Genomic DNA, 230,686 nt, shown 5'->3' with positions numbered 1-230,686 from the left:
GGGCGATGGAGCCGGCGATCGCGCCCGAGCCCGTGCCCAGGTCCACAATCCGCGGGTGTGCCATCCCCTTGACGTGGTCGATGACCAGCTGCACAACGGACTCTGTTTCCGGCCGGGGGATAAAGACCCCGGGCCCGACGGCGAGCTCCAGGTACCTGAAGTGCGCCACTCCGGTGATGTGCTGCAGCGGGATCCGTTGGGCCCGTTCAGCGACAAGTTCGGCATAGCCAGCAGGTGCCGGAGTGTCCCCCAGCATCATCGCCCGGAGCCTGCCGAGCCCCACACCGAGTAGGTGGTCCGCCAGGAGTTCCGCGTCGACGCGGGGGCTGGGGACCCCGGCGTCCCGGAGGATCACCGTGGCCTCGCTGACGGCAGCCGCGAGGGACTGCCCAGACCCGAGTGTCATGGGTGCCGGCGGCTAGTCGCCGATGGCGTCCAGGCGTGCCTGTTCGTCCATCTCGATGGCGGACTGGATGACCGGTTCCAGGTCCCCGTTCATGACCTGGTCCAGGTTGTAGGCCTTGTAGCCGGTGCGGTGGTCCGCGATCCGGTTTTCCGGGTAGTTGTACGTGCGGATGCGCTCCGAACGGTCCATGGTGCGGATCTGGGATTTACGCTGGGCCGAGTTCTCGGCGTCGATGATTTCCTGCTGGTGCGCCAGGATGCGGGCGCGGAGCACGCGCATGCCTGCTTCGCGGTTCTGCAGCTGGGATTTCTCGTTCTGCATGGCCACCACAATGCCGGTGGGAAGGTGCGTGATACGGACAGCGGAGTCCGTGGTGTTCACGGACTGGCCACCGGGACCCGACGAGCGGTAGACGTCGATCTTGAGGTCGTTCTGGTTGATGTCCAGCTCTTCGGGCTCGTCAACTTCGGGGAGGACCAGGACGCCGGCGGCTGAGGTGTGGATGCGGCCCTGGGATTCGGTGACGGGCACACGCTGCACGCGGTGGACGCCGCCTTCGAACTTGAGCCGTGCGTAGACGCCTTCGGCAGGATCGTTCGAGTTGCCTTTGACGGCCATCTGGACGTCCTTGTAGCCACCGAGATCGGATTCGTTGGCCGAGATGAGTTCGGTCTTCCAGCCGCGGGATTCCGCGTACCGGGTGTACATCCGCAGGAGGTCACCGGCGAAGAGGGCGGCTTCGTCGCCGCCTTCGCCGCCCTTGACCTCGAGGATCACGTTGCGGGCGTCGTCGGGGTCCCGCGGAATGAGGAGCCTGCGCAGCTTCGCCGAAGCCTGCTCCAGCGCTTCCTCCAGCACGGGAACCTCGGCAGCAAACTCAGGGTCCTCCGAGGCCATTTCCTTCGCAGCGGCGAGGTCGTCCTCCAGGGCATGCCACTTGTTGTATGCCTCCACGATGCCATTGAGCTGCGCAGAACGCCGCCCCAGCTTCCGGGCCAGCCGCTGGTCAGCATAGACAGCAGGATCACCAAGCTGCGCCTGGATAGCATCATGCTCATCAAGCAGGCCCTGTACGGACTCAAACATTTCAAAACCTCTTTCGACTCTTACAAGTCTAGTTTCACGGGACTTAACGACGAACCGCCCAAAACATGCCGGCCATCAGGCCGGCATGTTTTGAGCGGTGAGCGTAGCTACTTGTCGTTATCCGACTTCGCGCCAAGCGTTGTCTTCTGGACCTGCATGAGGAACTCGACGTTGCTCTGGGTCTCCCGGATCTTGTTGGTCAGCAGCTCAAGGCTCTGCTGCGTTTCGAGTCCGGAAAGGACGCGGCGCAGCTTCCACATGATCTTGACTTCCTCGGGGGAAAGCAGGTTCTCTTCGCGGCGGGTACCGGACGCGTTGACGTCCACGGCCGGGAAGATGCGCTTGTCCGCCAGCTGGCGGGACAGGCGGAGCTCCATGTTGCCGGTGCCCTTGAACTCTTCGAAGATGACCTCGTCCATCTTGGAACCGGTCTCCACGAGCGCGGTTGCCAGGATGGTCAGCGAGCCACCGTTTTCGATATTGCGGGCTGCACCGAAGAAGCGCTTCGGCGGGTACAGCGCGGCAGAGTCGACACCACCGGACAGGATACGGCCGGAGGCCGGTGCTGCCAGGTTGTAGGCGCGGCCCAGGCGGGTCATGGAGTCCAGGAGGACCACCACGTCCATACCCATTTCCACGAGGCGCTTGGCGCGTTCGATGGAGAGCTCGGCCACGGTGGTGTGGTCATCGGCGGGACGGTCGAAGGTGGAGGCAATGACCTCACCCTTGACGGTGCGCTGCATGTCCGTCACTTCTTCGGGGCGTTCGTCAACAAGCACCATCATGAGGTGGACCTCAGGATTGTTGGTGGTGATGGCGTTGGCGATGGACTGCAGGATGAGCGTCTTGCCGGCCTTCGGCGGGGAGACGATCAGGCCGCGCTGGCCCTTGCCGATCGGGGCAACCAGGTCGATGACGCGGGGGCCGATCTTCTTGGGATCCGTCTCAAGGCGCAGGCGCTCGGACGGGTACAGCGGAACCAGCTTGGCGAATTCGACGCGGTCCTTGAGCTCTTCCGGCGTCTTGCCGTTGACGGAGGTGACGCGGACCAGGGCGTTGAACTTCTGGCGGGCAGTCTGCTGGCTGCGGTCTTCGCCTTCACGCGGTGCACGGATGGCACCCACGCAGGCGTCGCCCTTGCGCAGGTTGTACTTCTTGACCTGGGCCAGGGAGACGTAAACGTCGTTCGGACCCGGCAGGTAACCGGAGGTGCGGATGAACGCGTAGTTCTCCAGCACGTCCAGGATGCCGGCGACGGGCAGCAGGACGTCGTCCTCGGTGACCTCGACGTCGTCGACGTCCGGTCCCTGGGTGCGTCCCCGACGGCGGTCGTTGCGGTCGCGGAAGCGGTCGTTACGCGAGTTGTCCCGGCTGTCCTGGCCGCCACCGGAGCGGTCGCTCCGGTCATTGCGGTCGTTCCGGTCGCGGCGGTTGCGGCGGTTCCGGCGGCTGCCGCCGTCGGAATCGTCGTTGTCGCGGGTATTGTCGCGGCTGTCATCGCGACGGGCACCGTCACGCTGACCGGCGTCACGGCTGCCTGCGTTGTCGCGGCCACCATCGGTGGTCTCGCGGGCAGTAGTTTCACGCGCGGTCGTGTCACGTGCGGTCGTGTCACGTGCCGTGGTGTCACGGGCGGTGGTTTCACGAGCCGTCGTGTCACGTGCCGTGGTGTCACGGGCGCCACGAGTGCGGCCGCTCTCGCGGCGGTCAGCACGCTGGCCGTCGCCGGATTCGGCACCCTGGGTTTCAGTGCGCTGGGATTCAGCCCGCTGGGTTTCGGTGCGGTCAGCCTGGCGCTGTTCAGCGGCGGGCTGCTCGGCCGGAGCCTCAGTGGCTTCTGCCTGCGTTGACGTGGCGGCCGCATCGCCGCGGCGCCGGTTCCGGGTGCGCGGCTGGCGGCGTTCGCCTTCAGCTGCTGCGCCGGCCTCAACGGGCGCTGACGCCGGAGCCTCAACGGGTGCGGCGGCCGGAGCTTCAGTGGCCGTTGCCGCGGCGGGGGCCGCAACTACTCCGTCACTGACAGCGCGGCGGCTGCGTCCACGGCCACGGGCACGAGTCCCCTCAGCGGCCGGGGCCTCCGAGGTTTCGCTGGCGGCAGCCACCGGTGCGGCAGCTGCCGGGGCTACGTGGTTTTCGGTCGCCTTCTCGGCAGCCTTGGCCGGGGCCTTGCTGGCTGACGTGCCTGCGCGATGGGCGGAAATGGCGGTCACCAGATCCCCCTTACGCATGCGGGATCCACCGGAAATCCCCAGCTGGCTGGCAAGTGCCTGCAGCTGGGCGAGCTTGAGGCCGGCGAGGCCACTGCTCTTGGCGGGTGCGGCCGTTGACGATCCGGCAGCAGAAGTTGATGGTTCCACAGCTGAAGACAGCTCAGTGGTTTCGGTCACGAAGGATCCTTCCCCCTCGACGGCGTCCAGACTGGGAGCTGGACGCGATGATTTGATCTGGGCTGCAGTTCAGATCTGCAGCCGCATTTTCGGTCTTGCCGGTTGGATTTCGGCCAGCAGGGCCGGATACTGATTCACCTCACGCACCGATTAATGGCGGGGCGCTGGGCTGACGATTCAGGGGCAGACAATTCAGCTGCAGATTCCTGCGACAGACCAAGCAGGCGGCACCGGAAAATATTGCGCAGTAGGAGATCACTAACAACTGAATGCAGCTGCCGATCAGATAGGCGGAATTACCGCCGGTGCAAGTCCACCTTAGCACCTTCGACGTCTACTGCCAGCTTCAGCACGCGCCAGCCGATGCCCGGCGTGTTCGCCTCTGTAAAGGACTCAATAAACCCAAGGACCTCGGCGGCTTCGGCTTCGCCGTCAGCGAGAACCAGGACCGTCGGTCCGGCACCCGAAACCACTGCCGCGTGGCCCGAGTTGCGCAGTGCCCTGATGAGAGACGCGCTGGGCGGCATCGCCTCGGCCCGGTAGCTCTGGTGCAGGTAATCCTCCGTGCCGGCGTGCAGGAACTCGGGCTTCTGGGTCAGCGCATGGATCAGCAGCGCCGCCCGGCCGGAGTTCATGGCTGCCGCATGATGGCCCACAGACGCCGGCAGCAGAGCGCGCGCGGCCTCGGTGGACAATTCAAAATCGGGGACGGCCACGATGGGAATCACGGAACCGGCCACGGTAGCGCACGTGCTGCTGTACCGGTCACTGTCCTGCCATGACAGCGCCAGTCCGCCGAAAATCGCGGGCGCGACGTTGTCCGGATGGCCTTCCATCTCGCTGGTCAACTGCAGGATCCAGTCCCGCCCGCGACGCGCCGCTTCGGGCACCATGGCATTGGCGGCCGAGACGGCCGCCACCACTGCCGACGCCGATGATCCCAGGCCCCGGCCATGGGGGTTGACGTTCGTCGCCGTGATCCTGAGGCCGCCGTGCCGGTAACCAAGCCGGGAAAAGGCAGCCTCCATCGCCCTGACCACCAGGTGACTGGCGTCCTGCGGCAGCGTGTCCGCCCCCTCGCCGCTGAGCTCGAAAACGAGTTCAGCGGATTCGAGGCTTTCCACCGTCAGGGTGTCATGCAGTGCCAGGGCGAGGCCCAGGCTGTCGTAACCCGGTCCGAGGTTGGCGCTGGTGGCCGGGACCCTGACGGTGACGCGCTGGCCTGCTTCGATGACGGGCAGGTCAACGGCGGTGGGCGAGGTGGTTTTCAAGGCTACTTTTCTTCCAGTCCCAGTTCAGCTGCGACTGTCACGACGTCGTTCGAGACCTTGACCGGCTGCACTTCACTGCCGTCCTCGGTCCGGAGGGCCCACTGGGGGTCCTTGAGGCCGTGGCCGGTCACGGTGATGACGATGGTCTTGCCGGTCGGAACTTCACCGGCGGCGTGCTTCTTGAGCAGTCCGGCCACACCGGCGGCGGAGCCGGGCTCCACAAAAACGCCTTCGCGGGCGGACAGCCAGCGGTGGGCATCCAGGATCTGTTCGTCAGTCACGGCGTCGATGAATCCGCCGGACTCGTCACGGGCCGCGATGGCACCGTCCCAGGATGCCGGGTTGCCGATCCGGATGGCAGTGGCGATGGTGTCCGGTTCCGTGATGGGGTGCCCTGCCACGAACGGTGCCGCGCCGGCGGCCTGGAAGCCCCACATCTGGGGGGTTTTGGTGGACACGGCGGGCAGGGTTCCGGCGGTTTCGGATTCGAACGGCGCCGAGTACTCCTTGTAGCCCTTCCAGTACGCCGTGATGTTGCCGGCGTTGCCTACGGGCAGGACATGGATGTCCGGAGCATCGCCGAGCGAATCAACAATCTCAAACGCGCCCGTCTTCTGGCCCTGGATGCGGGCCGGGTTCACGGAGTTGACCAGGAACACCGGATAGGACTCCCCCAGCTTCCGTGCAATGTCCAGGCAGTTATCGAAGTTGCCGTCCACCTGGAGCAGCGTGGCGCCGTGCGCGATGGCCTGGCTCAGCTTGCCCATGGAGATCTTGCCTTCGGGGACCAGCACGGCGCATTTCAGTCCCGCTGCGGTGGCGTAGGCCGCGGCGGAGGCTGAGGTGTTGCCGGTTGACGCGCACACCACGGCCTTGGCACCGGACGCGACGGCGGCCGTCATGGCCATGGTCATACCGCGGTCCTTGAACGACCCGGTGGGGTTCATCCCCTCGACCTTCAGGTACACCGTGGAGCCGGTGAGCTCGGAGAGCTTCTGCGCGTGGACCAGCGGAGTGCCGCCTTCGCCCAGCGTGATGACCCTGGTGGATTCCGTTACGGGCAGCCGGTCAGCGTATTCGCGGATAACGCCGCGCCATTGGTGAGCCACTTAGACTCCTTCTACCCGCAGAACGGATGTCACTGAATTGATGACGTCCAGGCCCTTGACGGCCTCGACGGTGGCTGCGAGGGCAGCCTCTGATGCGCGGTGGGTAACGATCCGCAATTCGGCAGACTCCACGTTGGACTCTGCGTCCCGGTGGATGGTCTGCCGCATGATTTCGATGGACACGCCGTGCTCCGCAAAGAGCTGGGCGATCCTGGCCAGCACGCCGGGCTGGTCAGCGACGTCCAGGCCGATGTAGTAGCTGGTGATGGCTGAGTCGATGGGCAGGGCCGGGACGTGGCCGGTGGTGGTCTCCGTGCGTCCGGGTCCGCCCAGCACAATGCGGCGGGCGGCCGAGACAAGGTCACCCAACACGGCGGACGCCGTCGGAGTTCCGCCGGCACCCTGGCCGTAGAACATCAGCTCGCCGGCGTTTTCCGCCTCGATGAAGACCGCATTGAACGCGCCACGAACGGCGGCCAGCGGGTGCTCCCGCGGCAGCAGCGTGGGGTGCACGCGCACGGAAACGCCTTCGCCGCCGTCGGCATCCGTGAGCTTTTCGGCGATGGCCAGCAGTTTGATGACAAATCCGGCGTCCTTGGCTGCGGCGATGTCCGCCGCGCTGACGGACGTGATGCCTTCACAGTGCACGTTCTCCAGGGCGAAGCGGGTGTGGAAGGACAGCGACGCGAGAATGGCGGCCTTGGAGGCGGCGTCGTGGCCTTCGACGTCGGCGGTGGGGTCAGCTTCGGCGTAGCCAAGGCGCTGGGCCTCGGCGAGGGCGTCAGCGAACTGCGCGCCGGTGGAGTCCATCTGGTCCAGGATGAAGTTGGTGGTGCCGTTGACGATACCCAGCACGCGGGTGATGCGGTCTCCGGCCAGGCTGTCCCGGATGAGGCGCAGGATGGGGATGGCACCGGCTACGGCGGCTTCGTAGGACAGCTGCACGCCGGCTTTGTCGGCCTCTTCGTAGAGGGTGGGGCCGTCCTGGGCGAGCAGGGCCTTGTTGCCGGTGACAACACAGGCGCCATTGCGCAGCGCGGAGAGGATCAGCGTGCGGGCAGGCTCGATCCCGCCCATGAGCTCGATCACCAGGTCGGCGTCCTTGACCAGGGTGTCGGCGTCGGTGGTGAAGAGGTCCTGCGGCAGGTCCACATCCCGCTTGGCATTGACGTTGCGCACCGCGATGCCGCTGAGCTGCAGGCGGGCCCCGGTACGGGCGGCAAGGGCGTCGGCGTCCTCAATGAGAATCCGCGCAACCTGGGCCCCAACGTTGCCACAGCCCAGCAGGGCCACTTTCAGGGTTCGCAATTCAGTCATTCGGCACTCCCATGTCGCGGTTAAGCAGATCTTCTTCGGTTTCCCCGCGGACAATCAGCCGGGCAGATCCGCCGCGCACCGCGACAACGCCCGGCCGGGCCAGATAGTTGTAGTTGCTTGACAGGGCCCAGCAGTAGGCGCCGGTCCCCGGTACAGCAAGCAGATCACCGGCTGCCACGTCCTCGGGCAGATATACATCTCTAACAACTATGTCGCCGCTCTCGCAATGTTTGCCCACTACGCGGGACAGCTGCGCGGACGCGGCGGACGTGCGGGAGGCCAGAATCGCCGAATAATCCGCGTCGTAGAGCACCGGGCGGGCGTTATCACTCATGCCGCCGTCCACTGACACATACCGGCGCGGATGCGTAACGTTCTCCTCGGCCTCTGAATCGCCCGGCGCGTCGACGCGGACAGTTTTCAGGGTACCCACCTCGTACAACGTGAAGGTGGTGCTGCCTACGATGGCGCGTCCGGGTTCGATGGAAATCCGGGGTGACGTGATCCCGAGCTCGGCGCAGGTGGAACGCACGACGGCGGCCATCGCCTGCGCGATCTCGGCTGCGGGGCGGGGAGTGTCCACCGGGGTGTAGGCAATGCCGTAGCCGCCGCCGAGGTCCAGCTCGGGCATCACGATGGAGTACTTTTCCTGCATGGCAGCGTGGAAACGCAGGAGCTTCTGCGCCGCGAGCTCAAAGCCGTCCGGCTCGAAGATCTGCGAGCCGATGTGGCAGTGCAGGCCCAGCAGTTCGATGCTGGCGTATCCCGTGGCCGCAGCCACGGCTTCCTCCGCTGCTGACAGTCCGGCCTGCTCGGTGGAATCCCCGGCCATGGAGAGACCGAACTTCTGGTCCTCGTGGGCGGTGGCGATGAACTCGTGGGTGTGCGCGTGGACGCCGGGAGTCAGGCGCAGCATAACGTTGGCAATTTCGCCGCGGTCCGAGGCGATTTTGGCAACGCGGTCCAGCTCATCGAGGCTGTCCACCACGATTCTTCCCAGCTTCATATCCAGCGCCCGGTTGATCTCGGCGTCGGATTTGTTGTTGCCGTGCAGGCCCAGGTTTTCGCCCTTGATGCCGGCCCGGGCCGCCACCGCGAGCTCGCCGCCGGAACACGTGTCCAGCCGGAGTCCCTCGTCTGCCACCCAGGCGGCTACGGCGGTGCACAGGAAGGACTTGCCCGCGTAGTAGACGTCCACTCCCCCGCAGATGTCGGCAAACGCGGCATCAAAGGCGTCCTTGAAGGAACGTGCGCGGGCCCGGAAGTCTGTCTCGCTCATCACAAAGAGCGGCGTGCCGAACTGCGCCTTGAGCTCGCTGACGGCGATGCCATCGATGGCGAGCTCACCGGCGTCGTTCTTCCGCACATCCTGCGCCCACATGGGCTCGTGGAGCGCATTCAGGTCCGCGGGAACGGCGAGCCACTCGGGAGCCAGCGGGGATCCGCTGTTGGTGTCCTGTGCTGACACCTTCTGCGTCGAAATTTCCTGTGCCGACATCAGTTTCACATCCGTTCCGGTGCGGACACGCCCAGCAGGTCCAGTCCGTTAGCCAGCACCTGGCTGGTGGCGTCGTTCAGCCACAGGCGCGTGCGGTTAACGTCGGTCACCGGTTCGTCACCCATGGGTGCGATGCGGCAGGCGTCGTACCAGCGGTGGTAGGCGCCGGCGATGACCTCAAGATGGCGGGCCACGCGGTGCGGCTCACGCAGTTCCGCGGCCTTGGCCACGATGGACGGGTAGCTGCCAAGGTAGGAGAGCAATTCGTTTTCTGTAGCATGGTCCAGCAGGGAGGCCTCGAACGCGCTGCGGTCCACGCCTGCAGCCACGGCGTTGCGGGCCGCGCCGCGGGTACGCGCATGGGCGTACTGGACGTAGAAGACCGGGTTCTCGTTGCTGTGCTTCTTCAGCAGATCGGGATCCAGGGTGAGCGGGGAATCCGCCGGGAAGCGGGCCAGAGAGTACCGCACGGCGTCCTTGCCCAGCCAGTCGATAAGGTCCTTGAGCTCGATGATGTTGCCGGCACGCTTGGACAGCTTGGCGCCGTTAACAGACACCAACTGGCCGATCAGCACCTCGATGTTCACCTCGGGATCATCGCCCGCACAGGCCGCAATGGCCTTGAGGCGGTTGATGTAACCATGGTGGTCCGCGCCCAGGAGGTAGATCTTTTCGGTAAAGCCGCGGTCCTTCTTGGAGAGGTAGTACGCGGCGTCCGCGGCAAAGTAGGTGGGTTCGCCGTTCGCGCGGATCATCACGCGGTCCTTGTCGTCCCCGAAGTCCGTGGTGCGCAACCAGACCGCACCGCCGTCGTCGAACACGTGGCCCTGCTCGCGAAGGCGGGCGACGGCACTTTCGATGTGGCCGGCGTCGTGCAGTTCCTGTTCCGAGAAGTAGACGTCAAACGCAACGCCAAAATCGGCAAGGGTGTCCTTGATGTCCTTCATCTGGGCCTTGTAGGCGGCGGCGCGGATGACAGGAAGTGCGGCGACCTCGGTGAGTTCCCGGATGTCGGGGTGCTGGGTGAGGACGTCGTGGCCGAGGTCGGCGATGTACTGGCCCGGGTAGCCGCCGTCCGGCACCGGAAGTCCATGCAGCCGCGAGTAAACAGAGTTCGCGAACACGTTCATCTGCGAACCGGCATCGTTGATGTAGTACTCGGCGGTGACCTCCGCGCCCGAAGCACGCAGCACACGTGCGATGGCATCGCCCAAGGCTGCCCAGCGGGTGTGGCCGATGTGCAGCGGACCGGTGGGGTTCGCCGACACAAATTCCATATTCACCACGTGGCCGGCGAGCGTGGTGGTGGTGCCGTAGTCACGTCCGGCTTCCACGATGGCCTTCGCCAGGGCACCCGCTGCGGCGGCGTCCACAGTGATGTTCAGGAAGCCCGGGCCGGCGATATCCACGGCAGCGACGCCGTTGATGGACTTCAGCCGGGCGCTCAGGACGGTGGCGAATTCTCGCGGGTTGGTGCCGGCCTGCTTGGACAGCTGGAGGGCGATGCTGGTGGCCCAGTCGCCGTGCTCCCGGTTCTTCGGTCGCTCCACGCGCACCTCATCAGGGACAGCTGATGCGGAAAGCGCGATTTCGCCAGCGGCGACGGCGTCTTTCAGGCAGGCGGATATGGCGAGGGAGAGTTCTTCGGGAGTCACCCCTCTAGCCTACCGGGGGCCGCCACCGGGACGAATTTGGGGGTGGTGCGTGACTGGTTCCGGACTACTTTTCCTCACAGCGGACGCAATGCTGATTCACAGGGTGAACCATTACGCTGAATCCGACGTTGAGTACAGCGTAAGCACCCAGCCCACGAAACGAGCCCCATCATGAGACCGTCAGTCCGCAAGAGTGTTTTCGTCGGCATCGCCGGCCTGTCCCTCGCTGGAACGGTGGCCGGCTGCGCGCCGTCGGCCACGCCCGCGGTGCCCGCTGCGACTTCCGACAGCACGTCCGGCGCCACCACGGCCCCTTCCGGCACGGCATCATCGCCGGCCAGCAGCGCCTCCCTCTACCAGGACGGCACCTACAGCGCTGACGGCACCTATGTTTCCCCCAACGGGACCGAAACCGTGGGGGTTGAGCTGACGCTCGCCGCGGGCACGGTCACGGCCGTGAACATCACCCAGCACCCCTCGAACCCCAACACCCGGAAGTTCCAGGGCGAATTCGCGGGCGGGATCGCAGCGCAGGTTGTGGGCAAGAGCATCGACGAACTCAACGTCTCCAAGGTGGCAGGATCCTCGCTCACCAGCGGCGGCTTCAACCAGGCCCTGGACAAGATCAAGGCCGAGGCCCAGTAGGCCGTGCCGGACCCGGAGGACTTCCGCTTCGACGGGATCGGAACCCGTTGGGAAATCTCCACCCCGCGTCCGCTTGACGCCAGCGTCCGTGCCCGGCTGCTCGCCTTGGTGGAACGGTACGACGGCGACTGGTCTCGGTTTAGGTCCGATTCGACCGTCGGTGCCATGGCCCGCCAGCCCGGGCGGTACGAGCTGCCGCCGGAAGCGGCGGACCTTGGCCGGCTGTACCGGTCGCTGTATGAGGTCACCGGCGGTGCAATGACGCCGCTGATCGGCGGCAGCCTGGAGCGCCTCGGGTACGACGCCGCCTATTCCCTGCGGCCGGCAGGGAACGCGCTTCCGGCACCCCACTGGGAGGACGTCCTGACGTGGGACGGCAATGTGCTGACCACCACCGCTCCCCTGGTCCTGGACATCGGTGCCACCGGTAAGGGGCAGCTGGTGGACCTTCTCGCTATTGAGCTCCGCTCCTGCGGCGTGGACTCCTTCGTGATTGATGCCAGCGGCGACCTGCTGCACCGCGGGCCTGATCCGGTCTCCGTGGCGTTGGAGCACCCGTACGATCCGGCGAGGGCCATCGGGACCGTGCCGCTGGCAGGCGGCGCCTTGTGCGCGTCAGCCTCAAACCGACGGGCGTGGGGCGACGGCCTGCACCATGTGCTCGATGGGAAAACGGGGCTGCCTGTCCGCAGGGCGGTCGCCACGTGGACCATGGCAGAAAGCACCATGGTTGCCGATGCCCTGGCCACCGCCCTGTTCTTTGTCCCCGGCAAAGAGCTGGAACGGAGCTTCGACTTTTCCTGGCTGACGGTTTTTTCTGATGGAAGCGCTGCCTACTCGGCCGGATTTGAAGGGACACTGTTCTCATGAGCCCCGTTGACGCCCCCAAGGCAACTGCCGTTTTCACTGCCGGCCGGCTGGACACGCTGTTGGGCAAGTACACGATGTACCGGCTGATCCTGCTGGTGCTGGCAGCCCTTGCCGCGTACAGCCTCCTGCTGAATGCCCTTGGCTGGCTGACGTTCGGCATCCCGCAGATGCTCGTCCACCTGGTGCTGTGCCTTGGCCTGACGTACGTGTCCAACCGCGGGCTGGCTGCCCTTTTCCACGTCCGCCCGCATTCCGAGTCGTCGCTGATCACCGGCCTGCTGCTGTATTTCCTGTTCTGGCCCTCGTTTATGCCCCTGGATATTGCGGGGGTGGCACTGGCCTGTGTGCTGGCCTCCGCCTCGAAATACGCGCTGGCCTGGCGCGGCCGGCATATCTTCAACCCTGCCGCCGCCGGGGCGTTTGTGACCGGGCTGACTGGCCTGAACATCGCGACGTGGTGGGCGGCGACCCCTGCCATGCTGTGGCTGCTGGTCCCGGGCGTCCTCCTGGTGCTCTACCGGACGCGTAAGTTGCTCATGGCGGCCGTGTTCCTTGTGGTTGCCACATCAATTGTGAGCGCTGAGCTGCTGCAGGCGGGGCTTACCCTGGGCAGCGCACTCTGGCAGGCCCTGGCGCAGCGGCCGCTGCTGTTCTTCGTCGGCTTTATGCTGACGGAGCCGCTCACCCTCGCTCCGCGCCGCTGGCAGCAGCTCGCGCTCGCCGCACTGGTTGGTGTGGTGTTCGCGGTGCCGTACAACTTCGGCTTCATCGCCAACTCGCCGGAACTGGCCCTGCTGGTCGGCAACCTGCTGGCGTTTCTCCTGGGCCAGCGCGGCGGGCTCAGGCTCCGGTTCGCTGGCTCCCGCCCTCTGACGCCCAGCACCACAGAGTTCGCCTTTGAACCGTCCCGGCCCGTCCGGTTTGTGCCGGGGCAGTACATGGAACTGGATCTGCCGCACGCCAAGTCTGACGGTAAAGGCCGACGCCGGGTGTTCAGTTTGACCAGTGCACCCGGTTCGGAGACGGTGAAGTTTGGCGTCCGGACGGCGGAGCCCCTGTCCGCGGCGAAGAAAGTCCTGCTGGACCTGAAGCCTGGTGATGAGGTGGCCGCCACGTCCGTGGGCGGAGATTTTGTCCTGCCCCGCGATCCCCGGGCCCCCGTCCTTCTGATCGCCGCGGGCATCGGTATCACGCCCTATCTTGCTCATCTGGCTTCCGGCGCCGCGCAGGACCGGGACGTGGTCCTCCTCCTGCTGGCGCGCAACGCTGGTGAAATTGCCTACGCGGCCGAGCTGCAGGTGTCCGGGGCGCGCATCCTGGCACGCCTCGCTGACGGTTCGGTCCCGCCGTCGTTCATCACCGATGCCGGGACGCTGGAATCCGGGGGCGCTGCAGCTGGCGCCCGGCTGGACGGAGATTCCCTGAAGGCCCTCGTTCCCGACATTGCCGGCCGCGCTGTCTACATCTCCGGGTCGCCTGCGAGCGTCGCATCGCTGCGCCGTGCAGCACATAAGGCCGGCTCGCGCCGGGTGCACGTGGACTCTTTTTCGGGCTACTGAACAGGGCCGTTTTTCCTTGCAGGCACCTTCCTGCTAAGCTCTAGGACGTCCCGCTGGCAACGGCAGGATCCCTGGATTGCCCTCGTAGCTCAGGGGATAGAGCGTCTGCCTCCGGAGCAGAAGGTCGTTGGTTCGATTCCAATCGAGGGCACATATGAAACCCCCGCCGCTTGCAAAAGCGGCGGGGGTTTCTGCGTTCCTCCCCACAGGCGCGAGCGGACACTTGAGGCCCCCCGAGCTGGCGCGGCCAGACGCTTGAGGCCCTACAGACCTGGCGCGGGCGGACACCGGCCGCATGTTTATTGCGACGCGGCTGTGGAACCCCGGTTTATTGCGGCGTGGCTGTGGCACTCCGGCTTGTCGTACTCCGCGGCTGACGCTGCGCCTCAATACCAAGCCCGCGACATGGCCCGCGCTAAGGCGGCGTGGTGCACAAGGCTCCTGTTGTTTCCGGCGCTGGCAACGTCGGTGGTTCCCAGTCGGGGTGTTCGCTGGCGTAGTGCCGTCCGGTGGGAGATATCCAGCCGGGTGGTTCGTTCTTGGTGGCCGTGGTGGGTTTCCAGGCGCTGGTGTGTTTGAGTCGGTGGTGTTTGTGGCAGGGCTGGCCGAGGTTGCTGATCCCGGTGGTGCCGCCGTGGGCCCAGGCGAGGAGGTGGTCCGCTTCGTTGTCGAGGGAGTAGTTGCTGCAGCCAGGGAACGGGCATTTCCCGTCGCGTAGGCGGAGCCATTGGCGCTGGGCTTTCGTGAGCCGGTAGCTGGTCCGCCCGATCTCCAGCGGTGCTCCGTCGCGGGGGTCGACCAGGACGCGGTGGAAGGACTCGGCGCCGTCGGCGATCAGGTGCCGGGCCATGGACGGCGGGATCGGCCCGTACCCGTCGAGCATGGCGGGCTCGTCGGTGAGGCCCAGCAGCGCCATGACCGGGACTGTGATCAGCACCTGGGCCCGCGGTGACGGAACACCGCCGCCCACTGCCGTGCCCGTTGCGCCGCTGCCGCCGGTCACGCCGGCCGTGCCGGTCATGCCAACGGTTTCGCCTGGCACGTCAACGGTTCCGCCGGGCACACCATCTGTTGCGCCTCCCGCGCTGTTGTTGGTGAGGAGCCAGGTGGCGACGGTGTCGGCGCGGAGTTGGCTGAGGGTCCGGTCCTCATGGGGTCCTTGGAGGGCGCGGGCTGCGGTGGTGGTACGGTCCCAGATCCCCGCGGCCTGATCGGCAGGGAGGTAGGCGGAGAGCCAGGCCATCCCGTCCCGGTCCGGGGAGTACTCCACCCGTCGGTCCGCGGCACACCTGGTGTGGCGCCTTTCGATGCTGACCGGATGGTGCCGTTCCCGCCAGGTCCGGGCCTTGTGCCGGAACCTCCCGGGGATGAGCTCACCGGCCGGGCCACGTGCCGGATTCACCACGTGGGGGTCCAGGAAATGTGCCTCCAACGCCTGCGCCCCGGTGGGGTCAAGGTTGGTGGTTTCGTCGACCATGATCCGGGCGTGCTGCCAGGAAATCGTCCCGGCCCGGAGTGCCGAGAACGTCAGCGGCAGGGAAGCGGTCAGCGCGTGCGCCTCCGAGAGCAGGGCACCGGCACTGCGTTCACTGACCGTCAGGGCACAGGCGACCTCCGCGACCACAGCCATCTCCTGCCCGGTGTGGTCCTGCGGCGAATCAGCAGGCCCGGCCAGGGCCTCGGCAGCGGCGCTGTAACCGGCGGCCAGCCAGACCTTCAGGGCGGCACTTTTCGCCTCCAAACGTGAGATCTCCGCCAGCCCGTCCAGGAAACCATCCGCCACCCGTCGCAACGGATCGGCATCCCCGGAACCGGAGGAATAGGCCCCGCCCCGGAGCACCACTGCCAGCTCAGCGAAGGACACCGCAAGTGCCTCCGCCATCGCCACAGCTGCTCTGCTATCCATACCGAAAGCATCCCAGCAGGGTCCGACAATAACCGCGAGGATGAGTCCCTATGTGGATAACTCCGCCGACATCATTTGTAAAGTGCCAGCGGAGCTGGGATGGGGCATAAATGTCCCCTCGCGCACGGGGCCACAACTGTCCGTTCGGGCTGGATTGAGTGCGCCTTCATCAGATTGTCAGCACCCCCTCGTAGGCTGATTCAACGTACTCGAGGGGGTAGGCCATGCACATTCCAGCTACATTCTGTTCCATCATTCCGCCTTACATACTGCGGCGGTTGGCCCGCCTGGACGAGCCTCGGTTTTCTGCCGCCGCGCGGGCCGCCAAGGAAGCGCTCAGCCACGTCCGGTCAGTACAGTCAGCCCGTACCCAGCCGGCTCCGGCTGCTCCCCCGGCACTGCGCGACGTCCGTCCGGGCCCGCCCAACAGGAGCATCTACGATGCCGGCGGATCCGAGATCCTGCCCGGAAAGCTCGTACGCAAGGAAAGCGAACCGGCTTCCGGCGATCAGTCCGCTGATGAGGCGTACGACGGCCTTGGGCACACGCATCGCCTGTTTGCCGACATCTTCGGCCGTAACTCCATCGACGGCCAAGGCCTGCCGCTCGATGCCACGGTGCACTTTGGCAAGCTGTACGACAATGCTTTCTGGGACGGCCGCCAGATGGTCTTCGGCGACGGCGACGGCGAAGTCTTCGAACGTTTTACGCGGTCGCTGAGTGTCATCGGCCACGAACTCATGCACGGTGTCACGCAGTACTCGGCGGGGCTGGCTTACCGCAACCAGGCAGGTGCCATCAACGAATCCATGTCCGACGTTTTCGGCGCGCTCGTGGAGCAGTACCTGAACAGCCAGTCCGTGACCGACGCCAGCTGGCTGATCGGCGAAGGACTTTTCACGCCTCAGGTTGAGGGATCGGCTCTCCGATCCCTGAAGGCCCCGGGCACAGCGTACGACGACGACGTGCTGGGTAAGGACCCCCAGCCGGATTCGATGGACTCGTACGTGCGGACCAGCGCGGACAACGGCGGCGTCCACATCAACTCCGGGATCCCCAACAGGGCCTTCTACCTCACGGCGGAGACCCTGGGCGGCAACGCCTGGGAGGCGCCGGGACGGATCTGGTACGACGCACTGACGGGTGGCTCGCTGCCTGCCACCGCCACCTTCCGCGTCTTCGCGAGGTCGACGGCGGCATCCGCCGTCGACCTGTTCGGCACCGATTCGCCGGAGCATGACGCCGTGCGGCAGGCGTGGGAAACTGTGAAGGTCAAGCTTTAGTTGAATGCCTGCCCGCCGCGAGCCGGCGGCCAGGCTGCAGGAAAGCCCAGGACCCAGGCCATGAAGATCAGTGTGGAGCGCAGCGGCGGCATTGCAGCCCTGACCCGCGTATGGACAGTGCACGCCCAGACCGCGAGCGCCAAAAGCCAGTGGCAACCCATTGTGGAAGCATGCCCTTGGGACGCGGTGCCCAAGACCGTCCGGGCCGCAGCCGCGGAGGTGCACGACAACCAGCCGGACCGATTTATCTATTCGATCCGGGCCGGCCAGCGGCGGGCGGCGCTGCCGGAGCAGGCTGTCACAGGACCATGGCGTGTGCTGGTGGACACCACCCGGGCGGCTTCCGAAGACAAACCCGGGCGGCAGGGTCATGTGCAGGCTTAGCTGTGCTGCCAGCTAGCCTGCCGTAACGAGTTGCCCCCGGAACGCCCGGCGGTAGGACTGCGGGCTGGTGTCCAGCACCTTGGCAAAGTGGTGCCGAAGGAGGACGGGGTGGCCAAAGCCCGATTCCCGGGCAACCTCGTCGATGTTCAGGTCAGTGGATTCCAGCAGCTCCTGCGCCCGGAGGACGCGCTGCGAGTTCAGCCAGGCAGCGGGTGTGGCCCCGGTTTCGGACCGGAAGCGGCGGGCGAAGGTCCTGGCTGACATGTGCACGCGGGACGCCAGCTCCACGACGGTGTGCTCCTGCTCCAGGTTCTGCACCATCCAGCGCAACAACTCTTCCATCGGCGCCGATCCACAGGCTGGCACGGGCCGGTCGATGAACTGAGCCTGGCCACCGTCGCGGTGCGGCGGCACCACCATGTCCCGCGCAATGGCGGCAGCCACATTGGCGCCCAACTCAACGCGCACCAGATGAAGGCAGGCATCAATTCCTGCCGCTGTTCCCGCGCTGGTGATCAGGTTGCCGTCCTGCACATAGAGCACGTTTTCATCGACCTGCACTTCCGGGTACCGGTTTGCGAGTTCATGGGAATAGTGCCAGTGCGTGGTGCAACGCCGCCCGTTCAGCAGACCGGCGCGGGCCAGGGCAAAGGCTCCGGAACAGATGGACATCACCCAGGCTCCGCGGGCATGCGCGGCGCGCAATGCCTCCAGCACGGATTCCGGAACGTCGTCGTCGCGTCCGAAGGGGGTCATGATCACGAGGTCCGCGTCCGCCGTTGCCTCCAATCCCAGCGAAACATTCAAGGAGAGTCCCGATTTCATCCGGACGTTACCGGGTTCGGGTGTGCAGACCCGGAAGTCGAACGCCGGAACGTTGCTGCCGCGTCCTGATCTGTCGATGCCAAAAACCTCGCAGGCGGTGGCGAACTCGAAGACAGAGAAGTTGGGAACTAGGATGACTGCCACTGATTTGAGCATGCTTCCATTATGGCAGAAATTCGAGCTTTTTGGGCATTTCTGCCACTGTTTCTTCACCGCCCACGGGAGCAGCATTGAGTCATGGAAATCTTCGGAATCGCCCTAGTGGTCCTGCTCCTCGTCGTCCTCGCCGCCACCGTCTCAGCGCTCCTGAGTGATGGCCGCGGCCACACCCCGCCCATCACCTCCGACCAGCCTTGGTCCGCCCTGGACCTGCCCAGCGTTAACTACACCCTGCGCATTTTCTAACCAGAAGGCATGCCTCAAGCCGCCATTACCAACCCACCAACACAACAAAAGGGACCCGGCTCATAAAGAGCCGGGTCCTCTTAATGTCTGATCTCGGGTTGACGGCAGCAAGCACGGGAATCAGGCGCCGCCCCAGTAGACTGGCTGCAGCCATGACATTTCATATCTCCTACCCTGCTGAGCTGCCCGTTTCCGAGCGCCGCGAGGACCTGAAGGCTGCCATTGCAGCGAACCAGGTGACCATCATCGCCGGCGAGACCGGCTCCGGCAAGACCACCCAGATCCCCAAAATGTGCCTCGAGCTGGGCCTGGGCGACAACGGCCTGATCGGGCACACCCAGCCGCGGCGGCTCGCAGCCCGCACCGTCGCTGAGCGCATCGCAGAGGAACTCGGTGTGGAGATCGGCCAGGAAGTCGGCTTCCAGGTGCGGTTCACCGGCGAAGTCAGCCGCGCCACCAAGGTCAAGCTCATGACCGACGGCATCCTGCTCGCCGAGATCCAGCGGGACAAGCTGCTGCGCAAATACAACGCCATCATCATTGATGAAGCGCACGAGCGCAGCCTCAACATTGACTTCATCCTGGGCTACCTCAAGCGCATCCTGCCGCAGCGGCCGGACCTGAAGATCATCATCACCTCGGCCACGATCGATCCGGAGCGCTTCGCCAAACACTTCGGGTCCGACGACGAGCCCTCCCCCATCATCGAGGTGTCCGGGCGCACGTTCCCGGTGGAGATCCGGTACAGGCCGCTGTCCCAGCCAGCCAGCGGACCCGCCGATGGCGAAGATGCAGACGCCTCCGATGACGAACTCGAAGAGGACCGCGATCCGCTCGACGCCGTCTGCGACGCCGTTGACGAACTCGCCACCGAGTCCCCCGGCGACATCCTGGTCTTTTTCTCCGGCGAGCGCGAAATCCGCGACGCAGCAGAGGCACTTAACGCCAGGATCCAGTCCAATCGGCGCCTGGCTGGCACCGAGGTGCTCCCGCTGTTCGCCCGCCTGAGCCTGCAGGAACAGCACAAGGTGTTCCACCCCGGCAAAAACCGCCGGATTGTGCTGGCCACCAACGTGGCCGAGACGTCCCTGACGGTCCCGGGCATTAAGTACGTCATCGACACCGGCACGGCCCGCATCTCCCGCTACTCGCACCGCACCAAGGTCCAACGGCTGCCCATCGAGCGCGTGTCGCAGGCTTCGGCGAACCAGCGCTCCGGCCGGTGCGGCCGCGTGTCGGACGGCATCGCCATCCGGCTCTATTCGGAAGAGGACTTCGGGTCCCGGCCGCTGTTCACCGATCCGGAAATCCTGCGCACCAACCTGGCGGCCGTCATCCTGCAGATGACCGCTATGGGCGTTGCCCGTGGGCCCAAGGACGTGGAGAACTTCCCGTTCGTCGAGCCGCCGGACTCGCGGGCAATCAACGACGGCGTTACGCTCCTGCGCGAGCTCGGCGCCCTGAATGCCGTCCGGCCAGGTGACGCCAAGAGCGGCGGACTCACCGCCGTCGGACAGCAGCTTGCCCAGCTGCCGGTGGATCCCCGCCTCGGCAGGATGATCGTTGAGGCCGGCAAGCGCGGCTGCGTCCGCGAGGTAATGATCCTGGCCGCGGCGCTGACCATCCAGGACCCGCGTGAGCGTCCCACGGACAAGCAGCAGCTCGCTGCCGAGAAGCATGCCCGGTTCCGTGACGAAAACTCTGACTTCACCGGCTTCCTGAACCTGTGGAACTACCTGCAGGAGAAACAGCAGGAACTCTCGTCCACCCAGTTCCGCCGCCTGTGCCGGACCGAGTTCATCAACTACCTTCGGGTCAGGGAATGGCAGGATCTCTTCGCCCAGCTCCGCCAGATGGCCCGCCCCCTCGGGATCAGCCTGGACAACAAGCGCCTTGCCGATCCTGTGGGCAACCACGAGGGCATCCACATGAGCCTGCTGTCGGGCCTCCTCAGCCACATCGGCATCCTGGACGAGCGCAAGCGCGAATACGCCGGTGCCCGCGGCAGCCGGTTCGCAATCTTCCCCGGTTCGTCGCTCTTCAAGAAGTCGCCCACGTTTGTGATGGCTGCCGAGCTCGTGGAGACCAGCCGCCTCTGGGCCAGGGTCGCAGCCAAGTTCGATCCCGTCTGGGCAGAACAGGTGGCGCCGGACCTCGTTAAGCGCAGCTACAGCGAGCCGCACTGGTCCACCAAAATGGGCGCGGTCATGGCGTACGAGAAGGTCACCCTGTACGGCGTGCCCATCATCCCGCAGCGCCGGGTCAACTACAGCCGAGTGGATCCTGTGCTGGCCCGCGAGCTGTTCATCCGGCACGCCCTGGTGGAAGGCGATTGGAAAACGCACCACAAGTTCTTCCACCGCAACCGCGCCCTGCTTCTGGAAGTCGAGGAACTCGAGGCCAGGATGCGCCGCCGCGACCTGCTGGTGGACGACGAAACGCTGTTTGAGTTCTACGACGCCAGGATCGGCCCCGACGTTGTATCCGAACGGCACTTCGACAAATGGTGGAAGGAGGCCCGGCAGCAGAATCCGGACCTCCTCGACTACGACAAGTCATTGCTGCTCAACAACGACGCCGATGACCTGGACGAGGCCGCTTATCCGAAGACGCTGCTGCACAAGGGCTTCGAGCTGCCACTCAGCTACGAGTTCCACCCTGTGGCGCCCGGGTCTCCGCCCAACCCGTCCGACGGCGTCACAGCCGAAGTCCCGGTGCTCTTCCTGAACCAGCTCGATGATGCCGCCTTCCGCTGGCTGATCCCCGGCCAGCGTGCCGAGCTCGTGGCTGCCCTGATCAAGTCCCTCCCCAAGCAGGTCCGCAAGAACTTCGTCCCCGCTCCGGATGTGGCCCGACAGGCCGTTGCCGCCCTGGAATCGGACTTTGATCCGGCCCACGATGAGCTGGAAGCCTCGCTGGAACTGGCCCTGCGCCGGATCCGCGGCCACGTCATCCCGCCCGGTTCCTGGAACTGGGATGCTGTGCCGTCCCACCTGCGGGTGAGCTTCAAGGTTGTGGATACCCAGGGCAAGGTGCTGGATGAGGGGAAGGACCTCGCGGCCCTGCAGGAGCGGCTGGCCCCGGCAACACGCCGGGCCATTGCTGAATCCCTGGGGGCGACGCCGGGAACCACCGCGCCGCAGTCTCGGGGAAATTCGAAGACACCCGGAAAGGCCGGCGGAACAGTCCCCGCGTCATCTACTGGCGGAAATGCAGCCGGCAGCGGCACAGGCTTCCAGGAACAGACCGGCCTGACCGAGTGGGCCTTCGGCACGGTCCAGCGGCAGGTCAGCAACACCGTCAACGGCCACACGGTCACCGGCTATCCAGCGTTGGTGGACGAAGGAACATCCGTGGCGCTGCGCGTCTTCCAGACCTCGTCGGAGCAGCTAGAGGCCATGCGCGGCGGTGTGATCCGGCTCCTCGCCCTCCGGGTACCCGCACCGGACCGCTACGTCCTGGAGCACCTCAACAACACGGAAAAGCTGACATTCAGCCAGAATCCGCATGGTTCCGTGTCAGCCCTCATTGCCGATTGTGCCCTGGCCGCCGTGGACAAACTGACCCCGGCGGAACTCCCGTGGGACCGGGCGTCCTTCGACGCCCTCTACGAGCAGGTCCGGGCGGAACTAATCGATACCGTCTTCAGCGTGACGGCCGTGGTGGAGCGCGTACTGGCCAGCACCCGGCGGATTGAGAAACAGCTGAAAGGCACCACGAGCCTGGCGCTCATCAGCGCCCTGAACGATGTCAGGAGCCAGCTCGAGCAGCTCGTGTTCCCGGGATTTGTGGCCCGCACCGGCTACAAGCAGCTCAGCCAGCTCCCCCGCTACCTTGCCGCCATCGAGAAACGCCTCGAAAAGCTCCCCGGCAACGTCCAGCGGGATGGCCTGAGCATGGCCGCGGTCCAGCGGCTGGAAGACGATTACGACGACGCCGTGTCGGCGCTGCTGCCCGGGCGTCGGGTCGGTGCAGAACTGACGCAGGTCCGCTGGATGATCGAAGAGCTGCGCGTGAGCCTCTTCGCCGTCGAACTCGGAACGGCCTATTCCGTCTCCGAAAAGCGGATCAGGGCTGTCCTTAACAAGGCGCTCGCGCCAGTCTAGGCCTGCCGGTCACGGCTGGCGCGAGCAAAGTCCTGGACGGGCCAAACCGGCGCGAGTGTCAGGCTCAGCTGGCGGGAACGAACTCCGCATAGCCGGCGGCCCTGAGCCCGGCACGCAGCTTTTCGGCGTTCGCGTCCAGCAACGCGGGATCCGGGTTCTGGTCGGCCGAGGCGAAATCGAAATCAGCCATGGTCCTGGACGGCCACACGTGGACGTGCAGGTGGTTGATCTCGTACCCGGCCACAATCAGCCCCGCCCGCTCGGCGAGGAAGACGTCCAGCTGCACCGCACCGATCCGCCGGGCCACTTCCATCACCTTCGCGAGGGTTTCCGGGGACGCATCGGTCCAGCGGTCCACCTCCTCGGTGGGCACCACCAGGGTGTGCCCGTCTGCCAGGGGACCCGTGGTCAGGAAGGCCGCAACGTCAGCCTCCCGCCAGACGAAGCGTCCGGGGATCTCGCCATTGATGATTTTGGTGAACAGCGTGCTCATGCGTCTGCCTTCTCGGCCGGAGCCTGCAGGGTGCTGGCGTCCAGCACAAACCGGTATTTGACGTCGCCTGCCACCATACGGTCGTAGGCCTCATTCAGCTGGTCTGCGCGCACCAGTTCGATATCCGCCACCACGTTGTGCTCGGCGCAGAAGTCGAGCATCTCCTGCGTTTCGGCGATGCCACCGATCAGCGAGCCTGCGTACGCGATCCGCCGCCTGATCAGGGCCCCCGGATTCACCGGCGGCATAGCGTCGGAGGGCAGACCCAGCTGGAACAGGGCACCGTCCACGCGCAGGGTACGGAAGAACGGATTCAGGTCGTGCGGAGCAGCCACGGTGTCGATAATGAGGTCGATGGTGCGGTCCGCGGCGGCCATGGCATCCTTGTCCCGGGACAGGATCACTTCGCCGGCCCCGAGTTCCAGCGCGGCCGGCACCTTGCCCTCGGAGGTGGTGAACACCACCACCCGCGCTCCCATGGCCTTGGCGAGCTTCACGGCCATGTGTCCGAGCCCGCCGAGCCCCACCACGCCCACCACGTCGCCTTCCGCCACGTCGAAGTGCCGCAAGGGAGAGAACGTGGTGACACCTGCGCAGAGCAAGGGGGCGACGGCGGCCGGGTCCAGGTTGCCGGGCACTCGGACCACGTAGCGCCGGTCCACCACCACGGCGGACGAGTAACCGCCCTGTGTGATGGCATCGCCGTTGCGCGGATCCTTGGCGCCGTAGGTCCCGATCAGCCCGTTTTCGCAGTACTGTTCCAGGCCGTCCAGGCAGCTCTCGCATTCGCGGCAGGAATCAACCATGCATCCGACGCCCACGCGGTCCCCCGGGATGAAGTCAGTCACGGCCGAGCCGACGCGGTTGACGGTTCCGACGATCTCGTGGCCAGGGACCAGCGGATATTTCTGGCTGCCCCATTCGCCTCGCGTGGCGTGCACGTCCGAGTGGCACAGGCCGCAGAATTCGATGGCAATCTCGACGTCATCTGCTTTGGGGGCACGCCGGGCCAGCGTCAGGGGTGCCAGGCCGCTGTCGGCCGAAGCCGCGCCATAGGCGGCAGCCAGCACGCCGGTGCCGGGATCGGTGTCCAGGTCCGTAGCAGGATGAGCAGCAACAGCATCGTCGTTCGGCAATACGGGGCGGGCAAGGGGCGGCGGTACGGGGCGTCCTGGGGTCATCCTTCGACGCTACCCCCGCGGGCTGCCGCATGGCCATTCGGCCGGCTGCCCGTCGCCACCGGCAGCGCGGGATTGTTGGACCATTCCGAGAAGGATCCCGGATAGAGGGCGGCCCGGAATCCTGCGATTTCAAGGGCGGCCACCTCATGGGCGGCGGTCACGCCCGAGCCGCAGTACACGGCCACCGGGACGTCGTCGCGGACGCCGAGGTCCCCGAATCGGCGCCGCAGCACGTCCGCGGGCAGGAAATGCCCGGCCCCGTCCACGTTCTCCGTTGTGGGTGCGCTCCGGGCGCCCGGAATGTGGCCGGCGCGGGGGTCAACGGGTTCAAATTCGCCCCGGTATCTTTCGCCGGCCCGGGCGTCCAGGAGGACGCCCGTTGCCGGCCAGTCCGCCGCTCCGGCCGCGTCGATGCTGGGCATCCGGCCTCCGGCAGGGGAAACATCAAAGGAAATACGCCCGACGGCGGCGTCCACGGGTCCGGTGTCCAGCGGCAGTCCGGCGTCCCGCCAGGCGGCCAGTCCGCCGTCGAGCAGGTACACGTCCTGTAGCCCGGCGTTGCGGAGCATCCACCAGAGCCGGGCGGCAGCCATGTTGCCGCTGTTGTCATAGGCCACCACAACGTCGCCGTTGTTGATCCCCCAGCGCCTGGCAGTTTCCTGGAATTCCGCGTCGGTGGGCAGCGGGTGCCTGCCGCGGGCCGGGGTGGCCGGCGTCGCCAACTCGGTGGCGAGGTCCACAAAAACTGCCCCGGGGAGGTGCCCCTCAAGGTAGCGTTCCCGGCCGTGCGGGTCACCCAGCGCCCAGCGGACGTCCAGCACCACGGTTCGCTGGCCGGCGTCGAAACGCGCCGCCAAAGCCGGGACAGCCATCAGTGGACCCATCGTTCTCCTTGCAATTGTGCTTGTGAGGTGTGCAGTCGCTGATCCAACTCTAGCTGCGGCAGAACGGCTGGCGGGGAGCGCCGCCGGTAGGCTGGTCCGGTGAAGAACGCGAGCGCGGACCGGGCCTGGGCTGACGAGGCCATCAGAAAAGTCAATGCAGAAAACAACCGGTCCGCCGATACGCATCTCTACTCGGTGCCGCTCCCGGAGCACTGGGGCGTCCAGCTTTACCTCAAGGACGAATCCACTCACCGTTCGGGGAGCCTCAAGCACCGGCTGGCCCGCTCGCTGTTCCTCTTTGGCCTGGTCAACGGCTGGATCCGCGAAGGTACCACTATCGTGGAGGCGTCCAGCGGCAGCACCGCTGTTTCGGAGGCATATTTCGCGCAGCTCCTGGGCCTGCCGTTCGTAGCGGTCATGACCCGCACGACGAGCCCGGAGAAGATCGCGCTGATCGAACAGTTCGGCGGCTCGTGCCTGTTGGTTGACCACGCCTCAGAGGTTTATGCTGCGGCGGCGGACGTCGCTGCCACGTCCAACGGCCACTACATGGACCAGTTCACCTACGCGGAGCGGGCCACGGACTGGCGTGGCAACAACAACATCGCGGAGTCCATTTTTGGTCAGCTGGCGCTGGAGGAACACCCTGTCCCCCGCTGGATTGTGGTGGGCGCCGGGACCGGCGGCACCAGCGCGACCATCGGCCGCTACCTGCGCTACCGCGGCCACGACACCCGCCTTGCAGTAGTTGACCCGGAGAATTCCGCGTTCTACCCCGGCTGGTTGAAAGGGACTGGTGAAGCAAGCACCGGCTTGCCCTCACGGATCGAAGGCATCGGCCGCCCGCGGATGGAGCCGAGCTTTGTGCCCGCCGTCATCGACCACATGATCCAGGTTCCCGATGCCGCCTCCGTCGCGGCCATGCGGCACCTGCACACCCTCGCCGGTCTGCATGCCGGACCGTCCACGGGCACAAACCTGTGGGGTGTCTGGCAGCTTGTGGCGGAAATGGTGGCCGAGGGACAGCGCGGCAGCATTGTGTCGTTGATGTGCGACGGCGGCGACCGCTATGCGGGCAACTACTACAATCCCGCGTGGCTGTCAGGGCAGGGCCTGGACCCCGAGCCGTATGAGGAAGTCATCCGCCGGTTTTTCGAGACCGGCGTCTGGAACGCGTAGGCGATCAGACCTCCACTGATTCCCGCGGGGCAAGGCGGGTGTACTCGGTGCCGTATTTCCGGCCCAGCCGGGCAACATGGGATTCTGCGACCTTCAGGCCCGTTTCGTTGAGCAGCCCGTCGTGGATCTGGAACGCACGCGGGGCGCGGACGGCAATGACAAAATCCACCACCTCGCTGACCTTGCTCCACGGCGCGTGGAGCGGAACCAGCAGCGTCTGCACGGTGAGACCGTCCGGGATGATGAAAGAGTCCCCCGGGTGGTAGACGTTGCCGTCCACCAGGTAGCCGATATTGGCCACGATGGGAACCTGCGGGTGGATCAGTGCGTGCTGTCCGCCGAAGCTGCGCACGTTGAAGCCGGCCGCGTCAAAACTGGAACCGGGTTCAACCGTGTGGATCCGCACTGCGGCCTGCGGCGCCTCCTCCCGCAGATGGGCGGCCACTCCGGCCGGCGCGAAGACCGCCAGGACGTCAGAGCGGCGCAGTGCGTTGACCATGGCCGGCACATCCACATGGTCGGCGTGCTCGTGCGTGATCAGCACGGCCTGCGCCCCGGCCAGGGCTTCGGCCGTCTCGGAGAATGTTCCCGGATCCAGCACCAGCACCCCGCCGTCCTTCTCAAGCCGGACGCACGCGTGGGTGTATTTTGTCAGCTTCATAGCGCCAGCCTAGGGTCAGGCCCCAAGCCTGTCCAAGGGGCGTCCGGCTGTTCAGCCCCGGCTGGTAATCTTGATGATTGCCACCGTCCCTCAGGGAAGCGAGTACCTTCATGCCGTTCGGCACCAAAGCTGACGCCACGCCGTCGACCGCTGCATCCGGCGCAGGCACCGCCAGTGTGCCCGGCAAGGAGCAGCGCGTCACCAAGCAGCGTGTGGCCGTCAGCGCTGCCCTGGACGAGCTGGATGACTTCGTCAGCACGCAGGAGCTGTACCGCATCCTGCAGAACAAGGGCGTCTCCGTTTCCCTGGCAACGGCGTACCGTGTCCTGCAGTCCCTCGCCGACGACGGCCTCGTGGACGTGCTGCGCAACGGCGAGGGCGAAGCCGTTTACCGGCGCTGTGCCGTGACCGGGCACCACCATCACCTGCTGTGCCGCAACTGCGGGAAGGCCGTGGAAGTCGAGGCCCCGGCGGTGGAAACCTGGGCCGCCCGGATCGCCACCGAACACGGCTACACCGAGGTGGCGCACACCGTGGAGATCTTCGGGCTGTGCCCGGACTGCACAGCCCTCAGGTCCGCCGGCAAACTCTGACGGCCTGAGCCGCAACAACCGGACGCACGCCGTTGGACCGCGTCAGCGGGCGTGCACCAGCCGGCCGTTGATGCCCTTCTTGGCCCGGACACTGCCCACGATGCGGCACACCACGTAGATCAGGAATGACAGCGTGGTGACGTAGGGGCTGATGGGGATCCGCCCGCCCAGCGCCAGCAGGATTCCGCCCACCGTGGCCGTGACGGCGAAAACAACGCTGAGCGCCACCACGGCCACGGGAGCGGACGTCACGCGGAGCGCCGCGGCTGCCGGGGTGATCAGCAATGCGAGCACCAGGAGCGCCCCCACCACTTGGATGGATAGCGCTACGCTGACGCCCAGCAGGACCATGAAGATCAGCGCGAGCGTCCGTACGGGCACCCCGCGGGCTTCGGCCAGTTCGGGATCAACGCTGGCAAAGTTCAGCGGGCGCCAGATGGCTGCCAGTGCTGCAATGACCAGCACAGCGGCGCCGGCAAGGACCTGGAGCTGGACGGTGTCCACGGACACGATCTGCCCCGTGAGAAGGCCGAATTTGTTGGCGGCCCGGCCTTCGTAGAGCGACAGGAACAGGATGCCGAGCCCTAGGCCGAAGGGCATGATCACCCCGATGATGGAGTTTTTGTCCCGGGCCCGGACGCCCATCAGGCCCAGAAGCAGCGCCGCCGCCACCGAGCCGATGAGCGAGCCAAACACGATGTCCGAGCCGATCAGGAGCGCAAACGCCGCCCCGGCGAAGGAGAGCTCCGAGATGCCGTGGACGGCGAACGCCAGGTCCCGTTTCATCACGAAAGTGCCCACCAGCCCGCCCAGCAGGCCCAGCACGGCCCCGGCCCAGATGGAGTTCTGGACCAGCACCAGCAGCTCGCCGTAGTTCTCGAAGCTGAAGATCGCTCCGATGATGCTGTCCGCATCCATCAGGCCACCTCCCCCACCGTGGCGTGGACATCGGCATGATGGTGCGTGGTCGCGTCGGGCAGGCCGATGACGACGATGCGCCCGTTCGCGTGGATGACTTCCACGTGGCTGCCATAGAGCTCGGACAGGACCTCGGTGGTCATGACCTCTTCCGGGGTCCCCACGCGGAACCGCCCGCCGACCAGGTACAGCACCCGGTCAACGTAGTCGATGATGGGGTTGATTTCATGGGTGACAAAAACCACCGCGCTGTTCTGGGCGTGGCACTGCTTGTTGATCAGCGCGCTGACGGCCTGCTGATGGTGCAGGTCCAGGGACAGCAACGGTTCGTCACAGAGGAGGACCTTGGGGTCCGTGGCCAGCGCCTGGGCCACCCGGAGGCGCTGCTGCTCACCGCCGGAGAGCTGGCCCACCGGGACTTTGGCGTAGTCACTGGCGCCCACCAGTTCCAGAAGCTCATCGATCCTGCGGTTTGCCCGGGCCTTGCCCAGCCGCAGCCCCCAGCGGTGGCCGTCCACGCCGAGCCCCACCAGGTCCCGGGCACGCATGGGGGTGTCCGGAGCAAAGGATTTCTGCTGCGGAATGTAGCCGATCAGTTTGCTGCCCCGCTCCACGGGACGGTCGCCAAGCGTGGCCCGGCCGGACTGCAGTTCCTGCAGGCCCAGGAGAACCTTGAGGAAACTGGTCTTTCCGCTGCCGTTGGGGCCCAGGACGGCGAAAAATTCACCGGGCCTGATGTCCAGGTCGAGATCCTCCCAGAGCAAGCGTTTGCCGAACTGCAGGGACGCCCCGCGGAGGCTAACCACCGGTTTCAACTATTTTTCTCCAAAACTTTGCTGACGTTGTCAACATTGTCCGTCATCCACTGCAGGTACGTCTTGCCTTCGGGCAAGGTTTCGCTGAAGTCAATGACGGGAACGCCGGCTGCTTCGGCTGCCTTTTTCAGCGCCTGTGTCTGGGGTCCCTCTGTCTGCGCGTTGTACGCCAGGAACCCGATGTCCTTGGATCCCGCCAGGTCCGTGGCTGCCTTCAGCACCGCGGGCGGAACGTCCGAGCCTTCCTCGATCGCGGCGGTGTAGTCGGCCGGAGTCTTGTTCTCCAGCCCGGCTGCCTCGAGCAGGTACAGCGGGACAGGTTCGGTCACGGCCACGGCTGCGCCTGTTCCGTTGGCCTTCAGTGCGGCAAGCTTGACGGCCAGGCCGTCCACCCCGGCTTTGAAGGTTGCGGCATTGGAAGTGAACAGGGCGGCTGATCCCGGTTCGAGTTCACCCAGTTTTGCCGCCAATGAATCAGCGAGCTTACCCATGGCATCCAGGCTGTACCAGGCGTGCTCGTTGAACTCACCGTGCTCGTGGTGGTGGCCGTCAGCTGACTCGCTCGCCGCCGACGACGAATCAGTGTGGCCTTCCTCCGGAGCCAGGCCAGCCACTTCGACGGCCGTGACGATATTGCTGTGCGGGAAGTTGCTGTCGTCGGCCATCTTGTGGAGGAAGGCGTCGTAGCCGCCGCCGTTCTCGATCACCAATTCCGCTTTGGACACCAGCAGCCGGTCCTGCGCGGTGGCCTCGTACGAATGCGGGTCCTGGCTGGTCTTGGTGATGATGGAGGTGACGTTGACTTTGTCCCCGCCGATGATCGCGGCGATGTCTCCGTACACGTTGGTGGACGCCACCACCTCGACGACGCCGGCGGATGACTCCGGGCCGGACGTCGCCGACGGTGCACCGCCTCCGGAGCCGCAGGCGGTGAGCAGCAGGCTCACGCCGGCGAGGGCTGCGAGGGACGTTCGGATGGCGGCGGGGTGGCGCACGGAAACCTCAGTTCAGTACAGGGATGGACTTTTGCGTCTCCAAAAAGCTTACCCCTAAATGTGAATGATTCCTATTTAGGATAGCCGGGCCGGTCCCTTGCGGACCCGGGCGCGCTTAGTCCCCGTTCGGCTCGCCCAGCCTCCTGATGCCGGTGGCCTGGGTGGCGTCCCGGATCTCCCCCACAAGCTGTTCGATCACGTCCTCCAGGAAGAGGACGCCGTGGGTCTGACCGTCCGCGCCGATCACACGGGCCAGGTGTGAGCCCGTGCGCTGCATGACGGACATGGCCGTTTCAACTTCGTCGTCCAGTGCGAGGTTGGCAAGCGAGCGGATCCTGCTCTCGGCGATGGGGTGCTGGTAGTCCGACTCGGGAATGGACAGCACATCCTTCACGTGGAGGTAGCCGGACAGCATGCCGTCATCGTCCAGCATCGGGAACCTTGAGAACCCGGTCCTGCTGACGGCTTTTTCAAACTCCACCGGTGTGGTGGCCGCCTTCAGCATGACCAGGTCGTCCAGCGGAACCATGATGTTCGAAGCCGTGTACTCGGAGAACTCCAAGGCGCCGGTGATCAGGCCTGCATCATCATCCACGAGCCCGTGACGGGTGGATTCCTGCAAAATCGACTGGACTTCTTCGAGCGTGAAGGACGAGTTCACCTCATCCTTGGGTTCAATCCGCAGGAGCTTGAGGATGTGGTTGGCGGACCAGTTCAACGCGACGATCACCGGATTGACCAACCGCGCAACAAACATCAGCGGCGGGGCCAGCAGCAGGGCCGCCTTGTCTGCCACGGACACTGAGATGTTCTTCGGCACCATCTCGCCGAACGTGACGTGCAGGAAAGTCACCACCATCAGGGCAATAGCGAACGCTGCGACGTCGGCAACCTCCACCGGCAGCCCAACAGCTTCCAGGGGCGCCGCCATCAGGTGGTGGATGGCCGGTTCGGCCACCTGCAGGATCAGCAACGAGCACACGGTGATGCCCAACTGCGCACAGGCCAGCATCAATGAGACGTTTTCCATGGCGCGCAACGTGGTCTGCGCCCGCTTGGAACCGGCCTCCGCGAGGGGTTCGATCTGGCTGCGCCTGGCAGACATCACCGCGAACTCCGCGCCGACGAAAAACGCGTTACCCAGCAGGAGGACAACCAGCCAGGCAATTCCGGCCCAATCACTCATCGTTGGCCCCCGTCTCCCGGAGCGGGCTCCGCTTCAGGCGCCGCCGGATGGAAGGAGATCCGTTCGATCCTTCGGCCGTCCATCCTGGTCACGCTCAGGGTGCCGCCGCCTACCTCGACGGTGTCCCCCACTGCGGCGATCCGGCCCAGTTCACTCATGACGTATCCGCCCACGGTTTCGTAAGCGGCTTCGTCCGGAACAGTCAGCCCCGGGATCTGTTCGGACAGCTCGTCGGGCCGCAGCAGCCCGGGGAAGTACCAGTCCCCGGACGCGCTCTGGAGCAGTCCCGGGCGTACCTTGTCGTGCTCGTCGGACACTTCACCGACGATTTCCTCCACCAGGTCCTCAAGGGTGGCGATGCCAGCGGTTCCGCCGTATTCATCCAGGACAATCGCGAGTTGGAGGTTTCCCTCGCGCAGTTCGGCCAGGAGGGCATCGAGGTGGATCGTCTCCGGCACGCGGAGGACATCGGTCATGATGGCTCCGGCCTCCAGGTTTGCCCGCCGGTCCCACGGCACGGCAACGGCCTTTTTGACGTGGACCAGCCCCTTGATGTCGTCGGAGGACTCCCCGATGACGGGGAAGCGGGAGTACCCGGTGCGCCGGGCGGCGTCCAGGATGTCCGAGACGGGCTGGTCGGCGTCGATGGTTTCCATCCGGATCCGGGGCGTCATAACGTCGGCGGCCGTCCGGGCCGAGAAGTTCAGTGTGCGGGCCACAAAGTTGGCCGTCCCGGCGTCGAGCGTTCCCATGGCGGCGGAGCGCCGCACCAGGGAGGCGAGCTCGGCCGGCGTCCGGGCACCGGAAATCTCTTCCTTGGCCTCCAGGCCAAAGACGTTCAGTACTTTGTTGGAAAAGCCGTTGAGCACCACGATGGCGGGTTTGAAGATGGCGGTAAAAACCAGCTGCGGCCGCGCCAGCGCCTTGCCCACTTGGAACGAGAGCGCAATGGCCATGTTCTTGGGCACCAGTTCGCCAAGCAGCATGGACAACAGCGTTGCCAGCGTCATGGCTATGACCAGGGAAACGGACGCGGCAGCCACTTCGGGAATTCCGACGGCGGCCAACGGGCCCTCGAGGAGGCGTCCTACCGACGGCTCCATCACGTAACCGGTCAAAAGGGTGGTGAGGGTGATGCCGAGCTGACAGCTGGAGAGCTGGGTTGAGAGGGATTTCAGGCACTTGAGCAGCGGGACGGCACCGGTGTCACCGTTATCGATGGCACGTTGGACCGTGGGCTGGTCAAGGGCAATCAGGGAAAATTCGACGGCGACGAAGAAGCCGGTGCCGGCGATCAGCAGGAGGCCTGCCGCGAGGAGCAACCACTCCATTCAGCATCCCGCCCGAAAATCGGGAGAAGCGCGGTGGTGCCGGGGGAAACTGACCGGCGGAGGATGATCGGCCGAAGCCGACACTGTTTCCATAGGGGCTCCGCCGGGGTGGCCTGACGGAAAGTGATGGGCGCGTGTTCGGGGTTTGCCGGCTCTGCGGGTGGACTGCGCGGTGCTGTACTTCATGCTCCGCTGACAGCCCCCAGGCCGGCACCTAGATTTACTGTCCATAAGAATTTCAGTCTACAGGAGCAGATTGCGCCTTTCGGATGGCCGCCCGGAGGTCCCGGCACACCCGCGCCGGGACGGCTTCCGGACGCCACAATCGGTGATCTCCACGTCATCGCCATGATTTGGGTCACCGTTATTGGCAGTTAACACAGAATGCTCATTAGACTGGCAAAGGTCCGGGTTCAGGACGCAGAGACTGGTTCGAATGTTGTGCTGCGGCACCGTGGCGGCCAGAGAGAAATCAAACTCATGGAAGAGGCGTATTTCAAGTGCCAGAGCAGCCAAGCCACCGTCTACCAGAGGAATTTGGCGGAAACGAGTGGCTCGTTGACGAACTGTACGAGCAGTATCAGAAAGACAAGAACACGGTGGATACCAAATGGTGGCCCCTGTTCGAGTCCTTCGATTCAGGCAGCGGTTCTTCTTCCAACGGAAGCACGGCGGTAGCCGTGGCCCACCCAGCAACCCGCGAAATGCCGGCTGTACCGCCGGCACCTCCGGCTTCTGCAACTGCTGCACCGGCAACGTCGCCGGCCGCACAGCCCGCAGCACCGGCCGCCGCCCCCGCGGCGGCAAAGAAAGCTCCCGCTACGGTCGCCCGCGATGGCGCGAAGAAGACCGAGCCCGGAACCGGCGCCCAGCCGATTCCCGCCCAGCTTCCCAAGAACGTCAAGGCACCCACGGCTCCGGAAGAGGACGTGGTCTCCGTTCTTCGCGGCCCGGCCAAGGCCATCGCCACGAACATGGTCACCAGCCTTGAGGTCCCCACGGCCACCAGCGTCCGGGCCATTCCGGCCAAGCTGCTGATCGATAACCGCGTGGTCATCAACTCCAACCTGGCCCGTGCACGCGGCGGCAAGGTTTCCTTCACGCACCTCATCGGCTACGCCGTGATCCGGGCACTCGCCCAGTTCCCCTCGATGAACGTCTACTACGACGAAATCGACGGCAAGCCCAGTGCTGTCCAGCCGGCCCACGTCAACTTCGGCATCGCCATTGACATGCCCAAGCCGGACGGCACCCGCCTGCTCATGGTGCCCAACATCAAGAAGGCGGAGACCCTCAACTTCTCCGAGTTCTGGCACACCTATGAAGACCTGATCAAGCGTGCCCGCGCCGGCAAGCTGACCGCTGATGACCACTCCGGCACCACGGTCTCCCTGACTAACCCCGGCGGCATCGGCACCGTTCACTCCGTGCCGCGCCTGTCCAAGGGCCAGGCTGCCATCATCGGCGTCGGCGCACTGGACTACCCCGCGGAATTCCAGGGTGCCAGCGAGAAGATCATCGCGCACAACGCCATCAGCAAGGTGCTCACGCTGACGTCCACGTATGACCACCGCGTCATCCAGGGTGCAGGCAGCGGCGAGTTCCTGAAGCTGGTCCACCAGCTGCTGCTGGGCGCCCAGGACTTCTACGACGAAATCTTCGAGTCCCTGCGCATCCCGTACGAGCCCGTGCGCTGGAGCCCGGACCTGCAGGTGGACCCTTCCGACCAGATCAACAAGGTTGCCCGGATCCAGCAGCTGATCCACTCCTACCGTGTGCGCGGCCACCTGATGGCAGACACCGATCCCCTGGAATACGTCCAGCGCAAGCACCCGGACCTTGACGTCCTCACCTACGGGCTGACCCTGTGGGACCTGGACCGCGAGTGGCCCACCGGCGGTTTCGGCGGCGCGCCCATGCTCAAGTTCCGCGACATCCTCGGCGTCCTCCGTGACGCCTACTGCCGCACCACGGGCATCGAGTACATGCACATCCAGGAGCCGGAGGAACGCAAGTGGTTCCAGGACCAGCTGGAGCACCCGTACTCGAAGCCCAGCCGCGAAGAGCAGCTGCGCATCGTGTCCCGGCTCAACGCGGCCGAGGCGTTTGAAACCTTCCTGCAGACCAAGTTCGTCGGCCAGAAGCGCTTCTCGCTGGAGGGCGGCGAATCCCTGATTCCGCTGCTGGACGCCATCATTTCCGATGCCGCCGACGACGGACTGGACGAGGTTGCGATCGGCATGGCCCACCGCGGCCGCCTGAACGTCCTCACCAACATCGCCGGCAAGACCTATGCCCAGGTGTTCCGCGAATTCGAAGGCACCCAGGATCCCCGCTCCGTGCAGGGCTCCGGCGACGTAAAGTACCACCTCGGTACCGAAGGCACGTTCACCTCGGAAAACGGCAACGAGACCAAGGTCTACCTCGCCGCCAACCCGTCCCACCTCGAGGCCGTGGACTCGGTGCTCGAAGGCATCGTCCGCGCCAAGCAGGACCGCCTGGACCAGGGCGAGGCCTTCCCGGTCCTGCCCCTGATGGTCCACGGCGACGCTGCGTTCGCAGGCCAGGGCGTGGTTGCCGAGACGCTGAACCTGTCCCAGCTCCGCGGCTACCGGACCGGCGGCACCATCCACGTGGTGGTCAACAACCAGGTGGGCTTCACCACGGCCCCGTCGTCGTCGCGCTCGTCCACGTACTCCACGGATGTCGCCAAGATGATCCAGGCTCCGGTGTTCCACGTGAACGGTGACGATCCCGAGGCAGTGGTGCGCATCGCCCAGCTCGCCTACGAGTTCCGCCAGCGTTTCCACAAGGACGTTGTGATCGACATGGTGTGCTACCGCCGCCGTGGCCACAACGAGGGTGACGACCCCTCGATGACCCAGCCCATGATGTACAACCTGATCGAAGCCAAGCGCTCCGTCCGCAAGCTGTACACCGAGGCACTCATCGGCCGTGGCGACATCACCGAGGAAGAAGCGGAGCAGCTGCTCCGCGACTACCAGGAGCGGCTGGAGCGGGTCTTCGCCGAAACGCACGCGGCCCAGACCTCGCCCATCCCGATCATCACCGCGGACTCCGCCGCCGTCTCCGACATTGAGCGTCCCATCGCCCAGCAGGCTGACTTCGGCACCAACGCCCCGGCGTCCACTGCCATTTCTCCGGAGACCCTGGCACACATCGGCAAGGCCCACGTCCAGATCCCCGAGGGCTTCACCGTCCACGCCAAGCTCAAGCAGCTCCTCGAAAAGCGCGAGCAGATGTCACGCGAAGGCGGCATCGACTGGGGCTTTGGCGAGATCGCGGCCTTCGGTTCGCTGATCATGGAAGGCGTTCCCGTCCGTCTTGCCGGCCAGGACTCGCGCCGCGGCACGTTTGTGCAGCGCCACGCGGTGTTCCACGACCGCGCCAACGGCGGCGAGTGGCTGCCCCTGGGCCACCTCTCGGATGACCAGGCGAAGCTGTGGATCTACGACTCCCTGCTGTCCGAATACGCGGCCATGGGCTTCGAATACGGCTACTCGGTGGAACGCCCGGATGCCCTGGTGCTGTGGGAAGCGCAGTTCGGTGACTTCGTCAACGGCGCGCAGACCATCATCGATGAGTTCATCTCCTCGGCCGAGCAGAAGTGGGGCCAGCGTTCCTCCCTGGTCCTGATGCTGCCGCACGGCTACGAAGGCCAGGGCCCGGACCACTCGTCGGCACGCATCGAACGCTTCCTGCTGATGTGCGCCGAAGAGAACATGATCGTCGCCAACCCCACCACGGCGGCATCACACTTCCACCTGCTGCGCCGCCAGGCGTACAGCCGGCCGCGCAAGCCGCTGATCATCTTCACGCCGAAGCAGCTGCTGCGCCTTAAGGCTGCCGCGTCGTCCGTCGAGGACTTCACCACGGGCTCCTTCCGCCCCGTCATCGGTGACCACGAACAGCCGGCGGCAGACGCCGTCGAACGCGTGCTGCTGGTCTCCGGCCGCCTGTACTACGATCTCCTGTCCACCCGGCAGAAGACCGGTGACAAGACCACCGCGATTGTCCGCGTGGAGCAGCTCTACCCGCTGCCGCACGAAGAAATCGCAGCGGAACTGGCCAAGTACCCGAACGCGGAGGTTGTCTGGGCACAGGACGAGCCCGCCAACCAGGGACCGTGGCCGTTTATGGGCCTGAACCTCCCGGAGGCGCTGGACCGGCGCGTCCGCCTGGTGTCGCGTCCCGCATCGGCCTCCACGGCGGCCGGCTCCATGAAGCGACACGCAGCCGAGCAGGATTCACTGCTGAAGCAGGCATTTGCACGGAAGTAGTCCCAGTGGCTGCCCGGCCGGACGTCGAAATACCAGACTCCGGCCGGGCAGTTCTGTTTAATGAAGATGGATCATAGCCACGCCGATTGGCCTGAATCGGCACGGACGTAAAGAGGGACTTGTGGAAGACAGGAAGCTGCGGATCGCAGCTGTTGGAGATGAACTGCTTGCCGGGCTGGGCGACCCCAGGGCCCTCGGCTGGCTGGGCCGCGTGTTGGCCCGCACTCCGCAGGACGGCATGGTCATGGAAGCGTATGCCCTCCCCTGTCCCCAGGAAGGAACGGAGGGGCTGGCTGCCCGCTGGCAGGAGGAGGCCGGGCGGCGGTTCGGCGACCAGCACGAGAACCGCCTGGTGATCGGCCTCTCGGGCCGGGACATCGAGTTCGGCCTTTCCACCGCCCGGAGCCGCCTGAACCTGGCCAACATCCTGGATACGGCCACGCAGAACCGGATCGAGGTGTTTGTGGTGGGCCCGCCGCCCACGCTGGACCCGGTACAGAACCGCCGGCTCGCCGATCTGAACACGGCCTTCGCTGACGTCACCACCAGGCGCAAGCACCTCTATGTGGACACGTTCTCCCCCCTTCTGAACCACGAACAGTGGCGCCAGGATCTTGCGGCGAACACCGGCACGCCGGGGCAGGCGGGCTATGGCCTGATGGCCTGGCTGGTCCTCCACCGTGGCTGGTTCCAGTGGCTGGGCATGGACGCCCCCGAGTAGGCTTCCCCAACCCTTCCAGTCGCGATATATCTTGACGGGTCCAGCGGTCCGTTATATCTTGAGATATCAGTCACGATATATCGCGGTTTTGGAGGATTCATGACAGAGGACAGCTGGACCGTCACAGGTCCGCAAACCATCGACGTTGACCACGTCCGGTCGCTGAAGCTGGGCATGGTCCGCGGCAGGTTCGACGTCGTCACCCACGCCGACGCCGTGGCCCGTGTGGAGATCAACGACGTCCAGGGCGATCCCGTGTCGGTGACGCTGACGGACGGCAGGCTTGAGGTCCGCCATCAGCTGCACGGCCCCCAGGGCTGGTTCAAGAACCTGATGGGCACGGTCAACCACAACAGCAACAACTCAGCGGTGATCAGCATCGCTCTGCCGGCCGGCGTCGAGGTGGAGGCCGGCACGGTCAGCGGCGATGGCCTCGTGTCCGGAATCAGCGGGCGCACGCGGCTCAATACCGTCTCGGGTTCTGTGATGGCAGACGGCACATCCGGGGAACTTCACGTCAACACCGTCAGCGGCGAAGTCATCGCGCGAAACCACGACGGCGTCCTGACCGCCAAGAGCGTCTCCGGCGAGGTCACCGCATCCGGCCGGTTCAGCAACATCCGGGCTCACACGGTCAGCGGCGACATGAGTTTTGACCTGCTCGGCTTTACCCACGACTTCGGTGCCAATTCAGTCTCCGGCGACCTCACCATCAGGCTGCCGCACGACGTCGGCGTGGACATCGTCGCGAAATCGGCCAGCGGCGTTGTGGTGATTGATGACCAGCAGTACTCCCAGCCCGGCGGCAAGGTGGAAACCATTGCCGGACCGGACGGCAAGCTGATGCTGGTGCGGACCAACTCGGTGTCCGGCAAAACGTCCATCTTTCATGGCCAGCCGGCCCGCAATGACGACGCAAGTAGCCCGGAAGCGGGGCACTGATGCCTCCGGTGTTCGCCCATGGTGCGCTCCGGCTGTACTTGCTCGCACTGCTGGAGTCGGGGCCCAAACACGGCTATGAACTGATCAAAGCCCTCAGCGAACGGTTCGGCGGCACCTACTCCCCCAGCGCGGGAACCATCTATCCCCGGCTTGGGAAGCTGGAGGAAGAAGGGCTCGTCGCCACTGAATCAGAAGGCCGCCGCACGAACTACCGCATCACCGCGGCGGGGCTTGCTGAACTCAACAAGCGCCGGGAGGAACTCGCCGGAGTCGAGAACGACATTTCCGCTTCCGTCCGCCGCCTGGCGGACAACCTGCGGGCGGATATCCGCGCCAACATGCGCGGGTTGCGGGCAGACCTGGCGGCAACGGCAGAGGCGGCCCGTTCCACGGCGCGGGCCCCCGATTTCCGGAAAGCCGGCCGCCAGTCTTCGGAAGGGTTCCGGGAGCTGAAGGAAGCGGAGATGCTGCTGCAGGCGTTCCGGGACGACCTGCGCGTGGAACTGCGGCTGCAGGCCACCCGGCAACCGCTCAGCGCCGTCACGCTGGAAACTGTCAGGACCGTGCTGGACCAGGCGCGCATCTCCATCCGCAACTCACTGCCCGGCTGAGCTGCGCGACTGAGCCGCCGGACTGCGCCGCCGGATCGGTATTGCCCCCGGTCACAGCCCGTTTCGGATTCGCGGCGTGTCCCATGGTGTGGGAGACTTGAGGGCAGCTCTTTTGAGTACCAACATTTAAGGAGGCCAGCTATGAGCAAGCGTGCACGTAAACGTCGTGACCGTAAGCGTGGCGGCGCGAACCACGGGAAGCGCCCCAACGCCTAAGCTAAAGCTTGGAAAACGGCTAAAGCGAAGGACCCCGGAAGCCACACGGCTTCCGGGGTCCTTCGTCTTTGCGCTTGTCTTTGGCGCCTGCGGTTCTGCTGACGGGCATCGACGCAGTCCGGCGTCGACGCGGTCACGTGGGTCCCTGCAGACGGGTACCGCTTGCGTCAGGCGTCCACCGGGCGGATCGCGTGGATCCGGTCCAGGATGGCGTTCTTCAGGTTCTCCGGAGCGGCCTCGGTGCACGAGCGCTTCACCATGGTGCGGATCACACACTCCAGGTCGTACTCCTCCGTGCACTCAGGGCACTCATCAAGGTGGGTCTTGATTTCCGTGATGTCCTCGCGGGTCAATGCCCCGTCGAGGTATTCGTAGATGCGTTGCATCCGGGCGTCATCGCAGTCGCCCAATCCCTGGCAGTCGCTCATTTCCTGTTCTCCTGTTTTGTGGTCGCGGCCGTGTCCTGTGATTCGACGGCGCCTTTGAATCCTCGTTCGGCGGCATAGTCCGCCAGCATGTCCCGCAACATTTTCCGGCCGCGGTGGAGCCGGGACATCACTGTCCCGATCGGCGTGTTCATGATGTCCGAGATTTCCTTGTACGCGAAGCCTTCGACGTCGGCGAAGTACACCGCCAGCCGGAACTCCTCGGGAATGGCCTGGAGCGCCCGCTTGACGTCCGAGTCCGGCAGGTGGTCCAGCGCCTCAGCCTCGGCCGAGCGCAGGCCGCGGGACGTGTGCGACTCCGCCCTGGCCAGCTGCCAGTCCTCGATGGTGTCCGAGTTCGACTGCAGCGGTTCCCGCTGCCGCTTGCGGTAGAGGTTGATGTACGTGTTGGTCAGGATCCGGTACAGCCAAGCCTTGAGGTTGGTGCCGGGCTTGTACTGGTGGAACGCTGAGAACGCCTTGGTGTAGGCCTCCTGGACCAGGTCTTCAGCATCCGCGGGGTTCCTGGCCATCCGCATGGCGGCCGAGTAGAGCTGATCCACGTACTGCATGGCGTCACGCTCAAAACGGACCCGGCGTTCTTCCGCTGATTCGGTGGCCACATCCACGGGTTGCTCGGCGGGCGCAGGCTCAGCGGGCACAGGGACATCCCCTGCAGGGTGCGCGTCTGCCGGCCGCGAGTCACTCCCTGCCGGCGCATCGCTGCTGGCATTGGCTTCGCTGCTTGTTTTGGCTTCGCGTTCGGAGGCCTCATACATGGCCTCGAGGGCCGGATCCAGGGTGCTCATTGTGTTCAAGTCTACTGTGACGGCCTTGGCGCGCGGCATTCCGTACTCCGGAGAATCGGATTCCAGAGTCTGCAGTGCTACGGGTCCGGCGGGCTCCGTCCCGTCCTTCAGTAACCTCAAGGGCAACTCCAGTCTGTGTCAGGCCATGGTGTTCCAGGCAAATACCTGCCGGGCAATCCATGATGAGTCAATTCGTCCGGTGTCCGGACCCACAAACCATAACCGCTGGCGGCAGGCAAATATTCCCCAAAAGTGCAAGACTAGAACGGACTCCGCCGCATCCGGTGCGGTTCGTCCAGCCAGGAGGAAACCCATGTCCTTTGTCCGTACTCTCGCCCGCCCCATGCTGGCTTCCAGTTTCGTAGTCGCCGGACTGGACAAGCTGAAGAACGCCGATGACACCGCCACCCAGCTCTCGCCGCTCCTTCAGAAGGCAGCCGCGTCGCTGCCGTTCCAGGCCGACGAAAAGATGCTGGCACGGGTGATCGGCGGAACGCAGGTGGGTGCCGGCGTGCTGTTCGGCCTGGGCAAGTTCAGCCGCCTCTCGGCAACACTGCTGACCGTCATCTCGCTCCTGAACACCTTTGTGGAATGGCGCAGCGCAGACATCAGCACCAAGGAAGGCCGAGAAGTCCGCCGGAACCAGCTGCTCAAGAACATTTCCCTCAGCGGCGGCGCCCTGCTGGCCTCGGTGGACACCGCCGGCAAGCCGGGCCTGGCCTGGCGTGCCGAGCACCTCGCCGCGGACGCCCGGAAGAGCGCCGCCGGCGCCCGCAAGACCACCGGCCAAAAGCTTCACAAGGCAGACAAGGCCGTGCGCCGCGCCGTCGAACACGCAACGGGGGCGTAAGGACGGATGACCGGTTCCACCCCGCCCGCAGCCACCGACTCACACAGCTCCACCGGCACCGTTCCGCACTGGCCGGCCCCCTTCGCCAGCAGGCCCATCAACGCCACCGTCACGGTGCCCGGTTCAAAGTCCCTGACCAACAGGTTCCTGGTCCTGGCCGCGCTGGCTGACGGACCGTCCCGCCTCCGCGCCCCCCTGCATTCCCGGGACTCCGCCCTGATGATTGAGGCCCTCCGCCAGCTGGGGGCCACCATCACGGAGGTGCCCGGCGACGGCGCCTTCGGGCCGGACCTTGAGGTCACGCCCCTGAGCCGGGAGGCGCCGTCGTCGAAGACGCACATCGATTGCGGCCTCGCCGGAACAGTGATGCGCTTTGTTCCGCCGCTGGCGGCGCTGCGCAACGGCGTGAGCGTGTTCGACGGCGACCCCCACGCCCGGAAGCGCCCCATGGGCACCATCATCGAGGCCCTGAAGGCCCTCGGGGTGGCCCTGACCGCGGACGACGGCGGGACCCCCTCGTCGCTGCCGTTCACCGTTGCAGGCACCGGGGAAGTCCGGGGCGGCCACCTGGTGATCGATGCCAGTGCGTCGTCACAGTTCGTCTCGGCCCTCCTGCTGGTCGGCGCCAGGTTTACCGACGGGCTCCACCTTGAACACGTGGGCAAACCGGTGCCGAGCCTGGACCACATCAACATGACCGTTGCCGTACTCCGCGGCGTCGGTGTATCAGTTGACGATTCCGTGCCCAACCACTGGGTAGTGGCACCGGGCCCCATCCGCGCCTTTGACCAGCGCATTGAGCAGGACCTCTCCAACGCCGGCCCGTTCCTGGCCGCCGCGCTGGCCTCCGGCGGCACCGTCCGGATCCCGGACTGGCCCGCCGGCACCACCCAGGTGGGAGACCTCTGGCGCAGCATCCTGGCGGACATGGGCGCGGACGTCAGCCTGGCTGACGGCGTCCTGACCGTCACGGGCGGGCCAGAGATCAAGGGTGCGGATTTTGACGAAACCAGCGAACTCGCCCCTACCGTGGCGGCCCTCTGCGCCCTGGCCAGCGGACCTTCACGGCTGACCGGCATCGCGCACCTTCGCGGCCACGAGACGGACCGGTTGGCCGCGCTGGTCACCGAAATCAACCGCCTCGGCGGCGACGCGGAGGAGACCAGCGACGGCCTGGTGATCCGCCCGGCAAAGCTGCACGCCGGCGTCGTCCACAGCTATGCGGACCACAGGATGGCCACCGCCGGTGCCATCCTCGGCCTCGCGGTGCCGGGCATCGAAGTCCAGGACATCGCTACCACTGCCAAGACCATGCCGGAATTCCCGCAGATGTGGGCCGACATGCTGGCCCAGGGCGCTGCTGCCGACAAGCGCGCGGAAGGTCCCACTGGTGGCACGCAGCACTGATTCCTGGGACGAGTCCGACGTCCGGATCCGGCCCAGCAAAAAGGGCTCCAGGCCGCGCACGAAGGACCGCCCCAGCCACGACGACGCCGTCACGGGCCGCATCATCACAGTGGACCGCGGCCGGTACACCGCCGTCGTCGGCGAAGACTCGGGCGACGAGCGGATCATCATCGCAGCCAGGGCCCGCGAACTCCGCCGCTCCCCCGTGGTTGCCGGCGACTTCGTCTCCCTCGTTGGAGATGTCTCCGGCGAACCCGACACGCTAGCCCGCCTGGTCCGGATCCAGGACCGCAGGACCCTGCTGCGCCGCAGCGCCGATGACACTGATCCGATCGAGCGTGCGGTGGTGGCCAACGCAGATCAGCTGGTAGTGGTGGTGGCCGCCGCAAACCCGGAGCCGCGCACAGGCTTCATCGACCGCGCCCTCGTGGCCGCTTACGACGCCGGCATTGAGCCGCTGCTGCTCGTCACCAAGGCGGACGTCAAGGATCCGGCGGAACTGCTGTCCAACTACGAGCACCTGGACTTCCCGGTGATCATCAGCCGCACGTCGGACTCCGAAGCCTCAGGTATCGATGCCCGCTCCGACGACGGCCTCTCTGCCCGCCTGGACAGTGACGCAGTTTCGCAGCTCCGCGCGTACCTCGAGGGCAAGGTCTCGGTGATGCTGGGTCATTCCGGCGTGGGCAAGTCCACCATGGTCAATGCGCTCACCGGGGCCGAACGGGCCACCGGTGGAGTGAACGCGGTGACCGGCCGCGGCCGCCACACGTCGTCGTCGGCCCTTGCCCTGAAGCTGACCGGAGCTCCCGCCGGAAGCTGGATCATCGACACCCCTGGCATCCGTTCGTTCGGCCTGGCCCATGTGGACCCGGACCGGATCCTGCGGTCCTTCCCGGACCTGGAGCCGGGTACGGATGCCTGCGAGCGTGGCTGCAAGCACAACACCGCGGCCGTCAACTGCGGGGTGGATGCCTGGGTGTCCGCCGGCCACGCGGGCCCCACCGGCCCGGCCCGGCTCGCGTCCCTGCGGCGGCTGCTGGGCACGGATCCCCGCCTGGTGGGCCAGGAAACCAAGGAACTGGGCAGCATCGGCTAGACGGGACGCCGATGTCCCCAACACTGCGGCCCTGAGACGGTAGTTTGGAACCATGATCCAACCCGCTTCGAGCTACAACGATGACTTGCGCCTTGCCCATGTGCTGGCAGATTCCGTGGATGACCAGACCATGAGCCGCTTCAAGGCACTGGACCTCCGCATCGAGACCAAGCCGGACCTGACGCCGGTAACGGACGCGGACAAGTCCGCGGAGGAAGCCATCCGCGGCCAGCTGTCCCGCTCGCGTCCGCGCGACGCCGTGCTGGGAGAGGAATTCGGCAGTTCGGGCCATGGCTCCCGCCGCTGGATCATTGATCCCATCGACGGCACCAAGAACTTTGTCCGCGGCGTCCCGGTTTGGGCCACCCTGATCGCCCTCGTGGACGAAGGCGAACCCGTTGTGGGAGTGGTCAGCGCGCCCGCGCTGGGCAAACGCTGGTGGGCCGCCAAGGGTTCCGGCGCGTACATGGGCAAGTCCCTTGCCGCCGCAACGCGGCTCCGCGTCTCGGACGTCTCCAAACTTTCGGATGCCTCCCTGTCCTACTCCAGCCTGGGCGGCTGGAAGGAACGCGGCAACCTGGATGAGTTCCTGGGCCTGACCGAGGACGTGTGGCGCACGCGCGCCTACGGCGATTTCTGGTCCTACTGCATGGTGGCCGAAGGTTCCGTGGACATCGCCTGCGAGCCCGAACTGAACCTGTACGACATGGCTGCCCTGGTGCCCATCGTGGTGGAAGCCGGCGGCCGCTTCACCTCCTTGGAGGGACAGGACGGGCCGTTCGGCGGCAACGCCCTGGCCACGAACTCCATTCTGCACTCAGAGGTGCTCAAGCGGCTGAACCCGAATCTGGACGATCTCCTCTAGGCACTTTCTTCGAATTATCGACGGCGGACGCCTCCTCAAGGGGGCGTCCGCCGTCGTATCTTCGACAAATGAGACGGTTCCTCAAACGCGCGTAACAAAGTCCTTAACATTTGGCCGGGCTTCCTTTCTGCAGCGGCGGATGTTCTACGCTTCTTAACAGGTCACGAGTGCCAGCGCTAAACCCCGGTTTGCTGGCCGGCAACCCTCCATTCGCGGTGGGGTGCCCCGGGTGACGACCAGGCCGGTCCGGAATGGACACGGCAAGCGCGGGTTCCCGTTACCGGGAGTCCTTTTAGAGTGAGGTCTCCGTGACAACTGCCACCGTCTCCCCCAACACTGTTTCTCCCGACAACGCCGCCCCCGCCAAGGCCGCTGCGCTGTTCAAGGATGCCGCCGCCATTGCCGGCCGCCCCCTCTCTGCCGTCACCGGCGCGGAAATCCAGGCACCGCTGATCCAGGGCGGCCACATCCGGTACGCAAACCTGGACTACGGCGCATCCACTCCCGCCCTCTCCGTGGTGTCGGCCTACCTCAACGAGATCCTGCCGTTCTACGCCAGCGTCCATCGCGGCGCCGGCTACGCATCGCAGATCAGCACGTCCGTCTATGAGAACGCCCGGGACATCGTGCGCGACTTTGTGGGCGGACGCCCGGACGACTCCGTCATCTTCACCCGGAACACCACCGACTCGCTTAACCTGCTGGCGGGTTGCCTGCCGGCGACGGACGGGCGGTCCAATGGCGATGTCCTCTACCTGGACATCGAACACCACGCCAACCTCCTGCCGTGGCAGGGAGTCCCGCACCGCAGCGTCGTCGCCGCGGACACCATCGTGGGGACCCTCGAGGTCCTCCGCGCCGAACTTGAGCAGGGCAACGTCAGCCTCCTCGCGATCACGGGCGCCTCCAACGTCACCGGCGAGATCCTCCCGATCAAGGCCCTGGCCGCCCTCGCCCATGAGTACGGAGCGCGGATCGTGGTGGACGCCGCGCAGCTGGCACCGCACCGGCGCATCAATATCAGCACCGACGACGTCGACTACCTCGCCTTCTCCGGGCACAAGCTCTACGCGCCCTTCGGCTCCGGGGTCCTGGTGGGCCGCACCGACTGGCTCGACGCCGGCACTCCCCACCTGGCCGGCGGCGGCGCCGTCCGCGAGGCCAGGCTCGACGGCGTCAGCTGGGCCACCGGTCCGGCCCGGCACGAGGGCGGCTCCCCCAACGTCCTCGGCGCGGCCACACTGGCCCGCGCCACCCAGGTCATCGCGTCCCTGGACCACGACCGCTGGCACGCCCACGAGGCAGCCATCAGGTCATTCCTGGTGGAAGGGCTCGGGAAGATCGACGGCGTCACCGTGCACCAGATCTTCTCGGACACGGACGCTGAAACGGGCACCATCGGCGTGGTGAACTTCTCCGTGGCAGGGTACGACGCCGGGCTTGTGGCCGCGTTCCTGTCGGCCGAGCATGGCGTTGGCCTCCGGGACGGCCGCTTCTGCGCGCACCCGCTGCTCAAGCGCCTCGGCCTTCCCTCCGGTTCGCTGCGGGCCAGCTTCGGCGTAGGCTCCCGGTTGGAAGACGCCCAGCGGCTCCTTGCCGGCCTGGAGCAACTCCGCCGGACCGGCCTGGGCTGGGACTACGTGGTGGACGCGGGCCGCTGGGTTCCGGCCAACGACACCCGCACGTACCCTCACTGGGCTCCCAACACGCCGGGCACCGCCGGCGCGGCTCCGTGCCTTGACGACTGACTGACGCTTTCCTCCCCTGGTTCCTGACCTGACCGCTGCCACCTGACTGCCGCCTGACCCAGCGGCTGCGGCCCATGCGGTAAATTCGAAGGATACCGATGGGCACAGTTGAAGGAGGCCGCACGTGGCACGGGGTGGCCCCAGACTTGAGCACGGACGCCGCCTGGAACTCGGACGGAGTTTCCAGGACGGCGGCGAACACTACCAGCGCGTACGCCCTGGCTACCCGGCCGACTCAGCGGACTGGCTGATCCCTGCCGGGGCCGCGGACGCGGTGGACGTGGGCGCCGGAACCGGCAAGTTCACCGCCCTGCTGCTGGAACGCGGCCTGGCGGTTTCCGCCGTGGACCCGTCGCCGGACATGCTCGAACAGCTGCGGGCCCACTACGCGGCGGCGGACGCGACGCAGGGGACGGCAGAGGCGACGGGACTCGCTGACTCCTCGTTCGACGTCGTAAGCGTGGCGCAGGCCTGGCACTGGTGCGATCCGCTGCCGGCGAGCACCGAACTGGCGCGGATCCTGCGGCCCGGCGGAACGCTGGGGCTGATCTGGAACCAGCTGGACACGTCCGTTCCGTGGGTGCACCGGTTGTCCCGCATCATGCACGCGGGCGACGTCTACAAGCCCGGGTTCCGCCCGGTGGTGGGGCCGGAGTTTGAAGGCCTCGAGAGCCATGTGACGCGGTGGGAGGACAGCCTCAGCACGGCGGACATCATGGAACTGACGAAGTCCCGCAGCTACTACCTGCGCGCCGGCGAAGCCACCCGAAGCAAGGTCCTGGCCAACCTGGACTGGTATCTGCACGAGCACTTGGGGCACGCCGTGGAAGAGGACATCAGCCTGCCGTACCTGACGCTGACGTGGCGGGCCACGAAGGCGTGAGGGACGCGGACCACCGGGTAGGCTAGGAGACGTGAAGACCAGCGCGCCCTCCTCCTCGATCGAGGACTACGTCAAGGTCATCTACGGCTTCACGGAGTGGCAGGACAAACGCATCACGTCCTCCCAGCTCGCGCAGCGCCTGGGGGTGGCCAATTCCTCGGTCTCGGAGATGGTCCGCAAGCTCAAGGACCAGGGCCTGGTGGACCACAAGCCGTACAGCGCCATCACCCTTACAGACTCCGGGGTCCGGCTGGCATTGTCCATGGTGCGCCGGCACCGGCTCATTGAGACCTACCTGGTGCAGGAGCTCGGCTACAGCTGGGACGAAGTCCACGACGAAGCCGAACTGCTGGAGCACGCGGTGTCGGACACGTTTATTGAGCGCATGGCGGCAAAACTGGGCAACCCGCAACGCGACCCGCACGGTGACCCGATCCCCGCCGCGGACGGCACGGTGCTGCTGCCCGAGGCCCATCTGCTCGGCGAACTCGATCCCGGGCACACCGGCCGGATCACCCGCATCAGCGACGAGAACCCTGATCTGCTGCGGTATCTTTCGGCCGAGGAAATTGACCTCGACGACGAGGTGGAGGTAGTGGGCCGTAAGCCGTTTGGCGGAGCGCTGGTGGTGCGGATCAGCAACGCCGGCAGGAAGCGGGACTACGATCTCGCGGATGAAGTCACCGCGGCGCTCTGGGTCCACAGTGACCACCCCCACACCGGCTGCACCCTCAGCGACAGCTGAATGACGAACGCCCGCGTGCCGCACTGGCGGGCCTGGCTGGCCGTGGCGGCAGGCGGCCTGGCCGGAACGGAACTCCGGTACGGGCTGGGACTCGCCTTTCCGGAAACCGCTGGGGCAATGCCCTGGACCACCCTGGGAATCAATGTGACTGGCAGTTTTGTGCTGGCCGCCCTCACCACGGTGTGGATGGCGCGGCCGCAGACGGCATTCTGGCTACGCGCCGGCCTGGGGCCCGGATTCCTGGGCTCGTTCACCACGTTCTCTGCGGTAGTCTTCGCGATTGACCAGCTGACCAGGGCCGGCGAACATCCCGTGTGGATCGCCTACCTGGGGCTCTCCCTGCTGCTGGGCCTGGGCGCCGCGGCCGGTGGCTGGCGGACCGGGCGGCTGCTCACCGACCGGCTGCAGGGTGACCGGGCGGGGACAGCACCGTGACGGGCGCGGTCCTGGTGGGAGTGTTCGGCATGGCGGGCGCCCTGCTGCGCTTCGCCATCGACAGCTGGTTCGCCCACCGCGAGGGGCTCCGCACGGCCGTCAGCCCGAGCGGTAGGCCGCGGCACTGGCCGTGGGCCACGCTCACCGTCAACGTCACCGGGTGCCTGATCATCGGACTGTCCATCGGCATGACCGGACGGCTCGGCCTTGCCCCCGAGTGGCAGACCGCTGTCGCCACCGGCCTGGCGGGCGGACTCACCACGTTCAGCTCCTGGACCACTGCCACGGTGCGTCTCCTGAGCGAGTCGCGGTTCGGTGCCGCCGCCCTGAACATCGGCGCCAACCTGGCCCCCGGATTTGCCGCGGCGGCTGTGGGCATCGCACTGGCGTCGTAAGGGACCCATTCAGGTTTGTCCCGGTCCCGTATCGTTGACTCTGATGATTAGCAGACGCGACGCGGCAATTGCCCTTGATGTACCGATGGAAATGGCCCAGCGCCATGGCATCCCGAAACGACTGACCGAGGCGGAGCTGGGCGAAATCCTGGACAACCCACCGGCATGGCTGATCCAGTCGAGGGCCAACCGGACCGGCAAGCGTCCGGTCTGGGTGCACCTGGAATGTGCCGTCTGCGGCTACGAGGAAGCGGCCCGGCCCAAAAAATGGTGGCCGGAATTCACGTATGTGGTGTGCGAGCACCATGCCTCGGACGAGGTGCCGCCGCTGCGGCCGGGCCTCATCAGGAGCGAGTTCGACGGCGTCGGGACCCGTTTCGTGGGCATCGCGGACGTTGCAGTTCCGGACTGATTCGGGGCATTACATTCGGGGCTGAACAGGCGTATTTTACGAAGTGGGACGCAGCCCGTCCCACGTCGTAAGGAGCATGCCATGCCGGACAAGTCACCACACCAGCAGCTGCACAAGAAGCCGGTCAAAACCATCAAGGAAAAACGCGCGGAAAAGAAGGCCAAGAGCCCGGTTGAAGGCCCGCAGGACCCGGTAGCGCACCTGAAGAAGCGCCGGTAGCGGTTTACCCGTTCCCGGCCATCTCGTCGGGCACTGCCACAATGTCCACTTCCTGGCCGTCCCTCAGCACTCGAATCGGCAGCGGCTGGCCGATCGCATCGGCGAACAGCAGCTTCTGCAGGCTCTCGGCGTTGCTGACGGGGCGGCTTCCGGCTGTCAGGATGACGTCACCCGCCCGCAGGCCCCCGCGGTCTGCAGGCGAACCGGCCAAAACCTCCACCACGCGCAGCCCGTCCCGTTGTCCCGTCCTGATCACCGCGCTGGCATTGAGCCGGAAAGGTGTGCTGACCACGCCGAGATAAGCCCGCCTGACACGGCCGTCCTTCAGCAGCGCTGAGATGATGCGCCGCGTGGTGGTGTTGATGGGCACGGCCAGGCCCAGCCCCGCTCCGGCCACTGCGGTGTTAATTCCCACGATGCGGCCGTGCGTATCGGCCAGTGCTCCGCCGGAACTGCCGGCATTTAGTGCTGCGTCGGTCTGGATGACGTCCTCGATCACGCGCCGGTTGCCGCTGGACCACACCGGAATGGCACGGCCCAGGCCGCTGACCACACCCGCTGTAACTGATCCGGCCAAGCCCAGCGGATTTCCCACCGCAATGACCAGCTGGCCCACCCGCAACGTCTCGGCATCGCCGAACTGCGCCGGGGCCACTTTCGGTGCCCTGCCGTGGACCACCGCGAGGTCGGACAAAGGATCCGCCCCCACCAGTTCAAGATCGGTCCGGCTGCCGTCAGCAAAGGCGGCATGGCCTTGATGGGTGCCGGCCACCACATGCGAATTGGTGAGCAGGTAGCCGTCTTCAGTAAAGAGCACCGCCGAACCTGCGCCCATGCGGAAGCGGCCGTTACGGTGGTTGCCGGTCATTTCAATGGCCGCAACATGCGGGGTGACCGTCTCAGCCACGCGCATGACGGTCTCCGAATACGAGTCCAGCGGACCGTCGTCGGCCGCGGTATTGGGTTCCTGCGCCTGTTCCATGGCACACCTCCTGGCTGGCGTTGCTGCCTCCGGCTTCCAGACCTGCTGCTGCGCCGGAGCCTACTGGGGACAACCACGCGGTGGCGCCCGGTAGTCCCGGAACGGCTACGCCGTGGGTGAACAGGGCACTCAACACGGCGCTTAAATGCCAGAAGACCCGGACGAGGGGTCCGGGCCTTCTGGCAATGTCTTGCGACATTCAAAATGTGGAGATGGGGGGAATTGAACCCCCGTCCGATGTTGTGTTAACAGGGCTTCTCCGGGCGCAGTTTGCGTCGGACTTTCTCGGCCCCAGCCCTCCTGCAAACAGGTGGCTGATCCGGGCCCAGTCATCTAAGAGTCCCGTTTGCCCCGATGACGGAGGCAAGCAGCAGTGGCTATCTAAATGACGCCAGGATCCGGGGCAATAGCAACCTCGGGCTGACGGACTGTCTTACTGCTTAGGCAGCGAGAGCGAAGTCAGTGCGGTTTGATTTGGCACTTATTGGTTTGCAGACAGCGTTTACGAGATAATTCTGCATCCTCGGCCCGCTTCACCTGTCGCGACTAACATCGTCGAAACCGATCATCCCCGTATTTTGTTTTCAAACCGGCCGGGCTGTGCACGCACAAATCCCTGCCGGACTACCTATCATAACGCATGCCCGGCGGAAATCATTCCTACCTGCGGTTGCGTTCCCGGACCTCGCGAAGGGCTTCGCGGTTATCCTGCTGCTCGCGCAGGGTCTGGCGCTTGTCGTACTCCCGCTTACCGCGTGCGACACCGATCTCCACCTTGGCCCGGCCATCGAGGAAGTACAGCTGCAGCGGCACCACTGTGAAGCCGGACTCCCGGATCTTCACGGAGATCTTGTTGAGCTCCTCACGGTGCAGCAAAAGCTTCCGACGGCGGCGTGCGGAGTGGTTGGTCCAGCTCCCCTGGTTGTACTCGGGGATATGGATGCCCTCCATCCACAGCTCGTCGTTGTAGAACGTGCAGAAGCCGTCCACCATGGAGGCGTGGCCTTCGCGCAGGGACTTGACCTCGGTTCCCATCAGGGCGATGCCGGCCTCGTAGGTATCCAGCACGTGGTAGTCATGCCGGGCCTTGCGGTTGGTGGCCACAACTTTACGGCCACTTTCTTTGGGCACGGTGGAACTCCTCAGTTCGTGGATCCTGGTTGGCTCCGGCCGTTCCGGCGCGGAGTCATACCAGTGTACGGCAGGCGCGGACCGGCGTTACAGCAGGCGCATCGGGTCAACTGCGGCCCCGTTGAGCCAGGTTTCGAAGTGTGCGTGGCAGCCTGTTGAGTTGCCGGTGCTGCCCGAGTAGGCGATGAGCTGCCCGGCGGAAACCTGCTGGCCGTTGGAGACCACGATGCTGCTGTTGTGGTAAACGATGGTGGTCAGCGAGTTGCCCTGCACCACTCCATGGGAGAGCTTCACCCGCCAGCCGCCGCCGTCAGCGGAGTTCCAGCCTGAGGAGAACACCTCGCCGGCGGCCGCGGCGTAGACGGGGGTGCCGCAGGCTGCGCCGAAGTCAATGCCGGTGTGGACATATCCGCCCTGCCCGTAGAAATCGATGGTTCCCGGCGGGGTTGACCGCCAGCCGAAGCCGGAGGTGATCGGAACGTCACCGGAGAACGGGGACCGCAGGCCAAAGGCCGACGGCGATCCGGTCACCGGGGCGTACGGCTGCTCGGCCTGGCCCTGCGCCCGTGCGGCGGCAGCGGCCGCCTCCGCGAGCCGGCGCTGTTCGGCCTCCCAGGCCTCGCGGAGCCTGCGGTCACGTTCGGCGATTTCGTTGGCAACGGAGTTCTGGCTCGCTGCAACCGCCGCCATTTGGGACTGGATGCCTGGTTTCGCTGCCTGGAGTTCGGCATCAAGGCGCACGGTGTCGGCGATCAGCTGGTCAACCTGGGCCTTCTTGGCAGCCGCCTCGTCACGGGCAGCCTTTTCCCGTTCCAAGGCGGCGTCTGCCTTGGCTTTGAGGTCCCTGATTTCTGCCTCAACGGCTTCGAGCCGGGCCTGCGAGTTCACATTTGTGGCGCTTTGCTGGGACAGCTTGTCCATGGCGGCGTTCTGGCTGCGCATGGCCTGGTCCGCGAGGTCCATGGTGTCGGTCAGGCTGCCGCCGTTGTTTGCCCCGAAGAAGAGGGTCAGGTTCGACGGCACGCCTCCGGACTTGTAGGCCTGGGTGGCGATCTGGCCGATCAGCTTCTTGGTGTCCGCGATCTTCTGCTTGTCAGCCTCAAGCTGCTGGGTGATTTTGGCCTTATTCTGCTGTGCAAGGTCAACCCGCGCCGTCAGCGCTTCAACTTCTTTGACCGCACTGGCCACGCGCCCCTGGGCCTCCAGGAGTGCCTGCTGGGCGCCCGGCAGCTGGCCTTGATAGATCACTAGGTCGCCGGCGGCCTTCGCGATGCGTGAGTCCACGAATTCCAGGGACTGCTGAACCCGGGCCGCCTCAGCTTCGAGGGCGGCACGCTTGTCATCGAGCTCATCGGCGTGCGCCACCGGGGCTGACGCACCCATGCTGGCGGCGAGGAGCAGGGCCAGGACGCCGCTGATCAGGCCGGCGCGGCGGCCCGCAGATCGCCGGCGTTCGGCCCGGTGCCGGGGCGCAGTTCGGTGCAATTCGTTCATCAGGATTCCTTGTTCGGTTTGCACAGCCTAGACCTTCAAATATCTGCGTAAGGTCAAGAGCGACGAAATTCCTGCCAAAGATCCGCCAAGGATCAGCAAGGCCGGCGCAAGAATGAGCGTCTGGCCCGGCGAGATAAACGCCGTATCCGGATACTGCTTGGACAAGTACTCGCCCAGGAAGAAGTGCGCCACCGCCCACAGCGTGCCGGATGCCAGGGCGGCGCCGATCACCGCCGCAATCACCCCTTCAAGGATGAACGGCAGCTGGATGACGATCTTGGACGCGCCCACCAGGCGCATGATCCCGGTTTCGCGGCGGCGGCTGAAGGCCGAGAGCCGGATGGTGGTGGCGATCAGGAGGATGGCACAGATAATCATCACGCCGGCGATGCTGACCGCAACCAGGGAGGCGGCATTCATGGCCGAGAAGAGCCGCTCCAGGAGCTGGCGCTGGTCAATGACCGTTTCGACGCCCGGCTGCGAGGAGAACGTCTCGCTGATGATCTGGTATTTCTCCGGATCCTTCATGTTGATGCGGAACGATGAAGGGAGCTGGTCCGGCGTGACGGAATCCACGATCGGAGAATTCGAGAACTGTTCCTTGAAGTGCTTGTAAGCCTCTTCCTTGGACTCGAACTGGAAATCGTTGACGTATTGGGCCACGGCGGGTGATTCGAGCAGGGTCAGCAGGTTGTCCTGCTGCTCCGGCGTGACCGGCCCGGTGGCGCAACCGGCCGCCGTCGAACCGTCACTGCAGAGGAAGATAGCAACCTGGACTTTGTCGTACCAGTAGCCCTTCATCTGGTTGATCTGGAGCTGCAGCATGCCTGCGGCACCCACGAACGTCAGTGAGACAAAGGTGACCAGGATGACCGAGACCACCATGGAAACGTTGCGGCGCAGTCCGCTGCCGATCTCACCGAGGACAAAAGCCAACCTCATCGCTGCTCCTCCCCTGCGCCCGGATTGCGTTCCCCTGATGCGGGCGGCTGGGATTCGTCCCGGCCGCTGGCGTCCCTGAGCCTGCGGGACTGGCCCACCACGGGGATCATGGAGGTATACAAAGCTTTGGCCTCGTCGCGGATGACGATGCCATTCCTGAGCTCTACAACGCGCTTGCGCATCTCGTTGACGATGTCGTCATCGTGCGTGGCCATGACCACGGTGGTGCCGTTCTGGTTGATCTTGTCCAGCACGCCCATGATGCCCATGGAGGTGGTGGGGTCCAGGTTGCCGGTGGGTTCATCGGCGAGGAGGATGCCGGGGCGGTTGACTACCGCACGGGCGATGGCCACACGCTGCTGCTCGCCGCCGGAAAGCTCATGCGGAAGGCGGTTTTCCTTGCCTTCCAGGCCCACGGTCTTCAGGACTTCGGGGACGGTGTCGCGGATGACGCTGCGGCTCTTGCCGATGACCTGCATCGCGAAGGCTACGTTGGCGAACACGCTCTTCTGCGGAAGGAGCCGGAAGTCCTGAAAGACGACGCCGATGCCGCGGCGGAGCCTGGGCACGCGCCAGCTGGAGATCTTGGCGACGTTTTGCCCGGCGACGTACACGGCGCCCGAGGAGGCCCGGTCTTCCTTCAGCACCAGCCGCAGGAAGGTGGACTTTCCGGATCCGGAAGCGCCGACGAGGAAGGCAAATTCACCACGGTCAATCTCAAGGCTGACATCGTCCAGGGCAGGCCGGGCCGTATGGTCGTAGACCTTGGTGACATTTTCGAATCGGATCATGGCCCTAAATACCCTGCAGGGCACGGCTGATACAGCCCAGATCTGCAGCCGGCGCACGGGCTTTCGTTTGGGGGAAGTAGAGCTCCGGCTCCTCGACTATACGCAGGCTTTTGGCCGGTTTTCGGGGGCTTCGGGGGTGTGTCGCGCGATCAGGCCTACCGGGTAGGCACAGCAGCTACGACTTCTCGGCGTTCCGGTTGTCGGTGCGCCAGCGGATCCCGGCGTCGATGAAGTCGTCAATTTCGCCGTCGAACACGGCGGAGGTGTTGCCTACCTCGTGTTCGGTCCTGAGGTCCTTGACCATCTGGTACGGGTTCAGGACGTAGGAGCGCATCTGATCGCCCCAGGATGCCTTGACATCGCCGGCGAACGCCTTCTTTTCGGCGTCCTCCTGCTCCTTCTTCAGGAGAAGGAGCCGGGACTGCAAAACGCGCAGGGCTGCTGCCCGGTTCTGGAGCTGCGACTTTTCGTTCTGCATCGACACCACGGTGCCGGTGGGGATGTGGGTCAGCCGGACGGCGGAGTCGGTGGTGTTAACCGACTGCCCGCCGGGACCGGAGGACCTGAACACATCCACACGGATCTCGTTGTCCGGTATGTCGATGGAGTCCGTTGACTCGATGAGCGGAATGACCTCGACGGCGGCGAAGGACGTCTGGCGGCGGCCCTGGTTGTCGAACGGGCTGATCCGCACCAGGCGGTGGGTTCCGGCTTCGACGCTGAGCGTGCCGAACGCATACGGTGCCTTGACTTCGAACGTTGCGGACTTCAGTCCCGCCTCTTCGGCGTAGGAGGTGTCCATGACGGTGGTGGGGTACCCGTGGCGTTCGGCCCAGCGAAGGTACATACGCATGAGCATTTCGGCGAAGTCTGCGGCGTCAACGCCGCCGGCCCCGGCCCTGATGGACACCACGGCTTCACGTTCGTCGTACTCCCCGGAAAGCAGCGTCACTACTTCGAGTTCCTTCAGGGATTTCCTGATGGACTCCAGCTCGGTTGCAGCTTCGCCCATGGAATCGGCGTCATCCTCGTCCTGGCCAAGCTCCACCAGCACTTCCAGGTCATCGATCCGCGATACCAGCCTGTTCAGCCGCTCCAGCTCGGACTGGCGGTGCGACAGGCGGGAGGTGATCTTCTGCGCCGCGGCGGGGTCATCCCACAGGTCCGGCTCGCCGGCGCGTTCGCTCAGTTCGGCGATGTCTTCCTTCAGAGCCTCAACATCGCTGACTCGCTCGATGGAGGTGTAGGTGGCGCGAAGAGCGCGGATTTCTGCGGAAAAATCAATATTGGCCATGGTTGTTTAAGCCTACGCCATCCGGCCGGAGTGCCGGACTTCTCCTGACTTCTCCGCTTCCGGTCAGCGCGTGAGCCGGGAACGGGCCGTGGAGGCCGCTTCAATTCTGATGCCATCAGGCACCAGGAAGTTCACCACCGGCGGGTGGACAACAGCGCTGAGAACCACGACGGCGGTGGACCCGTCAGGGCTGCCGGTCGCCGCTGAAACGGCTAACCCGTCGAACCGGGCCGACGACGGGCTCCGCGCGATAAAGTCGGCCGCAACGCTGCGGACGCGTCCAGGGCCCAGTACGGCTGAGGGGCTCCCGCCCTCTCCGCCGACCTCGCCCAAGGTGTAGCTGTCGGCGGCGGCCAGCGAGGCGCCGTCGGCCAGGGACAACAGCCGCTTGTGTTCGAGGTAGACGCTGGAGATGCCGATGACTACTGTGACCACCAGGAGGGCCAGCGCGACGTAGCCGATGATCATGACGATCATCTGGCCGCCCTCATCTGGATCGCTCTGCGTGGCTTCGGGGATCGCTTTGTGCGTCACTTTTGGGTCACCGGAACCTGCCCACCAGTTGGGTGGACGCGGCTTCAACTTCGCTGGCCTTGAGCCTGAAGTCCTCGTTGAATGGCACGAAGGGCAGCGGGACAGTGAGGTTGACCGTGACGGTGATGGCCGTGCCCGCAGCCTGGCAGTCGGCAGGGTCGCAGCGGGTGGATACGCGTGCCTGCTCGGCATCGTGGCCGAAGTCCGCGAGGGCGATGAGGGCTGCCTGTTCGGCAGCAGCCTGGGCAGACTCTGCATCCGGTTGGGCGACGAACACCTTCGCGGCCTGGTCGGCGGCGCCGACCACGGCGAAGGACCCACCCTGGATCTGTCCCACGGTGATGATGAAGTAGACCAATGGGACCATCAGGAGCAGCGCGAGGAAGGTGAATTCGACCACTGCACTCCCATCTTCCCTGTGCTCGTTGCGGAGCGCATCGCTGAATCGCTTGCGTAGGCAGGAACGCCAGGTGTCAGGGCTGGATTGCGGCATGGCCTTTCACCTCGAGCAGGTCCCGGGGGCCGATCAGCCCGATGACGGGCATGGGAGCCTTGATGGTCACTTCGAGGGTCCGCAGGCCCTGGAACGTCATTTCGGCAGTTGTGATGTCCTGCGCGAACTCAGCGTTCAGGGAAGTCTCGATGAGCGTCGCCGCCCGTTCCTGGGCATCTGACGCTCCCCGGTCTGCGAGGGTTCCATAACGTGCCCCTGAGGCTGCCGCGTCGATCAGTGTGTTGCGGACGTGCAGGACCAGGGTCAGCTGGATTATCGCCAGAAAAAACATGGTGAGCAGGCCACCCACGAGGACGAAGTCCACGACGCCAGAACCGCGTTCATCCGTGCGCCAGCCCGGCTCAGCGCCGATCCGGGATCGGCACGGTTCCCGGCTGGGCATGCATTGGCTGGCGCCCATCATGACTTACTTTCCGACCTTGTCCATGGCCTGGTTGAACATCGTTTCGAGGGCTGGGCCGGCGAGAGCCAGCAACGCCGCCACTAAGACTGCGGACATTAAGGTGATCATCACCCAACCGGGGACGTCGCCACGTTCCGGGTCGTCTTGGGCCGGCACGTCTGGATCTGTCGCTGCGTACCTCCGGCCTGACACAGTTTCACTTGTCCGTGCCCACAGGCCGGCCAGCAAAGCGAGGAGCAGCAGGCTGCCCGAGATTCCCATGTTTTTCATTTCGGTCCCATTCGTTGTGTAAATGACGCGGTGGAAGTCATGTGGCGGTTAGTGGCTGTGACGGCTTGGCGATGCTCATGGCTAAAGTCCAATGCTGATGGCCGCGATGCCGGGGAACACTGCGAAAACCACTGTCAAGGGCAGGACACCAAAGACCAAAGGAACCATCATGGCAATTTCTTTCTTGCCCGCCGACTCCATGAGGTCCCGTTTTGCGGTGTCCCGGACGTCCTGGGCCTGAGCCCTCAACACATCTGCCAAGGGTGTGCCCCGCTCGACCGCGACGATGATTCCGTCGACAAATCTGACGAGCGGCCCCAGATCTGTCCGCGAGGAAAACTCCTGGAGCGCTTCCACCAGCGGTTTTCCCGCTCTGGTCTCAGCAAGAATCTTGGAAAACTCCTTGGCCAGCTCGCCACTGGCACTGCGACAGACGCGGTCCAGGGCCCCCGTGGCACTTTCACCGGCACCGACAGCCAGGGCCATGAGCTCGGCAAGACTGGGAAACTCCGCCATCATCCGGGATTCCCGCCTGCTGATCTGGACGCCCAACCAGAAGTCACGGAAGAGAAAGCCGCCGAGCGCGCTTCCGAGGACGGCCACAACCGCGAGGAATGGACTGAACCGGCCGGCTACCGCGCCCAGCACCACGGCGGCCACGGCGGCGGCGAATCCAGCGGTGGCCCAGAGGAGCTGTTCGGCCCGGAAATCTATGGGTGATTCGTTGATGCTGGCTTGGGCGAGCCTGCGGGTCAGCGCCTTTGACCCGAGGTTCAGCTTCCCCAAGGCTGCGAGTCCGTCGTGGAGCAGGGGACGCACGATCCGTTCCAACGGTCCGAATGGCGTGGCGTTCTGTCCGCTGGCCCGCAGCAACCGCGATTCAAGGTTTTGCGATTTCAGCTGCGGATCGATGCGCTCGACGAATGTGAGCGGCCGCATAAAGGGCAACCGGACGAAGATCAGCCAAAGGCCCGTCCCGAGGACGATGCCGCACACAATCGCAGTCGCCGAGATCCCGTTCATCGCAGCACCCGTTCGTCCTGCGGAAGGGCGCCGATGCGGAGCATGATGGAGTAGCAGACCAGCGACACCACGAGCCCGCCGAGGAGGACGCCGGCTCCCATGGGCGTGTTGTAAGCGTTCACGGCTTCAGGCCTGGTGGCCAGGAGGAGCATAACGATCCAGGGGGCGGCAACCGCGAGCCTGGCGGCGTTGACAGTCCAGGACTGCCGGGCCTCGAGCTCGCTGCGTGTCCGAGCATTTTCCCGGAGAAATTCCGCAAGGGTGCCCAACAGCTTCCCCAGGTCCGAACCGCCCACTTCACGGGTCAGCCTGAGTGCCTCGACGATCCGGTCCGCCACCGGGTCCGCCAGCCGGTCCTTGAGTTTATTAAGAGAGGCATCGAACTGCCCGCCCGCGCGGTAGTCGGCTCCGAAGTCCCGGAAAACATGCCGAAGCTCCTCGGGGCCTTTCTCCCCCAGCTGGATCAGGGCCTCCGGCAGTGAAAGCCCGGCGCGGATGGCCGAGCGCAGGTGGTCCACCACGTCCGGCCAGAGCTGGCGTAGGACGGCAGTTCTCCTGTTCGCCCGCCACCGGACAATGCTGACGGGCAGCCAGGCGCCGAAAAGTCCGAAGCAGACGGATATAGGCCATGACCGGCTGACCACAAAGAGGATGAGAGCCACAAATATGCCCAATCCCAAGCATGAGGCCACGAGGCCCGTCCCGGTGACCTTTTCGATTCCGGCGGAGGCCAGCAGGTCCTCGAGGCGGCTGGCCCGCGGGCGGCGCTTCAGCGCTGCCGGCTTTTCCCAGAACGACCACCAGATCAGGAAGAGCCCGGCGCCCGCAAGCACCCCTACCAGAGGCGCCATCAGCGCGGGTCCAGCAGCGCCGCGACGTCGTACCCTGCCCGGGAAAACTTCTCCGCCGCCGGCATGGAGTTGGCCCGCGGCTGCAGCTGGCCATCCTCCATGGCGAAAACCATGGAGGATTCGATGACGCCGTTTTCCACGCGCCGGCCGAGGGAAAGGATCTCGGTTACTTGGCGGCGGCCGTTGGCGTGCCGGCTGCAGTGGACCACGAGGTCGATGCAGGACGCCACCGTAGGGACGACGAAGGCAGACGAGATATTCTCACCGGCGAGTAGCGGAAGGGTACAGATCTTGGTCACGGCGTCGTGGGCTGAGTTTGCATGGACGGTGCACATCCCCGGAAGGCCACTATTTAAGGCGATCAGCATGTCCAGGCTTTCCGCTTCCCGTACCTCTCCCACCACTAGTCTGTCCGGGCGCATCCGGAGGGCTTCCTTTACAAGCCTGCGCAGTGGGATCTCGCCTTCGCCTTCGAGGTTGGGCTGCCTGCATTGGAGTCCGACGACGTCCCGGAGCGGGAACTGGAGTTCGAAGATTTCCTCGACCGTAATGACGCGCTCACGGCTGCCGATGCTCGCTGCCAGGCAGTTGAGCATGGTGGTCTTGCCAGCCTGGGTTGAGCCCGACACGAGGATGTTCAGTCCGCTGGACACCGCTGCACCGAGGAATCGGGCGGACTGTGGTGTCAGGGTTCCAAGCTCGACCAGGTGCTCCAGGCGGCTGGCCTTCACCACGAACTTGCGAATATTCACGGCCCAGTGCCTGCGGGTGACATCTGGAATAACTACGTGGAGTCTCGAACCATCAGGCAAGGCTGCGTCCACGAAGGGCGATGACATGTCCAGGCGGCGGCCAGAACTCTTCAACATGCGTTCCACGAGATCGCGAACCTGCTGGTCCGTGAGGCTGAGTGAGGTCAGTTCCGACTCGCCGTTCCTGGCGACGTAGATTTCGTTGGGCGCGTTGATCCAGACTTCCTCGATGGTCGGATCGTCCAGCAGCGGCTGAAGGACACCGAAGCCGGCCACCGCATCAAAGACAAACCTGCGGGCGGCCTCCAGCGGACCAATCGGAGGGAGCGGCCCCATCAGGGCCCGTTCGTCGTAGTCGCTGACAGCCGCCTCTACGAGACGACGGACCTCGCCCGCCTGCCGCAGTGGATCAAGACCCCGACGGCGGATCAGCTCGCGGACTTCGTCTTCCACGATTCGCACAGCGTCCATGTAGTTCCCCAATACAACTGCCGCCCCCGGCGGAGGCAGTTCAACTGGGTACAGCCTAGGGAGCGTACAGCACGCCGCCAAGTCATATGAGTCGGGCTGTGGATAACAGTGACGCATCTTTCACATTGGCAACAGCGGAAACTCTGGTTACTGCAGACACTGCGGTGTTAGGGTAGGCGCGTTAAGTCTCGATGTAACCAGTTCAGCGTCTCCTGAACTGCAACCCACTAGTGACGCGCTTAAGTTCGCGCCTCATTGTCTCCGGAGCCAAAATGAAGCGGAACCAGCCCAACAATCATCGTCCCCTCCTGCAAGTCTTCGGGACAGCAGTTTTGGCTGCCGCTCTTCTGGCGGGCCCCGGGCTTGCTGGCGTCGCCTTCGCTGTTGAACCGACCCCGACGCCCACGACCGGTTCAACGTCCGCGCCGGCTCCGACCTCATCGGCGGTATCGACGCAGGTCCCGGAATCAGCTACGACTCCAACACCTGCGCCGGCTGCACCCGTGCCATCAGTCGCACCGACTCCGACGGCCGCACCCTCTCCTGCTCCGGAATCTGCCAGCATCAACGAGTCCATGGCTGAGGCTGTTGGCGTCGGCGGTGCGGAAATGGGCCAACGGTCCGCCAGGGTGGCCGCGACATCTTCAAGCACCAGCTTTAAAAGGCTCAGCACTGAGGCCCTCGGAACCGAAGGCACCTGGATGCCGACGTTTGGTATCCAAGGATTGGACGTAAGCGGCCACCAGCCCAGCGTGGATTGGCAGCACCAGTGGAACATGGGCGCTCGATTCGCGTACGTCAAGGCGAGCGAGGGCAACTACTATACGAACCCGTCCTATAGTTCGCAGTATCAGGGTTCGCGCAATGTCGGCATGGTTCGGGGGGCTTACCACTTCGCCATCCCCAACTGGTCCTCCGGAGCAGACCAAGCACTCTACTTCGTACAAAACGGTGGTGGCTGGACCGCCGACGGGTACACCATGCCGCCTGTCCTAGACTTCGAGTTCAACCCCTACGAAGGCCGTACTATCAACGGTTTTTACTTCGGCAACACCTGCTACGGCATGTCGCCTGCACAGCTGGGCTCCTGGGTCCGCGACTTCGGCAACACAATGCAGTCATTGACCGGACGGGTTCCCGTTATCTACACCAACACCAGCTGGTGGAATCAGTGCCTCGGCAATCCCTCAGGTTTTGGTGACTACCCGCTGTGGGTCGCTGCCTACCCGAGTTCGCCTACGAACAACGCGGGACCGGTTCCTTCCGCAAGCTGGAGCACTTACAGTATCTGGCAGTACAGCAGCACCGGGCCATTGGCGGGTGACTCGAATGTCTGGAATGGAGACTACTCGGGACTGAAAGCCTTCGCCTCTAGCGGCATTCCGCCTGCGGCCACTCAGCAGATCGGTGCGTACAGGTCCAGTCATCCCGCCTTGGGCAACACCACCACTAGTATCGTATGCGGCCTCGCGAATGGTGGCTGCTACCAGGGCTTCCAGGGCGGAACCGTGATGTGGTCAGGGTCCTCCGGTGCTTTCGCGGTGATAGCCGGTCCTGTCGCGGCAGCTTGGCGGGCCACCGGGGCCGAAGGCGGCCCGGCTGGTTATCCAACAAGCGATGTGGTCTGTGGCCTGAAGGACAATGGCTGCTTCCAGAATTTCCAAGGCGGGAGCATTCTTTCCTCGTCCACATCCGGCGCGGCCCTGATTCAGCCCGGAGCGATACGCGACTACTGGGCCAAAAACGGCTACGAGAACGGACCTCTCGGGTATCCGACCAGCAACACCACCTGTGGGCTGCGCCTCTCCGGCTGTTTCCAACTGTTCCAGGCAGGTTCGGTCCTCTCCAGCAGCTCTACAGGGGCTCAGCTTGTGAAATCCGGTCCTATCCTTGACGCCTGGTCGCGCGCCGGATTTGAAAACGGCCTCCTGGGCTACCCCTCTGCGGACGCCACCTGCGATGCCACGAGTTGCACGCAGAGCTTCGTTGGTGGAGTGGTGGCGTGGACGGGCGCTTCAGGAGCCTGGCCCATCTTTATGGGCATGGCAGACTCCTGGAAGTCCGCCCGTTCGCAGTCTGTTCCCATCGGATTCCCGATCGGCACTGAGGTTTGCGGCATCCGCGGCGGCGGCTGTTTCCAACTGTTCCAAGGTGGAACCCTACTGTTCTCACCGGCAACAGGCGCGTTTCCCGTCACCGGCCGGATGCTGGATTACTGGCAGAAAACCGGATTCGAGAACGGTTCTCTGGGTTATCCCACGTCCTTCGCGGTGTGCAACCTTCCCGACAGCGGATGCCTGCAGTCATTCGAGCACGGCACCGTGACCTACTCCGCCGCCACGTCCATCCAAACGGTCACCGCCGGGGCAATGCGTGATGGATGGAACGCCTACGATTCCGTTACTGGCTCCCTTGGCTACCCCACCTCCCCCAAATACTGCGGGCTAGCAAACGACGGATGTTTCCAGATGTTCGCCAAAGGCGCCCTGATGTATTCCCCGTCGACCGGTGCACATCCAAGCCTCAACGGGCCGATCCGGGACCTTTGGCAGCGGGAGGGCTTCGAGAATGGCCGCCTTGGCTACCCGGCGTCGACCGTCCTGTGCGGGCTGCGGAACAGCGGCTGCTTCCAGAACTATCTCGGCGGTAGCGTCATGTGGTCTCAGGCTACCGGCGCGCACGCCTTGCACTTTGGCCCCATCAGGGATGCCTGGGTCAAGTCAGGTTTCGAAAACGGCTCGCTGGGCTATCCGGCCAGCGCCCAGATTTGCGGACTGCGCGACGGCGGCTGCTTCCAGAACTTCGAAAAGGGCACTGTGATGTGGTCGCCGCAGACCGGTGCGCAACCAGTTACATCGGCGCCGATCCAGGCGCGCTGGGCCCAGGCAGGTTTTGAATCGGGTTCATTGGGCTACCCGACCAGCGGATCTGTCTGCGGGCTCCGCGACGGCGGCTGCTTCCAGAACTTCGAAAAAGGAACCATCATGTGGTCAGCTGCCAGCGGCGCCCATCCGATGGTTCCGGGTCCAATCCAGCAAGCCTGGGCAGGGCAAGGATTCGAGAACGGCGCCCTCGGCTACCCCACGGCGCCGCAGACATGCACCACCGGTGGGCAAAGCTGCACCCAGACTTTCCAAAGTGGCAGGATCGAATGGACCGCCCTTGGCGGGGCCAAGATCAGGCCATAGACGCAAAAAGCCGGAAGGCGGGACCCGTTACGGGTCCCGCGTTCCGGCTTTAACGTGTCCGGCCTAACGGCCGTGTTCGAGGAGGTTCAGGAGATACTGCCCGTACCCGCTCTTGACCAACGGCTCGGCGCGTTGACGGAGGTCGTCGTCGTCGAGGAACCCGAGACGCCAGGCGATTTCTTCAGGAGCGCCGATCTTCAGGCCCTGACGGTTCTCCGTTGTCCGGACGAAGTTCGACGCGTCGTTGAGGTCATTGAAGGTCCCTGTATCCAGCCAGGCGGTGCCACGGGGCAGAATTTCAACCTGCAACTTGCCGCGCTCGAGATAAGTGCGGTTCACGTCGGTGATCTCAAGCTCGCCACGGGGAGAAGGCTTCAAGTTCTCTGCGATCTCTACAACATCGTTGTCATAGAAGTAGAGGCCCGGCACTGCGTAGTGGCTTTTGGGCACTGCCGGCTTTTCCTCGAGTGAAATTGCCTTACCGTTGCCGTCGAACTCGACCACACCGTAAGCCTTCGGGTCCGCGACCCAATATCCGAACACGGCCCCGCCGTCGATGTTCTCAAAGCGGCGCAGCTGCGTGCCCATGCCGTGCCCGTAGAAGATGTTGTCACCCAGCACCAGGGCCACGGTGTCATCGCCGATGTGCTCCTTGCCCAGCACGAAAGCCTGGGCAAGGCCATCCGGTGCAGGCTGCTGCTTGTAGCTGATGGAGACGCCAAAACGGGAGCCATCGCCCAGAAGACGCTCGAACTGCTCGGCGTCGTGAGGAGTGGTGATGATGAGGATGTCCCTAATGCCTGCAAGGATCAACGTCGAAAGCGGGTAGTAGATCATGGGCTTGTCGTAGACAGGAACGAGTTGCTTGCTGACGCCCAGGGTGATGGGGTGAAGCCGAGAGCCGGTACCGCCGGCAAGTATTATTCCGCGCATGCCCCCCATCTTTCCCTTCGCTAATGGCCGCTGCAAATCCGGTAGTCTTGGGAACTATGCAGCGACTTCTTGTTACCGGTGGTGCCGGGTTCATTGGTTCGAATTTTGTCCACTACGTTCTTGAAAACACTGACGATCACGTCACAGTGCTGGACAAACTGACGTATGCAGGGAACATCGAGTCTCTGAAGGGACTCCCGGAGGACCGCTTCACGTTCGTTGAGGGTGACATTGTTGACGCCGCCGTGGTGGACGGTCTCGTTGCGGCCTGCGATGTGGTGGTCCACTACGCTGCCGAGTCGCACAACGACAATTCGCTGCATGACCCGCGGCCGTTCCTGGACACCAATATCATTGGCACGTACACGCTGATCGAGGCGGCCCGGAAGCACAACAAGCGTTTCCACCACATCTCCACCGACGAGGTCTACGGCGACCTGGAGCTTGATGACCCGGAGCGCTTCACCGAACAGACCCCGTACAACCCGTCCAGCCCGTATTCCTCCACGAAGGCTGGTTCGGACATGCTGGTCCGGGCATGGGTGCGGTCCTTCGGGCTGCAGGCCACTATCAGTAACTGCTCGAACAACTACGGCCCGTACCAGCACGTGGAGAAATTCATCCCGCGCCAGATCACCAACGCGATAGACGGGATCCGCCCCAAGCTCTACGGCAAGGGCGAGAACGTCCGTGACTGGATCCACGCGAATGACCACTCCTCGGCCGTGCTGGCCATCATCGCCAAGGGCCGGATCGGCGAAACGTACCTGATCGGCGCCGATGGGGAAAAGAACAACAAAGATGTTGTGGAGCTCATCCTCAAGCACATGGGCCAGGCCCCGGACGCCTACGACCACGTCGTGGACCGCGCGGGCCATGACTTGCGCTACGCCATCGATTCGAGCAAGCTCCGCGGCGAACTCGACTGGGAACCGCAGTTCTCCAACTTCGACGCCGGCATCGAGGACACGATCGCCTGGTACCGGGACAACGAGGACTGGTGGCGGCCGCAGAAGGCCCAGACCGAAGCCAAATACAAGGAACAGGGCCAGTAGTCGATGTCGATCGAGTTCGCCAAAAAACTAAACGCCTTCGAAACGCCGATTCCCGGCGTCGTCCTCTATGACCTTTCGGTCCACGGTGACAACCGGGGCTGGTTCAAGGAAAACTGGCAGCGCGAGAAAATGGTGGCCTTGGGGCTGCCGGACTTCCGCCCGGTGCAGAACAACGTCTCGTTCAATGAGAAGGCCGGCACCACCCGGGGAATCCACGCCGAGCCTTGGGACAAGTTCATCTCGGTCGCGACGGGCAGGATTTTCGGCGCCTGGGTGGACCTGCGCGAAGGCCCCTCGTTCGGTGCCATCTTCACCGCGGAGCTCGATCCCAGCCAGGCAATTTTCATTCCCCGCGGGGTCGGCAATGCCTTTCAGACGCTCGAGGACAACACCGCGTACACATACCTCGTCAACGACCACTGGTCCGCCGATGCGCAGGGACAGTACACCTTCCTGAACCTTGCCGACGAAACGGCAGGCATCCAATGGCCCATCCCCCTGGGGCAGGCAGAACTTTCCGACAAGGACAAGGCCCACCCCCGCCTGCACGACGTCACGCCCATGCCGCCCAAGAAGATTCTTGTGTTGGGTGCTAACGGCCAGCTCGGCAAGGCCTTCCGGGACCTGTACGACGGCGATACATCAGTCGAGTTCGTCAGTCGCGCAGAAATCGACCTGACGGCTGAAGACTCCCTCGCCACGGTCAACTGGAAGAACTATTCGACGGTCATCAACGCCGCCGCGTTCACTGCAGTCGACAACGCTGAGACCCCTGAGGGCCGTGCGGCCGCCTGGAGTGTCAACGTGACAGCGGTGGCGCGACTGGCCCGAATCGCCGTAGAACACGACCTTACCCTCGTCCAGGTGTCGTCGGACTATGTCTTCGACGGAACGGAGAAGACCCACGGCGAGGACGAGCCACCCACGCCGCTGGGAGTCTACGGCCAGACCAAGGCCGCCGGAGACGCTGTTGTCAGTGTTGTACCGAAGCACTACATTGTGCGGACGAGTTGGGTCATCGGGGATGGCAGCAACTTCGTCCGCACGATGTCTTCGTTGGCTGCCCGCGGGATCAACCCTTCCGTTGTCGACGATCAGTTCGGCCGGCTGAGCTTCACAACCGACATCGCCGCCGGCATCCGGCATCTGTTGGAATCCGGGGCGGCGTACGGCACCTATAACCTCACCAATGACGGTCCCGAGCAGTCTTGGGCTGACATTGCAGCAGATGTGTACGAACTCTCCGGAGCGTCGCGGGAATCAGTGACCGGGGTGTCCACTGACGTGTATTTTGAGGGCAAGTCGGCTTCGCCGCGTCCCCGTAACAGCAGTCTGGCACTGGACAAAATCAAAGCGAGCGGTTTCGCACCTGACATGTCCCGCGCGCGCTTGGCCGCGTATCTGAAGGACGGGGTCTGACAATGGTTGCGCAAATACGCAGACATGACACTCTGGTGATCATGCCCGCCTGGAACGAATCCGAAGCCATTGGTAACACCGTCCAGGAGGTTTTCACCTTCGGGCCGCCCTGCGACATCCTCGTCGTTGATGATGGCTCCCGGGACAGCACGGCAATGGTGGCCCGCGAAGCCGGGGCCACCGTCATTCAACTTCCTTTCAACATGGGAGTGGGCGGCGCAATGCGGACAGGGTTCAAGTACGCCAAAAAGCACGGCTACGAGCGGGTTATCCAGGTTGATGCTGACGGTCAACACGATCCCCGAGACATACAAGCGGTCCTAGATGGTTTGGCCCACGCTGATATCGCAATCGGTGCCCGTTTCGCTGACAAAGGTGAGTACGTTGTCAAGGGTCCCCGAAAGTGGGCCATGAACGTGCTGGCATGGACTATTTCACGAATTGCCGGAACTCGTTTGACCGATGTCACGTCGGGTTTTCGTGCCGGGAACACTAAGGCAATCCGTCAATACGTTGACCACTACCCGGCCGAATACCTCGGCGACACCATTGACTCCCTGGTCGTCGCGATCCGCTCGGGATGCACTGTCCATCAAGTTGGCGTTTCGATGCGTGAAAGGCAGGCGGGTGCCCCGAGCCACGATCCGCTCAAGGCTGCGATCTACCTCGGTCGCTCCGGACTGGCGTTGATCTTCGCCTTGACACGCAAAAAATCCGAACCATCGTCCAACTAGGAACCTGATATGTCGCTACTCATGGGATCCATCGTCGTCGTGGCGATCCTCTTTTTCGTTTTTGAGATGCTTCGGCGGCAAAAGTTGCGTGAAAAATACGCAGTTCTGTGGATCATCATCGGACTCGGGACTCTTTTGCTGTCCGCCTTCCCAGGGCTGCTTGAGCTCGCCAGCAGGCTAGTGGGGATCCAGGTTCCCGCGAATCTTCTCTTTATCATGACGCTGGTTCTTTTGGTCGGCGTCTGTCTCCACCTCTCCCAGGAGCAGTCCCAGGCCGAGGACGAGGTCCGCATACTCGCCGAGGAGGTCGCAATCTTAAGACAGGACATGACGGAGCTCCGGCGGCAGCTTGATGCTTCAACTTCCTCCGAGGGCACCAACGGAGCGGCCACTAAGTGAAGTTCCAAAACGTGCACTAAAGAATGAGGCGGCCATACCCAATCGGGATGGCCGCCTCATTCATTATTCGATGGTCAGCTGACGATGTGCTTAGCGAGTCGCGGCAGGGAATCAAACCTTCCACGAGCAATGGCCTTCAGCACGAGAGAGCCAGCGTTCAGCCGTGACGTTGTGTGGAACGCGGCCGCCAGGGAGGCCTTGTTCCAGCCCAAGTCCTTGAAGCGCTTGGCTTGCAGTTCAAAGAAATTGCGCTCCTCGTCAAAACGTCGACCGTCCATCGCACGGACGGACGAATCTGAGGCCGAGTGGCGACGGTAAAGGAACGACAGGGTCGGATCAATGATCATTGAGCCGCCTTCTGCGGCGATGTCCAGCAGCAGAGCCAAATCCTGTACAACATCCAAGCCTTCAGTGAAACCAATGCGGGTCATTGTTTCCGAACGCCAAGCAAGCGACGGGAAGTATGCCCAGTCGGCACGGACAAGGCTCGTGGCCATGGCCTCCCCCTTAAGCTCCATAGGTTCGCTTGTCTTCGGGGCGTACAGCTTCTTGACTGCGTCCACGAGAGGATTGCAGGCGATGCCCTTCTCGTCAATGACCTGGACCCCGGGCTGTACGACATCGGCGTTCGGATAAGCCGAGAATGCACCAACCACAATATCGAGATAGTTCGGCAGCATGATATCGTCGGCGCCCATGATCACGACATAATCGGCCTCGACCATGGTCAGCGCCTTGCGGTAGTTGCCATTCGCGCCAAGGTTCTGCTCATTCTTCAAGTACGTCACGCGCGAGTCAGTGATGGTCGAGAACCACCGCTCGGGTTCCGGATCCGGATACCCGTCATCAATGACGACGAGGCGCCAGTCCTGGTTCTCCTGATTCATCACGCTGCGCGCGGCGAGTTTCATCTGATCGACATCGCCGTAGTATGGCAACATTACGTCAACGGTCATGGACCTGAGGTTCCTTCCGTAGTTTCCGCCCGAAGCACTCGGCGGCTGAGTCCCCTCGATTATAGTTGACCGCCCCCGCGTTCCAGTTCGATTCGTCTGCCTTGCTAGACTGCTGAAGGACCGGCCCCGCCCCGCCGGCGCATAACGGGGGCCTAAACAGAAAGCAATCCTGATGGACCCCACCCCCGGCGTGACTCCACGTGTGAGCGTATGCCTGGCCGCCTACAACGGCGCCACCCACATCGAAGAACAGATCAAGTCCATCATCTCGGAGTTGGATACCCACGACGAACTGATTGTGGTGGACGACAAATCGACCGACCACACCGCGGACATCGTGCGTGGCATCCAGGATGACCGCATCCGAATCATCCAGGCGGCCGTCAATGCGGGGTATGTCCGTACCTTCGAAAGGGCGCTAGGCGAAGCCCGCGGGGAGTTCGTGTTCCTCTCCGATCAGGACGACGTTTGGATCCCAGGCCGCGTTGAGGCCATGATCTCTGCCATGGATGGCAAAGACATGGTCGCGAGCAACTGCGAGCACTTCGACGGCCCACTTGGAACATTCCACGAAATCCGCCTCCGGGCTGAGCACTCCGAACATTCCGTGCGCAACCTCATCGGAATCGTCGTCGGATACCGCCTGCACTGGGGGTGCGCAATGGCTGTCCGCAACAAGATTCTCAACCAGATCCTGCCTTTCCCGCAGCACATGGCGGAGTCACATGACCAATGGATCGCCATGGTCGGCAACGTTAACCGTTCCATCACCTACCTCGAAGCAGACACTATTCGTCACCGCCTGCACGGTGAGAATCTCACGCCGCGGGGAATCCGCTCGGCGTCGAAAATCGTCCGCGCGCGTGTGGCTTTTGTTCGAAATGTCCTCGAAGCGGTCCGGCGCGCACGCCTGGCAGCAAGGGCAGCATGACGGGCAGCGAATCGTCGGACAAGGTCCGGCAAAACTCGGAGGTCTGCGCTGTTGTCTCCGCGTTCAATCCCGGTCCGGAAAACGTCGAGAATATCAAGTGGCTATTCCGCTTTGTGAGCAGGGTTGTCATCGTCGACGACGGCTCCCCTCGTGACGTCACCGACACGATGTCCGCTTTCGAGCAACTAGGGGCAGTCGTCGTCCGCCTGAACACAAACTCCGGTATCGCGAAGGCCCTCAACACCGGGATCCAGGAAGCACGCAAACGCTGGAATCCCGAGTGGATCGTCACGATGGACCAGGATTCCCGCTTCTCCGGGGATTACATCACCGCCGCCTTGGCGACCGCCCATGCTTCTGATCACCCTGACACTCTGGGCATGGTCTGCGCCGAGTCCCACAATCACGCACCGCTTCCTACGCTGGGAGGCACGCGTGAGCCGGAAGTCTTCGACCCCATGACGAGCGGCAGCATGATCCGTTCTGAAGTCTTCGATGCCGTGGGCTACTTCGATGAAGACTTCTTTATCGATTGCGTAGACACTGAATTCAACGCCCGGCTTCGCGACCACGGCTTCCGTTCGCTCTCCGGTCGCGGCTGCGACCTCGAGCACAGCCTAGGTAATGCCAGGCCCATGAAAATCTTTGGCTGGCGGGTCCGCGTAGGGCAGAAGAAGCTGAACGTTTATTACCACCCTCCGTTCCGTGTTTACTACATCACCCGGAATTCCTTGGTCATGGCCCGCAGGTTCGCCGGAAAACAGCCGGCATGGGTGCTTCGTCGCTTGTACATGGAGGTCCAAAGCCATATCGTCCGCTTCGTATACGGTCCCAACAGGCGAAAGCACCTCATCGCGGCCATGGCGGGAGCAAAAGATGCCTGGACCGGCCGCATGGGTAAGATCGATGACGCCCTTGCCGCCCGTTTGCGCTAAAACCGCGCCAGATCAGCTATCGAAGATCGAGAGAATACCGTGAGCAACGCACGCAAGATATTTGTCCTCTACCACCGCGGTTTGCGCACCGGAGGCCCCGAAGCACTGCATCAGCTGGTGTCAACACTCCGGGAGTTGGGGCAGGATGCCTATCTCGTGCCCCACTACACCACCGCAGCTACACCCCGCGTCGCCCAGTACTCCATCTATGACGCGCCGGAAGCCGACACGATCGAAGACACTGCGGGCAACATCGTAGTGGTGCCCGAGACGTTCATCGAAGACGTGTTCGCGTACAAACACGCCAAGAAAATGATTTGGTGGCTGAGCATAGACAATGCGCTGACTTTCATGGGCGAACGCCTCTGGCAGCGGACCACCGGCGGCCTGCCGACAAAGATCCGCGAAACATGGGTGCCGTTCCTGCGCATGCTGAAGCACGGGGACACCCCCTTTCAGATGCGGCAGCGGCGTGACATCGTGCATCTAGTGCAGTCCTCATATGCGTGGTCATTTATTGCCAGCCGGCTGAACACCGTCCCTTCACTGCTTTCTGATTTCACTCCCCACGATGAATTCGGCCCAGCAAATGAAGCAAAACGCAACCCGCGGCTGGTGACCTATAACCCGGCTAAGGGCGCCCACATCATCGACGCCGTCAGGAAGGTTTGCGATCCTGGAATTGAATGGTTGCCGATTCAGGGCATGACGCGCTCAGAAGTCGTCAGCACCCTGCAGACATGCGGTGTCTATCTGGATCTCGGGCATCACCCCGGGAAAGACAGAATGCCCCGCGAAGCCGCACTGTCTGGAGCTTTAGCAGTTGTCGCGCGACGCGGCTCGGGAGCATACTTCGCTGACGTCCCGATTCCGTGGGAGCACAAAATCATGCCGGACGACAACGAAGTTTCGGCTACTGCCGCCGCGCTTCCCCGGCTGATGGACAACCTCTCGGAGGAGATCCGCAAGCAGGATGCCTACCGTTCTGCGATAAAGGCCGAACGGGAGCGCTTCCGGAAGGAAGTGACCGACATTTTCATCGATAACCGACTCGGCAAGGACGCATATGACTACATGTAGTATGCAGCGCGCCCACCCCGGAGTTTTCCCAGCATGATCAAGAGGATTGCCGCGTTTGCGGGATTACCGCTCCTATCTTCGCTGGCATCCTTCATCCTGCTTCCGATAGTTGCAAGGGTCGGCGGGGCGCCGGTATGGACTTCACTTGCGCTCGGCCAAGCCATCGGGGCCATCGCCGCGATCGTCGTCGGTCTTGGATGGTCCCTCACCGGGCCAGCAGCCGTCGCATCCTCTGCGGATGAGACTGTCCGGCGCCGTCATTACGCCGTGAGTTTTGCAACACGTTCACTGATGTTCCTCGGTACTATCCCCCTCATGTTTGTTGCCTTGGGCCTCGCCGGGGACCCTGCCAACTTCTGGCTGGCCTTCCTCATGGCCTGCGCCCAGGCGGCTTCCGGCCTAACGCCCGCCTGGTACTGCATCGCGACCGGCCACCCCGGCAGGATCGCCAAGTACGACGTCGTACCCCGAATGGTCGCAACTTTGGGTGTAATCCCCATTCTCTTGACCACCGGACAGACAATCATCTACCCAGCAGCTTTGTTGGTGTTGGGTCTTGCCGGGACGTTGCTCTTCAATGCGCATCATGCACACAAAGGCGATTTCCAGGACCTTTCCTTCGGCCGGATTATCCGCGAGATTTGGGCTCTTCGTGCCGGCGCAGGCATCACTCTGGCGGCTGGATCCTATGCTTCAACGCCTATCATCATCGTCCAGTTCATGGCTGCCTCCGGCGGGTTGGCAGCGTTTGTCTCGGCAGAAAAGCTATACCGAATCGGGCTGCTGGCCACGGCAGCGCTTGGAAACAGCCTGCAGGGCTGGGTCAGTGACTTTGCAGGCGACCATGCCCGCCGCCGGAAATACTCGCTGGTTGCCCTGTCCGGACTTGGACTGGTGGGCTGGCTGTTGCTCGCTGTTGCCGGTCCTTGGGCAACGGCGCTGCTTTTCAGTGAGGCGCTGGCCGCAGATTTCTGGACCTGCTTCTGGTTCGGGCTGTCATTTCTCTTGGTCTGTGTAACCAGTTCGACTGGTGCGCACTGGCTGGTCCCTGCAAAACGCATGCGGACGGTACTGACCAGCACTATTGCCGGTGCCGTCGTGGGCGTCCCTGCCATGATCGTTCTGGCCGACTTGATGGGCGGCCCAGGCGGCGCCCTCGGACTCGCCCTTGGTGAAATCGTTGTCACCGCTATCCAGATGCTGGTCGTCCTGCGCCTACTCAAGGACCCCGACACAAACACCGCGTCGAAGCAGGCGGCTTCATGACGTGGCTCGGCTTCCTGCCGGTTGTCCTACTGGCTGTGCTGTTGATGTATGTGCCCGGTGCGGCCATAGCCGCGTGCCTGAAATTCAGGCTGGGTCCTGTGATTGGCATGGCGCCGCTGCACTCGACGGCAGCCGCCGGCCTCGCCGGAACGATTGCGGACGTCCTGGGCGTGCCTTGGAACATCGTTCCGTACCTCGCCATTTGCGCAGTGCTGGCCGGATTAGCCCTCCTCATGACACGCGGAGTCGAGTGGCCGGTGGCAAAGGCTTCATGGCGGGGGTTGCTGCCCTACCTTGCCGTGATCATCGCAGTGGCCTGTGTTACGTGGCGGTTCACGCAGTTGGTTGGTTCCCCGGTCAACCCGGCCCAGGTATTCGACAACGTGTTCCACCTCAACGCGGTCCGTTTCATCCTTGATACCGGGAACGCTTCGTCGTTGACGCTGGCGTCGCTCCAGGGAGTTTCTGGTCTGGATGCTGTATACCCCGCGGCCTGGCATTCCATCGCAGCCCTTCTTGTGCAGTTAACAGGCATTGACATCCCGACTGCACAGAATGCCCTGAACCTGGTTACCGCTGCAGTCATTTGGCCCGCGTCGTGCCTGTTTCTCGTCGGGTCTGTCATTTCCCGGCGCCCGGCAGCACTAATCCTGGTGTCAATCGTCGCCAGCGCCCAGGTGGCGTTCCCCTACCTGATGATTGTCTGGGGCCCTCTGTTTCCATACGCGTTGGCGGTCAGCATGTTGCCTGCCGCAATGACGGCAGTGTTCGCTCTATGCGGTGTGGGCCGGAGCCACAGTGGAAGCCGGGGCGCCGGAGCCGCCTCACTCGCCCTCGCCATAGGAGGACTTGCATTTGCCCACACGAGTTCCATCAATACCCTTCTTGCCATCTCCACCCCCGTCCTGCTCTTCCTGTGGTGGCAACGGGCACGGCGCCTGGCCCCTTGGCGGACGCCGAACCTCCGGCAGGGCCTGTTCGCGCTGACCACGGTCTTCGTGCTCGGCCTGGCAGCCGTTTCCTGGCTGAAACTTCGGCCGGCACACTACGACAATTGGGGACCAACAGTGAAGCCCGGCGCGGCCATAGGGGAAATCCTGACCGTAAGCCCGATGCAGCTGGCGATTCCCGCCGTCGTCGTGTCTGTTCTTTCCGTCAGCGGCCTATATGTTGTGGTCCGCTACCGCAAACACCTTTTGCTTGCCGCTTGCTATGGTGCCGTTGCTGCACTGTACATAGTCGCCGCAGCGGCCCCCACAGGCTTCATTCGCGACGCCATCGTCGGCACGTGGTACCAAGACACTTATCGGTTGGCGGCCCTGCTGCCCTTGTTCACCACCCCAATTGCGGTGGTGGGCGGGCTTCACCTTTGGGATCTATGGCGCAGGTCCCGGGCGGCCACCCGGACCACTTCCGCACTTGAACAACGCCTTGCCATCGTCCGTGGACGAGGTCAATTCGTGGCAGCGGCATCAGTCGTCCTGGTGGTGACGGTTCTCGCCACTTTCGTGGGCCCTACATCGCACTATGTTTCCGGGGCCTCGACGGTTTATCGGTTCGACGCGCAATCGGAAATGCTGACCCAGGACGAGCGCGCTCTGCTCGCGCGTGTTGCTGATCACGTTCCGCCTGACTCCGTCATTGCTGACAACCCGTGGAACGGGAGTTCGCTAGCTTACGCCTATGCCGGGCGTCGAGTGTTGACGCCACACCTTTTCGCCGGCATCGACCCAATTCGTGAGCTCATCGACAAACGGCTGAAGTTTGAGCCCGCTGATACTGAAGTGTGCGATGCCCTCCGTCACACGAAGGTGGAGTTCGTATTGGACTTCGGTAGCGCTTACATGCTTGATCTGGCCGGATCCAATGATTTCCCCGGTGTTACCGACATTGGCAATACCGCCGGCTTCGAATTGTTGGATTCGGAAGGACCCGATGCCAAGCTTTACCGGATTACCTCGTGCGGATAATTGGAGTAGGACGCGCTACGGCTGCGTGCCACGTGTCAGCCGTTGCGGCACTGTGCCACTAGGCTGGAGTGGTGATTTCTGTTTCTAGGCGAAGTGTCAGGCTCTGCGTTGCGGCCACCTTGACAGGGATGCTCTCCCTGTCAGCGTGCTCGCATTCTCCTGAAGGCATGGTTCAAGGCGCCCTCACCGGCATCGGTGGCCAATCTGCGCAAGGTGCCGTCAGCGCCTGGAGTGTCTCGTGGAGCAGCCAGGTCAAAGGCGCGTCTGTCAGCTACTCCCCCGATGGTGCCGGCGCTGGATTGAAGGCCTTCAGTGATGGCCAGGCCCATTTTACGGCGAGCGGAAGCTCTCTGTCCGACGCCGAAAAAGCGGCGATTTCCGGACTTTGCACTTCGGCGGGTGCACTTTCCATCGCAGCCGGTGTCCTGCCGGTCGGAGTCGCCATCAAAGTCGACGGAATCAACGACCTTGTGCTGGATGCCCCAACGCTGGCAGCGATTCTGCGGGGAGACGTAGAACGCTGGAACGATCCGAAGATCGCTGCATTGAACGCTGAACAGCCCCTGCCAGACGTCGAGATCAAAGTAATGGCCGAAGAGGGCCCCTCGGAAACAACTCGCGCTGTCAACACCTATCTGGCTAACTCACCCGGAGTGTCTTGGAATCCTCTCCAGCCGGACCGCTGGCCAAAGGATGTGAAGGGACTCACCGGTTCGCAGCCACGAGACCTCGCAAACAAGCTGGACGACACTGACGGCGGCCTGGCGGTACTTGATGGAGGCATCATCGGTAACCGCTTCGTCGCCACTCAACTGGTGTTTGACGGGCAGGCACGGAAGATGGACGCAGCGTCAGTGGTGAATGCAGTCGCCGCAGGCCAGGTAACGACGACGCCGCGCTCTGTTGTCCAAGCCCTGGACGACCGCGCAGGCTATGGATTGGCGACCGTGATCTACGTCAATGTCTGCCAGCAGTACGTCGAGGAACCCCTCAACCGCCTCACCCGGTCCTTTGGCGAGGCGCTTCTCGGCGAGAAGGCTCAAAAGGACGCCAATTCTTATTCCTTTGTTATGTCACCGAGCAAGAAGGCCATCAGTGAGGGCCTGGCGCTCGTACGCACAATCGGAGACGCGCGATGAGCATCAGCAGTCGGCCCACAAAGGGCCGATCAATTCCAAGACCACTGCGGACGTTCGCCGTTCTGACCGGATTGTTCGCCGTGCTCTTAGGCTTGTGGTCCGCTGCGACGCCTCTGATGGGCTTCCCTGATGAGCCGGCGCACACTATTAAGGCTGCCGCAGTTGTGCGTGGCCAGGTTCTGGTTGAGGAAGGAACTTCCTTCGGCCACGGTGTCCACGTCAAGGTTCCAGACTATATCGCCAACCTCCATGGTCAGGGGTGCTACAAATTCAATCGCGGGCAGGCGGCAGATTGCGCTCCGCTGGTCTACGCAGACGACACCTACACGAACATCGGCGTTACCTCGGCCGCGTCCTACAACCCCATGTACTACTGGCTGGTGGGGCTTCCCACCCTGATTATGTCCGGCGCGCCAGCAATCTACGCAATGAGGCTGATCAGCGCCCTGTTCTGCGCCGTTTTCTTTGCTGCGGGATTCACGGCCCTGACAGAGCTGCGACGGCCCCAGTTTGCCGTGCTGTTGGCTGCGATCGCCATGACGCCCATGGTCCTGTTCCTTGGTGGCGGCATCAACCCGAATTCAATGGAGATTGCCGCCACCATGGCTGCTTTCTCCGGGTTTGTAGTGGTGCTGGACAACTGGCGGAATACCAAGCTCGTTATTCCAGCTCTGGCGACAGTTGCCGCGTCCACTGTGGTTTTGGCCAATGCGCGCCAGATCTCCCTGGTGTGGCTCCTATGCGCACTCGTGGCTGGAGTCTGCTCGTTCAAACTCCGTCGCACCCTCCAGGTATTCGCAGACAAGCGTGTCCTCATTGCCGTCGGGCTTACCGTACCGGGAACGCTTTTGGGCCTCCTCTGGACCTGGATCGCCTCCAATGGCCCGGCAAATGTGGGCGTGGCTCCCGACGGCATCGCCAGTCCGCACCCTGATGCCCCGCTCTACCGGGGATTCTTGATCATGTTGGACCGGACGTACGACTTCTTCCCCCAGTACATCGGGGTCATGGGCTGGCTGGATACGCCCGTCCCGGAACTCGTGATGCTCGTGTGGAGCGCCCTGATGATGGCGGCGCTCGTTGCCCCTTTCTGCATCCGGCCGCTGCGGAGCTGGACGGGATACTGGGTGTCCCTGGCCATGCTGTATGTTGTGCCGGCGCTTCTTCAAACTGTCTTGTGGCGCTCCATGGGGTTCATCTGGCAGGGCCGATACACTCTCCCCTTGGTGGTCGTCCTGTTCATCACGGTCGGGCTTGGGCTAAGGCGGCTGCGTTTCGCAAACAAAGGCATGGCCGTCAAAGCAGCGAGGATCATTTTCTGGCTTGTAGGTGCATGCCACACGTTGGCATTCGTGTATGTCCTTCGGCGCTATGTTGTGGGAATCAGTGAGCTGGCAAACTGGCAGACCCTGTTCTCGTCCCCGGACTGGCAGCCACCGCTCGGCTGGTTCTTCTTGACTGTGCTCTACCTTGGTGCCGCCATGGTGGGCATGGAGGTTTTGTTCCGTTATCTGTATCCGGGGCAAACGCTCGTGACGGTCAAGCTCCGCGGGTTCCAGCTGGCCAGAATAGTCCTCCGTGACCGCAAAGTGGCAAATGACAAAGCCCGGGACAAGGTTCCCGCATCGTCGTCTCTGCTTCCATGAGGCCTCGGCTCTTCCGAACCGGGTGTTAGGCCCGCAGCAGCCGGATTAATTTTTGCCATAGAAAACGGGAGTCGCCCTCACACCAGTGAGGGCGACCCCCGTTCGTTGAGACTCGCGCGACCTCAGCGGTCCAGGCCGAACGTCTTTCGCCAGGCTTCCATAGAAACAAGCTCCGGCAGCGCTGTTCGGTACGCCTCTGCCAATGACTCCCACGATGTGAACAGGCGTGCGTGTTGGTTCCCTGCCCGGGCGAGCATAGTTCGCATTTTCCGTGGGTCGCGTTTGTACCAGGAGGCTGCGGTGCCCTCGGCGTTGGACACCACCACAGAATCGTAGTGAGCCAGACGGAACCAGCGATTGTCCACATGGGCAAGATGGCTTTGTGGCCTGGTCATGGCCTCCTCAGATGGCCTGCTGACCAGCTGGCGCGCCACGGTCGTGAGGCCCCATTTGACCATGTCTTTCTTAGCGGGCATTCCCACGTGGGACATGGTGGAGGGTCCCCCGCCCAGTGAGGGTGCCGGGAAGTCGTCAAGATCCTCACGCATCTGAGCATCCGAGTATTCGGACCGCATCCGCATGATCTCGGGCAATTTTGTAGCCAGTGACGGATGGAGATGCCCCGGCCCCTCGAACAAGTCCGCCATCGCCTTGAGACGGCTTTCTTCGGTGAAGTACTGCATGGAGACCAGATGCTTGATGTCAGACTGGAGTGACTCACGGATAACCGCGCCACCCTTGGCGTGCGGGCTGTGCAAGAGCGCCGTGATCAACCGGTTACGACTATGGAAATACGCTTGCCAACCGACCAGATCATCCTTGTCAATCCACGAAATATGCCACAGCGCAGCCCCCGGCAGGGACACCGTTCGAATGCCTGCCGCCCTGGCGCGGAGGCCATATTCTGAATCGTCCCATTTGAGAAACAGCGGAAGCGGCAGCCCAATCTTCTTGATGACCGATGTCGGGACCAGGCACATCCACCACCCGTTGTAGTCAACATCGAAACGGCGGTGCATCCAAGGTGTCTGACGAAGGTTAGAGACACTGAAATCGTGTCGCATCTGCATTTCCTGGTGCGGCTGATCAGGCGAAATGCTGCGAGCGTCAATAATTTCGCCCATCGAATACAACGTGCTTCGGCTGTAGAGGTCGAACATGTGCCCGCCAACAATCGTTGGCGTCTTGCAGTGTGCTGCAAATGACATCAGCCGTGCGATGCTCTCCGGCTCAAGGACGACATCATCGTCCAGCAACAGGACGTAGTCGCTGCCGTTCTCTACGGCCTCGTACATTCCGCGTGCGAATCCGCCGGAGCCGCCCAGGTTGGCCTGCTCAATGATGCGCAGCTTCTCGCCGAGCCGACTGGCCAATTCTTCGAATCCCGGTTGATCAGCGACCTTGTTCGTTCCCTGGTCGACGATCAGTACTTCATGCGCCAGGTCCAGAGCTTCAGGATGATCCGCGAGGATCCGGGCATTTGCAAGGCAAAAGTCCGGCTTGTTCATCGTCGTAACCTGAATTGTCACGCTTTGGGCCGGTCCCGCGGTTTGCGGGCCCTCCCAGCGCGCACGGTCCAGCACCAGATCCTCCTGGCTTGAGGCCAGGTCAAACCAATACCAGCCGCCATCCCCGAATGGCTTCAGCGACAGCAGGAACTCGGTAGAAGATTCCCCTTCGACCCTCGATCCGTCAACACGCTGAATGGTCCCCCGGGCATTGGACTTGTAGACGGAGATGGTCCCGTGGCCGCGGGTCTCTACGACGAGCCGCACCTCACGGACCTCGGTCCACCGCCGCCAATATCCTGCCGGGAAGGCGTTAAAGTACGTGCCCAACGAGAGCTGCTCCCCCGAACGCACCCTGATCGAGTGCCGGGACATAACGTCGTCAAAGTGCACCTCGCGTGGGCTTGAGCCAACGAGATGGAGTTTATCTTCCGTGCGCTTCGGGTTGCGGGCGAACTCATCGCTCTCATTAATGCGCACACCCGCTGCCGGGCCGGCGTCGGCGTAGAGCGACATCGTGTCCACGCCTGACTCCGGGGGGAATATCACCCTTTGGAGCGTCGCCCAGCCCGGCGCTTCACTCACGCGTCTACGCCTCCGCTTTCAAGCTTCGCTCCGCCTTCGAAATGAGGCCGAATCTGGTTGTCGAACATGGTCAAGGCTGAGCCTATGGCCATGTGCATGTCGAGGTACTTGTAGGTGCCCAGTCGTCCGCCGAAGAGGACGTCCTTCTCCGCAGCAGCGAGGTCACGGTACTTCAGCAGGCGTTCCCGGTCTGTGGGCGTATTGATCGGGTAGTAGGGCTCGTCGCCCTTTTCTGCGGCACGCGAGAATTCGCGCATGACGACGGTCTTTTCCGTCTGGTAGTCGCGCTCGGGGTGGAAGTGGCGGGGCTCAATGATCCGCGTGTAGGCCACCTCGGCGTCGTTGTAGTTGACCACCGACGTTCCCTGGAAATCGCCGACGTCGAGCACTTCCTTTTCGAAATCGATCGTGCGCCACGAGAGGTCGCCCTCTGCGAAGTCGAAGTAACGGTCCACCGGACCCGTGTAGATCACAGGGATGTTGCCGACGACCTTGTCCTTGCTGTATTCGTGCGACTCGTCGAAGAAGTCGGTGTTGAGCCGAACTTCGATGTTCGGGTGTTCCGCCATCTTTTCGATCCAGGCCGTATAGCCGTTAGTCGGCAGGCCCTCATACTTGTCGTTGAAGTACCGGTTGTCGTAGTTGTAGCGCACCGGGAGGCGGGAGATGATGCCCGCGGGCAGGTCCTTGGGATCGGTCTGCCACTGTTTGCCCGTGTAGTGCTTGATGAACGCCTCATAGAGCGGCCGTCCGATGAGCTGGATGCCCTTGTCGTTCAGGTTCTGCGGATCGGTCCCGGCGAGTTCGCCAGCCTGTTCCTGGATCAGAGCCTGCGCCTGGCCAGGTGTCAGGTTGGCGCGGAAGAACTGGTTGATAGTGGCCAGGTTGATGGGCAGGGAATAGACCTCGCCCTTGTGCACGCCATAGACCTTGTGGACGTAGTTCGTGAAGGTGGTAAACCGGTTCACGTACTCCCAAACACGCTCGTTGGAGGTGTGGAACAGGTGAGCGCCGTAGCGGTGCACCTCGATCCCGGTCTGTTCTTCCTTTTCGCTGTACGCGTTCCCACCGATGTGGTGGCGGCGGTCGAGGACGACCACCTTCAAGCCGAGCTCAGTGGCGGCCTGTTCTGCGATTGTCAGGCCGAAAAAGCCAGACCCTACGATGACGAGGTCAGCGGTCACAAAATCTCCTGGTTCGAATGCGGGCAGCGCAATGTTGCGCATTGTCTGCTGCACCAGCCTACCGGAGACCCCCTCGTGACCTACTAATCCGGCAGCTCAGTCCTTATCCACATACGGCACCTCGCCCCACGACACCGTCCCGCGTGATGGCTAGCTTGGAGACAAGCTGACCGTTAGGACTTCACATCATGCCGCTGCACTGCACGCTCGTTCGGAGCCCGGGCGCAGCTCTCCAGGAACCACCCGTGGAGCTGACCATCGTGGGTCCGCACGGGGCTGCCGGTGCGGAACTGCAGGCCGCGCTGACGGCAAGCTTCGGGACCGGGATTGTGTCTGTCGCCGGCGAGCACGTCGCTGACCTCAGGCTCGGACAGCCTCCGCTTGTCAACGGAGCCACGCTCGTCGACGGGGCGGATCTGAAGGAGCGCAGGTCCCGGCAGCGCACCTCCGAGCCTCCGGCGTCACTGGCATTGGCCGTCCACAGCGGTGCCGGCGCGGGGACAATTGTGCCGCTGCGGCGCGGCACGTACACCATCGGCCGCAGCAATGCCGACATTCTCATCCCAGACGCCGACGTTTCGCGGGCCCACGCACACCTGGTGGTCACCGAGACAGCCATCACGATTGTTGATCTGGACAGCGCCAACGGCACCGATGTGGATGGCGAGCGCCTGCGGAATGCCGTGATTTCGACGGGCTCCACCATTCGTTGCGGCAACTCCACCATGTCGTTGGTGTTCCTTGAGCGTTCGGGTGACGGCCTGGCCGACGCGGGGATGGATGTCCACGAGCCGATGGTTATCAGCCGGCGCGACGATCCCACGAACCGCGCGGCCCTGCTTCTGACTGCTGTGCTGCCGGTGGTAATTGGCGTGGGGCTTGCCGTCCTGACCGGAATGTGGATGTTCCTGGCCTTCACGGCCGTCTCCGCGATCTCCATCCTGGTGCCGGTGATCGGCGGCCGCCGGCAACGCCGCGAACTCGCTGCCGCGGTCAGAGCCGCGGTCACCCAGGACCAGGAACGACGACGGCGGGCCGCGCCGCCGCTATCGGACCTGACCATCGGGGATACAACAGGTAGGGGCCGGGCCGGGCCGGTATCCAAGGAGGCCATCTGGCTGCGGCTGGGCCAGGCAATTCAGCCAGCCAACCTCCGGTTCGAGCCCACGGATCCGGGACGCGCTGTCCCTTCAGCCGGCATGCTGCCACTAACGCTGAGTCCGGCCAGACCCCTCACCACCATCCGCGGGCCACGCGCCGCCGTCGACGGGCTGTTGCGCTCACTCCTGATGCAGCTTGCCGGTTATCCGCTGGGCCGGAATACCCGGGTGGTCATCCATGGCAAGGCGGAGCAGCTCCCCCTGGCCGCACGGTATCTGGACGGCGTCACCCTTTCCAGTAACTCAAGTACTCTCGGGATCCTGCTTAAGAGAGGCTTCGGACCTGCTCATGGACACGGTCTGCTCCTTCTTATGGACGGCACGGAGTCCTCGGCCAGGATCACAGCAACGGCCTTGGAACACCGGTGGCAGGTCATCCATGCCCTCGAAGGCGGGTCCGCGCTGACGAATGCTGACGTGGAACTCGGTGAACGCTCTTCCGTGTTCAATGCCGATGACGAAAGGATCCGATTCGCTCCTGATCTGGCGCCCGTTGACGTCTTCGACAGGTTTTGCCGTCGACTGGCGCGGGAGGCAAACCAGCCAGTCGGTGCGGGACGGTCCATCCCCATGTCCTGCCGGCTCGCAGAGCTGCTCCCCCACTCCACGCCCGAAACATCCAGGCGATGGTCAGCAAACAACAGCTTGCCCGGGCTTGCCGTTCCCATAGGGCGCGGTCTTGAGGGTGCCAGGACACTCGATCTCCAAAACGACGGACCGCACCTGCTGGTCGCCGGGACCACTGGCTCAGGAAAATCCGAACTCCTGCGCAGCATCACTGTTGCTCTCGCCCTCAGCTACGCGCCGGACCGCATCAACTTCCTCTTTGTGGATTTCAAGGGCGGCTCCGGACTCGGACCCCTGACCGGGCTCCCGCACTGTGTGGGTATGCTCACCGACCTGAGCAGCCATGAGCTCGAACGCGCCCTGCAGTCCCTCCGCGCCGAGATCAAATTCCGGGAACAGAGCCTTGCGGCAGTTCAGGCACTGGACCTGACGTCATTCCGGGCAACGTCGGCGGGGCGCGCGTCGCCGCTCCCCCATCTTGTAATTGTCATAGATGAATTCCGGATGCTGGTGGAGGATGCCCCCGAATCACTCCTTGAATTGATGAGGATCGCCGCCATCGGCCGTTCCCTGGGCATCCACCTGATCATGGCCACACAACGGCCCCAGGGCGCGCTGACGGCTGACATCCGCGCCAACGTCACCACCAGCATCGCGTTGCGCGTCCAGTCGGAGATGGAATCCGTGGACATCATAAATTCGAAAGCCGCGGCCGGGATCAGCGTCGATACTCCGGGCCGAGCTTACCTGGCCCGCGGAACGGAGGCTCCGCTGGAGTTTCAGGCCGGATCCCTGACAGCCGGAGCCATCCGATCCGAACCCGCCGGAATTTCGGTATGGTTGGCCTCCGAGTACATCGATGCCCCTGCAGTGCTGGGGGGTTCCGGATCCGCCGGCCATGAACCGACGCCTGCCGAGGCAACCGCCCCGTTGATGGCTTCCATGTCCGCGTTGTGGGAGACCATGAACCGTCCGGCCATCCGGAAGCCGATTGCTGCACCGCTCCCCTGTCTCCTCCCCGAACCTGCAGGCTCGTCTACCCCCGGGACCGTTGAAGGCGACGCTGATGACGACGATGGCGCCAGTGACAGGACCAAGGCCGACGCCGGTGCCACCAGCTGGTCCGTGACGCTCGGCCTGATGGACCTGCCTGCCGAACAGCGAACCGCACCCTTGATCTGGGAACCTGCCGGCCACGGACACCTGGCGCTTGTTGGCGGACCTGAATCAGGAGTGCCCGAGGCCATCCGGCTGGCAGTCCTCGGCTTGGCATCCCATGCCCGGGAATCCCACTTGTATGTGCTGGACCCGGACACTTCGTTCGTGGGGTTGGCTTCCCACTGCCGGGTGGGCGCCACGGCAGGACTGCACGAGCTTCGCCGAGCCGTACGCATCCTGGAGCGTCTGGCACGGGAGCAGTCACTCCGGCTGGGACGTCCCGCCGCTGACGACGACATACCGCTCGTGCTCGTGATCGCTGGCTGGGGATCCTGGCTCTCGGCCTTACGTGCCGGGCCGTTGGCGTGGGCCGAGGACGTTCTCCATGACCTTGTCCGGGATGGAAACCGGGCCGGTATCACGGTGATCATCTCGGGTCAGCGGGAACTGGTCACTTCCAGGTTCTTCGCAGCCATTCCCAACCGGGTGTACTTCCCGACCGGATCCAGCGACGACAGCCGGATTGCCTGGCCGAAACTGCCTCCGACAGCGCCCGCGGTGGGAAGGGCCGTCGCTGTGGGCGCGCTGTCGGGTGGAAGAACTACAGTCTGCCAGTTCTACACGGCTGCCGGCGCTGAGGCCGCAGATCAGGGGGTAGCCCAAGCGCCGGAGCCCTCCCTGCGGCGTCGACCATTCCGAGTGGAGCCCCTGCCGGCCGTGGTTCCGGCGGCCCAGATCCTGAACCGGGCGGCCCCTCAGATCCCGGCTGAACTGGAAGGCAGGATCCCGCCGGGGCAGCGCGTCCTCCGCATCGGCGTGGGCGGCGACGAACTTGACCTGATATCCGTCCGGGCGCCTGCGGGTGGAGTGCTGGCCGTGCTGGGCGGCACCTCGTCTGGCAAGTCGTCTTTTCTCCGGCTCCTGCCAAAGGTCAACCCTGAAGCAGGACCGTGGCTTATGCCGGAGCAGGACACCGACCCGGGTGCCTATTGGTCCGGGATCCTGCGCCAAGCCACCACGGGTGGTCTGGAACGGAACTCGGTGGCATTGGTTGACAATGCGGACCTGTTGCCGCAGGACGTCACCCGTGACCTTGCCGACCTCAACACGCTTGGAATCACGGTGCTTATGACCGTGGGATACAGTCCGATACTCGCCCAGCGGGTTCCACTGGCGCTCCAGGCACGCAACTTGGGCTGCGGCATCCTGATCGCGCCCCGGACCTTTATGGACGGAGACCTCTTAGGGGTCCGCTTCGAGACGGAACCCAACCCGCCACCGGGACGGAGCGTTCTCATCCAGAACGGCCGCGCCACCGCCGTCCAACTGGGCTGGGTACCGCCGGATCAGTCGAAGGACGGATTGGCCGCCTAAAGTGCCGGTGGTGCCTAGAACGCCGGAGGCGAATCGGCTGTCCGGGATGCGTAGCTGATGACGCGTTTGTCGAACAGGAGCACTATGGCCGCAAGCGCCGGCACCACCATGGCGATCCCCGCCCAAATGACGCCGCCGGTAAGGGTCGGGACGCCGATAGTAAGGACAAACAGCTGGGCGACCAGCGCCGCTGCCCTCGTCCACCGGCGCCCTCGGAAGAGGAAGTGCCCCACCGAATAGAGCCAGGCCGAGAAAGCGAGCAAGAGGACCAAAGTAAATACGGCTCCCCAAAAAGACAGTACCGGTGCACCGGTCAGGAGTTCGTAGCCGTACCAGGCGGCGGCAACCAATAGCGCGGAGGCCTCGGCGGCAACAACAAGAGCTATCGCCACAATGCCGCGCGGGCGCGTGGATGGCGACGGATCTGCAGGGTTCGTGGGGGGTCTTGACACACTGGCACCCTACCGGAGATAGTCGGACAGTGGCGGGGGCCGGCAATGCCCGTGTGATGTATCGCTCAGCTATCCGGGGATTTCAAGCTGTATTACCCCTTGTTTACACAGCGTTAACATGACAGGCTTGACTGAGATGACCAAGGGGGCCCCTCAGGGCCCTTTTCCTTTGTAGCTACTAGTGAATTATTTCACAAAGAGCTTTTCCCAGAATTGGAGCAACTGATCAGCATGGATTGGCGTAACCGCGCGGCGTGCCTCGACAAGGACCCGGAACTGTTTTTCCCCGTAGGAAACACAGGGCCTGCCCTCCTCCAGATTGAGGAAGCCAAAAGCGTTTGCCGCCGCTGCCCCGTCGTTGACACGTGCCTCCAGTGGGCACTTGAGTCCGGCCAGGACGCCGGCGTCTGGGGCGGCATGAGCGAAGACGAACGCCGCGCCCTTAAGCGCCGCGCCGCACGCGCCCGCCGAGCCTCCTAGGCTCGGTCCTTAAAGCCCTAGCACCGACAGCCTCACACAACGATGGCCGCAACCCTTCCGGGTTGCGGCCATCGGCTGTTAAGTCACGTGCAAGGTCCCCGGGCTACCTGGCCGCCAGGCTGAGGCGGATCTGGACAGCCGTTCCGCCGCCGTCGCGCGGGTGCCACGCGATGGTGCCGCCCAGCTCACTGGTGACCAGCGTGCGGACAATCTGAAGCCCCAGCCCCTCGACGTGCGGCGTATCCGGCAGTCCCACACCGTCGTCGGCAATGGTGACGGTCAGCAGTTCCTCGCCGTCTTCCTCTTCGGAACGGTCTGCGATGAGCCACACGGTGCCGGTCCGTCCTTCGAGCCCGTGCTCGACGGCGTTGGTCACCAGTTCATTGATGACCAGTGCCAGCGGGGTGGCGAAGTCGCTGGGCAGTTCCCCAAACAGTCCAGACCGCTCGGTCTTGACCTGCTGCGATGGCGAGGCGACCTCTGCGGAAAGCCTGAACTGGCGGCCGATCAGCTCGTCGAAGTCAACGCTCTGCGCCAATCCCTGTGAAAGAGTCTCGTGGACCAGCGCGATGGTGGCCACGCGCCGCATCGCCTGCTCCAGGCCCTGCTTGGCCTCGTCGCTGACCATCCGGCGGGACTGCATACGCAGCAGGGCTGCTACCGTCTGCAGGTTGTTTTTCACGCGGTGGTGGATCTCGCGGATGGTTGCGTCTTTGGTGACGAGTTCCATCTCCCGGCGCCGCAGTTCCGACACGTCCCGGCACAGCACCAGCGCACCAAAGCGCTGCTGCTCGTCCCGCAGCGGGATGGCCCGCAGCGAGAGGCTCACACCACGGGATTCAATCTCACTACGCCACGGCATCCGCCCGGTCACCACCAGCGGCAGCGTCTCGTCCACCAGCCGCCGGTCCTTCAGCAGGCCGGCGGTCACCTCGGCCAGGGAACGGCCCTCCAGCGACTCGCCGTCGCCCAGCCGCCGGAAGGCCGATACCCCGTTGGGGCTTGCGTACTGCACAATTCCTTCGGCATCGAGCCTGATCAGGCCGTCCCCCACACGAGGCGCGCCGCGGCGCGAACCGGTAGGCGAGGCAAAGTCAGGCCACAGCCCCAGCGTTCCCATCCGGAGGAGATCGTAGGCACACTGCCGGTACGTCAGCTCCAGGCGGGACGGCATCCGGGAACTGGACAGGTCCATGTGAGTGGTCACCACAGCCAGGGTCCGGCCGTTGCGGACCATCGGCACAGCCTCCACCCGCAACGCCATATCAGTGCTCCAGTTGGTCTCACTGGACCGCTCGATGGCACGGCTGCTCCAGGCCTTGTCCACGAGCGGCTGCAGGTCCTGCCGGATGGGCTCGCCCACAAAGTCGCCGTGGAACACGGTGTGCGTGGTGGACGGCCTGACGTGCGCCAGCGCCACATAGCCGTGATCCGGGTGCGGGAACCACAACGCCAAGTCGGCGAACGCCAGGTCAGCGACCATCTGCCAGTCGCCCACCAGGAGGTGCAGCCATTCGGCATCGCCCGGCCCGAAATCAGCGTGTTCCCTGATGGGGTCCGTAAAGATTGCCACTGCACCTCCAGTTACGACGCCGGGATTCCTAGCGTCGGACGATTGACCTCAAGAGCCTCAATGCTACCGACAGTGAGGCCATGTCGTCGGCCTCGAGCGAGTTGACCTCGTCAAACATGCTCTTTGCCCTGCCCAGCTGCTCGGCATTCTGGCGTTCCCAGTCCTTCAGCCTGTCCTCCGCGGAGTCCCCGGACGCCGTCGACTCGAGTACCGCCGTCGTCATGTCCGAGACGGTGGAATAGAGGTCATCCCGGAGTGCGGCCCTGGCCAGTGCCTGCCACCTGTCCTGGCGCGGCAGGCTGCTGATCCGTTCCAGCAGCGAGTCAGCGTGGAAGCGGTTGAACACTGTGTAGTAAACGGCCGCGATCTCCTCCACCGGCTCCTTACGGGCATGCACGATCGTGGCGATGTCCAGCAGGACAAAGCTCTCGAAGAGCTCCGCCCACCGGAAGGCAAGCCCATCCGGGAGTTCCCACGCACGCGCGGTCTCCAGCCAGTCCGCAACGCGGTCACGGTCATCACCACGCAGGTAGTCCAGGAGCCGGGCCCGCATCGGGTCCAGGAGCGGCTTGAACTCGGCCACGGTGTCCGCGATGGGCCGGGACGTGCCGCCCTGCGCCAGCAGCCACCGGACAGCGCGGTCCAGCAGACGCCGGATGTCCAGGTGGACGGTGCTCCAGTGCTCTGTGGGGAACGACGCCGGCAGGCTGTTCAGCTCCCCCACCATGGTGTTGAGGTCGAAAATCTCGCGGAGCGCCACAAATGCCTTGGCCACAGCCACTTCCGTGGCCGAGGTTTCCTCCATGGTCCGGAAGGCGAACGTGATGCCGCCCAGGTTGATCATGTCGTTGGCCACCACCGTGGCAATGATCTCGCGCCGCAGCGGATGGGTGTCCAGCTCGGCGTCGAACCGTTCGCGCAGCTGCTGCGGGAAGTACGCCCGCAGCGTCCCGCGGAACCACGGATCGTCGGCGAGGTCGCTGTCACGCAGCGCCGAGGCCAGCTCGATCTTCGCGTAGGCCGCCAGCACGGACAGCTCCGGCGACGTCAGCCCCTGGCCCTGGCCCAGCCGCTCGCGCAGGGTTTCGGTGCTGGGCAGCGCTTCAAGGTCACGCTTCAGGTCAGCCGACTTTTCCAGCCAGTCCATGAGTCGCTCATAGCTGGGACTCCACTCGGCCACCCGCATCCGGTCGTTCAGGAGCAGGATGTTCTGGTCCACGTTGTCCTCGAGGACCAGCCGCCCTACCTCGTCCGTCATGGAGGCGAGGAAGCCGGCCCGTTCCTCCGGGGTCAGCTTGTCCGCAGCCACCATCCGGTCTACAAAGATCTTGATGTTCACTTCATGGTCAGAGCAGTCGACGCCGGCCGAGTTGTCGATCGCGTCGGTGTTCAGGATGACCCCTTGCAGGGCAGCTTCGATGCGGCCGCGCTGTGTCATGCCCAGGTTTCCGCCTTCGCCAACCACCTTGACCCGCAGGTCCTTGCCGTCCACGCGAATGCTGTCGTTGGCCTTGTCACCCACGGAGGCGTTGGACTCGGTGCTGGCCTTGACGTACGTTCCGATCCCGCCGTTATAGAGCAGGTCTGCGGGGGCGAGCAGGATAGCGCGGAGAAGCTCCGGCGGGCTGAGTTCGGTGGTCGCCTCGGGCAGGCCCAGGGCCGCCCGGACCTGCCGCGAGACCGGAATGGACTTGGCCTGGCGGGCGTACACGCCGCCGCCTTCGCTGATGAGGGATTTGTCGTAGTCGTCCCACGAGGACCGCGGCAGTTCGAACAGCCTCCGGCGTTCCACGAACGACGATTCCGTTTCAGGTGCGGGGTCAAGGAAGATGTGCCGGTGGTCGAACGCTGCCAGCAGCCGGATATGCCGGGACAGGAGCATGCCGTTGCCAAACACATCGCCTGACATGTCGCCCACGCCCACCACGCTGAACGGCTGGGTCTGGGTATCGACGTCGAGCTCGCTGAAGTGACGTTTGACCGACTCCCAGGCGCCACGTGCCGTGATGCCCATGGCCTTGTGGTCGTAACCCACCGAACCTCCGGAGGCGAACGCGTCACCGAGCCAGAACCCGTATTCTGCGGCCAGCCCGTTGGCAATATCCGAGAACGTGGCCGTCCCCTTGTCCGCCGCCACCACAAGGTAGGAATCGTCGTCGTCGTGCCTGACAACGTCCGACGGCGGCACTACAGTTTCGCCCTCAGCTCCGGTGACGAGGTTGTCAGTGAGGTCCAGCAGGCCCCGGATGAACGTCTTGTAGCTTTCAACACCCTCCGCCATCCAGGCGGCACGGTCCGCGGCAGGATCGGGCAGCCGCTTGGCGAAGAAGCCGCCCTTGGCCCCGGTGGGAACGATGACCGCGTTCTTGACGGTCTGCGCCTTCACCAGGCCAAGGATCTCCGTCCGGAAATCCTCGCGCCGGTCAGACCAGCGCAGGCCGCCGCGGGCCACCTTGCCGAAGCGAAGGTGGACGCCCTCAACCCGCGGGGAGTAGACCCAGATTTCGAACATCGGCCGCGGGAAAGGCAGGCCCTCAATCCGGGCAGGATCGAGCTTGAAGCTCAGGTGCGTCTTGTACTGGAAGTAGTTGGTGCGGAGGGTCGCCTCGATCAGGTTCGCCAAAGTCCGCAGCACACGGTCGGCGTCGAGCGTTGCCACCTCTTCAATGGCAGCTGACAGCTCGCCGCGGACTTTCTCCTGCGCCGCAAGGCGCTCAGTCCCGCTCAGGGCGGGATCGAACCGGGCCGCGAAAAGAGCCGTCAGGGCCTTGGTGACATCGGGATTGGCGAGCAGCGTGTCCGCCATGAAGCCCACCGAGTTGGTATTTCCCATCTGCCGCATGTACCGGGCATAGGCCCGCAGGACCGTGATCTGACGCCACTGCATCCCCTCACGCAGCACCAGCCGGTCAAAACTGTCAGACTCAACGGCGCCGGATACGGCGGCACCGAACGAGTCCGCCAGCAGCTGTCCCGTGGCCAGCGGATCAATGCCGGCAGGGTATTTCAGCCCGAGGTCGTAGAGGAAGAAGTCCCGCTGGTCAGCCGTCTCGATCTCAAAGGGCCGCTCATCCAGCACCTCGAGACCCAGATTGTGGAAGAACGGCAGGATCTGGCTCAGGCTCTTGGGCTCCAGCATGTACAGCTTGACGCGGGCATCCTCCTCCAGGACTTCACCGGCGCCCTTGGGCAAGTACACATGGACGCCCGGCCGTTCCTGCCTGGCACCGGCCGTGCGCTCGGCTTCAGCCCCGTATTTCTCGAACCGGGCGATGTCCTCCAGCGCGTCTTCGACCTCGTAATCCACCCGGTAGCCGGCCGGAAAAGCCTCCGACCAGATCGCGGCAAGCTCCTTCGCCTGCTCATCAGCGCCGCGTTCCCGCAGGACTTCAGCGATGCCCTCACTCCACGAACGCGCTGCCCGGACCAGCCGCGCTTCAAGCTCATCGGCGTTGAACTGGCTGACCTCGCTGCCCTTGGGCAGGCGGATCCGGAAAAACAGGCGGGCGAGGGCCGATTCGGTCATCCGCGCTTCGTAGTCGATGGACTCAGCCTTGAACGTGGTCCGTAATTCTTCCTCGATGCGGAGCCGGACATTGGTGGTGTACCGGTCACGCGGAAGGTAGACCACCGCGGACATAAAACGGCCGTAGATGTCCGGCCGGAGGAACAGCCGGGTCCGCCGCCGCTCCTGCAATCTCTGGATGCCGGTTGCGGTGGACGCCAGGTCCTCGGTCTCGATCTGGAACAGCTCGTCGCGGGGGTACGTCTCCAGGATCCCCAAAAGGTCCTTGCCGGAGTGTGAGTCCGGCGGGAAGCCGGCATTGCCCAGCACGGCGTCCACTTTTTCGCGCACAACGGGGATGTTCCGGACGGATCCGGCGTAGGCACTGGTTGCGAACAGGCCGATGAAGCGGCGCTCGCCGTTGACGTTGCCGGCCGCGTCGAAACTCTTAACGCCAATGTAGTCAAGGTACGCGGGGCGGTGGACGGTGGACCGTGAGTTTGCCTTGGTGATCACCAGCGCCCGCTTTTCGCGGGCCTTTTTTCGGCCGGCGTCGGTGAGATGCTGCATATGCGGCGCACCCGGCTTCGCCCGGAGCAGTCCGAGGCCGCTGTCTTCACGCAGTTCCAGTACATCTTCACCGTCGACGGTAACGAGGTCGTACTCACGGTATCCAAGGAAAGTGAAGTTGCCGTCGTCGAGCCAGCGCAGAAGATCCTGCGCCTGCCGCAGTTCGGCAATCTGGGCCGGGTGGGACACCTGGTCCAGGCTCGCGGCAATCTGTTGGGCCTTGTTGCGCATCTTGGGCCAGTCTTCGACGGCGGCGCGCACGTCTCCCAGGATGCGGTCCAGCCCGTCCAGCAACGACGCCTTTGCCTCGTCGGAGACGCGGTTGATTTCCACGGCGATCCACGACTCCATGTGGGAGGCGTTTTCGCCCTGCGCGATGAGGTGCGACAGCATGGGCATCGCCGCCGTATCACCGCTGGACAGACCGATGTGGGAGGGGACGCGGTCAACTTTAACCAGCTGCCCAGTTTCCCGGTTCCGGGTCACCACGAACAGCGGATGAAGCACAAGCCCGATGGCGGCGTTCTGGCGCACAAGCTCGGCGTTGACCGAGTCGACAAGGAAAGGCATATCGTCCGTGACAACATAGACGACGCTGCTGTCCGCCTCGTTAACGATGGAAACCTGCGCCTGGCCCGGCTGCCGGTTCGCGGCCACACCCCGGTGGGTTTCCGCCCGGCTGGCCAGCGCCTCCGGGGAATAGGTCCGGGCATCCTCTTCGGCCAGATGTTGGTAGTAGTCCGCGAGGAATCCCTCCCGGTCACCAATGGCCAAGGCTTGATCCTCCACGCTGGATCCAGACGACATCAACAAACGCCTCCATCACAAGTTTGATGCTGCACCGTCGCAGCTCCTACGGCGAGCCTAACCCTTTCGGCGACGCCTCGGTGTGGAAGAAAATACAGAGGATCGTGAAGATCGCTGGACAGGTGCACAAACCAATTCAGCGATCGCGTGCCTGAGCTTGGAATCCGGCGCCGTTTCGAGCAGCAGCGAGCCGCCGAGCAGGGCCGCATCAGCTGCGGGGCTGTCCGCCGGCAGGAAGACCGCGATCTGCGACGACGGACCATACCGTTCCCACGCATCCTTCAGCTGGCGTTCCGGGGACCTCCCCACCGCCGCCGCCCGGACCTTGTTCATCACCACAACAGGCGACGCCTGCGGGACTGCCAACTCAAGCTCCGCGAGTCCGCGGACCAGCCGGGGAACCCCCACCGGATCGGCGGCCCCCACGGCATAGACGGTGTCCGCCAGTTCCAGGGTCCGCAAGGTCGCGGCATTCCGGCGCGGAGCCATCGTGTCGAAGCTGAGTTCCTCGTCCGCCTCCAGGCAGAAGCCGGTGTCCACAACCACGACGTCGGCAACCTCCTTCGCGCGCTCCAGCACCAGCGACAGGGCTGCTGCCCGTAGTTCGGTCCACCTGTCCGCCCGGGTGATCCCGGTCAGGACTCGGAAAGTTCCAAGCTTGGTGGTGACCGGTGTGGCCACCTTCAGCAGCGCATCGGCGTCGAGCAGTCCCTGGTCCGCAAGGCGGCAGGCCTGCGCGATCCCCGCAGATTCATCCAGCAGGCCCAGGACTGCGGCGATGCTGGCCCCGTAACTGTCGGCGTCGACGAGGAGCACGGATTTCCCATCCGCAGCCAGTTCCCCTGCGATGTTGGCCGCGACGAAGGTCCGGCCGGGTGAACCGGCGGGACCCCACACGGCAATGATCTTGCCCTCCCCGGAGGCCGGCGGCACGTCCGCCTGGTCTGCGGGACGCTGACGCAACGCAGCGCTGGTGTCCCCCAGCCCGCTCCCGAACGTTGCATCCCTGGCGGTGCCTGTCAGCTGGGCAACGGCCTCGGCAATCCTGCCGGCCAGGGCGGCGGACTCTACGCCGGTCAGTGCGGAGGCCACACCGATCCCGCGCAGCCTGGCAGCCTCGTCGGCGTCATCCGTGAGGGCGATGATCGCCACGCCCACGGCACCGAGCCGATCAACGAGCGAAGCAGTCAGGCCCTCGCAGCCGTCGGCCACCACAGCGGCCCGTGCCAGGCCGCTCTGGCAGGCCGCCAGCAGTTCCGTCAGTTCGGTGCAGCGACGGACCACCGTGACCGGACCGTGGAGCCGCTCCAACCCGCCCACCACGTCCTCGCGGGCCTGGCCCACGGTGACCACGGGGATGCTCATGAGGCCCCGCCCGGGTTCCACACCACTGAAATCTTGGCCTGGTTCGCCTGCGCGCCGAGGATGGCCGGCATCTGGCCGTCGGCAACCAGCACCATCAGCACCGTATTGCGGGAGGACCCCAAGGCCGTCGAGCCGGCGGTCACCTGTGCAATTTCCGCGCCGGGCAGCAGGAGCTTCGGCTCACTGAAGCCGTTGCGGGCATCCGGCAAGGCAACCCAGACGTCCACCCGGGTCCCGGCAACCGCCTGCGGCGGCAGTGCTTCCTCAATGGTCACGGCCACGGGCTTGCGGTCCAACGAATCCACAGTGGCCAGACTTTCCTTGGGCACCAATTGGTTCTTGCCGATTCTTTGGACTGCGACCAACCCGTCGGGGAGCCCTGCTTCAACGGTGACGTAATGCTGTTCGGTCTCACCCAGGCGGACCTTGGCCCGGACCACATTGTCCGCGGTCAGCTTCTCACCCACCGCAATGGAGTCCCGGGCGGCGTACACCTCGGTGGTCTGATCAGCGCTGCCAACCAGCGAGATCACTCCCACCACCGATGCCAGGACCAGCAGCACGCCAACCAGCAGCCGGGGATCCTTCCACGACGGCGGTTTCAGCCTGGCACCTGTAGTAACGGCATCGTGGCTCATGCTCTTCTCCCCCTAGCTCCGGTCCAGGCGGCTGGCTGCGTCCGGACACCTCATTGTTACGGCATGGACCCCGGAACAAAAGTCAAAAGACCAAACAACATCAAACTGTGGATAACCGCACCAGATGGCGCCTTCAATGGCAAAATGGAGCTATGCCCAGATTCCTGACTCTCGCCGATGTTGCTGAACAGCTGCAAATCAACTCGCCGGCGGCCTATGCCTTGGTCCGCAGCGGAGAACTGAAGGCCATCCAGGTGGGTGGAAGGCGTTATCTTGGGCATTTTTGCAGCCCTGAGCGTTCCTTTGCCGTCACTGCAGGGTTCCGGGCCTGATGAGGGTGAATGGTTTTTGTGCGGTTCGTGAGGAACGTTGGGGTGGCTTGGGTAGTGTTTGGGGCGTGATGTTTCGTGGCTGAGAAGCGGTTTCTGGCGTTGGCTGATGTTTCTGAGATTCTGAATATTTCTTCGGCTCAGGCTTATGCCTTGGTGCGTTCTGGTGAGTTGCCTGCGATTCAGGTCGGGGGCAGGGGCCAGTGGCGGGTGGAGTCACGTGTTTTGGAGGAGTACATTTCCCGCGGATATGAAAAGACCGCCGAGTATGTGCGCTCTCAGTCGTCGGCCGAGCGGGGCGACAGCGCCGAGGTTTAGGTCTTGTCCGGCGTTGCGGGTGCAGCGAATTCCAGCACGTTCGCGGTCTCGTTCCGTTGTTTCATCATGGTCCGGTTGATGGACTGCGCGGCACGGAGCTGGTCGTCGAGGTCTTGAAGGCTGGCCTCCAGGACGGTCACTGCTGACTCCGTCTGAGCCCTATGCTCCCGTTCGGCGATGAGTTCCTCTTCAAGTTCCTTGATATAGGCTGCCATTTGGTCCGGGGTCCGGCCGGCAAGTTCTTCGGCAAGGTTGATGTGCACGGCCCTTTTGTAGTCATCCCGCTGACGGGTGACGGTGTCCAGACGGTTCTGCAGGCGCAGGAGTTCCGTGGTCGCGTCTCGTGGGGTCAGGCCCGCTTCGTGGCTTCCTTGGGCCCAGGCCTTGCGCTGCTGGCTGGAAGCCGTGGCGATTGCTGTTTTGAGGTCGGGGGTGTTGTAGAGCAGCCAGCGGCTCACTCCGGCGTTGCGTGCCACTGAGGAAACGGTGAGGAGTTCGGGCCCTGCGAGGAGCTTGGCGATGGCCTTGCGGACGCTGGCGTGTTTGGCTTTGCTTTCTTTCTTTTTGGCGGCAATGAGCTTGTCGATGGCTGCGGTCCGTTGCTCGTTCATGGCTGGCCTGCCGGTGTTCTGACCGGCGTCAGTGGCAGCATCCGCCGCCCGTCTGAGGGTGTGGGCGGAGGGGCAGCGGCCGGGATCTCCTGGAGCAGGGTCACGGCATCATCAATGAGTGCGTTGTCTTCGGGAGTGAGCCTGGATTTTTCTTTGAGGAGGGCGGTGCGCATCCGTTTGTAGGAGGCGATCTCGTCTTTGAGGGACTGATGGACCCAGGGTTCGGCGATGTCGCCGGCAGCGATCAGGTCGGCGGTCAACGCCACGATGTGAGCGTCGATCTGGGGCAGGTGGGAGAGGTTGGCCCGGTAGTACTGGCATCCGCCGCATTTGTTGCGGACCGGGCATGATTGACCTGCTGCTTTGACGTTGCTGGGTTCGGTGCAGAGTCCCAGCGGTGTTGAGACGGACTCCCGGACGTATGCTGCGTAGTCTTTGGGCCCATGAAGTAGGCCTTGGCGGTCGATCGTGGTGCTGTTGACGATCTCGATGGCCTTGCGCTGTCTGTCCCTGGTGATCTTGATGTAGCCGGTGGAGGTGGTGAAGCTTTTGTGGTTCATCAGTTCTTTGATGACGTCCGGAGGGGTGCTGTTGTCGCTGAGCCGCTGGGCGTAGGTGTGGCGCCAGTTGTATAGCCCCATTCGTTCCCGGGTGAGGAAGTCCGCGGGTGATAACGGGTCATCCCGGACTTCGGCCTGGGTGCGGATCCGGTCGATCCAGCGCCAGTAGTTCGTGTGGAACCCGGTAGGGGTTATGTAGGTTTTGGACTGGGGCCCATACGGTCTGGGTGAGGGAAAGAGGTATCCGGCGGCGTCGGGGTGGATGTTCAGTATTTTTTCGAGTGTTTCCTGCCAGGTCCTGATGATCGTGGCTGTTGAGCGGTGGACTGGTAGCTCGAGTCCGTATTCTGCCGTTTTATGGCTGTCGTAGATGATGTAGGGCTGGCCGTCGTCGGTTTCGCGCAGGGTGTCCCGCGGCAGTGAGTAGATTTCCGTTGGTCGGCGGCCCAGATCGCGCAGCAGCTGGTAAATGGTCTGGAGCATCAGGTTGTGGAATTCGCGGGTCCGGCCGGCCGGGAGGGAATACTTCTCATCGACGGCGAGTAAGTGAAGGTTCGCGTCCAGGATTCGGATGATGTGGTCCGGGATAGCCCGGCCGGGGTTTTTATGGGGTCCGGGCTTCGGAAGTGCTTCGGCGGTGATGAACATGAACCGGGCACTGACCCGGGTCACGGGTTCGAGGTCGCTGCCTTCACGCAGGACCCGTTGGAAGAGCTTGAAATAGTCGTACTTCACTGAGTCGGTGCGTTGATCGCCGTTCTCGTGCGTGAGGTTCCGGTAGGCATCGACCACGGCCTTCGCGTCGGTTCTGGTCAGCTGTTCTGGGCGGGTTCCGTGCGGCCGGCCGGCCAGGGCGTGAGAGGCGACCTGGACGGTCCGGATGACATCGCGGATCTGGTCCGCGGCAAGGCCGAAGTGGCGGGCGTATTCCTTGGCCGTTTCCCGCAGCCAGTCCACGCGGATGTTGCGGAAATCCAGGGTGCCTTTGGAACAGATTTTCTGGCTCGTCCGGTCTTTGCGGAGCGCTATGACCGCGGCGTCCCAGACGTCTTCGGCGCGCATGTCCTTGCCGGAGTGGCAGTAGCGCCACCGTGCAGTGAGCAGTCCGGCGTAACGGAGGAATCCGATGACGTTCGCGTCGGGGCGTGCCCGGCCCTCCTCGGTGTCCAGTAAGCGGTGGATCGAGCGGGCGTTGGATTCCATCGCGGTCCGGATGATCCTGCGCATCGTGACGGGCATGATGCGGTACGAGTTCCGGTCCCTTTCCTGCAGGACTAGCAGCAGCTCTGTCCGCAGTATCGGCGGCAAGTCAATGAAGGAGAATTCGTGACGGTGGTAGCGGATGTCCAAGGGCCGTTCGACGGCGATGAAGGCGGCGTGGTCGATACCGTGTTTGGTGAGTTTGCGGAACATCGTATGGTGCCAGAGGCACAGACCTGAAGCGCGCTGGCTCGATTCCGCCCCGCACGCCGGGGACGCGCAGCGCTTGCCCGGAGGAAACAGGGCCTTGTCTGTCGCGGCGAATTCCTCGACGTCGAGGCGTGGTCCTGTCTGCTCCGAACCGTGGTGCCACCGGGAGTAGTGTCGGTGGCAGAGGCCCTTGATCATTCCCATCGCCTGGCAGCGGGCTGCGGCTGAGCCCACAATGCAACGCGGGGCTTCCGTTTCCAGAGCCCGCCGCCGCGACCGCACCGGTCCAGCATCTGGCGCACCGTCCACGCAGGAACGACAACGGCTCCCGGTGATGGTTGAAACCCTCGGACACCCGGGTGACGGGCACCCGTAGATACCGGTCAGCGGGTTGGCAGGGTCAGCAGCGAACAGCCACAACCGCAGACTCCACTCTGCCGGGCGCCATTGAGGCTCCAGCATGGATTCCAGAAAGGCACGGTAGGAATCCGGCGCTGACACCGGTGATTCACGGCGCAGGAACTCGGCGGCCTCGCTCATGGCGACGTCTCCCGGGCCGGCAACGATCCTTCGACGGCGCCTCGAAGGTCCTCTGTTGCCGGGTGCAGATAGATGGACGTGGATGCCAGGGATCTGTGTCCCATCAGCGCCATGATGACATCCGGTGCGACACCGGACCGGGCCCACCAGGTAGCGGCCGTGTGCCGGAACTGGTGCGCCCGGACCGGTATCCCGGTTCTCTTGCCAACAGCTGCCAGCATGCTGTGCAGTCCCGGATAGCCCAGCGGCGCCGGGTGTTGGCCATGGATGGAGAGAAACAAGGCTGAGGGCTGGCCGTGGCCAAGGGCCCGGTACCGCTGAGCCATGTAGGCGCCGTGAACCTCGCAGACATCCGCCGGCAGCGGAACGCTTCGCGTGTGCGGCGACTTGGCCCAGGCCCCGTTGGGGTTCATCCGCCGGACAATGTGAACATGTGCTCCGGGATCCAGGCAGCCCAGGTGTCCGGAGTCCGGCAGCATATGCAGATCAGCCAGGGCAAGGCCCAACACTTCACCGGCGCGAAGGCCGCAGCGCAGCATCAGCAGGACAAGGAGCCGGTCACGGGGACGCTCAAGTGTTTCCAGCACCCGGTCCACCTGCGGACGCGAGAGCGCAGCCGGCCTGCGGCTCACCTCCCGGGCCTTGAGCAGCCGGGCCGCACGAGGATACCGGAAATGTTCAGCAGCTTTCAAAGGCACCGTTCCTGCCATCCGCTGCTCCACCGTGGCGCGCAGGCTCTCAGTCGCGAAGCCGTGTGCCACCGCGTAGCGCAGAAACGTCAGGACAGCCGTCAGGTGTGCATTCACCGTTCGACCAGACTGCCGGCCGCCGCTAGATGTTTGGCTCTCAAGAAATGACTTGTAGCCTGCCAGTTGGTGGAACCGCAGACTCTTCCATGCAACTTGCGTCTCCGTGCACCAGGACAGGAACCGGGCCAGCCTCAACTGATAGGCCTTCTGGGTATTCACCGCCCGGCCGGAATGCGCCAGCCACAACGCATAGCCGCGGCATTCCTCGATCAGGTGATAGCGCTCATCCACGACGACCCACACGCCCGCGCCGCTTCCCATCGATACCTGGACCGCTTGGAAAATCCGCACACAAAGCAAGGTACCGAGTCTCACGAAGCTCAACAACAGCCAGTAACGTTCGGGACGATGAACTTTGCCCCAACTTCACTGGAGTGCCGTGCGGCGGACAAGCCCGCACAAGATAAGAATGTCATCTGCACTCCATCGACATCCGTGCTCCCAGGAAAATATCCCATTTCCAAGGAGCTCGGACACAGTTAGCCGTCCGGTGGAGGTATTTGGCTCCTGTCCTCAGGATGGAGGTGGTCGGGCGACGATTCAGCTCGGCGACCTGCGAGAGCCAGTGCGAGGCGTCGCCAGAAGTGCGTCTCTCAGTCGTCGGGTCATCGCGATCACTCGAAGAACTCCGATGGCGCTTCCGTGACGGCTGACTGCATGTTCGCGATAGTGACCCGCTCGATAACCAGCAAGCGTTTCACGGTGAAGAGCCGGCCGGTTTCCAATTCGGCGTCGATGTCTTGTTGCAAGCGTGTCGGCTCGTAGAACGTTACGCTGATCAGCGAGTCGTCGATGCGCACCGCAGCGCCCCAGAACACGCCTTTGGACTCAACTTCCCAGGCGTAATCACCGAAGTCCGGGGGGAACACAAGTTCTCTGATCATGGCTAGTAGCACTCTATTCTGGGCGGCGATGACCCAGCGCCATGATCTCGTCTGTTGGATGAGAACTGACTTTGCCTGCTTCTCCGGCGTTTATGAGAAGTAGTCGTCCAGGGCAAGCAAAGCATCCAGTCGCCACCGATCGTCAATTACCCTTATAAGCTGCCTCAGGTCGTCCACCGTTCCCACTGGTTCAGACAGGAGAGCTAAAGGCGGAGCGGCCCTAACGAACTCAGCCTCTTCGGAATCCCACAGCAGTAAACCTGCCCTTTCCTCAAAGAAGCGCATCTGCTCAATCTCGATCACTTCATCAAGGTCCTCCTGATCCCGCACCATCAACTGATCCAAGCTTTGACGGAAGACGTCCGACATTAGCTCCGTCGGATCCGGCAATGCCACCGTGTGGCACACCCCTAAATCGTCAACCCACATTTTTCCTCCCACCTAGGAAAATAGTAGTGCCGTGTATGCCGGTGGGGTCAAGGTATCGGCCGAGCCAGCCCAGGGGCGGGGCGTTCGGGATGTTCGGGCAGGCGGTCCCCGGCCGCCCATAGGTTCCCAGGTCCCGGCTGACGTGACGGTTCCGGCGGCGTCGGGGACGGGGGCCAGCCTGTCCGTGTGAAAGTATGCGTCCGCGTCGGTTGAGTCATGGGCCGCGAGGGGCTGGTCTCCGTGGGTGTAGTGGCGGACGAGGGCGCTGCCATCCTCACATACACGAGAAAAGTGCCAGTTACGGAGGCAGGAAGTGCCCCAACGCACGATCCTCACGGCCCAAACCGTGCCAAGATAAGCGCGGGCAGTGGCGCGTCGAGGAAAAGATGCTGGAGCAATACATCGAAGAGCGTTACGCCGAGGCCAGCCGCATGATCCAGGAAGCCAAAGCCAAGCAAGGCTGATTCTGGCTTTACGAGTCAGCCCTCGCAACCGCTTGTCCGCTGAGTTTTTGTCCAGATAATCGCCTCAAACGGGCGGCAAAGTCCCATTAGGTGGACAAAAACTTCGGCCCGCGGCTACAGTTCCCCTGCACTCCATGACCGCAGGGCACCCAGCGCCCGAAACGGAATCGTGGCTACCTGCCGGACCTGTGATGCCCGCCGGGACTCCCCGGGACTGACCAGCGCCAGGTCCAAAAAGTCACTGCCCACCCGGTCAATGACTCCGGCCAGCCCGGTATCCCTTTCCGGCGCGTGGCGCAGAGTGACGGCAAGTTCGGTCCGGTCCCGCGCCAGGCCCCGCAGCGCATGCGCCAATCCGATCCGGCGCCGCACCTGCGAAGTCTCGGCCACGGAGCCGCGGCCAAGGCCCGCATAGCGTGCCACCGCGCCGTACGGGACCAGGACCTGGTGACGCAACTCGTTCAGGACCAGCGCATCGGCGCCGGCATGGCTCAGGGTTCCTTCGAAGGCGCGCCCACACGCCAGGTACACGGCCACGTGGCTGTTCAGGGAACCCCGCAAGCGGTCAGCCAGAGCGACGGAGGCTGTTTCCGCTCTTGCCCGCTCAGAGATCTCGGCATCGACGGCCAGTCGCTCGCCCTCGGCGAACTGTGCCTCCATATCACTGAACAGAGCATCCCAACGCATGGGGCCAAGCGTAGGGTGCGGGTTTGTTCGCGGTCAATTCATCAACGACTTCACTCCAGTCTCTGGACAAATCCAGCACAGCTGCGTCAAACTGAACCTAGATTCATCAAACGGCATCAAACAGCATCAAACATGAGATAGGAACATCATGACGGCAGCTACAGCACGTGGGCTCCGCGCAGACGCCGTCATGGCGGCGTCCATCCTCCTGTTGGGATTTTTCCTCTGCGTTGCCGGCGGGGGCATGGTGGGTCGATGGCAACTGTCCACAGCACGCCGGCAAGGCCCGGACCTCGATGACCTACTTGGTGCCGTGGCTGTCGCCGCTGGGCTGGCCATCGTGGCGTGGTGGATCTTCTCGATGGTTTTGGCGTCAGCGGCTGCCGTCCTGGGCAGGTGCGGCAGGCGGCGGGCCGCCGACAGGGCCGGCAAGTTCTGCCCGGCATTTATGCGCCGGCTCGCTGTGGCCGCACTGTCGGTGCAACTGCTGTCGGCACCGCTGGCTCACGCAGCCGTCCCACCGGCCGGACCCGCCTGGGTACCCACGCAGGAAGTGGCAGTCCAGGACGTACCGGTCCACGGCGCAGCCATCCAGGCCCAGTGGTCTCCCACAAGCGGCCACCGGCAGCTCCCGGAACCGGAGGGCAAAAACCCCGCAGACACGGGAGGACAGACCACCGAAACTCCTGCGGCGGCGGTCCGGCCAGACTGGCGTCCCAGCCCGCCGGTCCCGGACCCCGGCCTGCTGGCGGCCCAGCCCGTCCGTGCGGAACAGGGCCCACCGGCGCCATTGAGTGAGGTCACGGTACTGGCGGGCGACACACTCTGGGACATCGCCTCCCGCCACTTGGGCCCTTCGGCTTCGGATGTGGATGTCGCCTTGCACTGGCCCCGCTGGTACGAGGTCAACAAATCCCGGATCGGCGAAAGCCCGCATGTCCTGCTGCCCGGGCAGATTTTGAAAGCACCTTCCACGGCCTAACCGACGTTCCGATATTCATCAGCTCACGATCAAGGGGAATCACATGTACGCAGTTACGCCGATCCGCTCCGCCACGGTCAACCCGGGCGGCGCGGCAGCAGTCCCCCAGGTTCCTCCGCGCACCACTACCGCGCCGGTCGTGCCGCTGCGTGCGACAGACGAAGCCTCCGAAATCCTGGCGATCACACGCAGTACCGTGCAGGCGGCCATGGAAGTCCTCGCCGGCATCCGGCCGATCCACCAGCTCGCCCGCCGTCTGGATCCGCGCTGCCTCGCCGTGCTGCAGCACCGTGCGGCCTTGATCCGCCGCGAACAGTCGCGCTCTGCCTCGCCGTCCCTGGCCCGGCTGCACAAGAACTCCATCGTGCGTTCAGTCCGCGCCTGCGAGGTCGCCCCGGGCATCTATGAGGCAAGCGCCGTGGTGGTTGATGACATCCGGGCACGGGCTGTAGCGGTCCGGCTTGAGCGCAGCAAGCAGGTCTGGCGCGTGACCGAGTTTATGGTCGGCTGAGCCGCTTGCCCACGAATGCAGAAGTGCCCGGAGCTGAGGCTCCGGGCACTTCCAGTGTCGAACTATTTCAGTGACGATCTATTGCAGTGCCGACCTATGGCTGATCAGGCTCGATCCCTGCTGTCAGCGGCGCTTTTTCCTGGCCGGACGCTTGGTGGCGTCCTGCGCTGCAGCCTTTGCGGGATTTCCGGACCGTGAAGAGACACGACCCTCCACCCGGGTCTGGGATGCGCCGTCTTCGCCGGGAGCCGTGTACTGCAGCTGGGCCGGCTTCTCCGGCGCCTCCAGGCCGGCAGCGTGGATCTGCGGCTCAACGTGCTCGGTGTGGCCACCTGCTGCGTCGGGCACCACCACATCCTGGGCCGGAGTCACCTCAACTTCAAGGTTGAACAGGAAACCGACGCTTTCCTCGCGGATGGCCTCCATCATGCTCTGGAACATAACGAAGCCCTCGCGCTGGTATTCCACCAGCGGGTCACGCTGTGCCATGGCGCGCAGTCCGATGCCTTCCTTGAGGTAGTCCATCTCATAGAGGTGTTCCTGCCACTTGCGCCCGATGACCGACAGCACCACGCGGCGTTCCAGCTCGCGCATGCTCTCGGCGCCGATGGTCTCTTCCCGTGTCTGGTAGACCACGCGGGCGTCGGAGAGCAGCTCCTCCTTGAGGAATTCAACAGTGAGCTTGGACTTGCCGCCAGCTTCCTCGATGATCTCATCCGCTGTGACGCTGACGGGGTAGAGCGTCTTGAGGTTGGTCCACAGCTGGGTGTAGTCCCAGTCATCGCCATTGCCTTCGGCCGTGGCGGAGTCGATCAGGGCGGTGATGGTGTCCTCCACAAAGAACTGGACCTTCTCGTGCAGGTCGTCACCTTCGAGGATCCGGCGGCGGTCGCCGTAGATGGCTTCGCGCTGGCGGTTCAGGACGTCGTCGTACTTGAGGACGTTCTTGCGCTGCTCGGCGTTGCGGCCTTCAACCTGACCCTGGGCAGACGCGATGGCCCGGGAAACCAGTTTCGATTCCAACGCCACATCATCCGGGACGGAACTGTTCATCAGCCGTTCGGCCGCGCCGGAATTGAAGAGCCGCATCAGGTCATCGGTCAGGGAGAGGTAGAAGCGTGATTCGCCGGGGTCGCCCTGGCGGCCGGAGCGGCCACGGAGCTGGTTGTCGATGCGGCGGGACTCGTGCCGCTCAGTTCCCAGGACATACAGCCCGCCGAGGTTCAGTACTTCCTCGTGTTCGTCCTTTACGGACTGCTTGGCCGACTCCAGGCCAGCCGGCCATGCGGCCTCGTACTCTTCGGAATTCTCTTCCGGGTCCAGCCCGCGCTTGGCCAGATCGGCCACCGCAGTGAATTCGGCGTTGCCACCCAGCATGATGTCAGTGCCGCGGCCTGCCATGTTGGTGGCCACCGTAACAGCACCCTTTCGTCCGGCCTGCGCAACGATGGCCGCTTCACGGGCGTGGTTCTTGGCGTTCAGGACTTCGTGCCTGATGCCCTCCTTGGCGAGCAGCCCGGAAAGGTATTCGCTCTTTTCGACACTCGTTGTGCCCACAAGGATCGGCTGGCCCTGTTCGTGACGCTCGGCAATGTCCTTCACGACGGCGTCGAACTTCACCTTTTCATTCTTGAACACGAGGTCCGACTGGTCGATCCGCTGCATGTCCCGGTTGGTGGGGATGGCCACCACGCCGAGCTTGTACGTGCCCATGAACTCGGCGGCCTCAGTCTCGGCCGTGCCGGTCATGCCTGCCAGCTTGGAGTACATCCGGAAGTAGTTCTGGAGCGTCACCGTGGCCAGAGTCTGGTTTTCGGCCTTGATCTCCACGGCCTCTTTGGCTTCGATGGCCTGGTGCATGCCCTCGTTGTAGCGGCGCCCGGCCAGGATGCGGCCGGTGTGTTCGTCAACGATCAGCACTTCGCCGTCGAGGATGACGTAATCCTTGTCCCGCTTGAACAGTTCCTTGGCCTTGATGGCGTTGTTCAGGAACCCGATGAGCGGAGTGTTCGCAGATTCGTAGAGGTTCTGGATGCCCAGGTAGTCCTCCACCTTTTCGATGCCGCTCTCCAGGACGCCGACGGTGCGCTTCTTCTCGTCCGCCTCATAGTCCTCGCCGGCCTTCAGGCGCTGCACCACCTTGGCAAATTCGCTGTACCACCGGTTGGTGTCGCCCTGGGCAGGGCCGGAAATGATGAGCGGCGTGCGGGCTTCGTCGATGAGGATGGAGTCGACCTCATCAACAATGGCGAAGTTGTGGCCACGCTGGACCAGTTCTGACTGGTCCCACGCCATGTTGTCGCGCAGGTAGTCAAAGCCGAATTCGTTGTTGGTGCCGTAGGTGATGTCCGCGGCGTACTGCTGCCGGCGCACCGCGGGATCCTGGTTGGACAGGATGCAACCGCTGGTCAGGCCAAGGAAACGGTAGACCCGGCCCATAAGGTCTGACTGGTATTCGGCAAGGTAGTCGTTCACCGTGATGACGTGGACGCCATTGCCGGTGAGGGCATTAAGGAAGGCGGGCGCGGTGGCCACGAGGGTCTTGCCTTCGCCGGTCTTCATTTCGGCGATATTGCCCAGGTGGAGCGCGGCGCCACCCATAAGCTGGACGTCAAAGTGACGCATGCCCAGGGTGCGGGATGAGGCCTCACGCACGGCGGCGAATGCCTCCGGGAGGAGATCGTCCAGGTGCTCGCCGTCCCGGTGGCGGGCGCGGAGGTGGTCAGTTTCCTCCCGGAGCTCAGCATCCGTGAAGGTTTTGAACGAGTCTTCGAGCGCATTGATGGAGTCGGCATAGTTCCGCAGTTGCCGCAGGGTTTTTTTGTCACCCGTGCGGAGAAGTTTTTCGATAAGTGATGCCACGTGAAGATACTCCCAGTCTTATGCTGCCGAATTCTGGCGTTTTTAGTCTACGGGAGAGACACAGGCCACGCGGCCGGTGTTCCCTGAGAGCGGAGCGGACCGGCGCGGTGACGCAGGGCGGTGCCGAGGGACTCCGCCAGGTCCCCGATCGGGCTGACCACAATGTTGTCCAGCTCCAGCCATTCGGCCAACAGTTCCAGCTCGGCGGCGAGCTCGACGGCGGTCCCTGGCGGTGCGTCCGGCTCACCGTAGGCGGACCTGACCAGCAGATTTCCTGCCGCACGGTCCGCTTTAAGGTCCACCCGCGCCACGATGGTGTCACCCAGGAGAAAGGGCAGGACGTAGTACCCGAAGCGTCGGAGGTGCGCGGGCGTGTAAATCTCGATCCGGAAATGGAACCCGAAGAGCTCCTCAAGCCGGCGCCGCTCGAAGACCAGGGAGTCAAAGGGACTGAGCAAGGCCCGCCCTGCCGCCCGCCGCGGCATTGTGGCGTCGGCATGGAGGAACACCTTCCGGTCCCAGCCGGCGACAGCCACGGGCTCCAGCCTCCCTATGCTGACCAGATGGTCCACCGAGGCGGCGGCCGCCTTGACCGGTGTACGGAAGTAGTCGGCGAAGCACTTCACGGTTCCGATGCCATGGGCTTGTGCGGCCGCGTCGATGAGCCGATGCATGGCCTCAACAGGGTCCGGGGTGGGTTCGAGGGCCAGCCGGCGCGGCAGCACCCTTGCCGTCAGGGTGTACTTTCGCTCGAACTGTTCGGTTCTGGACGCCGCGGAAATGGTGCCCGCCTCGAACAGGTCTTCAAGCACGCGTTTAACGGCGTTCCAGTTCCATCCCCAGTTGTCGTCCCGCCGGTCCTCCACGTGCCCGATGTTCACCGTCAGTTCCGCCGCCGTCATGGGCCGCCCGGCGGCGAGGGCGTCGAAGATCTTTCCGGCCACCGCGTCGCGCAGCTCCGGGTCGAGGGCGGATGCACCCACCCACGTGCGTTTCTGCCACAAGCGGAGGTCCTGGAAGTGCTCGGGCCGGATGAAGCTGGCCTCGTGGGCCCAGTACTCCATCATTCGCCTGGGAGGCAAGCTGGCCATCCGCTGAAGGATGGTGCGGTCGTAGTTGCCGAGCCTTGAAAAGAAGGGCAGAAAGTGACTGCGGGACAACACGTTGACGGAATCGATCTGGACAAGCTGGATCCGGGCAAAGGTCCGGCCCACCGTCCGTGAGGTCACGGGGCCGGCGGGCCGTCCTTTGTCGAGTCCCTGAGCTGCCAGAGCGATCCGCCGGGCCTGGTTAAGGCTCAGCGTCGCTGGCACATCAGTCCTTTCATTGAGGGGTGTAAACCGCCCTAGACTTTTGCAGCCTCGTCATCGGAACGGTAGGCGAGGATTTTTTCTTCGACGGCGGTGTTCCCCGGTTCGCATTCGTGGTCCAGGGTGATCACCCCGTACGTCCAGCCACGGCGCCGGTAGACCACCGAGGGCGTGTTGGTGGCCTTGTCCACAAACAGGTAGAAATCGTGGCCCACGAGCTCCATGTTGTCCACAGCATCGTCAAGGGTGAGGGAGGCCGCAGGGAAGACTTTGCGCCGGATCAGCACCGGGGAGTCCCCTGCCGGAATGTCGTTCTCGACATCGTAGGGCGATCGTTCAACAGGTGCTGCCTGGGGTTCACTGCGATGGCTCGCCTCGACGTAAAGGGGCTCACTGGGACTTGCGGGTTCCAGTGTGGCGGTGGCCTCACGCACTGCCTTGGGAGTGTGACGCCCATGGTGGACCTTCTTGCGGTCCTTGGCGCGGCGGAGACGTTCCAGCAGCTTGGTGTAGGCGAGATCGAACGCAGCGAATTTGTCTGCGGCGCTGGCTTCGGCACGGATTACGGGTCCCCGGCCCAGGACAGTCACTTCAACGGTGAGCTGGTCGCCGGTCTGGCGCGCATTCGTTTCCTTGGAAACCTTCGCGTCAACCCGCTGGACCTTGTCGCCAAGTGACTCGATCTTCGAGATCTTCTCACCGGCGTATTCGCGGAAGCGGTCTGAGACCGTCAGATTTCGTCCGCTGATCATAAACTCCATGGTGCCCTCCAAATGACTTCGGTGACACGACGGCGGCACATCCCACGGGCCGATCTGCTTGACAGTCGAGCCCCTTTCCGAGCCGCCATCGAAAGGTACAACTTGTTCTTGGTACCCACAACCGACGTTAGTTCATAGCCACCTGTTATTCATCCTTTCTTCGTTTATTTTTTTCTAAGACGGGCAGCGTTCCGCCAGCTCCCGGGGCGGGCTATTCGCCGCCAGCTGAATCCGGCGGGCGTGTCGCGGCAAGGACCACCGCCCCCACCACCACGGCACCGCTGACGTGCAGCGCGCGGGCTGCTTCCGCGAGTGTGGCCCCCGTGGTGAGGACGTCGTCGACAATGATGCAGCGGCGTCCGGCCACCCGCGCGCGCTGGCGTTTCGGGACCTTCATGGACCCCTTGACCCGGCTGGCCCTGGCCCCGCGGCCGAGTCCCTTTTGGCCTCCAGGCAGCCGCTCCAGTGCGGCGCGGCGCCGGGATTTCCGGATCACGTCCACCACCGGTGTACCGCGGATGGTGGTCCCCCGACGCAACTCTGCGAGCAGGAGGTGGACCGGGCTGAATCCCCTCTTGATGTAGCCGGCCGTACTGCTGGGCACCGGAACCAGGCAGACGCCGTCGACACCGGCCACGGACGCGGCGATGCCCTGCCCCAGTCCGCGCGCCAGGACTGACGTGAGCTGGTGCTGGCCATGGCTCTTGAACGAAAGCACGGCCTGCGCCAGCTCCTCGCGGTACACCCCGGCCGCCACCACGGGAAGGATCAGGCCGCCGTCGACGTTCATCAGGGCCGGCGCCTGCTCCTCTGCCCGGAACGGGTGCCTGGTCAACAGGCGGACGTGGCGTTCGCACATGACGCACAGGGCCAGGTCCTCCGCACCGCAGCAGACGCAGTCCACAGGGACGGCAAGTGCCAGCAACTCCGCCGCGGCCACGCCCATCTGGTCGGCGGCCCGCAGCCAGCGGCGGCGGTGGCCGCCGCGATGCTTGGCGGACTGCAGCGGAGGCGGCAGGAGGTCCGGATCCAGGCTTGCCGCATTTCTGGCGGGACTTCCCCCGGAGCGGCCCCCAACGCCGCCCCCGGACCGGCGCGCACGCGCGTGGCGAGCAGGCGGGTGGCGGGCAGGAGCGTGGCGAGCAGGAGGACGTCCGGGCTGAACTTCGGTCACACCCCATGGTGGCGTGCGTATCGCAGCCCCGGAACCGCTGGTCCGCGCTATGTGGAAAGCTACCCAGGGAATGAGGGGTCGATGGGGCCCTTCAGCTGGGGCGACCAGCCGTTGCCGAGCCGCTGGAAGATGCCCTCGGCCGACTGGCCGTAAATTTCCTCCAGCCCGTTGCCGGCGCTGAGCCACACAAGGCCGGGCCATGGCGCCAACTGCTGGGGTTGTCCGGAGGTGAGGGACAGCAGCTCCGGCGTGACGTTCGAGCCTGCCGAGGCTTTCATCACGGCGACCGTTGTGTCGTTCACCCAGACGCCCTGGTCCGGGTCACCGGAAGCCACCAGCGTGATCGGGGCAGTCAGTTCCCGGGGCGTCCCGTCGGCGTTCCGGATGATCCCGGCAATCTGCACCTTCGTCTTGCCATTCTGTTCCGAAATGACCAGCGCCCGGACGCCCTCGCGGGAGATCCTCAGCTCCTTGACGGTTCTTCCGGCCAACCACGACGGCGTGAGCGTAACGGTGGGAACGGCGGCACCTTCGGCAACTCCGATGGGCCGGTAGGCCACCACCTCCGTACCGCCGGTAGCTCCCGGCCCTGCGGCCCACACCCAGTCATGAATACTGAAGGACGGGTGCGTAATGGTGCTGCGCGTTGTCAGCGCACGGGCGGGCTGTCCCGGCACCATGCTGTAGAGCGTCGTCCGGCTTTCGTTGAGGAAGGCAACGGTCTGTGACACCGGGGATTCCGACGGGTAGCGGGGCCCGAGCGATGAAACTGGCTGCATATCCGGCAGCGGGGACACCCTGTTGTTTTCGTAGCGCACCAGCTCATTGCCGCTGACGGCGATCTCGCGGACCGGCACGTTTTTGTCCCGCACCGGGGGCAACACGGAACCGTTGTCTTCGACGCGGACCAGGTCCTGGTTGGCATGCAACTCCACATTAACGACGTCGGGCTGGCTGCGGAACGTGAGCGAAAGCTGCGTCTGCATCCGGAGCCTATCCTCCGTGGACGCCTCCGTGAGTTCCTTGGCGGTGAGGTCCACCTGCGCGGCGCCGGACACCACCGGAACTGATTCGCGGGCGAGTTTGATGCCGGACGGGAAGGCGCTCACCACCGCGCCGCGAAGGTACGGCGCGGGGCCGGCCAGCAGGGCACTGGTCATGGCTTTGACGGTCTTGTTCTTGATGAACCAGCGGACGTCAGGCACGGCATAGGTGAAGCTGGGATCGTAGAAGTAGATAGGGTAGGCGCCGTAGATGACCTTGAAGGTTTCCTCCGGGATCGCTGTTCCGTCCGGGATGGCTGAGATCCGCCATTCGCCGTCCACCTGGGTGAGAGTGGCCGGAATGTTCTCGATGGTGCCTTCGGGCATCTGGGTGGCGATGCCGTCAACATCCACGCTGTACGCAACGTCCAGCTGGTAGTTGTAGACGTTGTCGACGCCGGTGCCCACCACTTTCGCCTCGCGGTACACCAGCGCGCGCTGGTCGGGTTTCCAGGATACTGACGCTGCCTGCGTCAGGTATTCGCGGGCCACCGCGTAGTCCCCCTCGTATCCGGTGCCGGCACGGTAGAAGTAATCAATGATGTTTTCCGGAGTAGCGCCGGGCTGGGGAGCGGCCGGGAGGAACACCGGTGCGTTGACGTTGCCGGCGCTGCCTTCAGCGCTCTTCCCCACCGGCCCGGCCGTGGGAATGCGCGCGCAGGACGCCAGCACCAGGGCAACGACGAACAGCACAACGCTCCTCTTCAGCATCGCCCGCACTTTTCGTCCCGTCATGAAGACTCCTTCGGTGTTGCGCCCGTCCCGGCAGGGGTGCGCCCGGTGCCCTGGCCACGCCCGCCGCCAGCGGGGACATCAGGCGCCCCAGTGGGGCCGGGCCCCAGGACCAGCACGTTTTTCGAATGTGGGACGTCGGGGAGGATGACGTCCTCAGGCTCAAGCTGCACAGGTGAGCGGTCGATCTCCTCGCCCTGGCGCAACGGAATGGTCAGCCGGAAGTTGGCCCCTCTACCCTTGTTTCCCCATGCCTGCAGCCAGCCGTTATGGAGTTTGGTGTCTTCCATTGCGATGGACAGGCCCAGTCCGCTGCCTCCGGTGGTGCGGGCACGCGCCGGATCCGCACGCCAGAACCGGTCAAAGACCCGGGCGGCCTCGGCCGGGGTCATGCCGATCCCCTGGTCCCGGACTGCAACTCCCACCGCTGACCGGTTGGCTGAGACAGTCACGGTGACCGGCCTGCCTTCGCCATGCTCCACTGCATTCAGGATGAGGTTCCGCAGGATCCTGTCGATCCTCCTGGCGTCCATCTCCGCGACAATTCCCACAGCGGGAGCCCGGAGGATGATCTCCGAGCCGTATTCGGCCGCGACGGGCGCTGCCCCGTCAATGACATGGGCGATCACCTGCAGGATGTCCTCGGGCTCGGCGTCGAGCATGGCCACGCCGGCGTCGAAGCGGGAGATCTCGAGCAGGTCGGCCAGCAGGGACTGGAACCGCTCCACCTGGTTGTACAGGAGTTCCGCGGAGCGCTTGTTGATGGGGTCGAAGTCGTGGCGGGCGTCGTACAACACTTCCGCGGCCATCCGGACGGTGGTCAGGGGCGTGCGGAGCTCGTGGGAGACGTCGGAGACAAACCGCTGCTGCATCTGGGACAACATGGCCAGCTGGGTGATCTGCTCCTGGAGGCTGGCGGCCATGTGGTTGAACGATGCCCCGAGGCGGGCAACCTCGTCTTCGCCTTTGACCACCATCCGCTCCTGCAATTGGCCGGCAGCGAGCTTCTCCGACACCAGGGCAGCGTGGCTGACCGGGCTGACAACATTGCGGGTGACGTACCAGGCGATGGCCCCGATCATCAGCACCAGCACCGCGCCGCCGGCCAGGAGGACGCCCTGGATTTCGTCGAGCGTCTGCTGGGCGGTGTTGACGTCATAGATCAGGTAGAGCTCGTACACGGTCCCGTTGAAGGTCACCAGGTTGCCCACGGCGATGCCCGGCCTGTCCTCGGTACCTACCGGAATCACGGTGGAGGCCCAGTACTGGTCCTTGCCTGAATCCTGTACCGCCGTACGGAGTTCAGGCGGGATGACGCTGACGGTCAGCTGGTCCGACGCCCGCGACTCCACCCAGCGGTTCCGGGGCTTGGTCTGTTCGGGCTTGGCTTCGAAAACGTAGCGGCGCTGGATGACGGAGCCGCGGCCCTCCACGGCGTTCAAGGTGTCGTAGACCAGCGTGATGACGCTGGACTGGTCGGTGACCTGGGCGCCGTCGAACGTCTCCTGGACCTGCTTGACGTAGTAACGGGTCTCGGATTCGGCCTGGGTGAGGCGCTCCTGGAACAGGTTGTTGGCGATCTGGTTGGACAGGTAGGCGCCCACGGCGCCAAAGGATGTCACGGCCAACAGCAGCGTGGTGAGGACTGTCCGGAACTGCAGGGACCGGCGCCAGCGTCGACGCATGGCCCGCCCGGCAGAACGGACCGCAGGGAAGAAACGGGTCACGCCGAGACGGACAAGGCGGCCCACCCGTAGCCCCACGATTACTCCACGGCGCCGCCAGATCCGTGCCCGGAATGGCAGCGTTGCCAGCTCCGACGGCAGCGCATCCGTGTGCTCCGGGCCCTTGGCTGCGGGAAGATCCGGGGCACGGTGCGCTTCTGGTCCTGAGGGCTCAGGAACCTGCTTTGTAGCCGACACCACGAACCGTCAATACAACTTCGGGAGCTTCCGGATCCCGTTCAATTTTTGACCGGAGGCGCTGGACGTGGACGTTGACCAGCCGGGTGTCTGCCGCGTGGCGGTAGCCCCAGACCTGCTCCAGCAGCAGCTCGCGGGTGAACACCTGCCAGGGCTTCCGCGCCAGGGCTACGAGGAGGTCAAACTCCAGGGGGGTGAGGGAAATCCGCTCATCGGCACGCTTCACCGTGTGGCCAGCCACGTCGATGGTGATGTCAGCGATCCGCAGCGTTTCAGGCGCCTTCTGGTCGCCGGGCCGCAGGCGGGCACGCACGCGTGCCACGAGTTCGGCGGGTTTGAACGGCTTGGGCACGTAATCGTCTGCGCCGGACTCAAGGCCGCGGACGACGTCGGACGTATCCGACTTGGCCGTGAGCATGACGATGGGCACGTCCGATTCGGAGCGGATCTGCCGGCAGACCTCGATGCCGTCCACGCCGGGCAGCATCAGGTCAAGCAGCACGAGGTCAGGCTTCGATGAACGGAAAATATCCAGCGCCTGGCTGCCATCGGCGCAAAAAACCGGCTCAAAGCCGTCATTGCGCAGAACAATCCCAATCATTTCGGCCAGCGCTTCGTCATCGTCAACTACCAGAATGCGTGCCTTCATAGTTATATATTCCCTTATTGAACAGGGTTTGTCCTGTTCAACGGCCTTACGGCATGGCGCGATGCTATGACGCCCGACGCCGGAACTATAGGCTGGCAACACGCGGACAGTCCCGCACGGGGGAAGGAACAGGGTGCCACACCAGGATCCGAACATGCAGCAGCCGCATCCTGCCGGCGAGGCTGGGAACGGCCAGCCGCCAGGGAACCCGCCTCCATGGGGGCCGCAGCCCGGGCCGGCACAGCAGCCCTGGGGCGGCCAGCCGGTTTGGGGACCTCCCCCGGGTGGCCCGCCGGCTTGGGGCACGCCGCCGCACAATCCCTACGGCGGCCCGCCGCCCCACCAGCAGCCGCGTTATGTTGCCCCGCCCAAACCCGGCATCGTTCCCCTGCGGCCACTGATGTTCGGCGAGATCCTGGACGGCTCCTTCCAGGCGATCAGGCGCAACGCCAAAGCCATGCTGGGCGCCGCGCTGCTGGCGCAGACCCTCGCCGCAGTGCTCACGGCAGTTCTCAGTTCATTTTCCGCCACTTCCGCGGCGTCACTTGAAGCCTGGGCGGCGGGCCTGACGGAGCAGGACCTGGTCCCGCTGGTGGTGACCTTCGCGTCCGGGATCCTGCTCGTCTCGGTGCTCACCGTTTTTCTGTCGGCGGTGCTTCAGGGCGCCATGGTGGTTCCGGTCGCCAGGTCCGTCCTCAACCGCCCCACCGGCTTCAGGCAGATGTGGTCCCTGGCGCGGTCCCGCGCTGGTGCCCTGATCCGCCTTGCGGCCCTGCTGGTGGGCTGCGGGCTCCTCGTTGCGCTGCTGTTTGTGGCGCTGGCAGTGCTGCTGGTCAGCACCGTGGGCGGACTTGGCGCCATGATCCTCATCCCGCTGGGGCTGGTGTGCTTTGTGCTGTACGTATGGGTCTACATCAAGTTCATGGTGGCGCCGGCCGCCGTTGTGGTGGAGGAACTCGGGGCGATGGCCGGCATCCGGCGCTCCTGGGAACTGACACGCAGCAATTGGTGGCGGCTGCTGGGCATCACGCTGGTTGTGGGCATCATGGTGGGGGTCATCGCCCAGGTCGTCATGATTCCCGTCACACTGCTCACCGGCTTTTACACGGGCGTGGTCTCACCCCACGGCGGTGCCGAGCAGGCCATAACGGCGGCCGTGGTGGCGGGCGTTGCCACCGCGGTAGTTACCGCAGTGGTCGCCGCAGCGGGTTTTGCCTTCCAGACCTCCGTGATGGCACTGCTCTACCTCGACCTCAGGATGCGCCGGGACGGACTGGATATCGCCCTGCTCCGGCTGCTGGAATCCGGAGCAGATCCCGACGGCGTCCCGGGCCGAGGCGTCCCGGTCTACCGGGCGGGACCCGACCAATATCCGCGGCCGCCCTACGGGGCAGCGCCAGGCGGGGCATGGCCGGATGGCCGTTGAACCACCAGTCCTGCCGGGCCGCGACGAGGCCCGCCGCTGGGCCGAAGAAGAACTTGCCAAGCCGGAATACCGTGACGCGGCCCCCGGCTGGCTGGACAGTGTGTGGGCGGACATCCTGGACTGGCTGCGGTCCCTGGACGGCGGCTCCGGCCCGGACACCACCGTGGCGGCGCCGTGGATCGGCGTGGCCATCGCCGTGCTGATCGGCGCCGCGGTCGTCCTGGCCCGCCCGCGCCTCAACGCGAAGGCCAAGCGTGCCGGAGACGTATTCGACGCCGGCACAACAGTCAGTGCCGAGGCCTACCGCGGGCGCGCGGCGGCCGCTGCCGCAGCAGGCAACTGGAGTGCCGCCGTCGTGGACTGTTTCCGTGCGCTGGTGCGCACGGCCGAGGACAGAACGCTTTTCGACGCGCGGCCGGGCCGGACCGCGGACGAGGTGGCGCACGAACTGGCCACACCGTTTCCGTCAGAGGCCGGCCGCCTGACGGAAGCTGCGCGGACTTTCGACGGGATCCGCTACGGAAATGAGTCCGCGGGCCAGGCTGACTTTGCCGCGGTGCGCGAACTGGACATTGCCCTGCAGTCCCTCACACCGGCGAGCGCCGCCCTGCCCGCTGAACGTGACGAACCGGCGGTTCCGCGATGACGCAGGGTCCCACGATGCAGAAACCTTCGCCGGATCCTCTGACGCCCAAACTTCCGACGTCGGGTGCACCGGAGGCGCAGCCGGGTTCCGCCCCGGCACTCCGATCCGGTTCCGGGTCCGGTTCCGGGTCCGGCGCCGGTGCCGTGTCCGGTGCCCGTGCCTGGCTCCGGCGGCACCGCGGCGGGGCAGCGATCGGCGCGGCGGCCGCCGTCGGACTGACGGTGGTTATTTCCACCCAACTCGCGCCAAGGGGCGATTCCCTGCCCTTATCCGTGCATAACGCCGGGCCGGGCGGCGCCAGGGCGGTCAGCGAGATACTGGGCCGCCACGGTGTCGAGGTCCAGGATGTTGAATCCTTTGACTCCGCCACGGCAGCACTCGCGGACCGGCCGGGTGCCACCCTCCTCCTGTACGACCGGAGCGGATTCCTGGACCAATCCCGGCTGGACGAGCTGACCGCAAGTGCGGGACGCGTAGTGCTGGTGACGCCGCGGCTCGGCACGCTGAAGGCCTTCGATACCGGCATCAGCCAGGCCGGTGTGGTGCCTGAGTCAACGGCGCTCCTGGAACCGGGCTGCGATCTCACCGATCCCGCGGCGGCAGGCGCTGTCTCCGGAACCGGCGGATTCCTGTACGACGGCGGCACGGTTTGCTTCAGCCCGCCGGGAAGCACCGCCGGGCTGCTTGCCCGCACGGATGACGGCGGCCTGACCGTCCTGGGCAGCACCGCCCTCCTCAACAACGGCGGGCTTGCCGGCCACGGCCATGCCGCACTGGCGCTGCGGACGCTGGGCGGCTCAGAGGTCGTTGTCTGGTACCTGCCCGGACTGGGCGACGCGGCCGCTGCGGAGTCAACGCAGACACTTGATGACCTAGCCCCTGACTGGGTGGCATTCCTGGGGCCCTGGCTGGTCTTTGTGGCCGTGCTGGCCATTGTGTGGCGCGGGCGCCGCCTCGGCCCGCTCGTGTTTGAACCACTCCCCGTGGTGGTCAAGGCCGTGGAGACCGCCGAAGGCCGCGCGCGCCTCTATCAGGATTCCCACGCACTGGACCGGGCACGGGACAACCTTCGGGCCGGCACCCTGGTTCGTCTGGCGCAAGCCCTTCGAGTGGGATCCCAGGCCACTGCCGACGACGTGGTGCAGGCAGTGGCCCGGCACCTGGGCCGGCCGGTCAGAGATATCAGCGGCCTGATCCAGGAACGCCCCGGTACCGCAACCAGGCTGGTGCAATGGTCACAGGAACTGGACAAACTAGAGAACGAGGTCAGGACCCGATGAACGAACCGTACGGCGCCCCGCAGATCATGGATTCCTCCCCGCGGACGCTGGATCCCGCCCGGCAGGCGCTCCTGGATGTCCGCCACGAGGTTGCCAAAGCCGTGGTGGGCCAGGATGCCACCGTCACGGGACTCCTTATCGCGCTGCTTTCCCAGGGGCATGTCCTCCTCGAAGGCGTGCCCGGGGTGGCCAAGACACTCCTTGTCCGTGCCCTTTCCGCCGCGCTGAGCCTGGACACGAAACGCGTACAGTTCACCCCTGACCTGATGCCCGGCGACATCACCGGTTCCCTGGTCTATGACTCGCACACCTCGGAATTCAGTTTCCGCGAGGGGCCGGTCTTCACCAACATCCTGCTGGCCGACGAAATCAACCGGACGCCGCCGAAGACGCAGGCCTCCCTGTTGGAGGCCATGGAAGAGCGGCAGGTCTCGGTGGACGGGGTGTCCAGGCCGCTGCCGGCGAACTTCCTGGTGGCGGCAACCCAGAACCCTGTGGAATACGAGGGAACCTATCCCCTGCCCGAAGCCCAGCTTGACCGGTTCCTGCTCAAGCTCGCCATGCCGCTGCCCAGCCGGACTGACGAGGTGGAAGTGATCCGGCGGCACGCAGCCGGCTTCAATCCCCGGGACCTTGCTGCCGCCGGTGTCCGGGCAGTGGCCGGCGCCGAGGACCTCGAACGGGCGCGGCAGGCTGTGGCCACCGTTGCCGTCGAACCGGAAATCATCGGCTACATCGTGGACCTGGTGCGCGCCACCCGGCAGGCGCCGTCGTTCCAGCTGGGCGTCTCGCCCCGCGGCGCGACTGCACTGCTTAATACGGCCCGCGCCTGGGCCTGGCTGTCGGGCCGCAGCTTCGTCACCCCCGACGACGTCAAGGCACTGGCGCTGCCGTGCCTGCGCCACCGGGTGGCCCTGCAGCCTGATGCCCAGATGGACGGGGTCCGCGTGGACGATGTCCTGGGCAGCATCCTGGCATCCGTCCCGGTCCCCCGCTGATTCGCTTGCACATGGCACTCTCCGGACGGTTCGTCGTGCTGGCACTGCTGGGCCTGGTGCCGGTGCTGCTGTTTCCTGGCGGGGGAACGGTCCTGGGCGTGGTCGTGGCACTCGCTGCTCTCCTGGGCCTGGACCTTGGCCTGGCCGCTTCCCCGCGGGCCATCATCGTCACGCGCGCCGAGCCCGGCAACGTGACGCTGCACGGCACGGCGGCTTCGGTCCTCACGCTGCGCAACAGTGGCCGGCGACGCTTGCGTGCCACAGTTCGAGACGCGTGGCAGCCGTCTGCCGGGGCTGTGAATCCGGTCCAGGACCTGGACATCCCCGCCTTGGAAAGCCGCCGGATGACCGTCCGGTTACAGCCGGTCCGCCGTGGCGACGTGGGCGCCCGGCACGTCACTGTGCGCTCCCATGGACCCCTTCGGCTCGCGGCACGCCAGCGCACGTTTGACTGTGCCGGCCTCCTGCGGGTCCTGCCGCCGTTCCATTCCCGCAGGCACCTCCCCTCGAAGCTCAGGAAACTCCGCGAACTCGACGGCAAGGCCGCCGTGCAGATCCGGGGTGCCGGCACCGAATTCGACTCGCTGCGTGACTACGTCCGCGGGGACGACGTCCGGTCCATCGACTGGCGCGCAACCGCCCGCCGGTCCGCCGTCGTCGTCCGCACCTGGCGCCCGGAACGCGACCGGCGCGTGGTGATCATGCTGGATACCTCTCGCACGTCAGCGGCAAGGATCGAGGACGAACCAAGGTTGGATACCGGCATCGAAGCGGCGCTCCTGCTGGCGGTCCTGGCCGAGCGTGGCGGTGACCGGGTGGACTTCCTGGCCTACGACCGACGTCCGCGGGCAAGGGCCGGTTCCGCCACCACCGGCAACCTCCTGGGGCAGCTGGTACAAGCGATGGCGCCCCTCGAGGCGGAACTGATTGAGCTTGACTGGTCCAGCCTCCCCGGCCAGATCCGGGCGGTCTCCGCCCACCGGTCCCTGGTGGTGCTGCTGACCTCGTTGGACGGCGGGGCACCGGAGGAAGGTCTCATTCCCGTGGCCGCGCAGCTCGCGCAGCAGCACGTTGTGGTGGTGGCCGCCGTCCGTGATCCCATGCTGGGGCGGATGCTGCGGGAGCGTGAGAACGCCGCCGGCGTGTTCCGGGCGGCAGCGGCCGAACGCGTACTGCTGGAACGGGCGGCGGTCAGCGCCGAACTCCGGCACCATGGGGTTGAAGTGGTGGATGCGGAGCCACACCAGCTGCCGCCGCAGCTTGCCGACATGTACATCCGGCTCAAGGCGGCCGGTAGATTGTGAGTCGCCGCAGCGCCGCTGACGGCACCGTCCAGGAGGTCACCATGAACGTCCCTATTTACCGGCAGGCCCTGGGCGAGGACTTCCACCGGCTGCAGCCTGAGCTGCAGGAGTACTTTTCCCTGGCGCCCGGCTCGGGGCACTACGGCGTCGGGGAGGGCGTGTTCGACGTTGTGGGCTGCCGGCAGGCGTGGCTGCGGCCGCTGCTCAAGCTGACCTCCGGGGAGGACGCGTTTTTCCCGGATTACGGGGAAGGCATCCCCTTCCGGATTGAAAACCATGCCCACCAGGATCCGTTCGGCCGCTCCAGCCTGACTGCCCGGCGGGAAATCCGTTTTCCCGGGCACGTGCGGATATTCCAGGACACCACCAGCCTCGTGGATTCCGACGGCGGCCCGCGGCTGGTGGACTACCTGGGCCGTTTCCGGCGCATGGTGACCGACCTCAAGCTCAGTGTGACGAACGAGGGTAGGCTGCGCGGCGTTTCCGAAGCGTCGCGGCTGTTCCTGGGCCCCCTCCGCCTGCCGCTGCCGGCCACCGTGGATGCCAGGGCTTACGCCGAGCAGTGGTGGGACGGCGCCGCAGGCGAGCACGGACAGCACCGGATCCAGGTCAAGGTCATCCAGCCGCAGATCGGGCTGGTCCTGGTCTATGCGGGCGGTTTTGACTACCGCCTGCGTCCCTACATCGGCGGCAGTTCGGCGCAGAGTTTCCTGCCCCGCTACGCCCAGCCGGACCGTTGGGAGAACCGGACGTAGAAGTCTTGCAGGTAGGTCCGCTCAGCGGTGGGCCGATCAGCCGTGCGCGCGCTGGTTCAGGCCGTCGGCCACCTGGGTGAGCCGGCCCAGCACCGCTGTGGCGGTGGCCGGCGTGTGGCCGGCAAGTCCCGCCGAGGGGGTGACCCGGATATTGCCCAGGGACGACGCCGGCAGCCCCAGCTCGTGCCATGGCCGCCAGACGGACTCCACGACGTCGGCCACCCTGGGCAGCGTGCCACGGCTAACGTCCAGTGCGCCGGCCCAGATCCGCTTGCCGGCCTCCACTGCCGTGGCCAACTGCTCCCACTGCCGTGTGGTCAGGGCCCTCAGCGGTACGGCCACGCCGTCGGCGCCGGCGGCAATGATCCGGCCGATGGGGGCCTCAATTTCAGGCACGGAGACAACGATTTCGGCGGCACCCGCGTCACGGAGCGCCTCGATCACCACCTGCCAGGACTCGGTGACCTCCTGGCCACCCACCGCCCGCAGCGTGCGGTAACCGCTCGACGTCGGAATGGTGCCGGCCAGTACGGCGGCGATATCAGGCTCGTCGACCTGAACCACCAGCCGCGCGCCCGGAACCGCGCTGGAAATCCGGGAGAGGTAGCCGCCAACCCCTGCGGCCAGCGAGTCGGCAACGTCCCGGCGTGCGCCGTAATCGATCAGCGCCCGTTCGCCGTTGTGCAGGTGCAGTCCGGCGGCAAGACTCAGCGGTCCCAGCAGCTGGACCTTGAGTTCGGGGGCGCGGGTGTCCTCGTCGCCGGCAACGTCAGCCAGGACGTTGATGTCGGTGGAGAGGGCCGACGCGGCCCGGCGGAAATCCTTGCCGGGACGGTCCACCAGCCGCCAGCCATACGGCTGGACATCCACGGCCATTTCAACCAGGAGTGCGGCCGTCCGCCCCAGGGCGTCGGAACCGACTCCACGGTCCGGAAGCTCTGCCAGGAACGGCAGGTGCGGGCTTCCAAGCTCGCCGCGGATAATGCGGGCAGCCTCCGCGGGGTCCTCCCCCGGCCAGGGCCCAAGCCCGGTGGCTGTTACTTCCACTCTGCAGCGGCCTGGTGGTCCTCGGCGATGGCTTCATGATGGCGGATGACCTCGCCGATGATGAAATTCAGGAACTTCTCCGCAAACGCGGGATCGAGGTGTGCATCCTCCGCCAGCCGCCGGAGACGGGCGATCTGGGCGGATTCCCGGCCTGGATCCCCCGCCGGGAGCCGGTGCGCGGCCTTGAGGAAGCCCACTTTCTGGGTGGCCTTGAACCGTTCGGCCAGGAGGTACACCAGGGTCGCATCGATGTTGTCGATGCTGGAGCGGATGGACAGCAGTTCCGCCATCACCGAGTTGTCCACGTGGCCTGCCAGCGAACTCGCGGCGGCATCGTAGGTGTCGGTGTCGGGAACATCGTGGTTTTGCTGCGTCATGGTCCAAGTCTATGGGGCGCCCGCGGAAATTCTTCCGGTGTTAAGCGGCGGACGGACACCCCGCCGGGTGGGGCGGGATGTCCGTCCGGTGGCGCCGCGACTGTGGGGTCGCTGGTGGTGCCTACTGGGCCAGCAGCGCCCGGTGCGCTTCCCGGCGTCGTGCCTGTTCGTCCGGATCAGGGACCGGCAGCGAGGCAATCAGCCGTTTGGTGTAGTCGTGCTGCGGCGCGCCCATCACCTGGCTGCCGATGCCCTGCTCCACGAGTTTGCCCTTGTAGAGGACGCCCACCCACTGTGACAGGATGTCCACCACCGCGAGGTCGTGGCTGATGAACAGTGCCGCGAACCCGAACTCGGCCTGGATTTCCTTGAAGAGTTCCAGGACCTTCGCCTGCACCGAAACGTCCAGGGCCGACGTCGGCTCGTCAGCGATCAGCAACCGCGGGTTCAGGATCAGTGCCCGCGCCAGCGACGCCCGCTGGCGCTGCCCGCCGGACAGCTCGTGCGGGTACCGCTGGGCGTACGACGCCGGCAACTGCACTGATTCAAGCAGCTCAGCAACGCGTTTGCGCGCCTGCGCCGGGCTCGGATTGGTGTGAATGATCATGGGCTCCGCTACGCAGTCGCCGATGGTCAGCTGGGGGTTGAAGGACGCAGCCGGATCCTGGAACACAAAGCCAATATCCTTCCGGAGGGGCTTGAACGTCCGCTCCTTGAGGTTCAGCATCTCGTAGCCGAGTACCTTCAGGCTGCCGCCCGTGGTCCGGTTCAGGCCCGCGATGGCCCGGCCGATGGTGGTTTTCCCTGATCCGGATTCGCCCACCAGTCCAAAGACTTCGCCCTGGGACACGGTGAAGCTGACCCCGTCCACGGCCTTGAAGGCCGGAGTTCCCAGCCTGCCGGGGTACTCGATGGTCAGGTTGGTTGCCTCCACCAGCACCGGCGAACCCTGGTGGGCGCGTTCCCGCAGGCCCTCCGACGCCGAGTTCCGGCCCAGGTGGGGCACGGCGGCCAGCAGCTTCTTGGTGTAATCCTGCTTGGGTTCAGCAAAAAGCACGCGCACCGGCGCCTCCTCCACCACATCACCCTGGTACATCACCACTACGCGGTCCGCAAGATCGGCCACCACGCCCATGTTGTGGGTGATCAGCACGATCGAGGTGCCGTATATGTCCCGAAGGTCCCGGAGCAGCTCCAGGATTTCGGCCTGGACGGTGACATCCAGGGCTGTGGTGGGTTCATCGGCGACAATCAGTCCCGGGTTCAGGGCCAGCGCGGCGGCGATCACCACGCGCTGCTTCTGGCCGCCGGAGAACTGGTGCGGATAGTAGTTGACCCGGTGCTCCGGATCCGGGATCCCCACTTTGCGCAGCGCCTCAATGGCACGGGCCTTGGCGTCCTTGGCCGAGACCCGTTTCCCGCCGGCACCGCCGGCATGGGCACGGATGCCCTCGGCGATCTGCCAGCCCACGGTGAACACCGGGTTCAGGGCCGTGGACGGCTCCTGGAACACCATGGCCACATCGCGGCCCCGAATCTGCCTCAGCTTCGCGGCGCTGACGCTGATCACGTTGTTGCCGTTGATCAGGACGGCCCCACCGCTGGTGGCGGTCTCCGGCAGCAGCCCGAGAATGGTTTTCGCGGTCACGGTCTTGCCCGAGCCGGATTCGCCTACGATGGCCAGGACTTCGCCGGAGCGGACGTCCAGGCTCACGTCCTTGACGGCGTAGACGTCTCCGCCGTCGGTGGCAAAGGTGACTTTGAGGTGGTCGATCTCCAGTACGGGCTGGTCTGCCGGCCTGGACTGGTCAGCTACGGAATCCATATTGATGGTCACAGTCCTCTCACATCCGCTGCGATGGCGGCCTGCGCGGCCGCGGTTGATGGTCCCGGGGCGCCCTTGGCGCCGGCAGCCTTGCGACCGCGCAAGCGCGGATCGTTCAGGTCGTTGATGCTTTCACCCACGAGGGTGAGGCCAACCACCGTCATGACGATCGCCAGGCCGGGAAAGAGGCCCGTCCACCAGATGCCGGAGGTTGTGTCGGCGAGGGCCTTGTTCAGGTCAAAGCCCCACTCCGCCGCGGAGCTGGGCTCGATGCCGAAGCCCAGGAAGCCCAGGCCGGCCAGCGTGAGGATGGCCTCCGAGGCGTTGAGAGTGAAGATCAACGGCAGGGTCCTGGTGGCGTTTTTGTAGATGTGGCGGCTCATGATGCGAATATTTGAGGCGCCCACAACTTTGGCGGATTCAACGAAAGGCTCTGCTTTCAGCCGGACGGTCTCGGCCCGGATGACCCTGAAGTACTGCGGAATGAAGACCAGGGTAATGGCCGTGCCCGCTGCCAAGACACCGCCGATGAGGCTGGACTGGCCGCCGCTGATCACGATCGCCATAACGATGGCCACCAGCAGCGAAGGGAAGGCATAGACCGCATCGGCGATGACCACGAGGATCCGGTCCAGCCAGCCGCCGAGGTAGCCGCTCACCAATCCCAGAATCACGCCGATCACGATGGACATCAGGACAGCCACCACAATGACGAACAGGGCCGTCTGGGCACCCCAGACAACTCGGGACAACACGTCGTAACCGCCCACTGTGGTACCGAGCAGGTGCTTTCCGCCGGGGGCCTCCTGGGTGGGGAAATTGCCGTCAGCGTCCGCTAGTTGGGCGAAACCGTACGGGGCGAGCAGCGGGGCGAAGGCCGCGGTCAGGACGAACAGGCCCGTGAGAACCAGGCCCGCCACGAGCATGCCACGCTGCAGTCCGACGCTTTTGTTGAAGTGCGAAACCACCGGCAACCGCCGGTAGAAGGGGGCCCGCGGGTTTGCCAGCGGCTCGTTTGCCGGAAGGACGCTCATGTCAGTACCTCACCCGGGGGTCGATCAGCGCGGCCACTATGTCCACGATGAAGTTGGTCACCGCGACGATAATGGCCAGGAGGACCACAATGCCCTGGACCGCCACGAAGTCGCGTGCGGTCAGGTAGTTGGCGAGCTGGAACCCCAGGCCCTTCCACTCAAAGGTTTTTTCGGTCAGGACGGCCCCGCCGAGCATCACGGCGATCTGCAGGCCCATCACGGTGATGATGGGGATCAGCGCAGGCTTGTACGCGTGCTTGGTGACCAGCCGGAACTCACTGACACCGCGTGAGCGGCCCGCTTCCACGTAGTCCTTGCCCAGTGTTCCGATCACGTTGGTCCGGACCAGCCGGAGGAAGATTCCGGCCGTCAGCAGACCCAGTGCGACGGCGGGAAGCACGGCGTGTGCCATGACGTCGCCCAGTGCCGCCATGTTGCCGCTGCGGACGGCATCGAGCCAGTAGATTCCGGTGGGAGCCTGGAGGGACGTCAGTGCCAGCTCGGATGACGTCTTGGCGCGTCCGGCGACCGGTAGCCAGCCCAGCCAGACGGCGAACGTCAGCTTAAGCAGCATGCCGGCGAAAAAGACCGGCGTTGCGTAGCAAAGGATCGCGAAGACCCGCAGCACTGCGTCGGGTGCGTGGTCGCGGCGCTGGGCGGCAATCATGCCGAGCGGGATTCCCACCAGGAGGGCCAGGATCAGCGCGTTGATGGACAGTTCCAGGGTGGCTGAACCGTAGGTGGTCAGCATCTCTGAGACGGCCCGGTTGTCCGTGAGGGTCCGGCCAAAGTTTCCGGTGGCCAGCTGGCCCAGGTATTCGAAGTACTGGACCAGGATTGGACGGTCGTAGCCCGCGTTGTGGATCCGTTCCTGGAGCTGTTCGGCGGGCAGCCTGCCACCCATGGCCGCGGTGATGGGATCGCCGGTGATCCGCATGAGGAAGAACACCATGGTGACGAGGATGAAGATGGTGGGAAAGATCAGCAGGAACCGGACAAGAATGTACTGCCCCAGCCCCCCGCCGGAAGATTTCTTGCTGGACGGAAGGATTCCGTCTGCGTCGCTGGGCGGCGCGTCAATCAAAGTAGTCATTGGTACCTAAGTTTTGTGGTGGCCGGAGCCAGCTCCCCCGAGGCGCTGGCCTGTGACCAGCAGCGAGGCGGGACGCCGGTAGACGTCCCGCCTCGCTGCCGCAATCAAAGCCGGATGGGTCGGGGACCTACTTGGACATCACACCAAGACGGGTCTTGAAGGAGGCATCCAGCGTCTTCTCGACGCCCTTCACATCCGTGCCGGCAACCATGACCTGGGCGCCCTGCAGCAGTGGAAGCGTGGAGAGGTCCTTGGCAATGGCCTCCTGGGCCTCGCCCAGGAGCTTGCTCCGCTCCGCCTTGTCCGTGGTGACCAGCTGCTTGTTGACAACCGCGGTGACTGCCGCATTCTCGTAGTGGTTGCCCAGGAAGTTCCCCGGGATGAAGAACGGCGTCAGGTAGTTGTCGGCGTCGGAGTAGTCCGGGAACCAGCCGAGCTGGTAAACGGGGTAGGCGTCAGCACGCCGTTCCTTCGTGTAGGTGGTCCACTCGGTGGACTTGAGGTCCACGGTGAACAGGGCCGATTTTTCCAGCTGCTGCTTCACCAGTGCGTATTCGTCAGCCGCCGACGTGCCGTACCTGTCGGTGTACTGCAGCTTCAGGTCCACCACAGAAGTGACACCGGCATCCGCGAGCACCTGCTTGGCCTTGTCCAGGCTGGGCTTGCCGGTGCCGTCACCGTAGAGGCTCTTCAGCGGCTCGGCGGCCCCTTCGAAGCCTTGCGGGACGTAGGAGTACACGGGTGTGTACGTGTTCTTGAAGACCTGTGACGCGATGACGTCACGGTCCACGAGGTGGGCGATGGCCTGGCGCACTGCCAGCGACTTCTTGGCATCGGCCTCAGGAGTCTTGGCGCCGAAGGGCATGGTGTCGAAGTTGAACACCATGTAGCGGAGCTCGCCGCCGGGGCCCTTGTGGACCTTGACCTTGGAGTCCTTCTCAAGGTCGGCAACGTCCGTTGCAGTCAGGATGCGGCCTGCGACGTCGATATTGCCTTGCTGCACGTCCAGCTTGAGGTTGTTGGGGTCAGCGTAGTGCTTCAGGTTTGCACCCTCGTTGGAGGCTGCGCCGAGCAGGCCCTTGTAGTCCGCGTTGGGCTTGAAGCTGACAAGCTCGTTCTTTTTGTAGCTTTCAATGGTGTACTGGCCGGCGAACGGCTTGCCCTTGATGATGGCGTCGTCATCCATGACCTTGTCAGCCGGGAAGACCTGCTCGTCCACGATGGGACCGGGGTTGGAGGCGAGTACGCCCGGGAACACCTGGTCGTTGGCGGCCTTGAGCGTGAAGACCACAGTGGTGGGATCCTTGGCTTCCACCGTGCCCATGTTGGACAGCAACGACGCGGGACCGTTGGGATCGTTGATGGCCACGACGCGCTTGAACGAGAACACCACGTCCGAGGAATCGAGGGTGTTGCCGTTGGCGAACTTCAGCCCGGATTTGAGCTTCACCGTGTATTCGGTGGGGCTGGTGAAGGAAGCAGATTCGGCGATATCCGGGCTGGCGTCCGCGGTGCCGGGCTTGTAGTTCAGGAGGAACGGGTAGATCTGGTTCATCACCATAAAGGATCCGCCGTCATAGGAACCTGCGGGATCGAGCGTGACCACTTTGTCAGTCGTTCCGTAGGTGATGGTGCCGCCACCGGCACTCTGGGTGGAAGTTCCGTCTCCGCCCGTGGGGCCGGTGCAGGCCGTCAATGCGAAAGCGGAAACGCCTGCGAGCGCGATAACGCTGCGCAAGGCTTTGGTGCTCTTGGTCATCTGTGAACTTTCTGTTCGATGAGTACGCGCTCGCCGCCCGCAAATGGGTGTCTTGGCTTGAGCGGGCAGCGCGCTGTCCTGATGCCTAGATTCAACCAGACGCCGGACTCATCAACCGGCTTTTTTGTGAGTTGAGACACAAAATTTACCTGACCGGGGTAAATTTGCTCCGCCTCAGAGCTCCGCGCGCTGCAACGACCGGGCAGCGTCGATCGTGGCCTGTCCCAGGACGCGGCTGCCCTGGTAGAGGACCACTGTCTGGCCGGGTGCCACACCGCGCAGCGGATCGGTCAACGTGACCAGCAGCTGGGGTGCACCCTCGCCGGGCAGCATTCGCGCGGTTGCCGGCACGGGGTCCCCGTGGGCGCGGACCTGGGCATAGCAGTCAAACTCGGCGCCCGTTTCGATTTCCGCGATGGGCAGGCCGGCCCACGAGACCTTGATGCCGCGGATCTCGTCAATGGCCAGCAGCGCCTGGGGTCCCACCACTACCTTGTTTTCCTTGGGCCGGATCTCCAGGACGAACCTGGGCTTGCCGTCCGCTGCGGGTGTGCCGAGCTTCAGGCCGCGGCGCTGTCCCACGGTGAACGCGTTGGCTCCCGGGTGCTCCCCCACCTTCGTGCCGGTCTCGTCCACAATGTCACCGGTGGTCATGTCGATCTTTTCGGCGAGCCAGCCCGCGGTGTCGCCGTCCGGAATGAAGCAGATGTCGTGGCTGTCGGGCTTGTTGGCCACTGACAGTCCACGGCGCTCGGCCTCGGCCCGCACCTCAGCCTTGGAGGGCGTGTCGGCCAGCGGGAACATGGAGTGCTTGAGCTGCTCGTGGGTCAGGACACCCAGGACGTAGCTCTGGTCCTTGGCCCAGTCCGCCGCTCGGTGAAGTTCGGGGTTGCCATCGGCGTCCTTGATGACCTTGGCGTAATGCCCGGTGCAGACGGCGTCAAAGCCCAGGGCTATGGCCTTCTCCAGCAGGGCGGCAAACTTAATCCGCTCGTTGCAGCGCATGCAGGGGTTGGGGGTCCGCCCGGCAGCATACTCATCGATGAAGTCCTGGACCACGTCTTCCTTGAAGCGCTCCGAGAAATCCCAGACGTAATACGGAATGCCCAGCACATCGCAGGCCCGCCACGCATCGCGCGAGTCCTCGATGGTGCAGCAGCCGCGGCTGCCCGTCCGCAGGGTGCCGGGCATCCTGGACAGCGCAAGGTGAACGCCGACGACGTCGTGCCCGGCTTCAACGGCACGTGCTGCGGCAACGGCGGAGTCGACTCCACCGCTCATGGCTGCTAGAACTCGCATGCTGGCTTTCTTTAGGGTTCGGGGGATGCCGGCAGAGGGCGGCTGCCATTAAAACCGGCGGCCGCAGGAATAGCACAATGCCTGCCGCACCATTCTATCGCCACGCCGAATCCTCCCCAAAAGACCCTTGACCCAGCGGGCCTTCACTTCTAAAGTCAGACTTAACGGTTTTAGACTTCGAGTACGCACCAGCGGGAATCGGGCGGACATGGCTGAGGACATTGCTACTGCGAGGGACATTGTGATTGCCGGCGGCGGCCTGGCCGGTGCCACCGCGGCCAAGACCCTGCGGGCGGAAGGGTTCAAAGGCCGGGTGATCATCATCGGCGCCGAGCGCCATCACCCCTACCTGCGTCCGCCGCTGTCCAAGGAGTATCTGCTGGGCAAGGCCGCCGAGGACGCCGTTCCGGTGGTGCCGCCAGGCTGGTACGCGGAGAACGACGTCGGCCTCCGCCTGGGTGCCCGCGTCACGGGCATCCGGCCGGACGGCAGGACGGTGGAGCTGGACGACGGCAGCACACTGTCATACGGCTCCCTGCTGCTCGCCACCGGTGCGGCGCCCCGCACCCTCCGCCTGCCCGGAAGCGACCTGGCCGGGGTATCCACCTTCCGCACCTTGGACGACAGCCGTCGGTTGCGCAGCAGCCTGGCGGCGGGCGGCAGGAACGTGGTGATGATCGGCTCCGGCTGGATCGGCATGGAACTGGCTGCGGCTGCCGCCACGTACGGCAACAACGTCACGCTCCTCGGACTGGAAGAGATCCCCCTGGCCGGGGCCATCGGCCCTGACCTTGGGCGGTTCTTCCGCAGACTCCACGAAGCCAACGGCGTGAGCTTCCGGCTTCCCGCCTCAGCACGGGAACTCACCGGCCACGGCGGTGCTGTCACCGGGGTGGTCACCGATTCCGGAGAGGCGCTACCTGCTGACATCGTGGTCATCGCCGTCGGCGTGGTTCCCGAGACCGGACTCGCGCAGGCGGCCGGCCTCGCCCTGGACAACGGGATCCTCACGGACGCGTCCCTGCGGACCAGCGCGCCCGGCATTTTTGCCGCCGGCGACGTCGCCAACGCCTTGCACCCCTTCACCGGCCAGCACCACCGCAGCGAGCACTGGTCCAATGCCCTGAACGGCGGAAAGGTGGTTGCCAGGGCCATGCTCGGCCAGGATGCAGTCCTGAGCACCATCCCCTACTTCTACACCGATCAGTACGACGTCAACATGGAGTACTCCGGCTTCCCGGCCCTGGCGGCGGGCGCTGAGCCGGTGATCCGGGGCTCGCTGGAGAACAAGGAGTTCATCGCGTTCTGGCAGCAGGATTCCAGGGTGGTGGCCGGGATGAGCGTCAACTGGCCGCGGAAGCCACAGCCCGGCGCGCAGAAGACCGTCAAGGCCCTCATCTCGGCCAGGACCCGAGTCACAGCGGGGCGCCTGGCCGACAACTCCGTTGGGCTCGATCAGCTCCTGCCGGAGGACGCCTGACGCGCTACCGTTCCCGCAGTCTGGATCGAGGATTCATGCCCGGCCATCCCTGCCTGGCGGGCGCGTTGGTATGCGCCGGGGAGGGCTGCCAGCAAGGCATCCACGTCCGCGTCGGTTGAGGCATGTCCCAGCGTGAAGCGCTGGGCGCCGCGGGCTGTCTCCTCGTCCAGCCCCATGGCCAGCAGCACGTGGGACGGGCGCGGGACACCGGCCGTACAGGCGGATCCCGTGGAGGATTCCACCCCCACCAGGTCCAGCAGGAACAGCAGCGAATCACCTTCGCAGCCAGGGAACGTGAAATGCGCGTTGCCGGGCAGCCTCCCCTCCCCCGGGGCGCCGCGGAGTGCAGCTTCGGGCACCCGCTGAAGGACGCCGTCGATGAGCCTGTCCCGCAGGGCCGCGATCCTCGCGGACTCGGCCGCAAGCCGTGCGGTGGCGGCCTCGGCGGCAGCAGCGAAGGCGGCGATAGACGCCGTGTCCAGCGTCCCGGAGCGCACGTCGCGTTCCTGGCCGCCACCGTGCTGCACCGGAGTCAGCTTGACGGCCCGCCCCAGCAGGAGGGCGCCGACTCCCACCGGTCCGCCGATCTTGTGCCCGGAAACGGACATCGCGTCCAGCCCGGAATCCTTGAAATCCACCGGCAGCGAGCCGAAGGCCTGCACGGCATCCGAATGGACCGGCACGCCGGCGGCGTGCGCCAGCTGCACAATCCTGTGCACCGGCTGGATGGTGCCCACTTCATTGTTGGCCCACATGACCGTCACGAGCGCAATGGTCCCGGGGTCCCGGGCCAGCTCGGCGGCGAGGACGCCCAGGTCCACCACGCCCTCGCTGTCCACCGGAAGCCACGTGACAATGGCGCCCTCGTGCCGCTCCAGCCATTCCACGGTGTCCAGCACGGCATGATGCTCGACGGCGGAGCAGAGGATGCGGCGCCGTGCCGGGTCTTCGCCGGAACGGGCCCAGTACAGGCCCTTCACGGCAAGGTTGTCCGACTCAGTGCCCCCGGACGTAAAGATGACCTCGGAAGGATGGGCGCCGGCCGCTTTCGCGATGGCTTCCCTGGCGTCCTCCACGGAGCGGCGGGCACGCCGGCCCGAGCCGTGCAGGGACGAAGGATTGCCGGTGCGGGCAAGTTCCCGGGTCAGGGCTGCCAGCGCCTCGGCGGAAAGTGGCGTGGTGGCTGCATGATCGAGGTAGACGGGCACGCCTCAATTCTAGCGGCGTCCAGGGCGGCACACCCGCGGCCCCGGCCCATCAGGTGTCAGGGCGGGGTGATCCTGGCGCAGCACTGGCCAGGCTCGTTGTTCGGCGCTATACGTTCCTCCGGCTCCCCGCACGCCGCAGCCGCGCCCTGCAGAAATGATCCGTTCATGGCGCAGACGACTTCCGGGTGCCCGTCCGAGAGCCGATGGAACGGGCAGTTCACCAGCACAAAGCCGCCTGCGCCGTCAGGCGTCGGCTCGTAGCCCTCCCCCGCCATGAAGTCCGCCAGGCTTGCGGCGCCGGCGGCCAGCGCCTGGCCCTTACCGTACGACGCGGTCAGCAGGGAATTGCCCACGGCTCCGCCGGTCGCTGTGGAGTGCTCGATCGCTGCGACCAGCAGCTCAGCGGCGAGGTCATAGTTGCGGTCCGGCACGAAAGCGCCGACTTCACTCGTTGATTGCCGGTACATCTTCGCCGGCCGCCCGGAGCCAGGACCTGACTTCCCGGCGGCCTTGTGGAATTCCACCGCGAGGAGTCCGTCCTGGACCAGCCTGTCAAGGTGGAAGGACGCCGTGCTTCTTGGCAGGCCGAGGGCCAGCGCAGCCTCATCGCGCCCGACTGCGGCATCGGAAGCGGCAACCAGTTCAAAAAGCTGCCGGCGCTTGTCGTCGCCCAAGGAAGCCACGGCCGCCATGCGGCGGCCCCACGGAAGTCTGCGCACCCTGTAACCCTAACTCTAAAAACAACATCCATTGCTTAATGGTGCTAATCTTTCTAAAATAATCATACCTACTTTTAGAAGGAGTCCACCATGACAACCAACGCGAAAATCACCGCAGGCAGTCGGCTACAGGCTATGGCACCGGACAGGCAGGCCTTCTTCCTGCTGCGCACCGTGTTCACCGTCGCACCGATTCTCTTCGGGCTGGACAAGTTCACCAACATCCTGACCGACTGGACCATCTACCTCGCGCCGGTTGCCACCTCCGTGGTGCCAGTGTCGGCGCAGACCTTTATGTACATCGTCGGCGTCGTGGAGATCGTCGCCGGCATTGCGGTGGCCGTCCGGCCCCGGTTCGGTTCCCTGCTGGTCGCCGTCTGGCTGCTGGGCATCATCGTCAACCTGCTGGTCCTGGGCAGCTTCTACGACGTTGCCTTACGGGACTTCGGCCTGCTCGTGGGCGCGCTGGCCCTGAACCGCCTTTCCCCCGCCGGGTCCTGGCGCAGGCATGGTAAGTAACCAACACCGCTAGTTCGACGGCGGAACCACACGGAGGCGTTCTGCGACGTCGGCCCGGGCGGCTGCCAGTGTGGCATCGTCCGGGCAGGCCACCGAAATGTAGACCGACGATGCCGCGGTGCCGAACACCCGGGCCATAACGGCCGTGGCCCTGACGCCCGCTTGGCCGGGTTTCTCCAGCACCATTACCTCGGCCGATGGCCCCGGCTTGCCAACCTCACCGCCCCAACGCAGCGTCGCGGTCTTCAGATAACCGGGCAGGATGGTCGGATCCAGGTACGTGAAGAGGCCAATGGTCGATTCCTTGTCGTCTTGGAGTGCCAGCGGGACCTGGTTGGTGCGGACCTTGGCCGCCACCAGGCAGCCATCGGCCTTCACGAATTGACTCTCGCCGGCCACGTTCTCCTTGACCTGCTGCCAGCCGGGTGCTTCCTTCAGTCCGTCCGATATCCCCACGGGGACTCCGGTGGCCAGGGAACCGCCCGCGGAGAACGGCATGTCCTTTTCTGCCACCGCTTCTGCGTCGTGGCCAGGGGTAATAGTGGGCGTGGCCAGGGCGGTGACGGTCGGCTCCACTTTCGGGGCGGCCGGATCGGGCACATCAACACTGCAGCCCCCCAGTGTGCTCACGCCAAGCAGCGCCCCCGCCACGAGTACAGCCGCATGTGCCTTCACGTCCACCCCAATAAGTTCGCCCCGGACGGCCAGCCTGCCGTCCTCCTGAAAGAGTCTAGACGCCGGCCGCGGGAACCACTGGGGCGTGCGCAGACGTTGTGTGGGCAGGCCGTAAACTGGGGCCCACCGGGCTGCCTGCCGTGGACTGGCCAGACGAAGAAAAAGGATGAGTGCTTGACCGAGAGCAGCAGCTCCTACTACGAGGTGCTCCGTGTCGCCGTGACGGCCACCGACAAGGAGATCAAGGTGGCCTACCGCCGGGCCGCGCGGAAGGCCCATCCTGACCATGGCGGGGACGCCGCTGCTTTCCGGCGAGTGACGGCAGCATACGAAACCCTCATAGACCCCACGCGCCGGAAGGCCTACGACCGCTCGTACGCCGCTGGAACCGCCCGCAACACCGACGATTCCGCCGCAGGGCCGCACTTTGATGCGCCGGCGGCGGGCAGCCATGCCTCGGCCACAGTGCACAGAACCACCACGCCGCGGAACACCGCAGGCGACCCGCCCCTTTATGTCCCGCCCTACGATGCCGCGGCTTTCGAGGCGTCCGGCACGGTGCCGCTTATCCCGTTCGCCCAGGCCAGCCAGCAGGTCCACGGGATGCCGCGCAAACGGGGTATTTTTGGCGCCGAGGCCCGAATCCAGCGCGAACTGCGCACGGTGCAGCTCATCACCCGCCAGGTTCTGCCTGCGATTCCTGCGGCCCGGCTGGTCAACGGCCTGCAGTCCCCGGCCGATAACAGCCACATCGACCACGCACTCCTGTCCGGCTACCGGCTGGCGCTGATCGGGTCCATGCTGCTGCCAAAGGGCGCCTACGCCTGGGACGGGCAAACCCTGAGGCACGGCGGACGTTCCATCGCGCCGCCGCAACTGGCCCACGTTGTCCGGGCCATGCAGGACATCTTCCCGGAACTGAACGTCACCGGCTGGACAGTCATCCACAGCGCCGACGGCAACCTCCACGAACCCGTCATCGACCGCCACCGGCGAACAGCCGGCACGTCCGAAACCATCCAGGTGGTGAACGCGGCAGGCCTGGTCCGCGGCCTCAAGCACTTCCTCTCCTCCGGCCCCACACCCAACACCGTCAATGTGTCCGTGCTGGCCAGGCTGCTTCGCGGCATGCACTGAACCGTTGCATGCGCTGGGAAGCGGGCACTGAACCGTTGACCCGGATTGGTTGACTAGGATTGGACGGTGTTCCGAATCCTCTTCCATGCCCCCGAAATCCCCGGCAACACCGGCAATGCGATCAGGCTGGCAGCCATAACCGGCGCCCAACTGCACCTGGTGGAACCCCTCGGCTTTGATTTCTCCGATGCCAAGCTCCGGCGCGCCGGCCTGGACTACCACGACCTCGCCGTCGTCACCGTCCACAAAAGCATTGAGGACGCCTGGCGCGAACTGCAGCCGGAGCGTGTGTACGCCTTCACCTCGGACGGCACCGCCAGCTACGCGGACATCGCCTACCGCCCCGGGGACGTCCTGATGTTCGGCCAGGAATCAGTGGGCCTGCCGGAACACCTCAAAAGCGATCCGCATGTCACGGCCACCGTGCGGCTTCCCATGCTGCCGTCCCTCCGTTCGCTGAACCTGGCCAACGCGGCGTCCATTGCTGTCTACGAGGCCTGGCGCCAGCAGGGATTTTCCGGCGCCCAGATTTGAGCGCCCGCGGCCCATCCGGACGGCTGCCTGCACCGAATCACTCCTGACAGCAATTCCAGGGCGAGGAAGGAGCGGCAGGTGACACGGCTAGCGACGAGGCGGGCGGCGCCGTCGGCTCTCCCCGTTCCCCGGGTCAGCACCGGCCGCGACGCTCAGGTTTCACCGCCGGGCGACTTATGCTGGGTAGTGATGGAAACTCCCAACGCGCCAAACTCCGAGGCCCCGGCCGCAGTCACTGACTCACCGGCGGACCTCGGCAAGCGCTTGGCCGGGCTGCTCGCCCGCATAGCCGGCGGCGACCAGGCCGCGTTTGCCGAGTTCTACCAACTGACATCGCGCAGGGTGTTCGGCATGGCGCGGCGAGTGCTCATCGATCCCGAACTCAGCGAAGACGCCACGCAGGAGGTTTTCCTCCAGGTCTGGCAGAACGCCGCGAAGTTCAACCCGGAAGCAGGCAGTCCGCTGTCGTGGCTGATGACCATTTCACACCGCCGGGCCGTGGACAAGGTCCGTTCCTCGCAGTCGGCCACCGACCGCGAGGCCAAATACGGCGCCAGCAGCCAGGACGTGGACCACGACTCCGTCTCCGCCGAGGTGGACAGCAGGCTCGAGGCCGAGGCGGTGGTCCGGTGCCTGGAAACACTGACCGAAACACAACAGGAATCCGTGCGGCTGGCCTACTACGGCGGCCTCACTTACCGCGAAGTCGCGGAAAAGCTAAACGCAGCAGTACCCACCATCAAGTCCCGCATCCGCGACGGACTGATCCGCTTGAAGACCTGTCTGGGGGTGAGTTGAGATGACAGAAATGAATAGTCAGGGAGGCACCCGCCGTCCCGGCTCGTTCGGAACTGAGATCGCCGCCGACCTGGAATCCGGGCGGGCCGCGGATCTCGCCGAGCTCTATGCCCTGGACGCGATCAGCGATGCCGAACGCGCCGCCATTGACCGCTACATCTCCGCCGCGCCCGACGCCGAGCGCAGCGCCTTCTTTGAGCGTGTCCGCCAGGCAAGGGAGACCCTCGCGACGTCCTTCACGGCTGAGGCCGAGCCTCCCGCGGATCTTTTCGCCCGCATCGTGTCGCAGTTGCCGTCCCTCACGCAACTCCCCGCTGATGGGCCCACCGAAGTCATTGCTGCGCCTGCCGCGGCAGCCACGCCGTCCGCACAGGCGCCGGCAGAAGCCCCGGATGAGCTCGCCGCTGCCAGGGTCCGCCGGGAAGAACGACGCCGGCCTGCCGGCGCCCGCCGCTGGCTCACCGCAGTCGCCGCCGCCGCCGTAATCGCCCTCGGTGGCGTGGGCGTGGGTGCCTACATCACGGACCAGAACGACCCCCTGAACCAGGTCGTCCGGGCCGGCGACGTCCGCGAAGCCTCCGTACCCGTCTCCGCCGGCGGCACCGCCACCGTGCTGATTTCGTCGTCGAAGGATGCCGTGGTGGTCAAGATGAACGGTGTACCCGCACCGCCGGCTGGCAAGGTTTACCAGATGTGGCTGATCCCGAAGGACGGCTCGGCACCGGTTTCCCAGGGCCTGATGGACGAAGCAGCCCTGTCAAAGCCTGCCGTGGTGAAGGGCATTGCGTCCGCTGCAGCGCTCGGCATCACCGTGGAGCCGGTGGGCGGTTCGGCTACCCCGACGTTCCCCACCGTGGCGGCCGCACCTCTGGGCGCCTGAGCCCCCAGTTCCTGTCCCATAGGGGAAATCCGCGGCCGCGGACGTCCTAGAAGCCGGCGATCGTCCCAGGGCCGTTGACGGCGACCACGTGGAAGGCTTCGGCGCTGCGGCCCTCAGCAAAGCCCGCACGCTGTGCGCTCATGTGCATGCCGTTCCGCACCGCCGCTTCCATGGCCGCGACATCGGGATGCTGGCTCACGTGCACGTGGATCGCGTCGAGCTTGGCGTCCACATGGTCGGTGACATCCTCAAAGTGGTTCTCCCGCTCTTCGGGCCCGGCATAGAGCCACAGCCACGGCAGCTTGTAGGCCGCGAGGCCTTCCTCGGCCAGCTCCGGATAGGCGAACGGGTTTTCGACCGCAGGGTATACAGCCCGGGTCACGGCCTCCCCCACGGCAAGGTGGTCCGGGTGGCTCTTCTGCAGGCGGTTCCAGTTCCGTTCCGGATGCATGGCAAGCACGACGTCGGGACGGACTTCCCGGATCAGTTTCACCACACCTTTCATCACCGCGTGCGTCGGTTCCAGGTAGCCGTCGCGCTCATGGAGGTAGTGGATGTCGGTCACGCCCACGAGTTCGGCTGCCCGGCGCTGCTCGGCCGCCCTGAGGGCGATGATCTCGGCCCGCTGCGCCGGGTCGAAGCCGCCCGCGTCGCCGTCGGTCATGATGCAGTAGCTGACGTGGATTCCCGCGGCCGTCCAGGCGGCGATGGTGCCGGCTGCACCGAAGTCGATGTCGTCCGGATGGGCGGCGAAACAGAGCACCCGCCCAATCCGGTGGATGTCCGGGTTGAACGGGCTCTGTGCTGAGGCAGCGGAGTGCGCCAAGGTCAGCCTTTTCGCTTCTTGATTTCTTCGGTGGCCTGCGGAAGGACGTCGAAGAGGTCCCCGATGATGCCAAAATCGGCGATTTCGAAGATCGGCGACTCGGCGTCTTTGTTCACGGCCACGATGACCTTCGCCGTCTGCATCCCGGCTTTCTGCTGGATGGCCCCGGAAATGCCGGCGGAGATGTAGAGCTGGGGCGACACGGTCTTGCCGGTCTGGCCCACCTGGGCGTCGTGGCTGATCCAGCCGGCGTCCGTGGCTGCACGGGAGGCCCCGACGGCAGCACCGAGGGCGTCCGCAAGCTGCTCCACGGGGCCGAAGTCGCCGTCCACTCCGCGTCCGCCGGCCACCACGATGCGGGCGTCCGACAGATCCGGGCGGCCGCTGGCCGCCTTCTGCTCGCGGGCGGTGACGCGGGCCGCCGTGGCCGTACCGTCGGCCGGAACTTCGACGGTGGACGTCTCCGGGGCGGAAGCCACGGATGCCGGCTCCGGCGTGACGTTGTTGGCCTTCACCGTCAGCACGGAAACCGCCGTGGTGGCCCTGGCAGAGGTGGTGTAGGACCCCGCGAGGACCGACTTGTGGGCTGTACCGTCGGCGTCGACCGCCACAACGTCGGTGATGACGCCGGCGTTCAGCCGGATGCCGAGCCGCGCCGCGATCTCTTTGCCTTCGGGCGAGTTGTCCAGGAGGACCGTGCCGGCACTGGCGGCACCCGCGGCGGCCGCGAGATAGGCTGCCTTCGCCGAGACAAGGTAGTCATCCAGGTCCTGGGCGGAGGGCCGGAAAACGGCGGTGACGCCGTATTCGGCGAGCGTGGCCGAAACATCCTGATGCAGATCGCCGTTCACGGCAACAGCGGTCTCTCCCAGGGAACGTCCCAGGGTGAGCAGTTCGAGGGTGCTCTTCTTCAGGGCATCGCCGGGGTTGTCAATGAATACGAGTACGTTTGCCATGTCTGTGATCCCTCTTAGAGCAGCTTCTGGGCGGCCAGGAAGTCGACGAGCTTGATGCCGGCGTCGCCTTCGTCGGTGATGATGGTTCCGGCGGTGCGCGGCGGGCGTTCCTCGGCAGCGGTCACCGTGGTCCAGGATCCGGCGTGGCCCACGTGCGCGGGATCAACTCCGATGTCGGCCAGGGACAGGGTGGTGATGCTCTTGCGCTTGGCCGCGATGATGCCCTTGAAGTTGGGGTAGCGCGGCTCGTTGATCTGGTCCGTCACGGAGACCACCGCGGGAAGCGTTGCTTCGACGGTCTCCGAGTAGGTGTCGGCGTCGCGGCGCGCGGTGAGGCGGCCGCCGTCGACCGTCAGGGAGGACGCGAAGGTGACCTGCGGCAGACCCAGGCGCTCGGCGAGCTGGGCCGGGACCAAGGATGTTTCGCCGTCTGTGGACGCCATGCCCGTGAGTACAAGGTCCACCGGCGCGCCGGTGCCAATATGGCGGATGGCAGCCGCGAGCGCGAGCGAAGTGGCGGCGGCGTCTGAGCCGGCCAGTGCACTGTCCGTGAGGTGCACACCTTCGGTTGCGCCCATCTGGAGTGACTTCTTCACCGCGTTCACGGCACCGGACGCGCCCATGCTCAGCGCAATGACCTGGTTGCCGGCTTTGGCCCCACCGCGGGCCTCAGCCAGCTGCAAAGCCGCCTCCAGCGCGTATTCGTCCAGCTCGGAAAGGATGCTTTCGTTACGGTCCGTGGTGTAGCCCTCGCCAGTGAGGTGTCGGTCGAACTGTGCGTCCGGTACATGCTTGACCAGGACGATGATCTTCAATGTCTCTTCCACTGTTTTTACAGCAGCCTTCCATGCTTGTGGACAGCCAGCCGGATGGGGTCATGGCCTCGGAACGCCCGGGGTACGGGTAGATCCTAGCTAACCATATAGCCGTCCCTCGTTGCCGTCCCGTTAACGCCTGTGTCACAGCCCTGCCCGGGCGCGCCGGGGATGACCTTACGACGGCGGCGGCACAGGACGGTGACAACAGGGGGACGGCGGCGATCACCTTTGGTGACCTCCGCCGTCGTCCGCGTTTATGGTTGCCGTGCGCTCTGCTGTTCAGGCCTACTGGTCCGCCGCGGTGCCGAGCGTGACGTCCAGCGTCTGCTCCTGGCCGTTGCGCAGGACGGTGAGCTTGACGGTGGAGCCGCCGGCCTGCTCACGGACGGCCGCTGTGAGCTGGTTAGGCTCGCTGATGACCAGGTCGTTGAACTTGATCACCACATCGCCCACCTTGATACCGGCCTTTGCGGCAGCTGAATTCGGCTCTACCGTTGCCACGTCGGCACCTACGGAGAAGCCCGAGGACGAGCTGCTGGACGACTTTTCCTTGACGCTGACACCCAACTGGCCGTGGGAGGCCTTGCCGGTATCAATGATCTCCTGTGCCACCCGTTTTGCGTGGTTGATGGGGATGCTGAAGCCCACTCCGATATTTCCGCCGGTGGTCGAAGAATCGGAGCCGGCGGACGCGATGGCGACGTTAACGCCGATGATCTCTCCCTTGCTGTTGACCAGCGCTCCGCCGGAGTTGCCGGGGTTGATGGCGGCATCAGTCTGGATCACGTTGATGGAGATGGAACCCTGGTTGGCAGTGCTTTGGCCTTGGCCACCGTTTGGCGGGGCGAACTGGAAGCCCTGATCGCCGCCCTGGGAAGTGTCGCCTTCCTTCGGTGCCGCCGAGGACGCAACACTGATGGTCCGGTTCAGGGTTGAGACGATGCCGTCAGTGACTGTTCCGGTCAGGCCAAGCGGGGAGCCGATGGCGATGGCCGTGTCGCCGACGTTGAGCTTGCCCGAGTCACCGAGCGTGGCTGCGGTGAGCCCGGACGCGTCGTCCACCTTGATGACGGCAAGGTCAGAAAGGGGGTCAGTGCCCACCAGTGTGGCCTTGAGGACCTTGCCCGCGCTGGTCCGGACCTCCAGGGCTGCGTTGGCGCTCTGGCCATCGAGCGTCACCACGTGGGTGTTGGTCAGGATGTGCCCTTCGTTGTCCATAACGATGCCCGAGCCTGTGCCGCCCGAACTGCCGCTCGTGGCACTGATGGTCACCACGCTGGGCGACGCCTTGAGCGCCGCGGCCGTGATGGCGTTGACGTCGTCCTTGTTGTTAACAATCACGGTCTCAGACTGGCTGCCGCTGCTCGCGGCCGACGGCGAGCCATTGTTGAATAGGTTGCCCGAACCGACCGTGGCCACGCCACCACCCACAAGGCCGGCGGCCAGGATGCTTGCCACCAGGGTCCCGACGCCGAAGGAGGCTTTCCTGCGGGGCGCGTCGGCCGGGTTCGGGGCAGCGTTGTACTGGCCTGCATAACCGCCCGGAACGGCGGAATGCGCTCCGTGGTGGCCATATTGCTGGCCGCTGGGCTGGACGGCGCCGTCCGGACCGGGAGTCTGCTGGCCCGGTGTCTGCTGTCCAGGGGCCGGCTGGCTATGCGTTTGTTGGGTATAGAAGGGCTCGCGGGGAGGAAAAACCGGACGGGGTGCACCCGGCAGCGGCTGCATGGGGTTCCCGGGGGCCCCGGAGCGGTCCAGCTGCTCGGTCGGATTAGCCTGACCGGCAGCGTCGCTGCGGACCTCCGCAGGCTTCTGGTCGGGATTCCGGTTCTCGTCCGGATCCCGGTTCTCAGGCGCTGCACCCTGGGTTGGGTTCTCAGTCATTGGACTTCCTTTCATCCTCGTCTGCATTAACTATGTACCGTCTGGCTGGAACTGGGGCGAACGTTCGCTGGGAGGTTCCTGAGAGACTGAAAATCCCTGCACACCAGCGCTTTCGAGCGTTTCGCTGGTGGCATATTCGTCCGTGTGGACGCACCATAAGGTGCACCATAGAATCAAGAAGAATTGCCACAGCGACCTGCGGCTTTACATCACGCGTGGGGGCGCTGCTGCATTCTGAGACGTTGATTCGTCCCGAATCGGTGTCAGGCGTGCTGAAGGGTTGCACAATGCGGTCAAAGTTCAAACGTATTCTCGCCGTGATCGGCCTGACCGGGCTGCTCGCGGTTCCTGCCGGCGCGGCTTGGGCTGAACCGCCGGTCACTCTGGACCCGGTGACAAAAATTGTCGATCCCAATGGCGTCCTGGGCGGTGACAAAGCCGAGGTTGAGTCGGCCATCAAGAAGCTGGGCACGGACCACTCAACAGTGCTGCACGTAGTAATTGTGAAGAAATTCGAAAGCCCGACCGATCGGGAAGCGTGGAGCGATGAGGTTGCCCAAAAGGCCAGCCTGGGACAGAACGCTTTGATTTTCGCGGTCGCTACCGATACCAGGCAGTACGTCCTGAATAAGCCCGGCAACAGCAAGATCACTACCGCCCAAATTGAAAACATCAAGAGCAAAGCCATTGGCCCGCAGCTGGCGAACGACAACTACTCCCAAGCCGCCATCAATGCCGCAGCAGCCATCGGCGATGCAGCAGGCGGTGGCAGCGGCAACGTCCCCGGTGACGGCGCCGGGGCTGCGGTCCTGGTAGGAACGGGTATTGCAGTTGCCGGTGGGGCCGGCGCGTACCTTTACTTCCGCAACAAGCGCAAAAAGGCAGCCTTGGCATCCAGCGCCAGCTATGGCCCCCAGGGCGCCGAGCTGGATCCGCTGGCCTCGCTCAGCGTCGAGGAACTCCGGCGCAAGAGCGGTTCCCTGATCATCGAGGCCGATGACGCCATCAAGTCCAGCGAGCAGGAACTCGGCTTCGCGGAGGCCCAGTACGGCGACGCCGCGGTGGGAAACTTCACCAAGGCCCTGGCCGAAGCCAAAGCCCACATGTCCGAATCCTTCAAGCTCCAGCAGCAGCTTGACGACCACATCCCGGACACGGAAGAACAGCAGCGCAGCTGGCTCGGCGAAATCATCCGCCGTTCAGAGGCAGCACTCGGCTCGCTCCAGGAGCAGAAGGCCGACTTCGATTCGCTCCGGGAGCTCGAGAAGAACGCCCCGCAGGCACTGGCAGCCATCAGCGCCGGAGCCCACGAAGCCGACGCCAAGATCGCCAGCGCCGAACAGTCACTGACGGCCTTGCGCGCCAAGTACGCGGACAGCGCGCTAGTTCAGGTCGCTGACAACATCACCCAGGCCAAGGAACGGCTGGCCTTTGTGCAGAATGCCACGGCCACCGCACAGGAAAAGCTCACCGAAGGCGAGGGCAGCCTCGCCGCAGTCGCCGTGCGGGCGTCTGAAGAGAGCCTGCACCAGACCAACGTTCTGCTGGACGCCATCGCCAAGGTGTCAACCAGCCTGGACGAGGCCCGCAACGGCCTGGAGGCGGCTGTCGTCGAAACCTCCCAGGACCTCGCGCAGGCGAAGGCCATGATCCAGTCCGGCGAACACCCCGAACTCGCCGGCCCGGTCGCCGGCGTTGAAGCCGCTCTGGGCCAGGTCAAAGCCGAAATCCAGGGCGGGAAAATCGATCCCATCGCCACCCTGCAGCGCGTTGAAACAGCACACCAGGCACTGGACCAGTCCCTCACCGGCATCCGGAACCAGCAGGACCAGGCCCGCCGCGCCCAGGCATCGCTGCAGCAGACCATCATGTCGGCGCAGGCGCAGATCAGTGCCACGTCGGACTACATCACCGCCCGCCGCGGCGGCGTAGGCACCGAGGCCCGTACACGGCTCGCCGAGTCCCAGCGCAACCTCGACTACGCACTGTCCATCTCGCGCAACGATCCCGTCACCGCGCTGACTTACGCCCAGCAGGCCCACGCCCTCGCGGCCCAGGCAGCGCAACTCGCACAGGCTGACGTCGACAACTTTGGTGGCTACGCCAACCAGGGCTTCGGCGGCGGGGGCATGTTCGGCGGGCGCGGCGGAGGCGGCGGCGGCCTTGGGGGCGCCATCCTTGGCGGTATCCTCATCAACTCCATCCTCAACGGCGGAAGCGGCGGAGGCTGGGGTGGAGGCCACAGTGACGGCGGCGGCTGGGGCGGTGACTCCGGCGGCGGCGATATGGGCGGCGGCTGGGGCGGCGATTCCGGCGGCGGCGGGGACTTCTGATCCGACAAAAGGCTAGACGCCGACAGGAACCAACCTGCCGGCGAAAAGAAGCGGTACAACAACTGTTCACTGATCTCAGTGGCCACCATTGAGCAGGACGAAAGGTAACACCATGGTTAAGCAGTCCATTTTCGGCCGGATCGCACAGCTGGCAAAGGCAAACATCAACACTTTGCTGGACAACGCTGAGGATCCGCAGAAGATGCTGGACCAGATGGTCCGGGACTACACCAACAACATTGCGGAGGCCGAATCCGCAGTGGCCCAGACCATCGGCAACCTGCGTATGCTCCAGGATGACTACCGCGAGGACATCAAGAACGCCCAGGACTGGGGCAACAAGGCCCTGGCCGCGTCTCGCAAGGCTGACGAATACCGCGGCGCCGGCGACAGCGTTGACGCCGAGAAGTTCGACAACCTCGCGAAGGTAGCCCTGCAGCGCCAGATGTCCGCGGAAAGCGAGGCCAAGGGTGCTGAGCCCAGCATCGCCTCGCAGACCGAGGTAGTGGACAAGCTCAAGTCAGGCCTGGACCAGATGAAAGGCAAGCTCAACGAGCTGACCAGCAAGCGCAACGAGCTGGTGGCGCGCTCCAAGACTGCAGCGGCGCAGTCCCAGGTGCACGATGCCATCAAGAGCATCGACTTCATGGATCCCACCAGCGAAGTTGGCCGTTTCGAAGAGAAGATCCGCCGCGAAGAGGCCAAGGTCCGCGGCCAGCAGGAGCTGGCTGCGTCGAGCCTGGACGCCCAGTTCAACCAGCTGGAAGACCTTGGCGAGCAGGTGGAAATCGAGGCGCGCCTGGCAGCCCTGAAGTCCGGCGGCGCCAAGCCGGCCATCGGCGCCTCCGGCGCCTCTGCCAGGTCTGAGTCCACGGTCGACGAAGCCGACTTCGACAAGCTGTAGCCAGCCGCGTCCGCCGCTGAGCGGGCAGCAGGGGGGCCGGGGTTCATCACGAACCCCGGCCCCTGCTATGCCCGGACAGAAACCTGCAAACGGCCCCGTGCGGCTCCTGACTCGGGTGTGTAGCGTGGAGGCCATGGCCTCCCCCGTCGCATCCTCCATCGTCTGGCTCCGTGATGACCTTCGACTGGACGATAACCCCGCCCTGTCCCACGCCGTCGGACTCGGCCTGCCGCTCACAGTGGTCTATATCCTCGACGAGGAATCCCCCGGAATCCGTCCCCTGGGAGGTGCGGCCCGCTGGTGGCTTCACCACTCCCTGACGTCCTTGGCGGCGGCGCTTGCTGAAGCAGGTTCCACGCTGACCCTCCGGCGCGGACCTGGCAGCCGCGTCATCCGGGACCTCGTTGCCGAAACCGGCGCGCAGCACGTGCTGTGGAACCGCCGCTACGGCGGCCCCGAGCGGTCCCTGGACGCGGAGATCAAGGCCTGGGCGGCGGAGAACGGCATCGAAGCCGCCAGCTTCCAGGCCAACCTGATCTTCGAGCCGTGGACCATCACCACCGGCAGCGGCGGCCCCTACAAGGTGTTCACGCCCTACTGGCGGGCCTGCACGGCGTCCGGCGAGCCCCGTTCGCCGCTGGATGCGTCGGCCCGCCTGCCCTCCCCCGCCGTCGCGGGTTCGATGAAGCAGGCCGGCAGCGACGCGCTGGCAGAGTGGTCACTGCTGCCCGTGTCCCCGGACTGGAGCGGCGGACTGGCTGAGACCTGGCTGCCCGGTGAGGCCGGAGCACACAGCAGGCTTGAGGACTTCCTGGATGGGCCCGCACAGGACTACGGCACAGGGCGGGACCTTCCCGGGATGGAGGGCACGTCCAGGCTGTCCCCGCACCTCCGTTTTGGTGAAATCAGCCCGTTCCGGGTCTGGCACGAGCTCCGCCGCAACTTCCCCCGCGAGGCGACGCCCGACGTCGGGATCTTCCGGTCCGAGCTGGGCTGGCGGGAGTTCTGCTGGCAACTGCTTTATGCCAACCCCCAGCTGGCTACCCGAAACTATCGGCCAGACTTCGACCGCTTCGAATGGCAGCAACCCACGGCGGCGGAACTGGAAGCATGGCAGCAGGGCCGGACCGGCTATCCGCTGGTGGACGCGGGGATGCGGCAGCTGTGGCAGACAGGTTGGATGCATAACCGGGTCCGGATGGCCGCAGCCTCGTTCCTCGTCAAGAACCTCCTGGCCGACTGGCGCCTGGGCGAGGCGTGGTTCTGGGACACCCTGGTGGATGCCGATGCCGCCAGCAACCCCGCCAACTGGCAATGGGTTGCAGGCTCGGGCGCCGACGCGTCCCCGTACTTCCGGATCTTCAATCCCGTCACGCAGAGCAAGAAGTTCGACGCCGACGGCCGGTACCTTCGCGAGTTCATTCCGGAAATCGCCCACATGGACCGCAGGGCCATCCACGAACCGTGGAACCAGCCCGATGTCCAGGCCTACCCCGCGCCCGTGGTGGGACTGCACGAGTCCAGGGAGCGTGCGCTGGCCACCTACCAGAAGCTTCGGAAGGACCAGCAAGGCCAGGACGACGTCACCGGCCCGGAAATCAGCGGCTGACTTTGCCCATCAGGGAGGCGATGGGGCGAAGGAAGAGGGGACGGGCCAGGAACCAGGCTGCCACCATGGCGGCAACCGAGGCGAGGAAGACCCAGAAGCCGAACCAGCCGGCGTCGTCGCTCCCGCCGTACATGTGGTTCAGGTTCCGCAGCGCACCGGTGGCGAGGACCAGGAAGACATGCACCACGATGAACGCCACGAAATAGATCATGACCGGGAAGTGGATGGCCCGCGCGAGCTCAATGGGGTAGGCCTTGCTCAGGGCCGTGGCCTTCTTGGGCCAGGCGGAGGACGTCCGGATGCCGGAGATGAAGGCAAGTGGTGCGGCGATGAAGACGGTGGCGAAGTACGTCAGCAGCTGGAGCGCGTTGTAGTTGACCCAGCCGTTGTCGGTGGGCCAGTTCAACGAGGCGTACTGCAGCGCTGCGGAGAGGGCATTGGGGATGACGTCCCAGCTGGTGGGCACGATCCGCATCCATTGGCCGCTGGCGAAGAGCAGGATGGCGAACACCAGGCCGTTGAGGACCCAGAGCGCGTCCAGCGTCAGGTGCAGCCAGAGCTCCAAGGTGATCTTGGTGGGCGCGTTCTTGGTCTTGATCAGCCCATTGTTGTTGCGGGTCCAGTGGCCGCTGGGCCGCGTGCTGGTCCGCACCTGCCAGCCGGTCCTGATGATGAGCAGTAGGAAGAAGCCGTTCAGGAAGTGCTGCCAGGCCAGCCAGGCCGGGAATCCCACGGGCGCGCCCTCAGGCAGTTCCGAATGGCCCGGATAGTCAGCCAGGAACGAGGCGACAGCTGGAAGGCCGGTCATCCACTTGGCCAGCAGCACCACGAGCACCAGCGCTACAAGAACGGCAGGAACGCCCCAGTAGAGTCGGGACCGCTTGCCCGTCGCGGAGCCGGGCTTCTTCGTGGGTGTGGACATCGAACAACATTCCTCTCGAGAATGACTGACCAGGTGCTCAAATGGCTTTGCGAACGAGAATACTAGGAACCAGGAGTAATCGGGCAAAAGAAGACCCCGGCCGGCGTAATGCCGGTCGGGGTCTTCTACATGGTTGCGGGGACAGGATTTGAACCTGTGACCTCTGGGTTATGAGCCCAGCGAGCTACCGAACTGCTCCACCCCGCGTCGCAAGATCAACACTACCGTACTTTGGAGTAGGTAAAAACCAATCGTGATTGAGGGTCGCCACAACCCCGGGCTCCCGGCTTGGGGCGGGTCCGCTTAAACCAAAAAGTCCGGATTCTGTTTCCAGAATCCGGACTTTTCGCCAGTTGCGGGGACAGGATTTGAACCTGTGACCTCTGGGTTATGAGCCCAGCGAGCTACCGAACTGCTCCACCCCGCGTCGCAAGATCAACTCTACCGTTCGGTGAACGGGAGGCCAAATCCTGGTGGCGTGATGTGCGTCTCGCTGGGTCAAACCCCTTAGTTGCTGGCCGCCGGCGAGGGCGTCGCCGTCGGTGTGGCTTCCGGCGACGGCGTCGCTTCAGGGGCCGGCGCCGGGATCTTGCCCTCGGCGTCAATAGCCTTCTGCAGGGCCGCCGCGAGCTTCTTCTGCTCTTCCCCGTAGGCTGCAAAGTCGCCAGCCGCCAGGGCTGCCTGGCCCGCCTTGATGGCGGCGTTGGCCTCATCCAGCGCGGCCTTCAGGTCTGCCTGGGCACCTGCACTCACCGGCGGTGTTGTGCCAGGAGCAGGCGGGGTCTGGCCGGTGTTGCCGGAGTCGCCCGCGGCAGCGCCGGAGTCGCCGCCGAAGAGTTGCTTCAGGGCTCCGTCGAGGGTCGGCGCAAAGCCGACCTTGTCGCCGAAGGCCACCAGTACACGCTGCAGTGTGGGGTAGGACGTCTCACCGGTCGACTTGAGGTAAACCGGCTGGACGTACAGGATGCCGCCGCCCACAGGCAGAGTCAGCAGGTTGCCGTTGAGCACCTCTGAAGCACCCTGCCTCAGAAGGTTCAACGCCTGGGACACCGTGGGATCGGAGTTGAACTTGTTCTGGGCCTGGCCTGGCCCGGGAACCTGTGTTTCCGGCGGAATCTGCAGGAGCCTCAACTTGCCGTAGCTGTCAGCCTTGACGCCCTTCTCGTTTCCGGCATCAGAGTCGGCGGCCAGGAAGCCATAGAGGACGTTCCTGGCAGTGCCGTTGACGATCTGCGGGATGAAGGACGAGGTGAGCTGGAAGGCCGGCTTTTCCTGGTCAGGCATCTGCAGTGACATGTAGAACGGCGGCTGCTTGATCCCTTCAGTGTCTACGGTGGGATCGTTCGGCACGCTCCAGACTTCGTCACTCTTGTAGAAGCTCACTGGTTCCGTGACGTGGTAGCGGCCCAGGAGCTCGCGCTGCACCTTGAACAGGTCTTCCGGGTAACGGACGTGGCTCATAACATCGCCGGACATCTCCGAGTACGGCTTCACGGACGTGGGGAAAACCTTCTGCCAGGCCTTCAGCACGGGGTCCTGGTCGTCCCATGCATAGAGGGTCACCGAGCCGTCATACGCGTCGACCGTGGCCTTGACGGAGTTCCTGATGTAGTTCACCGAACTGTTCGGCAGGGCAACCGTCCGGCCTGAAGTGGTCTGGGAGTCCGCGGTGGCAGCCGAGAGCTGCTCCTGCTGCGAGTACGGGTAGTACTGGCTGGTGGTGTAACCGTCCACGATCCACTTGACGCGGCCGTCAACAACGGCCGGATAGGAGTTGCCGTCAACGGTGAGGTACGGGGCAACCTTCTCCACGCGGTCACGCGGACTGCGGTCGTATAGGATCTGGGATTCTGCGTTAACTCCGTCGGAGAGGAGGAGGTCCGAGGACTGGAACTTGATGGAGTACAGGACCTTGTTGAAGAAGCTGCCCACGTTGGGCCCGCCGTTGCCGGTGAAGGTGTACTGGGTTTCCCCGTCCCCTTCCTTGCCGGAAGGCCTGTCCTGTTCGCGGTGCGGTGATCCCGAAGGCGCCCCGACAATGGAGTACTCCGGGGAGTCTTCGCCGAAGTAGATCCGCGGCTCGTAGGTGGAGTCATCGCCAAGTACACCGGTGGACGGGATACCCGACTGGAGGAACTCCGGCTTGCCGTCGACGGTGAACTTGTTTCCCTTGGCCGCCACCACGCCGTAGCCGTGGGTGTAGACGACGTGCTGGTTGAGCCAGCCCTGCTGGTTGGTGGCAACGTTCGCCGGGTTCAGCTCGCGGACGGCGATGACCGTGTCCTGGATCTTGCCGTCAACCTCGTAGCGGTCGACGTTCAGTGCCTCCGGGAACTGGTAGTACGGGCGGTACTGCTCCAGCTGGGAGAACGCATCGGAGATCAGGTTGGGGTCCAGGAGCCGGATGTTGGCCGTGGTCTGGGCGTCCGGGGCCAGCGCCCCGGTGCTGGCAGTGTTCGTCGCGTCATAGCGGTCCACCTGAATCTGGTCCAGGCCGTAGGCCGCCCGAGTCATCTCGATGTTGCGCTGGATGAAGTCCTTCTCCAACGTCTGCTCGGAAGGCCGCACCTGGAACTGCTGGATAACCCACGGGTACACGCCGCCGGCCAGGATCGAGGTGATGATCAGCATGGCCGTGCCGATGACCGGCAGGCGCCAGCGGCCAATGACCGCCGCAACGATAAAGAGGATGGCCACCAAGCCTGCCGCCACGGCGAGGATCGCCTTGGTGGGGATCACGGCGTTCACGTCCGTATACAGCGCACCGGCCCACCGCCCGCCGTTGCCCTGGAGGGCGGCGTAGCGGTCCAGCCAGAAGTTTGCGCCGAGCAGGATCAGGAAGGCTGCGCCGGTTACCGCGAGGTGGATCTGTGCCGCGCGACTGGTGAACACGCCGCGTTCCATCAGCCGGATGCTGCCGTAGAGGTAGTGGGTGAGGATTCCGGCGATGCCGGCCACCACAACCACGCTGATCAGGAAGCCTGTGACGAGTCCCAGGAACGGAAGAGTCATGAGGTAGAAGCTGATGTCCAGGCCGAACTCAGGATCGCTCTGGCCGAACGGTTCCTGGTTGAAGAACAACAGCACTTTCTGCCATTGGCTGGCCGCGGCGCTGCCCGCGAACAGCCCGAACAGGATGGGCAGGCCCACCATAACGACGCGGCGGACCGGTTCAAGCTGGGCCTGGTAGCGGTTCAGGTTGTCGCGCATCTCGGAGTCCGGCGCGTACACCGGCCGTGCGTGGTAGGCAACCCGGATGGCAAAAAAGACGGCCACGAACATAAGCGCGAAGCCGGCGAGGAAGATCCCGATCCGCGAGAGGTTTTCCGTGACAAACACTTCGAAGTAGCCGAGCTGCCGGTACCAGAGGACGTCAGTCCACACATTGGCGAAGAAGATGAAGCCCACCACTGCGATGGCAACAACAATCAGCGTGGGCGTTAGGGCCCCGCGTCGCGAGGGGGGTCTTCCGGGCGGGATGGGGCTGGTAGGACGGGACAAACTCGGTACCTCATAGCTGGTCGTCAGGTTTACATGAGAAGCGTGCGTGCGGTTGACGTCCGGCACCGGTCAAGCGTGTGGCAACGTCCGTCATATCTGCCACGAGTGGCGGTAAAGCTTAGTTCCTGGCCTCAGTCTAGTTGCTGGCGCAGACCGGCAAAGCGCCCGTGTCCTGCCCGGATCCGGCGAGTTCGACGGCGTGCCGCGCCTCTGCGATGTTCTCCACTTTGAGCACCTGCAGTCCCTCCGGCACATGGCCCACAACTTCGTCGCAGTTTTCGGCCGGGGCGAGGAAAACGGTGGCTCCCCCGGCACGCGCGCCCAGCATCTTCTGCCGGATGCCCCCGATGGGGCCAACGGCGCCGTCGGGGGTGATGGTCCCCGTTCCGGCGACATGCTTGCCGCCAGTCAGGTCCCCAGGCGTGACCGTGTCGATGATGCCCAGCGAAAACATCAGCCCGGCACTGGGTCCGACAACCTTGTCCAGTGAAATCTTCACGTCGAACGGAAACGTGAACAGGTACTTGAGCATGACTCCGAGAATGTAGCGGCCTGCACCGTTGTTCATGGGGGTGATGGTCTGAGTGACGGATTCCCCTGCGCGCTGCACCACCAGGGTGGCCGGCGCTCCCTGGCCTGCGGCCAGTTCCTCCTGCACTACGGCGAGCGATGTGATGGGTTTGCCGTTGATCGATTCGAAGATGTCGCCGTTTTCAACCTTGCCGGCGGACGGCGAACCATCGGGCAGCCCCGCGGCCTGGAGCTGCTGGCCGAAGGGAATGTTGAGCTCCTTGAGTGCTGATGCCACCGCATTCTCCTGCGACGACGTCATGGCCACGGAGCTCTGCTCGTCAGCCTCCTCCTTTGTGGTGCCGCTGGGGTAAAGCATCTCCACCGGGTGAACGGACTTGGACCCGTCCAGCCAGGCAGTGAAGGCACCCAGGACGCTCACCGGGCCGTTGGGACCGCCGTCGACATAAACGGTGGTCAGGTCCAGATTTCCCTTGGCGGGATAGGTTTCGTGGCCCGTCACGCTGATGACAGGGCTGCCCTGGCTCTGGCCGAGGGTGTTGAAGGTTGGTCCCGGCGATTCCACAACATAAGGCACCGGTACGGTGACGGCCGCGATCCCCAGCCCCAGCGCCAGGACGCCGGAAAGCATCATCACGGACACCCGCCGGTCCCCGGGCGGGGAGCTGCGGGGGGCATTCTGCCCTGTTGGCGGGGGGCCGGCAACACCCTTTCCGGGCGCTGCGGCACTCGCTGTAGTACCGGCGTCGAGCTCTGGAGCGTGGTCCTCATGCGGATGATCGCCGCGGGTTGTAGTCACTGAATCAACACTACGCGGTGCCGCCCCCGGCCAGCTCTTTGCCTACAGCGAACGTGACGCCTGTCCGGCAGACAGCCGCCCCTGCCCGGGGTACCGTGAAGTGAACAGTCACACCGACGATCGGCGGGATCATGACCTCCAACCCACTCAATCCATCCAACGGCGACGATACGCCGAAGGATCCGTTGACCGAGATGCTGCAGAACCTGATGGGCGGCAAGGGCATGGAAAACTTCGACCCCGCCGAACTCGCAAAGGCAGCCGGCCTGCCGAACGACCCCAATCTCCTGGCCCAGATGTTCTCCCAGGTCCAGGCCATGATGAGCGCCCCTTCCGAAGGGCCCGTCAACTGGCAGCTCGCGCACGAGAACGCCCGCCGGGTTGCCGCCAGCAGCGCCGACCCGTCCGTCACGTCCCTGCAGACCCGCGAAGTCGACGAGGCCCTGAGGCTGGCCGAACTGTGGCTTGATCCCGTGACCGACCTTCCTGCCACCGGCCTGATCGGCCGTGCGTGGTCGCGTGCCGAGTGGGTGGAAGCCACACTTGGAACATGGAAGCGGCTGACCGAGCCCGTAGCCAACAGCATCGCCAACGCGCTCTCCAGCGCCATGACCGAACAGATGCCCGAAGAGATGAAGTCCATGATGGGCGGTGCTTCGTCCATGCTGCAGAACATGGGCGGCGCGATTTTTGGGATGCAGCTGGGGCAGGCGATCGGCGCCCTGTCCGCCGAGGTTGTCAGCTCCACGGACATCGGTGTTCCCCTGGCCGACCTGGAAATGGCGCTCCTGCCGGCCAACGTGACCAAGTTCGGGGAGGGCCTGGGCCTGCCGGAGAACGACATCCGGCTGTTCCTGGCCGTCCGCGAGGCAGCCCATGCGCGGCTTTTTGTCCAGGTTCCCTGGCTCCGCGGCCACTTGCTCGGCGCCATCGAGGCCTACGCCCGCGGCATCCATATCGACACTTCCAGGATTGAAGAGCTGGCCCGCGACCTGGACCCCAGCAACCCTGAAGGCATCCAGGAAGCGCTGTCCCAGGGGGTCTTTATGCCGCAGCGGACCCCTGCTCAGGAGCAGGCGCTTGAAAAACTTGAGACGGCCCTGGCCCTCGTTGAAGGCTGGGTGGACGAGCTCACCGCTTCGGCCACAGAGAAACTGCTGCCCTCCGCCGGTGCGCTCCGGGAAACAGTCCGGCGACGCCGTGCCACCGGCGGTCCGGCGGAACACGCTTTCTCTTCCCTGGTGGGACTCGAACTGCGCCCCCGCCGCCTGCGCGAGGCTGCCACGCTGTGGGCCACGCTGAAGGACGAACGGGGCATTGCCGGACGCGATGCCATCTGGCAGCACCCGGACCTTCTCCCCACCGCCGAGGACCTCGATGACCCGCAGGGGTTCAGTGGCCGCCGCCAGCTGGCCGAGGCCAGCGACAGCGAAGTGGACGACGCCCTGCAGAAGCTGCTGAGCGGCGGCTTCGACGACGCGCCGCAGGATGATTCCGAAGGCGGTGACGACGGCGACCAGCCCGCCGGCGACGGTGAGCAGCCCAAGGGTTAACCGGACCACACAGTACGACGGTGGCCGCGCCGCCTGTCGTCGCCACTGGAGGTGTTCGAATGCGCAAGATCATCCTGATGATGTCGGTGTCTTTGGACGGATTCTTCGAGACGATCGACCGGGACATCAGCTGGCACCTGGTGGATAACGATCTCCTCCGCACTTGAACGGGCAGTTCCGGACGACCGGGGCCTTCATGTTCGGGCGCGTCACCCATGAGCTGATGGCCGGTTACTGGCCCACCGCCGACCAGGATCCGGACCTCTCAGCGCCCATGGTCGAGTTCGCCGGGATCTGGCGCGAGATGCCCAAGTTCGTCTTTTCACGGACCCTCACCCAGGCAAGCTGGAACACCACGGTGATTCACGACGTCGTGCCTGAACAAATCGCGGAACTGAAGGCGCAGCCCGGTGGCGACATCGCCCTGAGCGGCGCCAATTTGGCCTCCACTTTCATGCGGCACGGCCTGGTCGACGAATTCCGAATTCTCGTCCATCCCGTGGTTCTGGGGCGGGGCCGGCCGCTGTTCGAGGCACCTGATGTCCGGTTGGACCTCAGGCTCGAGGAGACACGGACGTTCGGCAATGGCGTAGTTCTGCTCCACTACTCGCGCGATGGCGAAGGTTAGAAGGCCCCGCTAGTCGGCGTCGCCCGGGTCTGAATCATTGCTGCCCGCGGTCAGGCCCCGGGAGGTGGCGAACGAGACGCCTTCCAGGAATGCCTTGGCCCGCATCGTGTCGGGGTATGCCTCCAACAGCTTCCAGAACGCGGCATTGTGCCCGGCCACCAGCAGGTGCGCGAGCTCATGCAGGAGGACATAGTCGATGACCCACTGCGGCATGGGCCGGAGCTTGTCGGAGAGCCGGATGGATCCTTCCGACGGCGTTGCGGAGCCCCAGCGCGAGTTCTGGTTGCTGACCCAACGGACCGACGTCGGGACTGCCCTGCCGCCGAAGTACCGGGCCGAAAGGGCTCCGGCGTGGGCGGCCAGGGCAGTATCAGTGGCCGGCTGTTTGCTTCCTTTGCGGGAGCGCCGCTCCCCCTGGCGGTGCAGCTTCTCCAGCATGCGGTGCACCCATTCAGACTCCTGCGCGGCGGTGAACCTGGCCGGAATGGCCACCACTGCCGTCCCGTTCTCCCAGAAGGCAGCCACGGTCCTGGTCCGGCGGGCCGACCGCCGCACCTCAACCGGTGATCCGTCCGCCGTGGTGACGGGGAGGGTGTCCTGTCCTGCCGGCCGGCGGGTCACAGGGTGGTGCTTTCGACGAGCACCCGCAGCACGTCTTCGCCGTAGCGTTCCAGTTTGGACGGACCCACGCCGGCCAGTGCCGCGAGTTCCTCCAAGGTGGACGGTTTGGCCTCTGCGATGGCCGTCAGCGTGGCATCCGTGAAAACCACAAATGCCGGCACCTCGGCCGCCAGTGCTATGTCCTTCCGCCATTGCCGAAGGGCATCGAATGTCTGTTCTTCGTAGCTGGGCGGACAGTCGTTGCAGCGGCCCACCTTGCGTTCGGCGCCGCTGGCCAGCATGCTCCCGCAGACCCTGCAGGTGGCGGGGGCCGCCGATTTCCGGCGCGGCGCCGGCCCTTTTCCGCGTGCGCTGGAGCTGGCCACCGAGTTGGGCCGGAGCCCGTCGAGGAAGCGTGAGGGTTTCCGGTTGGCCCGGCCGCCCGGTGTCCGTGCCGTGGACCAGGACAGGGACAGGTGCTCGCGGGCGCGGGTGATGCCCACGTAGAGCAGGCGGCGCTCCTCATCCAAGGATTCGGGTGTGTCCGCAAAGGAAATGGGCATCAGGCCTTCGCAGAGGCCCACCAGGAACACGGCGTCCCATTCGAGGCCCTTCGCGGCGTGCAGCGATGCAAGCGTCACGCCCTGGACAGTGGGAGCGTGCTGCGCCAGCGACCGTTCCTGGAGTTCATTTACAAAGTCACTGAGACTGAACTGCTCGCCGCGGACGTGGACCAGCTCGTCCGCGAGCGCCACCAGCGCTGCCAGGGACTCCCAGCGTTCGCGCAGCGCGCCGCCATTGTGGGGCGGGGCGTCCGTGTAGCCGAGCGAGGCCACGATATCGCGGACCAGCTGGCCGAGCGGTTCCGGCGTCGCGGTTTCTGCGACGGCCCTGGTTGCCGCGCGCAGCTGGAGGATGGCGTCGCGCACTTCCTTGCGGGCGAAGAAGCGCTCACCACCGCGCAGCTGGTAACTGATGCCGGCGGCCGCAAGCGCCTGTTCGTAGGCCTGGGACTGCCCGTTGGTGCGGAAAAGGACAGCCACCTGGCTGGCGGGAGTGCCGGCGTCGAGCAGTTCCTGGATCTTGATGGCGACCGTGGCAGCTTCGGCTTCATCGTCGGAGCACTCGGTGAACTGTGGGACAGGCCCCGCCGGCCGCTGCGCCACCAGCTGCAGCGGAGCCGCCCAGGCAGCGTCGGCCACCGGCCCGCCGCCACGCCGTGCGGCCAGCAGATCGTTGGCCAGCTTGACCACCTGCGGCGTGGAACGGTAATCCCGGATCAGTTTCACCACATTGGCCTCAGGGTACTGGGCCTTGAATCCCAGCAGGTGTTTGGGCGAAGCGCCGGTAAACGAGTAGATCGTCTGGCTCGCATCGCCCACAACGCACAGCTCGTCCCGCCCGCCCAGCCACAGCTCCAGGAGGCGCTGCTGCAGCGGCGAAACGTCCTGGTACTCATCCACGACAAAATGCCGGTACTGCTCACGAACGGTGGCCGCGACTTTCTGGTCCTCCTGCAGGATCCCCACCGTGATCAGGAGTACGTCCTCAAAATCAATGACGTTGCGGTCCGTCTTGACATCCTCATAGGACTGGAAGACCCGGGCGACGGCGGTGAGGTCGAACCCGCCGGGCGTTCCCCTGCCCTGCGCGTTTTCCAGGTAGTTGGCCGGGGTCAGCATGGAGACTTTGGCCCACTCAATTTCGGAGGCGAGGTCCCGGATGGACGCGCGGTCAGTGCTGAGCCGTAGGCGGCGGGAGGCTTCAGCGATCATCTGGGCCTTGTGGTCCAGCAGGTTGGGCAGCGTGCCGCCGACCGCCTGCGGCCAGAAAAACTGCAGCTGCCGCAAGGCGGCGGCGTGGAAGGTGCGCGCCTGGACATTGCCCACGCCGAGATCCCGCAGCCTGCTGCGCATTTCCGCGGCGGCCCGGGCCGTGAACGTCACAGCGAGGAGCCGCTGGGGACTGTACACCCCTGAGTGCACGCCATACGCAATCCGGTGCGTAATGGCCCTGGTCTTGCCGGTGCCGGCACCGGCAAGGACGCACAGCGGCCCGTTCAGCGTGCTGGCGACCTCGCGCTGTTCAGCGTCAAGTCCCCCAAGGATTCGTTCCTCAAGGGACTCTGCACTGTCAAAATTCTCTGTGGTCACTTCTGCTGCTCTGTTGTCGCGACTGCCACGTGCTGGCGTCTGGCCAATGGTGATGCCTGTTCCGGGTGTCAGGTGTCCGTGCGGTCCATGATCCGGCCGCCATACCAGTGCTCAATCAGCGAGCGTGCAATGGACAGCCGGCTGGAGATGGTGATTTCGCCGGTGAGCACGGCGTCCTGGAGTTCCTCCCGGCTGAACCAGCGCGCACGGGTTACCTCCACGCCGTCGGGCTTTGCCACGGCGTCTTCGGTGATGGCGGTAAATCCAAGCATAAGGGAGGCCGGGAACGGCCATGACTGCGAGCCCAAGTACTGGCAGCCCGTGACCCGGACGCCCACTTCCTCGTGGATTTCCCTGACGACGGCCTGTTCCAGGGATTCGCCTGGTTCAACGAATCCAGCCAGCGTGGAGTAATTCTTCGCGTCAACCGGCCCGCCGCCACCGAGCAGCAGCCGTCCGTCCGGCCCCACCACCGTGACGATAATGGCCGGATCCGTCCGGGGGTAGTGTTCCGAGCTGTCCTGGGGGCAGCGGCGGACCCAGCCGCCGGCCTCCACGGCAGTTCGGGCCCCGCAACGGGGACAATGCGTATGGCCGGCGTGCCAGTTGGCGATGGCGCTGGCTTCAACGAACAACGCCGTATCAGTGGGGTTCAGGACGGCGGCGATGTCGCGGAAGCCGGCCCACTGCGCGTCGGCCGGGATTCCGGCGGTGCCGGGCTCGGCAGGTTCGGGAAGGACGACAAGGACCACTTCGGTGCCGGCGGCGAGGTCCGAGCCGTTCAGCGCGGCGCCAAGATAGATGACCTGTTCCGGGGCTGAGCCACGGTCCCGCAGGTCAACCAGCAACTGGGCGGCTGCGGGCAGTAGAAGCTCGCTACCCCGCACCAGGGCCTGCCGCCCGGCAAGGACCACCGCCCGGGTGTGTTCGCTGTCCAGCAATTCCTCAACCATGCCTGGCCGGACACGGTCTGCGGAGCCGCGGTCCACGGCGGCCGGGAGAACCGGCAGTACGGTATCGAACAGGTGGTTGGCCGGCAGCTGGGCTGCCTGCGGCTGGTAGGCCGGTATAGCGGACTCCGCATGACTCATGTGTCCACCGTACTGACTCGGACTGACAATTTACATTCGGCGGGGACATTCGGCGGGACAGGTGGCGTGGACGTCCGGACCGGGTGCGGAAGCCGACTTTTGCAGCATATCTGGAGACTCGCCGCCGCACATCGTTGTCTTGGACGCCACTCAATCTACCGTGGAACGGTGAGAAGAAAACCGATCGAACTGGCAGCCGTAGCAACCGCGGCAGTCCCCGGGCTGACCCCAACCGCCGTTAGCTCCGCTGCGGACGATCCCGCGGATTTTGACTCCGCGCTGCTGCTGGATTCCGAAGACAAACAGTGGCGGGTCAGGTCCCCGCGGCATGCGGAAGCAAGCGCCAGGCTCGAGACGGAGTTCCTCGTCCTACGGGCATTCGTACCGGCCATCCGGGCCGAGCTGCCCTTCCTGATGCCCACGGTGGCCGGCAGCGTCCGGCTTGGCAATCTCAGCACCTTTGTGTACTCCCATCTGGCCGGGAGCACGCAAAGTGTGGAAGAACTCACCGCGGGTCCGGCCGCGCTCGCCCGGGAAATCGGGACAGCGCTGGCGGCCATCCATGATCTTCCGCACTCCCTGGTCAGCAATGCCGACCTGCCCAGCTACACCCCCAACGAATTCCGCCAGCGCCGGCTCAACGAGCTCGACCAGGCGGCCACAACCGGAAAAATCCCGGCGTCGCTGCTGCTCCGCTGGGAACATGCCCTTGAAGACGTCTCACTGTGGCGGTTCAACCCGTGCGTTGTCCACGGGGACCTCCATGAGGACAACCTGCTCGTGGAAAGCAGCCGCGTCACGGCCGTTACGGGCTGGACGGACCTGCGGATCGGGGATCCCGCCGACGACTTCGCCTGGCTGGTTGCCTCGAACGAACAGGATTTCGTGGACGCAGTTCTTGCCAGCTACACCGGCAGCCGCCGCGACTCCCCGGACCAGCACCTGCTCCGGCGAGCTGCCCTGTCTGCCGAGTTCGCGTTGGCGCAATACCTGGTCAAGGGCATCGCTGCCGGCGACGCGGGTATGGTTGCCGAAGCCGAAGGCATGCTGGAAACCCTCGCGGCCGACGTCGAAGAGCACGGCGGCCAGGCCATCAGTGTCGAGCCGCTGCCAGCCCCGGCTGCCCCGGCCGACGACGCCGCCCAGTCCCCGGCAGCCCAGTCCCACGCGGTGGGTGTGGCCGCTGGTCCGGCGGTGACCGTCGTCCCCTTGCCGGTCCCGTCGGTGGAGCCTGTTCCGGCGGTGCCCCCGGTGGAAGTCAGCCCTATCCCGGCTGAGCCCCTCCCGGCCGACGAAGCACCGGCGGACGAAGACTCTGCCAGCGAGTCACCGGCGGACAAGCCGTCAGTACGCCCGTCCGCCGAGGACACGTCCACCGCGGCCATCAGCATCGTCGACGTCAGGAAGCACTGACACCCGGGAACGCTTCCTGAGGTCAGCCTGCGCTGACCTTAGGGAGCACTGACATCGAGGGCGGCGGCCACAATCTGTTCGAGCTCCTCAGCGGAGCCCAGATCGTGCGGCCGCACCACTTGGTTGTCCGCAACGTAGAAGAAGGCGGCGCTGACGTCTGCTACCGCCACGCCCTTGAGCCTGGCCCAAGCCAGCCGGTACGCGGCGAGCTGCACCGATTTGGCCCGCAGCTGCGCGGCAGACGGCCGACGGCCGGTTTTCCAGTCCACGAGGTCCCACCTCCCGTCCGCGTCCTGGAAGACGGCGTCGATCCGTCCGCGGACCACGACGTCTCCCACCCGCGTTTCCACCGGCACTTCGACAAATGCCGGTGACCTGTCGGCCCATTCCGAGGCTTTGAAGGTGGCCACCATAGTGTCAAGGTCATAGGCGGCATCAATGTGGTCGTCGGAGCCGGGGGCCTCGCCGAGATCCAGCATGCCGGCTGCGCCGAAGTACTCTTCAACCCAGGCGTGGAATGCCGTTCCCTTTCGCGCCGACATGCCGGGCTCACGCGGTACAGGCCTTCGCAGCCTGCCCACTACCCCCGCCGGGTCCTCACCGAGGTCCACCAGCGTGGACGCCGAGATGTGGCCGGGCAGATGAACGTCCTGCCCGGAGGCGCGCCTGGACCGCCGTTCCAGCAGCAAGGCAGCTTCCCTGGCCCAGCCCGCCGCAGTGCCCCGGAGCCTTGGCCCGGACTCATTGGTGGATGCAGGCTCAAGGACCGGCACAGAGTCCTCGGGATCCAAGGGCCCCAACGCGGCCCGGACGCGTGCCGCGGCGCCCTCCATGGCCAGCCGCCTGCCGGGAACAACCCGCAGGCGCTCCCCGGTCCGCGCATCCACAGGACCTTCGAGGGGGTCATAGGGCCATCCGGCCACCTCCGTTTCCGTGGTCAACGGGCTCTTTTCCGGCAGGGATGATTCCTCCACTGACGCCGGATGGACCAGGGCGGGAGAGATTTCCGCGGCGTCCGCCGAGGGCGTGTTGGGGCCGGAGCCGACAAGCTGTTCCAGTTCAGCGAGGAACGGTGACATCTCGGCACGGCCTGCCCTGGAGCCCACCCATGCCGCGCTGGAGACCCAGAGGACGTGCTTTGCCCTGGTGTAGGCCACATATGCCAGGCGGCGCTCCTCGCCCTCACCATGGACCTGGACGGCTGATTTGAAGTCCTTCTCGGCGTCCAGCCAGCCCTTCTGGTCCGGCTGGTCGGTATCCCACTGGGGCAGGTCCGAACGGTCCCCCCGCAGCGGCCACGGCAGGGCCGCCGCGCCGCTGCTCCAGCGCGAGTCCTTGTTGCTGGGGAAGGCGCCGGCGTTGAGGCCCGGTACAAAGACGACGTCCCATTCCAGGCCCTTTGACGCATGGACGGTCAGCAGTTGCACAGCCTCGCGGTTGATATCCGACGGCGGAGCTTCGAGACCGTTTTCCTCGGCCGCGGCCGCTTCCAGCCAGGCAAGGAAGGCGAGGATGTCCACCCGGTGCGAGGTCCGCAGGAAGCCGGCAGCCGCGTCTTGGAAGGCGTCCAGGTTTCGGCGGGCCTGGTGGATACTGGTCCCCGGGCGTGCTGCCACTTCGATGTCGAGCAACATGGCGCGTTCCACTTCGCCGAGCAGAGTGGTGAGGTCGTCCCCGAGGTAGCCGCGCAGCTGCCTGAGCTCCGTCGAAAGCCTGCCGAGGCGGTCGCGGGCCACTTCGGTCAGCGACCGACCGTTAGAAGAGGTCCAGTCTTCGCGTGGCAGCCAGTCCAGCGCCTCGACCAGGCTGGCGCCGTCAGTCAGGTCGCTTTCGATGACGGCCTCGTCAGACGCGTCTGCGGGCCCGTCCTCCGGCGTGGCAGCGCCGGCCGGGCGGCCGCGACGGCGTGCGAGGTGGCTGGACCAGTCGCGGAAGGCCATCAGGTCTGCCGGCCCGATCCGCCAGCGCGCGCCGGCCAGGAGGCGCATCAGGGAGTCCGAGCGTCCGGGATCGGCAAGCACCCGGAGCGTGGCCACCAGATCAACGATTTCGGGAGTGTCGAGCAGTCCGCCAAGCCCCACGATTTCGTAGGCAATCCCCCGCGCCTCGAACTCCCGCCGGATGGTTTCCATCTGGGCCCGCCGCCGGCACAGGACAGCCAGTGCGGGCGGCACCGGTGTGCCGTCGGCCTCACGTTCAAAGTCAGTGACCCGGTACTTTATGACGTCCTCGGCAAGGGCGGCCGCTTCGTCGAGGTCTGTGCCGAAGCGGCCCAGTACCACCCGTCCCTCCACCGCGAAGGGACTGGGCTGCAGGGGCGGCACATTCGCCGCCGCGGTGCCAACAGGTTCGCTGCCGGCAGGGGCCTTCTGCGCCTCGGCGCGCCCTAAGGCCTCTGACATGATGTTGGCGGCGGACAGGATGGCCCGGCCGTTGCGCCACGCCGTCGTGAGGTACGACGTAGGGGCCAGCGTGAAGCGTCCCGGCCCGTCGCCCCCGTCCACGCGGACAGGGAATTCACGGACAAAGTGGAAGAGCTGGCCTGCCGAAGCACCCCGGAAGCCGTATATCGACTGGTTGGGGTCCCCCACGGCGGTGACCGCGTGGCCCTCGCCGAAAAGCCGCGAAAACAGAACCAACTGGGCATACGACGTGTCCTGGAACTCGTCGAGGAGCACCACTTTGTAGCGCTGGCGTTCCATGTCCGCAGCAAGGGGGATTTCCCTGGCCACACGGGCCGCGAGTGCCACCAGGTCGCCGAAGTCCAATGCCCCCCGTGACTTCTTGGCGACGGCGTAGCGGCCCACCATGTCAGCCACACTTGCCCTGGTGCGCAGCATCGCGGCAAGTTCACCGGCTGCCTGGGGGGCGTTCTTCTTTGCCCCGGCCACGTAGGGACGTTCTTCAAACTCAGACAGCCGCGCCAGAAGCCAGGCCTCGACGTCGGCCGGTTCCTGCAGGTGCTCTGCGCACTCCCCCGCGAGCTGGATGACTGCCTTGACCAGTGTGGACTTGGCTGCCTTGAAGTGGCTGTACTCGCCGTCGAACGCTTCCACTACTTCGCTGGCGAGCTGCCAGGCTTGGGCTCCGCCGAGCAGCACAACGTCGCGTTCGACGCCCAGCCTCAGCCCGTAGTCAGAAACGATGCCGCTGGCAAATGAGTGGTAAGTGGACACCTTGGGCTCCAGGGCGTCGCTGCTGAGCAGCCCCCCGGGGAACACTTCGTGCCGTGTGTCCTGGGCAGCGACCCGCTGCAATGCGGCCAGCTTAGCCCGGATCCGGGTGGCCAGCTCGCCGGCCGCCTTCCTGGTGAACGTAACGCCCAGGACTTCCTCTGGCCTGACCCAGCCGTTGGCAACGAGCCAGACGACGCGGTCGGCCATGGTGGCGGTCTTGCCGGAACCCGCCCCCGCGATCACCAGCCGGGGAGCCAGGGGTGAGGAAATGATGGCCGACTGTTCGGGGGTAGGCGTGTTCTTTTCACCCAGCAGCCTGGACAGCTGCTCGGGGCTAAACAGGGGCTCTGGAACCTGGGGCTGGCTCATTCGGTGACCTGCTTTCCGCGGACACAGAGTGGACAGACCTCAGGGAGCCTGCAGCCGTGCCCCCCGTGGCTGCTTTTTGCCGGGTCGTGCCGGGCTTCGAAGTTGCTGCCGGACATGACGGCGGCCGCATCGGTGACCATGTCCAGGGCCCAGTTATCCTGGGCCTCCAAGGGTTCCTGTTGCTGGACGCCGGGACTTTTGGTAGTTGTTCCGAGCTGCGCCAGTACTGCGCCGCCCGGCACGAGTGAGCCCGGCGCTGGTGAGTCCGGCACTGGTGCACCGGGTTCTGCTGCGCCGGGAAGTCCGTGTACCTCCGTGAAACCGCCAGCCAGGACCGCCGCTTGGTAGGCCCCCAGCTGGGGATGGCGGGACAGCTCGGTCTTGCCAGGCTGCCTTTTGCCCGTCTTGAGGTCCACAATGACCAGCCTTCCTTCGGGGTCGATCTCCAGCCGGTCGACCTGGCCGCGGAGCACGGCGGCCCGCGCATCGCCGCGCTCGCCATCGCCCGAGTCCGTCGCCGCGGGCGGAACGTCGGGCAGCCGGACCTCAAAGTCCTGCTCGACGCCCAGCAGGCTGCGGCCCTCGCTCCGCATCACCAGGACATACTGCGCGAGCTTGCGCACCATCGTTTCGGCACGCTGGAAGTCGAGTTTGCCCTCCCAGTTGTCCTTCATCCCCAGGGTTGGCCACCGGCGGATGAGTTCGGCGACGTACTCGCCTCCGGAGGCCTCCGGCAGGTCCTGCGCGATGGCGTGCACCAGGGTGCCCAGGCTCCGGGCGAAGTCGGTGGCGGCCTCTCCGCCAGCGGCCTGCACAAACCAGTCGAGCGGTGATTTCTGCACGGATTCCACCTTCGACGGCGAGACGTAAACCGTCCCTCCGGGCGGGACAACCGGCTCCGATGTCGTCAAAGGAGGCAGGCCCCACCAGCTGTCCGGATGCGCTCCCGCGACCGCCGGTTCAGCGGCGGCAAGTCCGGCCAGGACCCTGGCGGCCTCGGCGGCTTCGGGCTCATACTTTCCATCCAGCTGCGCGTATTGCCGCAGCTCGGCCACCAGGGCGCGCAGCGTCATGGGCCGTTCCACCGGCGTGAACCCCCTGCCTTCAGCGCCCGGCTCAAGCGGCGCCACATAGTCGAGGAAGGACGACGGCTGGTCGTCCTCGGACGAAACAGCGGTGCAGATCAGCATCTCGCAGGCCCTGGAAACGGCCGTGGAGAAGCTCCGGAGTTCGTCGTAGCGGATCTCCCGCAGCCGGCTCAGCGGGTCCAGCTGTAATGCATAGCTGACCCCATGCTCGACGGCGTCAGCGTACAGGCTGCTGCCCAGCAGCTCACCGCGGAGCCTGGTATTGGGCCAGACGCCTTCCTGCAGCCCCGCCACAATGACCACCGGCCACTGCCGCCCGGCAGCGCTGGCCGGGGTCATCAGCTCGACGGCGTCGTCCACCTGGGCCCGCGCGGCCAGGGTATCCATCGGCAGCTCCTGGTTCAGGAGGTACTCAAGGAACTGCTCCGGCCCGGCGCCCGGCATCTGGTCCACGTAGCGCTCGGCTGTATGGAAGAGCGCCATCATGGCATCAAGGTCCCGGTCGGCTCGGGCTCCGTGGGAGCCGCCGGTGAGGGCAGATTCGGTCCAGGCGTTGGCCAGTCCGGTGGAGTGCCACAGGGCCCAGAGCACGGTCTCGGCATTGGCGCCGGGCTCGGCGGCGGCGCTCCGCCCTGCCTGGATCATGCGGGCGGTCCGGCGCGCGGAACGGCCTTCCAGGCCCAGCGTCCCCAGGGCGCCGGGTTCCGATAATGCCTCAACCAGCAGGGCGTCGCTGGTCCGTCCGCCGCCGCCCAGCAGCTCCTCCCGCCTCAGCGACTGGCGGAGCCGGCGCAATTCAATGGACGTGGCACCCCCGATGCGCGACGTCAGCAGCGCAACGGCGGCTTCCGGAGTCAACAACTCGGGATCCAGGGCTATGGCGTAGGCGTCCAACAGCGGACGCACGGCCACCTCATCGCGGACCGCGGACTCGGCCACCGGAACACGGACCGGGATCCCCTGGCCCGTGAGGTAGCGCTGCAGCTCACTGAGTTGGCCGCCGTTGCGTACAATCACGGCGATCTCGGCCAGGTCGCGGCCATGGTTGACGTGCTGGTCCAGGATGCGCTGGGCAACGTACCGGAGTTCGTGGACCGGGGACGGTACCAGGTGTGCTTCCACCGTGCCGGCGGACTGCGGTTGGGGTTCGACGACGGCGGTGGGCCCGTGCGCGGTTCCGGCCCGGGGTTCGGGCGGCTCAAGCCGCCTTGCCAGCTGGCCGCCCGCACGCTGCGAGATCCTGCCCGCGACGCCGAGCCAGGCCTCGGCAATGGCGGGGGCGTGCCGATGGGTGTGCCACAGTGGCCGCTCGATGACGCCGGCTTTCGCAGAAAGCAGGCGCGGCAGCTCCGCCACGAGGTCGGGTCTGGCCCCGCGGAAGCCCTGCACAACGGTGTCCGGGGAGTAGGCGACATAGCAGTCCTTGCCGGCGGCGATATCGGCGAGCAGTTCGAACACGGCAGGGTTCGCCTCCTGCACATCGTCCACCAACACGAGCTGGAGGCGATCCCGTTCCGCGGCCAGGAAGTCAGGCGCGTCCTGGAAGATCTGCCGGGCCGTGGTGATGATGCCGGCGGGGTCGAAGGCCTCCGGCATGCGAAGGTCCAGGACGTCCCGGTACTCGGCGTACAGCGCCGCGGCGGCGATCCAGTCGGGCCGGCCGCACTGGTGGCCCAGCTCCTCCAGGTCACCGGCGGTCCGGCCGGATTCGATGATCCGGTCGAAGAGTTGGCGTACCTCGTGGCGGAAGCCCCGCGTCTCAAGTGCCGCTTCCAGGTCCGCAGGCCATGGAAGTTCCAGGCCGGGCATCCGGTGGCCCTCCAGGAGTTCGCGGATGATGAGGTCCTGTTCCGGGCCTGACAGGAGCCGTGGCGCGCGCGGAAGCGTAAGGATTCCTTCCGCTTTCGCCCGCCGGATCAGGTCAAACGCATAGGCTGCCCAAGTCCGGGCCGGCGTGGTGCTCAGGCTCCTGTCCAGCCGTGCGGTGAAGCGGTCGCGGAGTGAGTCGGCGGCGAGGCGTCCGGGCGCCAGGATGAGGATCCGCTCCGGGTCCACGCCGTCCTGCAGGGCCCGACGGACGGCAGCTTCGATCAGGACCGTTGATTTTCCGGTTCCGGGTGCCCCGGGAACCAGGACGGGCCCGGAGCCGTGAGGCACGTCGACGGCCCCGCGCTGGTCCGCAGACAACGCCGGCACGTCGGCGTGCAGCTGCCGCGGCGGGAGAAGCCGGAGGCCCGTTCCGCCGGATCGTCCGGCCGCGGACTCGGCGGTATCAACATCGGGGATTGTTACGGTCACACAGACATTTCATCATCAGCCACCGACAATCTATGCAGCCGCCGCTCCAGCTGCTCCGCAATAGCGTCAATCCGGTCGAAGTCATCCTCGCCCGGTGCCCAGCGTGCTGCCATCAGGTCCACCCGCCATTTGCCTTCGCCGGTGCGCAGGAAAGCATCGTGGTTGCCGAGCAGCGGCGTCCCCTCCTGCAGGTAGTGGCGGAGCGCTTCGGCCTCATGGCCTTCCGGACCCTGGCCGTTCGCCTTCAGGATGCGCCACCACGCGACCTGGCTGCCGTAGTGGCTCATGGCGTGGCCAACCTGCCGCGGACCGCCGGACCCCAGCAGCTCAGCCACATCACCGTAGGCCAGTGCGGTGCCGGGTGGAACCAGCTCGACCAGCGCGAGCACCGCCTCAATGTACTCAGTCCGCATACCTCAAGGTTACCGGCAGTGGCGCTGCGCGATCCTGTCGGTGCTGGCCGGTAGCGTTGAGGCATGACCACCTGGAACACCCTTCCCCGCGCAGCCTTCGATCTCGAAACCACCGGACGGAATTCGCGTGCCGCGCGCATCGTCACGGCGTCGGTCACCGTGGTGGACCAGCAGGGGGACGTGATCACCGAACACGAATGGCTGGCCGATCCCGGCGTCGAAATCCCTACCGAGGCCAGCGATATCCACGGCATCACCACGGAGCATGCCCGGCGTGAGGGACGGCCGGCCCATGAAGTCACCGGGGAGCTCGCAACTGTCCTGCAGGACCTGTTCGACGCCGGAATTCCGGTCATTGCCTTCAACGCCAGCTACGACTTCACCGTCCTGGCCGCTGAGTCCGCCCGCTACGGCGTCCGGCAGTTGAGCCGGTTCCCCGTCCTGGACCCGTTCATCATGAACAAACAGGTAGACCGCTACCGCAAGGGTAAGCGCACACTGACGGCCCTGTGTGAGGAATACGGCATCACGCTGGACAACGCCCATACGTCGGCCGCGGATGCTTTGGCCACGCTCCGGATGCTGGATGCCATGGCCATCAAGTTCCCCAAGCTCAAGATGCCGGCCAGCCAGCTTCACGAACTGCAAAAGGACTGGGCTGTCAGCCAAGCGGCGGACTTCCAGAACTACCTGCGCAAGACCAAGCCCGCCGCCGTAATCGAAGGCGAATGGCCCGTCCTACCTCCGGAAGACGCCAGCGGCGACTTCTAGCTGAGAGCTAACTCACAATTAGCCCGGAACCGCTGACTGGGGCCATCGGAACCCGCAGATTCGGCCACGCGGGCAGCATTCATTCATCAGATGTTCAGGAAGAGTCAACTTCAGCCACTAATTCGGCATTGGGCGCATTGAAGCAAGGTCTTATTCGTCCGAAGGCGCTGAAAGCCGGAAATGAGATGATTAAGTTCAGCGGTAATCCCGCCCCGGCCGGCCGGCATTTGGGAGCAAGGCGCCAGCGCCTGACGCGCAGCCTTCGGCCCGGTTGATCTTATGACTCTGATGAAAGTGACTTTCTCATGAAGACCAAAGCCATGAAGTGGCTGACCAGCGTTCCGGTCGCGGTTGCGCTGGCTGTCTCGCTGGCCGCCTGCGGTAGCGGGACCGCCCAGCCGAGCGGCACGCCCACCGATGCCCTCGCCGGCAGTGACCAGCAGACGCTGGACAAGTACACCACCGCCGACGTCACGCCGTTGGACCAGATCGACAAGACCAAGCTGGGCCTCAACACCGAAGGCAAGCTTGAAGTTGGCACGCTCTCCGACGCCCCGCCGAATATCTTCATCGACCCCGCCGGCAAGTTCACTGGCTACGACAACGAGCTGCTGCGCGCCGTTGCCGGCAAGCTTGGCCTCGAGGTCGAGTTCGTAGCCACCGACTTCTCGGCGCTGCTCTCCCAGGTACAGACCAAGCAGTTCGATGTGGGATCGTCCTCGATTTCCACCACAGACGCCCGCCGCGCCAACGTGGGCTTCACCAACGGCTACGACTTCGGCTTTATGGCTGTCGTTGCCAAGACCGACAGCGACGTCAAGGGCTTCGCAGACCTGGATGCCAATGTCCGCATCGGCGTCGTCCAGGGCACGGTCCAGGACGACTACGTCACCAACACCCTGAAGCTCGAGCCGGTCCGTTTCCCGGACTACGCCACCGTGTACGCCAATGTGCGCAACGGCCAGATCGATGCCTGGGTGGCACCCTCGCAGCAGGCCACCGGCCAGGTGAAGGACGGCGACGGAACTGTCATCGCCGAATCTGTTGTGAACACCCAGAACTTCACCGCTTACGCCGTGAACAAGGACAACAAGGCCCTGATCGATGCTTTGAACTCCGGCCTGGACGCTGTAATTGCTGACGGTACCTGGTCCAAGCTGACCAAGGAATGGTACCCGGACCGCGAGACCCCCGCCGACTGGAAGCCGGGAAGCAAAGCTGCTCCGGCTCCCCAGAGCTGATCTGGGCTTAACCGCTTATGGATCTCCTGGACCAGCTGGGTGAAACGTTCCTCAACTGGGAGGAAATGGCGAAAGTCGTTCCCTCCCTTCTCACGGTGGGCTTGCCCAACACCCTGATCCTGGCCTTGGCATCGGGTATCCTCGGCTCGTTGCTGGGGCTGCTGCTCGCACTCATGGGTATTTCCCGGAATCCGGTGGCCCGCTGGGCAGCCCGGATCTACACCGACCTGTTCCGCGGCCTGCCCGCCATTCTGGTCATCCTGGTGATCGGTATTGGGCTTAGCCCCATAGCCCGGGAACTCACCGGTAACCGGAACCCCTATCCGCTCGGGATCCTGGCGCTGACCCTGATCGCCGGCGCCTACATCGGTGAGATCTTCCGCTCCGGTATCCAGAGCGTGGAGAAAGGCCAGTTGGAGGCCTCGCGTGCCCTTGGCTTCAGCTACGGCAAGTCCATGCGGCTGGTGGTGGTGCCGCAGGGCATCCGCCGCGTGCTGCCTGCCTTGGTGAACCAGTTCATCTCGCTGCTGAAGGATTCCTCCCTGGTATTCGTGCTGGGCTTGGCTGCCTCCGACCGCGAGATTTTCCGGATCGGTAACGATGCGATGGCCAACACGGGGAACCTTTCGCCGCTGGTAGCCGCTGGCGTTCTGTATCTGATCCTGACTGTGCCGCTGACCCACTTCGTAAACTTCATCGACAACCGGCTCCGTACCGGCCGGCCGGAGAAGAAGGAACCGGACGAGCTGGCGGCACCTATCGGCAAGGGGGCACAGGCATGACGGAATTTACTTCCGGCACCCTGACCGGCAAGAACCTGCACCTTTCGTTCGGGCATAACCATGTGCTCCGCGGCATCGATCTCCACGTGGAGAAGGGCACCACGGCTTCGGTCATTGGTCCGTCCGGCTCCGGAAAGTCAACGCTCCTGCGGGTCATGAACAGGCTGATCGAACCGGACCAGGGCGACATCCTGCTGGATGGCCGGTCGGTCCTGAAGGACAACCCGGACGAGCTGCGCCAGCGGATCGGCATGGTCTTCCAGCAGTTCAACCTGTTCCCGCACAAGACCGTGCTGGACAACGTCTCGCTCGCGCTGCGCAAGCTCCGGAAGCTGTCCAAGGACCAGGCGCGTGACGAGGCCCTGGAGCAGCTGGATCTCGTGGGCCTCAAGCACAAAGCTGATGCCCGCCCGGCCAACCTCTCCGGCGGCCAGCAGCAGCGTGTCGCAATCGCCCGTGCGTTGGCCATGAAGCCTGAGGTGATGTTCTTTGACGAGGCCACCTCCGCCCTTGACCCGGAGCTCGTGAAGGGCGTCCTGGCGCTGATGACCGACCTCGCCAAGGGCGGCATGACCATGGTGGTGGTGACCCACGAAATGGGCTTCTCCCGCAACGTCTCAGACACCGTCACGTTTATGGACGCCGGCGTGGTGGTCGAATCGGGTCCGCCCGAGCAGATCTTCACGGCGCCCGCAACGGACCGCCTGAAGGGCTTCCTGTCGGACGTGCTGTAGTGGCACCAACAGAAAATCCCCGTCTCCCGGACATTTTCCCCCACGCATGGTGCGGGGTTTTTGTCCGGGAGGCGGGGATTTCCGCGTTAAGGGCTCAGCAACGCCCCACGGCGGCGCTAGGCTTTCGCGGCAGCTGCAGCCTTCGCGGCGGCCGGGAGGGCGTCAAAGATCCGGTTCATCGCGGCGTCGTCGTGGGCGGCCGACAGGAACCAGGCCTCGAAGACCGACGGCGGCAGGTAAACGCCGGATTCCAGCATGGAGTGGAAGAACGGCGCGTACCGGAAGGTTTCCTGGGCCTGGGCGTCAGCATAGTTGTGGACGCCGTTGGCGGACGTGCCGAATGCCACGGAGAAGAGGTTTCCGGCGAACTGGACGGAGTGGTCCACGCCGGCACTGTCCAGGGCAGCGGACAGCGCCGAGGAAAGTTCCAGCGACCTGGCATCGATGAAGGAGTAGACCTCCCGGGTGGCGTGGGTCAGGGTGGCGACGCCGGCGGCCATGGCTACGGGGTTCCCGGACAGCGTTCCGGCCTGGTACACCGGGCCGAGGGGTGCAAGATAGTCCATAACGTCCGCACGCCCGCCGAGGGCCGCCGTCGGCATTCCGCCGCCGATGACCTTGCCGAACGTGAGCAGGTCAGGGGTCCACGGGTCCGTGGCGTCAGCAGCACCGCCGGTGAGCCCCCAATAGCCGGAGTAGCCTGTGCGGAAGCCGGTGAGCACTTCGTCCAGGATCAGCAGGGCGCCGTGCTCGCGCGTGATACGGGACAGCCCCAGGTTGAAGCCCTCCCCCGGCGTTACCACGCCCATGTTGGCGGGGGCGGCTTCGGTGATGACGGCCGCAATGTTCGGCCCGTGGGCGGCAAAAGCGGCTTCGACGGCGGCGAGGTCGTTGTACGGCAGGACCAGCGTTTCGGCGGCGGTGGCTTCGGTGACGCCGGCCGAGCCCGGCAGCGCCAGGGTGGCAACACCGGATCCTGCAGCGGCCAGCAGCCCGTCCAGGTGGCCGTGGTAGCAGCCGGCGAACTTGATGATGAGGTTCCGGCCGGTGAAGCCACGGGCCAGCCGGACTGCCGTCATGGTGGCCTCGGTGCCGGTGGAGACCATACGCACGCGTTCGGCGGCCGGCACGCGCTCCTGGACGATGGCGGCCAGGTTGGCCTCGTCCGGGGTGGACGCGCCGAAGGACAGGCCTCGGTCCACCGCCGCGTGAACGGCCTCCAGGACGGCCGGATGGGCGTGCCCCAGAAGGGCCGGGCCCCAGGAGCAGACCAGGTCGACGTACTCTTTGCCGTCGGCATCGGTCAGGTATGGGCCCTGGGCCGACACCATAAACCGCGGGGTTCCGCCCACCGAGCCGAAGGCACGGACGGGTGAGTTGACGCCACCGGGCATCAGGGTCTGGGCACGGGCGAAGAGGTCTTCGGAACGAGTCATGCCCCTATTCTTCCATCACGTGCGGTGGCATCCGGCGCCACGCCATGGTGCGGGCGCCGGATACAGTAGCTGCCGGATCAAGTGGCCGCCTGACTCAGCGGTCCGCGAGCATGTCCGCAAGCTTGTCTGCAACGAGGGGCGCCACCTTGGAACCGAACAGTTCGATGGAGCGCATCATCTGCTCGTGGGGCAGCGTGCCGCTGCTGTACTTCATCTCGAAGCGGTCCGCACCGAGGGTGCCCTTGAGCCGGGCGATCTTCTTCGCCACGGTCTCCGGGGAACCAACGAACAGGGCGCCGTCCTCGTCCGCCGCGGCTTCGAACTCGCCACGCCCGGCCGGTCCCCAGCCGCGTTCCGCGCCGATCTTGTTCCGCGTGGCGAGCCAGTGCGGGTAGTACTCCTCGAGGGCCTGCTCGTCAGTTTCGGCCACGTAGCCGGGCGAATGCACGGAGAGGGCCTGCGGTTCCTTACCGGCTTCGGCCAGCGTGCGCCGGTACAGATCGGCATACGGGCGGAAACGCTCGGGCTCGCCGCCGATGATCGCCAGGACCATGGGGTACCCGTAGGTGGCCGTGCGGACTACGGATTGGGGTGAGCCGCCCACTCCGATCCAGGTGGGAAGCAGGCGGCCTTCCACGTGCGGATAGACCATCTGGCCCCGAAGCGACGCCCGGGTCCGGCCGTCCCAGTTCACCGGGTTCTGGGAGCGGACGCGGTCATAGATGTCCAGCTTCTCCTCGAACAGCGCGTCGTAGTCGCCCAGGTCGTAGCCAAAGAGCGGGAAGGACTCCGTGAACGAACCCCTGCCCAGGATCACTTCGGCGCGGCCGTTGGAGACGGCGTCGAGTGTGGCGAAGCGCTGGAAGACGCGGATGGGATCGTCCGAGCTCAGGACCGTGACCGCACTGCCGAGCCGGATGTTTTCCGTGGCCGTGGCGATGGCCGCGAGCACCACGTCCGGCGCACTGACGGCGAAGTCCCTGCGGTGGTGCTCCCCCACGCCGAACGAGTGCAGTCCGACGGCGTCGGCCACCTTGGCCTGTTCCACCACCTGGCGCAGCACCTCCGCGTGGTGCTTGGGTGCGCCGTCGGCAGCCAGGTCGACGTCGCCGAAGGTACTGACGCCCAACAGGATGGTGTCCGCGGGGACGGGGGCAGTGGGGTTGCCCGGGGTGGACGGAGTGGTTACGGAAGGCTCGCTGTTTTCATGCATACGCATACAAACCACCGAGCAGCCGGAAACATTCCCTGCCGCGTCAGGATTCCTTGAGCCAGCCTGCTACCTCGGAGGCCCAGTAGGTCAGCACGGTGTTGGCGCCGGCCCGCTTGATGCCGAGGATGGATTCCGTAATGGCACCCCGCCGGTCGATCCAGCCATTGGCGGCGGCGGCCTCGATCATCGCGTATTCACCCGAGATCTGGTAGGCCGAGACGGGCACGGGACTCATGGCGGCGACGTCGGCCAGGATATCCAGGTAGCTCATGGCCGGCTTCACCATCACCATGTCTGCGCCTTCCTCAAGATCCAGCTCCACCTCAAGGAGGGCTTCGCGGCGGTTGGCGGCGTCCATCTGGTAGGTGCGGCGGTCGCCCTTGAGCTGCGAATCCACGGCTTCCCGGAAGGGACCGTAGAAGGCGGAGGCGTACTTGGCAGCGTAGGCCAGGATGACCGTGTTTTTGTGGCCAGATTCCTCAAGGGCCTGGCGGATCACGGCGATCTGGCCGTCCATCATGCCGGAGGGCCCCAGCACATGGGCGCCGGCGTCGGCCTGGGCCACGGCCATCTGGCCGTAGATCTCCAGCGTGGCGTCGTTATCCACATAGCCATCGGCGTCCAGGACGCCGCAGTGGCCGTGGTCGGTGAATTCGTCCAGGCAGACGTCGCCCATGATGACCAGGTCGTCGCCCACCTCGGCGCGGACGTCGCGGATGGCTTTATTGAGCACACCGTCCGGGTCCAGGGAGGCGGTGCCGCGGGCATCGCGCACGGCGGGCACGCCGAACAGCATGATGCCGCCGACGCCGAGTTCCACGGCCTCCGCGGCGGCGCGCTTGAGCGAATCTGTGGTGTGCTGCACAACCCCGGGCATGGAGGTGATGGGCGACGGTTCGCTGAGGCCTTCGCGGATGAACGCGGGCAGGATCAGGTCGGCGGGCGCCAGGCGGTATTCGGCGGTGAGCCGGCGCATGGCGGGCGTGGTGCGGAGGCGGCGCGGGCGGTGGTTCGGAAAGCTCATCGGGTGTTCCCTTCGTTGGCAAATACGGTGCCCAGCGCGGCCACTATGCCGTCCGGGGTGGGGACTTGGGCGGTGGCGGCCACCGGGATGCCAAGGGCGGCAGCTTCTGCCGCCGTCGGGCGTCCGATGGCGATGAAACGGCAGCGGCCCAGCGGCAGGAGGGTCGCTGCAATGCGCCGCGCGGCGCTTGGCGAGGCGGCCACGACGGCGTCGAGCGTCCCGGCGTCGAGCTCCCCGCGGGTCTGCAGCGGAGTGAGCTCGCGCGGCGCGGTGTTATTGGAAAGTCCGACGGCGGACGGCAGTTCCGCCTCCAGGCGGAGTTCTTGCCGGGCCGGGTAGTCCACGGTGTGGTAGGCCACAACAGCGGTGACGTCGGCGCCCTTGGCCGCGAGGCCATCGCGCAGCGCAGGCGCGGCGATGTCGGCCTGTGGCAACAGCACGCGCGCCGGCGCGGCGGTCCACAGTTCCACGAGTCCTTCGGCGGATTGGATATCCACCGGGGCCAGCGCCACAGGAATGCCCACGGCTTCCAGGATCCGCCGCGAAGACGGCCCGATCGTGGCCACCCGCATTCCCGCCGGCAGCAGTGCCGCCGGCGTGGTGCCGCGCTCAACCGCTTTTTCCACGAGCACACGCACCGTGGTGATGCTGCTGACCACCAGCCAGTCGAAGCCCCCGGCCACCAGATCATCCAGCGCAGCATCGAGGACCGGCTGGTCCGCGGCCCGTTCAAAGTCGATGAGCGGCAGCAGCAGCGGTTCGGCCCCCAGGCTGCCGAGCAGCGCGGCCAGCGGCCTGGCACGGTCGGCGCTGCGGGTGATCAGGACGCGCCGGCCACCCAGAGCGCCCGCCAGGTCATCGGGATGCGGCAAGGTCCGCGATCTCCGCGGCGCCGGCGGCCAGCAGGAGCTCGGCCACCTCGATGCCGAGCAGCGTGGCACCAACCTCGGTGAGACCGTCGGTTGCCTTCTTTTCGCGCACAGTCTTGGTGCCGTCCACGGCGCACACCGCCGCCTCGAGATACAGCATGCTGCCCTTGCGGTACGCAAAGGCACCCACGGGGGCGGCGCAGCCGGCCTCGAGGCGGGCCAGCACGGCACGCTCGGCGGTCACGGCGAGGCGGGTGTCCTCATCGTTGAGCGCGGCCAGGGCCTGCGCCAAAACACCCTGCGAACCCTCGGTGGAACCTGCCTTGCGCGGGGCGTCAGCCGTCCGGCATTCGATGGCCAGCGAACCCTGTCCGGGCGCCGGCAGCATCACGTCCATCTCGAAAAATTCGCTGACGGCGTCCAGGCGGCCGATGCGTTCCAGTCCTGCGGCGGCCAGTACGACGGCGTCCAGGTCACCCGGTGCGCCGGCGGCGTTTCCGGGCAGGCCGGGCACGCGGCCCAGGCGGGTCTCCACATTGCCGCGGATGTCCCGCACTTCCAGGTCAGGGCGGGCGGCACGCAACTGGGCAGCTCGGCGCGGCGAGCCGGTGCCCACCCTGGCGCCCTGCGGCAGATCAGCCAGCTTAAGGCCGTCGCGGGCGCACAGGACGTCCCGCACGTCCGCACGCTTGGGCGTTGCGGCGATGGTGAGGCCCGGCGCGGCGCCCGTGGGAAGGTCCTTGAGCGAGTGCACAGCGACATCGCAGGTGTCCTGCAGCAGGGCATCGCGCAGGGCGGCGACAAACACCCCGGTGCCGCCCATCTGGGACAGGGACCCCGTCTTGACGTCGCCCTCGGTGGTGATGTGCACCAGCTCCACGGGGAAGCCTCCGACGGCGGCCAGCTGGTCCGCCGTCTGCTGGGTCTGGGTCAGGGCGAGCTTGCTGGCCCTGGTTCCGATCCGTACGGTCATGGGGTTCCTTCTCCCCCGGCAGCGCCCGCAGATGCGGCCGGGTATGCGTCGTGTCCGGTGCCGACGGTGGTGTCGGCTCCGGCGATGGTGGGCTTTTCGCCGCGGAAGTTCGCGCAGCATCCCGGCCGGCAGACGTCGTACCAGGGGCCTAGTCCGGTCACGGCGGGCCGGTCGCTGATGTTGTTGGCGAGCGTACGTTCGGAGATGAGGTCCACCAGGCCGTTCACAAACTTCCGGTGCGTGCCGGGGGTGGGTACCCGCGTGGCAGCCAGGCCGAGGTTGCGGCAGGTTTCCAGGGCTTCCGTATCCAGGTCCCAGACAACTTCCATGTGGTCGCTGACGAAGCCCAGCGGGACGATGACGATGCCTTTGATGCCTTGGCCCGCCAGATCGGCGATGGCGTCGTTGATGTCCGGCTCCAGCCAGGGCACGTGCGGCGCGCCCGAGCGGGATTGGTAGACAAGGGACCAGGGTGCGGTCAGCCCTGACTCGGCCTTAACACGGCTGATAACTGCGGCGCCGGTGGCCAGGTGCTGGGCCACGTAGGCGGAACCTTCGTCGAACCCGCGCGGTTCGTCCGCGGAACTTCCGGCGGCCTCGGCATCCCGGGTGGGGATGGAGTGGGTGGCAAAAAGGATGTGCACGGGGGCGTCCGGCGTTCCGGCCGCAGTGAGCTGCGCCCGCACGTCCGCCAGCCCGGCAGCGGTGCCTTCAATGAAGGGCTCCACAAAGCCGGGGTGGTCGAAGTACTGGCGGACCTTGTCCACCTCAAGCCGGCCGTCCAGTCCTGTCTCCGTCAGGGCGATGCCGATGTCCTCGCGGTACTGGCGGCAGCTGGAGTAACAGGAGTAGGCACTCGTGGTGACCATCAGCAGTTTGCGGTGGCCGGCGTCGTACGCGTCCTGCAGCGCCTGCGGAATGTAGGGGTCCCAGTTGCGGTTGCCCCACAGCACGGGAAGCTCAATGCCGCGGGCGCTGAGCTCCGCTTCCAGGGCTGCCTTGAGCTCGCGGTTCTGTTGGTTGATGGGGCTGATGCCGCCGTTGGCCCGGTAGTGGTGGGAAACCTCTTCGAGCCGCTCGTCCGGGATGCCGCGGCCGCGGGTGACATTGCGCAGGAACGGGATGACGTCGTCCTGGCCCTCGGGCCCGCCAAAGGAGGCCAGCAGGACGCCGTCATAGTTTTTGGGCGCCATCCGGCCGGCTTCGGTGACCGGGTTGGTTCCGGTGAGCACGGCGCCCGCCGCGGGATCGGGCTGGGTCATGCGAGGACCTCAGCGACCTCGGCTGCGGTGATGCGGCGGCCGGTGTAGAACGGGATTTCCTCCCGTACGTGGTTGCGTGCTTCGGTGGCGCGGAGGTGGCGCATGAGGTCCACGAGGTCCACCAGTTCGGGGGCTTCCAGTCCCAGGATCCATTCCCAGTCGCCCAGGGCGAAGGAGGATACCGTGTTGGAGATGACCTGCGGGAACTCCCGGCCCAGCATGCCGTGGTCGCGGAGCATCTTGCCGCGTTCTTGCTCGGGCAGGATGTACCACTCATAGGAGCGCACGAACGGGTAGACGCAGAGCCATTCGGCCGGGGCCACACCGCGTGAGTAAGCGGGGGTGTGGTTCTTGGCGAACTCGGCTTCCCGGTGCACGCCCATGGCGGACCAGACAATCTCGGTTCCGGCGAAAAGCGTGCTGCGGCGGATGTCGCGGATGGCCTGCTGCAGCGCTTCGGGCTTCGGGCCGTGGAGCCACACCATGACGTCGGCGTCGGCGCGCATCGCGGAGACGTCGTAGCTGCCGCGGTGCGTCACGCCCGCCTCGGCCAGGCGGACCAACAGGGCATCGAAATCGGCGGCAGCATCAGCGCTGCGCACCAGTTCCTCGGACCGCTTGAAAACAGTCCAGAGAGTGAAGAACTGCTCGGCTGATTCTTCGGTTTTAGTGACAGATTCGGCAGAAGTGTGGCTCATGGTTACCAGTTTGCCCCTTCCCTACCGCCAAGTCGAAACCAGCGACTTCTACAAGACGTAGAAGTGCTCAATGTCACACGTTCGGCGCAGCATGGGTTGCGAGCCGATCCGGCACCGAGGTCAGATCTGGCGGATCCGGGCAAAAAGGAGGCCAGCGGCTCCCGCGGACCCCACCAGTCCCACACCAAGCCAGACCTTCGCGGGTTCGGCCGCCGCGGCTGCTGCCGTGGCGGACGCCATGTTGTCCCGGCTGGCAGGCGCGTTTCCGTGGCGCCCCGGTCCCGAAACAGGCGTGGCGTTGGTGCTGTGGTTGTCCGTGGGCTGGTCCGCAGCAGGGTCGGCTTCCTGTCCGGCATCCTGCGTCGCGTCGGCGGGGGCACCGGGCTGGCCGTTCGGCTGCGTGCCTGCCGCTGAACCTGCGGCCTCCGGGGACGTGCTGACCGGCGCCGGAGCGCTCGACGGCGGGACGGTACCTTGGGGAGCCGTGCCCTGCGGAGTGGTGCCCTGCGGCGCTGGGCTGGCAGATGTCGACGGAGCGGACGACGTCGGCGCAGTTGACGTGGGGGCCGTGGACGTGGGGGCCGGAGACGGTGTGACCGTCGGAGTGGAAGATCCTGAGGGGGCGGGAGTCGGTTCGGGTGAGGCTTTGGTCTGTCCGCCGGAACCGCCCAGGAGGCCATTCAGCAGGCCGCTGACCCCGGCGAGGTCCCCGTCGGCCGCAACCGCGGCGGACTCCGTGGGTTCGGCGCTGCCGTCAGCCGCCTGGGATGCCGGAACGCCGGCGGACAGGACCAGTACCGCTCCGACGGCAGCCGCTGCAGCGCCACGCCGGAGTCCCCCATGGATACTGGTCCGGGAACGGGAAGATTCGGACCTGTAAATAACCATAGTTATCGACCCTAGCCACATCAGGGGGTGGATTGAAAACCGGAAACTGCACCCCGGAGTGGTCCTTTCAAGGCCCATATTCCACTGAACAGGAGCGATGGTCAGCTGAGCAGGCTGCGAATTTCTTTTCGGGTATCGGCCACCACTGCGGCGAGTCCGTTGCCGGCCACCCATCCGCCCACAATGCCGAGGCCGGCCTCTGCCGCGCAGAGCTTCCTGACCTCGGCCACCCGGGCTTTGTGTCCTACGGCCGCGAACGGCAGGGCCCCTTGCCACCTGACAACATCCCAGCCAACGACGTCGGTCCCCTGCACCGGGACGTCCAGCAGCGCCGAAGCATCATGCAAGGCAGCAGCCAGTAGTTCCGCGTCGAGGGCAGGCGCGGAGCCGCCGGTTTCTGGGGTCGCGGGTTCCGAGGCCTCCAGGCGGCCGTAGGAGAGCCGCAGCACATGGGTCCCGGGACCTGCCGCAGCGGCCAGCCAATCCCACTTCGCGGTGGCGTGCGTGAGGGCTTTTGCCTGGACGCCCGGCGTCTGGGGGGCCACCAGGATCCCGGTGCCCCGCGGCCTGCGGTCCAGTTCGGGCAGGTCCACTACCACGGTGACGAGCCGGACATCCGGACCGCTTTCGGGGCTCCTGCCGGCCAGGGCGGGCACGGCCGCCTGAAGCAGCCCCACTGCGGCCGGGCCGGGCAGCGCCACCACCAGCATGCCGCCGTCGTGCGTTGCGTCACCGGCGGTGACGCGCCACCCGTCCGGCGTCCGTTCGACGGCGTCCGCGGCTGTTCCACTCATCAGGGTGACACCGCGGCCGCGGAGATCGCTGAGCAGGGCCGAAACCAGGGTGTGCATCCCGCCTTTGAGGCCGGCGACTGCGGAACCCGCCTTCGCGACGGACGGCTGGGTGGAACCGCGCCGCTGGGCGGCCACCGCGCCAGCGAGGGAACCGTGCTCACGGATGCCGGCCCGGAGGCCGGGGGCCACCATGTCCACGTCCAGGAGACCGGGGTCCGCGGAGTGCACGCCGCCCACCACAGGGGCCACGAGGCGGTCCAACACGCGGCGGCCCATCCGGGCCCGCACCAGCGCCGCGACGCTGGTGACGTCCGCCGACGCGCCGATCGACGCCGGCAGGTACTTGTCCAGCGACGCCCGCAGCGAACCCGCAAATCCGAGGGACCGCCTGACCTCCGGGTCCCAGGGGTTGGCGGGAATGCCCAGGACTCCGGTCTTGGGCAGTTCGCGGGGGCCGTCCGGAAGCTGCACCCAGGCGCCGCCCGGGCGGGGCGCCACAACGTTGCCGCCGAGTCCCAGTTCAGCAGCAAGGTCCGCCACAGCGTTCGAGCGTGTGGCGAAGGACTCTGCTCCGCTGTCCAGGGTGAGGCCGGCCACCACGTGGCTGCCCACGCAGCCGCCCCAGGATGCTGTGGCTTCCAGGACGGTGACGGCGCGTCCGGCAGCTGCCAGCTCGCGGGCGGCCAGCAGGCCGGAGATGCCGCCGCCCAGGACGACGGCGGTCTGGGCCGGTGTCACGGAACTGCCCACGGTCCTACTCCGGGGAAATGGAGTGGATGAGTTCTACAACGCGGGTCAGGACCGTGGGGTCGGTTTCCGGCGGCACCCCGTGTCCAAGGTTGAGCACGTGGCCGGGCGCAGAAGCGCCGGCCGCAATGACCGCACGGACATGGGCTTCCAGCACGTCCCACGGCGCGGACAGCAGCGCGGGGTCGATGTTGCCCTGCAGGGGCACCGTTCCGCCCAGGCGCCGGTTGGCCTCATCCAGCGGAAGGCGGTAATCCACGCCCACCACGTCCACGCCGACGTCGCGCATGGCAACAAGCAGTTCGGAGGTTCCGGTACCAAAGTGGATCAGCGGCGCGCCGAGGTGGCGGACATGGTCCAGCGCCCGGGCCGAGGCCGGTGCCACGAACTTGGTGTAGTCGGCCAGGCCCAGTGACCCTGCCCAGGAATCAAACAGCTGCCCGGCGGAGGCGCCGGCTTCCAGCTGGGCGCGGAGGAACATCCCCGAGGCGTCGGCGGCCCAGTTGGCCAGCGCCGTCCAGGTTTCCGGGTCCGCGTGCATCATGGTGCGCGGGCCCAGGTGGTCACGGGAGGGTTTGCCCTCCACCATGTAGGCGGCGAGGGTGAACGGGGCACCGGCAAAGCCGATCAGCGGGGTTTTGCCCAGCTCGGCGACGGTGAGCCGCACGGCTTCGCGGATCGGTTCCAGCGCTTCCCAGGTCAGCTGGGGCAGGGCAGCCACGTCTGCAGCCGTGCGCACCGGTTTGTCCAGCACGGGGCCCACGCCCGGCACAATGTCCACGCCGACGCCGGCGAGCTTGAGCGGAATGACGATGTCGGAGAAGAAAATGGCAGCGTCCACGTCATGGCGCCGGACGGGCTGCAGCGTGATTTCGGCCGCGAGCTCGGGCCGCAGGCAGGAATCCAGCATGGCCACGCCTTCGCGCACCTTCAGGTATTCCGGCAGGGAGCGCCCGGCCTGCCGCATGAACCACACGGGCCGCCGCGACGGCTTGCCGCCGCGGTAGGCGGTGATGAGGGGAGAATCTGCGGTGCGGCCGTCCATCAGCGGATGGCCCGCAGCGAGGGCACCGGCAGCAGACGGGACACTGGGCACGGCATTGGACACGGCGGAGCTGGAAGTCATGCCTTTGATTGTGCCCAAAATCGGCCCTAAAAGATAACGACAGCCTGTCACGGAAAGCCGCCCGGGACGCGCCGTGACAGGAATCATGGCCCTCCACCGCCCGTTGCCGTTTGGCCTGTTGTTCTACCAGGCTACGAAAAAGCTATGATTGATCTGCTGTGGTTCTTTTTTCATTGGTGGCTACACACGCCGACATCGACCTTGAGACCGTTGCTCAACTGAGCAACGGTGCTTCCGGGATCGCCACATCCGCACTCTCCGGATCGCCGGCAGTGACGGGTGCGGTGGTGCTTGCCACCTGCAACCGGTACGAAATCTACGGTGAAGCTCCCCACGCTGACGATGTTGAGGCTGCCCGGGCGGCCCTCGTCTCGGAGATCAGCGGCCTCAGCGGACTCAACGAACAGCTCGTGTCCCGCTCCTTCAGCACACGCACCGGCCCCGAAGTCAGCCAGCACCTTTTCGCCGTCAGCGCAGGACTGGACTCCGCCGTCGTGGGTGAACGTGAAATCGCCGGCCAGGTCCGCCGCGCACTCATCACCGCCCAGCACGAGGGCACGGCCAGCTCCGGCCTGGTCCGCCTCTTCCAGGCCGCCTCCAAGACGGCCAAGGATGTCGGAGCACAGACCGCCCTCGGTTCCCGGGGCCTGTCCATCGTTTCAGTGGCACTGGATCTGGCCACCGATCTTTCCGAAAGCCCCGACTGGTCAGCGAAGAAGGTGGTGGTGTTCGGCACCGGCGCCTACGCCGGCGCCACCATGGCGCTGCTCCGCGAAAGGGGCTGCACCGACATCTCCGTGTTCTCCTCGTCGGGACGCGCCGAAGCGTTCGTCGCCACCCGCGGCGGAACATCGCTGGACAGCGATTCCCTGCCGCTGGCCGTGGCGGCGGCCGACGTCATGATCGGCTGCAGCGGCTCCGACACCCGGGTCGAGGCCGGTGAACTTGCCGAGATCCGCGCAGACTCTCCCCAGCCGCTGATCGCGATCGACCTCGCCCTCACCCATGACTTTGACCCCGAAGTCGGCCAGCTCGACGGCGTTGAGCTGCTCACGCTGGAATCCGTGCGTTTGGCGGCACCCCAGGAACAGGCCGAGTCCCTCACCCAGGCCAGCGGCATTGTGTCCGGCGCGGCCCAGGCCTTCGAACAGGAACGGGAAGCCCGCTCGGTGGATTCCGCCATCGTGGCGCTCCGGCGGCACACCATGAACGTCCTGGATGCGGAAATGGAACGCGTCCGTGCCCGCCACGGCTGCACCGCCGCCGCCGAGGAAGTGGAGTTCGCCCTCCGCCGGATGGTCAAGCAGCTGCTGCACGTGCCCACTGTCCGTGCCCGTGAGCTCGCCGCCAACGGCCAGCAGGACGACTACGTGTCCGCGCTCGAAACCCTCTACGGCATCACCGTGGAGCAGCCGGCCACCGCAGCGCAGGCGGAGTGCCCCGTGGACCACCGGGGCCTCGAAACCGCCTGACCGGCCCCCGTTGCTCTATCAGTTTTGGCTCTCAACCGAACGTTTTGGCGACCAAAAGTGATAGGGCAACCGGTTAGTAGACCGGCTTCTGCGGCTCCACGTCGCGCACCCAGGCCAGGATTCCGCCGTCGAGATGGCTGACCCGCTGGTAGCCGGCCTTCCGCGCAGCCTCCAGCACGTTGGCTGACCGGGTGCCTGCTTTGCAGTGGAACACAATGTCCTTGTCCTGCGGGAGTTCCGCCCAGGCCTCCCCCGCGAGGATCCTGCCCTGCGGGATCAGCACCGAGCCGTCGATGCTCACGATGTCGTGTTCGCCGGTTTCCCTGACGTCCACCAGCTCGAAGTCCTTCAGGCCTGCCTTCCGGGACGCCAGCATGGTGGCCAGCTGGGTTGCCGTCACTGTGTGCTCCGTGTCTGCGGAGACGGCAGGAGTGATGCCGCAGAAGGCTTCGTAGTCCGTCAGTTCCGTAATGGGTTCCGCCGCCGGGTCCTTCGACACGCGGATCTCGCGCCAGCTTCCGCCCAGAGCATCAAACAGTGCCACCCGGCCCAGGAGTGAACGCCCGACGCCGGTGATCAGCTTGACTGCCTCGGTCACCATGAGTGAACCCACAGCAGCACAGAGCATGCCGAAGACGCCGCCCTCGCCGCAGGAGGGCACGGATCCGGCCGGCGGGGCCTCGGGATAAAGGTCCCGATAGGTGGGTCCGTGCTTTTCCCAGAACACGCTGACCTGACCGTCGAAGCGGAAGATCGATCCCCACACATAGGGCTTGCCGAGGATGGCGGCGGCATCGTTGACCAGGTAACGGGTGGCGAAGTTGTCCGCCCCGTCCAGGACCAGGTCGTAGTCCGCGAACAGCTCCAGTGCGTTGGACGCATCCAACCTGACGTTGTGCAGCCGGACCTCCACCAGCGGGTTCAGTGCGGCAATCGCGTCCCGCGCGGATTCGATCTTGGGCCGTCCTACGTCGGCGACGCCGTGGATCACCTGGCGCTGGAGATTGCTGAGGTCAACGTCGTCGTCGTCGACGATTCCCAGGGTTCCCACACCCGCCGCCGCCAGGTAGAGCAGCGCCGGCGAACCCAGTCCCCCGGCACCGATGACCAGCACCTTGGCGTTCTTCAGCCGCCGCTGCCCCACCGCTCCGATTTCGGGAATGATGAGGTGCCGCGAGTAGCGTTCCACCTCGGCCGGCGTCAGTTCACCGGCGGGCTCCACGAGCGGTTTAAGCGAGACAGAGGAATCATTTGCGGTCAAAGTCGAAGCCATACTTCAATGTATGCCCCGAGATACCGCCCGGTCATATTACCGCGCAGTATTGTGTAAGTAACGGCAAGGGAAAGTAGGGCAACTGTGGTCCATGAAGCACGGGCTGACCGGGCGTCCGGCGGGGAACCGCCAACACCTCAACGCACTGCAGGCCAGCGGTCCGCCCGGCTTCCCCGGGACGAGCGCCGGGCGCAGCTCCTCGCGGCGGCCCAGGAGGTTTTTGTCGCCAACGGCTACCACGGCGCCGCCATGGATGAAATCGCCGAAACGGCCCATGTGAGCAAACCGGTGCTGTACCAGCACTTCCCGTCCAAACGGGAGCTGTATCTTGCCCTCCTGGACAGCCATCTCGCGTCGCTGACGGACCTGATGCTCGGCGCACTGAGCTCCACCACCGACAATGACGAACGTGTCCAGGCGGTGATGCGCGCCTACTACCGCTTCATCGCCAGCGACGACCAAGCGCACCGCCTGGTCTTCGAATCGGACCTCATCAACGATCCCGATGTCAGTTCACGCCTCGAGACTTTCAACAAGACGTTCGCGGACGCCGTGGCCCGGGTGATTGCCGAGGACACCAAGCTGCCCCACCTGGAGGCGCAGCTTCTGGGCCGTGGCCTAGCCGGAATGGCCCAGGTCAGCGCGCGTTACTGGCTGGAAACGGACGGGAACCTGGACCTCGATGTGGCCAGCGACCTCATTTACCGTTTAGCTTGGCGCGGAATCTCGCGCTTCCCCAAAGAGTCCTAGACTACAAATGAGAGAACCCAAGAAACTTTGATTGGCTGGGAGGCCCCCTTTTGGAAATTAAGATCGGCATTCAGAACATTGGCCGCGAAATCGTATTGGAATCTGCTCAGGATGCTGACGCTGTAGCCACGGTCGTTCAAGAAGCCATCACCAAGGGCACAGACCTCCGCCTCAAGGACGACAAGGGACGCATCATCATCGTTCCCGGGAACGCCCTGGGCTACGTGGAAATCGGCGCCGAAGAGGCCCGCAAGGTCGGTTTCGGCCAGTTCTAGCACGTCCGCGGCCAGCCGCCTTGGCGGTTGGCCGCTGCTTTCCGAGGAGATTCCATGCTTTCGCTGACCATCGTTGTCCTGGTCACAGCAGCCGCAGGCTTTATTATCTGGGCCAATGACAAGCGCCACACCCGGTACGGCACAGGGTTACCCGCCGGAGTTGCCGTAGTGGTGGGCGCAGTCAGCTGGATCATCTTCATCTCGGCAGGCTTTGGCTACCAGCCGGGCCTGACGTGGATTCCCTGGGTCCTGCCCATGGCCCTCGGCACCGTCGCTGCAATCGGGACGGTCATCTACTTGGGCCGGACGCGCGCAAGCCACGATACGCGGCGGCTGACGCAGGCGCTCAAGCTTTAGGCCGCGCCCTTTTTCCTTAAGAACCCGTGACCACCACCCAGCAGGGTGCGTGGTCACGGTCCTTTAACCCGGCGGCCTAAGCCACCGGCTGGGCTGTGGCGCCGAGCCGAACGGCAGCAGCACTCACCGCTGCGGCAGCAGCGGCATCCCGCTCAGTGACCTCGCCGCCGGCGTCGTGGGACGTGTAGCGGAGATGCACCCTGTTGTAGCGCCAGTCAAGGTCCGGGTGGTGGTTCTGTTCTTCCGCCACGCGTCCGACGGCGGCAATCAGCTCCAGTGCGGCGGCCGCCGTCGGCGTCTTGTAGACAGCGACGAGCCCGCCCAGCCGGTACTGCCAGTCGGGGAGCGCGGCGAGGACAGCCTCGATGCGCTCCCGCGTGAGTATGTCTTCCTTGCCGGCCACAGCGGCCTCCTCGGCTCGTCCGGTGAGCCCGCCCCGGCGTCTGGCCGAGGGCGCCGGGCCTGGAGAAAGCGGCCTAGAGAAACTCTGCCCGGCCTTCCATGGCCGATGACGCCAGGGCGTGCTCGCGGCGCGGAATCCTGCCGGCCGCTTTCGCCAGCCTACCGGCAATGACGGCGTGTTTGAAGGCCTCCCCCATGAGTGCAGGGTTCTGCGCCCGCGTGACTGCAGTGGCCAGCAGCACGGCATCACAGCCAAGCTCCATGGCCAGGGCGGCGTCGGATGCCGTGCCGATGCCGGCGTCCAGCACCACGGGCACCGAGGCGCGCGAGACGATCAGTTCGATGTTGTGTGGATTCAGGATCCCCAGGCCGGTGCCGATGGGTGCTCCGAGCGGCATGACCGCAGCGGCCCCCAGGTTTTCCAGCCGCAGGGCCAGGACCGGGTCATCGTTGGTGTAGGCGAACACTTTGAAGCCCCGGTTAACAAGGTGTTCCGTAGCATCCACCAATTCCACGGCGTCCGGCAGCAGGGTCTGTTCGTCGGCGATGACTTCCAGCTTGATCCAGTCCGTTTCCAGCGCTTCGCGGGCGAGTTCCGCCGTCATGACCGCGTCCCGGGCGGTGAAGCAGCCGGCGGTGTTGGGCAGGATCCGGATCCCGTGGTCCACCAGGAGCTGGAAAAGGGATCCCGATTCAGCCGGCGCATAGCGCCGCATGGCCACTGTGGTCAGCTCGGTTCCGGACGCCAGGAGGGCTGCCCCCAGCCCGTCGAGGCTGGGGGCGCCACCGGTGCCCATGATGAGGCGGGAGCCGAGCTCGACGCCGTCGATGACCAGCCTGTCTGCGGCCTCGGGACGGTTATGTGTGCTGATGTTGCTGGTTACTGTCATGGTGTCAGCCTCCCTGGACTGCTGTGACCAGTTCGACGTCGTCACCTTCGGCGAGCGCCGTGACGAACCACTGGCTGCGGGGTACTACTTCGGAGTTATGGGCGACGGCGACGCCGAGTTTCTGCCCGTCTGTCGCCTGGCCGTTGGCCGCGAGGGGACGTCCAGTGATCTGGCTGATGAGGGTGGTGATGGAGGCGTCGTCCGCCACGGAATGGCGCGAGCCGTTGAGGGTGATGTTCATGCTGATTCCTTCTGTGGGTCGAGGTCCTTCGTGCGGATGTCATTGTCTGGGGACTGTATGCCGGCTACGTGGTGCTTTCCTGAAAAGCGGGCCGGGCTGAGGGCCCCCCATCGCGGGTCCGTCCGGCCATCCAGCAGGTCCCGGCAGATGGCCGCCGCCGCCGGAGCCAGCAGCACTCCGTGGCGGAAGAATCCGGTGGCAACCATCAGCCCGGCAATGTTCGCCGTGTTCCCCGTCCGTGGCGCGGAAACCGGTACGCGGCCGAGGAGAGGGGCGTTGTCCGGGGTCGCAGGCCTTGCCCGCGCTGTGCATTCCAGGAGTTCAAGCTCCGAGACGGCCGGCACCAGGACCTGGGCGTCCCGCAGCAACTGGTAGACGCCGCCCGCCGAGACAGCAGCGTCGCCCGTCCCGGCGAGCGCGTCTTCTCGCTGCGTAGCGCCGATCACCACCGTGCCGTCCTGCCGGGGAACGATGTAGACCGGCACACCATGGACCATTCCGCGGACAGTGGAGGTGAGGAGCGGGCGCAGGTGCCGCGGAACAGCCAGCCGCAGGATGTCACCGTAGACGGGCCGCAGGGGCAGGTGCAGTCCAACCGGCAGGCCATCCAGCGACGCCGCCTGCAATCCGTTGGCCACGACGGTCTCCCGAGCCTGGACAGTTCCGCCGTGGGCGAGCTTCACGCCGATGACGCGGCCGTCCTCCCAGAGCAGGGCAGCGGCACGTTGGTCAACGGCGAATCCCGCGCGGGCACCTGCCACGGCGGTTCCTGCTCCCGGTCCGTGGATGGCCAGGACTTCCTGGAGGCACGCCACGAGTTTCCGTGGATCCACCTGGTGGTCGGCGGGGATGTCCAGGGCGCAGGATATGGCCGGGCTAAGCAGGGATTCCCTCGTCCTGGCCTCACGGACAGTCAGGGGTTCCACCACCAGGCCGCTGGCCTGCTGCACAGCCCGGAGGTCCATCAGCGCCCTGCGGTCCGCAGCGTCCGCGCCGATGGCGAGGGTCGGCGTCGTCAGATATCCGGTATCGCCAGCCCCGGCCAGGGCGAGGTCGGCCGCAAAGGCAGGCCACAGGCCGGAGGATGCCAGCATCAGCTCAAGGAGGTCTTCCTCCTGGTAATGCAGTTCGCTCACAGGGGCCAACATGCCGGCGGCTGCCCAGCTGGCGCCGTTGCCGGGCGCGTCATCGATCAGCACGACGGAACGGCCGGACCGCCGGACTTCCCAGGCTATGGCGTGGCCGATGACTCCGCCGCCGATGACGGCCACGTCGGCGTGCAGGGCGGTGGCCGGGCTGGCTGGTGCAGGCTCAGGTGGGCTGCTTATTGCGGGGGGCATATGTTCCTTCCCTACGCCGGTACTAGCCGGATCAGGTCAAGCGGTCGGCTCTGACGCCCTCTCAGCCCGGCCGCTTTGTGACGGCTGCAACGGGCTCCCGCAGTACCCGCCCAGTTTAGGGGACTTAGGCTGGTTTCCATGAACGCGCAATCCTTCGCCGCTGCAGGCACGCCCTCCGCCCCCTCCCCCGCTCCCGAATCCTTGGCCGGAACAGACTCCGCCGTCGGCATTAACACCGGCCTCCCGCACAGCGCCAGGCTGTACCTGTGCACCGACGCGCGACGGGACCGCGGGGACTTTGGCGAGTTTGTGGACGCGGCGTTTGCCGGCGGCGTGGACATCATCCAGCTCCGGGACAAGGCGATCGAGGCGGCGGAGGAGCTGGAGCTGCTGGCCGTGCTTCGGGCCGCGGCCGAACGCCACGGAAAGCTGTGGGCAGTCAATGACCGTGCCGATATCGCGCTGCTGTCCGGCGCCCCCGTCTTCCACATCGGGCAGAAAGATCTGCCTGTCGCTTCCGCCCGCACGCTGCTCGGGGCACCAGCCGCGATCGGCCTTTCCACGCACACCGCCGAGCAGATCGAAGGCGCCATCCGGCTGTCCGGTGGGCTGACTGACCAAGGCGGCCTGGACTACTTCTGCGTAGGACCGGTCTGGGCCACTCCGACGAAACCGGGCCGGGCCGCCGTCGGCCTTGACCTGGTGCGGTACGCGGCCGAAGCCGTCCGCGCTGCCGGTGGCACCCAGGCCACGCTGCCCTGGTTTGCCATCGGAGGCATCGATCTCGGCAACGTGGAGCAGGTGGTGGAGGCCGGCGCCGGCAGGATTGTTGTGGTGCGTGCCATCACCGAAGCCGCGGACCCCGCAGCGGCGGCCGCGGCACTCCTGGCGGCCCTGGACGCCGGCGCATCCTGACAATCCCCCGCGTGGCGGGCGGCGGGCGTGCACGATCCGTGGAAATCGAGCTAACCTGATTTTCGTGTCACATCATAGGTTGGCCCCCAATGTCCACGAGCAGACGAACGACCTCGCGGCGGCGCTGAGCGCCCTGCGGACCGAGCTGGAACTGCCGGGACCCTACCCGGCGGAGGCGGTCCGGGACGCGGAAGCGGCGGTGGCCGCACACGAGTTGCCGGGTGCTGACCTGACGGAAGTGGCTTTCCTCACTATCGATCCGGCGTCGTCCACTGATCTGGACCAGGCGCTGTTCATCGAGCGTGCGGGCACTGGCTACAGGGTGCTATACGCCATCGCTGACGTGCCGTCCTTTGTCCGCCCCGGCGGCGGACTGGACGCAGAGACCCGGCGCCGCGGCCAGACGTTCTACGCCCCTGACGGCCGTATCCCGCTGCACCCGGAAGTCATTAGCGAAGGGGCAGGCAGCCTTCTGGCCGGCCAGCTGTGTTCCGCCTATGTCTGGGAGTTCGGGCTGGACGACGCCGCGCAGGTCTCCACTGTGAGCGTCCAGAGGGCCACCATCCGCAGCCGGGCCAAGCTGAGCTACAAGGGAGCCCAGGCCGAACTCGACGCCGGGACGGCCGGCCCTGTCCTGCAGCTCCTGAAGGAAGTGGGCCTCAAGCGCGTTGAACTGGAGCGGCAGCGTGGCGGCGCCAGCCTGAACATGCCCGAGCAGGAAATCGTGCAGCTGCCCGACGGCGGCTACCGGATTGCCGCGGCGCCGCAGCTTCCGGTGGAGGACTGGAACGCCCAGATCTCCCTGATGACGGGGATGGCGGCGGCAAACCTGATGCTGGCGGGAGAAGTGGGCATCCTGCGAACCATGCCCGCCCCGGACGAGCGCTCCCTGCGTCACTTCCGCCTCCAGACTGAGGCATTGGGCAAGCCGTGGGACGGCAAGATCAGCTACGGCGAATACCTCCGCAGCCTTGACCCGACCAAACCCCGGCAACTGGCCATCCTGCACTCCGCCGGCATGCTGTTCCGCGGTGCCAGCTACACGGCGTTCGACGGCACAGTCCCGAAAGACGCCATCCAGTCCGCCATCGGCGCTGCCTATGCCCACACCACGGCACCGCTCCGGCGTCTGATCGACCGTTTTGTCCTGGTGATCTGCGAAGCCCTGAGCAACGGCAAGCCGGTACCGGACTGGGCGCGGGAAGCCCTGCCGTCCCTGCCGGAGATCATGGCCGGATCCGACCAGCTGGCATCGCGGATGGAACGCATGGCGCTGGACACCGTGGAGGCCGCGCTCCTGGTCAACCATGTGGGCCAGGAATTCGATGCGATCGTGATTTCCGGCTCCAAGCCGCAGAAGGACAACGGCAACGGGAAAAACGGCAACGGCACCAAGAACGGCGCTGCGAAAAACGGAGCCGCAAAAAACGGAAACGGCCCCTCGGGGATCATCCAGATCGCCGAACCCGCCGTGACGGCCCGGTGCGGCGGCGACCTGAAATCCGGCACCAAAGTGCGGGTCCGCCTGATCTCGTCCGATATCGCCGCCCGCGAGGTCCACTTCGAGCTGCTGGCCTGAACGATTTCCGCGCTGCCTGATCGGCCCAAAGCCGGGATTCAGGGTCCGTGCGGCTAGACTGAAGAAGTAGATATGGATGCCCGGTCGTTGATTTCCTTGATTTGAATTCAACAAGCCCGCCCCTACGCGATCTTGAGATGCACCCGTTGGTCACCAGTGCCAGCATTTTGATAGCCCGCGATCGGCTTCCACTGGAATTGCTTGCGCGCTTCGAGCGTGCTCCGGAACGGCCACGTTGGCCGGCCCGTTGAGCAGGCAGCGCCAATGCCCAAATGAATAAGGAAACTCCCCTGTGAGTGAATTGCATACCCACCAGATCCTGACTGACGACTCCGGCATCGAGACGATCGAACCCGAAGAAACCATCATCTCGGACGAGAAGCCGCACGAGATCGAGGAGAAATCCTTCGCTGACTACAACGTCCGCGCCGACATCGTGGAGTCCCTCGCCGACGCCGGGATCACCCACCCCTTCCCCATCCAGGCCATGACCCTGCCGGTGGCGCTTTCGGGCCACGACATCATCGGGCAGGCCAAGACCGGCACCGGCAAGACCCTCGGCTTCGGCATTCCCGCGCTGCAGCGCGTGGTGGGTCCGGACGACGCCGGCTACGACAAGCTCGCCGTTCCGGGTGCACCTCAGGCCCTGGTCATCGTGCCCACCCGCGAGCTGGCCGTCCAGGTGGCCAATGATCTCCAGAACGCTTCCCGCAAGCGGAACGCCCGCATCACCACCATCTACGGCGGCCGTGCCTACGAGCCCCAGGTGGAGGCCCTGCAGAACGGCGTCGAGGTAGTCGTCGGTACTCCCGGCCGCCTCATCGACCTCTACAAGCAGAAGCACCTGGTCCTGAAGAACGTCAAGATGGTCATCCTTGACGAGGCCGACGAAATGCTGGACCTCGGCTTCCTGCCGGACGTGGAAACCCTCATCGCCGGTACCCCTGCAGTCCGCCAGACCCTGCTGTTCTCTGCCACCATGCCCGGCCCGGTCATCGCCATGGCCCGCCGCTACATGACGCAGCCCACCCACATCCGGGCCGCTGATCCGGACGACGAGGGCCTCACCAAGCGCGACATCCGCCAGCTCATCTACCGCGCCCACAGCATGGACAAGATCGAGGTTGTTGCCCGCATCCTGCAGGCACGCGGCCGCGGCCGGACCATCATCTTCACGAAAACCAAGCGCACCGCCGCGAAGGTTGCCGAGGAGCTCGTGGACCGTGGCTTCGCCGCCGCCGCCATCCACGGTGACCTGGGCCAGGGCGCCCGCGAGCAGGCGCTCCGTGCCTTCCGCAACAACAAGGTGGACGTCCTGGTGGCCACTGACGTCGCCGCCCGCGGCATTGACGTCGACGACGTCACGCACGTCATCAACTACCAGTGCGTTGAAGACGAAAAGATCTACCTGCACCGGGTGGGCCGCACCGGCCGCGCGGGCAACAAGGGCACAGCAGTGACCTTCGTCGACTGGGACGACATGCCGCGCTGGGGCCTGATCAACAAGGCCTTGGGGCTCAGCGTCCCGGAGCCCGTGGAAACGTACTCCTCCTCGCCGCACCTGTACGAAGAGCTGGACATCCCGGAAGGCACCAAGGGTCGCCTGCCCCGCAACAAGCGCGTGCTGGCCGGCGTCGACGCCGAGCTCCTCGAGGACCTGGGCGAGACCGGCAAAAAGAACACCCGTCCCAGCGGTGGCCGTGACAGCGGGCGCGACAGCAACCGCGACGCCGGCCGCTCCGGTGCTCGCGACAGCAGCAGCCGCCGCACCAGCGAGCCCGGCGGACGCTCCGGTGACCGCCGTCGTCGTACCTCTGATGCGGCGACCGCCGGCACCAGCCCCGCCCCCGAACCGGCTGCTGCGGCTCCGGCCGAAGGCGAAGTGGACCCCCGTGCCCGCCGCAGCCGGACCCGCACCCGCCGCCGCAACGGCGAAGTGGTGGCCGGTGCCGACAACGGCCCGCAGCAGCGCAGCACCGAGGCATAACAGCCTCGATGACTGACACCGTCTGGGCGCCGGACGGCAGCAACCTGGTGGTTCACGCGGACAACGCGGAGTTCCTCCCCTCGCTGCCGGACGGCGCCTTCACCTTGATATATGTCGACCCGCCGTTCAACACCGGCAGGGTCCAGAAGCGCCAGGAAACGCGGATGGTGCTGAACACCGATGGTGACGGCGACCGCGTGGGCTTCAAGGGGCGTTCCTACGACACCATCAAGGGCGCCCTGCACCGGTACGATGACGCCTTCAGTGACTACTGGTCATTCCTGGAACCCCGGCTCGTGGAGGCCTGGCGGCTGCTGGCTGACGACGGCACGCTGTACCTCCACCTGGATTACCGGGAGGTCCATTACGCCAAGGTGATGCTTGACGCGATCTTCGGCCGCGAGTGCTTCCTCAACGAGATCATCTGGGCGTACGACTACGGTGCCCGCGCCAAGTACCGCTGGCCCACCAAGCACGACAACATTCTCGTGTACGTCAAGAACCCGGCGAAATACCACTTCGACAACGCCGAAGTGGACCGCGAGCCGTACATGGCACCGGGCCTGGTGACACCGGCGAAGCGTGAGCTCGGGAAGCTGCCCACCGACGTCTGGTGGCACACCATCGTCTCCCCCACAGGCAAGGAAAAGACCGGCTACCCCACGCAGAAGCCCGAGGGCCTCATCCGCCGTGTGGTGACGGCGTCAAGCCGGCCCGGTGACTGGTGCCTGGACTTCTTCGCCGGATCCGGGACCCTGGGCGCCGTGGCGGCCAAACTGGACCGGAAGTTCGTGTGTGTGGACCAGAACCAGCCGGCCATCGACGTGATGGCCAAGCGGCTGGGCGCCAAGGCAACCTTTACGTCGTTCCCACCCGTCTGATCAGGGGCGGACGACGGCGATTCCCGTGCCGAGTTCCTCAATCCGTGCCAGCACATCCGCGGTGGTCAGGTTTTCTCCCAGCAGGTTCGGTTTGCCCGCTCCGTGGTAATCCGAAGAGCCGGTGATCAGCAGCCCGTGCTTGGATGCCAGGCCCCTGAGGAATTCCCGCCCCTCCTCGGGGTTGTCGCGGTGGTCGATCTCCAGGCCGGCCAGGCCGGCGTCGATCATGTCGCGGTAGGTGCGCTCCCCCACGATCCGGCCCCGGCCGGACGCCACGGGATGCGCGAAAACGGGAACACCACCAGCGGCACGGACCAGTTCGACGGCGGTGGCGGGTTCCGGTGCGTAGTGCTGGACAAAGTAGCGCGAATGGGACGTCAGGATGGACGTGAACGCCTCCGAGCGGTCTGCCACCACACCGGCCGCCACCAAGGCATCAGCGATGTGCGGCCGGCCCAGGGTAGCCCCGGGAGCCACATGGTGGATGACGTCGTCCCACGTCAGCGGGTAGTCTTCGGCGAGCAGGGTCACCATGCGTTCGGCCCGCGTGAGGCGCGCGTCCTTGGCCTTGGTGATCTCTTCAAGCAGCCCAGGGTGGGCAGGATCGTGCAGGTAACTCAGCAGATGCACACTGATCCCTTGCGCGGTCCGGCAGGAGACCTCCATGCCGGGGACCAGGGCCACCCCGTTTTCCAGCGCCGCGAGGGATGCTTCGGCCCAGCCGTCCGTGGAGTCGTGATCGGTTAGTGCCACCACGTCCAGGCCCGCCCGGGCAGCCGAAGCCATCACGTCGGCGGGGGTTTCGGTGCCGTCCGAAACGTTCGAGTGGGCATGCAGGTCAATCCTCACTTGCCCAGCCTAGTTGACCGCGTCCGCGCCGGTATTGGCCCCCGGCTCGGTGCTGGTGAGACGATGGTGCCGTGAACGATGCCGAAAACACCCCGACCTCTGTCTCCCAGCCCCTCGACGAGCGCGTCAACAACCGCTCTCAGCGGCCCAGTTCCGCTGCTTTCAAGGCCTTTATGGCCAGTAACTGGGCGCCGTCCGGGCAGCACCTGCCGGCGCTCGACGCCGTGGCCAACTACGCCGCGGCCCGGCGCAAGGCCATCTCAGAGAAGTTCAAAGGCGAACGCCTGGTCATCCCCGCCGGTCCGCTGAAGGTCCGCTCCAACGACTGCGACTACCGGTTCCGTCCGCATTCTGGCTTCGCGCATCTCACCGGACTGGGCCTGGATCATGAGCCGGACGCCGTGCTCATTCTGGAACCGGCCGGTGAAGGAAAGGGCGACGGCGGCAGTCACCACCGTGCCACGCTGTACTTCCGTCCGCTGGCCGGCCGGGATACAGAACAGTTCTACGCTGACTCCCGTTCCGGCGAGTTCTGGATCGGTGCACGGCCCACCCTGGCCGAGTTCGAAGCGCGCCTGGGCCTGGCCACCGCCCACATCGATGGACTTGAATCGGCGATCACCAAGAACGTGGGTGCCCCGGAAATCGGCGGCATCTCCATCCGGCTGGTGCGCAAGGTGGACGAGAACATCGACGCCCTGGTGGATACTGCCCGGTACAACACTGCCAAGGACCCGGACAACCTGGATCTGGCTGTCCTGGATGCACTGGATGAAAAGCTTTCCGAAGCGCTGTCTGAACTCCGCCTTCTGAAGGATGAGTGGGAAATCGAACAGATGATGACTGCAGTAGCTGCGACTGTCGAGGGCTTCGTGGAGGTAGTCAAGGCCCTGCCCCGCGCCCTGACCCATGCCCGCGGCGAGCGCGTGGTGGAAGGCGCGTTCTTTGCCCGTGCCCGCGAGGTAGGCAACGAACTGGGCTACGACACCATCGCCGCCGCCGGCAACAACGCCACAGTCCTGCACTGGACGCGGAACACCGGCAGGATCAACGCCGGTGAACTGCTGCTGCTGGACGCCGGCGTTGAAGCGGACTCGCTCTACACCGCCGACGTCACCCGGACCCTGCCAGTCAACGGAACGTTCACCGCAGTCCAGCGCAAGGTCTACGAGGCAGTCCTGGATGCTGCCGACGCCGGATTCGCCGCTGCCCAGCCAGGTGCCAAGTTCCGGGACATCCACACCGCGGCCACCAATGTGTTGGCGGAACGTCTAGCCGAGTGGGGGCTGCTCCCGGTGAGTGTCGAGGAAGCCGTCAGCACGGAAGGCCAGCAGCACCGCCGCTGGATGCCGCACGGCACCAGTCACCACCTTGGCCTGGATGTCCACGACTGCGCCCAGGCAAAGCGCGAACTGTACCTCGACGGCATCCTGACGGAGGGCATGGTCTTCACCATCGAACCCGGCCTGTACTTCAAGAACGAGGACCTGGCCATCCCGGCAGAGTACCGCGGCATTGGCGTGCGGATCGAAGACGACATCCTCATGACGGCCGATGGTCCGGTGAACCTCAGCGCTGCACTGCCCCGCAAGGCCGACGACGTCCAGTCCTGGATGGCAGGCATCTACCAGGAGCTGGACGGTGGTTTGGCAAGCGGAGACTTCCGCTAGAGGTCTTTGCGTCCAGCGCATCTCGGCAGCGATGCACTGGACGACCCTCCCCCTTGGTGAAACTCTCATAACAGTTTTTGGCAATCGCTTGCCATAAGTTGGCATTGATGAATACGCTAGCCGCAGAGAAAGAAAATCGTAGACTGAGTTTTAGTCTCGGGTCTCTGCCGCAATGTATGTCTTCAAAGGAGAAGTCTCATGGGTATGTCCAAACCGCGTCGCATCGGCACCATCGCCGCAGCGGCCATTTCCGTCCTGATGCTTGCCGCCTGCGGCGGCTCGGGTGGCACAGGCGGTACCACCTCCGGCGCTTCTGGCGGCAAGGTGGACGGCACCGGAAAAACACTTAATGTCCTGATGAGCGTCACTGCGCAGTACCCGCAGGAACAACAGGCCTGGTTCAAGGAAATGAGCGCCAAGTTCAAGGCGGAAACCGGAGCCGACATCCAGTGGGAAACGTTCGCCAGCGCCAATGACGAGATGACCCGGATTCAGACGTCAGTCGTGTCGGGCCAGGGCCCGGACGTTTACGGACTCGGCACGACGTTCACGCCCACGGCCTACTCCACCGGGGCGTTCGTGAAACTGGGCGACAACGAATGGAACCAGCTCGGCGGCAAGGACAAGTTTGTTCCCGCAGCCCTGGGCATCTCCGGGCCGGATGAGGGCAACCAGATCGGTATCCCGTTCGTCAGCCGGCCGTTCGTGATGGCCTACAACACCGAGCTGCTGGCAGCTGCCGGCATCGAAAAGCCTGCCACCACCTGGGATGAATTCACCGAGCACGCCAAGAAGCTCACCACGGGCGACCAGTACGGTGTTGCCGTGGCCTATAAGGACAACTTCGACCCCTGGAAGTACATCTGGGGCATGTCCATCCAGGCCGGCAACCCCATCATTGACGGCAGCAAGGTCCGTCTCGATGACCCCATCACCAAGAAGGCCTACGAGACCTACTTCGGTTGGGTGACCAAGGACAAGGTGGTTGATCCCTCCTCCGTTGGTTGGGCCAACCCGCAGGCCCTGGCAGCCTTCGCAGCCGGCAAGGCAGCGTACTTCCCCATGACCTCGCCTTTGTCCATCCCCGCCCTGGATGCCTCGGCCGTCAAGGGCAAGTACAAGTACGCCCTGATGCCCACTGTTCCCCCGGGCCAGACCTCCAACCCGTCGGGCGGTAAGCCTGCCACCAGCATCCTCTCCGGTGACAACCTCGTGGTGGCTGACTACTCAAAGCAGAAGGACCTCGCCTTCGCGTTCGTCAAGATGATCACCGAGAAGGACGTCCAGCTCAACTACTTCAAGGTCTTCGGCCAGCTTCCCGCGAACCAGGCAGCCGCGACGGAACTTGCAACCAACGAAGTGATTGCTCCGGCCCTTGAGTCGGGTGCCAAATCCGTTGCGACGCCGTTCAGCGGTGCCTGGGGCGATGTCCAGCTGTCACTGACCAACGTGGTTGTCCAGTCCATTCCGGATCTTTCCTCCGGTGCAGTCAGCGAATCCAACCTGTCCCAGCGGCTCAAGGACGAACAGACCAAATCGCAGACCGCACTGGACCGGGCCAAGAAGTAAGACCGAGCCACCAACTGCGGAAGGTTACGGAAAATGGCTAGCAGCGTTACCGAGCCCCGGCCATCGGACAGCAGTCCGATGGCCGGGGAGGCCGCCGGACCCGGCGAAACCACACCCCCTGGGAACCGACGAAAAGGGCTCAGCGAGAGGAACCGGCCTCTTTGGCTCCTGATTCCCGGCGGGCTGCTGATGACGATCGTCATCCTTATCCCCCTGGCCATGGGCATCTGGATGTCCCTGATCGATCTGGATCAGTACACCCTGCGCCAATGGGTCAGTGCCGAATTCATCGGCATCCAGAATTACATTGAAGCGGCGGTCAGCAGCGACTTGCTTCGCTCCATCTGGCTTTCTGTTTCCTTCGCGGTGATTTCCACGGTGGTGACCATCCCGCTGGGCGTGGCCGCCGCCGTCGTCACCCAGAACGCCTACCGCGGCCGTGCCGTGGTGCGCTCCATCTTCCTGATCCCCTACGTGCTGCCGTCGTTTGTAGTGGCCAGCGTCTGGCGGACCATGCTGCAGCCGGATGGAATCGTGAATGTGACACTGACCAACATGGGAATGGACGGCGGCTTGTGGCTTAACGGCCCGAACGCCTACTGGACCCTGGTGTGGGTGGAAATCTGGGCGGCCTGGCCGTTCATCTACCTGCTGGCGCTGTCCGGCCTGCAGGCAGTGGACCACGAGGTCCACGAGGCATCGGCCCTGGACGGGGCCCTGTGGTGGAACAAACTGCGGTACGTGATCTTCCCTTACCTGAAGGGACCGGTTTCGCTCGCCTTCCTGCTTGCCACGTTGAACCACATCAACAACTTCACTCTGCCCTACGTCCTGTTTGGTGCACCGGCACCGTCGGATGTGAATGTGCTGCCGATCCTGGTTTACGTCACCAGCTTCCAGAGCTTCCGGTTTGGCCTCAGCGCCGCCATGGCGGTTGTTTCGCTTATCCTGATCGCGATTCCGCTCTTCATCTACCTGCGCGCAGTCCGGCTTGATGTGCACGAAGGAGGAAAGAAATGACCATCGACGCGGCAAACCCGATCGAGCAGCAGAAGAAGCAGCCCATCCGGCGTGACGCAGCCCTGGAGGTTACACGCCTCATGCCGAGGCCGCTGCTGGCCATCCTCACGGTCCTCCTCTGCGCCCTGGTCCTCATTCCGATCGTGTATATTTTCCTGGCCTCACTGAACACGGATGTGGGAGTCGCCAGCGGCGAGTTCTGGCCGAGCAGCTTCTCGCTGGAGAGCTACACCAAGATCTGGGATTCCGTGGGTCTGGCGAAGGCCATCGGCAACAGCCTGATCGTGTCCGGGGCCACGGCAGTCGTCTCGGCCATCATGGCCATCGGCACGGCCTACGTGCTGGTCCGGTTTGAGTTCCGCGGGCGCCTGACCGTGCTGCGCGGGCTGCTGGGTCTCCAGTCCGTCCCGGGAACCCTGATGCTCCTGCCGGTGTTCGTGCTCTTCTCCTCCGCGGGCACGTATTTGGGCGTGACCGTCATCGGCACGCTCTGGGGCCTGTTTATCGCCTATCTGACGTTCGCCTTGCCGTTCTCAACCTGGGTGATGGTCACCTACCTCCGCGGCCTGCCGCGGGAACTGGAGGAAGCGGCGCGCATTGACGGTGCCTCCAACCTCGGGATCCTGTTCCGGATCATCATTCCGCTCAGCTGGCCCGGGATCATCGTTTCCGCGATTTTCGCCTTCCTGCTGGGCTGGAATGACGTGCTGTTCGCGTCGGTATTCACCCGGCCGGACACACACACTGCCGCGGTTGCACTGCAGGTCTTCGCGTCGGCCGTCGAGGGTGGAGCAATTCCGGTGTATTCGCAGCTGATGGCGGCCTCGCTGGTCTGTGCCGTCCCTGTAGTGGTGCTGTACTTCATGTTCCAGAAGTACCTCGTGGGCGGCCTGACAGCCGGCAGCGTCAAGTAAGACGGCTTCGACCACAAACAACTCCGCCCGGTACAGCAGCTGCTGTATCGGGCGGAGTTGTTTGTTGCAGGCCGTGTTCCTCAGACCTTGCGTAAATCTGGCCTCCGGCACCGCCGCCTAAGGCGTAGATTCGCCGGAGTCCTTGGAGGAGTCTGGCTGGGAGTGTCCCCGGGACCGATCTGAGCCGGTCTGTCCCGTGTCAGGCTGTTCCGTGCCACGCTCGCCTGCGGTGGCCTGGTCTGAGACGCGGACGCCGTACTGCGGCCGGCCGTCAGGGAGGTCCGGGTAGCGGACGGCGGCAGCGGGAGCCTTCGCCGGCTGGGCCGCTGCCTCCGGCTGCGTGCCCTGGTCCGGGCCGGTGGCCTGGCCCACGCCTTGGGCTGTCCCTTGGCCCGGAGTTCCGGCACCCTGCTGTCCGTAGGGGTCATTCCAACTGGCAGGGCGTGCGGGTGCCGGACCAGGCTGATTGCCCGGCTGGCCGGGCTGGCTCTGCTGGCCGGGCTGCTGACCCGGCTCGCCGTGCTGGCCGTACTCCTGGTTCGGGTAGCCCTGGGGATTGTATGGGCCGGCTGCTGCGTCCGAGCGGGTCATGGGCAGTTGCTGGAGCAGCCGGCGCGCATCATGGGCAGCCTCCACCGACACCACAACGTCGTAGCTGGTGGCCACCACCTGGCTGGTGGAGGTGAAATCCCGCTTTCCGCGCTGCATGGCATACGTGACGATGCCGAACAGCATAAAGAAGGCAGCCCCCATCAGCACAGACGCCAGGATGGAGAAGTAACCGGGCGATGGTGCGAAGAAGGAAAGCATGACGCCAACGAAGAGGCCGAACCACATACCGCTGAGCGCCCCGGAGAGAGCCACCCGGGGGTAGCTGAGGCGGCCGGTCACCCGCTCAACCATCTTGAGTTCGTTGCCCACGATGGAAACCATCTGGACCGGGAACTGCTGGTCGGCGAGGTAGTCCACCGCCTTCTGGGCATCCAAGTAAGAGGTGTACGAGCCTACGGTGTCACCGGTGGGCACCGTGCGGGCGTCGTCGGGCCCGCTGGGGCCACCGGCCTTGGGAGCACCAAAAATGTTTGACATACATCCATTCTTGCCCATCAGCATGTATGCCGCCTGTAAATTCAGCTAAAAGAGAGCAGACTCGGTAGCCTGTAGACGTGAGTACAAATCTTTCGCGCGTCTTCGTGGCCCGCCTGCTGGGTCTTGACGTCTTCGACCCCTTGGGCGACCGCCTGGGCAGGTTGCGCGATGTGGTGGTGCTCTCGCGTGGCAGCCGCGGCGCCCCGCACGTGGTGGGCATCGTCGTAGAAGTTCCCGGTAAAAAGCGCGTCTTTGTGCCGATGACACGCATTACCTCCATCGACCAGACACAGATCATCTGCACGGGTCTGGTCAACCTCCGGCGCTTTGAGCAGCGCGGCGCGGAGACGCTGGTGGTCGCGGAAATGTTCGACCGCCGCGTCACGCTCCGTGACGGCAGCGGCGACGCCACCATCGAGGACATCGCCATGGACCAGCACCGGTCCCGCGACTGGTTCGTGAGCAAGCTGTTCGTCCGCCGGGGCCACTCCCTGTCCCCGCTCAGCCGGCTGCGCCGGAACGAGACCATGATCATCGACTGGGCCGACGCCCTCCAAGGTGCCCGCACCGAACCCCAGGCAGCCACCCAGTTCGTGGCCAACCATGAGGACCTCAAACCCGCTGACTTCGCCGAGGCGCTGCAGGAAATGAGCGACAAACGCCGCTTCGAAGTGGCCAGCGAACTCCAGGATGAACGCCTGGCCGACGTGCTGCAGGAAATGCCCGAAGACGACCAGGTGGAGATCCTCTCCGCCCTCGACGTCGAACGCGCGGCGGACGTCCTGGAGGAAATGGACCCCGACGACGCCGCCGACCTCCTCGCCGAGCTCCCTTCTGCACAGGCGGAGGAGCTTCTCCGCCTCATGGAACCCGAAGGCGCCGAGGACGTCAGGCGGCTCCTCGAATACGACGAGGACACGGCCGGTGGCCTGATGACGCCTGTTCCGGTGATCCTCCCCCCGGAGGCAACTGTCGCCGAGGCACTGGCCCACGTCCGCCGCGAGGAACTCTCCCCCGCCCTCGCCTCGTCCATCTTCATCACCCGGCCCCCATTGGAAACCCCCACGGGACGGTTCCTGGGCGTTGTGCACATCCAGCAACTGCTCCGCTATCCGCCGCCGGAACCCCTGGGCAACCTCGTGGACAAGAACCTTGAGCCGGTCTCCGACCAGGCCCACATCAGCGAGGTGGCGCGCACGCTCGCCACCTACAACCTGAACTGTCTTCCCGTGGTCAATGACGCGGGCCGGCTCGTAGGGGCGGTGACTGTTGATGACGTTTTGGATCATCTGTTGCCGGATGACTGGCGCGCCTATGATGGCGAAGCCCCGGTAAGAAAACTGGGAGGCCGCATTGGCTGACACCGGCGCCCCCAAGAATCCCAACAAGAAGGCGGCAGCCAAGGGCGGACTCGACACACCCCTGAGTGGCCGCCAGCGCATCCTGCCGAAGTTCTCACCCGACCCGGATGCATTCGGCCATGCGACGGAAGGCTTCGCCCGGTTTATGGGCACGCCGCAGTTCCTGGTGTACATGACGGTCTTCGTCGTCATCTGGCTGGTCTGGAACACGTGGGCACCGGCGGAGTGGCAGTTCGATTCGCGCCTCCTGGGCTACACCCTCCTGACACTGATGCTTTCGCTGCAGGCCTCCTACGCGGCCCCGCTGCTGCTGCTGGCCCAGAACCGGCAGGACGACCGCGACCGGGTCTCCCTCCAGCAGGATCGCCAACAGGCGGCACGCAACCTGGCCGACACCGAGTACCTCACCCGGGAGCTGGCGTCGCTGAGGATCGCGCTGCGCGAGGTTGCCACCCGCGACTACGTCCGGGCCGAACTACGGACACTCCTCGAGGACATGCTGGAAGCGCAGGAGGAACTGCGGACCCACGATCCCGCCGGATCCGGCAGCCACGAGTCCCCGCGTGAGAAGGTCAAGGAAAAGCTGAAGGAAAAGCGCGACAAACAGCGGAACCCCCGCACGCAGCAGATTCCGAAGGTCAAACCCAGCCATGTCGCCAACGACACCGTCACCAAGGACGCCGTCACCAAGGACACTGCCGCCAAGGACACTGCCGCTACCGACCCCGCAATCCAGGACCCGGCCGTCCCCAAGCACATCCCCACCACCGAAAGCTGAGCCCCGCCCGCATGAGCGCCTCCCTGGAGCAGGCAGTCCACGCTGCGCTGGCCACCGTGATCGATCCTGAGCTCCGCCGTCCCATCACGGAACTGGGCATGGTGGAGTCCGTGGATGTCGCTGCGGACGGCCGGGTCAGGCTGGCTGTCCTGCTGACCATCGCGGGCTGCCCCCTGCGCGGGACCATTACCGCAGACTCCGAGAAGGCGCTGTCCGCAGTTCCGGGCGTGACCGCCGTCGAGGTTGAACTGAAAGTGATGAACCAGGCCCAGCGGGACGCCCTGAAGGAACAGCTCCGCGGCGCCTCCGGGCAGCGCGGGATTCCGTTCAACGAGCCGGGGTCCCTGACCAAGGTGTTCGCGGTGGCAAGCGGCAAGGGTGGGGTGGGCAAGTCATCGCTGACCGTCAACCTTGCCTGCGCCCTGGCCGCCCAAGGCCTCCGTGTGGGCATTGTGGACGCCGACGTCCATGGCTTCTCGGTTCCGGCCCTGATGGGCATCACGCAGGCGCCCACCCGGGTGGACGACATGATCCTGCCGCCGGTGGCCTACGGCGTAAAAGTGATTTCCATCGGTATGTTCGTCGCCGGAAACCAGCCGGTTGCCTGGCGTGGGCCGATGCTCCACCGGGCCCTGGAACAGTTCCTGACGGACGTCTACTTCGGCGACCTCGACGCCCTGTTCCTCGACCTGCCGCCCGGCACCGGTGACATCGCGATTTCGGTGGCCCAGTTGCTGCCGAAGGCTGAGATCCTGGTGGTCACCACACCCCAGGCCGCAGCTGCCGACGTCGCCGAGCGCGCCGGTGCCATCGCCACCCAGACAGGTCAGACGGTGGCCGGCGTCATCGAGAACATGTCATACCTGGAAATGCCCGACGGCGGGAGGATGGAGCTGTTCGGAAGCGGCGGTGGGGCGGTCCTCGCCGAACGGCTCACAACGACGGTGGGCACCGATGTGCCGCTCCTGGGACAGATTCCGCTGGACATCCTGCTGCGGGAAGGCGGCGACGCCGGCACGCCCATCGTGCTTGGCCGGCCAGACACTCCGGCGGCCATTGCTTTGACCGACATCGCCGGAAAACTTGCTGCCAGGCCCAGGGGCCTGACGGGGATGAAACTGGGCCTGCAGCCGCGTTAACGCAACGCTGCCCACCAGAGGCAGCGGGGGCCTAGGTGGCTTCGGTATCGAACGGCGCGGGTTCGCCCGGAGGCAGCGACTGGACTACACGTTCCGGACGGGAGGGAGCCGTCCCGCCCGCGGCAACCGCCCCTGCACCGGCGACGGCAGCCACCGCTGCCGGCGCTCCGGCACTGACGGACTTGGTGTCGTCGTCCAGGAGGGCTTCCTTGATGATGCGCCGCGGATCGTACTGGCGGGGATCGTATTTCTTCCAGTCGACATCGTCGATGTCGATGCCGACTTCTTCCTTGATCTGCTCCCGGGCACCGGAGGCCATCCGGCGGACTTCCTTCACGAGATTCGCAAGTTTCTGAGTGTATTCGGGCAGGCGCTGGGGACCGATCACCAGGATGCCGATGATCAGCAGGAGGAAGAACTCCGGGCCGTTGATTCCAAACACTTTAGGAAGATTACCCTCTCCGGAGCCCCGCTGACGATTCCTGCCCGCCAGCGTCGCAAAGTGCCTGCATCACGGAGCCAGCATCTCCCCGAGTTTGTGGATTCCCCGCTCCAACCGGGCGGCGGGAGAGTCGTCCGCTGCCGTCACCGGGGAGTCGGCAGGCGCGGTGCTGACACCCGCGTTAATTCCTTCTACGGCGAGGACGCTGAGCCGCTGCAGCACTGGAACGGCGTCATCGGCCTGCTCCGCCGGGAGGTCGGACTCAACAGTGAAAGTTCCTGCAGTGGTCTCCACGGTGGCCGTCCAGGGCGCCAAGCTGCTGACCAGCAGCTTCCCCTCGTTCTCACCGGAGTTCTGTTCGGAGTTCTGCTCGGCGTCCTGACCCGACTGCTGCTGGGCGTCCACGGGATGCTGTTCCACGATGGTGGCATAGTGTTGCCCATCAGTCAGGTGCATTTCCACCGCCGGCCGCCCATTCAGCGTTATGGCATTGGCGCTCCGGACGTGGAAGCCGAGTGATGCCAGGTCCGGACAGACCCAGCCTTCAGAGCGTAGGGCCAACAACTGCGGAGCACTGATCTCCCTGCCGTCGGCCGGTAGCTGGGCCGTGTGCTGCACCAGGCTCCCGTTGATGGCCGATTGGGCGACGGGCAGGCTGTCCCCCGCCAGCGCAAACGCGCTGACGGCAAGAATTCCAGCGGCTGCTGCTGTCCCGCCGGCGGCAAGTGCCACGGCTCGCGCGGCCCGGTACGGGCTCGGGGCTGGCTCGGCCGCGGCCGCGAGCAGCTGCGTCCTGACGAGCAGCCGGGCCGTCAGGTCCTCGCTGGCAGGCGGCACGGCCGCGTCACGGAGCCGCTCGATGTACTGGCGTTCACGCTTCAGCGCCGCTGCACATTCTGCGCAGGTCTGCACGTGGTCGGCGCCGCGGTGATGCCGGCGGCCGAAGGGGTTCTGGGGCGTCATGGTGCCGATCAGAGGATGCTGGCGATGCGCGGCAGCGAAAGCTTCGGCGTGCGTCCTTGCTGTGGCCTGGGATCGCGGTGGGCCAGCTTTTCGCGCAGCATGGTCCGGCCCCGGTGGATACGGGAACGGACGGTACCCAGTTTGACGCCGAGTGCAGCGGCCACTTCGTCGTAGGACAGGCCTTCCAGGTCGCAAAGGACGACGGCGGCGCGGAAGTCCGGGGGCAGCTCCTCCAAAGCAGCCTGCACATCGAGGTCCAGGTTGTTGTGTTCGAAGCTCTGTTCCGGTCCGGGTTCACGCCCGGGGATCCGGGACTCGGCGTCATCGGCCAGCGCGTCAAACCGGATGCGGGTTTTCCGGCGCGCCTGGTCCAGGAACAGGTTGGTGGTGATGCGGTGCAGCCAGCCATCCAGTGTCCCTGGCTTGAAATTCTCCAGAGACCGGAAGACGCGGACGAACACCTCCTGGGTGAGGTCCTCGGCGTCGAACTTGTTCCCCGTCAGGCGGTACGCCAGCCGGTAGACCTTGGCGGAGTGGTTGGCCACCACTTCCTCCCAAGTGGGCCTGACCCATACAGCGGCGGAATCTTGCGTCGCAGGGACAGGCGCCATACCTGATGCTGACATCGTCCACTCCCATCGTGGATTGCTATCGCCCGGATACTGTGGACATCTCTTGTTCGGCGCCGATCACCTCACGGATGACCGGATATCCATCATTTCAAAGTTGGCTGGGAATTTCCTGACCGGGGCGGTTCTTCAGCCAGAGGCACAACGATTCCCTTCCGCGGCTGGCACCCCCTCACACAGTAGGCTGTACTAAACACTCCCCTGCCGCCCAGAAAGCGAATCACATGAGCGCCGACAAATCCACGAGCTGGTCCTATGCAGAAGATCTGCCCGCAGAGGATGAGGTTATGCTTCGTGCCAGGGAGCGCTCTTTCGAACTGGGCGTGACGCCCATCGGCGCAGGTGTTGGTGCGGTCCTGACGGTGCTGGCTGCGGGCTCGAAGGCCCAGACCGCCGTCGAAATCGGCACAGGCGCGGGTGTCTCGGGGGTATGCATCCTGCGGGGGCTCGGACCGCAGGCCGTGCTGACCACCATCGACGTGGACGTCGAACATCTGAAGGCGGCACGTGAAGCTTTTTCGGAGGCCGGCAGTCCGGCCAACCGCACCCGTACCATTTCCGGCCGCGCCGGTGATGTCCTCCCGCGCCTGACCGACTCCGCTTATGACCTGGTGTTTGTTGATGCCGACAAGCCCGGCCTGCCCGGCTACGTGGACCAGGCCGTCCGGCTCCTGAAGGCCGGCGGGCTGCTCATCATTAATGACGCACTGGACAAGGACCGAGTGGCCAACCCGGCTGTCCGGGAGTCCAACACGGTGGTGCTCCGCCAGGTGGGCAAGGCAATCCGCGACGACGACCGCCTGGCGTCCGCGATGCTTCCCACTGGCGACGGCCTGCTGGTCGCGGTTAAGAAGTAGATCCACAGCAAATAAGCCAAGGTCCGCAGCCGGTTGGCTGCGGACCTTGGCCCTGCGGGATTATTCGGCAACGCCGAACAGGATTATTCAGTCACGCCGACGAGGCATTCCTTAAGGTTGGCCGCCTCCGCAGCGTTCAGTTCCACCACAAGCCGTCCGCCGCCTTCGAGCGGTACGCGCATGATCAGGCTACGGCCCTCTTTGGTGACTTCCATAGGGCCGTCGCCGGTGCGTGGTTTCATAGCCGCCATGAGGAATTTCCCCTCCATTTAGTCCCAGGACATATCAGCCCGGATGGGCTGTGTCCGCATGGTCAAATCAAGCCGCTATGGCGGCCCGTACTGATGCCGCCATGGCTGAACATTTCTGAATGCTTTTTGTCCCTGCTTACTTACTATTATCCCGTAATGACCCGCACGTAGCTAATCGATGGACATTTACGGCCGCGTCGGATTCCCCAATCCGCCGGCCAGGCACCGCCCGCGATCACGGCGGATAATCGCCGCCGCCCGGAAGCTGCGCCCATGCCCACAGCCAGACGATCCACACGATCTGGAGCAGGACAAACATTGTCAGGACCGTGCCGCGGTATGCCTTCGACCGGGACAAGAGCGCGGCAGCCAGCGCCAACGGGAACAGCGGGAGCAGCATCCGGAAAGTACTGGTCTGGGGGTGGAGGAACACCAGGAGGTAGCCCATGTAGCAGGCGCACCACAAGCGCAGTTCCACACCAAGCCGGACCACCGGCGGGGAGAACAGCAGGAGCGCAAAGAGGCCCGCAAAGACGAATGGCGCCACGATCCCCAGGACGGGGCCAAAGAGGTCGACGCCGGCGTCGAACCAGGGCTTGAAGGGCACCAGGTCATGGCCGCGCCACACTGTTTCGGTTTTGGTATACGCCTCAATATCTCCGGTGGCGGCCCAGGCCGCTGCCGGCCACAGCAGTGCCGAGGCACCGCACACCACGGTTAGGCCCGCCAGGGACGCCAGCTCCCCGAGGCTGTGGGTGCCCGGCCGCTCCTCGCGCCCCCGTTCGACCAGTCGCCAGAGGAAGAGAAGCCCCACCATGGCGGCAAAGGGAACGCCCACGGGTCGGGAAAGGCACAGCAGCAGGACCACCGGCATGGCAACGAAATAATGACGCCTGATGACGAGCAGCAGGGCGGTGGCCAGCAGGAAAACGGTAAGGGGCTCCGCGTACGGGACCTGGAGAATGGCGGACACCGGAAAGGTCGCGAAGAATGCCACGCCCCAAAGCGCCGCGGTGTGCGAAGCCTTGTGCCTGAACAGGCAGTACAAAACCAGCGCCGCACCCAACCCCGCCAGCATGGCGACGACCGTCAGCGCCACGGCAGGGCTGATTCCGGTCAGGCCTGCGAGCGCACGGCCCAGGGCCGGGAAGAGCGGATAGAAGGCCCACGCATTTTCCTGCACGTTGCCGGCGGCATCCGTTGGAAGCGGTGAGGGATAACCGTCGGTGATGATCCGGCCGTACCATCGCGCATCCCAGATATTAATAAAGTTCCAGTAGTCAGGGCCGGCCGGAAACCACGGGTTGGGTCCTTGGTGCAGGGCTGCTGCCATAAAGATGCAGGCGCTGACCAGCCGGGCAGTGGCGTAGAGGGCGGCAACCTGCAGCCACCAGGGCCAGCGTTGGACTGCCCACATGGCGCGGGCGCCGAATGCGGTGATCAACGCCGTCGGGCCCGTCCGGTCCCCCGTGTCAGTGCTCAAGCGCCGGCCTCCGGGTGCGCCGCCCGTTCCGATTCCAGCAGCCGTGCCCGGAGCCTGCCCATTTCTTCGTCTTTGGCCGCGATCTGGTCCCGCAGTTCGTCGAGGACCTGGTCCACCTGGTCCATCCGGTACCCACGCAGGCCGAGGGAGAAGCGGACCCGGTCGACGTCGGCAGGTGCAGCGTCCGCGGGCAGCAGCACCGGCGGAAGGTTGGCGGGCGGCTGCCCGAACCCCTGGTAGAGAATCGGATTCTCCGGGACCTCGGAGCCTGTGGCCGGTTCACTGCCCCGGCGGAGGCTGCGCAGAATGCCGCGGCGGCCACCGGCGCCTGCCCACAGGGTGGCGGCGATCAGCACGATGGCGAGGTAGACCAGGAAAAAACTCACAGCACCCATCGTGCCAGATATGGGCTGGCGGCCTATTCGGGCCGTTGCTCGCCGTTGGTGGAAACCGGGGGCGTCCAGTGCAGTACCAGTTGCACCGCTTCGGCGGGATCGTCCACCACCTGGATGAGGTCCAGGTCCTTTGCGGAGACCATTCCCTCGGCCACGAGGGTGCCCTTGATCCATTCGATCATCGGCCCCCAGAAGTCGACGCCGAGGAGCACGATCGGGAAGGAGGTCACTTTCCGGGTCTGGACCAGGACCATGGCTTCAAAGAGTTCATCCAGCGTTCCCAACCCGCCGGGAAGAACGATGAAGCCCTGGGCATACTTGACGAACATGGTCTTCCGGGCGAAGAAGTAGCGGAAGTTAATGCCGAGGTCCACCCACTGGTTCAGGCCCTGCTCGAAGGGCAATTCAATGCCCAGGCCGACGGAGACGCCGTTGCCTTCCACGGTGCCGCGGTTGGCGGCCTCCATGGAGCCCGGACCGCCGCCGGTAATGACGGCCACGCCCGCGGCTGCCAGCTTCCGGCCTACTTCCATGCCCATTTCGTAGTACGGGCTGCCGGGCTTGGTGCGCGCCGAGCCGAAGACACTGACGGCGGGCCCCAGATCGGCAAGCGCGCCGAACCCCTCGACGAACTCGCTCTGGATCCGGAGGACACGCCAGGGGTCTGAATGGACGAACTGTCCTGCGCCTTTGGTATCAAGCAAATGCTGGTCGGACATTTCCACAGCCGCCTGCTTGCGACGGAGTTCAAGGGGCCCCTTACGGCGCGGCTGGGAAGTTTTGGCCGGATCTCCGTTGATGCTCATCCCACAAGGCTAATGCCAAGGCCAGCCTGCCTGTGGCAGGTATCTCTTGAATCACGATCCGCGCGAACTTGGCGTGATTCACCTCATAACCAGCCAATGTTCGCTAGATTCTTCTTTATGACTACTCATGTGCCCGGCGATGCGCTCGTCTCCCTGAATGGTGTGAATAAGCATTACGGTCAGTTGCACGTTTTGAAGGACATCAATCTCCACGTCCGTAAGGGCGAAGTGGTGGTGGTCATTGGCCCGTCAGGCTCAGGAAAGTCCACGTTGTGCCGTGCCATCAACCGTCTGGAAACCATCGAAGGCGGCACTATCAGCATTGATGGAAAGGTGATGCCGGAGGAGGGGAAGGAGCTGGCCCAGCTCCGCGCCGACGTCGGGATGGTCTTTCAGTCCTTCAACCTCTTCGCGCACAAGACCATCCTTGAGAACGTGACGCTTGGTCCCATCAAAGTCAAAGGCGTTGCCAAGGCCCAGGCCGACAAGGAAGCCATGGCATTGCTGGAGCGCGTGGGCGTGGGGCACCAGGCCCCCAAACTCCCGGCGCAGCTCTCCGGCGGCCAGCAGCAGCGCGTGGCCATCGCCCGCGCCCTGGCGATGAAACCAAAGGTCATGCTCTTTGATGAGCCCACCTCTGCGCTGGACCCCGAGATGATCAACGAGGTCCTTGACGTCATGATCCAGCTGGCCAAGGAAGGCATGACCATGGTTGTGGTCACGCACGAAATGGGCTTCGCCCGGAAAGCCGCCGACCGTGTGGTTTTCATGGCGGATGGCCAGATCGTAGAGGATGCCAAGCCGGAAGAATTCTTCACCAACCCGAAGAGTGAGCGCGCGAAGGACTTCCTGTCCAAGCTGCTCACTCACTGATTTTCCATCAACGAACACACCCTCCAGTTCGCACCAGGCCGTGACCCACGGCCGACCAATGAAAGGAATGTCATGAAGGCATTTATGACCCGCCGGAAGTCGTTCTTCGTGGCGGCTACTGCTGCCCTGGCGTTGTCCCTGAGCGCATGCGGCGGCACCACCCCCGGCACCACCAGCGATCCCACTGTTGCCGACAAGCCGACGTTTGCCGCCGGCACCACCATGGCCAAGCTGTCCGCCGCAGGCACCATCAAGATCGGCACAAAGTACGACCAGCCGCTCTTCGGACAGGTGGGTCTGGACGGCAAGCCGGTGGGCTTCGACGTCGAGATGGGCAAGCTGATCGCTGCCAAGCTGGGCATCGCTGCGGACAAGATCGAATGGTCAGAGACTGTCTCTGCCAACCGCGAACCGTTCATCGAACAGGGCAGGGTAGACCTGGTCATCGCCACGTACACCATCAACGACAAGCGCAAGCAGGTTGTGGACTTTGCCGGCCCGTACTACGAGGCAGGCCAGGCGCTGATGGTCCTCAAGGACAACGACACCATCAAGAAGCCCGAAGACGTCAAGGGCAAGAAGGTTTGCTCCGTGACCGGCTCCACCCCTGCTGCCACGATCGTTGAGAAGTACCAAGCCGAACTGTCGCCTGCCGGGACCTACTCGGCCTGCCTTGAGCCGCTGCGCAACAAGCAGGTTGAAGCCATCACCACGGACAACGTGATCCTGGCCGGCTTTGTGGACAAGGAGCCTGAGGTCTTCAAGCTGGCCTCGGATGAAACCTTCACCAAGGAGCCGTACGGCATTGGCCTGAAGAAGGGCGACACCGAGTTCCGCAACTGGATCAACGACCAGCTCGAGGCGTTTGGCAAGGACGGGTCCTACAAGAAGGCCTGGGAAGCAACTGCAGGTTCGGTCATCAAGACCGCCCCTGAGCTTCCTGCCATCGTCCGCTACTAGGTAGCAACGGCGGCTTCCGTGGAATTCGTTACACGCGTTCCCCGGAAGCCGCCACCCTGCTTTTGACCCCTATGCCTAGAGCCGAAGGATCCTATGGAAGTCATCATTGAAAACCTCCCTCTTTATTGGGAAGGCCTTCTCCGCACTCTTTTCCTGTCCGTCGTCTCCGGGATCATCGCCCTCATCCTCGGAACACTCCTGGCAGCCGCCCGCGTTTCCCCCGTTGCAGCCCTGCGGGGTTTCAGCACCGTCTACGTGGAAATCCTCCGGAACACACCCCTGACCATCGCCTTCTTTTTTGCTGTGGTTGTCCTGCCCCGCCTCGGCGTGACATTCCAGCAGTTCGAGGTCGCAGCGATCATCGCGCTTAGCGCCTACACAGCGGCCTTCATTGCTGAAGCAGTCCGTTCAGGCGTTAACAGCGTCCCGCTCGGCCAGGCTGAGGCTGCGCGCAGCATCGGCATGAATTTCGGCCAGGTCCTGAACCTCATTATCCTGCCGCAGGCGCTGCGGACTGTGATCCCGCCGCTGATCAACATCCTGATTGCCCTCGTCAAGAACTCCTCCGTCGCCGGCGCGTTCTTTGTCCTGGAACTGTTCGGCTACGGACGCCAAATGGCCAACGCCAACGGTGACCAGGTCATGGCAGTTCTGCTGGGCGTGGCGTTCTTCTATCTGCTCCTCACCATTCCGCTGGGCGTCCTTGCCAGCACGGTGGAACGAAAGGTGGCGATTGCCCGATGACTTCAGTCCTCTACGACGTTCCCGGCCCCAAAGCGCGCCGGGTCTCGCTGATCGGTTCCGTGGTTGGAACCGTGCTGATCCTGGGCCTCCTGGCATGGATCGTGATGACCCTCGCCCAGCAGGGCATTTTTGAAGGTCGCCGCTGGGCGATCTTCACCCGGGGCGACGTCTGGACGCTGCTAGCCAACGGCCTCGGCGCCACGCTCAGCGCCGCCGCCCTCGCCGCGGTCATCGCGTTCCCCCTCGGCCTGATGTTCTGCCTCCTGCGTATCTCGCTGGTCGCCTGGATCCGGATTCCGGCCCGCGTGGTCCTGGAATTCCTGCGCGGCATGCCGGTTGTCCTGATGATGCTCTTCGTTCTGCTGGTATTCGGGACGAGTTCCTTCATCGCAGTGGTGGCCGGGCTCGTCCTCTACAACACCGCTATCTTCGCGGAGATCATCCGGGCCGGCATCCAATCACTGCCGAAGGGACAGCGGGAGGCGGGCCTGACCATCGGCCTGACCAGTTTCCAGTCCCGGATGCTCATCGAGCTGCCGCAGGCAGTTCGCCGCATGATGCCGTCGCTGGTTGCCCAACTCGTGGTGCTCCTGAAGGACACGTCCCTGGGCTACATCGTGGCGTACGGCGAACTTCTGCGCGCAGTACAGGTCATGGCGGACTTCCTGGGTAACGCGTTCCTGTTCCCCATTTTCTTTGTGGCTGCCGCCATCTACATTGTGATCAACATCTGCGTGTCCCGGCTCGCAATCTGGATCGAGCGCCGGGGTTCCAAGAAGACGGCAGGCGGTGTTGCGCCGGCGCCAACCGCCGTCGTCGCACCGGAGCTTCCGGACGTAACGGGACGCAAATAGCAACACCCAAAACACATGCAGAAGGGTCCGCAGCCTGCAGGCTGCGGACCCTTCTGCATTGCGGACTAGGCCGAAAGCCAACTTTGCAAAGCACGCAGGCATTCACGGATGGCGTCGGCGTCCACGTGCTCGTCGTCTTTGTGTGCCAGCAGCGGATCGCCGGGGCCGAAGTTCACTGCCGGGATCCCCAGTTCGCTGAAGCGGGCGACGTCGGTCCAGCCGTATTTCGGTTTCGGCTCGGCACCCACGGCGGCTACGAAGGACGCCGCGGCAGGGTGGTTCAGTCCCGGGCGCGCACCGGCGGCAGCGTCCGTGCGGACCACAGCGAAGCCCTCCAACAGTTCGCGCACATGCGCCTCCGCCTGGTCCGGAGTCTTGTCCGGGGCGAAGCGGTAGTTGATCTCCACCACGCACCGGTCCGGAATCACGTTGCCTGCCGTGCCGCCGTTGATCTTCACCGCGTTGAGGCTCTCGCGGTAGTCCAGGCCGTCCACGTTGACGGTCTGCGGTTCGTATGCCGCCAGCCGGGCAAGGATGGGCGCCGCCGCATGGATCGCGTTGCTGCCCATCCACGCACGCGCAGAGTGTGCTGCCTCACCCACCGTGGTGGCCTCAAAACGGCTGGTGCCGTTGCAGCCACCCTCGACGGTGCCATGGGTCGGCTCCAGGAGAATGGCAAAATCGCCGCCCAGGAGGCTGCCGTGGTTGCGGACCAGGCGGCCCAGGCCGCTCTTGACCGCTTCCACTTCCTCGTGGTCGTAGAACACAAAGGTGACGTCCCGCTTGGGCGCCGCGCCGCTGTCGAACATTGTGGCCGCCAGCGCGAGCTGGACGGCGACGCCGCCTTTCATGTCGGTGGCTCCGCGCCCATAGAGTACGCCCTCCCCCGGGACACCCGAATCCCAGGTGGACGGGACGGTGCCGCGCGCGCCTTCAGTAACCGGCAACGGCACTGTGTCCAGGTGTCCAGCGAGGATGACGCGTTCCGCCCTGCCCAGTTCCGTGCGGGCGATGATGGAGTCACCATCGCGGATCACCTGGAGCTCGGGGATGGCCCGGAGCGCCACTTCGACGGCGTCAGCCAGCTCTGTCTCATTCCCTGACACACTGTTGATGTCCATCAGGGCGGCGGTCAGCACGGAGACATCCTGGCGTAGGTCCAAAAGCACGGTAATCGGTTCAGGGGCAGTTTCGGCAGTCACGTTGCCAGTCTAGTTCGAACCCGGCGCCTGCCCCTCGCTAGACTGGGGCCATGACTGAGACCGCTACCTCCGCCGCGCCCAAAGACCAGAACGAACCTTCAGAAGCCCGCTCCGCCTACGGTTTCGGGTTGGCAACCATCGCCAGTGCCACGGGCGAGCAAAAAACCGAAGCCACCGTCCTTGACGTCTGGTTCCCCGCGCCCGCCCTGGGCGTTGCGGCCGAAAACCTGCGCGCCGTGGAGAATGCCGACGAAACACTGGTCCAGCTCGCCGCAAGCGGCACCGACGCGGACCGCGGGACCGAGCAGAAGGTGGTCTTCGTCCAGATCAACCTCGATGAAGCTCCGGCCGACACCGCCGACGCATACCTCCGGCTGCACCTGCTCTCCCACCGGCTGGTCCGGCCCAACACCATCAACCTGGATGGCATCTTCGGCAAGCTCCCCAACGTGGTGTGGACCAACTTCGGTCCCGCCGCCGTGGAAGGCTTCGAACTGACCCGCGCCAAACTTCGCCGCCGTGGCGCCGTCACCGTCTACGGCGTGGACAAGTTCCCCCGAATGGTGGACTACGTGGTGCCCGCCGGCGTCCGGATCGCCGACGCCGACCGTGTCCGCCTCGGTGCCCACCTCGCCGAAGGCACCACCGTGATGCACGAAGGCTTTGTGAACTTCAACGCCGGCACCCTGGGCGCCTCCATGGTGGAAGGCCGCATCTCCGCCGGCGTCGTCGCCGGCGACGGCAGCGACGTGGGAGGCGGCGCGTCGATCATGGGCACCCTCTCCGGGGGCGGCAAGGAAAAGATCGTCATCGGTGAGCGCGTCCTGCTGGGCGCCAACTCCGGCGTCGGCATCAGCGTCGGCGATGACTCCGTGGTGGAGGCAGGCCTCTACGTCACCGCTGGAACGCGTGTGCTCGTTCCCGGGCCCAAGGACGAGAATGGCGAGGATACCGCCAAGATCGTGAAGGCAGCCGAGCTGTCCGGCGTCCCCAACCTCCTGTTCCGGCGCAACTCCACCACCGGCGCCGTCGAGGTGTTGCCGCGCAAGGGCCAGACGGTGGAACTCAACGACGCGCTCCACGCCAACTGACCTGTCCGTGGCACGTGGACGCAGTTTCGTTCGCCCCACCGTGCTGCTGCTTACCGTGGCGCTGACGGGCGCCGGCATCTACACTGTGGTTTCCTTCCTGCAGCGCTCCGAAACCCTGGTCTCGGAGCGCTGCACGGCCGACGCCGGGACCCAGAGCGCAGAGCTTGCAACGGACCAGGCGGTTAATGCCTCACTGATTACAGCGGTGGCGGTGCAGCGCGGGCTGCCTCCCCGGGCAGCCAGCATCGCCCTTGCCACCGCCATGCAGGAATCCAAGCTGCGCAACATCGCCCATGGCGACCAGGCCGGCCCTGACTCCCGCGGACTCTTCCAGCAACGTCCCTCGCAGGGGTGGGGAACCGAGGCCCAGGTGATGGACCCGTACTACGCGGCCAATGCTTTCTACGATGCCCTGGTCAAGGTTCCCGGCTACGAGTCCCTGGAAATCACCGACGCCGCCCAGCGTGTCCAGCGCTCGGCCTACCCCCTCGCGTACGCCCAACACGAAGATATGGGCCGGTCCTTTGCGTCCGGCCTGACCGGCCAAGCACCCGCCTCCGTGCTGTGCACTTTGCGCGCCCCGCAGGAACCGGGCATCCCCGCCGCCGTCGAGTCCGAGCTAGCCCTGGCGTACGGGCCGCTCGCCATCACCACGGAGAATGATTCGCTCGTGGTGGCAGCTGACGGCACCCAGGCCTGGTCCGTGGCGCAGTGGGCAGTTGCCAATGCCAAGGGCCTGGCGGTGACACGCGTGGATGTTGCAGGCCGGAGCTGGGACCGTGAGGATCAGGGCGGCTGGCAGGAATCCGACGCGCCCGCCGGACAGGTCCGCATTACAGTGGCACCGGCCGGCACCGGCAGCTGACGGCCGTAGTGCTGATGCGCGCCTGCTGACGGCCCGGATGCTGACCGCGCCGCCTCAGACCAGGATGTCCACCACGGGCTGGACGTAGCTGCGGAAGAGCTCCGGCGCGGACATGAGGTTGTGGCTCATGATGATCTTGTCCGGCTCCAGGTACCACGCCCGCTGTTCGTTCAGCGGCAGTTCGATGATGGTCAGGGTGAAGTCCCGTGACCCCCGGCCCACCTCCAGCAGGCGGTCATCCACCATGTCTCCCAACAGCTGGTCCGAACCGCTGGCCACCCGTTCGGCTTCCAGCCTGACGTACTCGCTGCGGCGCTCCCGTGCCCAGGTCAGGGCTGACCCGAAATGCGCCTGCAGGACACGCTGGAGGGCCGGGGAATTCCCGAATTCCCCAAAATCCGGCGGGGACAGCTCCGGTGACGTCTGGGGGTGCGCCTTCAGCAACTGCTCCCACCAGGCTTCCCATTCGGTCTTGAGTGCGCTCAGCCCGCCGACGTCGGAGGTGAGATGCGAGTGGTCGGCATGGTGGATCTTCGGCGCGGCATGCGATAACGCAGGGTGGCCGGCGCCGTCGAGTCCTGCCGCATCACGGACAAAGAGCGCGATCATCAGAGGCCCGGACGTATCCGTAGTGATCTGCCAGCCGGAACCACCTGTGTGATGCATCCCTACTCCTCCTGTGGCCTGCCTGTACCGGCCTGACCAGCCGGTTCCGCTCCCCCGGCTCCCAGTCTATTCCCGATGCCACCGGACGGTAATGTCAGGCGGCCAGGCTCTTCAGGTGCCGGTCCAGGACGTCATGGCACATCTGTGCCGTCATCCAGGCGGGCTGAAGGAGGGCGTGCATGCACAGCCCGTCCAGCGTAGCCAGCAGCCTCTCCGCCTCGACCGCCAGCGACTGCTGCCCGTCGCCGTCGTCCGGTACCAGGGCGGTGATGACCTGCCCGACGACGGCAGCCACCTCCCGGTGGCTCCGATCAGCCTCGGCCGCGAGGAAGGGACGGATCCTGGCCGCGTTCTTGAAGGCCATCCACACGCAGGCGTCCACGGCCCGTTCCTCGTCGAGCGGCAGAAATTCACCCAGCAGGGTTAAAACCGCCTCACGATGCGGGCCGGTCCCGGGTTCGCTGGCGGCCATCGCCGGCAATGCCGCGGTGAGCCGGCCCGTGATCCGGTCCACAACGGCGGCAAAGGAATGGCTGAGCAGTTCGTCACTGCCGGCGAAGTAGTGCCGGACGGAGCCAACGGCAAGGCCTGCTTCGTCCGCCACCTCCCGCAGTGACGCCCGCTCAAGACCGTCGACGGCGATGATCCTGAAGACCGCTTCAACGATTTCTGCGCGCCGGGCTTCGGCATCTACAATTTTGGGCACTCCTATTATTTAGCACACCTGTGCTTAAATCAACACATCCGCGGAATTGGGATAGCGTGGGGGCATGAAAATTCTGGTCACAGGCGGCACCGGGTACATCGGGTCGCACACAGTCTTGTCCCTGCAGGAAGCCGGCCATGATGTGGTGGTGATCGATAACCTGGTGAACTCCAGCGAGGAGGCACTGCGCCGGGTGGCCGAACTCAGCGGCAAGACCGCGGAATTCCACAACGTGGACCTGGTGGACGAAGCCGCAGTGGAAGGCGTCTTTGCCGCCCACACGATCGACGCCGTGATCCACTTTGCCGGGCTCAAGGCAGTGGGTGAGTCGGTCCGCGAGCCGCTCAAGTACTACTACAACAACCTTGTGGGCACGCTGAACCTGATCCGGGTGATGGACCGCCACGATGTCCGCTCCATCGTGTTCAGCTCCTCCGCCACGGTGTACGGCGAACACAATCCCATCCCGTACGTGGAGAAGATGGAGATCGGCGCCAACAACCCGTACGGCCGCACCAAGGAGCAGATCGAGGACATCCTCGCGGACCTGGGCGCCGCTGACGGCCGTTGGCACATTGCCCTGCTGCGCTACTTCAACCCGGTGGGCGCACATCCGTCAGGCCGCATCGGCGAGGACCCCCAAGGCATCCCCAACAACCTCGTGCCGTTCATAGCCCAGGTGGCCGTGGGACGCCGCGACAAGCTCATGGTGTTCGGCGGGGACTACGACACCCCTGACGGCACCTGCCTGCGGGACTACATCCACGTCGTCGATCTCGCCGAAGGCCACGTGGCAGCCCTCAACCACGTCGCGGACCGCTCCGGCGTCTACCGCTGGAACCTTGGCTCCGGGAAGGGCTCCTCCGTGCTGGAGGTCCTGCGGTCCTTCGAGAAGGCCGTGGGCCAGCCCATCCCCTACGAGATCACCGGACGCCGCGCCGGCGACCTCCCGGCCTTCTGGGCCGACGCCACCTCCGCCCTGGCCGACCTGAGCTGGTCCACCACCAAGACCGTGGACCAGATGTGCGAGGACCACTGGCGCTGGCAGAAGAACAACCCCCTGGGTTACTCCGTCTAAACAGCAACGTGGGCCCACGCCCGCAGGGTTCCCTGGCCGAGCTTGCGAGGATAGGGTGCGGGCGGGGAGGGTCACTTAACGCCCCTTCGGGACCCCTTTTTGGGCGTTAAGTGACCCCGCGTTGCTTTGCTGGTGATGAACGACGGCGGCCGGCCACCTTCGTGGAGAAGGTGACCGGCCGCCGTCGTAATTCAGTTAAGTCCGGACTAGCGGACCGGGTAGTCGCGCTCGGGCTCACCGATGTACAGCTGGCGCGGGCGGCCGATCTTGGTGTTCGGGTCGCTGATCATTTCACGCCACTGGGCGATCCAGCCCGGCAGGCGGCCGATCGCGAACAGCACGGTGAACATCTTCTCCGGGAAGCCCATGGCCTTGTAGATCAGGCCGGTGTAGAAGTCCACGTTCGGGTAGAGCTTGCGCTGGATGAAGTAGTCATCGTTCAGCGCCTTCTCTTCCAGGCGCATGGCGATCTCGAGCAGCTCGTCGTTGCCGCCGAGCTTGCTCAGGATCTCGTGGGCCGTGGCCTTGACGATCTTGGCGCGCGGATCGTAGTTCTTGTAGACGCGGTGTCCGAAGCCCATGAGGCGGACGCCGTCTTCCTTGTTCTTGACCTTCTCCATGTAGTCCTCGGGCTTGGTGCCGTCGGCCTGGATCTGGCGGAGCATCTTCAGCACTGCCTCGTTGGCGCCGCCGTGGGCGGGACCGAAGAGGGCGTTGATGCCGGCTGACACCGAGGCGAAGAGGTTGGCGTTGGAGGAGCCAACCAGGCGCACGGTGGACGTGGAGCAGTTCTGCTCGTGGTCCGCGTGCAGGATCAGGAGGAGATCCAGTGCCTTGGCGATGACCGGGTCAACCTCATACTGTTCGGCGGGGAGGCCGAAGCTCAGGCGCATGAAGTTCTCCACGAGGTTGTGGGAGTTGTCCGGGTACAGCATCGGCTGGCCAATGGACTTCTTGTGCGCGTAGGCGGCGATGACCGGCATCTTGGCCATCAGGCGGATGGTGGAGACCTCCACCTGCTCGGCGTTGAACGGGTCCAGGGAGTCCTGGTAGAAGGTGGACAGCGCCGAAACAGCCGAGGACAGCACGGGCATCGGGTGCGCGTCGCGCGGGAAGCCGCTGAAGAAGCCCTTGAGCTCTTCGTGCAGGAGGGTGTGGCGGCGGATCTTCTGGTCGAACTCTTCCAGTTCCGTGGGGGTCGGCAGGTTGCCGTAGATCAGCAGGTAGGACACCTCAAGAAAGCTGGAGTGCTGTGCCAGCTGCTCGATGGGGTACCCGCGGTAACGCAGGATGCCCGCATCACCGTCGATGTAGGTGATAGCGGACGTGGTTGCTGCGGTGTTCATGAAGCCGGGGTCAAAGGTGACTGCGCCCGTCTGCTTGAGCAGCTTGGAAACGTCGTAGCCTTCGTTTCCTTCAACAACCTGGATGCGCGGGAGCTTGAGCTCGCCTCCTGCATGGTGCAGGGTTGCGCTGTTGGTCTCAGTCATGGAGTCCCCTTCATGAGGCGCGTGGGCCTCTGTCGAAAGCTTGATCCAACATCCGGTGAGCCGTGGCAGTGACCCTGTTCATCCAGGAATCCAACACCCGGGCTGCCTTCTTGTAGAAAGCCACCATTGATAGTCACTTAAAAAGTACCGCCCGATTGCGGGTGTCACTAATCGGAGGCGTGCGAAACCCCCGTAAAATGCCGTCTTTGTGGTGCGAGTCACATGATTGTTACGGCGTCGTGGCCAGTCTGGCCACTGCGGCGTCAATCCGTTCATCAGTGCCCGTCAATGCGACACGCACAAACCCGTTGCCGGCTTCGCCGTAAAAGACGCCCGGCCCCACCACGATGCCCCGCTCAGCCAGCCGGGCCACGGTGTCCCAGGTGCTCTCTCCGGCGGTGGACCAAAGGTACAGTCCGGCGTCGGAATCCTTAATCTCCAGCCCGAAGCCCTGCAATGCCGGCACCAGACGCTCCCGGCGTCCGCGGTAGAGGTCCTTCTGGGCCTGGACGTGGGTGTCGTCGCCCAACGCAACCCGCATTGCTTCCTGCACCGGGTAGGGGACGATCATGCCGGCATGCTTGCGGCTGTTGACGAGGTTGGCCATGATGGCCGGGTCACCGGCCACAAACGCTGCGCGGTAACCTGCCACGTTGGACTGCTTGCTCAGCGAGTACACGGCCAGAAGGCCCTCGTGGGACCCGCCGGAAACGCGAGGATCCAGGATGCTGGGCACGGGCTCGCCGCCGCGCTGTGCGTCCCACGCGCCCCACCCGAGTTCGGCGTAGCACTCGTCCGAGGCTACGACGGCACCCAGTTCGCGGGCCTGCGCCACAAGCGCTTTGAGGGACTCAACATCCCTGACGCTTCCGGTGGGGTTGCCCGGGGAGTTTACCCAGATCAGCCGCACGCGTGCGCGGGTGGCATTGTCCAACTCGTCGAGGTGGTCGGTAGCGACGGAGGTGACGCCGGCGAAAGTAGCCCCGATGTCATAGGTGGGGTAGGCAACCTTGGGGCGGACGACGACGTCGCCCGGCTTCAGCCCGAGCAGGAGCGGCAGCCACGCCACCAGCTCCTTGGAGCCGACGGTGGGCATAATGTTCTTAGGGTCCAGGCCGGGGACGCCGCGGCGCCGCTCGAACCACGCCGCAATGGCTTCCCGCAACGGAACGGTGCCGTGGACCGTGGGGTATCCCGGGGCGTCCGCGGCGGCCCTGAGGGCATCCTGGATCAAAGCGGGAGTGGGGTCGACAGGCGTGCCGATCGACAGGTTCACGGCCCCGCCAGGGTGCTCAGAGGCTTTGGCCAGGTACGGTGTCATGGCCTCCCACGGGTAGTCGGGCAGGCTCAGGCCAAAGCTGTTCACGGCAGCGGTCAACGCGATGCCCGGCTCAGTGGTCTTGGTTCTGCAGCGGCAGGGCGGCGATCATCGGGTGATCCTTGCCCGTGTTGCCCACCTTGGCGGCGCCACCGGGCGAGCCCAGGTCATCGAAGAATTCGACGTTGGCCTTGTAGTAGTCGGCCCACTCTTCGGGGGTGTCATCCTCGTAGTAGATGGCTTCCACCGGGCACACCGGCTCGCAGGCACCACAGTCGACACACTCATCGGGGTGGATGTACAAGGAACGCTCACCCTCATAGATGCAGTCAACGGGGCATTCCTCGATACATGCCTTGTCCTTGACATCTACACACGGCTGCGCGATTACGTACGTCACGTCCCTTGCCTCTCCACGATATTTCCCGGCAGTGGCCGGCACTTGAATCCGGCACCGGCCGGACTATTGACTTCTGAGCCTATTATCTCCCAGCCCGTCCACGCGAACCTAGCCGGCCGCCTTAGTATGAACTGGTGAGTCCCGCCCAGCCTACGCCCCGAGAATTTCTGGCCACCGCCGCGCCCGGAACACGGGTTGTAGTGCGTTACCGGATCGACGGCGGCCTGACGGACGCCCTGGGGCATCTGGTGGCCACTGACGACGACGGCTGCACAGTCCGCACGCGGAAGGCCGACGTCGTGATCCCCTTGGACCTGGTGGTGGCCGCCAAGGAAGTGCCGCCGGCGCCGGAGCGGCGCCCGGCCCGCGTCCGCAACTGACGCTTTCCTGACACAAAGAAACTGCCGGTACGACGGCGGGTTCCCGCCCGCCGTACCGGCAGCTTCAGTGACGTGCTATTTAGGACTAGGCCTTGGCGCGTGCCCGGGTGGACTTGGCGCGCTGGTTGACGTCCAGGATGAGCTTCCGGATGCGGATGGACTCCGGGGTGACCTCGACGCACTCGTCTTCGCGGGCGAATTCGAGGGACTCTTCGAGGGTCAGGTCGCGCGGCGGCGTCAGGTTCTCGAAGGTGTCCGAGGAAGCGGCACGCATGTTGGTGAGCTTCTTTTCCTTGGTGATGTTGACGTCCATGTCGTCGGCGCGGGAGTTCTCGCCGACGATCTGGCCTTCGTAAACCTCGGAGGTGGGGCGAACGAAGAAGGAGCCACGTTCCTGCAGGTTGATCATGGCGAACGGCGTCACAACTCCGGCGCGGTCGGCCACCATCGAACCGTTGGTGCGGTACTCGATCGGGCCGGCCCAGGGCTCGTAGCCCTCGGAGATGGAGGCTGCGATGCCGGCGCCGCGGGTGTCCGTGAGGAACTTGGTGCGGAACCCGATCAGGCCACGGGCCGGAACGATGAACTCCATGCGGCACCAGCCGGTGCCGTGGTTGGCCATGTTGGTCATGCGTCCCTTGCGGGCGGCCATCAGCTGGGTGACGGCGCCGAGGTACTCTTCCGGCACGTCGATGGTCATGTGTTCCATCGGCTCGTGGATCTTGCCGTCGACGGTCCGGGTAACAACCTGCGGCTTGCCGACAGTCAGTTCGAAGCCTTCACGGCGCATCTGCTCGACCAGGATGGCCAGCGCGAGCTCGCCACGGCCCTGGACTTCCCAGGCGTCGGGACGCTCGGTGGGGAGAACCTTGATGGAGACGTTACCGATCAGTTCCTTGTCCAGGCGGTCCTTAACCTGGCGGGCCGTGACCTTGGCGCCCTTGACCCGGCCGGCCAGCGGCGAGGTGTTGATACCGATGGTCATGGAGATCGCGGGATCGTCCACGGTGATCAGCGGCAGCGGCTGCGGGTTGTCGACATCGGTCAGGGTTTCACCAATGGTGATTTCCTCGATGCCGGCGACGGCGACGATTTCGCCCGGGCCTGCAGACTCGGTGGGAACACGGTCCAGTGCCTTGGTGGCCAGCAGTTCGGTGATCTTGACGTTCTTGAGCTCGCCGTTGGCGCGGGCCCAGGCAACGGTCTGGCCCTTGCGCAGGGTGCCGTTGTAGATGCGGAGCAGGGCAAGACGGCCCAGGAACGGGGAGGCGTCCAGGTTGGTGACGTGTGCCTGGAGCACGCCGTTCGGGTTGTATGTCGGAGCCGGGATGTGCTCGATGATGGTCTTGAACAACGGCTCAAGGTCCTCATTGTCCGGAGCGGAGCCGTCGGCGGGCTGGTCCAGGGAGGCGCGGCCTACCTTCGCTGCTGCATAGACGACCGGTACTTCAAGGATCTTGTCCAGGTCCAGGTCCGGAACTTCGTCGGCGAGGTCCGAGGCGAGGCCCAGGAGGAGGTCCATCGACTCGTGGACAACTTCCTCGATGCGGGCGTCGGGGCGGTCTGTCTTGTTGACGAGGAGGATAACCGGCAGGTGCGCGGCCAGGGCCTTGCGCAGCACAAAGCGGGTCTGGGGCAGCGGGCCCTCGGAAGCGTCCACGAGGAGTACAACGCCGTCCACCATGGACAGGCCGCGCTCTACTTCGCCGCCGAAGTCGGCGTGGCCGGGGGTGTCGATGACGTTGATGGTGATGGTTTCACCGTTGGAGGACGGTCCGTTGTAGGCCACGGTGGTGTTCTTGGCCAGGATGGTGATGCCCTTTTCGCGTTCCAGGTCACCGGAGTCCATGACGCGGTCTTCGAGGTGGTTGTGTTCGGCAAAGGAGTTGGTCTGCTTGAGCATGGCGTCGACCAGAGTGGTCTTGCCGTGGTCAACGTGGGCCACGATCGCGACGTTGCGGAGGTCACTGCGCGATGCAGTGGCTACCGCGGTGTTGGTGGTGGTTTCAGACATGCGTGATTGCTCGATTCAGTGGTGAAGTCAGCTGTTGTTTCGCGACATTTCCAACCGGAACGCACGATGGATTAGCCCAATAACACAGGGCTCCTTCCCTCATTCTAAACGCTGAGCCTATTGTTGGCCTAAAAATCTCGGATCGGCCCAGTCCGACCGGTGGGTAATTCCGGCGCGCCGCGGCCCAAAGAGTGACCAAGCTCACTGGATTTTTGTGACTTGATGCACCATCATGGCTGTGATACCACAGCAAGCCCGGAGAATCCCTGATGCGAAAAGCCTCGGCTCTGACCCGCTTTGTCGCCTCTGGAATCGCGGTAGCCGCGCTCCTGGGCGGCTGCGGACAGACCCCAGCAGCCACACCGGACTCCGGCGTGCCATCCCCGGCGCAGGCGGCAGCGGCCGGCGCATACCAGGCCCGCGGTGGCGATCCGCTCGGCCTGTCTCCCGGTTCTGTCTACCGCAACCCGGCCAGCGGGCGTGACGAGGTGGTGGTGCCGGACATGCGGCACACTGCCCTCCTGATCGGCGATTCCCAATCCGAACCTACTGACGGGTGGCCACGTCTTGGCCTTGCCGCCGTTGGCTACAAAGTCCACTTCTGCGGGCTCGGAGGAACGGGATTCGTGGCATCAAACGGCAAGACGGGCAACTACATCGACGCCTTGCAGCGCGGCGACTGGAAGCTGCCGTACGGGACGCCCGCGCTGATCGTCATCCAGGGCGGCGGCAACGATGCCGCGCACGGCGCTACCGATGCCCAGATCGTGGCCAACGCCGACCGGCTGATCGGCGCACTCCGGGAACGCTATCCAGGCGCCAGGATGGCCATGATCGGCACCCTGGCCCGCGGCGCCAACTACGGTGGCGGGCGGAGGACCCAGGTGGACGCGCTGCTGGGCACGGTGTCCGCCAGGAACGGCATACCCTTTGTGGGCGTGGGCGACTGGCTGTCGAAGTACAACCTCGCGAAGAACCTGGCAGATGCCGTCCACATGGATGCCGCAGGCCGCAGGTCACTGGGCGGGCTGCTTGGATCCAGGCTCAGGCAGTTAGGCCTCGAAGGCCCATCGCTGGACGGCACAGTCCCGGTGGCAGCTCCCCCAGCCACCCCGGCGGACTGAACAGACTTTTTTGGCGGGCGGAACTTGCCCTTGGCGCGCTGAACAGGCCGTTAAAAGCAATGGAGCCGTTAAGCCGTTAAAAGCAATGGAGCCGTTAAAAGGAATGGAGCCGGCGCCCTGAAGGCGCCGGCTCCATCCTTAGCCCGGGATACAGCGGTCTGATCAGGCCACTTCGGGCGGAAGCATCAGCTTCGCACCGGGAATGGCATTGAGCAGTGCTTTGGTGTACTCCTGCTGAGGGGACTCGAAGACATCGTCCGTGGAACCGGTCTCCACCAGCTTGCCCTTTTCCATCACACAGACGTGGTCGGCAATCTGCCGCACCACAGCCAGGTCATGGGTGATAAAGAGGTAGGTCAGCCCGAGGTTGGCCTGCAGGTCCGCGAGCAGGTTCAGCACCTGCGCCTGGACCAGCACATCCAGGGCTGACACTGCTTCGTCACAGATGATCACCTCCGGATCCAGTGCCAGAGCACGGGCAATGGCAACGCGCTGCCGCTGCCCGCCGGAGAGCTCGTTCGGGTACCGCTGCATGGTGGACTGCGGCAGTGCCACCTGGTCCAGGAGTTCCCGGACCTTCTTCTCGCGGCCGGCCGCGTCACCAATCCTGTGGACGCGCAACGGCTCTTCGATGGTGCGGAAGATGTTGTACATCGGGTCCAGGGAACCGTACGGATCCTGGAAAATGGGCTGCACCCGCCGCCTGAACTTGAAAAGTTCAGGCGCCTTCAGCAACGACGTGTCGACGCCGTCGAAAAGGATCTTCCCATCGGTAGGCTTTTCGAGCTGAAGCACCATTTTTGCCACGGTGGACTTGCCCGAGCCGGACTCCCCCACGATAGCGGTGGTGGTACCCCTTTTGACATCGAAGCTCACCCCGTCAACGGCCGCGAAGTCCGTCGTTTTCCCCAGCCCCTGGCGGAGCTTGTAGACCTTGCGCAGGTCCTGGATCTGCAGGACGTTGTCCGCGGCAGCTGCCTCCGCAGCAGGAGCCAGCAGGTCTGACGCTTCGAGACCCTGCTCCTTGGCGACCTGGATCCTTCGGCTCGCCAGTGACGGCGCAGACTCAACCAGCCGCTTGGTATACGGATGCTGCGGGTTCTGGAGCAACGCCAGCGAAGGACCTGCCTCCACCACCTGGCCCCGGTACATCACCACCACCTTGTCAGCACGCTCGGCCGCCAACCCCAGATCATGGGTGATAAGCAGGACTGCTGTGCCCAGGTCCGTGGTCATGGTCTCCAGATGATCCAGGATCTGCCGCTGGACCGTGACGTCCAGTGCCGACGTCGGCTCATCCGCGATCAGCAGGCGCGGCTGGCAGGACAGCCCGATGGCAATGAGGGCGCGCTGGCGCATACCCCCGGAGAACTCATGCGGATACTGCTTGGCGCGCCGGTGGGCATCCGGCAGTCCCGCCTCGGACAGCACTTGGGCGATATCATCCGGTCCACTGGGCCGTCCGTTGGCGCGGAGGGTTTCCTTGACCTGGTAGCCGATTTTCCAGACCGGGTTCAGGTTGGACATCGGGTCCTGCGGGACCATGCCGATCGTATTGCCCCGCAGTTCGATCATCCGCTGCTCCGTGGCGTGGGCAATGTCCTCGCCGTCGAGCAGGATCTGCCCGGCGGAAACGCGGCCGTTGTTGGGCAGCAGGCCGATGGCGGCGAGTGCCGTCGTCGACTTGCCCGAGCCCGACTCCCCCACGATAGCCACTGTTTCGCCCGGCATGATGGTGAGGTGCGCGTTGCGGACGGCCTGGACTTCACCGCTGCCGGTGGTGAACGTGATGGCCAGGTCGCGGATTTCCAGCAGCGGTTTCACTCCCGCATGCCCGGCCTCATCGATGTGGATTTCTGGAGTGGTCATCTCTTTCTCTCTCATCGCTGCCGGCTCTTGGGATCGAGGGCGTCACGTACCGCGTCGCCGAGCATAATAAAGCTCAGAACGGTAATGGACAGCGCCGCCGCCGGATAGAGCATGATTTCCGGCCTGGTTCGAATGGAAGCCTGTGCACCCGCGATGTCGTTGCCCCAGGACATGATGCTCTGCGGCAGGCCGATGCCCAGGAAGGACAGGGTGGCTTCCGCGACGATGAAGACGCCCAGTTCCAGGGTGGCCAGGACGATAATCGGTGCCAAGGCGTTAGGGAGGACGTGGCGGACCAGCGCGCCAAACTTTGAAACGCCCAGTGAGCGGGCGGCCGTCACAAAGTCGGCATTGCGCACTTCAATGACCGCGCCGCGCGTGATACGTGCCATCTGCGGCCAGGCCAGGAGCGCGATGACAAACACGACGCTCCAAACGCTCTTGTTTTCACGGAAAAAGGGCAACTGGGTGATCACCAGCGCACCAAGAATCAGGGGCAGCGCAAAGAAGATGTCGCCGAGGCGGGCAAGCACGGCATCGATCCAGCCGCCGTAGTAGCCCGCAAGGGCGCCAACGGTCACGCCGACAACCAGGACGCAGAGCACGGAGAGCAGACCCACTGAAAGCGAAGCCTGGGTTCCGTGGACGACGCGGGAATAGATGTCGCAGCCCTGGAAGGTGAAGCCGAAGGGATGCCCGTCTGTGGGACCGCCTTCCGAATTAGCCAGTACGCAGCCGTCGTTCGGAGCAACGGACGAAAAAAGGCCCGGGAACAGCGCCACCACAGCAAGGGCCACGATGAGCAGCGCCGAAATAATGAACAGCGGCCGACGGCGGAGCTTGCGCCAGGCGTCCGACCAAAGACTCAGGGGTGCCTGGTCAGTCTTGACGGTGTCGGTTGCCAGCAACGGAGTTTCGTCGATGGGCGCCACAAAGTGGCTGTTATTACTGGTCATAACGGATCCTCGGGTCAAGCCAGGCATACAGGAGATCAACGAGCAGGTTGGCCACCACGAAGACCAGCACCAGAACGCTGACGATGGAAACGATGGTGGGGCCTTCGCTGCGCAGGACGGCCTGGTAGAGCTTGTTGCCGACGCCGGGGACGTTGAAAATGCCCTCCGTCACGATCGCACCGCCCATCAGCCCGCCAAGGTTGGCGCCCAGGTACGTCACCACCGGGATCAACGAGTTACGCAGGATGTGTGCGATGACCACCCGCGGCCGTGACAGGCCTTTGGCGGTGGCAGTTCGCACGTAGTCGGCATTCATGTTTTCGCTGACAGAGGCGCGGGTCAGGCGGAGTACATAGGCGAACGACACCAGGCCCAGGACCACTGCCGGAAGCAGCAGGCTGCCCCAATCGGCGTTGGCGCCGACGGTGGGTTTTGCCCAGCCGAGTTGCACGCCAAAGACGAGTTGAAAAACGAAACCCAGAACAAATGTGGGGACCGCGATGACAACCAGCGAAACCACCAGGACGGTGGAGTCAAACCAGCCGCCGCGGCGGAGACCGGCGAAGACGCCGAAGGCCACTCCGAAGATTGCCTGGATGGCCAGTGCTTCTACGGCGAGCATTGCCGTCACGGGGAAGACCCGAGCCAAGCTTGCCGCGATGGGCTGGCCGGTGAAGTCGTTGCCGAGGTTGAACGTGAAGAGGTTCTGCAGGAAGAGCCCGTACTGGACCCAGAAAGGTTCGTCCAAGTGGTACTGGCTGCGCAGGGTATCGATGACTGCCTGCGGGGGCTGGCGGTCTCCGAAGAGCGCCGCAATGGGATCGCCTGGAAGGGCGAAGACCATGTAATAAACCAGAAGCGTGGTGCCGATGAAGACGGGGATCACTTGGAGGAGTCGTTTCAGAATGAAGCGGACCACCGGATCACCAGCCTTCCGGATGCGAAGAGAGGTGTTTCATTTGTGCCTTCCTGCCGTGCAGGACAATGGGGGCCCGGCGTTGTGCCGGACCCCCATTCGCCTGGCGGCAAGTTAGATCCTGGAGACTACTTGGCCGTGATGTTGTAGTAGAGGATTCCGCCATTCCAGCCGGTTTCGGCCTTCACAACGTTTTCGCTCCACACAATCGGCTTTGCCTGGTCCCAGAGCGGCAGTCCGGGCAGGTCCTCGAAGAGGATCTCCTGGGCCTGGTTGAACTTGGCGTTCGCCTCGTCGGTGGTCTTGGCGGCAAGTCCTTCCTGGAGCAGCTTGTCGAACG

Annotated in this window: 204 protein-coding genes, 3 tRNA genes, 1 other RNA gene, 1 pseudogene and 2 riboswitches (2 of these 211 running past the window's edge); of the genes and pseudogenes, 92 read left to right on the top strand and 117 right to left on the bottom strand. The window is 65.1% G+C overall.

Annotated elements, in window-relative coordinates; translation table 11 throughout:
- The 8 genes from prmC to argS form a co-directional block, all read right to left on the bottom strand.
- On the bottom strand, positions 1 to 406 hold the 5' end (the start) of the coding sequence (prmC, locus tag AU252_RS18675) for a peptide chain release factor N(5)-glutamine methyltransferase (RefSeq protein WP_058932005.1). Its footprint begins 464 nt before the window's first position; the window shows 406 of its 870 coding nt (coding positions 1-406); its start codon is at positions 404 to 406; its stop codon lies off the left edge, out of view.
- Between the two features lie 12 nt (positions 407 to 418).
- Positions 419 to 1,492, bottom strand: a complete 1,074-nt coding sequence (gene prfA / locus AU252_RS18670; RefSeq protein WP_058932004.1) for a peptide chain release factor 1 — start codon at positions 1,490 to 1,492, stop codon at positions 419 to 421.
- Between the two features lie 107 nt (positions 1,493 to 1,599).
- On the bottom strand, positions 1,600 to 3,879 hold the full coding sequence (gene rho, locus AU252_RS18665) for a transcription termination factor Rho (protein ID WP_058932003.1): 2,280 nt from the start codon (positions 3,877 to 3,879) through the stop codon (positions 1,600 to 1,602).
- 296 nt (positions 3,880 to 4,175) lie between these two features.
- Positions 4,176 to 5,150: a homoserine kinase gene (thrB, locus tag AU252_RS18660; protein ID WP_058932002.1), complete on the bottom strand. Its 975-nt coding sequence runs from the start codon at positions 5,148 to 5,150 to the stop codon at positions 4,176 to 4,178.
- Positions 5,151 to 5,152: 2 nt separating this feature from the next.
- Positions 5,153 to 6,259: a threonine synthase gene (gene thrC / locus AU252_RS18655; RefSeq protein ID WP_056349448.1), complete on the bottom strand. Its 1,107-nt coding sequence runs from the start codon at positions 6,257 to 6,259 to the stop codon at positions 5,153 to 5,155.
- Complete coding sequence (locus tag AU252_RS18650; RefSeq protein ID WP_058932001.1) at positions 6,260 to 7,576, bottom strand: homoserine dehydrogenase; 1,317 nt, start codon at positions 7,574 to 7,576, stop codon at positions 6,260 to 6,262.
- Positions 7,569 to 9,074 (bottom strand): diaminopimelate decarboxylase, encoded by a 1,506-nt coding sequence (lysA, locus tag AU252_RS18645; RefSeq protein ID WP_058933051.1) that lies wholly within the window; start codon positions 9,072 to 9,074, stop codon positions 7,569 to 7,571. Before lysA ends, AU252_RS18650 begins: the two co-directional genes overlap by 8 nt.
- A gap of 5 nt (positions 9,075 to 9,079) precedes the next feature.
- Complete coding sequence (gene argS, locus AU252_RS18640) at positions 9,080 to 10,729, bottom strand: arginine--tRNA ligase (protein WP_058932000.1); 1,650 nt, start codon at positions 10,727 to 10,729, stop codon at positions 9,080 to 9,082.
- Positions 10,730 to 10,900: 171 nt separating this feature from the next.
- On the opposite strand from argS, the gene AU252_RS18635 reads away from it, so the two are divergent.
- The 4 genes from AU252_RS18635 to AU252_RS18620 all read left to right on the top strand — a co-directional run bounded on the left by AU252_RS18635 (position 10,901) and on the right by AU252_RS18620 (position 13,954).
- Positions 10,901 to 11,374: an FMN-binding protein gene (locus AU252_RS18635; protein ID WP_058931999.1), complete on the top strand. Its 474-nt coding sequence runs from the start codon at positions 10,901 to 10,903 to the stop codon at positions 11,372 to 11,374.
- Between the two features lie 3 nt (positions 11,375 to 11,377).
- The gene (locus AU252_RS18630) at positions 11,378 to 12,244 is read left to right on the top strand and encodes an FAD:protein FMN transferase (protein ID WP_058931998.1); all 867 of its coding nucleotides are present in this window, start codon (positions 11,378 to 11,380) and stop codon (positions 12,242 to 12,244) included.
- The gene (locus AU252_RS18625; RefSeq protein WP_058931997.1) at positions 12,241 to 13,803 is read left to right on the top strand and encodes a ferredoxin--NADP reductase; all 1,563 of its coding nucleotides are present in this window, start codon (positions 12,241 to 12,243) and stop codon (positions 13,801 to 13,803) included. The genes AU252_RS18630 and AU252_RS18625 overlap by 4 nt, the downstream gene beginning before the upstream one ends.
- A gap of 78 nt (positions 13,804 to 13,881) precedes the next feature.
- Positions 13,882 to 13,954: transfer RNA gene (locus AU252_RS18620), tRNA-Arg, on the top strand.
- 264 nt (positions 13,955 to 14,218) lie between these two features.
- Here AU252_RS18620 and AU252_RS18615 read toward each other — a convergent pair.
- A complete protein-coding gene (locus AU252_RS18615) occupies positions 14,219 to 15,709 on the bottom strand; it encodes an HNH endonuclease signature motif containing protein (RefSeq protein ID WP_083510474.1) in 1,491 nt (496 codons plus the stop codon).
- Positions 15,710 to 15,933: 224 nt separating this feature from the next.
- On the opposite strand from AU252_RS18615, the gene AU252_RS18610 reads away from it, so the two are divergent.
- Together AU252_RS18610 and AU252_RS18605 are read left to right on the top strand one after the other, a co-directional pair.
- The gene (locus AU252_RS18610; RefSeq protein ID WP_058931995.1) at positions 15,934 to 16,992 is read left to right on the top strand and encodes a M4 family metallopeptidase; all 1,059 of its coding nucleotides are present in this window, start codon (positions 15,934 to 15,936) and stop codon (positions 16,990 to 16,992) included.
- 60 nt (positions 16,993 to 17,052) lie between these two features.
- On the top strand, positions 17,053 to 17,376 hold the full coding sequence (locus AU252_RS18605; RefSeq protein WP_058931994.1) for a protealysin inhibitor emfourin: 324 nt from the start codon (positions 17,053 to 17,055) through the stop codon (positions 17,374 to 17,376).
- A 12-nt stretch (positions 17,377 to 17,388) separates the two neighbouring features.
- On the opposite strand, the gene AU252_RS18600 is transcribed toward AU252_RS18605, so the two are convergent.
- On the bottom strand, positions 17,389 to 18,357 hold the full coding sequence (locus AU252_RS18600) for a GlxA family transcriptional regulator (protein WP_058931993.1): 969 nt from the start codon (positions 18,355 to 18,357) through the stop codon (positions 17,389 to 17,391).
- Between the two features lie 81 nt (positions 18,358 to 18,438).
- Here AU252_RS18600 and AU252_RS24195 point away from each other — a divergent pair, with 81 nt between their 5' ends.
- Together AU252_RS24195 and hrpA are read left to right on the top strand one after the other, a co-directional pair.
- Positions 18,439 to 18,606: a hypothetical protein gene (locus AU252_RS24195; RefSeq protein ID WP_167349846.1), complete on the top strand. Its 168-nt coding sequence runs from the start codon at positions 18,439 to 18,441 to the stop codon at positions 18,604 to 18,606.
- Between the two features lie 152 nt (positions 18,607 to 18,758).
- Entirely contained in the window at positions 18,759 to 22,712 is a 3,954-nt protein-coding gene (hrpA, locus tag AU252_RS18595; RefSeq protein ID WP_058931992.1) for an ATP-dependent RNA helicase HrpA, read from the top strand.
- A 64-nt stretch (positions 22,713 to 22,776) separates the two neighbouring features.
- On the opposite strand, the gene AU252_RS18590 is transcribed toward hrpA, so the two are convergent.
- The 3 genes from AU252_RS18590 to AU252_RS18580 are packed head-to-tail and all read right to left on the bottom strand — an operon-like array spanning position 22,777 to position 25,270.
- On the bottom strand, positions 22,777 to 23,205 hold the full coding sequence (locus AU252_RS18590) for an HIT family protein (RefSeq protein WP_058931991.1): 429 nt from the start codon (positions 23,203 to 23,205) through the stop codon (positions 22,777 to 22,779).
- A complete protein-coding gene (locus AU252_RS18585; protein WP_058931990.1) occupies positions 23,202 to 24,386 on the bottom strand; it encodes an NAD(P)-dependent alcohol dehydrogenase in 1,185 nt (394 codons plus the stop codon). The genes AU252_RS18590 and AU252_RS18585 overlap by 4 nt, the downstream gene beginning before the upstream one ends.
- On the bottom strand, positions 24,383 to 25,270 hold the full coding sequence (locus tag AU252_RS18580) for a sulfurtransferase (RefSeq protein WP_058931989.1): 888 nt from the start codon (positions 25,268 to 25,270) through the stop codon (positions 24,383 to 24,385). The genes AU252_RS18585 and AU252_RS18580 overlap by 4 nt, the downstream gene beginning before the upstream one ends.
- Positions 25,271 to 25,369: 99 nt before the next feature.
- Between AU252_RS18580 and AU252_RS18575 the strand changes: the two genes are divergently transcribed.
- Positions 25,370 to 26,449, top strand: coding sequence for a PLP-dependent cysteine synthase family protein (locus AU252_RS18575; protein ID WP_058931988.1), 1,080 nt, complete (start codon positions 25,370 to 25,372; stop codon positions 26,447 to 26,449).
- Positions 26,450 to 26,453: 4 nt separating this feature from the next.
- Here the strand turns inward: AU252_RS18575 and AU252_RS18570 are convergent, their stop codons facing one another.
- Positions 26,454 to 27,110 (bottom strand): MBL fold metallo-hydrolase, encoded by a 657-nt coding sequence (locus AU252_RS18570; protein WP_058931987.1) that lies wholly within the window; start codon positions 27,108 to 27,110, stop codon positions 26,454 to 26,456.
- A 110-nt stretch (positions 27,111 to 27,220) separates the two neighbouring features.
- Between AU252_RS18570 and AU252_RS18565 the strand changes: the two genes are divergently transcribed.
- A complete protein-coding gene (locus AU252_RS18565) occupies positions 27,221 to 27,703 on the top strand; it encodes a Fur family transcriptional regulator (RefSeq protein WP_058931986.1) in 483 nt (160 codons plus the stop codon).
- A 42-nt stretch (positions 27,704 to 27,745) separates the two neighbouring features.
- On the opposite strand, the gene AU252_RS18560 is transcribed toward AU252_RS18565, so the two are convergent.
- From AU252_RS18560 to AU252_RS18540, 5 genes are all read right to left on the bottom strand, one after another.
- A complete protein-coding gene (locus tag AU252_RS18560) occupies positions 27,746 to 28,621 on the bottom strand; it encodes a metal ABC transporter permease (protein ID WP_058931985.1) in 876 nt (291 codons plus the stop codon).
- A complete protein-coding gene (locus AU252_RS18555) occupies positions 28,621 to 29,436 on the bottom strand; it encodes a metal ABC transporter ATP-binding protein (RefSeq protein ID WP_058931984.1) in 816 nt (271 codons plus the stop codon). Before AU252_RS18555 ends, AU252_RS18560 begins: the two co-directional genes overlap by 1 nt.
- On the bottom strand, positions 29,433 to 30,431 hold the full coding sequence (locus AU252_RS18550; RefSeq protein ID WP_058931983.1) for a metal ABC transporter solute-binding protein, Zn/Mn family: 999 nt from the start codon (positions 30,429 to 30,431) through the stop codon (positions 29,433 to 29,435). The genes AU252_RS18555 and AU252_RS18550 overlap by 4 nt, the downstream gene beginning before the upstream one ends.
- A gap of 115 nt (positions 30,432 to 30,546) precedes the next feature.
- Positions 30,547 to 31,617, bottom strand: coding sequence for a hemolysin family protein (locus AU252_RS18545; RefSeq protein WP_058931982.1), 1,071 nt, complete (start codon positions 31,615 to 31,617; stop codon positions 30,547 to 30,549).
- A complete protein-coding gene (locus AU252_RS18540) occupies positions 31,614 to 32,948 on the bottom strand; it encodes a hemolysin family protein (protein ID WP_058931981.1) in 1,335 nt (444 codons plus the stop codon). The genes AU252_RS18545 and AU252_RS18540 overlap by 4 nt, the downstream gene beginning before the upstream one ends.
- A gap of 500 nt (positions 32,949 to 33,448) precedes the next feature.
- On the opposite strand from AU252_RS18540, the gene AU252_RS18535 reads away from it, so the two are divergent.
- From AU252_RS18535 to AU252_RS25050, 5 genes are all read left to right on the top strand, one after another.
- Positions 33,449 to 37,249, top strand: a complete 3,801-nt coding sequence (locus AU252_RS18535) for a multifunctional oxoglutarate decarboxylase/oxoglutarate dehydrogenase thiamine pyrophosphate-binding subunit/dihydrolipoyllysine-residue succinyltransferase subunit (protein ID WP_058931980.1) — start codon at positions 33,449 to 33,451, stop codon at positions 37,247 to 37,249.
- Between the two features lie 121 nt (positions 37,250 to 37,370).
- Complete coding sequence (locus tag AU252_RS18530; RefSeq protein WP_099093407.1) at positions 37,371 to 37,970, top strand: GDSL-type esterase/lipase family protein; 600 nt, start codon at positions 37,371 to 37,373, stop codon at positions 37,968 to 37,970.
- A gap of 99 nt (positions 37,971 to 38,069) precedes the next feature.
- Positions 38,070 to 38,912, top strand: a complete 843-nt coding sequence (locus tag AU252_RS18525; protein ID WP_058931978.1) for a DUF4097 family beta strand repeat-containing protein — start codon at positions 38,070 to 38,072, stop codon at positions 38,910 to 38,912.
- Entirely contained in the window at positions 38,912 to 39,523 is a 612-nt protein-coding gene (locus AU252_RS18520; protein ID WP_058931977.1) for a PadR family transcriptional regulator, read from the top strand. The genes AU252_RS18525 and AU252_RS18520 overlap by 1 nt, the downstream gene beginning before the upstream one ends.
- Positions 39,524 to 39,664: 141 nt before the next feature.
- On the top strand, positions 39,665 to 39,739 hold the full coding sequence (locus tag AU252_RS25050) for a 50S ribosomal protein bL37 (protein WP_104061284.1): 75 nt from the start codon (positions 39,665 to 39,667) through the stop codon (positions 39,737 to 39,739).
- A 167-nt stretch (positions 39,740 to 39,906) separates the two neighbouring features.
- Here AU252_RS25050 and rsrA read toward each other — a convergent pair whose 3' ends face one another.
- Both rsrA and AU252_RS18510 read right to left on the bottom strand, forming a co-directional pair.
- Positions 39,907 to 40,167 carry a mycothiol system anti-sigma-R factor gene (gene rsrA / locus AU252_RS18515; RefSeq protein WP_056343299.1) on the bottom strand — a complete coding sequence of 87 codons (261 nt, stop codon included), beginning with the start codon at positions 40,165 to 40,167 and terminating at the stop codon, positions 39,907 to 39,909.
- Positions 40,164 to 41,012 (bottom strand): sigma-70 family RNA polymerase sigma factor, encoded by an 849-nt coding sequence (locus AU252_RS18510; protein WP_058933050.1) that lies wholly within the window; start codon positions 41,010 to 41,012, stop codon positions 40,164 to 40,166. Before AU252_RS18510 ends, rsrA begins: the two co-directional genes overlap by 4 nt.
- A gap of 274 nt (positions 41,013 to 41,286) precedes the next feature.
- On the opposite strand from AU252_RS18510, the gene AU252_RS18505 reads away from it, so the two are divergent.
- The 11 genes from AU252_RS18505 (at position 41,287) to AU252_RS24190 (ending at position 50,031) form a co-directional block, all read left to right on the top strand.
- Complete coding sequence (locus tag AU252_RS18505; protein ID WP_058931976.1) at positions 41,287 to 41,823, top strand: DoxX family protein; 537 nt, start codon at positions 41,287 to 41,289, stop codon at positions 41,821 to 41,823.
- 6 nt (positions 41,824 to 41,829) lie between these two features.
- Positions 41,830 to 43,230 (top strand): 3-phosphoshikimate 1-carboxyvinyltransferase, encoded by a 1,401-nt coding sequence (gene aroA / locus AU252_RS18500; protein WP_058931975.1) that lies wholly within the window; start codon positions 41,830 to 41,832, stop codon positions 43,228 to 43,230.
- Positions 43,214 to 44,329 (top strand): ribosome small subunit-dependent GTPase A, encoded by a 1,116-nt coding sequence (gene rsgA, locus AU252_RS18495; RefSeq protein ID WP_058931974.1) that lies wholly within the window; start codon positions 43,214 to 43,216, stop codon positions 44,327 to 44,329. Before aroA ends, rsgA begins: the two co-directional genes overlap by 17 nt.
- 52 nt (positions 44,330 to 44,381) lie before the next feature.
- A complete protein-coding gene (hisN, locus tag AU252_RS18490) occupies positions 44,382 to 45,194 on the top strand; it encodes a histidinol-phosphatase (protein ID WP_058931973.1) in 813 nt (270 codons plus the stop codon).
- Between the two features lie 159 nt (positions 45,195 to 45,353).
- Positions 45,354 to 45,467: riboswitch (SAM riboswitch) on the top strand.
- 35 nt (positions 45,468 to 45,502) lie between these two features.
- Positions 45,503 to 46,942 (top strand): aminotransferase class V-fold PLP-dependent enzyme, encoded by a 1,440-nt coding sequence (locus AU252_RS18485; RefSeq protein ID WP_058931972.1) that lies wholly within the window; start codon positions 45,503 to 45,505, stop codon positions 46,940 to 46,942.
- Positions 46,943 to 47,066: 124 nt separating this feature from the next.
- Positions 47,067 to 47,825: a class I SAM-dependent methyltransferase gene (locus tag AU252_RS18480; protein WP_058931971.1), complete on the top strand. Its 759-nt coding sequence runs from the start codon at positions 47,067 to 47,069 to the stop codon at positions 47,823 to 47,825.
- A gap of 31 nt (positions 47,826 to 47,856) precedes the next feature.
- Complete coding sequence (locus tag AU252_RS18475; protein WP_058931970.1) at positions 47,857 to 48,570, top strand: metal-dependent transcriptional regulator; 714 nt, start codon at positions 47,857 to 47,859, stop codon at positions 48,568 to 48,570.
- Positions 48,571 to 49,005: a fluoride efflux transporter FluC gene (locus AU252_RS18470; protein ID WP_058931969.1), complete on the top strand. Its 435-nt coding sequence runs from the start codon at positions 48,571 to 48,573 to the stop codon at positions 49,003 to 49,005. It abuts the gene before it with no gap.
- Positions 49,002 to 49,400 carry a fluoride efflux transporter FluC gene (locus AU252_RS18465; RefSeq protein WP_083510473.1) on the top strand — a complete coding sequence of 133 codons (399 nt, stop codon included), beginning with the start codon at positions 49,002 to 49,004 and terminating at the stop codon, positions 49,398 to 49,400. Before AU252_RS18470 ends, AU252_RS18465 begins: the two co-directional genes overlap by 4 nt.
- 43 nt (positions 49,401 to 49,443) lie before the next feature.
- On the top strand, positions 49,444 to 49,812 hold the full coding sequence (locus tag AU252_RS18460) for a hypothetical protein (RefSeq protein WP_058931968.1): 369 nt from the start codon (positions 49,444 to 49,446) through the stop codon (positions 49,810 to 49,812).
- A gap of 81 nt (positions 49,813 to 49,893) precedes the next feature.
- Complete coding sequence (locus tag AU252_RS24190; RefSeq protein WP_167349845.1) at positions 49,894 to 50,031, top strand: hypothetical protein; 138 nt, start codon at positions 49,894 to 49,896, stop codon at positions 50,029 to 50,031.
- Between the two features lie 4 nt (positions 50,032 to 50,035).
- On the opposite strand, the gene AU252_RS18455 is transcribed toward AU252_RS24190, so the two are convergent.
- The 14 genes from AU252_RS18455 to AU252_RS18395 form a co-directional block, all read right to left on the bottom strand.
- Positions 50,036 to 51,013 (bottom strand): S1C family serine protease, encoded by a 978-nt coding sequence (locus AU252_RS18455; protein WP_058931967.1) that lies wholly within the window; start codon positions 51,011 to 51,013, stop codon positions 50,036 to 50,038.
- A 204-nt stretch (positions 51,014 to 51,217) separates the two neighbouring features.
- Positions 51,218 to 51,586, bottom strand: a transfer-messenger RNA (tmRNA) gene (gene ssrA / locus AU252_RS23390).
- Between the two features lie 87 nt (positions 51,587 to 51,673).
- Positions 51,674 to 52,144: an SsrA-binding protein SmpB gene (gene smpB / locus AU252_RS18450; RefSeq protein ID WP_056343258.1), complete on the bottom strand. Its 471-nt coding sequence runs from the start codon at positions 52,142 to 52,144 to the stop codon at positions 51,674 to 51,676.
- Positions 52,145 to 52,231: 87 nt separating this feature from the next.
- Positions 52,232 to 53,638, bottom strand: coding sequence for a peptidoglycan DD-metalloendopeptidase family protein (locus AU252_RS18445; RefSeq protein ID WP_058931966.1), 1,407 nt, complete (start codon positions 53,636 to 53,638; stop codon positions 52,232 to 52,234).
- Positions 53,639 to 53,665: 27 nt separating this feature from the next.
- Positions 53,666 to 54,580, bottom strand: a complete 915-nt coding sequence (gene ftsX / locus AU252_RS18440; RefSeq protein ID WP_058931965.1) for a permease-like cell division protein FtsX — start codon at positions 54,578 to 54,580, stop codon at positions 53,666 to 53,668.
- Positions 54,577 to 55,371 carry a cell division ATP-binding protein FtsE gene (ftsE, locus tag AU252_RS18435; protein ID WP_058931964.1) on the bottom strand — a complete coding sequence of 265 codons (795 nt, stop codon included), beginning with the start codon at positions 55,369 to 55,371 and terminating at the stop codon, positions 54,577 to 54,579. The genes ftsX and ftsE overlap by 4 nt, the downstream gene beginning before the upstream one ends.
- Positions 55,372 to 55,546: 175 nt before the next feature.
- Positions 55,547 to 56,665 carry a peptide chain release factor 2 gene (prfB, locus tag AU252_RS18430; protein ID WP_058931963.1) on the bottom strand — a complete coding sequence of 373 codons (1,119 nt, stop codon included), beginning with the start codon at positions 56,663 to 56,665 and terminating at the stop codon, positions 55,547 to 55,549.
- Between the two features lie 63 nt (positions 56,666 to 56,728).
- On the bottom strand, positions 56,729 to 57,142 hold the full coding sequence (locus AU252_RS18425) for a pilus assembly protein TadG-related protein (RefSeq protein ID WP_058931962.1): 414 nt from the start codon (positions 57,140 to 57,142) through the stop codon (positions 56,729 to 56,731).
- Between the two features lie 64 nt (positions 57,143 to 57,206).
- Positions 57,207 to 57,599 (bottom strand): hypothetical protein, encoded by a 393-nt coding sequence (locus tag AU252_RS18420; protein WP_058933048.1) that lies wholly within the window; start codon positions 57,597 to 57,599, stop codon positions 57,207 to 57,209.
- A 73-nt stretch (positions 57,600 to 57,672) separates the two neighbouring features.
- Positions 57,673 to 58,095 carry a TadE family protein gene (locus AU252_RS18415; protein ID WP_058933047.1) on the bottom strand — a complete coding sequence of 141 codons (423 nt, stop codon included), beginning with the start codon at positions 58,093 to 58,095 and terminating at the stop codon, positions 57,673 to 57,675.
- A gap of 24 nt (positions 58,096 to 58,119) precedes the next feature.
- Entirely contained in the window at positions 58,120 to 58,386 is a 267-nt protein-coding gene (locus AU252_RS18410) for a hypothetical protein (protein WP_240484225.1), read from the bottom strand.
- An 81-nt stretch (positions 58,387 to 58,467) separates the two neighbouring features.
- On the bottom strand, positions 58,468 to 59,409 hold the full coding sequence (locus tag AU252_RS18405) for a type II secretion system F family protein (RefSeq protein ID WP_058931961.1): 942 nt from the start codon (positions 59,407 to 59,409) through the stop codon (positions 58,468 to 58,470).
- Complete coding sequence (locus tag AU252_RS18400; protein WP_058931960.1) at positions 59,406 to 60,260, bottom strand: type II secretion system F family protein; 855 nt, start codon at positions 60,258 to 60,260, stop codon at positions 59,406 to 59,408. Before AU252_RS18400 ends, AU252_RS18405 begins: the two co-directional genes overlap by 4 nt.
- Positions 60,260 to 61,483 (bottom strand): CpaF family protein, encoded by a 1,224-nt coding sequence (locus AU252_RS18395; RefSeq protein ID WP_058933045.1) that lies wholly within the window; start codon positions 61,481 to 61,483, stop codon positions 60,260 to 60,262. The genes AU252_RS18400 and AU252_RS18395 overlap by 1 nt, the downstream gene beginning before the upstream one ends.
- A gap of 272 nt (positions 61,484 to 61,755) precedes the next feature.
- On the opposite strand from AU252_RS18395, the gene AU252_RS18390 reads away from it, so the two are divergent.
- Complete coding sequence (locus AU252_RS18390) at positions 61,756 to 64,671, top strand: GH25 family lysozyme (RefSeq protein WP_058931959.1); 2,916 nt, start codon at positions 61,756 to 61,758, stop codon at positions 64,669 to 64,671.
- 63 nt (positions 64,672 to 64,734) lie between these two features.
- Here AU252_RS18390 and rfbA read toward each other — a convergent pair whose 3' ends face one another.
- Positions 64,735 to 65,604, bottom strand: coding sequence for a glucose-1-phosphate thymidylyltransferase RfbA (gene rfbA / locus AU252_RS18385; RefSeq protein WP_058931958.1), 870 nt, complete (start codon positions 65,602 to 65,604; stop codon positions 64,735 to 64,737).
- A 56-nt stretch (positions 65,605 to 65,660) separates the two neighbouring features.
- On the opposite strand from rfbA, the gene rfbB reads away from it, so the two are divergent.
- From rfbB to AU252_RS18365, 4 genes are read left to right on the top strand one after another with little or no spacing between them, the layout of a single operon-like run.
- Entirely contained in the window at positions 65,661 to 66,659 is a 999-nt protein-coding gene (rfbB, locus tag AU252_RS18380) for a dTDP-glucose 4,6-dehydratase (RefSeq protein ID WP_058931957.1), read from the top strand.
- Positions 66,660 to 66,662: 3 nt separating this feature from the next.
- A complete protein-coding gene (locus tag AU252_RS18375) occupies positions 66,663 to 68,078 on the top strand; it encodes a sugar nucleotide-binding protein (RefSeq protein ID WP_058931956.1) in 1,416 nt (471 codons plus the stop codon).
- Positions 68,079 to 68,080: 2 nt separating this feature from the next.
- Positions 68,081 to 68,812 carry a glycosyltransferase family 2 protein gene (locus AU252_RS18370; RefSeq protein ID WP_058931955.1) on the top strand — a complete coding sequence of 244 codons (732 nt, stop codon included), beginning with the start codon at positions 68,081 to 68,083 and terminating at the stop codon, positions 68,810 to 68,812.
- Positions 68,813 to 68,821: 9 nt separating this feature from the next.
- On the top strand, positions 68,822 to 69,211 hold the full coding sequence (locus AU252_RS18365) for a DUF2304 domain-containing protein (RefSeq protein WP_058931954.1): 390 nt from the start codon (positions 68,822 to 68,824) through the stop codon (positions 69,209 to 69,211).
- A 74-nt stretch (positions 69,212 to 69,285) separates the two neighbouring features.
- Here AU252_RS18365 and AU252_RS18360 read toward each other — a convergent pair whose 3' ends face one another.
- The gene (locus AU252_RS18360) at positions 69,286 to 70,167 is read right to left on the bottom strand and encodes a glycosyltransferase (protein WP_058931953.1); all 882 of its coding nucleotides are present in this window, start codon (positions 70,165 to 70,167) and stop codon (positions 69,286 to 69,288) included.
- Between the two features lie 172 nt (positions 70,168 to 70,339).
- Between AU252_RS18360 and AU252_RS18355 the strand changes: the two genes are divergently transcribed.
- The 7 genes from AU252_RS18355 (at position 70,340) to AU252_RS18325 (ending at position 79,134) form a co-directional block, all read left to right on the top strand.
- The gene (locus AU252_RS18355) at positions 70,340 to 71,098 is read left to right on the top strand and encodes a glycosyltransferase (protein ID WP_058931952.1); all 759 of its coding nucleotides are present in this window, start codon (positions 70,340 to 70,342) and stop codon (positions 71,096 to 71,098) included.
- A complete protein-coding gene (locus AU252_RS18350; RefSeq protein WP_058931951.1) occupies positions 71,095 to 72,033 on the top strand; it encodes a glycosyltransferase in 939 nt (312 codons plus the stop codon). Before AU252_RS18355 ends, AU252_RS18350 begins: the two co-directional genes overlap by 4 nt.
- Positions 72,034 to 72,072: 39 nt before the next feature.
- Positions 72,073 to 73,113 carry a hypothetical protein gene (locus AU252_RS18345; protein ID WP_058931950.1) on the top strand — a complete coding sequence of 347 codons (1,041 nt, stop codon included), beginning with the start codon at positions 72,073 to 72,075 and terminating at the stop codon, positions 73,111 to 73,113.
- 33 nt (positions 73,114 to 73,146) lie between these two features.
- Positions 73,147 to 74,379 (top strand): lipopolysaccharide biosynthesis protein, encoded by a 1,233-nt coding sequence (locus AU252_RS18340; RefSeq protein WP_058931949.1) that lies wholly within the window; start codon positions 73,147 to 73,149, stop codon positions 74,377 to 74,379.
- Positions 74,376 to 76,349 carry a DUF6541 family protein gene (locus AU252_RS18335; protein ID WP_058931948.1) on the top strand — a complete coding sequence of 658 codons (1,974 nt, stop codon included), beginning with the start codon at positions 74,376 to 74,378 and terminating at the stop codon, positions 76,347 to 76,349. Before AU252_RS18340 ends, AU252_RS18335 begins: the two co-directional genes overlap by 4 nt.
- A gap of 128 nt (positions 76,350 to 76,477) precedes the next feature.
- Positions 76,478 to 77,488, top strand: coding sequence for a substrate-binding domain-containing protein (locus AU252_RS18330; protein ID WP_083510472.1), 1,011 nt, complete (start codon positions 76,478 to 76,480; stop codon positions 77,486 to 77,488).
- Entirely contained in the window at positions 77,485 to 79,134 is a 1,650-nt protein-coding gene (locus AU252_RS18325) for a DUF2142 domain-containing protein (RefSeq protein ID WP_083510471.1), read from the top strand. Before AU252_RS18330 ends, AU252_RS18325 begins: the two co-directional genes overlap by 4 nt.
- Positions 79,135 to 79,256: 122 nt before the next feature.
- On the opposite strand, the gene AU252_RS18320 is transcribed toward AU252_RS18325, so the two are convergent.
- Positions 79,257 to 81,158 carry a glycosyltransferase gene (locus AU252_RS18320; RefSeq protein WP_083510605.1) on the bottom strand — a complete coding sequence of 634 codons (1,902 nt, stop codon included), beginning with the start codon at positions 81,156 to 81,158 and terminating at the stop codon, positions 79,257 to 79,259.
- Between the two features lie 65 nt (positions 81,159 to 81,223).
- Positions 81,224 to 82,411 carry a UDP-galactopyranose mutase gene (gene glf / locus AU252_RS18315; protein ID WP_058931944.1) on the bottom strand — a complete coding sequence of 396 codons (1,188 nt, stop codon included), beginning with the start codon at positions 82,409 to 82,411 and terminating at the stop codon, positions 81,224 to 81,226.
- Between the two features lie 245 nt (positions 82,412 to 82,656).
- Here glf and AU252_RS18310 point away from each other — a divergent pair, with 245 nt between their 5' ends.
- A complete protein-coding gene (locus AU252_RS18310) occupies positions 82,657 to 86,670 on the top strand; it encodes an FtsK/SpoIIIE domain-containing protein (protein ID WP_240484223.1) in 4,014 nt (1,337 codons plus the stop codon).
- Positions 86,671 to 86,684: 14 nt separating this feature from the next.
- On the opposite strand, the gene AU252_RS18305 is transcribed toward AU252_RS18310, so the two are convergent.
- A complete protein-coding gene (locus AU252_RS18305; protein WP_083510470.1) occupies positions 86,685 to 87,122 on the bottom strand; it encodes a hypothetical protein in 438 nt (145 codons plus the stop codon).
- Between the two features lie 231 nt (positions 87,123 to 87,353).
- Here AU252_RS18305 and AU252_RS18300 point away from each other — a divergent pair, with 231 nt between their 5' ends.
- On the top strand, positions 87,354 to 87,602 hold the full coding sequence (locus AU252_RS18300) for a WhiB family transcriptional regulator (RefSeq protein ID WP_003804966.1): 249 nt from the start codon (positions 87,354 to 87,356) through the stop codon (positions 87,600 to 87,602).
- A 103-nt stretch (positions 87,603 to 87,705) separates the two neighbouring features.
- Here AU252_RS18300 and AU252_RS18295 read toward each other — a convergent pair whose 3' ends face one another.
- From AU252_RS18295 to AU252_RS18280, 4 genes are read right to left on the bottom strand one after another with little or no spacing between them, the layout of a single operon-like run.
- Positions 87,706 to 89,175, bottom strand: a complete 1,470-nt coding sequence (locus AU252_RS18295) for a sensor histidine kinase (RefSeq protein WP_056343739.1) — start codon at positions 89,173 to 89,175, stop codon at positions 87,706 to 87,708.
- Positions 89,176 to 89,203: 28 nt separating this feature from the next.
- A complete protein-coding gene (locus tag AU252_RS18290) occupies positions 89,204 to 94,057 on the bottom strand; it encodes an NAD-glutamate dehydrogenase (protein WP_058931942.1) in 4,854 nt (1,617 codons plus the stop codon).
- Positions 94,058 to 94,114: 57 nt separating this feature from the next.
- Positions 94,115 to 95,422 (bottom strand): AAA family ATPase, encoded by a 1,308-nt coding sequence (locus AU252_RS18285; protein WP_058931941.1) that lies wholly within the window; start codon positions 95,420 to 95,422, stop codon positions 94,115 to 94,117.
- On the bottom strand, positions 95,419 to 96,060 hold the full coding sequence (locus tag AU252_RS18280; protein ID WP_058931940.1) for a hypothetical protein: 642 nt from the start codon (positions 96,058 to 96,060) through the stop codon (positions 95,419 to 95,421). Before AU252_RS18280 ends, AU252_RS18285 begins: the two co-directional genes overlap by 4 nt.
- A 152-nt stretch (positions 96,061 to 96,212) precedes the next feature.
- On the opposite strand from AU252_RS18280, the gene AU252_RS24665 reads away from it, so the two are divergent.
- Positions 96,213 to 96,392, top strand: a complete 180-nt coding sequence (locus AU252_RS24665) for a helix-turn-helix domain-containing protein (protein ID WP_240484222.1) — start codon at positions 96,213 to 96,215, stop codon at positions 96,390 to 96,392.
- A 75-nt stretch (positions 96,393 to 96,467) separates the two neighbouring features.
- Positions 96,468 to 96,707, top strand: coding sequence for a helix-turn-helix domain-containing protein (locus AU252_RS18270; RefSeq protein ID WP_058931938.1), 240 nt, complete (start codon positions 96,468 to 96,470; stop codon positions 96,705 to 96,707).
- Here AU252_RS18270 and AU252_RS18265 read toward each other — a convergent pair.
- From AU252_RS18265 to AU252_RS18245, 5 genes are all read right to left on the bottom strand, one after another.
- On the bottom strand, positions 96,704 to 97,318 hold the full coding sequence (locus tag AU252_RS18265; protein ID WP_058931937.1) for a DUF6262 family protein: 615 nt from the start codon (positions 97,316 to 97,318) through the stop codon (positions 96,704 to 96,706). The genes AU252_RS18270 and AU252_RS18265 overlap by 4 nt on opposite strands.
- The gene (locus AU252_RS18260; protein ID WP_058931936.1) at positions 97,315 to 99,486 is read right to left on the bottom strand and encodes a site-specific integrase; all 2,172 of its coding nucleotides are present in this window, start codon (positions 99,484 to 99,486) and stop codon (positions 97,315 to 97,317) included. Before AU252_RS18260 ends, AU252_RS18265 begins: the two co-directional genes overlap by 4 nt.
- A gap of 338 nt (positions 99,487 to 99,824) precedes the next feature.
- Positions 99,825 to 100,928, bottom strand: coding sequence for a tyrosine-type recombinase/integrase (locus AU252_RS18255; RefSeq protein WP_157769016.1), 1,104 nt, complete (start codon positions 100,926 to 100,928; stop codon positions 99,825 to 99,827).
- A 323-nt stretch (positions 100,929 to 101,251) separates the two neighbouring features.
- Positions 101,252 to 101,521: a hypothetical protein gene (locus tag AU252_RS18250; RefSeq protein ID WP_058931934.1), complete on the bottom strand. Its 270-nt coding sequence runs from the start codon at positions 101,519 to 101,521 to the stop codon at positions 101,252 to 101,254.
- A gap of 90 nt (positions 101,522 to 101,611) precedes the next feature.
- Entirely contained in the window at positions 101,612 to 101,950 is a 339-nt protein-coding gene (locus AU252_RS18245; RefSeq protein ID WP_058931933.1) for a hypothetical protein, read from the bottom strand.
- Positions 101,951 to 102,309: 359 nt separating this feature from the next.
- Between AU252_RS18245 and AU252_RS24660 the strand changes: the two are divergent.
- Positions 102,310 to 102,414 (top strand): annotated as a pseudogene (locus AU252_RS24660) (helix-turn-helix domain-containing protein); the annotation flags it as partial.
- A 114-nt stretch (positions 102,415 to 102,528) separates the two neighbouring features.
- Here the strand turns inward: AU252_RS24660 and AU252_RS18240 are convergent.
- The gene (locus tag AU252_RS18240; RefSeq protein ID WP_058931932.1) at positions 102,529 to 103,101 is read right to left on the bottom strand and encodes a hypothetical protein; all 573 of its coding nucleotides are present in this window, start codon (positions 103,099 to 103,101) and stop codon (positions 102,529 to 102,531) included.
- 148 nt (positions 103,102 to 103,249) lie between these two features.
- Here AU252_RS18240 and AU252_RS18235 point away from each other — a divergent pair, with 148 nt between their 5' ends.
- Both AU252_RS18235 and AU252_RS24655 read left to right on the top strand, forming a co-directional pair.
- Entirely contained in the window at positions 103,250 to 104,083 is an 834-nt protein-coding gene (locus AU252_RS18235) for a LysM peptidoglycan-binding domain-containing protein (protein ID WP_058931931.1), read from the top strand.
- A 43-nt stretch (positions 104,084 to 104,126) separates the two neighbouring features.
- Entirely contained in the window at positions 104,127 to 104,594 is a 468-nt protein-coding gene (locus AU252_RS24655) for an Rv3235 family protein (protein ID WP_058931930.1), read from the top strand.
- 123 nt (positions 104,595 to 104,717) lie between these two features.
- On the opposite strand, the gene secA is transcribed toward AU252_RS24655, so the two are convergent.
- The 7 genes from secA to mtrA all read right to left on the bottom strand — a co-directional run bounded on the left by secA (position 104,718) and on the right by mtrA (position 115,047).
- Positions 104,718 to 107,456, bottom strand: a complete 2,739-nt coding sequence (gene secA, locus AU252_RS18225; protein WP_058931929.1) for a preprotein translocase subunit SecA — start codon at positions 107,454 to 107,456, stop codon at positions 104,718 to 104,720.
- Positions 107,457 to 107,503: 47 nt separating this feature from the next.
- Positions 107,504 to 108,769 carry a winged helix-turn-helix domain-containing protein gene (locus tag AU252_RS18220; RefSeq protein WP_058931928.1) on the bottom strand — a complete coding sequence of 422 codons (1,266 nt, stop codon included), beginning with the start codon at positions 108,767 to 108,769 and terminating at the stop codon, positions 107,504 to 107,506.
- Positions 108,770 to 108,801: 32 nt separating this feature from the next.
- Entirely contained in the window at positions 108,802 to 109,527 is a 726-nt protein-coding gene (gene hpf, locus AU252_RS18215) for a ribosome hibernation-promoting factor, HPF/YfiA family (RefSeq protein ID WP_058931927.1), read from the bottom strand.
- A gap of 211 nt (positions 109,528 to 109,738) precedes the next feature.
- Positions 109,739 to 110,701, bottom strand: a complete 963-nt coding sequence (locus AU252_RS18210) for a ComF family protein (RefSeq protein WP_346425558.1) — start codon at positions 110,699 to 110,701, stop codon at positions 109,739 to 109,741.
- 59 nt (positions 110,702 to 110,760) lie between these two features.
- Positions 110,761 to 112,479 (bottom strand): LpqB family beta-propeller domain-containing protein, encoded by a 1,719-nt coding sequence (locus AU252_RS18205; RefSeq protein ID WP_058931926.1) that lies wholly within the window; start codon positions 112,477 to 112,479, stop codon positions 110,761 to 110,763.
- Positions 112,476 to 114,401, bottom strand: a complete 1,926-nt coding sequence (mtrB, locus tag AU252_RS18200) for an MtrAB system histidine kinase MtrB (RefSeq protein ID WP_083510468.1) — start codon at positions 114,399 to 114,401, stop codon at positions 112,476 to 112,478. The genes AU252_RS18205 and mtrB overlap by 4 nt, the downstream gene beginning before the upstream one ends.
- Positions 114,373 to 115,047 (bottom strand): MtrAB system response regulator MtrA, encoded by a 675-nt coding sequence (gene mtrA / locus AU252_RS18195; RefSeq protein WP_056343773.1) that lies wholly within the window; start codon positions 115,045 to 115,047, stop codon positions 114,373 to 114,375. The genes mtrB and mtrA overlap by 29 nt, the downstream gene beginning before the upstream one ends.
- Before the next feature lie 154 nt (positions 115,048 to 115,201).
- Here mtrA and AU252_RS18190 point away from each other — a divergent pair, with 154 nt between their 5' ends.
- The 6 genes from AU252_RS18190 to AU252_RS18165 are packed head-to-tail and all read left to right on the top strand — an operon-like array spanning position 115,202 to position 121,456.
- Positions 115,202 to 116,473 carry a hypothetical protein gene (locus tag AU252_RS18190; RefSeq protein ID WP_240484221.1) on the top strand — a complete coding sequence of 424 codons (1,272 nt, stop codon included), beginning with the start codon at positions 115,202 to 115,204 and terminating at the stop codon, positions 116,471 to 116,473.
- Positions 116,463 to 117,119: a DUF4129 domain-containing protein gene (locus AU252_RS18185; RefSeq protein ID WP_058931925.1), complete on the top strand. Its 657-nt coding sequence runs from the start codon at positions 116,463 to 116,465 to the stop codon at positions 117,117 to 117,119. Before AU252_RS18190 ends, AU252_RS18185 begins: the two co-directional genes overlap by 11 nt.
- Before the next feature lie 14 nt (positions 117,120 to 117,133).
- Positions 117,134 to 118,399, top strand: coding sequence for a DUF4350 domain-containing protein (locus AU252_RS18180; RefSeq protein ID WP_083510604.1), 1,266 nt, complete (start codon positions 117,134 to 117,136; stop codon positions 118,397 to 118,399).
- Entirely contained in the window at positions 118,396 to 119,397 is a 1,002-nt protein-coding gene (locus AU252_RS18175) for an AAA family ATPase (RefSeq protein ID WP_058931924.1), read from the top strand. Before AU252_RS18180 ends, AU252_RS18175 begins: the two co-directional genes overlap by 4 nt.
- A gap of 11 nt (positions 119,398 to 119,408) precedes the next feature.
- The gene (locus tag AU252_RS18170) at positions 119,409 to 120,701 is read left to right on the top strand and encodes a DUF58 domain-containing protein (protein ID WP_058931923.1); all 1,293 of its coding nucleotides are present in this window, start codon (positions 119,409 to 119,411) and stop codon (positions 120,699 to 120,701) included.
- A 41-nt stretch (positions 120,702 to 120,742) separates the two neighbouring features.
- On the top strand, positions 120,743 to 121,456 hold the full coding sequence (locus AU252_RS18165) for a DUF4166 domain-containing protein (RefSeq protein ID WP_058933040.1): 714 nt from the start codon (positions 120,743 to 120,745) through the stop codon (positions 121,454 to 121,456).
- Between the two features lie 36 nt (positions 121,457 to 121,492).
- Here AU252_RS18165 and AU252_RS18160 read toward each other — a convergent pair whose 3' ends face one another.
- The 7 genes from AU252_RS18160 to mnmA form a co-directional block, all read right to left on the bottom strand.
- Positions 121,493 to 122,503, bottom strand: a complete 1,011-nt coding sequence (locus AU252_RS18160; protein ID WP_058931922.1) for a hypothetical protein — start codon at positions 122,501 to 122,503, stop codon at positions 121,493 to 121,495.
- Positions 122,494 to 122,880 carry a chorismate mutase gene (locus AU252_RS18155; RefSeq protein WP_058931921.1) on the bottom strand — a complete coding sequence of 129 codons (387 nt, stop codon included), beginning with the start codon at positions 122,878 to 122,880 and terminating at the stop codon, positions 122,494 to 122,496. The genes AU252_RS18160 and AU252_RS18155 overlap by 10 nt, the downstream gene beginning before the upstream one ends.
- Positions 122,881 to 123,001: 121 nt before the next feature.
- A complete protein-coding gene (locus tag AU252_RS18150) occupies positions 123,002 to 124,705 on the bottom strand; it encodes an ABC transporter ATP-binding protein (protein WP_099093467.1) in 1,704 nt (567 codons plus the stop codon).
- A gap of 8 nt (positions 124,706 to 124,713) precedes the next feature.
- Positions 124,714 to 125,739 (bottom strand): ABC transporter permease, encoded by a 1,026-nt coding sequence (locus AU252_RS18145; RefSeq protein ID WP_058931919.1) that lies wholly within the window; start codon positions 125,737 to 125,739, stop codon positions 124,714 to 124,716.
- A 1-nt stretch (position 125,740) separates the two neighbouring features.
- Complete coding sequence (locus tag AU252_RS18140) at positions 125,741 to 126,832, bottom strand: ABC transporter permease (protein ID WP_058931918.1); 1,092 nt, start codon at positions 126,830 to 126,832, stop codon at positions 125,741 to 125,743.
- A gap of 127 nt (positions 126,833 to 126,959) precedes the next feature.
- Complete coding sequence (locus AU252_RS18135; RefSeq protein WP_058931917.1) at positions 126,960 to 128,591, bottom strand: ABC transporter substrate-binding protein; 1,632 nt, start codon at positions 128,589 to 128,591, stop codon at positions 126,960 to 126,962.
- A gap of 174 nt (positions 128,592 to 128,765) precedes the next feature.
- Positions 128,766 to 129,890 carry a tRNA 2-thiouridine(34) synthase MnmA gene (gene mnmA / locus AU252_RS18130; RefSeq protein ID WP_083510467.1) on the bottom strand — a complete coding sequence of 375 codons (1,125 nt, stop codon included), beginning with the start codon at positions 129,888 to 129,890 and terminating at the stop codon, positions 128,766 to 128,768.
- Positions 129,891 to 130,098: 208 nt separating this feature from the next.
- On the opposite strand from mnmA, the gene AU252_RS18125 reads away from it, so the two are divergent.
- Positions 130,099 to 131,370, top strand: a complete 1,272-nt coding sequence (locus AU252_RS18125) for an NAD(P)/FAD-dependent oxidoreductase (protein ID WP_058931915.1) — start codon at positions 130,099 to 130,101, stop codon at positions 131,368 to 131,370.
- On the opposite strand, the gene AU252_RS18120 is transcribed toward AU252_RS18125, so the two are convergent.
- Together AU252_RS18120 and AU252_RS18115 are read right to left on the bottom strand one after the other, a co-directional pair.
- On the bottom strand, positions 131,346 to 132,578 hold the full coding sequence (locus AU252_RS18120; RefSeq protein WP_058931914.1) for a cysteine desulfurase family protein: 1,233 nt from the start codon (positions 132,576 to 132,578) through the stop codon (positions 131,346 to 131,348). The genes AU252_RS18125 and AU252_RS18120 overlap by 25 nt on opposite strands.
- Before the next feature lie 56 nt (positions 132,579 to 132,634).
- The gene (locus tag AU252_RS18115) at positions 132,635 to 133,297 is read right to left on the bottom strand and encodes a helix-turn-helix transcriptional regulator (RefSeq protein WP_205630593.1); all 663 of its coding nucleotides are present in this window, start codon (positions 133,295 to 133,297) and stop codon (positions 132,635 to 132,637) included.
- Between the two features lie 90 nt (positions 133,298 to 133,387).
- Between AU252_RS18115 and AU252_RS18110 the strand changes: the two genes are divergently transcribed.
- Complete coding sequence (locus AU252_RS18110) at positions 133,388 to 133,816, top strand: hypothetical protein (RefSeq protein ID WP_058931912.1); 429 nt, start codon at positions 133,388 to 133,390, stop codon at positions 133,814 to 133,816.
- 9 nt (positions 133,817 to 133,825) lie between these two features.
- Here the strand turns inward: AU252_RS18110 and AU252_RS18105 are convergent, their stop codons facing one another.
- Positions 133,826 to 134,497, bottom strand: coding sequence for a hypothetical protein (locus AU252_RS18105; protein WP_058931911.1), 672 nt, complete (start codon positions 134,495 to 134,497; stop codon positions 133,826 to 133,828).
- Positions 134,498 to 134,665: 168 nt separating this feature from the next.
- Here AU252_RS18105 and AU252_RS18100 point away from each other — a divergent pair, with 168 nt between their 5' ends.
- The 4 genes from AU252_RS18100 to AU252_RS18085 all read left to right on the top strand — a co-directional run bounded on the left by AU252_RS18100 (position 134,666) and on the right by AU252_RS18085 (position 137,840).
- Entirely contained in the window at positions 134,666 to 135,628 is a 963-nt protein-coding gene (locus AU252_RS18100) for a J domain-containing protein (protein ID WP_058931910.1), read from the top strand.
- A 66-nt stretch (positions 135,629 to 135,694) separates the two neighbouring features.
- Complete coding sequence (locus AU252_RS18095) at positions 135,695 to 136,162, top strand: tRNA (cytidine(34)-2'-O)-methyltransferase (protein ID WP_058931909.1); 468 nt, start codon at positions 135,695 to 135,697, stop codon at positions 136,160 to 136,162.
- Between the two features lie 189 nt (positions 136,163 to 136,351).
- Positions 136,352 to 136,960 carry an ECF RNA polymerase sigma factor SigK gene (gene sigK / locus AU252_RS18090; protein WP_058931908.1) on the top strand — a complete coding sequence of 203 codons (609 nt, stop codon included), beginning with the start codon at positions 136,352 to 136,354 and terminating at the stop codon, positions 136,958 to 136,960.
- A gap of 1 nt (position 136,961) precedes the next feature.
- Positions 136,962 to 137,840 carry an anti-sigma factor gene (locus AU252_RS18085; RefSeq protein ID WP_058931907.1) on the top strand — a complete coding sequence of 293 codons (879 nt, stop codon included), beginning with the start codon at positions 136,962 to 136,964 and terminating at the stop codon, positions 137,838 to 137,840.
- A gap of 46 nt (positions 137,841 to 137,886) precedes the next feature.
- On the opposite strand, the gene AU252_RS18080 is transcribed toward AU252_RS18085, so the two are convergent.
- From AU252_RS18080 to AU252_RS18065, 4 genes are all read right to left on the bottom strand, one after another.
- Positions 137,887 to 138,666, bottom strand: a complete 780-nt coding sequence (locus tag AU252_RS18080) for a PIG-L deacetylase family protein (RefSeq protein ID WP_058931906.1) — start codon at positions 138,664 to 138,666, stop codon at positions 137,887 to 137,889.
- A 2-nt stretch (positions 138,667 to 138,668) separates the two neighbouring features.
- Positions 138,669 to 139,622: an electron transfer flavoprotein subunit alpha/FixB family protein gene (locus AU252_RS18075; RefSeq protein WP_058931905.1), complete on the bottom strand. Its 954-nt coding sequence runs from the start codon at positions 139,620 to 139,622 to the stop codon at positions 138,669 to 138,671.
- Positions 139,623 to 139,636: 14 nt separating this feature from the next.
- Positions 139,637 to 140,437, bottom strand: coding sequence for an electron transfer flavoprotein subunit beta/FixA family protein (locus tag AU252_RS18070; RefSeq protein ID WP_058931904.1), 801 nt, complete (start codon positions 140,435 to 140,437; stop codon positions 139,637 to 139,639).
- Positions 140,438 to 140,725: 288 nt separating this feature from the next.
- Positions 140,726 to 142,324 carry a trypsin-like peptidase domain-containing protein gene (locus AU252_RS18065; protein WP_058931903.1) on the bottom strand — a complete coding sequence of 533 codons (1,599 nt, stop codon included), beginning with the start codon at positions 142,322 to 142,324 and terminating at the stop codon, positions 140,726 to 140,728.
- A 287-nt stretch (positions 142,325 to 142,611) separates the two neighbouring features.
- Between AU252_RS18065 and AU252_RS18060 the strand changes: the two genes are divergently transcribed.
- The 3 genes from AU252_RS18060 (at position 142,612) to AU252_RS18050 (ending at position 147,170) form a co-directional block, all read left to right on the top strand.
- Entirely contained in the window at positions 142,612 to 144,657 is a 2,046-nt protein-coding gene (locus tag AU252_RS18060) for a TPM domain-containing protein (protein ID WP_058931902.1), read from the top strand.
- 112 nt (positions 144,658 to 144,769) lie between these two features.
- Positions 144,770 to 145,561, top strand: coding sequence for a PspA/IM30 family protein (locus tag AU252_RS18055; protein WP_058931901.1), 792 nt, complete (start codon positions 144,770 to 144,772; stop codon positions 145,559 to 145,561).
- A gap of 133 nt (positions 145,562 to 145,694) precedes the next feature.
- Entirely contained in the window at positions 145,695 to 147,170 is a 1,476-nt protein-coding gene (locus AU252_RS18050) for a cryptochrome/photolyase family protein (protein ID WP_058931900.1), read from the top strand.
- Here AU252_RS18050 and AU252_RS18045 read toward each other — a convergent pair.
- The 5 genes from AU252_RS18045 to AU252_RS18025 form a co-directional block, all read right to left on the bottom strand.
- Positions 147,160 to 148,092: a cytochrome b/b6 domain-containing protein gene (locus AU252_RS18045; RefSeq protein ID WP_058931899.1), complete on the bottom strand. Its 933-nt coding sequence runs from the start codon at positions 148,090 to 148,092 to the stop codon at positions 147,160 to 147,162. The two genes, AU252_RS18050 and AU252_RS18045, sit on opposite strands and share 11 nt — an antisense overlap.
- 130 nt (positions 148,093 to 148,222) lie before the next feature.
- Positions 148,223 to 148,299, bottom strand: a tRNA-Met gene (locus AU252_RS18040).
- A gap of 146 nt (positions 148,300 to 148,445) precedes the next feature.
- Positions 148,446 to 148,519, bottom strand: a tRNA-Met gene (locus AU252_RS18035).
- Between the two features lie 80 nt (positions 148,520 to 148,599).
- On the bottom strand, positions 148,600 to 151,593 hold the full coding sequence (locus AU252_RS18030) for a UPF0182 family membrane protein (protein ID WP_083510466.1): 2,994 nt from the start codon (positions 151,591 to 151,593) through the stop codon (positions 148,600 to 148,602).
- A 136-nt stretch (positions 151,594 to 151,729) separates the two neighbouring features.
- Positions 151,730 to 152,923, bottom strand: coding sequence for a YlbL family protein (locus AU252_RS18025; protein WP_058931897.1), 1,194 nt, complete (start codon positions 152,921 to 152,923; stop codon positions 151,730 to 151,732).
- Positions 152,924 to 153,054: 131 nt separating this feature from the next.
- On the opposite strand from AU252_RS18025, the gene AU252_RS18020 reads away from it, so the two are divergent.
- Both AU252_RS18020 and AU252_RS18015 read left to right on the top strand, forming a co-directional pair.
- Positions 153,055 to 154,476 carry a zinc-dependent metalloprotease gene (locus tag AU252_RS18020; protein ID WP_058931896.1) on the top strand — a complete coding sequence of 474 codons (1,422 nt, stop codon included), beginning with the start codon at positions 153,055 to 153,057 and terminating at the stop codon, positions 154,474 to 154,476.
- A 163-nt stretch (positions 154,477 to 154,639) separates the two neighbouring features.
- Positions 154,640 to 155,104 (top strand): dihydrofolate reductase family protein, encoded by a 465-nt coding sequence (locus AU252_RS18015; protein ID WP_240484220.1) that lies wholly within the window; start codon positions 154,640 to 154,642, stop codon positions 155,102 to 155,104.
- A 9-nt stretch (positions 155,105 to 155,113) separates the two neighbouring features.
- On the opposite strand, the gene AU252_RS18010 is transcribed toward AU252_RS18015, so the two are convergent.
- From AU252_RS18010 to nudC, 3 genes are all read right to left on the bottom strand, one after another.
- Positions 155,114 to 155,725, bottom strand: coding sequence for a M48 family metallopeptidase (locus AU252_RS18010; protein ID WP_058931895.1), 612 nt, complete (start codon positions 155,723 to 155,725; stop codon positions 155,114 to 155,116).
- The gene (locus AU252_RS18005; protein ID WP_058931894.1) at positions 155,722 to 157,857 is read right to left on the bottom strand and encodes an ATP-dependent DNA helicase UvrD2; all 2,136 of its coding nucleotides are present in this window, start codon (positions 157,855 to 157,857) and stop codon (positions 155,722 to 155,724) included. Before AU252_RS18005 ends, AU252_RS18010 begins: the two co-directional genes overlap by 4 nt.
- 68 nt (positions 157,858 to 157,925) lie before the next feature.
- Entirely contained in the window at positions 157,926 to 158,948 is a 1,023-nt protein-coding gene (gene nudC / locus AU252_RS18000) for an NAD(+) diphosphatase (RefSeq protein WP_058931893.1), read from the bottom strand.
- Positions 158,949 to 159,116: 168 nt separating this feature from the next.
- Here nudC and AU252_RS17995 point away from each other — a divergent pair, with 168 nt between their 5' ends.
- Positions 159,117 to 160,361, top strand: coding sequence for a macrolide 2'-phosphotransferase (locus tag AU252_RS17995; RefSeq protein WP_058931892.1), 1,245 nt, complete (start codon positions 159,117 to 159,119; stop codon positions 160,359 to 160,361).
- Between the two features lie 38 nt (positions 160,362 to 160,399).
- Here the strand turns inward: AU252_RS17995 and AU252_RS17990 are convergent, their stop codons facing one another.
- From AU252_RS17990 to AU252_RS17980, 3 genes are read right to left on the bottom strand one after another with little or no spacing between them, the layout of a single operon-like run.
- Entirely contained in the window at positions 160,400 to 163,906 is a 3,507-nt protein-coding gene (locus AU252_RS17990; RefSeq protein WP_058931891.1) for an ATP-dependent helicase, read from the bottom strand.
- Positions 163,903 to 167,280: an ATP-dependent helicase gene (locus AU252_RS17985; RefSeq protein ID WP_058933039.1), complete on the bottom strand. Its 3,378-nt coding sequence runs from the start codon at positions 167,278 to 167,280 to the stop codon at positions 163,903 to 163,905. The genes AU252_RS17990 and AU252_RS17985 overlap by 4 nt, the downstream gene beginning before the upstream one ends.
- 8 nt (positions 167,281 to 167,288) lie before the next feature.
- On the bottom strand, positions 167,289 to 167,705 hold the full coding sequence (locus tag AU252_RS17980) for an MGMT family protein (RefSeq protein ID WP_058931890.1): 417 nt from the start codon (positions 167,703 to 167,705) through the stop codon (positions 167,289 to 167,291).
- A 63-nt stretch (positions 167,706 to 167,768) separates the two neighbouring features.
- Between AU252_RS17980 and AU252_RS17975 the strand changes: the two genes are divergently transcribed.
- The 4 genes from AU252_RS17975 (at position 167,769) to AU252_RS17960 (ending at position 171,233) form a co-directional block, all read left to right on the top strand.
- Positions 167,769 to 168,476: a 3'-5' exonuclease gene (locus AU252_RS17975; protein ID WP_058931889.1), complete on the top strand. Its 708-nt coding sequence runs from the start codon at positions 167,769 to 167,771 to the stop codon at positions 168,474 to 168,476.
- 305 nt (positions 168,477 to 168,781) lie between these two features.
- Positions 168,782 to 169,717, top strand: coding sequence for an ABC transporter substrate-binding protein (locus AU252_RS17970; RefSeq protein ID WP_058931888.1), 936 nt, complete (start codon positions 168,782 to 168,784; stop codon positions 169,715 to 169,717).
- Between the two features lie 17 nt (positions 169,718 to 169,734).
- Entirely contained in the window at positions 169,735 to 170,499 is a 765-nt protein-coding gene (locus AU252_RS17965) for an amino acid ABC transporter permease (RefSeq protein ID WP_056343886.1), read from the top strand.
- Positions 170,496 to 171,233, top strand: coding sequence for an amino acid ABC transporter ATP-binding protein (locus AU252_RS17960; RefSeq protein WP_058931887.1), 738 nt, complete (start codon positions 170,496 to 170,498; stop codon positions 171,231 to 171,233). The genes AU252_RS17965 and AU252_RS17960 overlap by 4 nt, the downstream gene beginning before the upstream one ends.
- A gap of 116 nt (positions 171,234 to 171,349) precedes the next feature.
- Here the strand turns inward: AU252_RS17960 and hemL are convergent, their stop codons facing one another.
- From hemL to hemE, 10 genes are all read right to left on the bottom strand, one after another.
- Positions 171,350 to 172,669 carry a glutamate-1-semialdehyde 2,1-aminomutase gene (gene hemL, locus AU252_RS17955; RefSeq protein WP_058931886.1) on the bottom strand — a complete coding sequence of 440 codons (1,320 nt, stop codon included), beginning with the start codon at positions 172,667 to 172,669 and terminating at the stop codon, positions 171,350 to 171,352.
- 94 nt (positions 172,670 to 172,763) lie between these two features.
- Complete coding sequence (locus AU252_RS17950; protein WP_058931885.1) at positions 172,764 to 173,882, bottom strand: LLM class flavin-dependent oxidoreductase; 1,119 nt, start codon at positions 173,880 to 173,882, stop codon at positions 172,764 to 172,766.
- Positions 173,883 to 173,925: 43 nt separating this feature from the next.
- Positions 173,926 to 174,906, bottom strand: coding sequence for a porphobilinogen synthase (gene hemB / locus AU252_RS17945; protein ID WP_058931884.1), 981 nt, complete (start codon positions 174,904 to 174,906; stop codon positions 173,926 to 173,928).
- A complete protein-coding gene (locus tag AU252_RS17940; protein WP_058931883.1) occupies positions 174,903 to 175,778 on the bottom strand; it encodes a uroporphyrinogen-III synthase in 876 nt (291 codons plus the stop codon). Before AU252_RS17940 ends, hemB begins: the two co-directional genes overlap by 4 nt.
- Entirely contained in the window at positions 175,762 to 176,748 is a 987-nt protein-coding gene (hemC, locus tag AU252_RS17935) for a hydroxymethylbilane synthase (RefSeq protein WP_058931882.1), read from the bottom strand. The genes AU252_RS17940 and hemC overlap by 17 nt, the downstream gene beginning before the upstream one ends.
- A complete protein-coding gene (locus AU252_RS17930; RefSeq protein ID WP_058931881.1) occupies positions 176,745 to 178,010 on the bottom strand; it encodes a ferrochelatase in 1,266 nt (421 codons plus the stop codon). Before AU252_RS17930 ends, hemC begins: the two co-directional genes overlap by 4 nt.
- Positions 178,007 to 178,708 carry a hydrogen peroxide-dependent heme synthase gene (gene hemQ / locus AU252_RS17925; protein WP_058931880.1) on the bottom strand — a complete coding sequence of 234 codons (702 nt, stop codon included), beginning with the start codon at positions 178,706 to 178,708 and terminating at the stop codon, positions 178,007 to 178,009. The genes AU252_RS17930 and hemQ overlap by 4 nt, the downstream gene beginning before the upstream one ends.
- 120 nt (positions 178,709 to 178,828) lie before the next feature.
- Complete coding sequence (locus AU252_RS17920) at positions 178,829 to 179,596, bottom strand: hypothetical protein (protein WP_058931879.1); 768 nt, start codon at positions 179,594 to 179,596, stop codon at positions 178,829 to 178,831.
- 101 nt (positions 179,597 to 179,697) lie between these two features.
- Positions 179,698 to 181,140, bottom strand: coding sequence for a protoporphyrinogen oxidase (hemG, locus tag AU252_RS17915; RefSeq protein WP_058931878.1), 1,443 nt, complete (start codon positions 181,138 to 181,140; stop codon positions 179,698 to 179,700).
- Between the two features lie 4 nt (positions 181,141 to 181,144).
- Complete coding sequence (gene hemE, locus AU252_RS17910; protein WP_058933038.1) at positions 181,145 to 182,263, bottom strand: uroporphyrinogen decarboxylase; 1,119 nt, start codon at positions 182,261 to 182,263, stop codon at positions 181,145 to 181,147.
- Between the two features lie 158 nt (positions 182,264 to 182,421).
- On the opposite strand from hemE, the gene AU252_RS17905 reads away from it, so the two are divergent.
- The gene (locus AU252_RS17905) at positions 182,422 to 183,735 is read left to right on the top strand and encodes a glutamyl-tRNA reductase (RefSeq protein WP_058931877.1); all 1,314 of its coding nucleotides are present in this window, start codon (positions 182,422 to 182,424) and stop codon (positions 183,733 to 183,735) included.
- Positions 183,736 to 183,808: 73 nt separating this feature from the next.
- Here AU252_RS17905 and moeB read toward each other — a convergent pair whose 3' ends face one another.
- Positions 183,809 to 185,008, bottom strand: a complete 1,200-nt coding sequence (moeB, locus tag AU252_RS17900; protein ID WP_058931876.1) for a molybdopterin-synthase adenylyltransferase MoeB — start codon at positions 185,006 to 185,008, stop codon at positions 183,809 to 183,811.
- Positions 185,009 to 185,092: 84 nt separating this feature from the next.
- Here moeB and AU252_RS17895 point away from each other — a divergent pair, with 84 nt between their 5' ends.
- Genes AU252_RS17895 through AU252_RS17885 form a run of 3 tightly spaced genes read left to right on the top strand, consistent with a single transcriptional unit; the run spans position 185,093 to position 186,390 of the window.
- On the top strand, positions 185,093 to 185,758 hold the full coding sequence (locus tag AU252_RS17895; protein ID WP_058931875.1) for a TetR/AcrR family transcriptional regulator: 666 nt from the start codon (positions 185,093 to 185,095) through the stop codon (positions 185,756 to 185,758).
- Between the two features lie 50 nt (positions 185,759 to 185,808).
- Complete coding sequence (locus AU252_RS17890; RefSeq protein ID WP_058931874.1) at positions 185,809 to 186,033, top strand: DUF3107 domain-containing protein; 225 nt, start codon at positions 185,809 to 185,811, stop codon at positions 186,031 to 186,033.
- A 54-nt stretch (positions 186,034 to 186,087) separates the two neighbouring features.
- On the top strand, positions 186,088 to 186,390 hold the full coding sequence (locus AU252_RS17885) for a hypothetical protein (protein ID WP_058931873.1): 303 nt from the start codon (positions 186,088 to 186,090) through the stop codon (positions 186,388 to 186,390).
- Positions 186,391 to 186,466: 76 nt separating this feature from the next.
- Here the strand turns inward: AU252_RS17885 and AU252_RS17880 are convergent, their stop codons facing one another.
- The 4 genes from AU252_RS17880 to thiO all read right to left on the bottom strand — a co-directional run bounded on the left by AU252_RS17880 (position 186,467) and on the right by thiO (position 189,263).
- Positions 186,467 to 186,793 (bottom strand): 4a-hydroxytetrahydrobiopterin dehydratase, encoded by a 327-nt coding sequence (locus tag AU252_RS17880; RefSeq protein WP_058931872.1) that lies wholly within the window; start codon positions 186,791 to 186,793, stop codon positions 186,467 to 186,469.
- Between the two features lie 73 nt (positions 186,794 to 186,866).
- A complete protein-coding gene (locus AU252_RS17875) occupies positions 186,867 to 187,682 on the bottom strand; it encodes a thiazole synthase (RefSeq protein ID WP_058931871.1) in 816 nt (271 codons plus the stop codon).
- A 4-nt stretch (positions 187,683 to 187,686) separates the two neighbouring features.
- Positions 187,687 to 187,923: a sulfur carrier protein ThiS gene (thiS, locus tag AU252_RS17870; RefSeq protein WP_058931870.1), complete on the bottom strand. Its 237-nt coding sequence runs from the start codon at positions 187,921 to 187,923 to the stop codon at positions 187,687 to 187,689.
- Positions 187,920 to 189,263, bottom strand: coding sequence for a glycine oxidase ThiO (thiO, locus tag AU252_RS17865; protein ID WP_058931869.1), 1,344 nt, complete (start codon positions 189,261 to 189,263; stop codon positions 187,920 to 187,922). Before thiO ends, thiS begins: the two co-directional genes overlap by 4 nt.
- Positions 189,254 to 189,374: riboswitch (TPP riboswitch) on the bottom strand. Its footprint overlaps the gene before it by 10 nt.
- 27 nt (positions 189,375 to 189,401) lie before the next feature.
- Here thiO and thiE point away from each other — a divergent pair.
- The 4 genes from thiE (at position 189,402) to AU252_RS17845 (ending at position 194,625) form a co-directional block, all read left to right on the top strand.
- On the top strand, positions 189,402 to 190,178 hold the full coding sequence (gene thiE / locus AU252_RS17860) for a thiamine phosphate synthase (RefSeq protein ID WP_083510465.1): 777 nt from the start codon (positions 189,402 to 189,404) through the stop codon (positions 190,176 to 190,178).
- A gap of 64 nt (positions 190,179 to 190,242) precedes the next feature.
- Positions 190,243 to 191,757 (top strand): RNB domain-containing ribonuclease, encoded by a 1,515-nt coding sequence (locus AU252_RS17855; protein WP_058931868.1) that lies wholly within the window; start codon positions 190,243 to 190,245, stop codon positions 191,755 to 191,757.
- A 292-nt stretch (positions 191,758 to 192,049) separates the two neighbouring features.
- Entirely contained in the window at positions 192,050 to 193,744 is a 1,695-nt protein-coding gene (locus tag AU252_RS17850) for a DEAD/DEAH box helicase (protein WP_058931867.1), read from the top strand.
- An 8-nt stretch (positions 193,745 to 193,752) separates the two neighbouring features.
- On the top strand, positions 193,753 to 194,625 hold the full coding sequence (locus tag AU252_RS17845; protein WP_058931866.1) for a DNA-methyltransferase: 873 nt from the start codon (positions 193,753 to 193,755) through the stop codon (positions 194,623 to 194,625).
- Here the strand turns inward: AU252_RS17845 and AU252_RS17840 are convergent, their stop codons facing one another.
- A complete protein-coding gene (locus AU252_RS17840; protein WP_058931865.1) occupies positions 194,626 to 195,474 on the bottom strand; it encodes a PHP domain-containing protein in 849 nt (282 codons plus the stop codon). It abuts the gene before it with no gap.
- Positions 195,475 to 195,545: 71 nt separating this feature from the next.
- Here AU252_RS17840 and AU252_RS17835 point away from each other — a divergent pair, with 71 nt between their 5' ends.
- The 4 genes from AU252_RS17835 (at position 195,546) to AU252_RS17820 (ending at position 200,647) form a co-directional block, all read left to right on the top strand.
- Positions 195,546 to 197,144: an aminopeptidase P family protein gene (locus tag AU252_RS17835; RefSeq protein ID WP_058931864.1), complete on the top strand. Its 1,599-nt coding sequence runs from the start codon at positions 195,546 to 195,548 to the stop codon at positions 197,142 to 197,144.
- Positions 197,145 to 197,348: 204 nt separating this feature from the next.
- Positions 197,349 to 198,713, top strand: a complete 1,365-nt coding sequence (locus tag AU252_RS17830; protein ID WP_167349843.1) for an ABC transporter substrate-binding protein — start codon at positions 197,349 to 197,351, stop codon at positions 198,711 to 198,713.
- Positions 198,714 to 198,746: 33 nt separating this feature from the next.
- On the top strand, positions 198,747 to 199,733 hold the full coding sequence (locus tag AU252_RS17825; RefSeq protein ID WP_058931863.1) for a carbohydrate ABC transporter permease: 987 nt from the start codon (positions 198,747 to 198,749) through the stop codon (positions 199,731 to 199,733).
- An 80-nt stretch (positions 199,734 to 199,813) separates the two neighbouring features.
- Complete coding sequence (locus AU252_RS17820) at positions 199,814 to 200,647, top strand: carbohydrate ABC transporter permease (RefSeq protein ID WP_240484412.1); 834 nt, start codon at positions 199,814 to 199,816, stop codon at positions 200,645 to 200,647.
- A 117-nt stretch (positions 200,648 to 200,764) separates the two neighbouring features.
- Here the strand turns inward: AU252_RS17820 and AU252_RS17815 are convergent, their stop codons facing one another.
- Positions 200,765 to 201,736, bottom strand: coding sequence for a general stress protein (locus tag AU252_RS17815; protein WP_058931862.1), 972 nt, complete (start codon positions 201,734 to 201,736; stop codon positions 200,765 to 200,767).
- 77 nt (positions 201,737 to 201,813) lie between these two features.
- On the opposite strand from AU252_RS17815, the gene AU252_RS17810 reads away from it, so the two are divergent.
- Genes AU252_RS17810 through AU252_RS17800 form a run of 3 tightly spaced genes read left to right on the top strand, consistent with a single transcriptional unit; the run spans position 201,814 to position 205,014 of the window.
- Positions 201,814 to 203,097 carry a magnesium transporter MgtE N-terminal domain-containing protein gene (locus AU252_RS17810; protein ID WP_058931861.1) on the top strand — a complete coding sequence of 428 codons (1,284 nt, stop codon included), beginning with the start codon at positions 201,814 to 201,816 and terminating at the stop codon, positions 203,095 to 203,097.
- The gene (locus AU252_RS17805) at positions 203,090 to 203,875 is read left to right on the top strand and encodes a DUF1003 domain-containing protein (protein ID WP_083510462.1); all 786 of its coding nucleotides are present in this window, start codon (positions 203,090 to 203,092) and stop codon (positions 203,873 to 203,875) included. The genes AU252_RS17810 and AU252_RS17805 overlap by 8 nt, the downstream gene beginning before the upstream one ends.
- An 11-nt stretch (positions 203,876 to 203,886) precedes the next feature.
- Entirely contained in the window at positions 203,887 to 205,014 is a 1,128-nt protein-coding gene (locus tag AU252_RS17800; protein WP_058931860.1) for an Mrp/NBP35 family ATP-binding protein, read from the top strand.
- Positions 205,015 to 205,045: 31 nt separating this feature from the next.
- Here the strand turns inward: AU252_RS17800 and AU252_RS17795 are convergent, their stop codons facing one another.
- From AU252_RS17795 to sigE, 3 genes are all read right to left on the bottom strand, one after another.
- Entirely contained in the window at positions 205,046 to 205,456 is a 411-nt protein-coding gene (locus tag AU252_RS17795; RefSeq protein ID WP_058931859.1) for a hypothetical protein, read from the bottom strand.
- 69 nt (positions 205,457 to 205,525) lie between these two features.
- Positions 205,526 to 206,419: an anti-sigma factor gene (locus AU252_RS17790; protein ID WP_240484219.1), complete on the bottom strand. Its 894-nt coding sequence runs from the start codon at positions 206,417 to 206,419 to the stop codon at positions 205,526 to 205,528.
- Between the two features lie 8 nt (positions 206,420 to 206,427).
- A complete protein-coding gene (gene sigE, locus AU252_RS17785; protein WP_058931858.1) occupies positions 206,428 to 207,045 on the bottom strand; it encodes an RNA polymerase sigma factor SigE in 618 nt (205 codons plus the stop codon).
- 227 nt (positions 207,046 to 207,272) lie between these two features.
- Here sigE and AU252_RS17780 point away from each other — a divergent pair, with 227 nt between their 5' ends.
- Positions 207,273 to 207,905, top strand: coding sequence for an O-methyltransferase (locus AU252_RS17780; RefSeq protein ID WP_058931857.1), 633 nt, complete (start codon positions 207,273 to 207,275; stop codon positions 207,903 to 207,905).
- Positions 207,906 to 207,988: 83 nt separating this feature from the next.
- Here the strand turns inward: AU252_RS17780 and AU252_RS23370 are convergent, their stop codons facing one another.
- The 4 genes from AU252_RS23370 to AU252_RS17765 form a co-directional block, all read right to left on the bottom strand.
- Positions 207,989 to 208,156, bottom strand: coding sequence for a DUF3117 domain-containing protein (locus tag AU252_RS23370; RefSeq protein ID WP_009357720.1), 168 nt, complete (start codon positions 208,154 to 208,156; stop codon positions 207,989 to 207,991).
- Positions 208,157 to 208,391: 235 nt separating this feature from the next.
- The gene (locus AU252_RS17775) at positions 208,392 to 209,573 is read right to left on the bottom strand and encodes a hypothetical protein (protein WP_058933033.1); all 1,182 of its coding nucleotides are present in this window, start codon (positions 209,571 to 209,573) and stop codon (positions 208,392 to 208,394) included.
- Positions 209,574 to 209,635: 62 nt separating this feature from the next.
- On the bottom strand, positions 209,636 to 210,034 hold the full coding sequence (locus AU252_RS17770) for a DivIVA domain-containing protein (protein WP_058931856.1): 399 nt from the start codon (positions 210,032 to 210,034) through the stop codon (positions 209,636 to 209,638).
- A gap of 23 nt (positions 210,035 to 210,057) precedes the next feature.
- On the bottom strand, positions 210,058 to 210,840 hold the full coding sequence (locus tag AU252_RS17765; RefSeq protein WP_058931855.1) for a TIGR00730 family Rossman fold protein: 783 nt from the start codon (positions 210,838 to 210,840) through the stop codon (positions 210,058 to 210,060).
- Between the two features lie 117 nt (positions 210,841 to 210,957).
- Between AU252_RS17765 and AU252_RS17760 the strand changes: the two genes are divergently transcribed.
- From AU252_RS17760 to AU252_RS17745, 4 genes are all read left to right on the top strand, one after another.
- On the top strand, positions 210,958 to 211,713 hold the full coding sequence (locus AU252_RS17760; RefSeq protein WP_058931854.1) for an amino acid ABC transporter ATP-binding protein: 756 nt from the start codon (positions 210,958 to 210,960) through the stop codon (positions 211,711 to 211,713).
- Between the two features lie 72 nt (positions 211,714 to 211,785).
- Positions 211,786 to 212,673: a glutamate ABC transporter substrate-binding protein gene (locus tag AU252_RS17755; RefSeq protein WP_058931853.1), complete on the top strand. Its 888-nt coding sequence runs from the start codon at positions 211,786 to 211,788 to the stop codon at positions 212,671 to 212,673.
- Between the two features lie 93 nt (positions 212,674 to 212,766).
- Positions 212,767 to 213,417 carry an amino acid ABC transporter permease gene (locus AU252_RS17750; RefSeq protein ID WP_058931852.1) on the top strand — a complete coding sequence of 217 codons (651 nt, stop codon included), beginning with the start codon at positions 212,767 to 212,769 and terminating at the stop codon, positions 213,415 to 213,417.
- Positions 213,414 to 214,271 (top strand): amino acid ABC transporter permease, encoded by an 858-nt coding sequence (locus AU252_RS17745; protein WP_058931851.1) that lies wholly within the window; start codon positions 213,414 to 213,416, stop codon positions 214,269 to 214,271. The genes AU252_RS17750 and AU252_RS17745 overlap by 4 nt, the downstream gene beginning before the upstream one ends.
- A gap of 65 nt (positions 214,272 to 214,336) precedes the next feature.
- On the opposite strand, the gene dapE is transcribed toward AU252_RS17745, so the two are convergent.
- A complete protein-coding gene (gene dapE / locus AU252_RS17740; protein ID WP_058931850.1) occupies positions 214,337 to 215,473 on the bottom strand; it encodes a succinyl-diaminopimelate desuccinylase in 1,137 nt (378 codons plus the stop codon).
- Between the two features lie 50 nt (positions 215,474 to 215,523).
- On the opposite strand from dapE, the gene dapD reads away from it, so the two are divergent.
- Positions 215,524 to 216,564: a 2,3,4,5-tetrahydropyridine-2,6-dicarboxylate N-succinyltransferase gene (gene dapD / locus AU252_RS17735; RefSeq protein WP_058931849.1), complete on the top strand. Its 1,041-nt coding sequence runs from the start codon at positions 215,524 to 215,526 to the stop codon at positions 216,562 to 216,564.
- A 7-nt stretch (positions 216,565 to 216,571) separates the two neighbouring features.
- The gene (locus AU252_RS17730; RefSeq protein WP_058931848.1) at positions 216,572 to 217,429 is read left to right on the top strand and encodes a hypothetical protein; all 858 of its coding nucleotides are present in this window, start codon (positions 216,572 to 216,574) and stop codon (positions 217,427 to 217,429) included.
- Between the two features lie 54 nt (positions 217,430 to 217,483).
- Here AU252_RS17730 and AU252_RS17725 read toward each other — a convergent pair whose 3' ends face one another.
- Entirely contained in the window at positions 217,484 to 218,095 is a 612-nt protein-coding gene (locus AU252_RS17725; RefSeq protein ID WP_058931847.1) for a hypothetical protein, read from the bottom strand.
- 94 nt (positions 218,096 to 218,189) lie between these two features.
- Positions 218,190 to 218,801: a TetR/AcrR family transcriptional regulator gene (locus tag AU252_RS17720; RefSeq protein ID WP_058931846.1), complete on the bottom strand. Its 612-nt coding sequence runs from the start codon at positions 218,799 to 218,801 to the stop codon at positions 218,190 to 218,192.
- A 64-nt stretch (positions 218,802 to 218,865) separates the two neighbouring features.
- Between AU252_RS17720 and galE the strand changes: the two genes are divergently transcribed.
- Positions 218,866 to 219,879, top strand: coding sequence for a UDP-glucose 4-epimerase GalE (galE, locus tag AU252_RS17715; RefSeq protein WP_058931845.1), 1,014 nt, complete (start codon positions 218,866 to 218,868; stop codon positions 219,877 to 219,879).
- A gap of 206 nt (positions 219,880 to 220,085) precedes the next feature.
- Here the strand turns inward: galE and AU252_RS17710 are convergent, their stop codons facing one another.
- The 3 genes from AU252_RS17710 to fdxA form a co-directional block, all read right to left on the bottom strand.
- Entirely contained in the window at positions 220,086 to 221,369 is a 1,284-nt protein-coding gene (locus tag AU252_RS17710) for a citrate synthase (protein ID WP_058931844.1), read from the bottom strand.
- Between the two features lie 229 nt (positions 221,370 to 221,598).
- Positions 221,599 to 222,747 (bottom strand): succinyldiaminopimelate transaminase, encoded by a 1,149-nt coding sequence (gene dapC / locus AU252_RS17705; RefSeq protein WP_058931843.1) that lies wholly within the window; start codon positions 222,745 to 222,747, stop codon positions 221,599 to 221,601.
- Positions 222,748 to 222,760: 13 nt separating this feature from the next.
- A complete protein-coding gene (fdxA, locus tag AU252_RS17700) occupies positions 222,761 to 223,087 on the bottom strand; it encodes a ferredoxin (protein ID WP_056344030.1) in 327 nt (108 codons plus the stop codon).
- 134 nt (positions 223,088 to 223,221) lie between these two features.
- Here fdxA and AU252_RS17695 point away from each other — a divergent pair, with 134 nt between their 5' ends.
- The gene (locus tag AU252_RS17695; RefSeq protein WP_083510461.1) at positions 223,222 to 223,467 is read left to right on the top strand and encodes a hypothetical protein; all 246 of its coding nucleotides are present in this window, start codon (positions 223,222 to 223,224) and stop codon (positions 223,465 to 223,467) included.
- Positions 223,468 to 223,552: 85 nt separating this feature from the next.
- Here AU252_RS17695 and typA read toward each other — a convergent pair whose 3' ends face one another.
- Complete coding sequence (typA, locus tag AU252_RS17690) at positions 223,553 to 225,481, bottom strand: translational GTPase TypA (RefSeq protein WP_058931842.1); 1,929 nt, start codon at positions 225,479 to 225,481, stop codon at positions 223,553 to 223,555.
- A gap of 269 nt (positions 225,482 to 225,750) precedes the next feature.
- Here typA and AU252_RS17685 point away from each other — a divergent pair, with 269 nt between their 5' ends.
- Positions 225,751 to 226,605, top strand: a complete 855-nt coding sequence (locus tag AU252_RS17685; RefSeq protein ID WP_058931841.1) for an SGNH/GDSL hydrolase family protein — start codon at positions 225,751 to 225,753, stop codon at positions 226,603 to 226,605.
- A gap of 162 nt (positions 226,606 to 226,767) precedes the next feature.
- On the opposite strand, the gene AU252_RS17680 is transcribed toward AU252_RS17685, so the two are convergent.
- The 4 genes from AU252_RS17680 to AU252_RS17665 all read right to left on the bottom strand — a co-directional run.
- Positions 226,768 to 228,474 carry a dipeptide ABC transporter ATP-binding protein gene (locus AU252_RS17680; RefSeq protein WP_058931840.1) on the bottom strand — a complete coding sequence of 569 codons (1,707 nt, stop codon included), beginning with the start codon at positions 228,472 to 228,474 and terminating at the stop codon, positions 226,768 to 226,770.
- Positions 228,475 to 228,485: 11 nt separating this feature from the next.
- Positions 228,486 to 229,430, bottom strand: coding sequence for an ABC transporter permease (locus AU252_RS17675; protein ID WP_058931839.1), 945 nt, complete (start codon positions 229,428 to 229,430; stop codon positions 228,486 to 228,488).
- Positions 229,420 to 230,349 carry an ABC transporter permease gene (locus tag AU252_RS17670; protein ID WP_058931838.1) on the bottom strand — a complete coding sequence of 310 codons (930 nt, stop codon included), beginning with the start codon at positions 230,347 to 230,349 and terminating at the stop codon, positions 229,420 to 229,422. The genes AU252_RS17675 and AU252_RS17670 overlap by 11 nt, the downstream gene beginning before the upstream one ends.
- 125 nt (positions 230,350 to 230,474) lie before the next feature.
- Positions 230,475 to 230,686: the final stretch of a peptide ABC transporter substrate-binding protein gene (locus AU252_RS17665; RefSeq protein ID WP_058931837.1), read on the bottom strand. The gene runs 1,474 nt beyond the window's last position; the window shows 212 of its 1,686 coding nt (coding positions 1,475-1,686); the start codon falls outside the window, past its right edge; it ends in the stop codon at positions 230,475 to 230,477.

Origin of the sequence: Pseudarthrobacter sulfonivorans (assembly GCF_001484605.1) — a bacterium.
Lineage (GTDB): Bacteria > Actinomycetota > Actinomycetes > Actinomycetales > Micrococcaceae > Arthrobacter > Arthrobacter sulfonivorans_A.
The sequence above is the reverse complement of the archived record's forward strand: the minus strand, read 5'-3'. Positions and strand labels throughout refer to the sequence as shown.

Excerpts from the sequence above, each read along its gene's own strand:
- mnmA (WP_083510467.1), bottom strand. The coding sequence starts at position 129,890 with ATGCGAGTTCTAGCAGCCATGAGCGGTGGAGTCGACTCCGCCGTTGCC.
- AU252_RS18510 (WP_058933050.1), bottom strand. The coding sequence starts at position 41,012 with ATGCCGCGCGCCAAGGCCGTCACAGTAGACTTGAACACAATGAGCACC.
- lysA (WP_058933051.1), bottom strand. The coding sequence starts at position 9,074 with ATGTCGGCACAGGAAATTTCGACGCAGAAGGTGTCAGCACAGGACACC.
- AU252_RS17845 (WP_058931866.1), top strand. The coding sequence starts at position 193,753 with ATGACTGACACCGTCTGGGCGCCGGACGGCAGCAACCTGGTGGTTCAC.
- thiO (WP_058931869.1), bottom strand. The coding sequence starts at position 189,263 with ATGCCCCCCGCAATAAGCAGCCCACCTGAGCCTGCACCAGCCAGCCCG.
- AU252_RS17680 (WP_058931840.1), bottom strand. The coding sequence starts at position 228,474 with ATGACCACTCCAGAAATCCACATCGATGAGGCCGGGCATGCGGGAGTG.
- AU252_RS18190 (WP_240484221.1), top strand. The coding sequence starts at position 115,202 with ATGCAGCAGCCGCATCCTGCCGGCGAGGCTGGGAACGGCCAGCCGCCA.
- AU252_RS18590 (WP_058931991.1), bottom strand. The coding sequence starts at position 23,205 with ATGAGCACGCTGTTCACCAAAATCATCAATGGCGAGATCCCCGGACGC.
- AU252_RS18455 (WP_058931967.1), bottom strand. The coding sequence starts at position 51,013 with ATGGAACAGGCGCAGGAACCCAATACCGCGGCCGACGACGGTCCGCTG.
- AU252_RS18565 (WP_058931986.1), top strand. The coding sequence starts at position 27,221 with ATGCCGTTCGGCACCAAAGCTGACGCCACGCCGTCGACCGCTGCATCC.
- AU252_RS18050 (WP_058931900.1), top strand. The coding sequence starts at position 145,695 with ATGGCCTCCCCCGTCGCATCCTCCATCGTCTGGCTCCGTGATGACCTT.
- prfB (WP_058931963.1), bottom strand. The coding sequence starts at position 56,665 with ATGGCCAATATTGATTTTTCCGCAGAAATCCGCGCTCTTCGCGCCACC.
- AU252_RS18235 (WP_058931931.1), top strand. The coding sequence starts at position 103,250 with ATGACGGCAGCTACAGCACGTGGGCTCCGCGCAGACGCCGTCATGGCG.
- AU252_RS18245 (WP_058931933.1), bottom strand. The coding sequence starts at position 101,950 with ATGTGGGTTGACGATTTAGGGGTGTGCCACACGGTGGCATTGCCGGAT.
- rfbA (WP_058931958.1), bottom strand. The coding sequence starts at position 65,604 with ATGCGCGGAATAATACTTGCCGGCGGTACCGGCTCTCGGCTTCACCCC.
- AU252_RS18140 (WP_058931918.1), bottom strand. The coding sequence starts at position 126,832 with ATGACTACTTTGATTGACGCGCCGCCCAGCGACGCAGACGGAATCCTT.
- galE (WP_058931845.1), top strand. The coding sequence starts at position 218,866 with ATGAAAATTCTGGTCACAGGCGGCACCGGGTACATCGGGTCGCACACA.
- AU252_RS17970 (WP_058931888.1), top strand. The coding sequence starts at position 168,782 with ATGAAGACCAAAGCCATGAAGTGGCTGACCAGCGTTCCGGTCGCGGTT.
- AU252_RS18410 (WP_240484225.1), bottom strand. The coding sequence starts at position 58,386 with ATGAAAAACATGGGAATCTCGGGCAGCCTGCTGCTCCTCGCTTTGCTG.
- AU252_RS18260 (WP_058931936.1), bottom strand. The coding sequence starts at position 99,486 with ATGATCAAGGGCCTCTGCCACCGACACTACTCCCGGTGGCACCACGGT.
- mtrA (WP_056343773.1), bottom strand. The coding sequence starts at position 115,047 with ATGAAGGCACGCATTCTGGTAGTTGACGATGACGAAGCGCTGGCCGAA.
- prfA (WP_058932004.1), bottom strand. The coding sequence starts at position 1,492 with ATGTTTGAGTCCGTACAGGGCCTGCTTGATGAGCATGATGCTATCCAG.
- sigK (WP_058931908.1), top strand. The coding sequence starts at position 136,352 with ATGGAAACTCCCAACGCGCCAAACTCCGAGGCCCCGGCCGCAGTCACT.
- AU252_RS17920 (WP_058931879.1), bottom strand. The coding sequence starts at position 179,596 with ATGGTTATTTACAGGTCCGAATCTTCCCGTTCCCGGACCAGTATCCAT.
- AU252_RS18390 (WP_058931959.1), top strand. The coding sequence starts at position 61,756 with ATGAAGCGGAACCAGCCCAACAATCATCGTCCCCTCCTGCAAGTCTTC.
- thiE (WP_083510465.1), top strand. The coding sequence starts at position 189,402 with ATGAACGCGCAATCCTTCGCCGCTGCAGGCACGCCCTCCGCCCCCTCC.
- AU252_RS18075 (WP_058931905.1), bottom strand. The coding sequence starts at position 139,622 with ATGGCAAACGTACTCGTATTCATTGACAACCCCGGCGATGCCCTGAAG.
- AU252_RS18285 (WP_058931941.1), bottom strand. The coding sequence starts at position 95,422 with ATGAGCATCCCCGTGGTCACCGTGGGCCAGGCCCGCGAGGACGTGGTG.
- AU252_RS17830 (WP_167349843.1), top strand. The coding sequence starts at position 197,349 with ATGTCCAAACCGCGTCGCATCGGCACCATCGCCGCAGCGGCCATTTCC.
- AU252_RS17775 (WP_058933033.1), bottom strand. The coding sequence starts at position 209,573 with ATGTGGGCAGTCCAACGCTGGCCCTGGTGGCTGCAGGTTGCCGCCCTC.
- AU252_RS18635 (WP_058931999.1), top strand. The coding sequence starts at position 10,901 with ATGAGACCGTCAGTCCGCAAGAGTGTTTTCGTCGGCATCGCCGGCCTG.
- AU252_RS18170 (WP_058931923.1), top strand. The coding sequence starts at position 119,409 with ATGGCACTCTCCGGACGGTTCGTCGTGCTGGCACTGCTGGGCCTGGTG.
- AU252_RS18175 (WP_058931924.1), top strand. The coding sequence starts at position 118,396 with ATGAACGAACCGTACGGCGCCCCGCAGATCATGGATTCCTCCCCGCGG.
- AU252_RS18320 (WP_083510605.1), bottom strand. The coding sequence starts at position 81,158 with ATGTCGCTCTACGCCGACGCCGGCCCGGCAGCGGGTGTGCGCATTAAT.
- moeB (WP_058931876.1), bottom strand. The coding sequence starts at position 185,008 with ATGGCTTCGACTTTGACCGCAAATGATTCCTCTGTCTCGCTTAAACCG.
- AU252_RS18625 (WP_058931997.1), top strand. The coding sequence starts at position 12,241 with ATGAGCCCCGTTGACGCCCCCAAGGCAACTGCCGTTTTCACTGCCGGC.
- AU252_RS18560 (WP_058931985.1), bottom strand. The coding sequence starts at position 28,621 with ATGGATGCGGACAGCATCATCGGAGCGATCTTCAGCTTCGAGAACTAC.
- hemL (WP_058931886.1), bottom strand. The coding sequence starts at position 172,669 with ATGACTCGTTCCGAAGACCTCTTCGCCCGTGCCCAGACCCTGATGCCC.
- AU252_RS18020 (WP_058931896.1), top strand. The coding sequence starts at position 153,055 with ATGACCTCCAACCCACTCAATCCATCCAACGGCGACGATACGCCGAAG.
- AU252_RS17990 (WP_058931891.1), bottom strand. The coding sequence starts at position 163,906 with ATGAGCCAGCCCCAGGTTCCAGAGCCCCTGTTTAGCCCCGAGCAGCTG.
- AU252_RS17980 (WP_058931890.1), bottom strand. The coding sequence starts at position 167,705 with ATGCGGACTGAGTACATTGAGGCGGTGCTCGCGCTGGTCGAGCTGGTT.
- AU252_RS18370 (WP_058931955.1), top strand. The coding sequence starts at position 68,081 with ATGGTTGCGCAAATACGCAGACATGACACTCTGGTGATCATGCCCGCC.
- typA (WP_058931842.1), bottom strand. The coding sequence starts at position 225,481 with ATGTCTGAAACCACCACCAACACCGCGGTAGCCACTGCATCGCGCAGT.
- AU252_RS18125 (WP_058931915.1), top strand. The coding sequence starts at position 130,099 with ATGGCTGAGGACATTGCTACTGCGAGGGACATTGTGATTGCCGGCGGC.
- AU252_RS17950 (WP_058931885.1), bottom strand. The coding sequence starts at position 173,882 with ATGCATGAAAACAGCGAGCCTTCCGTAACCACTCCGTCCACCCCGGGC.
- AU252_RS24195 (WP_167349846.1), top strand. The coding sequence starts at position 18,439 with ATGGAAATCTTCGGAATCGCCCTAGTGGTCCTGCTCCTCGTCGTCCTC.
- AU252_RS18545 (WP_058931982.1), bottom strand. The coding sequence starts at position 31,617 with ATGAGTGATTGGGCCGGAATTGCCTGGCTGGTTGTCCTCCTGCTGGGT.
- AU252_RS24190 (WP_167349845.1), top strand. The coding sequence starts at position 49,894 with ATGCCGGACAAGTCACCACACCAGCAGCTGCACAAGAAGCCGGTCAAA.
- AU252_RS18205 (WP_058931926.1), bottom strand. The coding sequence starts at position 112,479 with ATGACGGGACGAAAAGTGCGGGCGATGCTGAAGAGGAGCGTTGTGCTG.
- AU252_RS18110 (WP_058931912.1), top strand. The coding sequence starts at position 133,388 with ATGACAACCAACGCGAAAATCACCGCAGGCAGTCGGCTACAGGCTATG.
- AU252_RS24655 (WP_058931930.1), top strand. The coding sequence starts at position 104,127 with ATGTACGCAGTTACGCCGATCCGCTCCGCCACGGTCAACCCGGGCGGC.
- AU252_RS18650 (WP_058932001.1), bottom strand. The coding sequence starts at position 7,576 with ATGACTGAATTGCGAACCCTGAAAGTGGCCCTGCTGGGCTGTGGCAAC.
- nudC (WP_058931893.1), bottom strand. The coding sequence starts at position 158,948 with ATGAGTCATGCGGAGTCCGCTATACCGGCCTACCAGCCGCAGGCAGCC.
- dapD (WP_058931849.1), top strand. The coding sequence starts at position 215,524 with ATGACTGAGACCGCTACCTCCGCCGCGCCCAAAGACCAGAACGAACCT.
- AU252_RS18570 (WP_058931987.1), bottom strand. The coding sequence starts at position 27,110 with ATGAAGCTGACAAAATACACCCACGCGTGCGTCCGGCTTGAGAAGGAC.
- AU252_RS18580 (WP_058931989.1), bottom strand. The coding sequence starts at position 25,270 with ATGGGTCCACTGATGGCTGTCCCGGCTTTGGCGGCGCGTTTCGACGCC.
- AU252_RS17750 (WP_058931852.1), top strand. The coding sequence starts at position 212,767 with ATGGAAGTCATCATTGAAAACCTCCCTCTTTATTGGGAAGGCCTTCTC.
- AU252_RS18600 (WP_058931993.1), bottom strand. The coding sequence starts at position 18,357 with ATGCTCAAATCAGTGGCAGTCATCCTAGTTCCCAACTTCTCTGTCTTC.
- rfbB (WP_058931957.1), top strand. The coding sequence starts at position 65,661 with ATGCAGCGACTTCTTGTTACCGGTGGTGCCGGGTTCATTGGTTCGAAT.
- AU252_RS17975 (WP_058931889.1), top strand. The coding sequence starts at position 167,769 with ATGACCACCTGGAACACCCTTCCCCGCGCAGCCTTCGATCTCGAAACC.
- AU252_RS17930 (WP_058931881.1), bottom strand. The coding sequence starts at position 178,010 with ATGACCCAGCCCGATCCCGCGGCGGGCGCCGTGCTCACCGGAACCAAC.
- AU252_RS18280 (WP_058931940.1), bottom strand. The coding sequence starts at position 96,060 with ATGAGCCACGATGCCGTTACTACAGGTGCCAGGCTGAAACCGCCGTCG.
- AU252_RS18165 (WP_058933040.1), top strand. The coding sequence starts at position 120,743 with ATGAACGTCCCTATTTACCGGCAGGCCCTGGGCGAGGACTTCCACCGG.
- AU252_RS17760 (WP_058931854.1), top strand. The coding sequence starts at position 210,958 with ATGACTACTCATGTGCCCGGCGATGCGCTCGTCTCCCTGAATGGTGTG.
- AU252_RS18265 (WP_058931937.1), bottom strand. The coding sequence starts at position 97,318 with ATGAACGAGCAACGGACCGCAGCCATCGACAAGCTCATTGCCGCCAAA.
- ftsE (WP_058931964.1), bottom strand. The coding sequence starts at position 55,371 with ATGATCCGATTCGAAAATGTCACCAAGGTCTACGACCATACGGCCCGG.
- AU252_RS18525 (WP_058931978.1), top strand. The coding sequence starts at position 38,070 with ATGACAGAGGACAGCTGGACCGTCACAGGTCCGCAAACCATCGACGTT.
- AU252_RS18405 (WP_058931961.1), bottom strand. The coding sequence starts at position 59,409 with ATGAACGGGATCTCGGCGACTGCGATTGTGTGCGGCATCGTCCTCGGG.
- AU252_RS18135 (WP_058931917.1), bottom strand. The coding sequence starts at position 128,591 with ATGACCAAGAGCACCAAAGCCTTGCGCAGCGTTATCGCGCTCGCAGGC.
- AU252_RS18350 (WP_058931951.1), top strand. The coding sequence starts at position 71,095 with ATGACGGGCAGCGAATCGTCGGACAAGGTCCGGCAAAACTCGGAGGTC.
- AU252_RS17725 (WP_058931847.1), bottom strand. The coding sequence starts at position 218,095 with ATGCATCACACAGGTGGTTCCGGCTGGCAGATCACTACGGATACGTCC.
- hemB (WP_058931884.1), bottom strand. The coding sequence starts at position 174,906 with ATGAGCTTTCCGAACCACCGCCCGCGCCGCCTCCGCACCACGCCCGCC.
- AU252_RS18425 (WP_058931962.1), bottom strand. The coding sequence starts at position 57,142 with ATGATCGTCATGATCATCGGCTACGTCGCGCTGGCCCTCCTGGTGGTC.
- AU252_RS18060 (WP_058931902.1), top strand. The coding sequence starts at position 142,612 with ATGCGGTCAAAGTTCAAACGTATTCTCGCCGTGATCGGCCTGACCGGG.
- AU252_RS17765 (WP_058931855.1), bottom strand. The coding sequence starts at position 210,840 with ATGAGCATCAACGGAGATCCGGCCAAAACTTCCCAGCCGCGCCGTAAG.
- AU252_RS18290 (WP_058931942.1), bottom strand. The coding sequence starts at position 94,057 with ATGTCGTCTGGATCCAGCGTGGAGGATCAAGCCTTGGCCATTGGTGAC.
- AU252_RS18375 (WP_058931956.1), top strand. The coding sequence starts at position 66,663 with ATGTCGATCGAGTTCGCCAAAAAACTAAACGCCTTCGAAACGCCGATT.
- AU252_RS17800 (WP_058931860.1), top strand. The coding sequence starts at position 203,887 with ATGAGCGCCTCCCTGGAGCAGGCAGTCCACGCTGCGCTGGCCACCGTG.
- AU252_RS18250 (WP_058931934.1), bottom strand. The coding sequence starts at position 101,521 with ATGATCAGAGAACTTGTGTTCCCCCCGGACTTCGGTGATTACGCCTGG.
- AU252_RS18240 (WP_058931932.1), bottom strand. The coding sequence starts at position 103,101 with ATGCGTTGGGATGCTCTGTTCAGTGATATGGAGGCACAGTTCGCCGAG.
- AU252_RS18605 (WP_058931994.1), top strand. The coding sequence starts at position 17,053 with ATGAAGATCAGTGTGGAGCGCAGCGGCGGCATTGCAGCCCTGACCCGC.
- thiS (WP_058931870.1), bottom strand. The coding sequence starts at position 187,923 with ATGAACATCACCCTCAACGGCTCGCGCCATTCCGTGGCGGACGACGCC.
- AU252_RS17685 (WP_058931841.1), top strand. The coding sequence starts at position 225,751 with ATGCGAAAAGCCTCGGCTCTGACCCGCTTTGTCGCCTCTGGAATCGCG.
- hemE (WP_058933038.1), bottom strand. The coding sequence starts at position 182,263 with ATGACTTCCAGCTCCGCCGTGTCCAATGCCGTGCCCAGTGTCCCGTCT.
- hisN (WP_058931973.1), top strand. The coding sequence starts at position 44,382 with ATGATCCAACCCGCTTCGAGCTACAACGATGACTTGCGCCTTGCCCAT.
- AU252_RS17755 (WP_058931853.1), top strand. The coding sequence starts at position 211,786 with ATGAAGGCATTTATGACCCGCCGGAAGTCGTTCTTCGTGGCGGCTACT.
- AU252_RS18155 (WP_058931921.1), bottom strand. The coding sequence starts at position 122,880 with ATGACGCAGCAAAACCACGATGTTCCCGACACCGACACCTACGATGCC.
- AU252_RS18150 (WP_099093467.1), bottom strand. The coding sequence starts at position 124,705 with ATGGATTCCGTAGCTGACCAGTCCAGGCCGGCAGACCAGCCCGTACTG.
- AU252_RS18145 (WP_058931919.1), bottom strand. The coding sequence starts at position 125,739 with ATGAGCGTCCTTCCGGCAAACGAGCCGCTGGCAAACCCGCGGGCCCCC.
- AU252_RS18610 (WP_058931995.1), top strand. The coding sequence starts at position 15,934 with ATGCACATTCCAGCTACATTCTGTTCCATCATTCCGCCTTACATACTG.
- AU252_RS17885 (WP_058931873.1), top strand. The coding sequence starts at position 186,088 with ATGCTTTCGCTGACCATCGTTGTCCTGGTCACAGCAGCCGCAGGCTTT.
- AU252_RS18300 (WP_003804966.1), top strand. The coding sequence starts at position 87,354 with ATGGATTGGCGTAACCGCGCGGCGTGCCTCGACAAGGACCCGGAACTG.
- AU252_RS18325 (WP_083510471.1), top strand. The coding sequence starts at position 77,485 with ATGAGCATCAGCAGTCGGCCCACAAAGGGCCGATCAATTCCAAGACCA.
- AU252_RS17780 (WP_058931857.1), top strand. The coding sequence starts at position 207,273 with ATGAGCGCCGACAAATCCACGAGCTGGTCCTATGCAGAAGATCTGCCC.
- AU252_RS17710 (WP_058931844.1), bottom strand. The coding sequence starts at position 221,369 with ATGACTGAGACCAACAGCGCAACCCTGCACCATGCAGGAGGCGAGCTC.
- AU252_RS18085 (WP_058931907.1), top strand. The coding sequence starts at position 136,962 with ATGACAGAAATGAATAGTCAGGGAGGCACCCGCCGTCCCGGCTCGTTC.
- hrpA (WP_058931992.1), top strand. The coding sequence starts at position 18,759 with ATGACATTTCATATCTCCTACCCTGCTGAGCTGCCCGTTTCCGAGCGC.
- hpf (WP_058931927.1), bottom strand. The coding sequence starts at position 109,527 with ATGGAGTTTATGATCAGCGGACGAAATCTGACGGTCTCAGACCGCTTC.
- sigE (WP_058931858.1), bottom strand. The coding sequence starts at position 207,045 with ATGTCAGCATCAGGTATGGCGCCTGTCCCTGCGACGCAAGATTCCGCC.
- AU252_RS18445 (WP_058931966.1), bottom strand. The coding sequence starts at position 53,638 with ATGAACGAATTGCACCGAACTGCGCCCCGGCACCGGGCCGAACGCCGG.
- AU252_RS18400 (WP_058931960.1), bottom strand. The coding sequence starts at position 60,260 with ATGGCGCCTCTGGTAGGGGTGCTTGCGGGCGCCGGGCTCTTCCTGATC.
- AU252_RS18365 (WP_058931954.1), top strand. The coding sequence starts at position 68,822 with ATGTCGCTACTCATGGGATCCATCGTCGTCGTGGCGATCCTCTTTTTC.
- AU252_RS18180 (WP_083510604.1), top strand. The coding sequence starts at position 117,134 with ATGCAGAAACCTTCGCCGGATCCTCTGACGCCCAAACTTCCGACGTCG.
- AU252_RS17790 (WP_240484219.1), bottom strand. The coding sequence starts at position 206,419 with ATGACGCCCCAGAACCCCTTCGGCCGCCGGCATCACCGCGGCGCCGAC.
- AU252_RS18055 (WP_058931901.1), top strand. The coding sequence starts at position 144,770 with ATGGTTAAGCAGTCCATTTTCGGCCGGATCGCACAGCTGGCAAAGGCA.
- AU252_RS18045 (WP_058931899.1), bottom strand. The coding sequence starts at position 148,092 with ATGTCCACACCCACGAAGAAGCCCGGCTCCGCGACGGGCAAGCGGTCC.
- aroA (WP_058931975.1), top strand. The coding sequence starts at position 41,830 with ATGACCGGTTCCACCCCGCCCGCAGCCACCGACTCACACAGCTCCACC.
- AU252_RS18540 (WP_058931981.1), bottom strand. The coding sequence starts at position 32,948 with ATGGAGTGGTTGCTCCTCGCGGCAGGCCTCCTGCTGATCGCCGGCACC.
- AU252_RS18340 (WP_058931949.1), top strand. The coding sequence starts at position 73,147 with ATGATCAAGAGGATTGCCGCGTTTGCGGGATTACCGCTCCTATCTTCG.
- AU252_RS18585 (WP_058931990.1), bottom strand. The coding sequence starts at position 24,386 with ATGACCCCAGGACGCCCCGTACCGCCGCCCCTTGCCCGCCCCGTATTG.
- AU252_RS18065 (WP_058931903.1), bottom strand. The coding sequence starts at position 142,324 with ATGACTGAGAACCCAACCCAGGGTGCAGCGCCTGAGAACCGGGATCCG.
- hemQ (WP_058931880.1), bottom strand. The coding sequence starts at position 178,708 with ATGAGCCACACTTCTGCCGAATCTGTCACTAAAACCGAAGAATCAGCC.
- AU252_RS24665 (WP_240484222.1), top strand. The coding sequence starts at position 96,213 with ATGCCCAGATTCCTGACTCTCGCCGATGTTGCTGAACAGCTGCAAATC.
- AU252_RS17965 (WP_056343886.1), top strand. The coding sequence starts at position 169,735 with ATGGATCTCCTGGACCAGCTGGGTGAAACGTTCCTCAACTGGGAGGAA.
- AU252_RS17825 (WP_058931863.1), top strand. The coding sequence starts at position 198,747 with ATGGCTAGCAGCGTTACCGAGCCCCGGCCATCGGACAGCAGTCCGATG.
- rsrA (WP_056343299.1), bottom strand. The coding sequence starts at position 40,167 with ATGAGCGACTGCCAGGGATTGGGCGACTGCGATGACGCCCGGATGCAA.
- AU252_RS17960 (WP_058931887.1), top strand. The coding sequence starts at position 170,496 with ATGACGGAATTTACTTCCGGCACCCTGACCGGCAAGAACCTGCACCTT.
- AU252_RS18330 (WP_083510472.1), top strand. The coding sequence starts at position 76,478 with ATGCTCTCCCTGTCAGCGTGCTCGCATTCTCCTGAAGGCATGGTTCAA.
- AU252_RS17675 (WP_058931839.1), bottom strand. The coding sequence starts at position 229,430 with ATGACCAGTAATAACAGCCACTTTGTGGCGCCCATCGACGAAACTCCG.
- AU252_RS23370 (WP_009357720.1), bottom strand. The coding sequence starts at position 208,156 with ATGGCGGCTATGAAACCACGCACCGGCGACGGCCCTATGGAAGTCACC.
- AU252_RS18505 (WP_058931976.1), top strand. The coding sequence starts at position 41,287 with ATGTCCTTTGTCCGTACTCTCGCCCGCCCCATGCTGGCTTCCAGTTTC.
- AU252_RS18415 (WP_058933047.1), bottom strand. The coding sequence starts at position 58,095 with ATGCCCAGCCGGGAACCGTGCCGATCCCGGATCGGCGCTGAGCCGGGC.
- hemC (WP_058931882.1), bottom strand. The coding sequence starts at position 176,748 with ATGACCGTACGGATCGGAACCAGGGCCAGCAAGCTCGCCCTGACCCAG.
- AU252_RS18185 (WP_058931925.1), top strand. The coding sequence starts at position 116,463 with ATGGCCGTTGAACCACCAGTCCTGCCGGGCCGCGACGAGGCCCGCCGC.
- AU252_RS18360 (WP_058931953.1), bottom strand. The coding sequence starts at position 70,167 with ATGACCGTTGACGTAATGTTGCCATACTACGGCGATGTCGATCAGATG.
- AU252_RS18460 (WP_058931968.1), top strand. The coding sequence starts at position 49,444 with ATGATTAGCAGACGCGACGCGGCAATTGCCCTTGATGTACCGATGGAA.
- AU252_RS18355 (WP_058931952.1), top strand. The coding sequence starts at position 70,340 with ATGGACCCCACCCCCGGCGTGACTCCACGTGTGAGCGTATGCCTGGCC.
- AU252_RS18395 (WP_058933045.1), bottom strand. The coding sequence starts at position 61,483 with ATGGACGCTGTGCGAATCGTGGAAGACGAAGTCCGCGAGCTGATCCGC.
- AU252_RS17745 (WP_058931851.1), top strand. The coding sequence starts at position 213,414 with ATGACTTCAGTCCTCTACGACGTTCCCGGCCCCAAAGCGCGCCGGGTC.
- AU252_RS18335 (WP_058931948.1), top strand. The coding sequence starts at position 74,376 with ATGACGTGGCTCGGCTTCCTGCCGGTTGTCCTACTGGCTGTGCTGTTG.
- AU252_RS17875 (WP_058931871.1), bottom strand. The coding sequence starts at position 187,682 with ATGACAGTAACCAGCAACATCAGCACACATAACCGTCCCGAGGCCGCA.
- AU252_RS18520 (WP_058931977.1), top strand. The coding sequence starts at position 38,912 with ATGCCTCCGGTGTTCGCCCATGGTGCGCTCCGGCTGTACTTGCTCGCA.
- AU252_RS17815 (WP_058931862.1), bottom strand. The coding sequence starts at position 201,736 with ATGTCAAACATTTTTGGTGCTCCCAAGGCCGGTGGCCCCAGCGGGCCC.
- AU252_RS18615 (WP_083510474.1), bottom strand. The coding sequence starts at position 15,709 with ATGGATAGCAGAGCAGCTGTGGCGATGGCGGAGGCACTTGCGGTGTCC.
- AU252_RS18470 (WP_058931969.1), top strand. The coding sequence starts at position 48,571 with ATGACGAACGCCCGCGTGCCGCACTGGCGGGCCTGGCTGGCCGTGGCG.
- AU252_RS17820 (WP_240484412.1), top strand. The coding sequence starts at position 199,814 with ATGCCGAGGCCGCTGCTGGCCATCCTCACGGTCCTCCTCTGCGCCCTG.
- ftsX (WP_058931965.1), bottom strand. The coding sequence starts at position 54,580 with ATGAGGTTGGCTTTTGTCCTCGGTGAGATCGGCAGCGGACTGCGCCGC.
- AU252_RS17770 (WP_058931856.1), bottom strand. The coding sequence starts at position 210,034 with ATGGGTGCTGTGAGTTTTTTCCTGGTCTACCTCGCCATCGTGCTGATC.